The organism is Sphaerisporangium album, from assembly GCF_003323745.1.
Classification (GTDB): domain Bacteria; phylum Actinomycetota; class Actinomycetes; order Streptosporangiales; family Streptosporangiaceae; genus Sphaerisporangium; species Sphaerisporangium album.
Genome location: NZ_QOIL01000007.1, coordinates 1 through 230686, shown reverse-complemented (window position 1 = coordinate 230686; position 230686 = coordinate 1). Strand labels below are relative to the sequence as shown.

The window sequence follows — 230686 nt, the reverse complement described above, 5'->3', positions numbered from 1 at the left end:
CGAGGTAGCCCAGCCAGTCGGCCATGGCGGCCGCGACGGCGTCCCTGACCGGGCCGGGACGGTCGTCGAACTCGACCTGGGCGACGAAGAAGAAACAGCCGCCGGGCAGGACGCCGTCGGTGTAGAAGGCGATACGGGCCTCGTGGAGGGCGAACAGCCGTCTGAGGCCCTTGGGGACGGTGGCGGTCGGAGCGATCACGCGGTCCTGCCACTGGCGGCGGGCCCAGTCGACGCAGTCGAGCTGGAGTTGCTCTTTGTCGCGCCAGTGGGCGAAGAATCCGGACTTGCTGACGCCGGCGGCCTCGGCCAGACGGCCCAGGGAGAGCCCGCCCAGGCCGTCGACGGAGGCCAGGGAGACGGCCTGGGCGAGGATCGCTTCACGGCTGCGCTGCCCGCGCAGCTTCCGCCCGTCCGTCATGGTGGGAACACTAGCACAAAATATGAACGACCGGTCGTTCTTTTTTCCAGGCGACCGTTGATCCCCTGTCGCGGCCGGCGGTCAGGGGCATCGGCCGGAGGCGATCGCGGAGACGCGGACCAGGTCGTGCAATGCCGGTAGATGCGGCTATTGGCCGTTTTGTAGGGCTTCGAGTCCGCGCCTGCAGACCGCCAGCTTCTTTTCCTGGCTACCGGCATCGGACACGATCACGGTGTTCACGATCTCGTCGTGGCAGGGGGGAGTTCCGTGCTGGCTGCATCCGCCCCTGGCGGCGACGCTCCCGCTTCTGTACCAGTTCAAAGGCTGTGGCGGGAGAATCTGTACGATGCGCGTCTTCATAGCTTATAACCTAGCAAGTCTGGCCACTTCAGTGATGAGCCCTCAAGGGCCGGAGTTCGCGCTGGTCCGTCCGTCGGCGTTTGTGGCGAGAAATCCAGAGAACCGCTTGATAGTGGACGGATTCCCGTCTAAGCGGTATTAGGAATGACGGTCCCCGCTCGCGCGGGCGGTGCTTGTGTTTATCGTGCCGTCCGTTTCCTCTATCGCTACTCCCGTGCCGCGTCGGCTCTCCGATGGACGGGTATTCCTCGGGGGCGGTGCTACTCGGTAGCACGGAGAAGGTCTGATTAATCGGATTTCAAGGGATATGGAGGAACCGAGTGATTCCTCGGGAAAAAGGTCCTTTCACGGGTAAGTTCATGTGGGCGGTGGCCGTCGCGACGCTGTCCACCGCAGGAGGCGTCGCGCTGTCCGGCCCGGCGCAGGCCGGCACCGGCGCGGTGAGCGTCCCCGGCCTTCACGTGTCGCACGACGCCGGCCACGCCGCCACCGGGCACAGGCCCGTCGGCGGAGAGGACGACGAGGACGAGGTCGTCAGCACGAAGAAGGACTGCAAGAAGTGCCCGCCCGGCCCTCCGGGACCTCCCGGCCCATCGGGCCGGACCGACGGAGTCGACTCGGCGATGGCCACACCGACCGGCCTCGGCACCCTCACACCGGTGACGTACATCGGCCTGGCCCAGCCCAACGGCATCGTGCTGGTCCGGGACCCGACGTCCGTCGGCCCGGCCAATCCGCCGTGGCACGACCTCTCCACCGTGCCGAACCATCCGGCCAACGCCACCGACGTCACCCTCGCCGCCAACCCCACGGGCAACCAGCTGCAGATCACGGTGCGCAGCCGGACCGGCCTCGTGCGCCAGACGACGTGCGCCCTCGGCGTGAACGTCACCTGGCCCGCCAACTGCACCGCGTTCGCCGACCTCACCCCGCCGCTCTAGACCGCACCGGAGCGCACGGGGTGGCGGCGCGTGCCGTGCCACGGGGACGTCCCGGGGCACGGCGCCGCCGTTCCGGAAGCCGGACAGGGCTCAGCCGTTGATGACCACGCCCGGCGGGACCAGCAGGAAGACCTTGTGGGCGATGCGGTCCATGTCGCCCTGGCGGCCGAAGACCAGCCCGGCGGCGAAGTCGACCAGCGGCTTGGCGTCGGCGTCCGACAGTCCGGTCAGGTCCATGACCACCGGCTGCCCTTTGCGGTAGAAGTGCCCGACGTACAGCACCTCGTTGTAGTCCTGGGGGCGTAGCGTCCTGATCGACGACATGTCCGGCCGGGCAGCCGGGTAGGCCGAGAGGGGCGCATGGTCGTCGGCACCGTTGGTGCTCCGGGGGTCTGCCACGTCGCCGACGTTAACACCCGGCGATCTTCTTTGGGAGTGTACGAGGACAACCGACGGGATCGTCGCAATGATCACGTAGGCGGATCAGAGGGCGGTTCGTCCGGAACGCGCTTGCCACAGATCTCGCCGATCGCGTGCACCACCGCAGGCGCGACAGCCGCGCCGGGAGGTCAGCGGGCGTCCCAGTCGCCGAGGATGCGGGCCTCCTTGTCCGGCGCGAGGCCGTGCCGCCGCCAGCTGGGCAGCCGTTCCTCCAGGGCGGCGTGGTCGCGGTCCTTCAGCCAGTCCCACGTGTCCCGGACGGTCTCGCTCACCGGGCGGCACCGCAGGCCCGCCGCCTCGGCCTTGGCCGTCACGACGCCCCACGTGCCCGCCTCCTCGGGGCCTACCGGCATCCAGAGGGGCAGCTCGGTCCACGGCTCGACCTCGTGGGCGGACAGGAAGCCGTCCTCCACCCAGACCAGCTCGGCGTCCGAGCCGGTGACGTCCACGCAGTCGGCCAGCCACTGGCCGAACGTGGTGTTCCCGGCGGGCCCGGTGAGCACGAAGCGGTCGCCCGTGCCCTTGACGGCCTGGTCCAGGGTGAACGTGGCGATGTCGCGGGCGTCGATGAGCTGCATCGGCAGGCCGGGATCGCCGGGCGCCACCACCCGGCCTCCCCGGGCGATACGGCGCAGCCACGACGGGAGCCGGCCGACGTTCTCCCACGGCCCGAGGATCAGCCCCGGCTGGAGGATCAGAGCGTTCCCCTCGAAATACCGCTCGACGGCACGCTCGCATCCGGCCTTCAGGATGCTGTAGTCGCCGTCCTCGGGACCGGCATCGGGGGAGCACTCCCACAGCGGGGAGGACTCGTCGACCTGCTCGGCCGGCCAGGCGGAGATGGCCGAGATGCTGGAGATGTACGCGTACGTCGCCGCGTGGCCGGACAGGGCGCGGGCGGAGGCGGCGACCACCCGGGGGGTGAAGCCGCACACGTCGACGACCGCGTCCCACTCGCGGCCCTCGGCCAGCGCCGCGAGGTCGGCGTCCACCTCGCGGTCGCCGCGCACGGCAGTGACCCCCGGCGCGTCCTCGCCGGACCTGCCCCGGTTGAACGTGGTCACCTCGTAGCCCCGGCGCAGGGACTCTTCCACGATGGCCCGGCCGAGGAACACCGACCCACCGATCACCAGAATTCTCATGGGACAACTGTGGTGCCCGGGCCCCGCGCCGCCGAGGGGTTTCACATTCAGCGGATCCGCTGACAGCGGACGCCCGCCGGCCGGCCGGGGCTCGCCCCGGTGGTCAGCTCGCGGGCGGCGCGGCGCCACGGGCGGGAAGGCTCACCGCCGCGTGGCCGGACACCGGCGTGAACCCCCCGCGCTCCAGCACGTGCACCCGGGTGGCGCCGATGTCGAAGTACAGGCCGACGAGTTCCAGCCGTCCCTCGCTCTCCAGACGCGCGACCTCCGGATGGGTGCGCAGGTTGTCGAGCTGCTGGGCGACGTTCACCCGGCACAGGCGGTCGAGCGGCCCCTCGTCCTCGCCGGTGGGGTCGGACAGGATGTACCGCGCCAGCGTGTGGTCTCCGTGACGCAGCCAGCGCTCCAGCCCCGGCAGCCCGCTGGTCTTCTCCCCGGCGCTGAGCAGGGCCGCCATCGCCCCGCACCGTGAATGGCCGCACACCGTGATCGTCTGGACGTTCAGCGCGGTGGTGGCGAACTCGATCGCCCCGAGCACCGAGTCGTCCGGGGGAGTGGCGCCGTACCGGGGCACCAGGTTGCCGACGTTGCGCACCGTGAACAGATCGCCCGGCCCGCTGGCGGTGATCAGGCTGGGCACCACCCGCGAGTCGGCGCAGGTGATGAACAGATGGGACGGGTCCTGCGTGCGCGCCATGCGGGTGAGGATCGGCCGCACCAGCGGGGCCGTGCGCCGCTGGAAGTCCTTCGCGCCCGCGAGCAGATCGGGCACGGCCCCGCCCCCGTGCTCGGCCCGCGAGGGCACCCACGCCCCCGAGCGCCTGACCGGGATGGCCGACAGCGGGCCGCCCCGCCGGTACGCCCGGGGAAGCCACCAGCGGTCCGGCGCCTTCGGCGGCGTCTTCGCCGAGGAGACCCGCGTGCCCTTCGCGGCGAAGGTGTACCACTCGTCGTGCATCTCGTCGATCGCGACCGAGCCGCCGGCGCGCTCGTGCTCCAGGCGCCAGCCGTGCAGCGCCTCGAACGCGGCGTTGTCCATGAAGTCGACGTTCAGGTCGAGGTCGACCGTGGCGCCCGCAGGGATGCTTCGCAGGCTGTCGGTGAGGCGCGGCACGCCCACGAAGGTCAGCGAGCCGGTCACCATGACGTGCCAGCGGTCGTCCGGCTCCAGCGAGACGTGGACCGACACCCTGGTCAGGCGGCGCAGCGCGAACAGCGCCGCCAGGACGAGGCCCAGCAGCACCCCCTCGGCCAGGCCGACCACGACGACGGCGCCCATGGTCAGCACGTAGATCGGCAGCTCGCCGTGCCCGTGCAGGCCCCGCATCGTGCCGAGGTTCACCATGCGCACGCCGATGAAGACCAGCAGCGCGGCCAGCGCCTCCAGCGGGATCAGCGTGACCGTCCAGCCGAAGCCGACCGCGAACACCAGCACCCACACGCCGTGCAGCATCGTGGACCAGCGGCTGCGCGCCCCCGCCCGGACGTTCGTGGTGGTGCGCACGACGACGCCCGCGACCGGCAGGCCGCCGAGGGCCCCCGACACCAGGTTGGCGACGCCCTGGCCGGTGAGCTCGCGGTCCAGGTCCGCGCGCGGGCCGTCGTGCAGGTGGTCGGCCGCGACCGAGCACAGCAGCGACTCGACCCCGGCGAGCAGCGCCACCAGCAGGACGGCGCCCGCGATGCCGTGCCAGTCGCCGGACGGCAGCGCCGGGGTCGCCCACTCGCTGAATCCCTTGGACAGGTCGGCGCGGGCGACGTCCCACCCGAACACCCCGGCGGTCAGCGCCGCGCACGCCAGCGCGGCCAGGGGGGCGGGGATCGTCTTGAGGTGCGGCAACCGCGGCCAGACCAGCAGCACGACGATGGTCAGCACCCCGACCGCGACCGCGTGGCTGTGGTTGTCGACGATCTGCTTCGGCAACTCGACGATGTTCTCGATCGCGGACTTCTGCGGCTGCCCGCCGAGCACCACGTGCAGCTGCGACAGGGCGATCACCACGCCCACGCCGGCCAGCATGCCGTGGACCACCGCGGGGGAGACGGCCAGCGCCGTCCTCGCCACCTTGAACGCGCCGAGCACGACCTGAAGCACGCCCGCCATCAAGGTGATCATGCAGGTGGCCCGCCAGCCGTACGTGCGCACGAGCTCGGCCACCACCAGCGCGAGCCCGGCCGCCGGCCCGCTCACCTGGACGACGGAGCCGCCGAGGGGGCCTGCCACCAGGCCGCCCACCACGGCGGCGACCAGGCCCGCGACGAGCGGAGCCCCGGAGGTCACGGCGATGCCCAGCGAGAGCGGCACCGCCACGAGGAACACCACCAGCGAGGCGGGAAGGTCGTGCCGGAGCACGGAGTTGAGACGCTCGGTCGTCGTTCGGCTACTTTGCGTGTCCCCGGTCATGAGGCGACCATACGACGCGACGGCCGATTGATTAAGCCTTTGCCGGGCGCGTTTTACAAGTGCCGGTGGAATTCTGGTTGATCAGCGGTAATAGTCTGGATAGTCGGTTTCGGACGGACGGTGGTGACCGCCGCGGGACGGCGACGCGTTCGACTGCGTCGGCTGCTCCTCCCCGCCGTTGCCGTAGAGCTCGCCGTACGACGGCCAGCTTCCGCCGGTGTTCTGGCGCGGCTGTGCCCACGCCGACGACGCCGGAGCCGCGGCCGACCCGGTCGAGGAGCCCGCGCCGTAACCGCCGTAGCCCTGACCGCCACCGGACGGCGGCTCGTCGCCCCGGCCCGTGCCCGGCAGGTCCCGCACGGCGGGCGTCTCGTACGCCGAGGCGGCGCGCGAGGGCGTGACGGGCGCGGGGCCGGTCACCGTGTCGGAGTCGTCGATGGTCGCCCACCCGGGACGCACCTCGTACGACGGCGCCGACGGCGCCGAGGGCGCGGCCGCGGGGTAGGCGGGGTCGGGCGGGTAGGTCTCGCCGCGGGCGGCGTACCCGTCGTAGGAGGGCAACTGGTAGTCCGCCGAGTTCCACGTCTCGTTGGAGGACGACGACGGAGAGGCGGGCATACCGGCCGCGGGAGTCGCCGGGCCGTCCAGGATGTCGTAGGAGCCGGTGGCCTGGTAGGCGGGCTGCGACGGCCAGGAGCCGCCCGCGGGGAAGTCGCCGGTCGCCGAGGCGCCCGTGCCCGTGCCCAGAGGATCGGCGGGCCGGCCGTACGACGGCGAGGCGGGGAACGGGCCGCCCGGGTCGGCGCCGCCTCCGGCGCGCGGGGTGTCGTACGAGCCCGTCGCGGAGCGGGCCGGGTCGGAGCCGCCCGTGCCGGAGCGTCGCCGCGCGCCGTCGGACGCGCCCGAGGACCGGCGGCGGGACCCCGAACCGCCGGACGCCGCGGCGCCCGGCAGGGGCCCGCTCGTCAGCGGGTCGCCGGCGAGGGAACCCGTGGTGAACGGGCCGCTGGACATGGGGCCGGTGGTGAGCGGGTTGCCGGCCAGCGGATCGATGGCCAGCGGGTCGATGCCGAGAGGGTCGACGGGCCGCGGCGGGCCGGCCGGGTCCGGGCGGCCGGAGGCGAACGGCCCCGTGGCGGCGCGGCCGGAGTCGGCCCGCACCGTGTCGGAGCGTCCCGTGTCGGGGCGTCCGGGCGCCGTGCGTCCCGAGTCCGGGCGGGCGGAGCCGGAGCGGCCAGGTTCGGCGGCTCTGCCGGACCCGGTGCGCCGGGAGTCGGTCCTGCGCGACTCGGGCGTCCGCCCGGGCGCGGGGGTGCGTGCGGAGTCGCCGGACTCGCCGCGGCGCCGGGGCTTGGCACGTACCGCGTCGTTGACGCCCAGCGGGTCGGCCGGGTCGGGACGCGAGCCGCGGCCGGTGCGCGCGGGCGTCTGCGGGCCGGCGGGCGTCTGCGGGGTGCCGAGCGCGCCGAGCACGTCGGCGGCGGACGCCGCGGCCGCCGGAGCCTGCGGGACGGGGGCCGGGAAGGTCGCGGTGCGCTCGGACGCGGCGGCGGCCGTGGGGGCGGGGGATACGGGTGCGGTGGTGCGCCTCGCGTCCCCCTGACCGGCATGGCCGGCCGGCCGGGTCGGGAGCGGGGCCTGGACGGTGGCCGCGTTCGCGTCCACCTCGTCGTTGCTCTTCGCGGCGTCCTTCGCGGGCGTCGCCTTGGGGGCCGGGGAGGCGGGAGAGGACGGGGAGGCGAGGTCGGGGCGGCTCGCTCCCATGCGCGCGGCGATGGTGCCGCCGAAGGCGCCGTCGTCCGCGCGGACGCGCGACCAGTAGTCGTCGTCGTAGTCGTCGGCGTCGCCCCACTCGTCCACGCCGCGCCGGCCGCGCGAGGAGGCGGCCTGCTTGCCGCGAGGCGCCGAGCGCCCCCCGGGCCGGGCCGCGGGACGCCCCCCCGGCCTGCCGTTGCCCGGACGCAGCCGGGCCGTCGCGCGCTCGGGCTCCTGGAAGGCGTCGAAGCCCTCGGGGAAGCTCTCGAAGAAGGTCTCCTCGGCGGGACGTCCGGGACGTTTGGCGTTCGGGTCCTCCGCCTGCTCGGCCATCTTGCGCAGCCGCTCTGGAGGCAGATTGCTTTCCCGGCGGTTCATCGACCGCATGCCGAGCGCCACGACCATAAGCACAAGCAGCACGACGGCGACGAGGCCGACAATGACCGCGATAATCATTGCACCACCTTCATGGCCATGGCCTTCCAGTGGCGCTGGTGAGATCGCGCGGCCATCGACGCGACCTGCCCCCTTTGACCACCTGCGCTCAAGGATTGCACCTGATTCTGTCCGACCACTATGACCGTTGTCACACCCTACGAGAAGATCCGGTATCGACAATCACCACGGGTACGCACCGCGTCACTCGATGTGAGACGCCGACAGGCGTCCCCGCGAGATGGTGTGCTGCGCGATGAGCTCCAGCGTCTCCCGCAGGCCGGTGGCCTTCTTGGGATCGAGCTTCGCGTCGAGCGCGTAGACGCTGAAACGGTAGATGTCGTCACGGCGGCACGGGGGCGAATAGCCCTTTTTGCCACTGGACGTCACCCCCTCCACGGCGCCCCGGGGAACACTGTTCTGCGCGAGCTCGGTGGTCAGCGGGTCGATGTTGTACACCAGCCAGTGCACCTCCGCCGCTCCCTGCGCGTTGTTGGCGTCGACCACCAGGGCGATCGACTTGGTCTCTTTCTGGAGCACGCCGGACCACCTCAGCGGCGGATTCCCGACCTTTCCCGCACACGAGAAGTCGGCCGGAAGAGGAGCACCGTCGCGGATCCTCGGGCTGGAGACGCTGAGCCCGTCAAGCGACCCGTCGGTCGGTGAACCGCCGCCCACGATGCCGCAGCCCGACGCCGCGGCGACGATCGCCGCGATCACGAGCACACGCCTGTCGCGTCCCCTGCGCCCAACGCGCACGGACTTTCTCGGCTGCCCCATGCCCGCTGATGCTACGCGGATCTGAGGAGTGCGCTGACCCCATCGCCCGAATGCGCGCCCACGGCGACCGGTCGAATCGGCCAGAATCGATGCATGGACGGGGCGACGGCGGGCGCGCGGACCGGCTATGCCGTGCTCGGCCCCCTGGAGGTGCGCCACGACGGCGTCCGGGTGCGCATCGGGGGCAGAAGGCTGCGCGCCCTGCTGACCTCGCTGCTGCTCACCCCGGGACGCACGGTCGCGTTCGACACGCTGGTCGCCGGGGTCTGGCCGTCCGATCCGCCGACCGGCGTCGGCAACGCGTTGCAGGCGCTGGTCTCACGGCTGCGGGGATCGCTCGGGCGTGACTCTGTCGTCGCCGAGACCTCCGGGTACCGGCTGGCGATAGCGGCGGACCAGGTGGACGCCCACCGCTTCGCCCGCCTCGCCGCCGCAGGCCGCTCCGCCCTCGCGCGCGGGGACGCCGACGAGGCGGCGCGGCTGCTCGGGGACGCGCTGGCGCTCTGGCGCGGGCCCGCGCTCGCCGACCTCGCCGGGTGTGCGGTCGCGGGCGCCGAGATCGCCCGGCTGGACGTGCTGCGCCTGTCCGCCATGGAGGACCACATCGACGCCCGGCTTCTGCTCGGCCGCAACGAGGAGGCCGTCGGCGCGCTCGTGCCGCTGATCGCCGGCCATCCGCTGAGAGAAAGGCCGCGCGGGCAGCTCATGCGCGCGCTGTACGCGTCGGGACGTCAGGTGGAGGCGCTGGCCGCCTACGAGGCCGCGCGGGCCGCCTTCGCCGAGGAACTCGGCACCGACCCCTCGCCCGAACTGGCCGGGCTTCACCTCTCCATGCTCCGCGGCACCGCCCCGCCCCCCGCCTCCACAAACCCGCACGCCTTCCCGCGCGTCCCGGAACCGGACATCGCGGCGCCGAAGGCCGCGCCCGTGCTCGCGGCGCCCGAGAACAAGAAGGGCAATCTGCGCGCCCGGCTGACCAGCTTCGTCGGCAGAGAACACGACGTCGAGCGGGCCGGGGAGCTGCTCGCGCGAAACCGGCTGGTCACGCTGCTGGGGCCGGGCGGCGCGGGGAAGACGCGGCTGGCCGTCGAATCGGGCGAGGCGCTGGCGGGACGGATGCCCGACGGGGTGTGGCTGGCAGAACTGGCGCCGGTGAGCGACCCCGAGGGGGTGCCGCAGGCCGTGCTGGCCGCGCTCGGCATGCGCGACGGCGGCCGCTCGTCCGTGCGGACGCCCGCAGTGGTGACCCCCGAACCGGTGGACCCGGTCGGACGGCTGGTGGCGGGGCTCGCCGGGCGGCGGCAGCTCGTCATCCTCGACAACTGCGAGCACCTCGTCGAGGCCGCAGCGGCGCTGGCCGAGAGGCTGCTGTCCGAATGCCCGGGAATCCGGATCCTCGCCACCAGCCGCGAGCCGCTCGGCATCCCCGGTGAGCTGGTGTGGTCGGTGCGGCCCCTCGACCAGGCGCACGCGCGGAGCCTGTTCGCCGACCGCGCCGCGACGGCCAGGCCCGGGTACGCCGTCGAGGACGAGGCGGACGCCGTCGCGCGCGTCTGCCGTGAGCTGGACGGCATGCCCCTCGCCATCGAGCTGGCCGCCGCCCGGCTGCGCACTCTGTCCGCCCGGCAGATCGCCGACCGGCTCGACGACCGCTTCCGGCTGCTCACCGGCGGCAGCCGCACGGCGCTGCCCCGCCACCAGACGCTGCGCGCGGTGGTCGAGTGGAGCTGGGACCTCCTGGACGAGCGTGAGCGGCTGCTCGCGGCCAGGTTCGCCGTCTTCGCGGGCGGCGCGACGCTGGAGGCGGTCGAGCGGGTGTGCTCGGACGAACGCCTGCCGCCGGAGGACGTGCTGGACGTCCTCGCGCGGCTCGTCGACAAGTCGCTGGTCGTCCACGAGAACACGCGGTACCGGATGCTGGAGACGATCCGGGCGTACGCCGCGGAACGGCTCGCCGAGTCGGGGGAGCAGCAGGCCATGCCGCTCGCGCAGGCCCGGTTCTTCACCGAGCTGGCCGAGCTGGCGGAACCGGAGCTGCGCAGGCCCGGGCAGGTGGAGTGGATGGCCGTGCTGGCCGCCGAGCACGACAACCTGACGGCCGCGCTGCGCTTCGCCGTGGCCACCGCGGACTTCGGCCTCGGACTGCGCCTGGTCGGCGCCCTCGGCTGGTACTGGTTCCTCGCCGGTCGCCGCTCCGAAGGCGCGCAACGCGCCGCCGAAGTCCTGGCCCTCGCCCCGGAGGACCCCGGAACCCGGCTCGGCCGCGACGACCCGGGGAGCTCCCGCAGGCTGGCGATGGCACTGGCCGTCCACGGCATTCTGCTGGTCGGCGGCACGAGCTGCTGGCAGGAGGCCAAGGACGCGCTGAACAGGGCGGTGGCCCTCGCCCGGGCGGGGGTGCCGCGCCCGTGGCCCGCGATGCTCTCGCTGGCCGAGCCCGTGCTGTCGCTTTTCATGGGCATCGGCCCCGACCTCGACGGCCTGGTGACGGAACTGTTCGACGACCCCGACCCCTGGGTCGTCGCGTCGGGGCATCTGCTGCGCGCGCACGCCCACTACAACGCGGGCCGCATCGACCAGGGCGAGGGCGACGTGCGCGCGGCCGTCGACGGGTTCCGCACCGTGGGCGACCGGTGGGGCGTCAGCGCGGCGCTGGGCTCCCTGGCGGAGGCGAGCACGCTGCGCGGCGACGACGCGACGACCATCGCGGTCATCAGGGAGGCGCTCGCGCTCGCCGACGAGATCGGCGCCGTCGAGGACACGACGTTCATGCGCACCCGGCTGGCCATGGCCCTGAGCGCGTCCGGTGACCGGGCGGGCGCCGAGGACGCGCTGGACGAGGCGATGGAGATCTGCCGGGCCACGGGCGACCGCCTGGCGGAGTCGGGAGTCCAGAGCGTCCGCGCCGACCTCGCGCGCGAGGAGGGGGACTTCGCCCTGGCCCGCCGCCTCTACGACGAGGCGCGGCGGTTCGCCGCGGACCCGCGGGTGCCGCTGCCCGCGCCGTACCTCGCCGTCCTGTGCGCCTCCGTGGGGATGCTCGCCGAGCAGGAGGGCGACCTGCGGGCGGCCCGCGAAACACACACCGAGGCGCTGCGGCTCGTGCGGACCGGCCATGACGGCCCCGCCACCGGGCTGGTGCTCATCGCCGTGGCGGGCCTGCTCGTCCGCGAGGGGGACGCCACCCGCGCGGCCACGCTGCTCGGCGCCGCCGCGCGGATCCGGGGCATCGACACGGTGATCGGGTACGACCACGTGCGCATCACCGACGCGGCGATCGCCGCGCTCGGCCGGCGGGAGTACTCCCGTCACCACGCGCACGGCCGGACGATGACCGACGACGAGGCCCTCGCCCTCGCGCAGCCCTGAGCCCGCCCACCCCGGACGCATGGCTTGGCGGGGTGCGGCGGACCAGGCCCGGGGAGGACCGATGCCGGGGGCGGGCACGGGCGGGCCTTCAGGCGCGGGAGCGGAAGGCGCGCAGGGACAGGGGGATGAAGACCAGGGCGATGCCGAGGGCCCAGAGGAGCGAGATGGTCGCGTGGGTCGCCACCGGGCCGCCGCTGAGCAGGCCGCGCACGGCGTCCGCCAGGTGGGTGACCGGGTTGACCTCGACCCACCTCTGCAGCCACTCGGGCAGCGTCTTGGTGGGGACGAAGGCGTTGGACGTGAACGTCAGCGGCATCATCACCGAGAACGCCATGATCTGCACCTTCTCGGGGTCCGCCGCGACCAGGCCGATCAGGACCGACAACCAGGACATCGCCAGGGCGAACCCGACCAGCAACGCCAGCGCCCCGGCCACGCCCACCACGCCGGTCTGCACCCGGAACCCCAGCACGGTGCCGAGGCCGAGGAACAACGCGAAGGCCCAGATCTGCTTCAGGGTGTCGGCGACGATGCGGCCGGCCAGCGGCGCCGACCGCGCGATCGGCAGGCTGCGCAAACGGTCGAACACGCCCTTGGAGATGTCGGTGCTGAGCCCGATGGCCGTGGTCAGCGTGGCGAACAACATGTTCTGCACGACCAGGCCGGGCAGCGAGAACTGGAGATACTCGGAGGTGGACCCGGAGATCGCGCCGCCGAAGACATAGGTGAACAGCAACAGGAACATGATGGGCTGGACCGACAGGTCGAGCAGCTCCATCGGGTTGTGCTTGATCTGCACCAGGCTGCGCCAGGCGAGCGTCATGGTGTGGCGCAGCCCGGCGGCCGGGCCGATGCGGCCGGGGACGGCCGCGCGGGGGGCGGTTCCGGTCAGGGAGGTCACGCCGGCACCTCTTCCTTCTCCTTCGTCGGGGCCTCCTGCGCGGAGGTCTGGTCTTCGGCGCGGTGGCCGGTGAGGGCGAGGAACACCTCGTCCAGGCTGGACTTGCGCAGGCTGAGCTCGGAGGCCACGACCCCGAGATCGTCCAGCCGGCGCACGACGGCGGGCACCACGGTCGCGTCCTTGATGTTCACGGTGGCCTCGCCGCCGGTGAGGTCGGGCCGCTCGCCGATCAGATCGGCGATGACCTCGGCCACGAGAGGCAGGTGGTGCGCGGCCGTGGGACGGACCTGCAGCACCTGCGCGCCGGTGGTGGCCTTCAGCTCGTCGGACGTGCCCGAGGCGATGACCCGGCCGTGGTCGAACACCACGATGTCGTCGGCGAGCTCGTCGGCCTCCTGGAGGTACTGGGTGGTGAGCAGCACCGTGACGCCGTCGGCCATGAGGCCGCGCACCACGTCCCACAGGTCGGTGCGGCTGCGCGGGTCGAGGCCGGTGGTCGGCTCGTCCAGGAACAGCACCGCCGGATGCCCGACGAGGCTGGCGGCGAGGTCGAGGCGGCGGCGCATGCCCCCGGAGAACGTCTTGGCCGCACGGCCCCCGGCGTCGGTCAGCGCGAAGCGGTCCAGCAACTCGGCGGCCCGCTGTCTGGACGCGGCGCGGGTGAGGCCGAGCAGCCGCCCGATCATCACCAGGTTCTCGACGCCGGTCAGCGTCTCGTCGACCGCGGCGTACTGCCCGGTGAGGCCGATCAGGGAGCGCACCTTGTGCGGCTCCTTGGCGACGTCGAAACCGCCCACGGTGGCGCGGCCGGAGTCGGCGCGCAGCAGGGTGGCGAGGATGCGCACGGCGGTGGTCTTGCCCGCGCCGTTCGGGCCGAGCACCCCGAGCAGGCGCCCCTCGGGGATGGCGAGGTCGACGCCGTCGAGCGCCCGCGTCTCGCCGTACCGCTTCATCAGACCTTCGGCCTGGACCGCATATCGCATCGCATGGACTCCTTGGTCAAGGGGTGACGGTCACGCACGGCTCGCGGCCCGGGTGACTGACTCGAAGTCTGCAGCACGGCACTGACAATTTCCTGAGCCGCGCACCCCGCACTCGTCCCGGCGGCTGACAGATCGCTGACAGATCCCACCAGGGGCGCGGGGCCGTCCGGAGGCCGGGGAGACGGTGGCCGTGCCGCGCCCTCCGGTGATCTAGCTAGGCTGGTGCCGTGACTGCTCCCCTGCGTGACCCCGCGCATCGGGTCTCGCGCCGCGCGATCACCCTGTGGGCGCTGGAGGCGCTGATCGGGTTCGTGCTGCTGGTCGGCCTGTCCTCCCTGGCGGCGAGCTGGATCGCCGGTTCGGGCCGCCGTTTCCTGCCGGACTGGCTCACCGACCACGTCTGGTGGGTGCCGGTGGCGCTCGCCGTCGTGGAGGTGCCGTTCATCGTCATCGAGCCGCTGTGGCGCTACGCGGTCCACCGCTGGGAGCTGTCCGAGGACGTGGTGTACGCCCGTTCGGGCTGGTTCAGCAGGAAATGGGTCTTCGTCCCGGTCAGCCGCATCCAGACGGTCGACAAGGAGCAGGGCTGGTTCGAGCGCATGCTCGGCCTGGCCACCGTCGAGATCCGCACGGCCTCGCACGCGGGCTCTTCCTCGATCGAGGGCCTGGACGTCGCGGTCGCCGCCCGCCTCGCCGAAGACCTGGCGCACCGCGCCCACCAGCTCAGGGACGACGCCACATGACCGACGGCCCCGGCCACCCGCCCGTCCCGCACCCACCTCCCGGGGACGGCGCGCTGTGGGTCCCGCCCGCGCGGCTCAGCCCGCTCGTGTTGCTGATCGACCCCGTGCGCATGCTGCCGTCGCTGTTCCTGCCGCTGGCGGGCGTCCTGTTCGTCGGCGGCTTCTCGCCCTCCTCGTTCATCTGGGCCCTTCTGGCGGTCGTGGGCTCGGTCGGGTACGCGGCCGTGCGCTGGGCCACCTTCACCTACCGGGTGGCGGGGGACCGGCTGGAGCTCACCCGCTCGCTGGTGAGCCGCTCGGTGAAGACGATCCCCCTCGACCGCGTCCGGGGCGTGGACGTCACGACGCCGCCCCTGCACCGCCTGTTCGGCCTGGCCGTCGTGCGCGTCGACACGGGGGCGAGCGGCAGCGGCAAGCAGGAGGGCGAGCTGGACGGCGTGCCGCTGCCCGAGGCCGAGCGCCTGCGCGAGATCCTCCTGCGGCGCAGCCGGACCGTCCGGGGCGACGAACCCGGCGCCGTCGCGGCGGGGGCGGCGCCCGCGGGTCCGTCCGCCGTCCCGGTGCGGGAGCGGGTCTACGTCCGCGTGCCCTGGTACTGGCTGCTGTACGGCCCGCTGTCCGGGGCGTTCCTCTTCGCGCCGTTCGTCCTGGCCGGTGGCGCGGTCGGCCTGGTGTTCCAGTGGGGGAACGAGCTCGGGTTCGGCGACGACCTGCCGATCGCGGTCGGCGAGTGGCTGTGGCAGCGGCCGATCGTGCTGGTCCTGATCGCCGTCATGCTGGTCCTCGCCATGCCCGTGGCCGGCGGCGTCATGTACGCGGTCTTCAACTGGAACTTCACGCTCCTGCGCCGCGACTCCTCCCTCGTGGCCGAGCGCGGGCTGGTGACGCGGCGCAGCGTGGCGCTGGAACACGCCAGGATCCGCGGGTACGAGATCGCCGACGGCCTGCTGGAACGCCGGGCCCACGTCGTACGGCTCTGGGCGATCGTCACCGGCCTCGGCGACTCGCGGACCCGAGGGCAGTTGCTGCCGGTCACCCCCCGGAAGTTCGCCACGAAGGTCGCGGCCGACGCGATCGGCCCGTTCGAGGCCGGGCTGCGGCCCCATCCGGCGGCGGCGCGGCGCAGGAGGGTGTTCCGCGCGGTCGCGCCGGGCGTGGTCCTGGCGGCCGTGGCGTTCGCGTTCGGGTGGGTGTGGGCCGGTCTGGTCGCGCTGGCCGCCGCGGCGCTGGGCGTCGCGCTCGGGCTCGACCGCTACCGGTCGCTCGGCCACGGCTACGACGGCGCGCGGCTGTCGGTGCGGTCGGGGTCGCTGCCGCGGTCACAGGCGGTGGTCGAGCGGCGCGCGGTGGTGGGCTGGACGGTCCGCCAGACGTGGTTCCAGCGGCGCGCCTCGGTGCTGACCGTCGTCGCGGGGGTCGGGGCGGGCAGCGGCGGCTACCCGGCCATCGACACCGGCGAGGAGCAGGGCCTCCGCTTCGCCGCCGAGGTCACCCCCGAGTGGATCACACCGTTCCTGAAGCCCGAGTGATCCGAGACGGCATGAGCGGCGCCTTCGGGGTGGCCCGTCGGTGGATCTCACCGGTTCCGTAGATCGCGTCGAGCCGGGGAACAGGGGGCCGCTACGGGCAGGTCCGGGTACGCCGTCGGCACTCGTTCCGCGCACTGGAGCTCGACTCGACATCAGATGGACGCGCGGGCCCGTTTGGACGATCGTGGTCGGTTGGGGCGGTTTCGGTTGGTTCGTGGGTGGGAGGGGCGGGCCGGCCGGGGGAGTGGCCGGCCTTCGTCAGTCCTGGCGGCGGGCGCCGAACATGATCTCGTCCCACGTCGGGACCGAGGCGCGGCGTCCCCGCCCGCCCTTGCGGGCCGGACGGGGGTTCGGCTTCGGCGCCTGCTGCGGGATGGGAGGCTCCGGCTTGGTGTCCTTCGTCTCGGCGCCCGGCTGCTCGGCCTTCTCCGGTTCGACGGACGCGGCCGGACGGTTCGCCTTGTCCCCGCTCGTGCGGGCGGCGGGCACGGCGACCGCGGCCTCCTCGGCCTCGGACTTCTTCGCCGCCGCCTTCCTGGCCGGGCTCGCGGACGGGGCCGGCCGCGCCACGGGAGCCGCGGGCGTGGGCCTGGTCGCCTTCGGGGCGCGCGGCTCACCGGAGGACTCGCCGGCGGCGGCCGGTGCCACGGGCTTCGCGGCCGGGGGGTACGGCCGGGGGACCGGACGCCGGGGGGCGGGCGGCGTGGCGACGGGAACGGCCGCGACCTGGGTCTCCGCTTCCCCGGAGGACGACCCGCCCGCGAGGGCGCCGTCCTTCGTGCCGGACGTGTCCGACGTGCCGGGGGTGTCTGCGGTGTCCGAAGTGTCGGACGTGCCGGACGTTTCGGCCGCGACGAGCCGCTCGTCGCCGTCGCGAGAGGCGGCGGGCCGCTCCACGTGAGCCGGGGAGGCCGCCGCAGGCCGCTCCACCGGGCTCGGAGAGGCCGCGTCTGAACGTTCCACCTGGTCAGAAGAGGCCGCCGCGGGCTCTTCCGCCGGGCTCGGGGAAGCCGACTCGGATCGGCTCGGCGCGTCGTCGGTCCGGGCGTTGTCGCGCGGACGGGCGGCCGTCTCGTCACCGGGTCGGCGCGTGGGCTCGGCCGCCGGACGTGCCTGCGGCCCGGCGGCGTACTCGTCCGCGAGCCGCTCGGCGACCTGCTCGGCGCCCCGGTCCGTGGTGGGCTGGTCCGCCACCCGCTCCGGTGCGGTCGCGCCGGACGACGCCGAGGTGCGCCCGGTACGGGTCTCCGGGGTGGCGTCGGCGGCGCGCGCGGCCGGTGTCGCATCGGCCGGGGCCTGCGGCGTCTCGGACTGGACCATGGACGCCCGGACGGCGCGGGCGACCGCCTCGGGCGACGCCGTTTCGGCCGGGCCGGAGTCGGCGGCCGCTTCGTTCGCGCGCGAAGCCGCGGAACCGGCCGAAGCGGAACCGGCGGCCTGGGCCGAAGCCGATTCGGAGATCCGCGCCGGCGCGGAGTCGGCGGCCTGAGCCGGGCCTGGGCCTGCGGCGCCGGAGACCGAGGTGCGCGGGGGATCGGCCGGGGCGGACGTCTCGCGCGCTTCGGCGGGGCCGGTGGCGTGCGGCCGGAAGTCGGGGACGTCGCGGGCGTCGGCGGTGGGCCGCTCGTGCTCGCCTTCCCGGCGCTCCGCGGCGAGAACGTCCTCTCGCCTTGCCCACGAGTCCGCGGGGAGGGCCTCCTCCCGCCCTTCCCGCGAGTCCGCGGCGGAGAGCTCGGGTCGCGACGTCTCGGGGGAGTGCCGGGCGGGCTCGAAATCGGGGTGCGGGGCACGCTCGAACGACGGACGCCTGTCGGCCGGTTCGAACGCCGGACGCTGGGCGCCGCCGGCCCCGGGCGAGTCCTCGTCGTGCGCCGAGGGCTGTACCGGGCGAAGGGGCGTCGGCTCCCGCCGGGCGGCGGAAGGCTCGGAGCGAGGCCCGGCCTCCGCGTCGCGGTGGTCGGAACGCGCGGCTCGCGGGCCGGTGGCCTCGCCGCGGTGCGCCTCGTCCCGGGACGCGGGCCGGTCCTCGAAGCGCTCCTCGCGGTAGGACGCCGCCTCGGAGGCGCCGATCCGCTCGCGGGAGGAGTCCTCGCGGGAGGGGCCGGGCTCGTCGCGGTACCCGGCCGGAGCCTCGCGGTACGCGGGCGGCTCCGCACGGTACGGGGCCGGCTCGTCGCGCAGGCGTGAGGAATCCTGCCGGAGGCCGGGACGCTCGTCGCGGTAACCGCGCGCCTCGTCGCCGGAACCGCCCGTCTGCTCCCGGAACGGGGAGGACTCGCGGAACCGGGCGGCCTGCTCCCTGGACGGGGCGGCGTCGCCGCGGTACGCGGCGGGCTCCTCGCGCGGCCGGGACGGCTCCTCCCGGAAAGCGGCCGGTTCGTCGCGCGGCCGGGACGGCTCCTCGCGGAAACCGGGCGGTTCCTCGCGCGACCTGGAGGGCTCGTCACGGAAGCCCGCCGGCTCCTGACGGAACGCGGGCCGCTCGTCGTAGGCGCGCGTCTGGTCGCCGGAGGCGCTCGTCTGCTCGCGGAACGGGGAGGACTCGCGGAAGGGGGGCGCCTCGGAGGGCACGGTGGGCACCGGGGTGAGCTTGGGGGCCAGCCGGGGCACGAACGGCGTGACCGTGGCCTCCTCCGACGGCTCGACGTACTCGGTGGCCGACAGGCGCAGGGCCTCGTCGTCGTACGGGGTCACGTGACGGCGGCGGATGTCGAACAGCCACTCGGCGTGCCGGGTGTGACCGTTCCAGACGAACCCGAGCTTGATGCGCCACAGGCCGTCGTCGCGCTTGCAGGAGTCCCAGTCGATCTCGTCGGCGGGGACGCCGCGGCGGCTGAGCCGCTCGGTGACGAGCTCGCCGAGGGTCGGCCCCGGAGTGGACTCGCCGGGCAGGCGCACGGCGACACGCTGCGCCTGCTGCGCGGTGTATTCGCGTTCCTGCAGGACGGGTCCCTCGAACCAGCGGACACGCTCCACCGGGATTCCCGCGGTGGCGGCGATCTCCTCCGCGGTCTCCCCCGCACGGATGCGGGCCTGGATCTCCTTGGGGCGCAACGGACTCTCCACTTCGATCTCGTACTGGCCGAGACGGGAGAAGTTGCCGCGGACCGCCGCTCGGAGCCGTTCGTCGACGGGAAGCGTGAATCGTGTGCCCCGGCCGGCCGTAGCCAGCACGAGGTAGGTGCCGTCCTCGCTTACCGCGACGAGTCGGAGCTCCTGCATGCGAGTCCCTTCGTCGTCGTGCTCATCTTCCCCCGGACCCTTGAGTCTGTCGCGTGAGCCCGTTGCCTGCCAGCACCGTACCCGGCATGTCCGAACATCGCCTTGGTCAGAGGCATGGGTAGCGATCAGGGGCTGGCATATATGTCGCTTTCACCCTATCCAGCGGCTGCTCGATATGCAGCAAACGGGTTAGGCGTCCTTCCGGATTCTCGCGAATCGTTGGGCCCGCCGCCCTCCAGTTCACCCAAGAGACACCAGAAATGCCGCGAAGGCATGGGGCGGTCGAAGCGGACGGGGGACCGGGCGGCGCGGCGCCGGAGGAGGACGGGCGGCCGGTGGGCGGGCCGCTCCGTTTACGGATCCATCGTCTACATGCCAAAACCCGGCGAAATGTTCAATTCCCCGCGCCTCGGATAGAGGCGATCCGGCGGCATGCCCGCACCGGCACCCGGGGCGGCAGGCGGCGCCGCGCGCCCGGGAGCGCTCCGCGGCGGGGCTCGGAGGATCTACGGACGGACGGCGAGGATGAGGGATGGGTGACAAGAACGGGCTCGAACTGAGCGTCCCCCAGATCGCGGGCAGCGCTCTGGCGGCGGCCACGGCGGCGGTGGCGGCGTCGTTCCTGGGAGTGACCGGGACGGTCATCGGGGCCGCCCTGGCGAGCGCGGGCACCACGGTCGGCAACGCCGTCTACACGCACTACATCCACCGCACCAGGGACCGCATCAAGGAGGCGCACGGGCTGATCACCGGGGAGGTCGAGGCGGCCGGGGAGCGAGAGCGGCGGGAGGTCACCGCCCGTCCCGGCGAGGAGGGGCTGGCGACGGCCGTCCACGCCACCGTCCGCGACCACGGGCCCGCCGACCTGCCCCACGGCGACGCCACCACGCCCCTGAGCCCGGCGCAGGTCCCTCCGCTGCGGAGGGAGGGGAGGCGAGGGCCGCTGTGGGTCACGCTGATCGTGGCCGCGGCGGCCACGTTCGCGCTGAGCATGGGCGGGATCCTCGCGTTCGAGCTGGTCAGCGGCAAGCCCCTGACCGCCACCGTGCAGGGCAGGGACGGCTCGGGCACGAGCCTCGGAGGGACGGTGTCCGAGAGGCGCGATCCCGCCCCCGCCCCCTCCACCTCGCCCGAGGCGGGCACGGGCCGGGCGACGGAGCCCTCCGCCAAGGCGACCCCGGCGGAGACCGGCGACGAGTCCGCCGGGCCCGCGCAGCCGTCCGCCGACCCGTCCTCCCCGGCGCCAGAGAACCGGACCGGGGCACCCGAGAACGGCACGGGCGTGGAGCCGTCCGCCGACTCGGGCGTCGGCCGGCAGGACGGGCGGGCGGGCACGGGTCAGCCCAGCACGACGTCCAGGTAATCGTTGGAGAACAGCCGCGCCGGGTCCAGCGCGTCGCGCAGCGCCACGAAGTCGCCGAAGCGCGGGTAGACGGTGGAGAGGTACGCCGCGTCCCGCGTGTGCAGCTTGCCCCAGTGCGGGCGCCCGGCCAGGCGGAGCATGATCTGCTCCACCGCCTCGAAGTAGGCGGGGTTGGGGGTCGGCCGGTAGGTGTGGCAGGCGATGTAGGCGGAGTCGCGGCCGTAGGCGGTGGACAGCCAGGCGTCGCTCGCCGGCGTGACCCGTACCTCGACCGGGAAGGTGATCCGCCAGTCGCTCAGCTCGATCAGGTCGCGCAGCTCCCGCAGGGCCTGGACCAGGCGCTCGCGGGGGAGGGCGTACTCCATCTCCAGGAACCGCACGGTGCGCACGCTGGTGAACACCTTGTACGCCGTGTCGGTGCGCTCGGACAGGCTGAGGGCCCCCGCCGAGATCGCGTTCAGCCGGGGGATCGCGCCGGGGAAGCGGGCCCCGGTCGCGCACACGGCGCCGAAGAGGGTGTTCTCCAGGAAGACGTCGTGCAGCCAGCCCCGCAGGGCCCCGTGCGGCGTGGCCGGGCCCGGCGACCGGTTGTTGCGCTTGACCAGGCAGGTGTCGGTGTGCGGCAGCCAGAAGAAGTCCAGGTGCTCGTTCCCGGCGGTGAGCTCGTCGAGGGAATCGAAGATCTCGCTGAGGGGCATCGGCCGGCGGACGCCGCGCAGCAGGAAGGCCGGTTCGACCCGGAAGGTGACGGCGGTGAGGATGCCGAGGGCCCCGAGCCCGACCCGGGCCGCGTCGAACAGGTCGCGCTCCGCGCCGCGCGAGTCCTGCGAGACCGTGGTGGTCGAGCCGTCGGCGAGGACCATCTCCAGCTCGGTCACCTGGTCGGCGAGGCCGCCGACCTCCCGGCCGGTCCCGTGGGTGCCGGTCTGGATCGCCCCGGCCACGGTCTGCTCGGTGATGTCGCCCATGTTGGCGAGGGCCAGCCCGCGCCGGTCGAGTTCCTCGTTGAGCACGCGCAGCGGCGTGCCGGCGGCGACCCGCACCCGGCCGTCGCCGATCGCGAGCACCCCGGTGAGGGCGTGGGGCCGCAGGAGGATGCCGTCGGTGAGGGCGGCCCCGGTGAAGGAGTGCCCGGTGCCGGTCATGCGCACCCGGCTCCCGCGCGCGGCGGCGTCCCGTACGGCCGCGGCGACCTCCTTGGCGGAGGCGGGGACGCGGACCTCGGCGGGCGTCGCGGACTGGTTGCCGGCCCAGTTCCGGAAGACGGCTTTCATGCTGGAGCAAGATAACCGGGAACCCCGCGGGATGGCCAGTTTCATGAGCCAGGCTCACGAAATCCGCCGTTCGCCGCGCCCCGAACTCAGGAGGCGGTGGTGCGGGCTTCCGTGGTGGCGAGCTCCGGGGTGCGCAGCAGGGTGTTGCCGCCGATGCCGATCGCCACCGCCAGCAGGGCGCAGCCGAACGAGAACGCGTAGGCGTTGGACGGGCCGAAGGTGTCGGTCAGCCGTCCCGCGGCCCAGGCGCCGATCGCCACGCCGAACCCGACGGCCGTGGAGATCCACGACATGCCCTCGGTGAGCAGGTGGCCGGGGACGAGGCGCTCGACCAGCGCGTACCCCGTGATGACGGTCGGCGAGATCGCGAGCCCGGCGAAGAAGAGGACGACGGCCATGATCCGGGTGTCGCCGACCAGCAGGATGGGGGTCAGGCCGACGGCGAAGACGGCCAGGCCGCGGACGAACCGCTGGCGCAGCGTGATCTTCCAGTCGCGGAAGCCGAACCACAGGCCCGAGACCATGCTGCCGCTCGCGAACGCCCCGAGCAGCAGCCCGGACACCGCCTTGGCGCCGTGCTCCTCGGCGAACGCCACCGTGGTCAGGTCGACGGAGCCGAAGACCGACCCCATGGCGAGGAACACGCAGGACAGCAGCGCGACCCCCGGGATCGTGATCGGGCTGCCGGACTGCTGCCCGGCCGGCCGCACCGGAGGCTCGGTGCCGCGCTGGAGCGCGAACGCGATGGTGCCCACGACCGTGGAGACGAGCGCGAGGATGAGCCCGGCGTAGAGGTTGACCAGGGTGGTCAGGCCGGTCACCAGCGCGGGGCCGGCGACGAAGATGACCTCGTCGGCCACGGACTCGAACGAGAACGCCGTGTGGAGCCGCGCCGAGCGGCCGAGCAGGTGGGACCAGCGGGCGCGGACCATCGACCCCAGTGAGGTGGCCGCGCCGCCGACGACGACGCCGGAGGCGAACAGCGTCCACAGGGGGGCGTCGTACTCGGCCAGGAGCATCAACGTCACCAGCGCGGCGCCGTGCAGAAGCACGAGCGGGACGAGTACTCTGGCCTGGCCGTACCTGTCCACGAGCCGCCCAGAGAGCGGGGCGGCGACCGCGTAGGAGATGGAGACGGTCGCCGAGATCGCGCCGGCGGTCGCGTAGGAGCCGGTGAGCGCCGAGATGAGCAGCACGACGCCGATTCCGAGCATCGACATCGGCATCCGCCCGATGAATCCGGCGATGACGAACCCTTTGGCCCCGGGCGTGCTGAACAGCCCTCGATACGGCCCGACCACGATCTCGCCCCTTTCGCGCGCCCCCGGCACGCGTCGATCCATCCGAGGTAAACACTCCCGCACGGCCTCGCGAGGCGGCAAGTGAATATCGGGCAACGTACACGAATCAGGATTCGCCAGGTTAACGTGGGTCAAGTGTCGCATCGTCCTCGGCTCACGCCCGCGGGTGCCGTCGTGGTGGGGCTCTCCCTGCTGGTCGTCACCGGCGTGACGGCCGGTGGAGCGTTCCTGTTCACCCGCGACGCCTCCCCCGACCGGCCCCGCGCCCCGCGCTCGCCCCTGGCCGACGTCCGGGACCTGACCGCTCCCGTCGACCCGCCCAACGCGCGGGCCGAGCCCACGTCGTTCACGAGCCCCTCCGCCTCGCCCGTGGGCGGGGCGGCGGCCCTGACCCCGCCCAGGCTGATCGCCATCGCCCGCGGCGCCGTCGACCCCCAGGCGCTGGCGAAGATCGCCGCGTTGCGGGACGTCAAGAAGGTCGCGCTCGCCGACGCCGGGGCGATCCGCTTCTCCACCGCCACCCTGAACCTCCTCGCCGTCGACCCGGCGGAATACCGCACCTGGGCGCCCAAGGCGGTCGCCGAGCAGCCAGAGGTGTGGGACGCGCTCGCGCGCGGGGAGTTCGTCGCCGAGTCCAGGACGGCCGCGCAGTACCTGCTGAGGCTCGGCGGCGAGTACGAGGCGGGGGGCGGGGCGCGGCTGCGGGTCGCCGCGTCGGCGCCGTTCGGCCTGCCCGGCGTGGACGGCCTGGTGGCCAAGGACACCGGCCGCGCCCTCGGGCTGATCGCGGGCGTCGCCGTCCTGGTGCACACGGCCTCGGGCAAGGAGGCCGCCGTAGGGCAGCGGGTCAAGAAGCTGCTCGGCCAGGGCGCCCAGGTCGTGCCGATCGGCCGCAAGGGACGCCCGGCCCCCGCGGCGACGCCGACCGCGCCCCAGCCGATCGTCGCCGCCGCCAAACCCGGCTCCTACCACGTCGGCCGGCCCGCGAGCTACCTGGACCTGTACAAGGTCGCGGCCGCGCAGGTCTGCCCCGGCCTGTCCTGGACCGTCCTCGCCGCGATCGGGCAGGTCGAGAGCGGGCACGGCCGCAACAACGGCCCGTCCTCGGCCGGAGCCCTCGGGCCGATGCAGTTCATGCCCGCCACCTGGAAGGCGTACGGGGTGGACGGCGACGGGGACGGCAAGTCCGACATCTGGAGCCCCTACGACTCGGTGCCGTCAGCGGCGCGCTACCTGTGCGCCAACGGCGCCGGCCTCGGGGGCGCCAAGCTGCGCTCGGCCGTGTACCGCTACAACCACTCCTGGGACTACGTGGACAAGGTGCTGCGCATCGCGGACGCCTACGCCCACGCCTACTCCTGATCGGGCTCCTGAGCGGGCCTCCCGGCCGGCCGCCGCGGCGCCGGGCAGCACGTGGCGGCGCAGGGGACCGGCTCCGGCTCCTCCAGCAGCTCGGCGACCATCGACACGAACCGCGGGTGGGTGCCCGCCGTCGCCGCGCGCGTCATGGGCAGGCCCAGCTCCCGCGCCTTGGCGGCGGCCTCGGTGTCGAGGTCGTAGACGACCTCCATGTGGTCGGACACGAAGCCGATCGGAACCAGCACCACGGCCTCGGTGCCGGACGCGGCGAGCGTCTCCAGGTGGTCGCAGACGTCCGGCTCCAGCCACGGCACCTGGGGCGGCCCGCTGCGGCTCTGCCACACCAGATCCCACGGCCGGCCGCCGGCCACCAGGGACGCGGCGGTGCGGAGCTGCGCCTCGTAGGCCCCCCCGGACGGCCCCGCGGACGCGGCCATCGAGACCGGGATGCTGTGGGCCGTGAACACCAGGCGGGCGTGGTCGCGGTGCTCGGCGGGGAGCCGGTCGAGGGCCTCGCGGGTGTGGTCGGTCATCGCCGCGATGAAGCCGGGGTGGTCGAAGTAGTGGCGCAGCCGCACGATCTCGGGGGCGCCCGGGACCTCCGCGCGCGCCCGCGCGAGGTCGTCCAGGTACTGGCGGCAGCTTGAGTAGGAGCTGTAGGCGGCGGTGACGAACGCCGCCGCGCGCGTGACGCCGTCGGCGGCCATCTTGCGCATCGTGTCGGCCAGGAAGGGATGCCAGTTGCGGTTGCCCCAGTAGACCGGCACGTCGACCAGCGGCCGCATGGCGTCGATGAGGTCGCGGCACTGCTGGTTGATCGGGCTGACCCCGCCGAAGCCCTGGTAGTGGGCCTCGACCTCCATGAGCCGCTCGCGCGGCACCCCCCGGCCCCGCACGACGTTCTCGAGGAACGGCATGACGTCCTCGGGCTTCTCGGGGCCGCCGAAGGAGACGACCAGCAGCGCGTCGTAACGTCCCATGCCTCCATCCAACCGCATCCGGGGGCGTGCGGACGCTATTGGAGGGGGGGCCCGTGGGGGTAGGTTCGGAGAAGTGAGCCACTTCAAGGACATTCGCGAATATGTCGGCGTGCCGCGCGTCTTATCGCTGCGGCTCTCTCCTGACGGAACCCGCCTGATCTCCGTCGTGCAGGCCCTCGGCCCCGACGGCAAGTCTTTCGGCACCTCCCTCTGGGCCGTGCCGGTCGAGCCCGACGCCGAGGCGTACCGGCTCACCCGCTCGGCCAAGGGGGAGACCGGCGCGGAGTTCGCCCCGGACGGCGACGTGCTGTTCGTCTCGCGGCGCCCCGACCCGACGGCCAAGGACCAGCCCGAGGACGAGGTTCCCGCACTGTGGGTGCTGCCCGCGCGGGGCGGGGAGGCGCGCAGGGTCGCCGAGCGGCCCGGCGGCATCCATGGGCTCCAGGTCGGCGGCGAGACGGTCGTGTTCGCCGCCGACGTGCTGGACGGGGACGCCGAGACCGAGGGGGACCGGCGTAAGGCCAGGAAGGACGCGGGGGTCAGCGCGATACTCCACGAGGGGTATCCGATCCGGTTCTGGGACCACGACCTCGGTCCCGGCCGCACGCGCCTGTTCGCCGCGCGCCTGCCCGGCCTCGCCGAGCCGCGCGACCTGACCCCGGACGCCGGCGGCGCCCTGCTGGAGGCGTCGTTCGCGGTCACCCCCGACGGCGCCGAGGTCGTCACCACCTGGCGGGTCGAGCTGCCCGCGGGCCGGTCGCGCGCCGAGCTGGTGGCGATCGGCACGGCGACGGGGGAGCGCCGCGTCCTGGCGTCCTCCGAGGATCACGACTTCTCCGGCCCCCTCGCCGTCTCGCCCGACGGGCGGTACGCGGCCTTCATGAAGGAGAGCCACAGCACCGAGGAACTGCCTCCGGAGTTCACCCTGATGATCGTCGAGGTCGCAACGGGCGAGGTGGCCGCGAGCGCCGGCGGGCTGATCCCGTCCGCGGTCGTCTGGGCCGCCGACTCGGCGTCGGTCTTCGTGGCGAGCGACCACTTCGGCCGCCGTCCGATCTTCCGGGTGCCCGTCGGAGGCGACCCGGAGCGGCTGACCCCGGGCGACGACTCGTACCTGCACCTGTGCCCCTCGCCCGACGGCCGCTATGTGTACGCGCTGCGCAGCTCCCTGGACGCCGCTCCGGCCCCGGTGCGCATCGCCCTGGACGGCGGGGAGGTCACCGAGCTGCCCTCCCCGGCGCCGGCGCTGGAGATCCCCGGGACGCTCACCGAGGTGACCGCGGTCGCCGACGACGGCATGGAGATCAGGGGCTGGCTCGCGCTGCCCCCGGGCGCCTCGGCGGGCAACCCCGCGCCCCTGCTGCTGTGGGTCCACGGCGGCCCGCTGGCGAGCTGGAACGACTGGATGTGGCGCTGGAACCCCTGGATCATGGCAGAGCACGGGTACGCGGTGCTGATGCCCGACCCGTGCATGTCCACCGGCTACGGCCAGGAGATGATCCGGCGGGGCTGGGGGGACTGGGGCCCGCGCACGCACGCCGACCTCATGGCGATCACCGACGCCTGCGTCGCCCGCCCCGACGTCGACGCGGAGCGCACGGCCGTCATGGGCGGGTCCTTCGGCGGGTACATGGCCAACTGGATCGCCGGGCACACCGACCGGTTCAAGGCCGTCGTCACCCACGCCTCCCTGTGGAACCTCGACCAGTTCGCCGGCACCACCGACTCCTCGATGTACTGGCAGCGCGAGTTCGGCGAGCCCGGGTCCGACCGGTACCGCGCGCTGTCGCCGCACCACTCGCTGGAGGAGATCAGCACGCCGATGCTGGTGATCCACGGCGACAAGGACTACCGCGTCCCGATCGGCGAGGCCCTGCGGCTGTGGTGGGACCTGCGCAGGTCGTCGGTGGAGTCCAAGTTCCTGTACTTCCCCGACGAGAACCACTGGATCCTCAAGCCCGGCAACACCGTCGCCTGGTACGAGACGATCCTGGCGTTCCTGGCGCAGCACGTGCTCGGCGAGGAGTGGAAGCGCCCGGAGTCGGTCGCATGACCGACTTCCTCGACCTGGCGGTCTCCATCGCCCGCGAGGCCGGACAGATGCTGATCGCCAAGCGCCCGGCGCGGCCCGAGGCGGTCAGCACCAAGTCCAGCGCCACCGACGTGGTCACGGCCCTGGACCGCGCCTGCGAGGAGCTGATCAGGGCGCGGATCCTGGCCGCCAGGCCCGGCGACGCGATCCTCGGCGAGGAGGGCGGCGAGACCGGTGGCGTCACCTCCGGCGAGGGGCGCGTGCGCTGGGTGGTCGACCCGATCGACGGCACGGTCAACTTCATGTACGGCCTGCCCGACTGGTGCGTGAGCATCGCCGTCGAGGTGGACGGCGAGATCGTCGCGGGCGTGGTGAACGTCGTGCCGCGCGGCGAGCTGTTCGCGGCGGCCAGGGGCGGCGGGGCCGAGCTGCTGCGCGAGGGCCTGCCCGCCGAGCGGCTGCGGTGCAACACCGGCGTCCCGCTCGCCGGGGCGCTGATCGCGACCGGCTTCGGTTACCGCCCCGAACGGCGGGCCGTCCAGGCGGAGGTGCTCGCGCACGTGGTCCCGAGGGTCCGCGACATCCGGCGCGGCGGGTCGTGCGCGGCCGACCTGTGCTCGGTCGCGGCCGGGCGCGTGGACGGCTACTACGAGCGCGGCACCGAGTACTGGGACTTCGCGGCGGGCGGCCTGGTCGCCACCGAGGCCGGCGCCCGCATCGGCGGGCTGGGCGGCCGCCCGTGCAACCCGGAGCTCACCCTGTGCGCGGCCCCGGGCCTGTTCGAGGAGCTGCACGACCTGCTGGAGCCCCTGGACCCGGAGCGGGACGGCTGACCGGCCGCGACACGCCGAAGGGCCCGCCCGGAGAACGGGCGGGCCCTTCGTGTCCGTCGGGCAGATGAACTCTCAGGGCTTGATCGCCACGCCGTTGTCGACGGCGATCCGCCGGAGGTCTTCTATCTCGGCGGTGAGAGTGTCGGCGAGGAAGTCGTCGCCGCTCGTGCGCGCTTCCTGGAGACCCTTGTAGGCCTGGTCGAGCCGGTGTTCGATCGTGGTGGTGAACTCGCCCATCTCACCTTCTTTCTCGAGGGGCGAAGGAGCATTCGGCCCTCCGGGTGCCTGGGGAGAGCTCATGATCTTCCCCGGCCTTGCCGTTGGGTCTGGGGGTCTACCCACCCCCCTGTCGGGCTTAAACCAGGAATGTCGGATGTCCGCAGTGTGCTTTATGTCACCGGTCCGCCGCACGGTCGGCGCGTGCTTACCATGCGCTTAAGCCCATTGTGGCGACAATGAACCTTGCGGGCTCCGGTCCCGACGGCCCCGGGAGGCTCCGGGAGACGCGGGGTGGGGCCGGGAAGCGGGAGCCGGCCACGCGGGCCGGGACTACAGGAGGTGCCAGGAGCCGTGCGGGTGCTTGTGGTTGAGGACGAGCGGGTGCTCGCGGACGCGATCGCGACCGGGCTGCGCCGCGAGGCGATGGCCGTGGACGTGGCCTACGACGGCGCGGGGGCGCTGGAACGCACGTCGTACATCGACTACGACGTGGTCGTGCTGGACCGTGACCTGCCGAAGGTCCACGGGGACGAGGTCTGCCGCAGGCTGGTCGCCGAGCGCACGGCGACCCGCATCCTCATGCTGACGGCCTCCGGAGAGGTCGACGACAAGGTGGAGGGCCTGGAGCTCGGCGCCGACGACTACCTCGCCAAGCCGTTCGCGTTCATGGAGCTCGTCGCGCGCGTGCGGGCGCTCGGCCGCCGGTCGGCCCCGGCCCTGCCCCCGGTGCTGGAGCGGGGCGGCGTCCGCCTCGACCCGGGCAAGCGGCTGGTCACCCGCGACGGCAACGAGATCGCGCTCACCAAGAAGGAGTTCGCGGTCCTGGAGGAGCTGATGCGGGCCGAGGGCGCCGTCGTCAGCCAGGAGGACCTGCTGGACAAGGCGTGGGACGAGAACATCGACCCGTTCACCAACGTCGTCCGGGTGACGATGATGACGCTGCGCAAGAAGCTCGGGGAGCCGGCGGTGATCGAGACGGTGCCGGGAGTGGGTTACAAACTGTGACCGAGGAACGCGAGCGGAGCGGAACCCCGGGCGCCGGGCGGCCGACCTTCTCGTCGCCCCAGCCGATGATCGTCCCGCCGGGCGCGCCCGGCGCCAACGGCGTGTCCGCCACCGATGACGCCGCCCCGGCGCGGGGGCAGGAGTACAGCGCCGCGCACGCCCCCGTCTCGCCGCCTCTCGGCCCCGCCGCCGCGAGCCGCGCGGAGGACGCCGGGCGGCCGGGCGATCCGGCGGCACCCGTCCAGTCCGCCCTCTCCGCACAGTCCACACCATCCACACAGCCCGCCCGGTCCCGGCCGCCCGCCCAGTCCACGGCGCCCGAGGCATCCCCGGGATCGTGGCCCGGCGGGTGGAGGAGCGAGCAGCCGACCGTCCAGAGCACCCGCCCGCCGTTCCGCCCGAAGACCCCCCCGCCGCCGCCGAGCGGCCCGCCCGCCTGGGACGGCCCCCCGCCGATCGGGCCGAGGCCCGTCGCCCACGACTGGCTGGGCCGCATACGGCTGCTGCGGGGCCGCATGAGCATCCGGGTCCGGCTGACGCTCACCTATGGCGCCCTGTTCTTCGCGGCCGGCGCGCTGCTGTTGTTCGTCATGTACTCCTTCGTCGGCCAGTCGATCGACACCTCGTGGCCCGAGTTCCCCGTCCAGCTGCCGGCGGACGCGCCGGCGGCCTGGGTCGACAACATCCGGGAGAACTGGGCCTCCCTGCGCGACGAGATGATCGCCTCCGCGCGTCACCAGATCCTGATCCGGTCCCTGCTGGCGCTGTGCGGGGTCGGCATCCTGGCGCTGGTCTTCGGGTACTTCGTCGCCGACCGGGCGCTGCGGCCGATCCAGAAGATCACCTCCACGGCGCGCAAGCTGTCGGACACCTCCCTGGCCCACGACCGCATCGACCTCGACGGGCCGGACGACGAGATCAAGGAGCTCGCCGACACCTTCGACGCCATGCTCACCCGGCTCGGCCGGGCGTTCGACGCCCAGCGCAGGTTCGTCGACAACGCCTCCCACGAGCTGCGCACGCCGCTGGCGATCAACAGGACCGTGCTGGAGGTCGCGCTCGGCGACCCGAGCGCCTCCGAGGACCTGAAGGTGCTGGGCCGCACGCTGCTCGGCACCAACGCCAGGAACGAGCACCTCATCGAGGGCCTGCTGCTGCTCGCCCGTAGCGAACGCGAGCTCGCCGTCCGAAAGCCGGTCGATCTTCGCGACGTCGGCCGGACGGTCGTCGAGCAGCACACGGCCATGGCCGAGGAGGCCGGCGTCACGGTGCACACCGACCTGCGCCCGGCCCCTACGATGGGGGATCCCGTGCTGGTCGAGCGCCTGGTCGCCAACCTGGTCGAGAACGCCGTCAAGTACAACGTCCCCACGTCGGGACAGGTCTGGCTCCGGACGGGAATGGTGGACGGTGCCCCGGTTGTTCAGGTGGCCAACACCGGGCAGCATGTGCCCGCGTACGAGGTGGACGACCTGTTCGAGCCGTTCCGGCGGCTCAACTCCGACCGCGTGGAATCCGCGCGCGGCACGGGGCTCGGGCTGTCCATCGTGCGTGCGGTGGTCCGCGCCCACCAGGGGATCGTCAAGGCGGTCCCACGGGAAGGCGGGGGTCTCGTGATGACGGTGCGACTTCCGGCGGGCTGATACGGCGGGGGTCGTCTCGTTCGCGCCAGACATGTGGTTGGATGTGCCGTCGAACACGATGGGTCCTGTGGCCAATGCTTAGGTTTTCGCCATATTTGGCTAACTCGATGGCGAAGGCGGCAAGGCCCTCACGTGTGCGGAGGTTCGTCTGCCGTGCCTACGGGGTACCGATTGCAAAATTCCCCTGGAGGGACGGGCACAAGATGGACCGCCCAGACGTTACAGACGCGCGGCGCGTGACGCGCACTCAATAGATGAGGGGGATGAATACGCAAATGGCCACCGATTACGACAGCCCACGCAAGACCGACGACGACCTGAGTGAGGACAGCCTTCAGGAGCTGCAGGCGCGGCGGACCGACAAGTCCTCGGGCAGCATAGACATCGACGAGACGGACCTCGCCGAGTCGCTGGAGCTTCCCGGCGCCGACCTGTCCAACGAAGAGCTCTCGCTCCGGGTGATCCCGCGTCAGGCGGACGAGTTCACGTGCTCGCGGTGCTTCCTCGTGCATCACCGCAGTCAGCTTGCCTCCGACAAGGGTGGGCAGCAGATCTGCAGAGAATGCGCCGCCTGAGACTCAGGGAGGGTCCGTGACCTCTGGAGCGGATCGATCATCGCAGGACCAGCCCGGGCTGCCCGCCGTGCCCGGGCCGGACAACGAGAAAGACCCTGAAAACCTGGGAAACCAGGAGAACGAGGCCAACGCCGAGGTCGCCGAGCTGGTGGGGAAGCTCTCCAGCGCGGAGGACATGGACGGGGCCGAGCGGCGCCGGCTGCTCGGCCGCCTCAGCATGTCGCTGGTCGCGGCGGCGCGGAGGGCCCGGGTGCCCGGCGCGGGGCGCGGCCGCTGGCTGGCGGACGTCTTCGCGTCCATAGTGCCGCGCCTGCCCATCCGTGACCTCGCGACACTCCAGGAACACCACTACGGCCTCACCGGCGAGGCCCTCGCCGACGATCTCGTCCGCACCGCCACCAAGGCGACGACGGCCGTCGGCGCGGTCGGCGGGGCCCTGGCGGCCGCCGAGTTCGCCGCGCCCCCGCTCCTGCTATCGGCGCCCGCCCAGCTGGTGGCCGAAACCCTCGTGGTGGCCGCGATCGAGGTCAAGCTCCTCGCCGAGCTGCACGAGGTGTACGGCGTGCAGGTGCCCGGCACGGGCAGCCAGCGCGCGATGGCCTTCATGGTGGCCTGGTCGCGGCAGCGCGGGGTCGACCCGCTGGCGCCGGCCTCGGTGACGCTGGCCCTCGGGACCGCCGCCAAGGCGGGGTTACGCAAGCGCCTGATGCGCACGCTGGGCCGTCATCTGACCACACTCGGCCCCTTCCTGACCGGCGCCGTCGCCGGTGGCGCCCTGAACAGGCTGGCGACCAAGAGGCTCGCCCAGACCGTACGCGCCGACCTGCGCCGCCAACGGGCCCTGCCGCCCGCCGACTGATTCCCCCTTTCCCGCCTCGCCTCGCGCGCCCCCGGACGCCTCCCCTTTACCGTTCGTAGGGGCATTTTGTCATCCCTAAATGCGCTTATCGGCTTTTGTGAGGGTATGTGCACACTCCTGCACCGGAGGCCGTGCACGGAGGGCTGCGACCGGTTTCGTAAGGTGGTCATAAACCGATCACGAGGGAGGACGTGTGCGCAGCTCTTTTCTGATCGTCGCGAACCGGTTGCCTGTGGACCGGACGATCACCCCGGACGGAAGCGCCTCCTGGCGGCGCAGCCCGGGAGGACTGGTGACCGCGATCGCCCCGGTGATGCAGCGCCGGGACGGCGCGTGGCTGGGCTGGCACGGGGCTCCCAACGAGGAGCTGAAGCCCTTCGAGCACGACGGCATGAGCCTCATCCCCGTTCCCCTCTCGGCCAACGAGGTCGAGCTGTACTACGAAGGGTTCTCCAACGCGACCCTGTGGCCGCTGTACCACGACGTGGTGGCCGCGCCGATCTACTCCCGCGTCCTGTGGGACGCCTACCGGGCGGTCAACGAGCGGTTCGCCCGGGCCGCGGCCGACGCCGCCGCCGAGAACGCGGTGGTCTGGGTGCAGGACTACCAGCTCCAGCTCGTCCCGGCGATGCTCCGGGCGCTGCGCCCCGACCTGAAGATCGGATTCTTCCTGCACATCCCCTTCCCGCCCGCCGAGCTGTTCTGGCAGCTTCCCTGGCGGCGCGAGATCCTGGAGGGCCTGCTCGGCGCCGACCTCGTCGGGTTCCAGCGTCCGGGCGGCGCGTCCAACTTCATCCGGCTGTGCCGCCGCCAGCTCGGCCTGCAGAACCAGCGACAGGAGATCTCCTACAGCGACCGCACCGTACGCGCCGAGGCCTTCCCCATCTCGGTCGACTTCAGCGAGCTCGACACCCTGGTGCGCGAGCCGCACATCATCGCCCGCGCCAAGGAGATCCGCGCCGAGCTGGGCGAGCCCGAGCACGTCCTGCTCGGCGTCGACCGGCTCGACTACACCAAGGGCATCGGCCAGCGGCTCAAGGCGTTCGGGGAGCTGCTCGCCGACAAGACGGTCACCCCCGGGGAGGCGGTGTTCGTCCAGATCGCGACCCCGAGCCGCGAGCGCGTCGAGGAGTACCGCAACCTGCGCGACGACATCGAGCTGCGGGTCGGGCGCATCAACGGCCAGTACGGCGTGCTGGGCGTCCCCCCGATCAACTACTTCCACCAGTCCTACGACCGCGACGAACTGGCCGCGCTCTACTGCGCCGCCGACGTCATGGTCGTGACGCCGCTGCGCGACGGCATGAACCTCGTCGCCAAGGAGTACGTCGCCTGCCGCCATGACCTGCGGGGGGCTCTGGTGCTGTCGGAGTTCGCCGGGGCGGCCGACGAGCTCAAGCACGCCTACCTCGTCAACCCCTGGGACGTCGAGGGACTCAAACGCCAGATGGTGTCGGCCATGCGCGCGACCCCGCACGAGCTGTCGCGCCGGATGCGCTCCATGCGCCGCCGCGTGGCCACCTACGACGTCGACCGGTGGGCCGGGGACTTCCTGGCGGCACTGGAACGCTGAGGCCGGCCCCGCACGAAGCACCACACCACGCCACACCACGCCGAGACGCACCGCTCGGACGAGACACCCCGTACCACGCCAGAACGATGCCAGAACGACGCCAGACCCCGCTCAGACGACGCTGAGACGAGCCCGGCGCCCCACCCGGCGCCGGGTCAGGAGCCGATGACCTGCTCGGCCTTGCGCGAGACGCCCTTCCACGCCCGGTAGCGCTTGTGCGCCGTGCGCGTGGCGACGATGCGGGTGACCTCCATGCCGACGCCCATCACCACGGCGAAGCCGATCGCCTCGGCGAGGCTCGTCTCCAGTGAGTTCGGGTCCGCGGGAGGCTGCTTGCCGGTGGCCTTCTGCCAGGCGAACTCGATGGCCTTGCGGGCGACGAAGCCGACGCCGAGGCCGACCACCGCGCCGATGAGGCGCCACGCCATGTCCTGCTTCTCGACCTCGTCGGACTTGCCGCCCATGATCTCTCCCCTCGTCGATCTACCAAACCCTAGTCTGTCGTGCCCGGAACCGCCGTGACGCCATACCATAGGGCGCCATGACCGAACAGCGACCGCACCGCGCCACCGTTCCCGACAGGCCCGCTCTGGATGGCCTGGAGACGGTATGGGCGGCCCGCTGGGAGGCCCGGGGAACGTACCGCTTCGACCGTTCGAAGACCCGCGAGCAGGTCTACTCGATCGACACGCCCCCGCCCACCGTCTCGGGCTCCCTGCACGTCGGACACGTCTTCTCCTACACCCACACCGACACCCTGGCGCGCTACCAGCGCATGCGCGGTCGTGAGGTCTTCTACCCCATGGGATGGGACGACAACGGCCTGCCCACCGAGCGCCGGGTGCAGAACCACTTCGGCGTGCGCTGCGACCCCTCCCTGCCCTACGACCCGGCGTTCACGCCCCCGGCCGAGCCCGACCCCAAGCGCCAGGTGCCCGTCTCGCGGCGCAACTTCATCGAGCTGTGCGAGCGGCTGACGCTGGAGGACGAGAAGGCGTTCGAGGAGCTGTGGCGTCACCTCGGCCTGTCGGTCGACTGGTCGCTGACCTACGCCACGATCGACGCGACCTCCCGCGCCGCCTCCCAGCGGGCCTTCCTGCGCAACCTCGCGCGCGGCGAGGCCTACCTGGCCGAGGCGCCCACCCTGTGGGACGTCACCTTCGGCACGGCCGTCGCCCAGGCCGAGCTGGAGGACCGCGAGTGGCCCGGCGCCTTCCACCGCATCCGCTTCGGCGGGGTGCCGGGCACCGCCTGCGAGGACGGGGTCTTCATCGAGACGACCCGGCCCGAGCTGATCCCCGCCTGCGTCGCCCTGGTGGCCCACCCCGACGACGAGCGCTACCGGCCGCTGTTCGGCAAGACCGTCCGCACGCCGATCTTCGGCGTCCCCGTGCCCGTCATGGCCCACCGCCTGGCCGAGCCGGACAAGGGCTCGGGCATCGCCATGATCTGCACCTTCGGTGACGTCACCGACGTCGTCTGGTGGCGCGAGCTGGACCTGCCGACCCGGCCGGTCATCGGCTGGAACGGGCGGCTGCTGCCCGAGCCCCCCGACGGCGTCCCCGCCGGGCCGTACGCCGAGCTGGCCGGGAAGACGGCGCACAGCGCCCGTGAACGCGTGGTCGCGATGCTGCGCGAGTCCGGCGAGCTGGACGGCGAGCCGCGGAAGATCTCCCGCCCCGTGAAGTTCTACGAGAAGGGCGACCGGCCGCTGGAGATCGTCACGACCCGCCAGTGGTACATCCGCAACGGCGGGCGCGACGCCGAGCTGCGCGAGGCGCTGGTCGGGCGCGGCCGGGAGCTGCGGTGGCACCCGCCGCACATGCGCGTCCGCTACGAGAACTGGGTCCAGGGTCTGGCAGGCGACTGGCTGATCTCCCGCCAGCGGTTCTTCGGCGTGCCGATCCCGGTGTGGTACCCGCTGGACTCCGAGGGCCGGCCGATCTGGGAGAACCCGATCGCCGCCTGCGAGGAGGCCCTCCCGGTCGACCCCGCGACCGACGCGCCGCCCGGGTACTCCAGCGAGCAGCGCGACCGGCCGTTCGGCTTCGCCGCCGACCCCGACGTCATGGACACCTGGGCGACGTCCTCGCTGTCGCCGCAGACCGTCTCCGGCTGGGAGCGCGACCCCGACCTGTTCGCGCGGGTCTTCCCGATGGACCTGCGGCCGCAGGCGCACGAGATCATCCGCACGTGGCTGTTCTCCTCCGTGGTGCGGGCACACCTGGAGAACGGCGTCCTGCCGTGGAAGAACGCGGCGATCTCGGGATGGATCCTCGACCCGGACCGCAAGAAGATGTCCAAGTCCAAGGGCAACGTCGTGACGCCCATGGGCCTGCTGCGCGAGTACGGCTCGGACGCGGTGCGCTACTGGGCGGCCGGCGGCCGTCCGGGCACCGACACGGCGTTCGACACCGGCCAGATCAAGGTCGGCAGGCGCCTGGCCATCAAGATCCTCAACGCCTCCAAGTTCGTGCTGGGCCTGGGCCCGGTCGAGGGGGAGCCGGGGGAGGTCTCCCAGGCCCTGGACGCCTCCATGCTGGCGCGGCTGGCCGAGGTCGTCGAGGAGGCCACGGCCGCGTTCGAGTCCTACGACCACACGCGGGCGCTGGAGGTCGCCGAGCGGTTCTTCTGGGAGTTCTGTGACGACTACCTGGAGCTGGTGAAGACCCGCGCGTACGGCGACGACGACGGGGCACGGTCCGCGCGGGCCGCGCTGCGGCGGGCGCTCGACGTGATGCTGCGGCTGTTCGCCCCGTTCCTGCCGTTCGTGACCGAGGAGGTCTGGTCGTGGTGGCGGCCGGGCTCGGTGCACCGCGCGACCTGGCCCACGCGGGCCGAGCCGGCCGCGCCGGGCGACCCGGCGGTGCTCGCGACGGTGTCGCAGGTGCTCCGCGAGGTCCGCAGGGCCAAGTCGACGGCCAAGCTGTCCATGCGGGCCGAGGTCGCGCGGCTGAGCGTGTCGGGCGCCTCCGTGGCCCTCGTGGGGCCGGCCCAGGACGACCTGTGCGCGGCGGGCTCGGTCGACGAGTTCGTGCTGCGGCCGGAGGACGGCGAGCTGCGGGTCGAGGTCACGCTGGCCGAGGCCGCCTCCGCATAGGGCCCCGAACGCCCGCGCCGCGTATGCCGCCAATGCCGTACTTGGGGCATACGCGGCGGCCGGGACGAGGACGTAAGCAGACCGGGTCTTGAACCACGCCGTAACCTGCGCGCGTTCGGCGGCCCGGCGTGCCAGTCTGGAGGCGTGATCGTCGAAAGCGAGCGCGACCAGCGGAGCGTGCCACCCGTCCTGTCCGCGATGGCGGCCTGGAGCTGGCGCCTGATCGTCACGGGCGTGGTGTTCTACTTCTTCGTGCAGATCATCGTCCGGCTCAGCTTCGTGGCGCTGCCGGTGGCGATCGCGCTGCTGCTCACCGCCCTGCTGTTCCCGCTCACCGAGCGGCTGCGCAGGGCGGGCCTGCGCTCCATCTGGGCGACCTGGATCACCATGCTGCTGGCGTTCGCCGTCATCGTCGGGCTCGGCTTCATCATCGGCCTCCGGGCCAACGACGAGTTCCCGCGGCTTCTCGACCAGGTGCAGCAGACCGCGCGCGACGCCCAGAACTGGCTGCTGAAGGGCCCCCTCCACCTCAAGGAGGCCCAGCTCACCGACATGGTGAACGAGATCATCCGGCAGGCCAACGCCCAGCGCAGCGCGATCACCAGCACGATCCTGTCCACGGCCGCCGTCTTCGTCGAGGTGCTCACCTCGATCGTGCTGCTGCTGTTCATCACCTTCTTCCTGCTCAAGGACGGCGGGCAGATCTGGTCGTGGTTCCTGCGCGCCTTCGGCTCCGCCGCCCCCCGGGTCGACCGCGCCGGGCGGGCCGCCTGGCACACCCTGTCGCAGTACATCCACGGCACGGTCATCGTCGCCGCCATCCACGGCGTGGTCATCGGCGTCGTCCTGTTCGGCATGGGCGTGCCGCTCTGGGCCCCGCTCGCGGTGCTCATCTTCATGGCGAGCTTCATCCCGATCGTCGGCATCTTCTTCGCCGGGGGACTGGCCACCCTGGTGACGCTCGGCGCCAAGGGCCCGGTCTTCGCCCTGGTCTTCATCGGCGTCCTCGTGGTCGAGCAACAGCTGGAGAACCACGTCCTCCAGCCGCTGATCGTCGGACGGGCCGTGAAGTTCCACCCGCTGGCGATCATCCTCGTGCTGGCCATCGGCGGCATCCTCGGCGGCATCGCCGGCGCCGCGATCGCCGTGCCGGTCGTCGCGGTGATCTACCGCGCGCTGCCCGAGCTGCGCAGAACGCCCCCCGCGCTGCCGCCCGCCGCGCACCACGAGCCCCCCGCGCCTCCGGGCGGCCCCGGCGAGCCCGCGCCCGGCGCGGGAGAGGACGTGTCGCCCCAGCGCAACGGGTAAGGTCTCCCATCGTGAGCACACCGGTTCCGCGTCCGCGGGGCCGGTGGCGTAGCTTGAGGCTGAGGGCGACGAGGTGAACCCATGATCGAGGTGCTGATCCAGCGACTCGACCCAGATCTGCCGCTTCCCGCGTACGCCCACCCGGGCGACGCGGGAGCCGACCTCCACGCCGCCGAGGACGTCGAGCTGCTGCCGGGCGAGCGCGCGGTCGTCCGCACCGGCGTCGCCATCGCGTTGCCCGACGGGTACGCCGCCTTCGTGCACCCGCGCTCCGGCCTCGCGGCGACGTTCGGCGTCACGCTGGTCAACGCGCCCGGCACGATCGACGCCGGCTACCGCGGCGAGATCCGGGTGACCTTGCTCAACACCGACACCAAGGACGCCGTACGGCTCAGGCGCGGCGACCGGATCGCCCAGCTCGTCGTCCAGCGCGTCGAGAAGGCGGCCTTCTACGAGGTGGAGCGGCTTCCCGGCTCGGCGCGCGGCGCCGACGGGTTCGGTTCCACCGGCCGATGAGTCGATAAGGAGTGTGAAGGAAAGTGTTCCGACGCCGCCGTCACGAGGAAGAGGAGACGGCACCGGTCGCCGAGGAGGCGCCGGCCCCCGTCCGCGAGTCGGGACCCTGGGACGCCGAGGAGCCCCACCCCGAGAACGAGCGGGTCGATCTCGGCGGCCTGCTGCTGCCGGTCGGCCCGGGGTTCGAGGTCCAGCTCAACGTCGCCGGTGACCAGCTCGTCGGCGCCGTCGTGCTCGTCAACGAGAGCGCCCTGCAGGTGCACGCGTTCGCCGCGCCCAAGAGGAACGGCATCTGGGACGAGGTGCGCGCCGAGCTCGCCCGCGAGGTCACCGCCGCGGGCGGGTCCTGCGAGGAGCGCGAGGGTCCCTTCGGTCCCGAGCTGGCCGCCGACGTCAAGCAGGAGGGCGGCACGCAGTCCGTCCGCTTCATCGGCGTCGACGGCCCCCGCTGGTTCCTGCGCGGGGTCATCAGCGGCCGCGCCGTCGCCGACGCCGAGACCGCCAAGACCCTTGAGGACGTCATGCGCGACATCGTCGTCGTCCGCGGCGACCAGCCCATGGCGCCCAAGGAGCCCATCGAGCTGCGGCTGCCCGCCGAGGCCCGGCAGGCCGTCGAGCAGCAGGCCGCGCAGGAGGGCAGGCCCGGCCTGAATCCCTTCGAGCGCGGGCCTGAGATCACCGAGACCCGCTGACGTAAGCTGCGGGCAGAGTCTCACGGCGTCCCACGGGCCTCCCGAGGAGTTGAGCAGGACATGAGTACGGCTGAGCCCGTCAAACGCGGGCTGCGCGGGTTCTTTCGCCGGCTGACGACGACCAGGGCCGAGCAGGAGGCCGAGGAGCTCAAGGAGGACCTCGCCCAGCACGGCGCGACGCCGATCGCCTCGTGCGCGCAGCGCCGCCGGTTCTGCGTGGCGGGTACGCTGCGCACGGTGACCCTGCGCCCGCGCGGCGGCGTCCCGTCCCTGGAGGCCGAGCTGTACGACGGGTCGGACGTGATCGACCTGGTCTGGCTCGGTCGCCGGAAGATCGTCGGAGTCGAGCCGGGCCGGGTGGTGCGGGCCGAGGGCCTCGTCAGCATCCAGGACGGCCGCAAGGTCATGTTCAACCCCCGATACGAGCTGTTGCCGGCGAGCGGTCAGTGACCACGGCTTCCACCACGCGAGGAGACCAATGACGATGGACCGGCGAGACGGCGCGCGGATGTCGGAGGAGGCGCCCCCACCGGCCGTGAGTGACGCCGGCGGGGTCGGCGCGGTGGGCACGGCGGCCGGTGAGCGGGCCGCGCACGACACCGTCGAGGCGGCCATCCGCGCCCAGCTCGCGAAGGCCCTCGGCGGCGTGCGCGGCATCGTCGAGGCCGCCGTCCCGACGGTGGCGTTCACGATCACCTGGATCGTCACCGAGCAGCTCAGGACGTCACTGATCGTCAGCATCGGCATGGCCGTGCTGCTGCTGCTCGTGCGCGTGGTCCAGCGCTCCACCGTGCAGTTCGTGCTGAACAGCCTGGTGGGCATCGCCGTCGGCGCGATCTTCGCCAGCCGCACCGGACAGGCCAAGGACGTCTTCCTGCCCGGCATCTGGTACAACGCGGGCTACGCCGTCGCCATGATCTTCTCGGTCGCCGTCCGCTGGCCCATCGTGGGCTTCCTCATCGGGTCGGTGACCGGCGACCCGACGGGCTGGCGCAGGGACCCGGACGTGGTGCGGCTGTGCTCGCGGCTCACGTGGCTGCTGATCCTGCCCTGCCTGCTGCGCGTGGTGGTGCAGCTGCCGCTGTACTACGCCGGCCAGGTGGCCGCGCTGGGGGTGGCCAAGGTGGCGCTCGGCTGGCCGTTGCAGGTGGCGGGGCTCGCCGCCATGGTCTGGGTGCTCGCCCGGGGCAGGACGCCGCTCTCGGGTCCCTCGGCGCCGGGCGCCTGAACGACGCCCGGCACGGCAGGCGGGACGACCCGGGGGTTAGAGCCTTCGGGAGCCGGAGCTCCAGGGGCCAGAGCCTTCGGGACCCGGGCCTCAGGGGGCCAGCAGGTGCGCGAGCTCCTGCTCGACCTCCTGGCTGGCCACGAACAGCAGCTCGTCGCCGGCCTCCAGCGGGTCGTCGTCGGAGGGCACCAGCACCCGGCCCTCGCGCAGGATCGCCACCAGCGCCGAGTCGGCCGGCCAGGGCACCGAGCCGGCCCGCTGGCCGACCACCGGGGCGTCCTCGGGCAGCGTCAGCTCGACCAGGTTGGCCTGTCCCTGCCGGAACGTCATCAGGCGGACCAGGTCGCCGACGCTGACCGCCTCCTCCACCAGCGCCGAGAGCAGGCGCGGCGTGGACACCGCGACGTCCACGCCCCACGACTCGTTGAACAGCCACTCGTTGTTGGGGTGGTTGATGCGGGCCACCACGCGCGGGACGCCGTACTCGGTCTTGGCCAGCAGCGAGACGACCAGGTTGACCTTGTCGTCACCGGTCGAGGCGATGACGACGTGGCAGTTGTTCAGCCCGGCCTCGTCCAGCGAGGAGATCTCGCAGGCGTCGGCGAGCAGCCACTCCGCCCGCGGCACGCTGTCGATCTTTATGGCCTTTGGGTCGATGTCGATGAGCAGGACCTCGTGGCCGTTCTCGAGCAACTCGGCGGCGATGGACCGGCCGACCGCCCCCGCGCCCGCGATCGTGACGCGCATCAGTGCGACTCCTCCTCGGGTGCCGACGCCAGCACCTTGTTGATCCGGTCCATGTCGTTCTCGGCGGCCATCACGTGCAGGATGTCGCCCTCCTGCAGGACGGTGTCGTCCCGGGGCAGCAGGGCCTCGCCCATGCGGTTGACGAAGGCGACACGGGTGCCCGCGGCGTCCTCCAGGGTGCTCGTGCGGGTGCCGATCCAGGCGGAGTGATAGGCGACCTCGGCGAGCATCACCGTGCCCGTGGGGTCGCGCCACAGCGGCTCGGCGCCCTCGGGCAGCACCCGCCGCAGGATCTGGTCGGCCGTCCACCGCACGGTCGCGACCGTGGGGATGCCGAGCCGCTGGTAGACCTCGGCGCGGCGCGGATCGTAGATGCGGGCCACCACGTTGTCGACGCCGAAGGTCTCGCGGGCGACCCGGGCCGAGATGATGTTGGAGTTGTCGCCGCTGCTCACGGCGACGTACGCGCCGGCGGACTCGATGCCGGCCTCTTCCAGGACGTCGCGGTCGAAGCCGATGCCGGTGACGCGCCGCCCGCGGAAGCCCGCGCGCAGCCGCCGGAACGCCTGGGGATCCCTGTCGATGATCGCGACCGAGTGGCCGCTGTCCTCGAGGATGTGGGCCAGGGTCGAGCCGACCCGGCCGCATCCCATGATGACGATGTGCATGCTCCCCCGCTGTGGCTTTGAGCGGCAACCCCTGGACCCTATCCAGCTATCAGGCCAAGTATGACCGGTTCTGGCCAGCGCCGTGTGAGGAGCACGTCGGGCCCACGACTAGCATCATCACTCGTGGCCAAGGTTGGAGATATGGTCAAGCGGTTACTCGTGGGCCGGGCGCTCCGAAGCGCGCAGGCACACGAGCAGCTGCTGCCCAAACGCATCGCGTTGCCGGTATTCGCCAGTGACGCACTGTCATCGGTCGCGTATGCGCCGCAGGAGATCTTGATCACGCTCGGGGTCGCGGGTCTCGCAGCTTACCACTTCACGCCGTGGATCGCCCTCGCCGTCGTCGTGATCCTGCTGACCGTCGTCGCGTCGTACCGGCAGAACGTCCGGGCCTACACCAGCGGCGGCGGCGACTTCGAGGTGGCCACCACCAACCTCGGGTCGAACTACGGGCTGATCGTCGCGAGCGCGCTGATGGTCGACTACGTGCTCACGGTGGCGGTGTCGGTGTCGTCGGGGGTGGAGAACCTCGGCGCAGCCCTCCCGTTCCTGCACGACCGCAAGGTGGCCGCGGCGATCGTCGTCGTGGCGCTGCTCACGGTGATGAACCTGCGCGGCATCCGCGAGTCGGGCCTGGCCTTCGCCATCCCCACCTACGCCTTCATGATCAGCGTGTTCGGGCTGATGATCTGGGGTGGCGTGCGGCTCATGTTCGGCGCCGACCTCAAGGCCCCGACCGCCGACTTCACCGTCACCGGCGAGAGCGCCGGCATCGGCGGGTTCGCGCTGGTGTTCCTGCTGTTGCGCGCGTTCTCCTCCGGCTGCGCGGCCCTGACCGGCGTGGAGGCCATCAGCAACGGCGTCCCGGCGTTCAGGAAGCCCAAGGGCAAGAACGCCGCCAACACGCTGCTGGCGCTGGGCGTGCTGGCCGCCACGATGTTCGCGGGCATCACGGCCTTCGCCTACATCACCGGGGCCAAGTTCGCCGACCCGTCGGTGGGCAGCGTCGTCGTGGACGGGCAGGGCCGCGTGGTGCCCCACCCGGACCCGGTGATCGCCCAGGTGGCCCAGACCGTCTTCAGCAACTTCACCCCGGCCTTCTACGTGATCAGCGCGATGACCGCGCTGATCCTCGTGCTCGCCGCCAACACCGCGTTCAACGGCTTCCCGGTGCTCGGGTCGGTGCTCGCCCAGAACCGCTACCTGCCGCGCCAGCTGCACACCCGGGGCGACCGGCTGGCGTTCAGCAACGGCATCGTGATCCTCGCCGCGATGGCGGGGCTGCTGATCTACGCCTTCCAGGCGGACACCACGCGGCTGGTGCAGCTCTACATCGTGGGGGTGTTCGTGTCGTTCACGATCAGCCAGACGGGTATGGTGCGCCACTGGAACCGGCTGCTGGCCACCGAGACCGACCCCAAGAAGCGCGGCCAGATGAAGCGGTCGCGGGTGATCAACGCGTTCGGCGGCACCGTCACCGGCCTGGTGCTGGTCGTCGTGCTGGTCACCAAGTTCACGCACGGCGCCTGGATCGCCTGCGCGGCCATGGCCGTGCTGTTCCTCATGATGCGCGGCATCAGGCGCCACTACGACAACGTCGCGGCCGAGCTGGTCATGCCGGAGGAGGCGCAGGTCGACGAGTCGATGCTCCCGGCCAGGAACCACGCGATCGTCCTGCTCTCCAAGATCCACAAGCCGACGCTGCGCGCGCTGTCGTACGCCAGGGCCACCCGGCCGTCGACGCTGGAGGCCATCTCGGTCGCCGTGGACGCCGAGGAGGCCAAGCAGTTGCAGCATGACTGGGAGGAGCGCGGCATCCCGGTGCCGCTCAAGATCCTCGACTCGCCGTACCGCGAGATCACCCGGCCGGTGCTGGAGTACGTCAAGAGCCTTCGCCGCCGGTCGCCCCGCGACGTCGTGACGGTGTTCATTCCGGAGTATGTCGTGGGCCACTGGTGGGAACACCTGTTGCACAACCAGAGCGCGCTCAGGCTCAAGGGACGCCTGCTCTTCCAGCCGGGTGTGATGGTCACCAGCGTGCCGTGGCAGCTCGCGTCCTCCGACCGGCTCAAGGGCAGGCCGGAGTCGTTCGCCCCCGGGTCGGTCCGCCGGCCCTACGCTGTGGCGCGTAAGGATGATCAGGTCAAGACGTGATCGGGGGGAGCGCAGTGCCCATCGAACTGAACGTGGAGCGCGTCGCCAACGGCGGCTGGTGCGTCGCCAGGCATGAGGGCCGCGTGGTGTTCGTCCGCCACGCCCTGCCCGGCGAGCGTGTGCTGGCGGAGGTCACGGACGAGACCACGCGGTTCCTGCGGGCCGACGCCGTCGAGATCCTGGAGGCGTCGCCCGAGCGGGTCACGCCGCCGTGCCCGTTCGCCGGGCCGGGCCGGTGCGGCGGCTGCGACTGGCAGCACGCCACCCTCGCCGCGCAGCGCCGCTTCAAGGCCGAGATCGTCGCCGAGCAGTTCCAGCGGCTCGCCGGCATCGAGGTGAAGGTCGACGTCGAGGAGGTCCCCGGCGCGCCCAAGGGCCTCGGCTGGCGCACGCGCGTCCAGTTCGCGGTCACGCCTGACGGCCAGCCGGGCCTGCGCCGCCACCGCTCGCACGAGGTCGAGCCGGTCGACGCCTGCCTGATCGCCCACCCCGAGGTCGAGCGGGTCGGCGTCGAGCGCCACAACTGGCACGGCGCCTCCGGTGTGGAGGCCATCACGAGCTCCACGGGGGAGCGGGCCGTGGTCGTCACGCCGAAGGGCCACCGCACGGTCGCGGTGCCGGAGCTCGGCGCCGACGCCTACGTCCTGGTCGACGAGGGGCGGGGCCACGCACGGGCCGTGCGCGGCCGTACGGTGCTCACCGAGCGGGTGGGGTCCCGCGAGTTCCGGGTAACGGGCAGCGGCTTCTGGCAGGTCCATCCCGGGGCGGCGGCGGTGCTGCTGGACGCGGTGCTGGAGTTCGCCGCGGTGCGTCCCGGTGATTGGGGGCTCGACCTGTACTGCGGGGTCGGGCTGTTCGCCGCGGGCCTGGCCGAGGCGGCGGGTCCCGAGGGGGCAGTCCTCGGCATCGAGTCGGACGCCCGCGCCGTCCAGGACGCCCGCCACAACCTGCGCGACCTGCCCCAGGCGCGCGTCGAGCGGGGCCGCGTCGAGGACACCCTGGACCGGCTCGGCGTCGAGCGCGCCGACGTGGTCGTGGTCGACCCCCCGCGCACCGGCCTCGGCCGCGAGGTGGTGGGCCGCGTCGCGGGCCTGGACGCCTCCCGGGTCGTGTACGTCTCCTGCGACCCCGCCACTCTGGCCCGCGACGCCGCCTGGTTCGCCGACCACGGCTACCCGCTGGTCGACCTGCGCGCCTTCGACGCCTTCCCGATGACCCACCACGTCGAAACCGTGGCCCTGCTGGTCAAGGATGCGAACTAGGCTCTGACCAGCAACGATGCAACACGTCATGTGTCAGGGCAGGTCAGTGCGGGGCAGAAGGAACGCGTGCGGGCCATCCTCATCACCCCGAGCGGCGCCCTGCTCACCATCAAACGGGTACGCCCCGGCGTCGAACCGTACTGGGTCCTGCCTGGAGGCGGCGTCGAGCCCACCGACGCGAGCCTGGAGGCCGCGCTCACCCGGGAGATTCGTGAGGAGCTCGCCGGCGACGCCGTCGTGCACGCGCTGGTGCAGATCAACGAGCGCGGCGACGAGCGGGAGTACTTCTACCTCGCCCGCATCGCGCACTGGGATTCCGGCCGGCGCACCGGCCCGGAGTTCGCCGACCGGGCGCGAGGCGAGTACATCATCGAGACGAGTCCGCTGACCGCCGAATGCATCGCTCGTATCGCGCTCAAGCCGGCCTCGATAGCCGAGTTGATCGCCGACCATGCCACTGAGCTGTTCCAACTGGCCGATCTGCGGACGCAGACGGTCTGATCTGCCGAGCAGTGGCGAGCCGGATCACGGTGGGGAGTGGCACACGAAGTGGTAGCCGGCCCGCGTCGTGGAGGAGGAGACCCGTCGTGGCGACAACGCGCAGTTCCGGTTGCGCATCCTGCCGCACGGGGAGGAATGGCGACACAACGGCCGCCTGGACGTGCAGGCATGGGTGCGGCAGATGGAGGAGGGCGACGGGCGGCAGGCGATCCGCCGCTCCTACAACCTGCTCGCCAGCATGCTCGGGAACGCGGTCCTGGAGGGGATCACCCCAGTGTCCCCGTGCCAGAAGGTGGCCGCGATCGTGGCCGAACTGCCCGAGACGCACGGGGTCATGACGGACCTGATGTGCTACGCCGGCCCCCGGTGGGGCGAGGCGGCGGTGTGTGCGGGGCCGAGCGAGAGGACGGGACCGGCAACCCCATCGACTGGCTGCGCGCGAAAATCTCCATCCGCGGAGTGGTCACCCGGAAGGGAAAGTGGAAGGAGTACCCAAGAACTCCTCCTCGCGCCGCGAGGTGCCGGTACCTCGCTGGGTGCTCGATCGGATGGCCCCTTTGCTTGGCCACCGCGGCCGGGACGCCTTCCTGTTCATCACCGGCCGCCGGTCGCCTGGCTCCACCGAGCTGCCTCTGCCGTCGAGGGCGAATTGGCGGCTGGACGCGAGTTAGGCCCTGACCAGTGGCGATGCGACACGTAAGGAGTCAGCGCGGGTCAGTCCGAGGCGGGGTTCTCCACTGTCTGCCCTCCGGTTCTTCGTCTTCGCTGTGTGGGATAATCGTCCGTGTCAGGCTGCCGTTGGCTTGTTCCCCCTCTGACCGGGTGAGGGAGGAGCGGACATGGAGATCACGCCTCAGGCAGTGGTCATCCCCAAGGAGACCGGCCACCTCGAACAGGGGAAATACGGCCCCGTCTTCCCGCGGACCCCGGCGTGCTACGGGTTCACCATCATCGCCGACGTCAAGCCCGGCCGGGCCGAGGCGATCCGCGACCACGGCTACGCGCTGGCCAAGGCCCTGGAGGCCGATCCGCATCTTCTCGCACCGCTGAAGCTGCATTACCTGCGCTGGGTGCTGTTCGACGACGACACCCGGTTCATGTACCAGGGGATCTTCGACACCGACTTCGACAAGTACACCGAAGACGCCGTCGCGCTGTTCGGCAAGGCGGGGGTGAACACGGCGTTCGAGAACCTCGTGGGATTTCCCGAGGACTGGAAGACCAACCCCGGGGCGTTCGCCAGGTTCGTTCGTGAGCACCACTGCCCGAGCTTCATCGAGTACGGAGAGTATCCGTACGTCACCGCCGATGAGATCAAAAAGGCGCTACGGGTCAGAAGCGCCCTGTCGGAGATGCTCGACCAGATGCAGTGAGCCAGGCCCCTGAGCCTGGGCCGGTTGGCGATGGGTGATGAAGATGAGCGAATCCAGCACCGCCCGCACCTACAACCAGAATCATGTGCCGCGCGCGTACACCTCCGGGCGGCGGCGGGTGAGCATCTACGTCTCGTGGAGTTATCCGGCCGAGGCGGGTCGGAACACGGCCGAGCTCGACAACCGGTTCTCCACGATGACGGAGGTCCGCCGTGTGAACTGGCCGGCCTACGAGGAACCCCGCTGGTCTGATCCGCTCCAGTTCCAGCAGGGCATCGCCGGATCACTGGAGCTGTTCTTCTGGGGCTGGGCGCCGTTCCAGCAATTCGTCCAGGAGACCACCGGACACCCCGTGCCGGTGTACCAGCGCATCGACCAGGCCGGTTTCCGTACCGTGCTGGACGAGCGGGTGCTGGCCGACACCGACACCCTGCTGGTGTTCGGGCTGGACCACATGGTCACCGGGCAGGACGCCGAGCCCGGGGAGATCGAGGCGCTGCGGCACTTCCTCACCCGGGAGGGGACCTGCCTGGTCCTGGGGCCGCACCACGATGTCGGGGCATCGGAGGACCTGGCCGTGCGCGACGCGGAGTACCACCACCACGGCGACCCCCTGGTGCCGCGCCAGCAGCGCTTCGCTCGCTATGTCCGAGGCTTGATGCACGGGCTGGGTGTGCCGGTGGAGAACCGCTACGGGCTGCGGCCCGCGGTGCGGGAGGCCAAGAAGATCGCGCCGCTGTCCGTCAGCAGGGACCTGGACGCCAAAGGGTGGCTGGACGGCGTGAGCAACTTCAACTTCCACATGCACCTGCCGCACTACGCCGTGACGAGCGAGGGCCCGGAGGTCGTCCACGTGCTGGGCAGGCAGCCGGTCGACCCCTCCAGGCCGCCGCACCCCTTCACCGAGGCCGGCAACACCGAGTTCAACATGTTCCTGTGGATGCCCCCCGCCGGAGAGCGGGCCGGTGACGTGCTGCTGGCCGACTCCACGATCTTCAGCTCGCTGTTCGGCGGCGACGAGAGCCTGCGCGCCTTCTGGAAGAACATCGCCTCGGTGAAGTAACGCCCCGGCGGTTTCGGGAGGAGGACATCGGTGACCGCACGAACGCATGCCGTGCTCGACCTCGGCGACATCCAGCGCGGAGTCCTCAGCCCGCGGCCGAGCCCGTACGCGGCGACCTACATCCTGCTCCGCCTCGACGACCGCGCGCACGGGCGGGAGCTGATGCGGCGCATACGCGCCGTGGTCACCTCGGCCGCCGACACGGAAAGCCCGCTGGGCGAGACCTGGGTGAGCGTCGCGCTCACCGTCCACGGCCTCAGGGCCCTGGGGGTGCCGGCGGAGGCGCTGGAGACGTTCGCCTGGGAGTTCCGGCAAGGGATGGCCGCTCGGGCCGCGGCGCTGGGCGATGTCGGCGACAGCGGCCCCGAGCACTGGGAGGCGCCGCTGGGCACGCTTGATGTCCACGTGGTGCTGGTGGCGCTCGCGCCCGACCGCGCCCGGCTGGAAACGGCCATCGACCGCGCCCGCCCCGCCTATCAGCGGCTCTCCGGTGTGACCGCGATCTGGCGGCAGGACTGTCATGCTCTACCCACCGAGACCGAACCCTTCGGTTACCGCGACGGCATCAGCCACCCGGCCGTCGAAGGCAGCGGCATCCCCGGATCCAATCCGCTGGAGGCGCCGCTCAAGGCCGGTGAGTTCGTGCTCGGCTACCCCGACGAACTCGGTGGCGTCCAGGCCCCGCGCCCCGAGATCCTGGGGCGCAACGGCACCTACGTGGCCTTCCGCAAACTCCACCAGCGCGTCGCCGCCTTCCGCCGCTACCTGAGGGACAACTCCACCGGCCCCGAGGACGAGGAACTGCTGGCCGCGAAGATCATGGGACGCTGGCGCAGCGGCGCGCCGCTGGCGCTCAGCCCGTCGCGCGACGAGCCCGGCCTCGGCGCCGACCGCCGCCGCAACAACGCCTTCCTGTACGAGCACGACGATCCGGCGGGATTCACCACGCCCTGTGGCTGCCACATCCGCCGGGGCAACCCCCGCGACGCGGCGGTGGCGGGCGTGCCGAGACTGCACCGGATGATCCGGCGCGGCACCGCCTACGGCCCGCCGCTGCCCGAAGGGGCGCTGGAGGACGACGGGGCCGAGCGCGGGCTGATGTTCGCCTTCGTCGGGGCGCATCTGGGGCGGCAGTTCGAGTTCGTCCAGTCCGAATGGATGAACGACGGCCTCTTCTTCGGCGCGGGCGACGCACGCGATCCCATCGTCGGCTCGGGCGACGGCCCCGGCGACTTCACCATTCCTCAGCGGCCACTTCGGCGGCGTCTGCGGGCGCTGCCGCGCTTCGTCGTCACCCGTGGCGGCGAGTACTGCTTCATGCCGGGGCTGAACGCCCTGAGCTGGCTCGGCGATCTGGACGACTGAAGGCGCGGCAGGCGCCACCTGTGGCCCGTGGCCTGCGCTCGCCGGTGGAGATGTCATGGACATGCTGCGGTTGCTCTTCAACGCGATCACCGTGGTGTTCATCGCGGCGACGATGTTCGCCGCCGGTCTGGGAGCCACGCTGCCGGCGTTGCGCGCGATCTTCGCCGGCCCGTTGTCGCCGCTGCTGGCGCTGCTGGCCAACCTGGTGGTCATCCCGCTGCTGGGCTGGGGCGTCGCCGCGCTGTTCGGCCTGCCGGCGGCGGCGTTCATCGCGATGGTGCTGACCGCCTCGTCACCGGGTGGTCCGTTCGGGGCGAAACTGGCGATGGTGCAAAAGGGAGACGTGGTCGCGGGCGCGGCGACGCAGGTGCTGCTCGCCGCCGTCGGCAGCGTCACCTTCGGCCTGACGGCCAACGCCATACTCACCGCGGCCGGAGTCGGCGCGGGGATCTCCCTGGACGTCGCGGCGCTGGTGCGGACCGTGGCCGTCCTGCAGCTCGTCCCGTTCGCCATCGGACTGATCACGCGCCACTACGCGCCCGCCACGGCGCGGTCGTGGCATCCCGCCGCCGCCAGGGTGTCGAACGTGACGTTCCTGATCGTGCTGGTGGGCATGCTGGCGGGCAACTGGCGCGACGTCGTCGCGCTGATCGGCTCACGCACCCTGCTGGCGGGATTCGTCCTCGCCGGAGCCGCCTTCGCCATCGGCACCGTGCTCGCGACCGGGTCGCCGGCGCGCCGCACCACCATGGGGGGCGTCGCGGCGGTGCGCAACGCCGGCCCCGCGCTGGCCGCCGCCGGCATCGCCTTCGGCGACGAACCGGCCGTCCTGGGAGCACTCGCCGCGGTACTGCTCAGCGGCCTGGCCGCGGCCCTGCCGATCGCCGCGATCCTCAGCCGCCGACGGGCCGGCGACACCACCTGAGCCCGAAGGCTCACTGCCTGTGCCCCTCACCCACCACGAGACGTCTCGGAGCCAGGGCGAGCCGAGACCGTTCACTGCAAGGCGGCTAGGGCGGCTTCCGTGGTGTCGTAGAAGGAGAACAAGCGGTCCAGGCCCATGATCGAGAATATGTGGGCGAGGTCGGGATCGAGGCCGGCCAGGGCCAGCGCCGCCCCGGCCTCCTGGGCGCGCTGGTGCGCGGCGATCAGTATCGAGACGCCGGTGGAGTCGCAGAACTTCAGTGCCGACAGGTCGATCACCAGCCCATTGCCGGGGGCGAGCGTGAGTTCGTCCAAAGCCGCCCGCAGGCGCGGGGTGGTGTGGTGATCCAGATCGCCGGCCACGCTCAGCACGTGGAGGTGAGTGGAACGCGGTTCGAGGGTGACGGTCAGACCGTGGTCATGCTGCACAAGGCTCCCGGGAGGCTACGGTCGTCGAGCGGACGGGGATGGACAGGGCGAGCACCGCGGTGTCGTCCGACACGCCCTTGCCCAGGGTCGTGATCAGTTCGTGCACCGTGGCGAGAAGGTCGTCGGCGCCGGCGGGGGCGGTGCTCGCCAGGTAGGCGGCGAGGCCTTCCTGGTCCAGCATGGATCCGCTCGCGGTGCGGGCCTCGGTGAGGCCGTCGGTGTACAGCAGCAACGCGTCTCCGGCGTTCAGGCGAGTGCTCACCTGCGCGAAGTGAGGGTCGCGCAGGATGCCGATGAGCTGCCCGCCGTCCGGGTGGAGAGGCTCGACGGTGCCGTTCGCGCGCACGATCAGGGCGGGAGGATGCCCGCCGCCGGCGAGCGTGACGGTGAACCCGTCCGGGCCAGGTTCCAGGACTCCGAAAATGGCGGTGCAGTACGGCGGCGGCGTGACGCCGCCGGCGTGCTCCTGCTGCAGGACCGCGTCCAGGTTGGCCAACACCGTGCACGGGTCGGGGTCGTAGACGGCGGCGGCGCGCAGCGTGTAACGGATCAGGGAGGTCAGGACGGCCGCATCGGCGCCCTTGCCGCAGACGTCCCCGAGGAAGAACCCCCAGCGGTTGCCGTCAAGGGGGAACAGGTCGTAGAAGTCCCCGCCGACCTCGTCGGCGGAGACGGGGTGATAGGCCGCGGCCGCGTGCAGGCCCGGCACCTGAGGCAGGGCCGGGGGGAGGAGCGTGCGCTGGAGGATGCGGGCCAGGCGTTCGGCGTCGGCGCGCTGGCGGCGTTCGGCGGCGACGATACGTGAGGTGGCCAGCCGCGACTCCAGTTCGCCCATGACCAGGGCGGCCAGGTCTCGCAGGGCGTCGAGCTCCTCGACGCCGGCCTGCCGGGGGCGTGTGTCCATGACGTTGACGCTGCCCAGGCGGTGGCCATCGGGGGTGGTGATCGGGGCCGCCGCGTAGAAGCGGACGCCCGGCTCGCCGGCCACCATCGGATCGGCCGAGACGCGCGGGTCCGCCGAGGCGTCCGGGATGACGAAGGCGCCGTCATGGGCGAGGGCCGAGGCGCACAGGCTCACGGCACGCCGGGTCTGGCACAGCCGCGCCGATATCCCGTGGCCGGCGTGGCAGCGGACCCACTCGTCGTCGATGATGGTGACGGTGGCGATGGGGGCGTGGAAGATGCGCGCGGCCAGCGAGGCCACCCGGTCCAACGCGCCGTCGCCGGGATCGTCCGGGACCGCGTAGCGGCGCACGGCCGCCAGTCGGCGCGCTTCGTCGGTGGCGTTGACGTCTGGCTCCTTCCCGGCATGCTCCTCACGGCGCACGAGGCGGACGCAAAGCCCCAGAATAAGTTGCCCTATTGTACGTAACCGTTGACCTCATCCTGAACATGACCTGCCGGATCAGGCCGGTGGACATCGATCCGCTCACGCGGAGGCGGGCGAGGCGACGAGCGGGGCGTCACCGATCCGCGGGCATGGAGGCGCCCGCGACGGGGCGACGGCGCGGTGACGAGCCCGGCGCAGAGGAGCGGGCCGGTGTGAACGAAGGGGTGTCAGATGACGCGCGGTGACGACGCTGAGCGCGGGCCGGTGGCAGCGGCCGGGGCCGGGATATTCACCGTCGACGATGAGGTCGGCCGGGATCTGGCGATGGTGGACTGGCGGGCGACCCCGCTCGGGCCGCCGTCCGAGTGGCCGCAGAGCCTGCAGACGACGGTGAGCATCCTGCTGTCGTCCCGGTTCTCCATGTGGATGGCGTGGGGGCCGGAGCTGACGTTCTTCTGCAACGCCGCCTACCGCCGCGACACCCTGGGCCGGAAATACCCGTGGGCGCTCGGCCGGCCGGCCCGCGAGGTGTGGGCGGAGATCTGGGACGACATCGGCCCGCGGATCGACGCCGTGCTCGCCACGGGAGAGGCGACCTGGGACGAGGCGCTGCTGCTGTTCCTGAAACGGGCGGGCTATCCGGAGGAGACCTATCACACGTTCTCCTACAGTCCCCTTCGCGACGACACCGGCGCGGTGGTCGGCATGCTGTGCGTCGTCAGTGAGGTGACCGACGGGGTCATCGGCGAGCGGCGGATGGCGACACTGCGGGATCTCGGGTCCGATCCCAGCGTGGTCCGCACTGAGCAGGAGATGCTGGCGTTCGCCTGCCGGCAGCTCGACCGCAACCCGCACGACCTGCCGTTCACATTGACCTACCTGTTCGACGATCACGGCCGCGCGCGGCTGGCGGGGGCGACCGGGATCTCCGCCGGGCACCCGAGCGCCCCCGTCACCCTGCCGCTCGGCGATCCCGGCGGGGTATGGCCCGCGGCGGCGCTGGCGCAGGGGAAATCGGTGCTGATGGCGCTCGACGGCACCAGGTTCGCCGGCCTCCCGTCCGGGGACTGGCCGGAGCCGCCCGCTCAGGCGCTGGTGGTGCCCTTGCTCCAGCAGGGCGGGGTGCCGCACGGGTTCCTGGTGGCCGCGCTCAACCGGTACCGGCCCCTGGACGACGGCTATCGCGGGTTCATCGAGCTGGCCGCGGGGCATGTCGCGGCCGGGGTCGCGAGCGCCCGCAGCTACCAGGCCCAGCAGCGGCGGGCGGAGGAACTGGCCGAGCTGGACCGGGCGAAGACCGTCTTCTTCTCCAACATCAGCCACGAGTTCCGCACGCCCCTGACCTTGATCATGGGGCCGGTGCAGGAACTGCGGACCGCGCTGACCGACGCCGATGAGCAGGTGCGCCAGGACCTGGAGGTCGTCCACCGCAACGGGCTGCGCCTCGGCAAACTCGTCAACACGCTGCTCGACTTCTCCCGCATCGAGGCCGGTCGCATGCAGGCCCGCTACGAGCCGGTGGACCTGGCGGCCGTGACCGCCGAGCTGGCCAGCGTCTTCCGTTCCGCGATCGACAGGGCCGGCCTGGTCTTCGAGGTGAACTGCCCTCCGCTTGCCGAGCCGGTGTACATCGACCGGGGCATGTGGGAGAAGGTGGTGCTCAACCTGCTGAGCAACGCGCTGAAGTTCACCTTCGAGGGCTCGGTCGGCGTCACGGTGCGCGCGGAGGGCGCCCATGCGGTGGTGACCGTCACCGACACGGGGATCGGCGTCCCGGCCGAGGAGGTGCCGCGGCTGTTCGAGCGGTTCCACCGCATCGAGAGCGCGCGGTCGCGCTCCAACGAGGGCAGCGGCATCGGACTGGCCCTGGTACAGGAACTGGTCGGCCTTCACGGCGGCACCATCACCGCCGGCAGCGTCGCGGGCGAGGGCACGACCTTCACCATCCGGCTGCCCTTCGGTTCCGGTCACCTGCCGGCCGGCAGCCTGGTCCCGCCCAGAGCGGCGGAGGTGGTCTCGGCCACCGCGGACCCCTTCGTCGAAGAGGCCCTGCGCTGGCTCCCCGGGGACGGCGTGGCCGCCGAGGCGACGGCCCCGGCCGGTGTCTCCACCGGCGCCCAGCCCTCGGCGTCGGGTGAGGGCGCGCCCGCCCGGGTGCTGATCGCCGACGACAACGCCGACATGCGCGAGTACCTCGTCCGCCTCCTCAAGGGCGCCGGCTACCTCGTCAGCGCCGTCAGCGACGGGCAGCAGGCCCTGGACGCCATCCGCGCGGACGCCCCCGACCTCGTGGTCAGCGATGTGATGATGCCTCGCCTGGACGGCCTGGCCCTGGTCGCGGCGCTGCGGGCCGATCCGCGGACCGCCGGTGTTCCGGTGCTGTTGCTGTCGGCCCGTGCCGGGCAGGAGGCATCCATCGAGGGCCTGGAGGCGGGAGCGGACGACTACCTGGTCAAACCGTTCTCCGCCGCCGAGCTGCTCGCGCGGGCGCGGGCCAACGTGGAGCTGGCCCGGATGCGCGGCCATCACGCCCGGTGGCGCAACGCCATGATCGACTCCCTGCAGGAGGCGTTCTTCGTCGCCGACGAGAACGGCGCCGTGATCGAGATCAACTCGGCGTTCACCGACATCCTCGGCTACGGGCCCGAAGGCCTGCCCTACATTCCCCGGTATCCCTGGTGGCCGGACGAGAGCGACGACCCACAGGCCCACGCGAAGGTCGCCGAGGTGTTCGCCCGGCTGGTCGGCGATGGCCGGGGTAGCGCCGTGGTCCCCGTCACCCATCGTGACGGGCACCGGCTCTGGATCGCGGCCACCTTCAACGACGTCAGCGACCCTGACACCGGCAGACGCCGCGTGGTGGGCACCATGCGCGACGTCACCGCCGAGCGCTACCTCGTGCAGCGTGAGAGCGCGCTGGCGGCGCTCAGCATGCGCGTCTCCCAGGCGGACGACCTGACCGACGCCCTGTGCGAGGCGCTGGAGGCCCTGCAGGGGGTCTGGCACGCCCGGCAGGTCCTGGCCGCCGTCTGGAACGGTGACGGCCCGCCGGACCTCGTCTGCGTGCCTGAGGCGAGCGGCTGGCAGGACCTGCCGGAGCGGTCGCGCGAGAAGCTGGAAGCGCTGCGTGAGCAGCCTCCGCTGCGTCCGGTCGCCCCCGAGGCGGGCGGGGCCGGCGTCACCCTGGAGTACCCCGGGGGCCTGCTGGCCGTCTGGATCGACCTGGGCCAGAACCGGCCCTTCACCGGTGAGGACCAGACCTTGCTGGCGCTGCTGGCCGGCCATCTCGGCCAGGGCCTGCACCGGGTCCACCAGCTCGACCAGCAGCGTGAGGCCGCCGTGGCCCTCCAGCGCGCCATCCTCGGCCCGGCCCGGCTCCCCTCCGGCTTCGCCGTGCGATACGAACCGGCCGGCCGTCCCCTGGAGGTCGGCGGCGACTGGTACGACATCGTGCCGCTGGCCGAAGAGCGCATCGGGATCGTGGTCGGCGACTGCGTGGGACGAGGGTTGGAGGCGGCGGCCGTCATGGGGCAACTGCGCAGCGCCTGCCGCGCCCTGCTGTTGCAGGACGCCGGCCCCGCGCAGGTGTTCTCCGCCCTCGACCGGTTCGCCGCCCTCGTCCCGGGCGCCAAGTGCACCACCGTCTTCTGTGGCGTCCTGGACACCGCCACCGGCGACCTCGTCTACTCCAGCGCCGGTCATCCCCCGGGCATCCTGGCCCACGCCGACGGGAGCGTCGTGCTCCTGGAGGGCGGCCGATCCACCCCGCTGGCCGTACGGCCGGGCCATCCGCGGCCCGAGGCCAGGTGCACGGTGCCGGCCCGATCGACCCTGCTGCTGTACACCGACGGTCTGGTCGAGCGCCGCCGGCGTCCGCTGACCGCCGGCATCGACCAGGCCAGCGCCGCCGTCCAGGCCGGCCGGTCCACCCCCATCGAGGACCTGGCGGCCGACGTCATGGCCGACCTCGCGCCGGACGGCGGCTTCAACGACGACGTCGCCCTGCTGCTGTACCGGCAGCCCGCCCCGCTGGAGCTGGCCTTTCCCGCAGAATCGCGCCAGCTCGCCCCCGTGCGCACGGCCCTGCGGGACTGGCTGAGCCGTTGCCAGCTCACCCCCAAGCTGATCCAGAACGTGCTCGTCGCGGCCGGGGAGGCCTGCGCCAACGCGATCGAGCACGGACACCGCCACGCCCCCGGCCGCACGATCCGCCTGCGGGCGGTCGCCACCGCCGGCAGTCTGCACCTGACCGTCGCCGACTCCGGCCGCTGGAAGCCTCCGCAACCCGAGGCGAATCTTCATCGAGGCCGGGGCGTCGCTCTCATGCGCGCCCTGATGCACGAGGTCACCATCCACCCCGGTGCCGCCGGAACCATCGTCGACATGCATGCGAGGATCACTCGATGACCACCCCTCTGACCCTGGTCGTCGCAGAGCGGCCCGACGGCACCCCGGTCCTCGCCGTCAGCGGTGAGATCGACATGAGCAACGCCGGTGCCCTGGACGACGCGCTGACCAGGTCGACCGGCGACGGCCTGCTGCTCGTCGATCTGAGTGCGGTGGACTATCTCGACAGCGCGGGTCTGACCGTCCTTTTCTCCCACTCCTCACGCATCCGGCTCGTCGCCAACCCGTTGCTCGCACCCGTCCTGACCATCTCCGGGCTCACCGAGGTCACCACCGTCGAGGGAATCGCCTCCGACGGGACGGCCACGGGAAGCGATGATTCGTGAGGGGCACTCTCGTCTGAATCATCGTTGGGAGTGGTGAAGCAGTAGGTCGCGACCTCGTCGGCCCAGTCGCCGGTCGAGGACGCGACCGTGGTCCCCGCCTCGGCCTCGGGCGGGACTCAGCGCAGGTTGACCCAGTAGTTCTGGAGCGTTCCGGTCGCGGGGATGCGCGCGGTGGAGATCTGGCCCACCGGAACCCAGGGGCCCTCGTTGGTGATGACGCCGACCTGGGGGTTCACGTGGCGGGCGACGAGGTAGACCTGGTGCTCGCCGGTGCCGGTCTCGCAGAGGCTGTTGACGTAGCCGTTCGACACCCAGGTGCTGCAGGTGCCCGGGATCGCGTAGGCGGTGCCGCCCGGCAGCGCGACGGCGAGCAGCGCGGCGCCGCCGAGGGCGGCCGCCCACTTCCTGTACTTCACGTGTGCTTCCTCCTGCATTCTCACGGGTAGCGGACGTTTCTCTTAGGAAAGTTTCCTAACCGGAACATACCTGTGGACGGCCCCCCGTCAAGACCCTGTCCACGGGGAGGCCGGGCCGGTTTTGCCACTGCTCGACCTGCGGATTCGTATCCTTCGCCCATGTCGCGATGGGTGGGCGCCGCCGGGCACGAGGTCGAGGCCGTGCGGCTGAACGGGCGGTCGCTGCTGCGCGTCAGCCAGTACGGGTACGTGGTGGCCTACTGCCGGTCGGTGGCGGAGGTCGCCGGGTACGTCGACCTCGGGGATCTCGTCGAGGTCGTCACGCTGCCCGCCCGCGACCGGCGGCCGTCGATTTAACCGTTCCCCTCGTCGCGTAGTGAGCCGCGGGCGAATGTACCGTTCCATTTTCGGTTTAACATTCGATGAAATGCGGCCTCGTGCGGGAATGACGGCCGCGGACGCCCGCCGCAATTGGCGCGGGCTTTTCGCCGGACGGTTTCCCCGCGCCGCCGACGGCAGGCCCGCCTCTCGCCGGACGGTGCTCGGAAAGCCGCGAAGCCGCGCGGCCGCGGCAGGAGGCCGGCGGCAGAAGATTGATCTTCCGGGCCCGTCGTGTTTCAATGTCCTGGTCAGCGAGCTTGCCGGTCGCCGGGGGCCCGCAGAGGGCCGCGTCCGGGGGCGGGCGCCCGCCCGTGCGGGGTTGCGGCCGGCGACGTCTCCACGCCGCGCGGCCCTCTTCCAGGGGCGGGACCGCGAATATGAATAACCCTCATCATGCCCCTGGCGGGAAGCGGCCGGTGTCCCGCCGGTATATCCAGCGGCATGCCCGCACGGCAATTCAACACGCGAAGCGTTATCAAATGTAGATGATCGACGGCTTGTTGAGGGATATGTCCCTGGATAGTGTCCAGCGCGGGGACAAAAGGGGGCTAAATGAATATTCTTCTGGTCGAGGACGACAGGCGGATGGCCGCCGCTCTCACCGCCGTCCTGCGCAGATACGGCTACAACGTCGCACACGCCTCCACCGGTGAGGAGGCCCGGCAGGCCACGGGGTACGACCTGATCCTCCTCGACCTCGGCCTGCCCGACGAGGACGGCGTCGACTTCTGCCGCTCGATCCGCCGGTTCAGCAGCATCCCGATCATCATGCTCTCGGCCAGGGGCGCCGAGCACGACCGCATCCTCGGGCTCCGCGCCGGCGCCGACGACTACATGCCCAAACCGTTCAGCATGGTCGAGCTGGAGGCGCGGATCCAGGCGGTCATGCGGCGCCCGCGCACCACCATGAGCCCCACCATCGTGGTGGAGGACCTCACCCTCGACATGGCCGCGCACACGGTCTCACGCGCCGGACGGCCCATCGGCCTGACGCCGAAGGAGTTCGGGCTGCTCGCCCGCCTCGCCGAGAACCACGGAAAGGTCGTCAACCGCGAACAGCTCCTGCTGGAGATCTGGCACGACTCGGGCAAGGCGGCCGCCCGCACCCTGGACGTGCACATCACCAACTTACGGTCCAAATTAGGCCGTCCCGCGATCCTGGAGACCGTCCGCGGCGTGGGCTACAGGCTCGGCGCCCCGGCGGCCGACTGATCGGCGGGCGCCATGCGAAGGCGGATCGCCGTCGTCTTCCGTTCCCTGATCGCCCTGACCCTCGTCTGCCTCGCCGTCCCGTTCGCCATCTCGACGGCCAGGAACAACACCCAGCGGCTCGTGCTCGACCGGCAGTCCGACACCGAGCACTTCGCCCAGATGGCCGGAACCGCCCTGTCCGGCGAGCGCGGCGGCCTCGCCCAGGAGCTCGCGCGCTACCAGAACCTGTACGGCGTCCGCACGCTGGTGGTGGCCCGGGACGGCCTGGTCGTCGCGTCGTCCTCGGCCGACCGGAGCCTCGGCCCCGGCATGGCCGAGCAGGCGACCGCCGCCCTGTTCGGCGAGCGGGCGACCTCCGGCGAGATCGTCTGGCCCTGGGACTCCCGGCCCTACGTCGTCGCCATCCCGGTCTTCGTCGGCGGCGAGTGCGTGGGGGCCGCGCTGACGGTCTCACCCACCAAGGAGCTCAGGACGCGCATCCTCGACCAGTGGACCGTCCTGCTGCTCGTCGGCGTCGGCGTCATCGTCCTGGCGGGGATCATGGTGGAGCCGGTGATCCGGTGGATCCTCCGCCCGGTCCGCACCCTGCACCGGGCGGCCACCTCCATCGCCGCCGGGGAGCTCACCGCCCGCGCCGAGCCCTGCTCGGGACCGCCGGAGCTGCGCAGCCTCGCCGAGGCGTTCAACACCATGGGCGACACGATCGAACGGCTGATCGCCCGGCAGCGCGTCTTCGTCGCCCACGCCAGCCACCAGCTCCGCACCCCGCTGGCCGTCCTCCACCTGCAACTGGAGGAACTCGGCTACGTCCACCCGCCCGCCGCCCCGGGCCTCGGCATCTGCGTTGAGGAGGTGGACCGGCTGTCGCGCGTGTGCGAGGGCCTGCTGGCTTTCGGCCGCGCCGAGTCCGACTCGGTGCTGCTGTGCCGGGAGGACGTGGGCACGGTGGTGCGCGAGCGGGTCTCGGCGTGGCGCTCGCTGGCGGCCCGCCGGGGCGTGCGGCTGGAGCGCAGGGGAGAGGCGTCGCTCACGGCGGAGAGCAGCGAGGGGATGCTCGCGCAGGTCCTGGACGCGCTCATCGACAACGCGATCAAGTTCAGCGGCCGCGGCGGGACGGTCACCGTCCACGTGGGGGACGAGGACGGGTGGGCCGAGGCCCGCGTGGTGGACGACGGTCCCGGCTTGCCCGCCGAGGCCCGCGCCAAGGCCACCGAGCCGTTCTGGCGCGGCAGGGACAGCCAGAACATCGACGGGACGGGCCTCGGGCTGACGATCTGCGCGACCCTGGTGACGCGGGCCGGCGGGCGGTTCGACCTGCTGGAGGCGTTCCCCCGGGGCCTGGAGGCCCGCGTCCGGCTGCGCCGCGTGGCGGCCGGCGGGGCCGAGGCCGTACCCGCGGTCGAGGGGGAGTCGTGAGCGGGGCCGTGAGCGAGGCCGTGACCAGAGTGGTGAACGGGGCTGTGAACAGAGCCGTGGACGGGGCCGTGAACAGAGCCGTGGACAGAACCGTGCGCGGGGCCGTGAGCGGGGTCTCGCGGCGCGCGGCGCTCGCCTCCGCGCTCCTCCTGGGCGTCGGCGCGTGCTCCTCGCGCGGCCACCGCGAGCGCCTCACCATCGCGACCGGCGGCACCGGCGGCGTGTACTACGCGCTCGGCGAGGCGCTGGCGGCCGTCATGCGGCGGCGCTGGGACGTCGACGTCGTCGTCACGAGGAGCGCCGCCTCGATCGAGAACCTGCACCTGGTCGCCGCGGGCCGGGCCGACCTCGGCTTCGCCAGCATCGACGCGGTCGCCCTCGCCGTGGCCGGGCACGCGCCGTTCCTCGGCCGCCGGCCGATCACCAGCCTGGCCCTGCTGTACGACGACTACCTCCAGTTCACCACGGGCGCGGGCGACCCGATCCGCAGGCCCGCCGACATCTCCGGGACCGCGGTGTCCGTCGGCGCGCCCGAGTCGGGCACCGAGCTGATCGTCCTGCGCCTGCTGCGCACCGCGGGCATCGAGCCCTCGCGGCTCGTGCGGCTGGGCGTGGCCGACTCGGCCGACGCCATGCGCCGGGGCGAGATCCGGGGCTTCTTCTTCTCCGGCGGCATTCCCACCCCGGCGATCGCCGCCCTCGCCCGCTCGTCGCCGATCCGGCTGCTGCCGCTCGGCGCGTACGTGCCCGCCCTCCAGCGGGAGTACGACGGCGTCTACGTCACCAGGACCGTCCCCGCCAACACCTACGGGCTCGACGCCGACGTGTCGACCATCGGCGTGCACAACCTGCTCGTCGCCAACGCGGCGATGCCCGCCGACCTGGCGTACCGGATCACCAAGCTGCTGTTCGAGTCGCGCGGGGAACTGGCGGCGACCCACGCCGAGGCCCGCCACCTGCACGAACGCACGGCCGTGTTCACCGAGCCGGTGCCCCTGCACCCGGGGGCGGTGCGGTACTACCGGGAAGTGAAGTACGGCGTCGGCTGAGGCCGGTTACCAGGCGCGGCGGGGGCGCGTCAAGCGTGGACCCGGTCAGCTTAACCCGCTCTTAGCTTCCTAAGTTTTCCCTAAGACGGGCCACCGGATATTGCCCCGCATTTCCCGGCATTCTAGTTTTACGGCTGAGCAGCTCCGCCGGAGCCTCTCCCCGAGAAAGCGACAGCAGCCGCGGGCACGGCCCGGGCCGATTCGCGGTCGCCGCATGTTCGACAGGAGAATTCGGAATGCGCACGCTTGAGGAAGTGCCGAAGAGCACGGATATCCCCGCATCTCTTCAGAACATGGGCAAGCTGGTCTCCCCTTACGGGCTCGTTTCCAGATTGACCTGGCTGCCCGTCGCCGAGGGCGAACCCGATTTCCCGATATTCACCGGGTCGCTGGGAAATCCCGGCGCCGTGCTCGACGCGCAGGCCGCATGGGCGCACGACCCGGCGTCGGGGAACTTCGACGGGGCCGGCGGCGCCCTCGACCGCGAGACGGCCGCGCACCTGGCGGTCGCCGAGTCGCTGGAGCGCTACTCCTCCTGCGCCTGGCACGCCGAGGACATGATCTGGGCGACCGCCGCCGAACTCGGCGACGACGCGATCCCGCCGTGGGAGTGGCCGAACTGCTCGCCCGCCGAGCTGGCCGACCCCCGGTGCGGCCTGGTGCCGGTGGACCCGAGGGTGCCGCTGCGCTGGGTGCGCGGCTGGTCCCTCACCCGGGGCCGCCTGGTGTACGTCCCCGCGGTGCAGGTCTACCTCAAGTGCCCGCCCGAGTCGGCGGCCGAGCGCTACCTGCACCCGGTCTCCACCGGCTGCGCCGCGCACGGCGACCCGGTCTCCGCCGTCGTCAACGGCCTGCTGGAGGTGGTCGAGCGCGACTCGATCGCCCTGACGTGGCTCCAGCGCCTGCGTCTGCCCCGGCTGACCTACGACCTGGACACGCTCGCTCCGGGGCACCGGGCGTTCGTCGAGCGCGGCGCCTCGGAGAACATCCGCACGCTGCTGTTCGACGCCACCACCGACCTCGGCGTCCCGGTGGTCTACGGGCTGCTGCTGGCCGACCACGACCCGGCGCTCGCCCAGGTGGTCGTCGCGACCTGCGACGTCGACCCCGGCAAGGCGGTGGCGAAGCTGTACCGCGAGGCCGCCTCGCTGCGGATCGCCCTGCGCGCGATGTCCGGCCGGGCGCCGGGCGCGTCCGAGGACCTGCTCAGCGTCGTCGGGGGCGCGCTGATCTCCGGTCCTCTCGCGCAGCGCCACCGGTTCGACTTCCTGCTGGAGGGCGAGCGCCCCACCCGCGACCTCGCGGACCTGCCCGCCCCGGATCCCTCCGAGCCCCCGCTGCCGTGGCTGCTGGACCGCCTGCACCGCGCCGGATGCGAGGTCGTGGTCGTGGACATCACCACCGACGAGGCGCGGCAGGTGGGCGCCACCGTCGTCCGCGTGCTCGTCCCGCAGCTCATGCCCCTCTCGTTCGCCCAGCGGGCCCGCTATCTGGGGCACCCGCGGCTGTACCGCGCCCCCGCCGCCATGGGCCACCCCGTGTACGGCGAGGACGCCGTGAACCCCCACCCGCAGCCCTTCGCGTGAGGCCGAGGATGATGAACACCGCCGCCGTAGACCGCCATCTGCTGGTCCTCGCCTCCGGACCGTTCGGGAAGGACGTCGCCGGACGCCTGGAGCGCCACTTCTCCGCCACCGTCCAGGACATCGAGGACGGAACCCATCCGAGCGCGTGGCCGCACGCCGATCTGATCGTGCTGGCGACCTCCCACGAGCGGCCCCGCATCGCCGAGGCGCTGGACCGGGCCGCCTTCGCGTGGAGGATCCCCTGGTTCGCGGTGCTGGCCGGGGCCACCGACATCCAGTGCGGCCCGCTGGTCCTGCCCGGCAGGACGGCCTGCCACCGGTGCTTCGTCCGCCGCCGCGACCAGCACGTCCGCGCCGGCCATGCCGATCACGCCGCCGCCGCGAACGACGGCAGGTACCCGAGCGGCTACCCCGGCCACCACGTGGGCATCGCGACCGCGTTCGCCCGCCAGGCCGTCGCCGAGGCGTTCGGCGAGCGGGCGCCCGGCGCCCTGGGAGGCACGGTCCGGCGGTTCAACCAGATCAGCGGGGCCACGAGCAGGGCGTCGGTGGTGGCGGTGGACCGCTGCCTCCGGTGCCGTCCCCGCCCCACCAGTGAAGACCTGTGGCGCGGCCTCGCCGCGAGCGACAAGGGGGGTAGCCGATGAGCGACAAGTCGGTGATCACTGCGGAGGCCATGGGAGAGGCCGCGCGGTTCGACCCGCAGCTGCGCGTCCCCCGAAGGCCGCGCGTCCGCAGGGGGCTGGTGATCAGCGTCGAGGACGGCCAGGTGGTGGTCGAGGGGGCGCCCAAGAAGCAGTTGCTGCGCGGCAGGTCGGCCACCGAGATGCTGCCCGCCCTGCTGGACCGGCTCGACGGCGTGCGCGACCACGCCGAGCTGGCCCGCGAGATCGGCGTCACCGAGGACGTGATCTTCAAGGCGCTGTCGCTGCTGTGGACGTGCGGGATCATCGAGGAGGCCCCGCCCGCCGAGGACCTCGCCCACGAGGTCGACGACGCCCTCGCCGACTTCCTGTCCCGGGTGGGCGACTCCACGGGCGCCAACGCCGCCTGGGAGCAGGCCGCGGCCCGGCTGCAGGCGGCCAGGGTCGAGGTCTTCGGCGACCCCTTCCTCGCCGAGGCGCTGTGCGCCGAGCTCGGCCGCTCCATGGACGCCGTGCCCGCCACGGGCCCGCTGCCGCGCGTCGAGACCACCCTGGTGGCCTGCGTCGGCCGCCCGGACGACGCGCTCGCCGCCCGCTGCTGGGAGAAGGGCGTCCCGCTGATGCGGCTGCGCCTCAGCGGGCGCAGGGCCGACCTCGGCCCGATGGCCGACCCGCAGATCACCCCCTGCCTGGACTGCCTCTCCGCCGGCGACGTCACCGACGACCGCGCGCCGGTCGACGGCGACCACGCGCTCGCTGTGGCCCTGTTCGCCCGCGAGCTGTTCGCCGCCGTCTCCAGGTCCACCACGGTGCCGCTGCCGATGCGCTGGCGCTCGGTGGACCTGGAGACCCTCGCCCAGCAGGACAACTCCTCGGCGACGAGGCCCGGCTGCGAGCGCTGCTCGGTCGCCGGGGGCCCGGTGGCCGCGCGGGCCTCGCTCGCCGCGCGGTACGAGGCCGGGGTGGCGATGCCGCCCAAGGAGTTCGCCGACCTCAAAGCCCACCAGATGCACTACAAGCCGTCGAACCTGGCCCTGCAGCGGGTCGCGCGGACCTGGCCGGTGGCGCCGGCGGTGGAACTGCCGCCACCGGCCCACGAGCGGCTGGCCACGCGCGCGTCCGCGAGCCCGCTCGGGGCGGAGGAGCTCTCCCTGATGCTGTCGGTCGTCGCCGGCAACAAGGCGGAGAGCGAGCAGCGGGTGCTGCGGTGGACGGCCAGCGGGGGCAACATCGGCTCGGTCACGGCCTACGCGGTCGTCCGCGACGTCCCCGGCGTCGAGCCCGGCGTCTACGGCTACGTCGGCCCCGAGCACCGCCTGGCCCGGCTGTCGCGGGCGGCGGACGCCGTCCCCGGCGGGACGCCGCTGACGCTGGTGCTGAGCGGCGACTTCCCCAAGGTGGCGCAGAAGTACGCGGCCTTCGCCCTGCGCATCGTCCTGCTGGACTCCGGCTGCGCCCAGGCGACGGCCCGCGAGGCGGCGCGCGCGCTCGGCCTCCGCATGGCCCTGCGGCCCGCCTGGGACGACGAGGCCGTCACCCGCGTCCTCGGCGTCGACCCCGACCTCGAACCCGTCACCGCGATCATCGACCTGGGAGGCGGCGCGTGAGCAGCCCGCACGAGCTCGCCGCGGAGCTCATCAGCTCGTTCCGTGCCCCCGCGCCCGCTGGCGCGCCGGAGTCCCCGCGGCCGCGCTCCGAGCCCGCCCCGCTGGGCCCGAGCGTGACGGCCGGCGAGGACCACCACCCCCGGGGCGACCTTCTGACCGCGCTGCGCACGCGCAGGTCCACCCGTTTCTTCTCCCCGGACCCGATCGAGGCCTCCCTGCTGGCCGGCGTGGTCGCCCGCGGCATCGAGGAGGACGCCGCCGCCTGGCCGGACCTGCAGGGCGACTGCGGCCTGCGGACCGACGTCGTCGCCTTCCGGGTGGGCGGCCTGGAGCCCGGGATGTTCCGGCTGGACGCTCCGCGGCGCTCCTACACCCCCGTCGCGCCCCTGCCGCCCGCCGCCGCGCTGCACGACCTCACGCTGCAGTGGGAGTTCTGCGAGTCCGCCGCCATCGTCTCCATCAACGCCGACCTGGAGCGCGTCGGCGAGGTCCACGGCGGCCACGGCTACCGGATGCTGCTCGGCCGCGTGTCCGCCGCCGCGTACACGATGTGGCTGGACGCGGTGGCCTGCGGCCTGGTCGGCACGGTGTTCGCGGGCTTCATCCCCGCCTCCGTGCGCCGGCCGCTGCGCAGCGACGGCACCAGCCGGCACCAGATCTTCGCCCTCGCCCTGGGCGCCCCCGCGCGCGCCCCCCAGACCTCTCCGGTGGCGACCGGCCACCGGTGACCCCGACAGACCAGAAAGGAGTGATCATGTCCGGAACCGAACTCGAGCTCTACGCCCTCGGCGACTCGCTCGAGCTGGAGACCCTCGCCGACGGCAACGCGCTCGCGTCCGTCTCGACGGCCGGCACGGGGTCCAGCGCGTCCTGCCCCGCCACCAGCGCCTCTTCGTTCAGCTCGTTCTCCACCTACACCTGATACCGAAGGGATGATCAAGATGGACTTCCAGCTCGACCTGCACACCGTGGAGCTCCCCGACGACGGCCTGTTCCTGGAGCAGGTTCCCGAGGGCGTGGCGCTCGGCACCTACAGCACCGCCTCGACGGTCGGCACGGCCAGCTGCCCCAGCACCGCGGGCAGCATCATGACCGCCAACTGCCAGGGCTGATTCCCCCGGCTCGAGAGGCGTCACCGTGATGTCGCACATCGAGTTCGACCTGTACGCCCTGAACGGTGACCTCGCGATCGAGGAACTTCCGCAGGGCAACGCCCTCGCCTGCGCCGCCTGCTTCCCGTGCGCCTCCTGCAACGCGTGCACGAGCTGCGTCTCGACGCAGGCCACCATCGCCTAGGCGCCCTCGGGCGCGACCCCCGAAATCCCGAAAGGAGTGAAGCTCATGTCCGCGAACCAGTTCGAGCTGTACGCCATCGACGGTGACCTGGCGATCGAGGAGCTGCCGCAGGGCAACGCCCTCGGCTGCTGGTTCTCCGCCTCCTCGGCGTCCACCGCGTCCTGCCCCGGCAGCTCCGCCGCGAGCGTCGGCAGCGCCTCGACCTTCGGCTGACAGGCCGGCTCGCTTCGGCCGCCCGCGTCGGCCCGCGTCCCCGTGATGGGAGGTGAACCACATGACCACGGACCAGTTCGAGCTCTACGCCCTGGACGGCGACTTCGCCGTCGAGGAGCTGCCGCAGGGCAACGCCCTCGGCACCTTGAGCAGCACGACCACCGCGGCCTGCGCTGCCTGCCCCAGCACGGTGTCGAGCGTCGCCTGCGTCGGCTGCTTGGGCTGACAGGCCGGCTTCATTGGCCACCCGCGTTCCCCGATGGGAGGTGAACCACATGACCACGAACCAGTTCGAGCTCTACGCCCTGGACGGCGACCTCGCCGTCGAGGAGCTCCCGCAGGGCAACGCCCTCGGCAGCTTCAGCAGCGCGACCTCCGCGTCCAGCGCTTCCTGCCCCGCCAGCTCGGCCTCGAGCTTCACCACGGCCTCCACCTACGGATGATCGACCCGGCGGGGGCGCCGCGACCGGCTGACACCAAGCGACGCCGCCCCGCCCGATCGGCCTGAATGGAAGCACCAACAGGCAATGCCGTAGGCCGGGCAATCTTACCAAGATCCCGGAATCCGGTGCAAGATCGCCCAGGGCCGTCAGGGCCATACCCGGCGGCCCTGGGCGCCGCCGTCACCCGACAAGTTTCCGCGCCGTTCGACCTGTCAGGTCCGGCCGCGCACGGGAGGCAGACAGCGTGATCAGCACATCTCCGAAGCTCCGCGACGAGCTTGAGGTCATCCGCGGGATGGACGACATTCCGCTGATCTACGACCCGGTCACCGGGAACTACCACCGGATCACCCGTGCCGGCGAAGTCGTGCTCAACTTCCTCGACGGCACCCGCAGCAGGGACGACCTCATCCAGTTCTTCGCCGACCACAACCGCGACCGCTCGGACACGGTGAAGAGGCAGCTCGACGGCTTCCTGACCAGCCTGGCCGACAGCGGGCTGCTGGTCGGCACCGACCTTCCCGAGAAGGCCCCGCGGCCCGGCGCGCGCGTCCGCACGTCCATGTTCATGCCCCGCGTGATCATCTCGCGGGCGCTGCCCACGCTGCTGGAGCCCCTGGCCCGCGTGCTGCGCCGGGTCCCGGCGTGGATCCTCGCCGGGCTCGCCGCGGCCGCCGCCCTCACCGGGTTCGCGTTCGGCTTCCACACGCTGTTCACCGGGGTGCCACCGCTCACGCAGATCATCGGCCCCGCGTTCATCGTGGCCACCGCCGCGCAACTGCTGCTCGTCCTCGCGCACGAGACCTCCCACGCCCTCACCGCGCAGGTCCTCGGCGTCCCGGTGCGCGGGCTCGGCGTCGCCCTGCTCTTCTACTTCATGCCGGTCGCCTACGTGGACCGGACCGACGCCTATCGGTTGCGCGGGCGCGGCGGGCGCGTCGCCCTGGCCCTGGCCGGCATCGCGAGCGACGGCGTCTTCTGCGGCCTGACCGGCCTGGTGGCGCTCAACAGCACGGGCTTCGTCCAGCACACCGCCGCGTTCCTGCTCGGCATGCAACTGCTCGGGATCGTCATCAACCTCAACCCGCTGCTGCCCAGCGACGGTTACACCGCCATCGAGGCCGCCACGGGTCTCGTCGACGCGCGGGGCCGCGCGTTCGCGCTGCTGCGCAACGTGGCGTCCCGCAAGGAGCTGCCCGCCCACCTGGCGAACCTCAGCACGCGCGCCCGGATCACCTACATGGCCTACGGGCTGGTCTCGGCGGCGTACATCTGCTTCCTGGCGTACTCGGTGCTGCACACCATCCCGGTGATGGTCCGCCTCGCGCTGTCGATGGTGGGCCGATGACCGCCCAGGCGACCGCCCCCATCACCATCGTCTCCACGCCGGTGCTCACCCGGGTCGGCGGGCTGCCCTGCGACGTGCTGGACATCGCCGGCCCGGCGGCGCGCGGGCTGCTGGCCGAACTGGCCGCCGGCGAGGAGCGGCTGCGCGAGCTGGCCCCGGGCCTCATCGACATGTGCTTCGCGCTGGTGCCGCGGCTGGACGACGACGTGCCGCTGCGGCGGCGGGTACTTTCCGGCAAGCGCGCGCTCAACAAGCTGGCCCCGCTGCCCTGGGACGAGGAGGTCCGCGCCCGGCTGGCCGCGCGGGTGACCGCCGAGGACGCCGCCGGGGTCGAGGACTGGGTGCGGCTCACCGACGCGCGGGCCGAGCTGACGCTCAAGCTCGGCGACCAGCTCGCCGCCGACCGCGCCGCCGCCGTCGAGGGCCTGCGCCGGGCGCTGGCCTCGCCCGGGTTCGCCGAGTCCGTCGCCCTGGCGGCCCCCGACTGGATCCGGCACGGACGCCGCCGCGCCGGATCGGCCCGCGACCTCAAGACGCTCTACTCCTACGTCTCGCGCGCCGCGGTCAAGACCAGCCCGTTCTCCGGCCTCACCACGGTCGGCGTGGCGGGGGAGCAGGGGCTCGGGCGGGCGCGCAGCCGCGCCTCCGCGACGCTCGCGCACCAGGCGCTCCAGCGGCTGGCCCGCGACGAGAGGACCGCCGCCCTGCTGCGCTACCGGCCCGCCCCCGTGCGCCCCGGCGGCCCCGACGAGCCCTCGGGCCTGCTGCTGCACGCCGAGGTGATGATCGCCGGGGGGGTCATCTGGCGCCACGACCGGGTGGTCGAGGCCGACCACGCGCTGCCCTGGGTCGCCGGGCTGCCGGCGCCGCTCACCTTGGGCGAGCTGCTGGCCAGGATCGGCGGCGAGCGTCCCTTCGCGCGGTTCCGCAGGCTGCTCGACACCGGCCTGGTGCACCCCATGCCCCCGTGGGACCGGGCGGAGGATCCGCTTCCCGCGCTGGCCGTGCTCGCCGAGGGCGGTCCGATCCCCGCCGGCGACCTGCGGCGCGCCCACGAGCTCGGGGCCACGGCCCACCGCATGGACGTGGGAGGCAGGATCGAGGCCGCGGCCGGGATCCAGCGGGTGACCTCGGGCTGGGCCGAGCAGCGCGACGAGGGGGAGCGCGGGCCGAGCGGCCTCATCTACGAGGACAGGGAGACCGACCTGCGGCTGCCCGACCCGTGCGCCGTGCCCGAGGTCCGCGCCGACCTGGAGAGCCTGGGCGCGCGCATCCGGCCGTACGTCTTCCGCTCGCACGTCTACGACCTGCTGGTCGAGCGCTTCCGCGCGGAGTTCGGCCCGGGCGGCGCCTGCCGCGACCCGCTGGGGTTCCTCATGCGGCTGACCGTGGACCGCGACAGCAACCCGCCGCTGGACGCGGCCTCCGCGGCCGACCTGGCCGCGCGCGCCGCGCCGGGCGAGCGGGCGTGGCTGCCGGTGGGGCCCACCAGCGCGCCGCCCAGCGCGGGCCTGCTGTTCCAGCTCGAGGCGGCGGGGTACGACGAGGTCGCCGCGGGGCGGTACCGGCTGGTGCTCAACCACTTCAGCTCCGGCGGCGGCGGCCTGTTCACCCGCTTCGGCGCCCTGCTGGGCGACGACTTCCGGCGGCGGCTGGCCGCCCACGTCGTGCGTTCCCGCGGCGGAGTGCGGTGCCGCGAGCTGGTGGTGTGGACCGACTGCAACACCGTGCAGGCCGAGTGCGCGGGCCTGCTTCCGCCGCTGCTGCTGCCCGGCGAGCTCGGCGCGGCGTCCGGGATCACCCTGGACGACACCGTGCTCGCCCATGATCCGGCCGACGACACCCTCTCGCTGTTCGACCGGCAGGGCGACCCGATCGGCCTGGCCTACCTGGGCCTGATCCCGCAGCACCTGCAGCAGTCCTACGTGCGGCTGCTGGCCGCGCTCGCCGACCCGTGGGTGAACGCCTCGCCGGACTCCGACTACACCCTCACCAAGGCGCACGAGCTGGCCCCCCTCTGCGGCGGGGACGTCGTGGAGGTGCCCCGCGTCGCCGAGGGCCGGGTCGTGACCCGGCGGGCCTCGTGGGTCGTCCCCGTCGGCGCGATCCCGGCGCCGGGCGACGACGGCGACGCCCGGTTCGCGGTGCGGCTGGACGCCTTCCGCCGGGCCCACGGGATGCCCGAGGAGGTCTTCGTCCACCAGCTCGGCGGCATGGGCTTCGGGGGCACCGGCGACCGCAAGCCGATGTGGGTGTCCCTGGCGTCCCCGCTGTCGGCGGGCGTCCTCGCACAGTGGCTGAGCCCGGCGACCACCCACGTCCGCATGGTGGAGGCGCTGCCGGAACGCCACCTGCAGCCCCAGCTCGACGCGCAGGGCCGGCGCCGGGTGACCGAGCACGCGGCCCTGCTCTACTGGCCGAAGGACGGCTCCGCATGACCGCGATCCAGACGACGTACGCACGCACCGCGCCGGCGGGCTTCGCGGGGCCGGGGACGGACTGGTGGTACGTCCGCGCCTACCCCGGGCACGCCGACCTGATGGACGACGCCACCCGGGTGCTGCTCCCGTGGCTGCGCGCCCAGGCGGCCGGAGCGGGGGCGCCCGCGTGGTACTTCACCCGCTACTTCGACATGACCGGCCACCACCTGCGGCTGCGGCTGGCCTGCGCGCCCGAGGTCGCCGACCGCCTGCACGAGCGCGTCCCCGAGATCCTCGGCATGCTCCACGAGCTGCGCGGCGGCCCGGCGGAGCGGCTCGTCCCGGGCTCGGTCCCCACGGGCCTGCCGAGCGTCCGCCGGGTCAGGCCGTGCCTGTACGCGCCGGAGCTGGCCAAGTACGGCGGCCCGCGCGGGGCCGCCCTCGCCGAGGAGCTGTTCACCGCGGCCTGCGAATGGTACGTCGACAACGACCTGGCCGGGCTCGCCCCGCTGTACGACCGGGCCGCCGTGGCGGTGGCGTTCATGGGGGCGCTGGTGCCCGCGGCGCTCGGCGTGGGCCAGGTCCCGGCGTTCTGGGCCGCGCACCGGCGCCAGTGGGGCCTGCAACTGCGCATGAGCGTCCCCCGGCCCGACGACCTGCGCGCCCTGCTGTCGCGCGCCTCCGCCGGGATCCGGGCGGCGGGCGACGCGCGGGCCCGGCTGCGGCGGGACGTGGGCGAGCGGGTGGACGCGGTCGCGGCGGCCCTGGACCGGGCCGGGCGCGAGGGCAACCCCGTGGAACGCCCGGTCCTGCTGCTCCACTACCTGCACATGGAGATGAACCGGTGGGGCTTCGTGCCGGCCGAGGAATGCCTTCTGGGGATCCTGGTGGCCAATCAGTTTCCGCCTAAATAACTACTTGCCAACTTGGAAAGTGGATGCCATGCTGAATACGGAGAAAGCATCCCGCTTTCCGAGCAGGACGCGACGAGAGGCGGAATCCACATGCCGGTGAACGACTTCGCGATCGTCTTCGAGAACGTCGTGAAACGCTATCCGGGGCCGCACGGCGAGATAACCGCCGTCGACGGCGCCGACCTGTCCGTCGAAACGGGCGAGATCTTCGGGCTGCTCGGCCCGAACGGCGCCGGAAAGACCACCAGCATCGAAATGCTCGTCGGCCTGCGCAGGCCGACGTCCGGGAAGGTCCGGGTGCTCGGGTTCGACCCGGTGAAACAGCGCGACAAGGTGCGCGAGCACGTCGCGATCCAGCCCCAGCAGGCCGCGGTGTTCGACCAGCAGACCGTGGTCGAGCTGCTGCGCACCTGGGCCTCGTTCTACCCGTCCCCCGCCGGAGTGGACGAGGTCATCGCCCGCATGGGCCTCCAGGACGCGCGCGACGTCCGCGCTGCGAAGCTTTCCGGCGGCCAGCGCCAGCGGCTGCTGGTGGCCACCGCGCTGATCTCCCGCCCCCGGGTCCTGGTCCTGGACGAGCCGTCGACCGGCATGGACCCCAACGCCCGCCAGGAGCTGTGGGACGCCGTCCGCGCCCACCGCGACTCCGGCGGCACCGTCCTGCTCTCGACCCACTCCATGGAGGAGGCCGAGACGCTGTGCGACCGGGTGGCCATCATGAACAAGGGCAGGGTCGTCGCCTGCGGCGCGCCCGGCGACCTGGTGCTCGCGCACGCCCCCGAGCGCGAGCTGGTCTTCACCGTCCCGAAGGACAGCGACCTCACCACGCTGGAGTCCTGCGACGGGGTGGTGCAGCTCGCGGCGCACGACCTCGACGGCGGCACGCGGGTCCGCCTGCGCACCACCGACTCCGACTCGGTGTTCGGCGTGCTCACCGGGCCGCTCGGCGCCCGGCAGATCCAGGTCAGGGACGCCGGGCTGGAGGGCGTGTTCCGCCGCCTCACCGGCAGCGCCTTCGCCGAGATGGACGGCGAGCTGGAGACGGCGGGAGCGACCGGCAAGAACGGCGGGAACGTGAAGAAGGGCGCGGTGAAATGACATCCTCGGCCACCCGTGAGCTGACCTCCCTGCACGCGCGCGAGCTCGTGCGGGACCGCAGATACTTCTGGTTCGCGCTGTTCTTCCCGTTCGGGATGCTCGGCATCTTCCTCGGCCTGAGCATGGTCATCCCCAAGGAGGCCGGCGCCCCCGACTTCAAGCAGCTCGTCATCCCCATGGCCCTCTTCCTGGCCGTGACCAGCACCTCGCTGACCGTCACGGCCGGCCCGCTGGCGGCCATGCGCGGAAAGGGGACGCTCCGGCTGCTCGGCACCACCCCGATCGGCCGTGCCCGGCTGGTGTTCACCCACATGAGCGTCCGCGTCGTCATGGTGGCCTGCCAGGCCGTCCTGTTGCTGGCGCTCGCCGTCGCGCTCGGCGCCGTCAGCGTGAGCAGGCTGCCCGCGCTGTTCGGCATCACGCTGCTCGGGCTCGCCATGTTCGGCGGCCTCGGGTACATCATCGGCGGCCGGCTGTCCTCGCCCGACGCGGCGACGAACGTCGGCACGTTCGTCCAGCTCGGGGCGCTGTTCCTCAGCGGCCTGACCTTCCCGCTCTGGCTCATGCCCGAGCCGGTCGCGAACGTGCTCGGCCTCCTGCCCACCACCTTCTTCGCCGACCTGATGATGACGCAGATGCCCGCGGGCAGGGCGTTCCACCCGGTGTGGCTGTCGATCCTCGTGGTCGCCGCCACCACGGCGGTGGCGGTGCTGATCGCCGTGCGCACCTTCAAGTGGGACCAGGGCGAGGCCCGATGAGCCGGGCGGGGGAGCCGGCCGCGTGGACGCGGCGCGAGCGGTGGTGGCACGTGGGGTCGGTGTTCCTGCTCGGCCTGGCCATGCTGGTGCTGACGCTTGCCTACGGCCTGCTCATGGACGGCCCCGCCCAGAGCACGACCTTCGTGGTGCTGCTGATCCCGCTGCTCGTCCTGGTCATCTACACCGCGCGGCGCCCCGCGGTGCCGCGCCACCACCGCACCCTCTACTCCAGCGTGACCCCGATCGGCGCGGTGCTGTACGCGATCACCGTGGTGTTCGGCCGGGTGTTCTTCCCGAGCGCGCTGTGGTGGTGGGTGCCGGGCGCGATCCTGTGCGCCCTGCCCTTCTTCCTCGTCGGCCTGCTCAACCTCCGGGCGGCCGGCGAGGGGGTCACCCCGCCAGCTGGGGCGGGCCGGGGTCCTCGCGGATGACCCGCCCGGGCGCCTTGTCGTCGCGCAGCCCGCGCCAGGACGGGTGGCGCAGGCGGCGGTCGGGCGTCCACTCGGCGTACTGCACCTCTCCCACCAGCGCCGGCTCCACCCAGCGCGCGTCCCTGGCCTGCTCGCGGGGCACCTCGTCCCCAAAGGGGGAGGTGCCCCGGGCGAGCGGGGCGAGGATCGCCAGCAGCTCGCGCAGGGCCTCCTCGGTGAACCCGGTGCCGACGTTCCCCGCGTACACCAGCCGGCCGCCCTCGTTGACGCCGAGCAGCAGCGACCCGATCGTGGCCGAGCGGCGGCCCTTGCCGGGGGTCCAGCCGCCGACGACGACCTCCTGCGTGCGGAAGTTCTTGACCTTGGTCCACTCCGGGGACCGCCGGCCCGGCCGGTACGGGGAGCGCAGCCGCTTGGAGACGATGCCCTCGATGCCGAGCCGCCTGCTCAGGCTCAGCGCCTCGGCGCCCTCGTCGCGGAACCACGCCGGCACCTGCCAGCGGGCGCCCGGCGTCACGATGTCCTCCAGCAGCGCCCGGCGCTCGACGTACGGCAGGGCGATCACGGGATCGGCGCCGACGTGCAGGACGTCGAACAGCATGTAGGTCACCGGTACCGCCTGCACCAGGTGGCGGACCCGCGCCGGGTCGCGCTGGTGCATCCGGGGCTGCAACGCCGAGAAGCTCGGCCGCCCCGCCTCGTCGAAGGCGACGATCTCCCCGTCCAGCACGACGTCGCGCCCGCCCACCGCGCCCGCCAGCGCGTACAGCTCGGGGTAGGCCGTGGTGACGTCCTTGCCGTTCCGCGAGATGAGCGTGAGCGCGGCGTCCTGGACGTACGCCAGGGCGCGCACGCCGTCCCACTTCATCTCGTGGCCCCACTCCTCGTCCACCGCGGGCGCGGGCAGCGGGCCGACCTGGGCCAGCATCGGGGTGTAGGCAGGAAGTCCCCCCATGGGCGTTTTCTTACCCGCCGTGCCCGTGCGTACGAACCCCTACGCCACCCCGAGTTGTGTCCGGCGATGTCGAGATAATGGCCCTATGAGATTGAGGATCTTCACCGAACCCCAGCAGGGCGCCACCTACGAGGACCAGCTCCGCGTGGCCCAGGCCGCCGAGCGTCTCGGGTTCGACGCCTTCTTCCGTTCCGACCACTACCTGAACATGGGCGGCGACCCCGGCCCGGGGCCGACCGACTCCTGGGTGACGCTCGGCGCGCTCGCCCGCGAGACCGAGACGATCCGCCTCGGCACGCTCGTCACGGCGGCCACCTTCCGCCTGCCCGGCCCGCTCGCGATCAGCGTCGCGCAGGTGGACCAGATGAGCGGCGGCCGGGTCGAGTTCGGCTTCGGCACCGGCTGGTTCGACGCCGAGCACAAGGCGTACGGGATCCCCTTCCCGCCGCTCGGCGAGCGGTTCGCCCGCTTCGAGGAGCAACTGGAGATCATCACCGGCCTGTGGACGACCCCGCCGGGCGAGACCTACTCCTTCGAGGGCGCCTACTACCGCCTCGCCGACTCCCCGGCCCTGCCCAAGCCCGCGCAGAGCCCTCGCCCGCCGGTGATCATCGGCGGTACCGGGGCCAAGCGGACCCCGCGGATCGCCGCGAAGTTCGCCGACGAGTACAACGTGCCGTTCAACGTCCTGGACGACACCGCCGCCGCCTTCGGCCGGGTGCGCCAGGCGTGCGAGGCGGCCGGGCGCGGGCCGATCGTGTACTCGGCCGCGCAGGTCGTCTGCGTCGGCGCCGACGAGGCCGAGCTGGCCCGCCGGGCCGCCGCGATCGGCCGCGAGGTGCCGGAGCTGCGGAACAACGGCCTCGCCGGCACGCCGCAGGAGGTGCTCGACAAGATCGGCGCGTTCGCCAAGGCCGGGGCCGAGCGCCTCTACCTGCAGGTCCTCGACCTGTCCGACCTCGACCACCTGGAGCTGATCGCCGCCGAGATCCTTCCGCACGTCTGACGCCCACCGGCCGGGGGCCGGGCGAGGGGGCTCGCCGAATCCGGTGGCCGGGTGATGGTCAATAGGGAAAGATCGGGCAGCGTGCTGCTCGCCATCTCGACGACCACGCGGCCGGCCACCGATCTCGGTTTCCTGCTGCACAAACACCCCGACCGGGTCCAGGAGTTCGCCCAGTCCTTCGGTGTCGCCCGGGTCTTCTACCCCGAGGCGACCGCCGAGCGCTGCACGGCCGCGCTCATGCTGGAGGTGGACGGGGTGCGGCTGGCGCGCTCGCGCACGTCGTCCTCCTCGCCGGCCGACTTCAGCCTCGGCCAGTACGTCAACGACCGGCCCTACGCCGCGTCGTCCATGCTGGCCGTCGCGCTCGCGGACGTCTTCAGGACCGCCCGCGCCGGCATCTGCAAGGCCAGGCCGGAGCTCGCGGCCGGGCCGATCGACCTGGCGATCACCATCCCGGCGCTGCCCTGCCGGGGCGGCGCCGAGCTGGCGCGCCTGCTGTTCGAGCCGCTCGGCTGGCGGGTGGAGGCGACCCCCATCCGCCTGGACGAGGAGTTCCCGGCCTGGGGGGACTCCCGGTACGTGCGCCTGGCGCTGACCGGGTCGGTGCGGCTGGCCGACGCCCTCAACCACCTGTACGTCCTGCTGCCGGTGCTGGACGACGCCAAGCACTACTGGATCGCGCCCGACGAGGTGGACAAGCTGATCCGGGCGGGGGAGGGCTGGCTGGCGTCCCACCCCGAGCGCGGGCGCATCACGCGCCGCTATCTCGGCCGCCGCAGGGCCCTGACCGGCGCCGCGTTCGCCCGCCTGGCCGAACTCGGCGACGACGTCGAGGAGGACCTGGAGCCGCCGGTCGAGGAGGAGCCCATCGAGCCGTCCGCGCGGGCCCTCCCGGAGCCCGGCGAGGCCGGCGCCGAGGTCGACGCCGAGGTCGACGTGGAGACGCTCGCGGAGGCCGATGGCGAGATCGCCGAAGGAGCCGATTCCATCGGGGACACCGGAGATGCCGGGGACGCGGCGGACGCGGGGGACGCGGGGGACGCCGTCAAGCGGCCGCTCAACCACCTGCGCGGCGAGGCCGTGATCGCCGCGCTGGCCGAGACGCACGCGCGCTCGGTCATCGACCTCGGATGCGGGTCCGGCAGGCTCGTCGGCGAGCTGCTGAAGAACCCCGCCTTCACCAAGGTCGCCGGGGTGGACGTCTCGGCGCGGGCGCTGGCCCTGGCCGCGCGCCGCCTCAAGCTCGACCGCATGCCCGAGGCCCGCCGCGAGCGCCTGACCCTCTTCCAGGGCGCCCTGACCTACACCGACGACCGCTTCGCCGGCTACGACGCCGCCGTGCTGATGGAGGTCGTCGAGCACGTCGACCCGCCGCGCCTGCCGGCCCTCGAACGCGTCGTGTTCGGCGCGGCCCGCCCCGGCGTGGTGATCGTGACGACGCCGAACAGCGAGTACAACGTCCGCTACGAGTTCCTGGACGGCATGCGCCACCCCGACCACCGCTTCGAGTGGACCCGCGCCGAGTTCGCCGCCTGGGCGGAGCGGGTCTGCGGGGAGTACGGCTACCGCGTGGCGTACCGGCCGGTCGGCGACGAGGACCCCGAGGTGGGCCCGCCGACCCAGATGGGGGTGTTCAACCGTGACTGAGATCAGCGTGCCGGCGATGTCGCTGGTCGTCCTGGTGGGGGTGTCGGGCAGCGGCAAGTCGACGTTCGCCCGCAAGCACTTCCTGCCGACCCAGGTGATCTCCTCGGACTTCTGCCGGGGCCTGGTGTCCGACGACGAGAACGACCAGGAGTCGACGCCCGACGCCTTCGACGTGCTGCACTACATCGTCGGCACCCGCCTGCGGCGCGGCCTGCTCACCGTCGTGGACGCGACCAACGTCCAGTGGGAGGCCCGCAAGAAGCTGGTCGAGCTGGCCAAGAGCCACGACGTGCTCGTCGACGCGATCGTGCTCGACGTCCCCGAGGAGGTCGCGGTCGCCCGCAACGCCCTGCGCCCCGACCGGGACTTCGGCTCCCACGTGATCGTCCGGCAGCGCAAGGACCTGCGCCGGTCGCTGTCCAAGATCTCCAGGGACGGGTTCCGCCGGGTCCACGTGCTCAGGGGCGAGGCCATCGACGACGCCACGATCACCTACGAGAAGGCGTGGACCGACCGGCGCGAGCTGACCGGCCCGTTCGACCTCATCGGCGACGTGCACGGCTGCCGCGCCGAGCTGGAGTCCCTGCTCATCGCCCTCGGCTGGGAGCTGCGCCGCGACGACGCCGGACGGCCGGTCGGCGCCGCGCACCCCGAGGGCAGGACGGCCGTGTTCGTGGGCGACCTCGTCGACCGGGGACCCGACTCGCCCGGCGTGCTGCGCCTGGTCATGGGCATGGTTGCGGCCGGGACGGCGCTGTGCGTGTCCGGCAACCACGAGCAGAAGCTCGTCCGCGCGCTCGACGGGCGCAAGGTGTCGGTCACCCACGGGCTGGAGCGGTCGCTGGAGCAGCTCGCCGCCGAGCCGGAGGAGTTCCGTGAGGCCGCCAGGACGTTCATGGACGGGCTGATCAGCCACTACCAGCTCGACGGCGGAAAGCTGGTGGTCGCGCACGCGGGCCTGAAGGAGGCCTACCACGGCCGCGCGTCGAGGCGGGTGCGGTCCTTCGCGCTGTACGGCGACACGACGGGGGAGACCGACGAGTACGGCCTGCCCGTCCGCTATCCATGGGCCAGGGATTACCGGGGCCGGGCGATGGTCGTCTACGGCCACACGCCGATCCCGGAGCCCGAGTGGGTCAACAACACGCTGTGCGTGGACACCGGGTGCGTGTTCGGCGGCAGGCTCACCGCGCTGCGCTATCCGAGCCGCGAGCTGGTCTCGGTGCCCGCCGAGCGGGTCTGGTACGAGCCGGCCCGGCCCCTTGCCCCGTCCACCGTGCGCGACCCCGGCGTCCTGGACATCGGCGACGTCGACGGCACCCGGTACGTCGAGACCCGCACCGGCGGGAAGGTCAAGATCCGCGAGGAGAACTCCGCCGCGGCGCTGGAGATCATGAGCAGGTTCGCGGTGGACCCGCGCTGGCTGGTCTACCTGCCGCCGACCATGGCCCCGCCGGCGACCTCCCCGCTCGACGGCTACCTGGAGCACCCGGCCGAGGCGTTCGAGGAGTTCGCCTCCTTCGGCGTCACCGAGGTCGTGTGCGAGGAGAAGCACATGGGCTCGCGGGCGATCGCCGTGCTCGCGCGGACGCCCGAGGCCGCGGCGGCGCGCTTCGGCGTCGTGGACGGCACCTGCGGCACCGTCCACACCCGCACCGGGCGGCCGTTCTTCGGCGACCCGGCGCTGACGGAGGGGCTCGTGGCGCGGCTCAGGGAGGCGGTCTCGGACGCCGGGCTGTGGCAGAGCCTCGGCACCGAGTGGATCGTGCTGGACTGCGAGCTGCTTCCCTGGTCGGCCAAGGCCGAGGGGCTGATCCGCGAGCAGTACGCCTCGGTGGGCGCGGCGGCCCGCGCGGCACTGCCCGACGCGGTGGCGCTGCTGGAGGCCGCTGCCGCGCGGGGGCTGGACGTGGAGGGCCCGCTCGCCCGCACCCGGCGCCGCGCGTCCAACGCCGCCCTGTTCCGTGACGCCTACGCGCGGTACTGCGGGCCGGTGTCGGGGCTGGACGGCATCCGGCTGGCGCCGTTCCAGATCCTGGCGGTGGAGGGACGGGCGACCGCGGCCGAGGAGCCGCACTCCTGGCACCTGGAGACGCTGGCGCGCCTCTCGTCCGACGTGATCACCCCGACGCGGCACGTCTTCGTGTCCCTGGACTCCGAGGAGTCGCGGGCCGAGGCGACCGCGTGGTGGACCGCGCTCACCGGCGCCGGCGGGGAGGGCATGGTCGTCAAACCGGTCCACCCCGGCCCGGGTCGCGTCCAGCCCGGGGTGAAGGTGCGCGGACGCGAGTACCTGCGCATCATCTACGGCCCGGACTACACCGAGAGCATCGACGTGCTGCGGTCGCGGTTCCTCGGCAAGAAGCGGTCGCTGGCGCTGCGCGAGCACGCCCTCGGCCTGGAGTCGCTGGCGCGGCTGGCCGAGGGCGAGCCGCTGTGGCGCGTCCACGAGCCGGTCTTCGCGGTGCTCGCCCTGGAGTCCGAGCCCGTGGACCCGCGGCTCTGAGCGTTCCAGGACGGGGTCAGGCCGTCCCGGTGCGCGCGGCCGGGGCGGGCAGCGGGGCGACCTCGCGGCGGACGTACGCCCGCAGCTCCTCGCCCTGGTCGTACAGCGACGTCAGCGCCGCGAGGCAGGGGTCGATGACCTCGGGGTCGGTGATGCGCCGTCCCCCGAGGTGGGCGCCCCCGGCGTCGTACAGCACCTCGTACATCAGGCCGGACTCGAAGATCAGCAGCTCGGGCAGCGGCCCGGAACGTTCGAAAGCGCGGACGGCCGAGGCGGGCACCACGCGGGGCCGCTCCCCGGCGTCGGCGCGGGCCGCGAGGACGTGCAGCTCCCACTGCATGTAGGGCGTCAGGGGCCACTCGACGATCCGGGCGCGGCGGAACTCGGCGTAGCCGTCGTACTCGGCGGGGAACCCGTCCCGCATCTCGCCGACGAGCCGCAGGGAACGTTCCCAGTCGCCTTCGGTCATGGCGACCCAGCTCGGCTCGTAGGGCTCGTAGAAGTGCTGGGCACGTTCCAGCTTCCAGACGACACCTTCGGCGCTCTCGTAGGCCGCGCGGAACTCCGGGCCGTAGACCTCCGGTGGAAGGACCGCCGCCTCCGCCGCGCGCACCCGCTCGAACACCCCGGCGACCTCGATCACCTTGAGATCACGGCGAAAAACGTCGGTAAGCGGGACCATCGGCTGCTCCTCGTCGTTGGTGCGGGACTCCACGGAGGGCCGGACCGCGGAGTTTTGGCGTGAGGTACGGGGAGAACAGGCGCCACCATGCCCGGACGCGTTCGAGGCCAAACCCGGGAATGACAACGGTCTTCAAGACAAGGCAGATCATCAGTCGGCTGACTTGGAGCGTCAAGGCCCAATTCCGGAACGGCGGGCACCCGCACGGCTACGGCGCGCGACCGTGGCAGGGACGTCCGCCCAGCTTGGCGCGCACGCGAAAGGCCGGACGGGCACGCGGCCCGTCCGGTCCGAGGATCGGCTCACCACGCCCGGCGAGGCCTCAGGAACGGCGGCCGGCGCGGGGGTGGTGATGGAAGCGGCGGTGCGCCAGGCCCAGCACGGCGAACACCAGCCACATCAGGAACAGAACCTTCAGGACGCCGAACACCGGCCACAGTGAGCCGGAGACCAGCGAGGCGATCAGCACGATCGCCAGGATGAACAGGAACACCGGCGGCCTGCCGTGCCGGCGGTGGACGCGGTGCCGCTCGCGGCGGGCCGCGCGCATGGCGTGCCGCCAGGCCAGGTCCCCCGGACGCGGCCCCCAGGGCGGGCCGAAGGCTTGGTCCCAGGGCGCGGGGTCCGCGTGCGGGGAGGGCGCCCAGGTGGGCCGCCCGCCGTGGGCCGCCTGGCGCGGTGTGGTGGGGCCGGGAAGGTCGGCCGTCGCCCGGCGCAGCTCGCCGGCGGTACGGGCGGCGAGGACCGTGTCGAGTCGTTCGTCCAGCTCTTCGTGGGTGAGGCGGCCCTGCGCGAAGTGCTCGCGCAGGGCGGTCATCACCTCGTCGCGCTCCGCGTCACCGATCCGCAGATCGTCCCGCGAGGTCATCGGGGGTCACTCCTCCGAGGTGTCGCCGTCGGCCAGAATCTGGTAGAGCTTGCGCCGGGTCTGGGCCAGGATCTGCTTGGCCTGCCCGATCTGGCCCTCGGTCCCAGTCTGCGCTATCTGGAAGAGCGCCGCGGCCGCCTGACGCGACAGGTCGAAAAGTTCGTAGACCGTGTCGTCGACGTCGGGCGTCATGTCCTCCCACGGCGCGCGCACCTCTTCGGGGTGCTCGGCCACGTACTCCTGGCCCGCGGGGGTGAGCTGGAAGGTCTTGCGGCCCTCGGTCTCCTCGGCGCGCACCAGGCCCTCGTCGGTGAGCTGCTGCAGGGCCGGGTAGACCGCCCCCGGACTGGGCTTCCAGCCGCCCTCGCTGCGCTGGGCGATCTCCTGGATGATCTGGTACCCGTTGCGGGGCTCCTCGCTGAGCAGCGCGAGGATCGCGGCGCGGACGTCGCCGCGCTTCGCCTTGCGCGGTCCCCGGCCGAACGGGCCGCGCCCGCCGAACGGGAAGCCGGGCCCGCCGAAGGGGCCGCCGCCGCGCCCGAAGTCCCACGGGAAGGGGCCGGGACCGCGGCGCCCCCGGTGGCGGCGCTCCCGCCCCTCGTGCTCGTCGCCGGGCTCGTGCGGGCTGTGGTGACCGTGGTGGCCGTGGTGGCCTGGACCGTGCTGCCGGCCCGAGGCCATGGAGCCGAACGCGGCCATCGCCGCGCCCCGGAACATCCGCGGGTCGGGCCAGGGCCCTGGCATCGCATGTGCGTGTGTCATCGTCTTCCCCCTGACTCGGCGATCGACCATCGACCGCTCTCGATGCCTCAACGATATATCGCTACTGTTCTCAGAACAACCCGGTTGTTCGACAAATCGGGGAACCGTCCGGCGGGGAGGAGTGGTTCCGGGCGGGGTTCACGGCGGTCCGCCAGGCGCTCTACCTGCGGTTCGCCGCCTATGGTGACCGAACTCCAACCCTCCGTGACGGAGCGGCGGAACGTGCCAGAAAATAGTGACGCAGCTCACGAAAATCCGGGAACACGTCCTGAGATCCGAGCGTTACCACCTATCGACGGGTCCGTTCTGCTTTGAGAGGGCTGGGGGGTGCTCTTGGAGCGGAACGGTCCCGTCTGCCTTTTCCTGGCCTCTTCCCTTCGCTGCCCTTGACTACCGTCGAGTAACTTTCGGTCCGGCCAGGGTTACCTATCCCCGAGGCAAGCGACACGCCGGGCCGTTGCGGGCACGCTTCCCGGATATGGCCGGGATTTTGCCGTAAGGTGCCCGAACGTGATCTACGCATGATGGGGCATACGCACGCGCTGAGTGGAGCAGCGGCCTGGTTGCTCCTCGCGCCGGCGCTGACCGCCCTTCCCGCGCTCGGAGGCCCCGCCGCCGACCTCGCCCCGATGGTCGCGGGCGTGCTGTCGCCGGGCGAGCTGATCGCGGGAGCGCTCGTCTGCGCCGGGGCCGCGATGCTCCCGGACCTGGACCACCCGCACGCGACGATCGCCCAGACCTTCGGCCCGGCGACGTGGGTGCTCAGCAAGGTGGTCAACTGGGCCAGCGGCGGGCACCGCCACGCGACCCATTCCCTGGCGTTCGCCGTCGCCGCCGGCTTCGGGGCGCACTTCCTCGCCGGCCGCTATCCCGTCGGCCGCGACATCGTGGTCATCCTCATGATCGGCCTGGCCGTCCGCGCCATCGGCATCGGCATCCCCGGCAAGACCATCGTCTCGGCCCTGGTGAACATCGCGATCACCGCCGGGGCGTTCGTCCTCCTGCAGTCGCGCGGGGTGGACTACCTCTGGCTCGGCTTCGCCGTCGCGATCGGATGCCTGGCGCACGTGGTGGGGGACTGCCTGACCGAGCGCGGGTGCCCGGTGCTGTGGCCGCTCCAGCACCGATGGCTGCTGCCGTGGAAGATCGGCATCAAGACGGGGCGGACGTTCGAGGTGAAGATCCTCGGGCCCGTCCTGTCGGTCGTGGTGATCGGCCTCTTCGCCGCCCGCCTCATGCCGGTCGCCGCGTGAGGCGCACGTCGCGGCGGTATGCTACTCGACGGTAACTTGATGTCGAGATACATAACCGGATATCTTGATATCGAGACATCCGCCGTCCGTGACGAGGTTAGGCCTACCTAACTGCTGTGGTACTCCGCCGGTGCGGCAGGATCTATGGGGCGAACCCGGCATTACGTGTGCGACCCACCATCAGTGGCGATGAGTTGGAACAAGGAGGCGAGTCCCTGTGTCCGCGAACAGCTTCGGCGCCCGTGACACACTTCGCGTCGGTGACGCGGCCTACGAGATCTACCGGCTGGACGCCGTCGAGGGGTCGGCGCGCCTCCCGTACAGCTTGAAGATCCTCCTGGAGAACCTGCTCCGCACCGAGGACGGCGCGAACATCACCGGCGAGCACATCCGCGCGCTCGGCCAGTGGGACCCGAAGGCCGCCCCCAGCGTGGAGATCCAGTTCACCCCGGCCCGCGTGATCATGCAGGACTTCACCGGAGTGCCCTGCGTGGTGGACCTCGCCACGATGCGCGAGGCCGTGCGCGACCTCGGCGGCGACCCGGCGAGGATCAACCCGCTGGCCCCCGCCGAGATGGTCATCGACCACTCCGTCATCGTCGACTTCTTCGGCGGCCCCGACTCCTTCCGGCGCAACGTGGAGCGCGAGTACGAGCGCAACCGCGAGCGCTACCAGTTCCTGCGCTGGGGCCAGACCGCCTTCGACGAGTTCAAGGTCGTCCCGCCGGGCACCGGCATCGTGCACCAGGTCAACATCGAGCACCTCGCCCGGGTCGTGATGATCCGCGACGGGAAGGCCTATCCCGACACCTGCGTCGGCACCGACTCCCACACCACGATGGAGAACGGCGTCGGCGTGCTCGGCTGGGGCGTCGGCGGCATCGAGGCCGAGGCCGCCATGCTCGGCCAGCCGATCTCCATGCTGATCCCGCGCGTGGTCGGCTTCAAGCTGGTCGGCGAGCTCCCGCCGGGCGCGACCGCCACCGACCTGGTCCTGCGCATCACCGAGATGCTCCGCCGCCACGGCGTCGTCGGCAAGTTCGTCGAGTTCTACGGCGAGGGCGTCGCCGCCGTCCCGCTGGCCAACCGCGCCACGATCGGCAACATGAGCCCCGAGTTCGGCTCCACCTGCGCGATCTTCCCGATCGACGACGAGACCGTGAAGTACCTCAAGCTCACCGGCCGCCCCGACGAGCAGGTCGCGCTGGTCGAGGCGTACGCGAAGACCCAGGGCCTGTGGCACGACCCGTCCCGCGAGCCGGACTTCTCCGAGTACATCGAGCTGGACCTGTCCACCGTCGTGCCGTCCATCGCCGGGCCCAAGCGCCCGCAGGACCGCATCGCGCTGGACACCGCCAAGGAGACCTGGCGCCGTGACGTGAAGGTCTTCGTGCCGGACGCCGAGGGGACGGACGAGGAGGGCAAGGAGTCCTTCCCGGCGTCCGACGCGCCGGCCTCCAACTTCCAGGCCGACGGGCACGACAAGGAGGAGGACCGGCCGCTCGCCGCCTCCGCGCCGGGCACGGCGGCCGTGGGCCGTCCGCGCGACCCGACGCCGGTCACGCTCGCCGACGGGACGTCCTTCGAGATCGACCACGGCGCCGTCGTGATCGCCGCGATCACCTCCTGCACCAACACCTCCAACCCCTACGTCATGATCGGCGCCGCCCTGCTCGCCAGGAACGCCGTCGACAAGGGGCTGACCCGCAAGCCGTGGGTGAAGACCTCGCTGGCCCCCGGCTCGCAGGTCGTCACCGGCTACTTCGAGCGCGCGGGCCTCACGCCCTACCTCGACAAGCTGGGCTTCAACCTGGTCGGGTACGGCTGCACCACCTGCATCGGCAACTCCGGGCCGCTGCCGGAGGAGATCTCCGAGGCCGTCCAGTCCGCCGACCTCGCCGTCACCGCCGTCCTGTCCGGCAACCGCAACTTCGAGGGCCGGATCAACCCCGACGTCAAGATGAACTACCTGGCCTCGCCGCCGCTCGTCGTCGCCTACGCCCTCGCGGGCACGATGGACCTCGACCTGAACACCGAGCCGCTCGGCACCGGCCCCGACGGCGAGCCGGTGTACCTCAAGGACATCTGGCCCTCGCCGGAGGAGGTCGCCGAGGTCGTCAACTCCTCGATCGGCGAGGACATGTTCAAGCGCGACTACGCGGACGTGTTCACCGGCGACGAGACCTGGCGCTCGCTGCCGATCCCGACCGGCGACACCTTCGAGTGGGACCCGGCCTCGACCTACGTCCGCAAGGCGCCGTACTTCGACGGCATGCCGAGCGAGCCCGAGCCGGTCACCGACATCGCGGGCGCCCGGGTGCTCGCCCTGCTCGGCGACTCGGTGACGACCGACCACATCTCGCCGGCCGGCTCGATCAAGTCGGACTCGCCGGCCGGACGCTACCTCAAGGAGAACGGCGTCGAGTTCAAGGACTTCAACTCCTACGGCTCGCGCCGGGGCAACCACGAGGTCATGATCCGCGGCACGTTCGCCAACATCCGCCTGCGCAACCAGATCGCGCCGGGCACCGAGGGCGGCTTCACCCGCGACTTCACCCAGGACGGCGGCCCCGTCTCCACGATCTACGACGCCTCGGTGAACTACCAGGCGTCCGGGATCCCGCTGGTGGTGCTGGCGGGCAAGGAGTACGGCTCCGGCTCCTCGCGCGACTGGGCGGCCAAGGGCACCGCGCTGCTCGGCGTCCGCGCCGTCATCGCCGAGTCCTACGAGCGCATCCACCGCTCGAACCTCATCGGCATGGGCGTGCTGCCGCTGCAGTTCCCCGAGGGCCAGAGCGCGGCGTCGCTCGGGCTGACGGGCGAGGAGACGTTCGACATCACCGGCGTCGAGGAGCTCAACGCGGGCACGACCCCGGCGACCGTGACGGTGAAGGCCGGCGACAAGGAATTCCAGGCCGTCGTGCGCATCGACACGCCCGGCGAGGCCGACTACTACCGCCACGGCGGCATCATGCAGTACGTCCTGCGCTCCCTGCTCGCCAAGAGCTGAGCAGGGTCTCGCGGGGCCACGGCCCCGCCAATCGGGGGTCACGAACTCCGAAGAGGACGGCCCGGCGTCACACCCGTACCCCGGGCCGTCCCGCCCCCATGCCCTGAAGTCCGCGCCCCGGGGCAGGGCGTCTCCGGGCGGTCCGGCCTCACCGCCGCCCCTGGCCGGCCGGAGCGTGGGCCGTACTCTGCCAGTGAGACGATCGAGCGGCGGGCGGAGGCTCGGATGCGGCGGGCTCGGATGCTTTTGCCGGTCTGGATCTTCGTCACGGACATCGGCGGCACGCTGACCTGGCCGTCGATCGCTCCGGAGGCGTTCTGGAGATCCGGCGCGCTGCCGGCCTCGTCGTCTCACCGCGCCACTCGCCGCACCTGATCGGCGCAGCCACTCACCGCAATAGACGCTCCACGCGTCGCGCGCCCGTCAGGCGTCCGAGGGGTGCCGCGGCCCTTAACCCGTTGCGGGCGGTGGTGGGTTCGCGTCTAGCGTTGCGCTCCATGACTCATGAGCTGTTTGTGCTGGTACTTGGTGGTTTGGCAGTGTTCGTCGGTGCGGTGGTGCAGGGAGGGGTCGGGTTCGGGCTCGGCTTGCTGGCCGCGCCGATCATCACGGTGCTGGACCCCACGGTCATGCCGGGCGGCGTCCAGGTGGTCAACGCCACCCTGCCGCTGCTGACGCTCGTCGCGGAATGGCGCGCGATCGACTGGCGGGGGCTCGGGTTCGCGCTGCTCGGCAGGCTGCCGGGGACGGCGCTCGGCGGGCTCGTCGTCCTGTACGTCAGCACGCGGGCGCTCGGCGTCCTGGTCGGCGTGATGGTGCTCGTGGCGGTGGCGGTCACGGCCTCGGCCCTGGCCGTGCCAAAGAACGGCTTCACGCTGACCGTCGCCGGGCTGATCTCCGGGATCACGGGCACCGCCACCGGCATCGGCGGGCCGCCGCTCGGCATCGTGTACCAGCACGAGAAGGGGCCGAAGATCCGCGCGACGCTGGCGCTGTTCTTCGTCCTCGCCGCCCTGCAGTCGCTCGGCGTCCTCGCCGTCCTGGGCAGGCTGCCGCTGCGGTCGGTGCTCTGGGGCGCGGCGCTGATCCCGTTCATAGTGGCCGGGTTCGCGGCGTCGGGACCGCTGCGCCGGTTCCTGGACGGGGGGCGGATCCGGGCCGGGATCCTCGTGGTGGCCGCGGCCTCGGCCTTCGTGCTGATCACGCGCAGCCTGGCAGGTTAAGCATGCGTTTCCCGATTGTTACCGGCGGCAACAAATTTTGACCCTCGGAGGTCTGGCGCGCCGCCCCGGATGGGAATACGTTGCCGCAAACAACATTCAAAGAAACGGCCAAGCCGCGACCCGGTGGAAGCCGTTCCTTCCCCCCGGTCAGAGCTCGGCCGGGCACCTTCCACCAGACCCCCATACGCCACGCCTTCCGTGGCGATCTCTGCAGAAAGGACCCGTGCACCCATGCGCAAGGGGATCCTCGGCCTGACCGCCGCAGCGGCGGCGCTCACTCTCGGTCTCACCGCCTGCGGGGGCAGCGACAGTGGTGACACCAGCAGCGCGGCTCCGTCCAGCGGGGGCGCCTCCCCGTCCTCCGAGGCCAAGCCGGGCAAGATCGGCGTGATCCTGCCCGACAGCAAGTCGTCTCCCCGCTGGGAGACCGCTGACCACAAGTTCCTCGAAGAGGCCTTCAAGGCCGCGGGCGTCGCCTACGACATCCAGAACGCGCAGAACGACAAGACCGCGTTCCAGACGATCGCCGACCAGATGATCACCAACGGCGCGACCGTGCTGATGATCGTCAACCTGGACAGCGGCACCGGCAAGGCCGTCATCGACAAGGCCAAGGCCCAGGGCGTCCCGGTCATCGACTACGACCGCCTGACCCTCGGCGGCGGCGCCTCGTACTACGTCAGCTTCGACAACGTCAAGGTCGGGACGCTGCAGGGCGAGGGCCTCGTCAAGTGCCTCGCCGACAAGAAGGTCGAGAAGCCCATCATCGCCGAGCTCAACGGCTCGCCGACCGACAACAACGCGACCCTCTTCAAGCAGGGCTACGACGGCGTGCTGCAGCCGAAGTTCGACTCCGGCGAGTTCGTCAAGGGCCCGGACGAGTCCGTGCCGGAGTGGGACCCGGTCAAGGGCGGCACGATGTTCGAGCAGATGCTGACCTCCCAGCCGAAGATCGCGGGTGTGCTCGCCGCGAACGACAACCTCGGCAACGCCGCCATCACCGTGCTGAAGAAGCAGAAGCTCAACGGCAAGGTGCCGGTGACCGGCCAGGACGCGGGCGTCCAGGGCCTGCAGAACATCCTCGCCGGCGACCAGTGCATGACCGTCTACAAGGCCGTCAAGAAGGAGGCCGACGCCGCCTCCCAGCTCGCCATCGCGCTCGCCAAGGGTGAGAAGCCGACCGTGAGCGGCGTCACCAAGGACACCCAGACCAACCAGGACGTCCCCTCCGTGCTGCTGGACCCGCAGGCGATCACATTCGACAACGTCAAGGACGTCGTCACCGACGGGTTCGTCACCAAGGAAGAGCTGTGCACCGGCGAGTTCGCCGCCAAGTGCACCGAGGCCGGTATCCAGTAGAACCGAGGTCCGGTGCGGCCCGCGCTTCCCGGGGAGGCCTCCCACAGGAGGTCTCCCCGCCGGGGTGCGCGGCGTGTACCGTCAATCTCTGAGGAGCAACGTGTCATCCCAACCCGTCCTGGAGATCCGCGGGCTCGACAAGAGCTTCGGACCCGTGCAGGTCCTGCACGAGGTCGCCTTCTCGGCGTACGCCGGTGAGGTCACCGCACTGGTCGGCGACAACGGCGCAGGCAAGTCCACCCTGGTGAAATGCATCGGCGGCACCTACTCGATCGACGCGGGCGAGCTCCTGTTCGACGGCCGCCCCGTGCAGGTGAACAGCCCCCGCGAGGCCGCCGACCTCGGCATCGAGATCGTCTACCAGGACCTCGCCCTGTGCGACAACCTCGACATCGTCCAGAACATGTTCCTGGGCCGCGAGAAGAAGAGCGGGCTGGTCCTGGACGAGGCGACGATGGAGGAGATGGCGGCCAAGACCCTCGACAGCCTCTCGGTCCGCACCGTCAAGTCGATCCGGCAGCTCGTCTCCAGCCTGTCCGGCGGTCAGCGGCAGACCGTCGCCATCGCCAAGGCCGTGCTGTGGAACAGCAAGGTCGTCATCCTGGACGAGCCCACCGCCGCGCTCGGCGTCGCCCAGACCGCCCAGGTGCTGGAGCTGGTACGCCGTCTGGCCGACAACGGCCTGGCGGTGATCCTCATCTCCCACAACATGAACGACGTCTTCGCCGTCTCGGACCGGATCGCGGCGCTGTACCTCGGTCGCATGGCCGCGCAGGTGAAGACGGCCGACGTCACCCACTCGCAGGTCGTCGAGCTGATCACCTCGGGACGCAGCGGCGAGCTCGGCCTGCAGAACGTCAACGGAGTCACCGCATGAGTACGACGATGCTTCCCGGCACGAAGACCGCCGCGCCGTCGCCCGGCATCGGCCAGAACGTCCGTGCCTACATCGGACGGGTCCGGGGCGGTGACATGGGCGCCCTGCCGGCCATCCTCGGGTTGCTCGTGCTCTGCACCACCTTCGCGATCCTGCGGCCGGTGTTCTTCTCGGCGATCAACTTCGCCAACCTCTTCACCCAGGGCGCCGCGATCAGCATGATCGCCATGGGTCTGGTGTTCGTCCTGCTCCTCGGCGAGATCGACCTGTCGGCCGGGTACACCAGCGGCGTCTGCGCGGCGGTACTCGCCGTCGCCATGACCCAGAACGGCCTGCCCTGGTACGTCAGCGCCGGCGCGGCGATCCTGACGGGCATCGTGATCGGGCTCGTGCTCGGGGCGCTGGTCGCGAAGCTGGGCATTCCCTCGTTCGTCGTCACGCTCGCCGCGTTCCTGGCGTTCCAGGGCCTGCTTCTCGTCCTGGTGCACGAGGGCAACAACATCGCGATCCGCGACCCGGTGATCATCGCGATCGAGAACAGGTACCTGCCGCCGGTCCTCGGCTGGATCCTCTACGCGGTGTGCGTGCTGGTGTACGCCGGCGTCCAGGTCGTGCGGGCGCGCCGCCGCGCCGGACGGGGCCTCATGGCCGATCCGGCCACGCTCATCGCCTTCCGGGTGGGCACGCTGGCGGTCCTCGGCGGGCTCGCGGTCTACGCCCTGAACCTGGAGCGCAGCCGCAACGCCCTGCTCGTGTCGCTCAAGGGCGTGCCCATCGTCGTCCCCATCGTCGTGGCGCTGCTCATCTTCTGGACGTTCGTCCTGCGCCGCACCGCGTTCGGCCGGCACATCTACGCCGTCGGCGGCAACGCCGAGGCCGCACGCCGCGCCGGCATCAACGTCGACCGCATCCGGGTGAGCGCCTTCGTCATCTGCTCGGGCATGGCTTCCATCGGCGGCATCATCCTGGCGTCCCAGGCCAGCTCCGTCGACCCCAGCACGGGCGGCAGCGACGTGCTGCTGTTCGCGGTCGGCGCCGCGGTCATCGGCGGCACCAGCCTGTTCGGCGGCAAGGGCAGGGTGCTCGACGCGCTGCTGGGCGGCGCCGTGGTCGCGGTCATCAACAACGGCATGGGCCTGATGGGCTACAGCGCGAGCGTCAAGTACATCGTCACCGGGCTCGTCCTGCTCCTGGCCGCCGGGGTCGACGCGCTCTCCCGCAAGCGCGCCGCCGCCTCTGGTCTAAGGTGATCCCGGCCGGTCCGTCCCAAGAATTTGCCAAGGAACGTCGGTGGTGTTCATATGAACACCGGCGAGGTCCCCGTGCCGGCATGCCGCCGGTGCGCGGCGTCTTCCTGGGCTGCCTCGCCGCGCCACCCACTTGACGGCACCACGAACCAGAGGACCAACGATGATGCGCGCGGGGCCCTCGCAGGAGGAGATCCGGCGCCAGAACCTCGGGGCGCTCCTGCGGCACGTCCATCTCAGCGGGCCCACCTCCCGTGCCGAGCTCACCAGCAGGATGGGGCTCAACCGCAGCACGATCATGGCGCTCACCGCCGACCTCACCGCGGCGGGCCTCGTCCGCGAGGAGCTTCCCAGGGAGACCGGGCGGGCGGGCCGCCCGTCGCTGGTGGTCCGCCCCGAGTCGTCGCGGGTGTACGTCCTGGCGTTCGACATCGGCGTGGACCGGCTGGTCGCCGCCCGCGTCGGCCTGGGCGGGGTGATCCTCGACCGCGCCGAGTCCCCGCGCGATCGCGGGCCCTTCTCGCTCGGCGAGGTCTCCGGCCTGCTGGCGGGCTTCACCGGCCAGATGCTGAAGAAGGTCGGCGCCGACGCGGTGTGCGTCGGCGTGGGCGTCTCCTTCTCCGGCGGCGTGCGCAGGCTCGACGGCGTCGTGCGGTTCAGCCCCAACATGGGCGTCGCGGACGTGCCCCTCGGCGCGGAGCTGGAGGCCAGGCTCGGGCTAGGCATCCCCGTCGCCGTGGGCAACGACGCCAACCTCGGCGCGCTCGCCGAGCAGGCCCGGGGGGTCGGGGCGGGCTCGCGGGACCTCATCTACCTGCACGGCGACGTCGGCATCGGCGGCGGCATCATCGCCTCCGGCCAGTTGCTCGGCGGCCACGGCGGCTACGGCGGCGAGGTCGGGCACATGGTGGTCAACGCGGGCGGACGGCCGTGCGGCTGCGGGTCCCGCGGCTGCCTGGAGGCCGAGGTGGGGGAGCGGGCGCTGCTGGAGGCCGCCGGGCGGTTCGGCCACCAGGTCGGCCGCGACGCCGTGCGCTCGGTCGTGGACGCCGCCGACCGCGGTGACGTCGTCGCCCGCGAGGCCCTCCTGCGCGTGGGGGACTGGCTCGGCCTCGGGGTGGCCAACCTGGTGAACATCTTCAACCCCGAGATCGTCGTCTTCGGGGGCATGCTCAGGGAGATCTACCTCGGCGCCGCGGCCCAGGTGCGCAGCCGGATCAACACCGACGTCCTGTACGCCTCCCGCGAGCATCTGCGGTTGCGCACCCCCGTGCTGGGGGACGACACCACCCTGGTGGGGGCGGCCGAGCTGGCCTTCGCCCAAGTGCTCGCCGACCCCCTGGACGCTCTCGCCCGGGTCGGCGCCTGACCGGAGGTCACCGCGGCGGCGGGTCACCTCCCGGACACGTTCACCTTGCCGGTGTTCCCGGCGTACTGGACGCTCGTCGGCGCCGGCCGCCCCGCCTTCTACCCCACCATGGGGGCGCCGGCGATCCAGGTGTTGCACGCGGACGGGCCCGCCGTCTTGAAGCCGCGGTTCAGCCAGTTGGCGATGTTGCGCCCCTTGCCGTGGTCGCGGACGTCGGTGGTCTCGTCGCCGCTGCGCCGGTCGGCGTCCAGCAGGGTGCGCCAGTCGTCCGTCGTGCGGTCCAGGGACCCCCAGACGCTGCCGATGAAGGCGCCCGCCAGGCATTCGGCCTGGAGCTCGTGCCGGCGCGTCTGCTCGTTGAACTCCGCGCGGTTGCGGCCGGTGAGACGGTCGTAGGCCTTCCACATGCCCGCGGCGTTCTGGACGTGGTGGCCGTACTCGTGGGCGATCACGTCCATCAGGAACAGGTCCTCCGGATCGTTCATGATGGACTTGTCCAGCAGGAACACGATCTCGTGGGTCGGGTTGCAGTAGATCGCCTGGACGTACTTGCCCCACTTCTCCCCGCACGCCCGCTGTGGTTTGGTGATGAACCTCACAGTCGGCTTGGTGAACGGGAGGCCCGCCTTCTTGAAGTGGGTCGTCCAGACGGCGTCCAGGCACGTGACCAGCGGCATCAGGTAGCGCTTCACCGAGGCGACGTCACCCGCCTCGACGGGTTGTTCGGGGCAGGACGTGCGGGGAAGAGGCCCCGAGGAGTACAGCGGGCTCCTGGTGAGCACCGGCGCGTTCTTGATCGGGTAAGCCCAGGAGGTGCCCTGGAAGAGCAGTGGTGCAACCAGGGCCAAAAGGACGACGAAGGAGACCTTGCGCATGACCCAGTGAGAGTACGCGACACGCCCACACCTCGTAAAACCAATCTAATGTGGGCAACCTGTGAAGGTTTCGCGAGGCTCCCACGGGAGCGCCGCAGGGGTGGGATCCTTGGGCAAATAGACTTCGGGCACGTCGGCGATCAGGTAAATGGGCGAGCAAGTGGAGGAGATGATTCCGTGAGCGAGCGGAGCCAGCGGAGCGACGGTCCTGGCGACGGACGGGCCGACCTTCTCGCCTCGGTCAAGGGTCCGGGAGACCTCAAGCGTCTGGAGCCCGGCGAACTGCCCGCCCTGGCCGCCGAGATCCGTGACCTCCTCGTCTCCACGACCTCCCGCACCGGCGGCCACCTCGGCCCCAACCTGGGCGTCGTCGAGCTGACCATCGCGCTGCACCGCGTGTTCGACTCCCCGCACGACCGCATCCTCTGGGACACCGGCCACCAGGCGTACGTCCACAAGATGCTCACCGGCCGCGCCGGCGAGTTCGACACGCTGCGCCAGGAAGGCGGCCTGTCGGGGTACCCGAGCCAGGCCGAGTCCGAGCACGACGTCATCGAGAACTCCCACGCCTCGACCGCCCTGTCCTACGCCGACGGCCTGGCCAAGGCGTACAAGCTGCGCGGCGACACCGGCCGCACGGTCGTCGCGGTGATCGGCGACGGCGCGCTGACCGGCGGCATGGCGTGGGAGGCCCTCAACAACATCGCCGGCCACGCCAAGGACCCCGACCTTCCGCTGGTCATCGTCGTCAACGACAACGGCAGGTCCTACTCGCCGACCATCGGCGGGCTGGCCTCCCACCTGGCGTCCCTGCGCATGACGCAGAACTACGAGCACATGCTGGAGTTCGTCAAGCACAACCTCGGCCGCGTCCCCGTCGTCGGCGCGCCGCTGTACGACACGCTGCACGGCGTCAAGAAGGGCATCAAGGACGTCCTGGCGCCGCAGGTCATGTTCGAGGACCTCGGGCTGAAGTACGTCGGCCCGATCGACGGCCACGACGAGCAGGCGGTCGAGGCCGCCCTGCGCAGGGCGCGCGACTTCCGCGGCCCGGTCATCGTCCACGTCCTCACCACCAAGGGCCACGGCTACGCGCACGCCGAGAACCACGACGAGGACTGCTTCCACTCGCCGCAGCCCTTCGATCCGCTGACCGGCGAGGAGCAGCCCCGCCCCCATGGCTGGACCAACGTCTTCGGCCAGGAGCTCGTCCGGCTCGGCGCCGAGCGGCCCGACCTGGTGGCGATCACCGCCGCCATGCTGCACCCCACCGGCCTGGCCGCGTTCGCCGAGGCCTACCCCGCGCGCACCTACGACGTCGGCATCGCCGAGCAGCACGCCCTGACCAGCGCGGCGGGCCTCGCGCTCGGCGGCCTGCACCCGGTCGTCGCGGTCTACGCCACGTTCCTCAACCGCGCCTTCGACCAGCTCCTGATGGACGTCGCGCTGCACCGCCTGCCGGTCACCGTCGTGCTCGACCGCGCCGGCGTCACCGGCGACGACGGCGCGAGCCACAACGGCATGTGGGACCTGTCGATCCTCCAGGTCGTCCCCGGCCTGTCGGTCGCCGCGCCCCGCGACGGCGCGCGCCTGCGCGAGCTGCTCGGCGAGGCGGTCGAGGTGGACGACGGCCCGACCGTCGTGCGCTTCCCCAAGGGCGCGGTCGGCCCCGAGATCCCCGCCGTGGGCAGGCTCGGCGCGATGGACGTGCTGCTGGGCGGCGAGGCCGCCGACGTGCTGATGGTGGCCGTGGGCCCGATGGCCACGATCTGCCTGGAGGCCGCCGCGCTGCTGGACGCGCACGGCATCTCGGCCACCGTGGTCGACCCGCGCTGGGTCAAGCCGCTCGACGAGGCCCTGGTCGGCGCCGCGAGCGCCGCCAAGCTCGTCGCCGTCGTCGAGGACAACGGCAGGGTCGGCGGGGTGGGCGACGCCGTGGCGCGCCTGCTCAGGGACGCCGAGGTCGACGTCCCGGTACGCACGTTCGGCGTGCCCCAGCGGTTCCTCGGCCACGCCAAGCGGCCCAAGATCCTCTCCGAGGCCGGCCTCACCGGGCAGGACCTCGCCCGGAAGATCACCGAGACCGTCACCCGGGGCGCGCCCGTCCTGGAGGAGCACCCCGCCTCCTGAGGCGCGTCCCGAGAGCGTCCCCCCCCTTCCGCCGGCCGGTTTCCGGCGGAATCGGGGAGGAATGTTCAGCCGGACCTGGGGTAGTCGTGGCGCGCGCTTTCCTCGTGAAGGTGTACCACGTGGTCAAGGGCGATCAGGGGCGTGCCGAATGTCTGTGCTGGGGACGATGTTCCGGACGAAGTCGGTCGAGCTGTCGATCGAGGACACCGAGAGTTCCGGGCATCGGCTGCGCCGCAACCTGAGCGCCCTCGACCTGACCGTGTTCGGCGTCGGAGTGATCGTCGGCACGGGCATCTTCGTCCTGACCGGGCAGGTCGCGCGCGAGAGCTCCGGCCCCGCGGTGGCGCTGTCGTTCGTCATCGCCGGAGTCGTCTGCGCGCTCGCCGCCCTGTGCTACGCCGAGTTCGCCTCGACCGTGCCGGTGGCCGGGTCGGCGTACACCTTCTCCTACGCCACCCTCGGCGAGTTCCCGGCGTGGATCGTCGGGTGGGACCTCATGCTGGAGATGGCACTCGGCGGGGCCGTGGTCGCGGTGGGCTGGTCGGGGTACTTCGCCGAGTTGCTGGCCACCATGGGCATCGAGCTGCCGCCGTCGCTGGCGGGGGAGGACGCGACGTTCAACGTCCCGGCCGTCGTGATCGTGCTGGCGCTCACGGCCGTGCTGGTGGCCGGCATCAGGCTGTCCGCGCGGTTCAACCTCGTCGTCGTCACCGTCAAGGTGGCCGTGATCCTCCTGGTCATCGTGGCGGGGCTGTTCTTCGTGAAGAGCGCGAACTTCACCCCGTTCATCCCGCCCGCGCGCCCCACGCCGGCGGTCGAGGGGCTCAAGGCGCCGCTGATCCAGACCCTGTTCGGGCTCACCCCGGTCGCCTACGGCGTGCTCGGCGTGTTCTCGGGCGCGGCCATCGTCTTCTTCGCCTTTATCGGCTTCGACGTCGTCGCCACCGCCGCCGAGGAGACCCGCCGTCCCCAGCGCGACCTGCCGATCGGCATCATCGCCTCCCTCGCCATCTGCACCTTCCTGTACGTCGCGGTGTCGCTGGTCGTCGTCGGCATGCAGAAGTACGACCGGCTGAACAGCTCGGCCCCGCTGGCTGGCGCGTTCCGCGCGGTCGGGCAGGACTGGCTGGCCACCATCATCAGCGTGGGGGCGCTGGCGGGGCTGACGACCGTCGTGATGATCCTCATGCTCGGCCAGAGCCGCGTGTTCTTCGCGATGAGCCGCGACAGCCTGCTGCCCCGGCGCCTGGCCGCCGTCCATCCCCGGTTCGGCACGCCGTACCTCATCACGATCATCATCGGCGCGGTCACCGCGGTCCTGGCGGGGCTCATCCCGCTCTCGGCGCTGGCCGAGCTGGTCAACATCGGCACGCTGTTCGCGTTCGTCCTGGTCTCGGTGGGCGTGGTGATCCTGCGCCGCACCCGCCCGGACCTGCCGCGGTCCTTCCGCACGCCGCTGGTGCCGCTCGTGCCCGTCCTTTCGGTGCTGGCCTGCCTCTACCTCATGCTCAACCTGCCGGCGGAGACCTGGCTGCGGTTCCTGGTCTGGATGGCCGTCGGAGTCGTGATCTACTTCCTGTACGGCAGGCGGCACAGCCGCGTCGAAGTGAAGTCCCGGGTGCCCGTCACCTGATCGTTGCCGGAATCGGTTACCGTGCGTATGGGGGCGCGGGTCGCGGGACCGGCCCCGCGGCGGCACGCCGGCCACGGGAGGCGATCATGGCCACGCTCGAAGACGTCGCCAGGCACGCGGGGGTGTCCCTGGCGACGGCCTCGCGGGTCCTCAACGGCAGCACCCGCCAGGTCGGCGCGGCCATGCGGCAGCGGGTCGAGTCCTCGGCCGCCAAGCTCGGCTACCGCGTCGACGCCGCCGCCCAGACCCTGGCGCGCGGCGCGAGCAACGTCGTCGGCGTGGTGATCCAGGACCTCACCGACCCGTACTTCGCCGCCATCGCCGACGGCGCGATCCGCGCGGCCGACCGCCACGGCATGGTGGTCACCCTGGGCACCACCTACCGCGACCCCGAGCGCGAGATCGCGCTGGTGGCCACGCTCAACGCCCAGCGGGCCCGTGCCGTGCTGATCGCCGGTTCCCGGGTCGCGGACGAGACCGTCCTGCGCCGGCTGCGCGCCGAGCTGGACGTGTACCGCGCGGCGGGGGGACGCGTCGCCGTCATCGGCCAGGACGTCCTCGGCACCGGCACCGTGGCGCCGCTGAACCGCGAGGGGGCCTACGACATGGCGGTGGCGCTGGCCCGCCTCGGGCACCGCCGTTTCGCGACGCTCGCCGGGCCGCCGAACCTGCTGACCGCGATCGACCGGGCCGAGGGCTTCGCCTCCGCGCTCTCCGACCTCGGGCTCCGGCCCCCGCTTGAGGTGCACGGCGCGTTCGACCGCGACGGGGGGTACGACGCCGCGTGTGAGCTGCTAGCCATGCGCGGCGACGTCACCTGCGTGTTCGCGGTGAACGACGTGATGGCGACCGGAGCGCTCGCCGCCTTCAGGGAGAACGGCGTCCACGTGCCGCACGACCTGTCGCTCGCCGGGTTCGACGACATCGCCTCCCTGCGCGACCTGGTCCCCTCGCTGACGACCGTGCGCCTGCCGCTGGCGCGCATGGGGTCGCTGGCGCTCGACCTGGCCCTCGCCGACGACGGCGTCCCCAGGCGCGAATCGGTCGGAGGAGAGGTCGTCCTCCGCGACAGCGTGAGGCCGGTCACCGGCTGACCGGCCCTCCGCCGTGTCGGTCCCTCGGGTTCATTCCGTCAGGGGCGTGGGCCCAGGCTCGTCCACCTCGCCCTTGACCACGAGGCGGATCAGCGCCCGGGACAGGGGATGCGCCGTCAGCTCGATCTGCCACTCGCGCGCCCCGAGCTCGCGCAGCCGCGCCGACACCCCCTCGTCGCCGAGGTCGGCGGGCGGCTCCCAGGTCAGGCGCCGGATCGCCTCGGGCTGCAGCAGGTTCTCCGTGGGCATGCGGTTGGCGTCGGCCAGGGCCGCCACCGCGGCGCGGGCGGCGGCCAGGCGCCGGGCGGCCGCGGGGTCGCGGTCGGCCCAGCGGTTGGCGGGGGGCGGGCCCTCGCCCGGGCCGCTCGGCTGCGGGAGCTCCGTCTCGGGCAGCGCGCGGGCCCGGCCGATGGCGTTCAGCCATTCGCGCAGGTGACGCCGGGCGCTGCGCCCGGTGAACGGCGCGATCTCGGTGAGCGCCTTGGTCGTGCGCGGCTGGTCGAGCGCCGCGGTCACGATCGCCGAGTCCGGCAGCACGCGGCCGGGCGCGAGGTCGGCCTCGCGGGCCAGCTCGTCGCGCAGCGTCCACAGCTCCCGCACCACGGCCAAACCGCGCAGCGTGCGCACGCGGTGGATGCCGGAGGTGCGCCGCCACGGGTCGGTGCGCGGCGGCGACGGGGGAGCGGCGAGGATCGCGGCGAACTCCTCCCGCGCCCACGCGAGCTTCCCGCTGGCGGCCAGCTCCTCGTGCAGCTTGTCGCGCAGCTCGATGAGCACCTCGACGTCCAGCACGGCGTAGCGCAGCCAGTCCTCGGGGAGGGGGCGCTGCGACCAGTCGGCCGCCGAGTGGCCCTTCTCCAGGCGCAGGCTGAGGACGTTCTCGACCATCGTGCCGAGGCCGACGCGCTCGTACCCGAGCAGGCGCCCCGCGAGCTCGGTGTCGAACAGGGTGCGGGGGGTGAAGCCGATCTCGGCCAGGCAGGCGAGGTCCTGCGTGGCGGCGTGCAGGACGACTTCGGCGTCGGCGAGTGCCTCGTCGAGCTCCGACAGGTCCGGGCAGGCGATGGGGTCGACGAGCACGCTGCCGGCCCCGGCGCGGCGGAGCTGCACCAGGTAGGCGCGCCCGCTGTAGCGGTAGCCGGACGCGCGCTCGGCGTCGACGGCGACCGGGCCGGTGCCCTTGGCGAACGCGCGGACGGCCGACGCGAGCGCGTCGGCGTCCTCGATGACCGGCGGGATGCCCTCGCGGGGTTCCAGCAGCGGCACTATTTCGGATGCGGGGATGATTTCGTCGTCGGTCACGTCCTGAAGGGCTCCGGGTCTTCTCGACGCGCGGACCGCGGCGGGAGGGCCGCGACGTCAGGTGGCAGGGGTGGAATGCCCGCCGCGAGGCACATCAGGTCGCACCATGCGGCGACGTGGGCCGACAGGTCCTCCTCCAGCGGGGACCACGACGCGCGCAGCTCCAGCTCGGTGGTGATCGGGTCGTCGGCCTTGTTGCCGAAGCCCTCCGAGACGGCGCGGGTGACGGTGCCGCCCGCCGCGGCGTACCCGGCCCCGTGGGAGTCGAGGGCCTCGGTCAGCCAGCTCCACGCCACCGGCCCGAGCATCGGGTCGGAGGTGATCTCGGGCTCCATGTCGGCGCGGACGTAGGCGACCAGGCGGAAGGGGCCGTCCCAGCCGCGCTGGCCGTCGGGATCGAAGAGCATGATCAGGCGGCCGACGGCGAGCTCGTCGTCGCCGCGGTAGACCGACGCGCCGACCGCGCCGGAGTAGGGGGCCAGCCGCTGCGGCGCGGGGATGTCCTCCAGCTCGATCTCCGGCCTGACCTCGGCGGGACGCAGGCTCGCGAGGGCCCGCCGGAATGCGGCGGGGGCCGGCGGCGCGTCACCGATGGTCATGATGGCAGCGTAGGCCGGAACGGGTGGTGCCGGGAACAGGGGGGTATGCGCGGAATACATGGGTGGTGATCAAGCTCTCGTCACCGGGGCGTCGCCACGCTCCGCACACCCCAGGAGTCGGTGGTCGTTCCCGTCGAGGCGAGGGAGCCGCGCGAACCCCCGTTCGCCGGCAAGGTGCGCACAATGCACAGTGCGGTGCTCGGAGGAACTCCACATCGCGGTCATCGCGGGCCTTTCGTCGGGTCCCAAGATCGAGAGTTCGCGTGGACAAGGCTGCGCGCCGCCTGGCCGGCGCTCCCCCCGCGGGCCCTGTCCGTGAACTCGGGGCTGGTCCGACGTTGACACGTCACGGCGACATTTCCCCGCAACGCGCTCGGCGTGTCCCGAAAGTGGTCACCGAATCGCCGCCGCGCGGTGATTTGACGAACATTTGAACCAGCCGCGACATGATCACGGACCTCTCGTGAGACGTACTGTACCCGCGCCTGGGAGCGGGTTGACGCGGCCTGCCCTCCGGTACGGGCCCCGGTCTGGCCATCGAACCAGACATAGTGTACGGATCGCGGCTTCCGTAATCATCGCCGGACATCCGCCCGGTAAATATCGTTTTCGCGGCAAGCTTTGGTATTGCCCCCCGGGCCGCCGCCCGGGCCCGCGAACCACCCGGACCGGGCCCTCGCCACCCCTCGCCCTCGCCGGCGGCGCGGGAGGTGAGCACGTACGCGATACGTGGACCGGCACCCCGCCATGGCACCCTGGAAGAGTGAACTCCGAGACCGCCGAGTCCCCATTCATCCGCGCATGCCGCCGCCTGCCGGTGCCGCACACCCCTGTCTGGTACATGCGGCAGGCGGGCCGCTCACTGCCCGAGTACCGCGCCGTCCGCTCCGACGTGCCGATGCTCACCGCGTGCGCGACCCCCGAGCTGATCGTGGAGATCACGATGCAGCCCGTGCGGCGGTACGGCGTGGACGCGGCGATCTTCTTCAGCGACATCGTCGTGCCGCTCAAGGCGATCGGCGTCGACCTCGACATCAAGCCCGGCGTCGGCCCGGTGGTGGCCGAGCCGGTCCGCGACCGTAAGGCCATCGACGCGCTGCGCCCCCTGGACCCCGACGACGTGCCCTACGTCACCGAGGCCGTCCAGGCGCTGGCCAAGGAGCTCGGCCCCACCCCGCTGATCGGCTTCGCGGGCGCGCCGTTCACGCTCGCGTCCTACCTCATCGAGGGCGGTCCCTCCAAGAACCACGACCACACCAAGGCCATGATGTACGGCGACCCCGCGCTGTGGCACGCGCTCATGGGCCGCCTCACGGACATCACCATCGCCTACCTGCGGGTGCAGGCCGACGCGGGCGCCTCGGCGCTCCAGCTCTTCGACTCCTGGGTCGGCGCCGTCGCCCCCGAGGACTACCGCGAGTTCGTCCTCCCGTACACCAGCCGCATCTTCGCGAGCCTGGCCGACCTGGACGTGCCGCGCATCCACTTCGGCGTGGGCACCGGCGAACTGCTCGGGCTGCTCGGCGAAGCCGGCGCCGACGTCGTGGGGGTCGACTGGCGCGTACCGCTGGACGAGGCCGCCCGCCGGGTCGGCCCGGGCAAGGCCCTCCAGGGCAACCTGGACCCGGCGATCCTGCTCGCGCCGTGGGAGGTCGCCGAGCGCCGCGCCCGCGACATCCTGGAGCGCGGGCGGGCGGCCGAGGGGCACGTGTTCAACCTCGGCCACGGAGTGCTGCCGTCCACCGACCCCGGCCAGCTCGCCCGCCTCACCGACCTCGTCCACGAGGCCTCCGCCCGCTGACGGCCGCCGCCGGGCGGGCCTTGTCCCGGCGTCCCGGTCACTTTCCCGGCAGGGGCGGCTCCGGGGCGGGCTTGTCGTCCGCCGGGATCCGCACCGCGTCGCCGTCCGCGCCCTCACTCCCGGGGGCGGCCGGGGCGGTGTCGCCCGGGTCCTGGGGTCGCGCGGCCGCGCGGCGGCGTCGCGCGCGCCGGCGCAGGGCGGCGACGGCGGCCCACACCACCGCGAGCACGACGAGCCAGGGGAGCAGCGCGCCCAGTACCGTCAGCGCGACCTTGACGGTGGTCACCAGGGCGTTCCAGCCGTCCTTGAGACCGCTCAGGAAGCCCGGCGGGTCGTCATCCGGCTCCTGGACGACCGCGGCGGGCCCGACGAGGCGCAGGGTGAGCGTGGCCTCGGCGGTGCGCGCCGCCAGCGTCTTCTGCCGGGCCTGTAGCGACTCCAGGTCGGCCTCCCTGGCGGAGATCTCCCGCTCGACCGACAGGACCTCCCCGATCGTCTTGGCCTTGCTCAGGAGCGAGCGCAGCTGGTCGAGCGAGGACCGGGCCGACTTCAGGCGGCTGTCGACGTCGGCGACCTGCTCGGTCACGTCCTCGGTGGCCTGGCGCAGCGCCTCCCGCCTGCCGAGCTCCTTGCCGAGCCGTCCGAGAACGGCCTGGTACTGGCCGGGCGGGAGCTTGAAGACGAGCGTCGCGCCTCCCTCGCTCCCGTACGAGGTGGACTCCTCGTTGTCCAGGCGCCCGCCCGCCGCGCCGACGATCTGCTTGGCCTTGTCGGCGGCCGTCGTCACGTTCGTGGCCCTCACCGTCAGATCGCCGGTGTAGACGATCGACCGCACCGGCTCGGCGATCTTCACGGGGGCGCCCGTCCCGGCGGTCCCCGCGCTCGCCTGTGGAGCCACCCCGCCGGAACTCGCCGACTCGGCCGCCCCCGCGTACTCCTTCACCTCCGCCGGCATCGGCGCCCGTGCTGCCTGGGATCCTCCGCCGGCGTTGTCGGCGCTGGTGGCGACAACGCCCCCGCCTCCGCAGCCGGCCAGCAGGACGATCGCCCCCGCGAGGGACGCCAGCAGGGCCGAGCGGCACCGTAATCTGCTCATGCCCCTGTGACGGGTCCGGCGGGTGCGGGGTTGGGTGGCGCGCGTCACAATGGCGTCACGTTCTCGACGGGCGCCGCCCCCTAGTGGCGCCGGCCTCGTCCCCAGGCCGGTCCGGCCGCCGTTCGGGGCGACGCCCCGGCCGGGTAACGTCTTGGGGCATGGAAGGGACTCGGCGGCACGTCGTGGTCGTGGGCGGGGGCATAGCGGGTCTGGCCGCGGCGTGGCATCTACGGCACGAGGGCGCCGGCCTCGCGGTGACCGTCCTGGACGGCGCACCCCGCGTCGGGGGCAAGCTGCGGGTGTCGGAGGTCGCGGGCGTCCCCGTCGACGAGGGCGCCGAGGCGATGCTGGCCCGCCGTCCCGAAGGTCGCGATCTGGCCCGCGCCGCCGGCCTCGGCGGCGAGCTCGTCCACCCCGCGCCCGTCGGCGCCTCGGTGTACAGCAGGGGAGCGCTGCGGGCCATGCCCAAGCGGCAGGTCATGGGCGTCCCCGCCGACCTGGCCGAGCTCGGGCGCTCGGGCATCCTCTCGCCGGCCGGGCTGGCCCGGGTGCCGTTCGACCAGATCCTTCCCGCGACGCTGATCAGCTCCGACGTGTCCGTGGCCGCCTACGTCCGCGCGCGCATGGGCGGCGAGGTCGTCGACCGCCTGGTCGAGCCGCTGCTCGGCGGGGTCTACGCCGGCCGCGCCGAGACGCTCTCGCTGGACGCCACCATGCCGCACATCGCGGCCGTGGCCCGCACCGAGCGCTCGCTGCTGAGGGCCGCGCGCGGCATCGCCGGCGACGCCCCGAAGGACGCCGGGTCGGTCTTCACCACGCTGAGCGGCGGCATGGGCGCCCTGCCCGAGGCCGTGGCCCGCGCCTCGGGCGCCGAGATCAGGACCGGCGTCATGGTGCGCGAGCTGCGGCGCACGCCCGAGGGCTGGCGCCTGCTGACCGGTCCCACGCGATCCCCCGAGGTCGTCGAGGCCGACGCCGTGGTCGTCGCGGTGCCCGCCCCGGCCGCGGCCCGGCTGCTCGCCGCCGAGGTCCCCAAGGCCGCCGCCGAGCTCGCCCGCGTCGAGTACGCCAGCATGGCGATCATCACACTGGCCTACCCGCGCGCGGCGTTCCCCGAGCCGCCGTCCGGCAGCGGCTACCTGGTGCCCCCGGTCGAGGGGCGTCCGGTCAAGGCGGTGACGTTCAGCACGGTGAAGTGGCCCCACCTGGCCGACGCCGATCCCGGCGCGCTGCTGCTGCGCTGCTCCATCGGCCGCCTCGGCGAGGAGTACCTGCTCCAGCGCGCCGACGACGAGCTGGTCGCCCTGGCGATGGGGGAGATGGCCGAGGTCATGGGCGTGCGCGGGCTGCCCCTGGACAGCCGGGTGACCCGCTGGGGCGGCGCCCTGCCGCAGTACGAGGTGGGCCACCTGGACCGGGTGGCGCGGGTCCGCGCGGCCGTGGCCGTCCAGCCGGGGCTGGCGGTCTGCGGCGCGGCCTACGACGGGCTCGGCGTGCCCGCGTGCGTGGCGACCGCGCGTACGGCGGCGGCGGGCATCCTCGCGTACCTCGCCGAGCGGCGCGAGGGAGAATGGCGGGAGGACCACCCGGCGGCCGGCGCCCGCTGAGCGGTCCCACGCGATGGTGACGAGCGGCGCCGGGACGAACGGCGCCGGGACGACGAACGCTCCGATGGAAGGCGAGTTGAAGTGACGACGGAGAGCGGCGCGCGGCCCAAGGCCCGCGATCTCAACCAGGTCATCCGCTACACCATGTGGTCGGTCTTCCGGGTGCGCGAGCCGCTGCCGGGCGACCGGCAGGACGTCGCGCACGAGGTCGAGTCCGTGCTCTCGCAGGCCGCGGAGAAGGACGTCGTGACGCGCGGCGCCTACGAGGTGGCGGGGTTCCGCGCCGACGCCGACTACATGTTCTGGTGGCACGCCCCCGCGCCCGAGGACCTGCAGGAGGTCTACGGGCGCTTCCGGCGCACGTCCCTGGGCCGCGCCAGCGAGCCGGTGTGGTCGGTCATGGCGCTGCACCGGCCGGCCGAGTTCAACAAGTCGCACATTCCGGCGTTCCTCGCCGAGGAGCAGCCGCGCGGCTACGTGTGCGTGTACCCGTTCGTGCGCTCCCTGGAGTGGTACCTGCTGGAGGACTCCGAGCGCCGCGCCATGCTCGCCGAGCACGGCAGGCTGGCCCGTGACTATCCCGACGTGCGGGCGAACACGGTGGCGTCGTTCGCGCTCAACGACTTCGAGTGGATCCTCGCGTTCGAGGCCGACGAGCTGCACCGCATCGTCGACCTGATGCGCCACCTGCGCGCGTCGGAGGCTCGCCGGCACACCAGGCTGGAGGTGCCGTTCTACACGGGCACCCGCAAGCCGCTGGAGGAGCTGGTCACCGCCCTGCCGTGACCGCTGATTCCCCCTAAACGGGACGTCTGTCACTGACACCCCAAAAGTAACCATGTCTGATATTGCGGGAACAACCCACGCGGGTCCGCGATCTTTGGCATACTCGGGGTGATTCCCGTGTCGACGTGAGGCAGAGGGTGAACAGGGGCAATGGCCTGGCACGTTCCAGGCGAGGGGGGCACCGGCGGCGCAAGGGCCGCCGTGCGTTGTTATTGGAGATCTTCTCCGGGGTGGCCGCCGTAGCGGTGGCGGTCCTGGCCGTCGTCGCGGTGTTCGCGCGTCCCCAGGACGGCGCCGCCGCGGCGCCCGCGCCGAGTGCGCCGACCGGCGGTACGGCCTCGCCGTCCGTCCCGGCGGACCCGGGCGTCACGGCCGGTCCTGACGTCACGGCCGCGGACGCCGCGCCCGCCAAGAAGGCGAAGAAGAAGCCGCGCGACCCCGCCGACACCGCGTCGGGGCCGAGCCGGCACACCGACGGCAAGGCGATCAGCTACTTCAAGCAGCGGTGGGCGAAGGACAAGGCCCTCAAGCGGGTCACCGACATCAGGACGACCGGGAAGTACCTGCGCATCTACACCGACCTGCCGCAGTCGGCGCACAACTCCAAGGCCGCGATCGACCTGTGCAAGCGGGGCATGGAGTACCTGCTCCAGGAGGTCGGCGACCAGAGCCCCGTGGTGTTCGTGCAGGCGAAGTACGGGCAGAACGGCAACCCGGTCCTCGCCAACATCCTCGGCCCGGACGACACCTCCTGCCGCCTGTCCGCCCCGTCTCCCAAGTAGGCGGGGCGCCCGGGGGCGCGCGAGGAATGACGGAGTCCTTACGTGTCCCCGCGGCGCACGTCCGCGGACGGCGGCCTCGGCCGGGCCCGCATAGGCTGGGGGCATGGAAAAGGTGGTCAAGAGCGACGCCGAGTGGCGCGTCCAGCTGTCCCCCGAGGAGTTCCGCGTCCTGCGCCAGGCGGGCACCGAGCGTCCGTACACCGGGGAGTACGTCGACACGAAGACCGTGGGGGTCTACTCCTGCCGCGCCTGCGGGGCCGAGCTGTTCCGCTCCGAGGCCAAGTTCGACTCCCACTGCGGGTGGCCCTCGTTCTTCGAGCCGACCGGGTCCGACGCCGTGACGCTGATCGAGGACCGCTCGCTCGGCATGGTGCGCGTCGAGGTCCGGTGCGCCCGCTGTGACTCCCATCTCGGGCACGTCTTCCACGGTGAGGGCTACCCGACCCCCACCGACGACCGGTACTGCATCAACTCCGTCTCCCTCCGCCTCGAACCGGCCGGCTGACCGAGCCGTACCTCTCCACGGGCCGGGAAGGGCCGCGGTAAGGCCGTGGCAAGGCCGCGGTAAGGCCATGGTTCCGGCCCGCGGACCGGCTCCTCCGCCGGAGTGATCGGCCGGGTGCGAAGAGTAACGAACGGCGCATGGCCGCGTCATGCGCGGGTACAGACGCTTCAGGGTGCACCACCCGCAGACTCTGGTTTCGTTCGGTCTGGAGCTCTGTGCACATACGCCACAGGTGGGAGACCATCGAGGCCATCGGCCAGGTGGTGACGCAGCGATGCGAGATCTGTGGCAGGACCCGGGTGCGGGTCATGAAACCGCCCAAACCCCGGCGACGCCGCCCGGAATGACCGGGCGGCCCGATTCCGGAGACAACCCCGGGTGCGTATACGGACCGTCGTCCCGGCGGAAAGCTTTCCGCGCCGAGCATCCTTCCGGCCCGCTTCCGGCGTCTTCACCGGTATGGGGGCTGATCACCTCCTACGAGGAAGATCGCCGGTACATCCCCGCTTCCGCGCGCCGTTCGGGGAGGTCGCCGGACGGGTGAAACGTCAGCGCCCGCCCGGCGGGCGATCCCGGGGGGTCCGTCCCGTCCGAGCGCACGGTCCGCCACCGAGGCGCTCCGGGACGGACCGTCCCCCACCTGCTTTTTGTCACCGCCGGCGGGTACGGTCGGAGACATGGCGTCGCCGTTCATCGAGCTCAATGTCGGAGACCGGGTCATCAAGGTCACGAACCCGGACAAGATCTATTTCCCCGAGATCGGGGCGACCAAGCGCGACCTGGTCGAGTACTACGTCTCCGTCGGTGATGGCGCGCTGCGCGCCCTCAGAGACCGCCCGACCTACCTCAAGCGCCACCCCGACGGGGTGGCCACCGAGGCGATCTACCAGAAGCGCATCCCGCCCAAGCATCCCGAGTGGCTGCAGACCGTCACGATCCGCTTCCCGAGCGGGCGCACGGCCGACGCCCTCCGGGTGACCGAGGTGGCCGCGATCGCCTACTGCGCCAACCTGGCCACGATCGACTTCCACCCCTGGCCCACCCGCGCCGACGACGTCGAGCATCCCGACGAGCTGCGCATCGACATCGACCCCCAGCCCGGCACCGGCTTCGAGGACGCGCGGGTCGCCGCGTTCGTCGTCCGCGAGATCCTCGACGAGTTCGGCATGCGCGGCTTCCCGAAGACCTCCGGCAGCCGGGGCATCCACATCAACGTGCGCATCCAGCGCGACTGGTCCTTCACCGAGGTGCGCCAGAGCGCCATCGCGCTCGCCCGCGAGGTCGAGCGCCGCCGTCCCGACCTCGCCACGACCGCCTGGTGGAAGGAGGAACGCGGCGAGAAGGTCTTCATCGACTACAACCAGAACGCCCGCGACCGCACCATCGCCAGCGCCTACTCCGTCCGCGCCAAACCCCACGCCCCGGTCTCCACGCCCGTGACCTGGGAGGAGCTGGCCGACGTCGACCCGCGCGACTTCGACATCCGCACGGTCCCGCCCCGGTTCGCCGAGCTCGGCGACGTCCACAGGGAGATCGACGACCGCGCGTTCACCATCGAGCCGCTCCTGGAGCGGTACGCGAAGGACGAGCGCGGCGACATGCCCTACCCGCCCAACTACCCGAAGATGCCCGGCGAGCCCAAGCGCGTCCAGCCCAGCAAGGCCAGGCCCGAAAACGGGTGACGTCCGCGCCCGGCCCGCACCGGCTCCTCATGGTGGCGTTGCCGGCCGCATGCCGTCGCTGGCCTGGCTCCCACCGAGGCGCTGGCCTCCGCCTGACGAGGTCGCCGCGTCAGTCAGGTGGACGGGGACGTCCAGCGGTCGAGCGCGGTGGTGATGGTGGTGAGCCAGCCGGCCACGGGACCGAGGGTGATCAAGCCGCTGCCGGCGCCGGCGAGCTCTCCCGCGGCGGGCAGCAGGCGGGCGCGTACCCGTTCCAGCACCACACGGTCCCCGAGAACCAGGGCGGGCGCCGCCTCCAGGCAGCACAGTGCCTCGTACAGGAGGTCCGCGGGCGGCTCCGGCAGGGCGCGCAGCGCCGCCCGCGCCTCGGCGTGGCGGCCCGCGCGCAGCGAGAAGAAGGGCTCGGCCCAGGGACGGTACGGACCCCAGTCCGCCGCCGGGTCGACGGCCTCGGCCGTCTCCCGCGCGGAGGACGGGCGGCCCGCGAGGCGCAGGCACAGCCGGGTGAGCGGCGGCAGGCCGCGCTCCACGCCCGGCATCCCGGCACCCTCCAACCGGGCGGCGGCCTCGACGTAGGCGGCCTCGGCGCGCGCGAGCCGCCCGTGGGCGGCAAGCCGTAGCGCGCGGTACCACTCGGTGAAGACGCCCACCAGCGGCCGTTCGTGGCGCTCGGCCAGCAGGTCGGCGGCGGCGGCGTGCTCGTCGGCCGCCGCGAAGTCGGCCAGCGCGCCGCGGGCCTGCAGCCGGATCAGATGCCCGAGAACCTCGAAGGTCACGAGGCCGTGCCGGGCGGCCAGCGCGACCAGTTCGGCGCCGATCTCGTCTCGCCGCGACGCGAGGCCCGCCCGGGTGCAGGACTGCATGAACACCCCGTTGAGGGCGAACGCCAGCAGCGCGGGATCCTCCAGCCGGCGGGCGATCTCCTCGGCCTCGTGCGCCGCCTGAGGCCCGCGGACGTTGTCGCCCTCGCCCGCGCCCTGGGACACGAGCGGTTGCAGATCGCCGGGGAGCTTCGGAAGCTGCTGAGCCGCTGACGGACCCGCCCGGGCCTCGGGTCCGTGAGCGCATGCCCGGCCGGCCCAGGCGCGTCCAGCCCGGCAGGGCCCGCGCCGATCACCTATCGCCGACGGCGCCGCTCGCGGCTATCGTGTTCGGGGTACGGTGGCCGAGCCGTGTGATCAAGGCGGTGGACTGACCGATGAACACGGTCTGGCTGTGGTGGGCCGGTCTGGCGCTGGGCTCGTTCGCGATCCTCGAGACCTGGGCGCTGCTCAACAAGAAAGAGGGCGACACGCTGTCCGAGCGGCTGCGCGCGTGGCTCGGCATCTACCCGGTCAAGCACTGGCGCCTCGCCACCAGCGCCGCCCTGATCGGCTTCCTCGTCTGGTTCGGCTGGCACATCGTCTTCTAGCGGCTCCGTCTTCTAGCGGCCTCTAGCGGCTCCGCGTTCCAGTGGCTTCGTCTTCCGGAGGCTGCCAGAGGCTCTCGCGGGCTCACAGGCAGCCTGTCCGTCCGTTTCCGCCGCCGGACGAGGCTCGCGGTGCCCCGTCCGGCGTACGGACGCCAGATCGGCTCAGGCGAACAGCACCCCGGCCAGGGCGCGGTACCCGGGCAGCGGGTCCTCCCCGTCAGCCGTCAGGAGCTGGACGTTCACGTGGTCGGCTCCCGCGGCGAGGTGCTCGTCGACGCGCCGCTTGATCGTCTCGGGCTCGCCCAGGGCGACGAGCGCGTCGACGAGCCGGTCGCTGCCCTCACCCGACAGGTCTTCGTCGCCGAAGCCGAGCCTGCGAAGATTCGCGGTGTAGTTGGTGAGCTTGAGGTAGAAGGCCACGGTCGAGCGCGCGATCTTCCGGGCGTGCTCGATGTCGCCGGACACGACCACCTTCTGCTCGGGCGCGAGCAACGGCCCCGCGCCGACGATCTCCCGCGCCTGCCGGGTGTGCTCGGGCGTGGTGAGATACGGGTGGGCGCCCGCGCTCCTGTCCGCGGCGAGCCGCAGCACCCTCGGCCCGAGCGCGGCCAGCGCCCGGCCCTCGACCGGCACCCCCGCCGCGTCCAGCCCGTCGAGATAGGCGGCGAGCGCGTCGTAGGGCTTGGTGTAGCGCGCCGTGGCCTCGCGGTGCCCGGCGCCGACGCCGAGCAGGAAACGTCCGGGGTGGGCGTCCGAGACGCGGTTGTAGGCGGCGCCGACGGTCGCGGGGTCGTCCTGCCAGATGTTGACGATGCCGGTGGCCACGGTCAGCGTGGAGGTCGCGGCGAGAAGTTCGTCGACGATGCGCAGGTCGCCGCCCGGCGACCCGCCGAGCCAGATCGCGCCGTAGCCGAGCTCTTCGAGCGAGGCCGCCAGGGCGGGCGTCACCTGTGACGCCGCGCGCCACACCCCCACCTTGCCGAGCGCGGGCCATGTCGTCATGATGCTCCTTCACATTCGTTCGTCCGCGTGATCAGGCGCGGGAGGACGCCCTGGCCCGGAGGGCCCAGGCGCGAGAACTCCGGCCGTGGGCGGGCTATTCCCGTGAGCGATGGGAAGAACGGGGACGGTGGGGCCGTGGCCGCGGTCAGCCCCCCTGCCTGTCGACCGGCTCGGCCCCGGCGGAGACGTCGGCGTGCAGGGACATCGTGGCGGCCGCCCGCCGCACGGCCCCCACCGGCACGGTGGGCACCAGCTTGTCCAGGAAGGCGTAGCGGCGGGCGAGCGACTCGATGTAGGCCCCGCTGCGACCCGAGGCCTCCCGCACGTCGTGCCACCAGTCGGCGATGTCCCCCCACCCCGGCGCGGCCAGCGACCCGCCGAACTGCTGCACGGCGAGCGCGGAGCAGACCCCCGCGAAGGCCAGGCGGTCGGCGAGCGGCCAGTGGGCCAGGGTGCCGAGCACGAGCCCGGCCCCGAAGACGTCCCCGGCGCCGGTCGGGTCGAGCGCGGTCACCCGAAGCGCCGGGACGTACGCCTCCTCGCCGGTGATGGAGTCGATGGCCATGGCGCCGTTGGCCCCGTCGGTCACCACGGCCAGCGGGACGCGGTCGGCGATGGCGTACAGAGCCTCGCGGGGCGTCTCGGTGTTGGTGTAGGCCATGGCCTCGACGGCGTTCGGCATGAACGCGTGGCAGACCTCCAGCTGGTCGAGCAGGGAGGGGGCCCAGGTCTCCGAGGGATCCCAGCCCACGTCGGCGAAGATCAGCGCGCCGTCCTTGCGGGCCTGGTCGGCCCAGGTGCACGAGTCGGAGCTGCCGAGCGGCTCCTCGAAGGACAGAGGCGCGATCACGGCGCTGGAGCGCGGGGGACGCCCGATCATCTCTGTCGCGGCCATGGGCGAGGGGTGGCCGTGGGTCACCATGCTGCGGTCGCGGTTGACGGCCATGGAGACGGTCACGGGGGAGTGCCACTGCTTGAAACGGCGCGATCTCGACAGGTCCACGGATTCCTGCTCGGACAGGATGCGCCAGTTGAAGTCGGCGTAGTCGTCGTCGCCGAACGCGGCCGCCATGGAGGTGCGCAGCCCGAGGCGGCTGGCGGCGATGGCGAGGTTGGCGATGCCTCCGGGGCAGGACCCCATCCCTTCGGCCCACACCTCGGTGCCGGCGGCGGGCATCGCCTGGAGCCCGGTGAAGACGATGTCCAGGAACACGGTGCCGGCGGTGAACACGTCGAACTCCGGCCCCTCTGGACTGCGTAGAGCGGCGAGTGGGTCGTAGGCCTGGACAGACACGGAAGTGAGTCCTCCTCGACGGCGCGAAGAATGTGCGCACTCTTGCATGTTTTGGTCGCCCATATCAAGAGTCGACGGACGATGGTGCGCATTTTTGCTTAGTTGTGCTCGTAGATGACTGATACGATCCTCGAGTGCTCCAGCGCGTCCGGCATGCCGAGATCATGCGGCGCGTCCGTCTCGCCGGGGCGACCAGCGTGCGCGACCTCGCCGCGCAGCTCGGCGTCAGCCCCTCGACGATCCGGCGCGATCTCGAACTCCTCGACCGCGACGGCACGCTCAGGCGCGTGCGCGGCGGGGCGCTGGCCCATGACGACGCCGACGTCGACCTGCCCTTCGCCGAGGTCGCCGCCGTGGACGAGAGTCACAAGGACGCCGTGGCCGCCCGCGCGGCCGGGCTCGTGCGCGACGGCGACGTCGTCCTGCTCGACATCGGCACGACCACGGTCAGGGTCGCCCACCACCTGCGCGACCGGCCCGTCACCGTCGTCACCTCCAGCATGGCCGTCCTGGACGTGCTGCGCGGCGACCCGGCGGTCGAGGTGCTGGTGCTCGGCGGCATGCTGCGCCGTGCCTACCATTCCCTCGTGGGCGTGCTCACCGAGCAGGCCCTGCGCCAGGTGTGCGTCGACCGCCTGTTCCTGAGCGCCAGCGGCGTGCGGCCCGACGGGCAGGTCACCGACTCCACGGTGGCCGAGGTCCCCCTGAAGCGGGCCATGATGGCGGCGGCCGGGCAGGTCGTCCTGGTCGTGGACCGGCACAAGTTTCCCGGCTCGGGCGCACTGCGCGTGTGCGGGCCGGACGAGCTCGACGCCGTGGTGACGAACGAGGGCGCCGACGAGGCGACCCTGCGCGCGCTCGGCGAGGCGGGCGCCGAGGTGCTGCTGACATGAAATGCCGCGCCGCGAGGCGGCGGGGCGAGCGCGAGGAGCGAGCATGAGGTTGACCATCCTCGGTGGTGGCGGTTTCCGCGTCCCGCTGGTGTACGGCGCGCTGCTGGGCGACACCGGCAGGCCGCGGGTGGAGGAGGTCGTCCTGTACGACCTGTCCGAGGAGCGCCTGTCGGCCATGGGCCACGTGTGCGCCCAGCTCGCCGCCGGGCGCGACGACCCGCCGCGCGTCCGCGCCACCACCGACCTGGACGACGCGCTGCGCGACGCCGACTTCGTCTTCTCGGCGATCCGCGTCGGCGGCCTGGAGGGACGCACGGCGGACGAGCGGGTCGCTCTCGGCCTCGGGCTGCTCGGCCAGGAGACGGTCGGCCCCGGAGGCATCGCGTTCGGGCTGCGGACGATCCCGGTGGCCCTGCGGGTCGCCGAGCGCGTCGCCGCCGTGGCCCCCCGGGCGTGGGTCATCAACTTCACCAACCCCGCGGGCATGATCACCGAGGCCATGCAGCGGGTGCTGGGCGACCGTGTGGTGGGCATCTGCGACTCCCCGCTGGGGCTGGTCCGCCGGGCCGCGCGGTCCCTCGGCGTGGACCCCGGCCGGGCCGCCCCCGACTACGTCGGGCTGAACCACCTCGGCTGGCTGCGCGGCCTCGTCCACGACGGGCGGGACGTCCTGTCCGACCTGCTCGCCGACGACACGGCGCTCAAGGGGGTGGAGGAGGCGCGGTTGTTCGGCCCCGACTGGGTGCGGTCGCTCGGCGCGCTGCCGAACGAATACCTCTATTACTACTACTTCACCCGCGAGGCCGTGGCCGCCGTCGGCGGCGCCCCGCAGACCCGGGGCGAGGCGCTGGTGCGGCAGCAGACGGAGTTCTACGCGGCGGTCGCGCGCGACCCCGGGCACGCCCTGGACGCCTGGCGGCGCGCCCGCCGGGAGCGCGACGCGTCCTACATGGCCGAGACCCGCGAGACCGCGCGGGCGGGGGAGCGCGACGCCGTCGACCTCGCGGCGGGCGGGTACGAGGGCATCGCGCTCGCGCTGATGACCACGATCGCTCGGGGCGGCACCGCCACCATGATCCTCAACGTGCGCAACGGCACGGCGGTCCCCGGGCTGCCCCCGGAGGCGGTGGTGGAGGTGCCGTGCGCGGTGGACCCCGGCGGGGTGCGCCCGCTGGCGACCCGGCCGCTGCCCGGCCAGTTCCTCGGGCTCGTCCAGCAGGTCAAGGCCGTCGAGCAGCTCGTCATCGAGGCCGCCGTGACCGGTTCTGCGGCCGTCGCCGTGCGGGCCTTCGCCTCCCACCCGCTCGTGGACTCGGTGTCGGTGGCCCGTTCGCTGCTGGACGGCTACCGCGCCCGCATCCCCGAGCTCGCGGCCGTCCTGCACCCCGCCGGGTAGCCCGGCGGGGACGCCCGCCATGACGGGCTCAGGCGGCCAGGCGGGGCGAGCTCAGCTCGGAGCCGAGGCGGCGGACGTCCACGCCGCCCTGCCGCACCAGGCGCACCGACGGGTTGGAGCCGTCGCACAGCAGGCCGTACAGCAGGTCCTCGCCGGTCTTCCGCCGCCTCCGCGACGCCCCGACCCCGCCGAGCGGAGCGAGGCCACAGGCACAGCGGTGCGGGGGGCGGCGGAAGAACACCGACTCGAAGGCGCACAGAACCCGCCTGAGCCGAGCGAGGTCATAGGCGCAGCCCGGCCAGGCGGGTCAGGCCTGGCCGGGGTGTGGTGCGGATCTCCGGTTACTCGGACGGAATCTCGCTGGTCGTCATCTCGCCGGCGGTCTTCTCGCTGAGGGACCCGGTGCGGTAGACGCCCCATATCTGGCCGGGGGTTTCGGCGGACGTGCTGGAGTAGGCCTTGCAGACCAGGGTCTGAGCGGAGTACCCCTGCTGCTGGATCTCGGGGATGGCGCTCTGGCACGCCGTCAGGGATTCGTAGCCGCCGTTGACCAGGTCATCGGAGGGTACCGACGCCTGCGCCGCAGTGGCGGCCGCGGGCAGGACGAACGCGCCGCTCAGGACGAGCGCGGCAAAGACGTTTCTCCTCATGGAGGTCTCCTCTCGTGCCGCCGCGGAAGATGGCGGCACCGTGAGCGTCCCCCGGCCCCCGTCACCCCGGCATGACGGGCGCGTGACGGTGGCGCGCCGCCGCCGGTGCGCCTCTGTTCCGCAAACGATGCGCATAACCGGACGAACCGCCACGAACCGGGGTACATAGCGGGGAGGAACGGCGACGGGAGGGGCTGCTTACCAGACGACTCGCTTTCCACGTGAGAGGCAGCGCAACTATGGAGAGCGGCGACCGGCCCGCGCTGCGGGTCGTTCTTCTGGGCGGCTTCCGGCTGCTGGCCGGGGACGAGCAGGTGACGGTCTCGGGTGGATCCGAGCGCCTTCTGTCCTTCGTCGCGCTCTGCGGCCAGGCCGTCCCCCGTACCCTCATGGCGGGCACGCTGTGGCCGGACCGGCCCGAGCGGCGCGCGTACTCCAGCCTCCGGTCCGCCCTGGCCAGGCTCGAAGGGGCCGGGAGGCAGATACTCGACGTCGGCGCCACCGAGGTGCGCCTGAGCCAGGACGCCGGGGTGGACATCGAGGAGGCGCGGTCGCTGGCGCGCCGCGTCCTGGACCCCGACACGCCCACCCCCGTCCGGGACCTCAGCGCGGACTCCGTCGAGAGCCTGTCGGTGGACCTGCTGCCCGGCTGGTACGAGGACTGGGTGGTCCGGGAGGCCGAGGACTGGCACCAGCTCCGCCTGCACGCCCTGGAGGCCCTCGCGGAGGACTTCATCGCGGCCGGTCGCTTCGCCGACGCGGTCGCCGCCGCCGGGGTGGCCGTCCGCGCCGAGCCCCTGCGCGAGAGCTCGCACGCCGCGCTGATCCGCGCCCATCTCGCCGAGGGGAACCAGGCCGAGGCGCTGCGCGACTACGAGCGGTACGAGCGCCTGCTCGAGACCGAGCTGCGCCTCCGGCCGACCCCCCTGGTGAGCGATCTCGTCGCCGGACTTCGCGCGGTGGCTCAGCCCTGAGGCGGGCGGGGGAGTCGCTCGCCGGTCACGTCGGAGTCACGGTGCGGTGGCGGACGGCCCGTAAGGCTGTGGTCGAAACGCCAAGGAGGCCACCGCGACGTCCGGACGATCGACGTGGGTGGCCCGCGACGAAAGGAATCGGCCATGGTCAGCAAACGCTGCCTGATGGTTCTCGGGCCGGCGGCCATCTCCTTCGCTCTCTGGTCGGCCGGAGCCGCCCAGGCATCCGCCGCACAGCCCTCCATGACCAGGCCGGTGGTCGCCGCCGGCGCCGTGACCGCCTCGACGGTGGGGTACTCGGACGGCTACGACGACGACGGCTACGGCAGGGACAGGGGCTCCGAGCGCGGCCGGTTCTCCGAGCGGATGGACCGGGACCGCGGCATGGACCGGGACCGCGGCATGGAGCGCGGCCGAGGTTCGGAGCGCGGCCGGTTCTCCGAGCGGATGGACCGGGACCGCGGTATGGACCGGGGCCGAGGCTCGGAGCGCGGCCGCTTCTCCGAGCGGGAGGATCGGGGCCGAGGTTCGGAGCGCGGCCGGTTCTCCGAGCGGATGGAGCGCGGCCGGTTCTCCGAGCGGGAGGAGCGCGGCCGAGGTTCGGAGCGCGGCCGGTTCTCCGAGCGCATGGAGCGCGGCCGAGGTTCGGAGCGCGGCCGGTTCTCCGAGCGGATGGAGCGCGGCAGAAGTTCCGAGAGGATCGGCAGGTCGGAGCGAGACAGGTTCGGCGGCAGGGACTAGCGGCCCCCCCGGGCCATCGGCTCCGATCGCGCACCAGAGGGACATGAGCACCACTCATGTCCCTCTCCGCGTCCGCCCCGGGCGGCGCTCAGCGCGCCAGGATGTCGTCCAGGTTGTAGTCGACCGGCCGTTCGAGCTGCTCGTAGGTGCACGACTCCGGCGTCCGGTCGACGCGCCACCGGCGGAAGTGGGCGGTGTGCCGGAAACGCTGCCCCTCCATCTGCCCGTAGGCCACCTCGACGACCAGCCGTGGTTCGAGGGGGATGAACGAGAGGTCTTTGCCGGCGCTCCACCGGGAGATCGCGCCGGGCATGCGCTGGGTGGTGTTCTCGTCCTGCGACATCCAGGAGTTCCACGGGTGGGCGGAGAGGTCGGCCAGCAGGTACGGCTTCAGCTCGTCGATCAGCTCGGCCCTGCGCTTCATCGGGAACGACGCCGACACGCCGACGTGATGCAGCACGCCCGCCGCGTCGTACAGCCCGAGCAGCAGCGACCCGACGATGGGCCCGGACTTGTGCTCGCGGTAACCGGCGACGACGCAGTCGGCCGTGCGCTCGTGCTTGACCTTCAGCATCGTGCGCTTGTCCGGCTCGTACGGCTGGTCGGAGGGCTTGGCGACGATGCCGTCGAGCCCCGCCCCCTCGAACATCTCGAACCACTCGGCCGCCCGCTCGTCGTTACTGGTGACGGGGGTCAGGCGGATCAGGTCGCCCGCGCCGGCCAGCGCGCCGACGAGGCGGGCGCGGCGCTCGCCGAACGGGGTCTCCATGAGGTTCTCGTCGCCGATGGCCAGCAGGTCGAAGGCGATGAAGGACGCCGGGGTCTGCTCGGCCAGCAGCCGCACCCGGGAGGCGGCCGGGTGGATGCGCTGCTGCAGCGCGTCGAAGTCGAGGATCTGGCCCCGGCGCAGGACGATCTCGCCGTCGAGGACGCAACGCTCGGGCAGTTCGCGCTTCACCGCCTCGATCAGCTCGGGGAAGTAGCGGTTGAAGGGACGTTCGTTGCGGCTGCCGAGGTACACCTCGTCGCCGTCGCGGAAGACGATGCACCGGAAGCCATCCCATTTCGGCTCGTACAGCATGGTGCCGTTCTGTGGCGGCACGTTCTTGATCGCCTTGGCGAGCATCGGCGCCACGGGCGGGACGACCGGCAGGTTCATCTCGGGGACGGGCTGGGCGGGAAGGGTCATAGCGGCTCCCGGGTGTACTTGCAGAAGAGGAAGCCTTCTTCCTCCAGGACGTGCGCGAGATGCAGGCGGAGCTGCGAGGCCGGGCCGTTGAGGATGCGCGCGGCGTCCCCTCCGGCCATGATCGGGCTGATCGTGAGGCACAGCTCGTCCACCAGGCGGGCCGCCGCGAGCTGCGCGTTGACGCGGGGGCCGCCCTCGCAAAGGACCTGGCCGAGACCCCGCTCGCGCAGCCCGGCGAGCGCCACCGGCAGGTCCACCCGCTCGTCTCCCGCGACGATGACCTCGGCGTTCCTGGCGGCCTCGTCGCGCCGGTCCTTGGGGGCGCTCTCGGTCGTGATCACGATGGTCCTGGCGTAGGGCTGCGCCTCGGTGAACAGGGGGCTGCCGAGGTCGAGGTCGAGCTTGCGGGTCACGACCGCGATGGGCGGGGCGGGCGGGCGTCCCGAGCGCAGGTCCGGCCAGGACGCGCGGGGGCGGGCCGGGCCGTACCCCTCGGTGCGGACGGTCGCCGCGCCGGCCAGCACGACGTCCGACAGCGCCCGCAGGACGCCGAAGAGGCGGCGGTCGCCCGGGCCGGAGAGGCCCTCGGAGAGCCCCTTCAGCCAGGCGCCCCCGTCGACTCCGGCCACCATGTTGATGCGCAGCCACTCGCCGCGCGGGTAGGCGTACGCCTCGGCGAGGTTCACGTCGTCGGCGGGGGCGGGCAGGATGCGTCGCACGCTCTCTACCTTGGCACAGGCGGGTTGGAGTGTACGCGCAGGGATCGCGGGACGGATGCGAAGCAACATTTTGGCATATATCGCGACACGTGAGCTGCGCAGTGCGTAGAGTCACCGCGCCGTCTGCGGAGTGCCTCGGAGGAAACGGGTCGGTGGGGCCGCGAGGGGCCGGCACGGCGTGACCTGAGATCCAGCCGGATCCGCGCGGCGCGCGGCATGACCCAGGAGGGTGCGGTGCGGACACCAGCCAGTCCTGTCCCGGACGAGACGGGCGAAGAGGGCGAGCCGCCTCTGCCGCGCAATGTCCAGTACCTCTTCATGCGGATCGACGACGTCGCCGTGGAGCGCCCGGCCACGCGCAGGCTGCCGGTCGTCCTCTTACGACGTGAGGCCGGGACCGGCCCTCAGGCGGCGGAGGAGCCGGCCGAGGGGGAGGGGACGGACGGCGCGGCGAGCCGGATGATCACCGTCTACCGGGACCGGCTGCGCCGCCGCTCGGCGGGCATGGTGGGGCTGGTCCCGCACGCGTACGTCGAGGACGCCGCGCTGACGCGGGGCGGCGCCCGAGATGACGACGAAGGCGGCGCCGAGCCGCATATCCGCGTCGTCTCGACGATCGCCGCGCAGTTGGAGCGCTCGATGCCGCCGGGGAGCGGGACGCTCCGGCTGTCCCGCTACCAGACGCTCCACGCCATTCTGGGTACCCGCGTCGGCGGCGGAAGCGGGGCGCGCCGGCGGCTGCGTGACCGGCTGTACGAGGACCTCACGGAGAGGCGGCCCTGGCTCGGCCGGCTGGCGAGCCTCGCGGAGGCGGGCGGAAGGAACGCGCTCACCGGGGTGCTGCTCAAGCTGTTCGAGATGCTGGTCGTCGGCGTACCGCGCTGGGTCTACGGGGTGTGGCTCGGCCGTAGCCGAAGTTGGCGCTGGGTGGGAGCACGGCTCAGGATTCCCGGCCGCGATTTCCTCAAGGTCGCCATGGAACTGGCCGCGGACGGGGATGTCCGGCACGACGACGTCCTGACGCAGCGGATCCTGCTGATGGCCCTGATGAGGGATCTTGACGAGGCCGCGCGCCCCTCACGCCTGTGGGTGCACCGCGTGCGCCGGCCCTGGCCGTTCGTCGTGCTGCTCGCCACGGTCGGCGACGAGGACAGCCCCAGCCGGCGTTTCCTCGACAACTACGTCAGCGCGGGCGAGACCGGCTCGTCCGCCTCGTCCTCTCCTCCGCCCTCACCCCCGCCCCTGCTGGTACTCGGCGCGCTCACCGGCAAGGTGCCTTCCTACGCCGTCGCCCTCACCCCGGACCCCGAGTCCAAGCGGCCGGACGACCTCGCCGTCCAGGTGCGCGACCTGTACGCCGGGCGCTCAACCGGCCTGCCGGCCGGGGGCGTGTACGTCGTGCCGCTCTCGAAGGAGGACGACGACGGGGCGGCCGAGCAGTGGCTGCGCACCACGTTCGAGGTGCCCGCGCGGGAGAACCGCCACGGCGACTACGTGCGTCCGATCTTGTCCATGCTGGTCCCGCTGGCGCTGGTGGCCGGCGCGCTCTTCGCCGTCCACCCGTGGCGGCCGTCGGCCTGCCAGGAGGTGACGACCGGAGAGATCGTCGGGGTCACCGACGGCCAGGAGTGCAGCCTCGCGGCCGGTGAGAAGGGGCAGGAACTGCGAGATCTGGAGCAGAAGGTCTCCGAGCAGAACCGCGCGGTCGAGAAGGAGGGAAAGCCCTACCGGTCGGTGGTGTTCTTCGCACCGCTCAGCGTGAGCACCGATTCGGGAGAGACGGCCCCGAACGGCCTGCAGGGACTGCGTGGAGCGATCATCGCCCAGGCGCAGCTGAACAGGCAGGAGGTCAAGCGGCCGATGCGCATCCGATTGCTCATCGCCAACGCCGGCCAGTACTTCGCCTACGGGGCGCAGAACTCCGACGGGCCGGATGTGGCCCAGGAGATCATCAAGCGGAAGGACCACGACCGCATCGCCGCCGTCATCGGCATCACGCAGAGCCGCCCGGAATCGCTGCGGGCGATCGGGGAACTGGACGCGGCGCAGATCCCCGTGGTGGGCATCTCGGTCACCGGCAGCGAGATGCTCGACAAGGCCCCCGACCGCTACTTCCAGGTGTCGCCGCAGAACCGGCGGATCGCCAAGGTGATCGCGGAGTTCCTCGCTCACCACGCGCCGGCCTCGACCACCAGGCCGGCGGTGGTGGTGTACGACCCGGAGGACACCTACTTCAGCAAGGACCTGATGACCAAGTTCACCGAGGCGTACACGGCCTACGGGGCGACGGTCGAGGAGGTCGCGTATTCGGAGAAGGACAACGGTCCGAGTACCGACGGCGTCGCACGGCGGATCTGCGCGCGGGCCCGGAACTCCGGGGCCTTCGTCGTGTACGCGGGACGATCGGCGGTGATGCCCGATCTGCTCGGCACCATGCAGAGCATCGGTGAATGCCACATGAACGACACGAAGATCGACGTCCTCGCCGAGAGCCCCCCGGCGAAGTTCCTCGAAGATCCGGCTCTCGCGGAGAACGCCTACTCGTTCATGAACCTGTACTACGTGGGATTCAATGCGGGGGGCGCCGGGGCGGGCAATGACGGCTACGACCATTTCTCCAGCCAGTTCAAGGACCGGTTCCCGGCCGGTCAGGCGAACTCCGACGCGGCCGGGGGATACGACGCGCTCCGCGTCGTCTCTCAGGCCGTCAACGGAACGTATCCGAAGTACCCCGACGGGAGCTTCGGGCCTAACGAGGTCTACGGCCAGCTCTACGATCCCGGAGTCGTCGACTATCTTGGCGCGTCCGGTGTCCTGACGCTCAACAAGAACGACAGGTTCCCCGCGAGGAAGGCCGTGTACATCCTGCGACCCACCGGCGGCAAGGTCGACACGCTCATGGCGTGCGGGCGGCTCCCGGACCAGAGCGATCCCTCGACCTGGCAGGGCGGCTCCTGTCCCGGCGATTAGGTCCTCCGCGTCGCCGGGGGCGCGCGGCTCAGCGGCGCGCGGTGGAGCGCAGGATGCGCATCGAGCGGCCGGTCACCGGGACCAGCGCCCCCGGCTCCCACGTCTGGTCCGTACGGCCGTCGTGGCAGGGCCTGTCGTCGGTGGTGTCCAGGACGGGGGTCCAGCCCGGCCCGAACTCGCGGCCCGGCAGCGTGAACGTGATGCTCTCGTGGTGGCCGTTGACCGCCAGCAGGAACGAGTCGTCGGAGATGCGCTCGCCGCGGGGCCCCGGCTCGCTGATCGCCTCGCCGTTGAGGAACACCGCCATGGCCTTGCCGAAGCCGCTGTGCCAGTCGCCCGAGGTCATCTCCTTGCCCGACGGTGTGAGCCAGACGATGTCCCCCATGTCGCTGACGCTCGCCTCGGGGCCGCGCCCGAGGAAGAAGCGGCGGCGCCGGAAGACCGGGTGGTCCCTGCGGAACTTCGCCAGGGCGCGGACGAAGTCCAGCAGGTCGGACTCCTGCCGCAGCAGCGACCAGTCGACCCAGGAGATCTCGTTGTCCTGGCAGTAGGCGTTGTTGTTGCCCCGCTGCGTGCGGCCGATCTCGTCACCGTGCAGCAGCATCGGCACGCCCTGCGACACGAACAGCGTGGTCAGCAGGTTGCGGCGCTGCCGGTGACGCAGCTTGACGATCGACGGGTCCTCTACGGGGCCCTCGGCGCCGCAGTTCCATGAGCGGTTGTCGTCGGTGCCGTCGCGGTTGTTCTCGGCGTTGGCCTCGTTGTGCTTGCGGTTGTAGGAGACCAGGTCGGCGAGGGGGAAACCGTCGTGGCAGGTGACGAAGTTGATGGAGGCGACCGGCCGGCGGCCGCTGTTGGCGTACAGGTCGGAGGAGCCCGCGAGGCGCGAGGCGAACTCCGGCAGCATCGAGGGGGCGCCGCGCCAGAAGTCGCGCACGCTGTCGCGGTACTTGCCGTTCCACTCGGTCCACAGCGGGGGGAAGTTGCCCACCTGGTAGCCGCCCGGCCCGACGTCCCACGGCTCGGCGATCAGCTTGACCTGGGAGATCACCGGGTCCTGCTGGATGAGGTCGAAGAACGCCGACAGGCGGTCGACGTCGTGCAGCTCGCGCGCCAGGGCGGCGGCGAGGTCGAAGCGGAAGCCGTCCACGTGCATCTCCTGCACCCAGTAGCGCAGCGAGTCCATGATCAGCTGGAGCGCGTGGGGCGAGCGGACGTTGAGGGAGTTGCCGCAGCCGGTGTAGTCGAGCAGAAGGCGGCGGTCGCCGTCGATCAGCCGGTAGTAGGACGCGTTGTCGATGCCGCGGTAGGCGAGGGTCGGCCCCATGTGGTCGCCCTCGGCCGTGTGGTTGTAGACGACGTCGAGGATCACCTCGATGCCGGCCTCGTGCAGGGACTTCACCATGGCCTTGAACTCCAGCACCTGCTGGCCGCGCTGACCGGAGCTGGAATAGGCGTTGTGCGGCGCCAGGAAGGCGATGGTGTTGTAGCCCCAGTAGTTGGTCAGGCCGCGGGCGACCATCGCGTGCTCGGGCACGAACTGGTGGACCGGCATGAGCTCGACCGCCGTGACGCCGAGGCTCTTCATGTGGTCGATCACCGCGGGGTGGGCGAGGCCGGCGTAGGTGCCGCGCTGGGCCTCGGGCACGTCGGGGTGGCGCATGGTGAGCCCGCGCACGTGCGCCTCGTAGATCACCGTCTCGTGGTACGGCGTGCGGGGCGGGCGGTCGTTGCCCCAGTCGAAGAACGGGTTGACGACGACGTTCTTCGGCATGTTGGGCGCGCTGTCCTCGGTGTTGCGCCGCCCGGGGTCGGTGAACTGGTAGGAGAACAGCGAGCGATCCCAGCGCACCTCGCCCTCGATGGCCTTGGCGTACGGGTCGAGCAGCAGTTTGGAGGGGTCGCAGCGGTGCCCGGCGGCGGGGTCGTACGGCCCGTGCACGCGGTAGCCGTACCGCTGCCCGGGCTGGACGCCGGGAAGGTATCCGTGCCAGACGAAACCGTCGACCTCGGGCAGGTCGACGCGGCTCTCGTGGCCGTCGTCGTCGAAAAGGCAGAGCTCGACCCGCTCGGCGACCTCGGAGAAGAGCGAGAAGCTCGTCCCGACGCCATCCCAGGTCGCACCCAGGGGGTACGGCTCTCCAGGCCAGACCTCACGCATGTAGCCTCATTGTGGTCAAGGAACGGTCCGCGGTGCCGCTCGATCGCGTGGCTTGTTTCCCTCTCGTGATCCGGTGCCTCGTGTTCCCTCCCTGAAGGCTCCGTCCGCGTCCCTGGCTGTGAGTTCCGGCTCTACTGTCGATAGTAGGGCCGCGGGCCTGATTTTCCAGGGCCTTCCCGCCAGGTGAGAGTGCCCGCCGGACGCTCCCGAGGTGGGTGAGGCCGGGGCCTCTCCTCCTGGGCGCCGACCCGGCGGAGGGTCAACAACGTACACGCAAACGGACATTTTTGTATATACCGCCTTTACCATCAGTTAACTACACAGATAGGTATGAAGCGGACATGGTGCAGCCCCCGCGCGCCGGGGCGCGCGGGGGCCTCGGGGCCGTGCTCAGCCGAGCAGCTCGGCGTTCAGGGTGATCGTGGTGCCCGTCAGGGCCTTGCTGACCGGGCAGTTGGCCTTGGCGGTCTCGGCGGCGGTCTGGAAGTCCTCCGCGGAGATGCCCTCGACCTGCGCGCGGACGGACAGCACGATGCCCGTGATGCCCTCGCCAGGCTGGAAGGTCACGTCGGCCTTCGTCTCCAGGCTCTGCGGCGGCGTGCCCGCCTGGGCCAGGCCGTGCGAGAGCGCCATCGAGAAGCAGGACGAGTGAGCCGCCGCGATCAGCTCCTCCGGGCTGGTCTTGCCGTTGGCCTCCTCCGAGCGCGAGGCCCACGTGACGTCGAACGTCCCGACTCCGGAGGTGTCGAGCGAGACGGTGCCGGAGCCGTGGATCAGGGGGCCCTTCCACTGCGTGGTCGCGGTACGTGTCGTCGCCATTGCGATCATCCCTTCGATACTGAGGTGATTCCTAGCCGAACCTACACGCGCGCCTGATGGGCGCGGTGCTCGGCACGGACGAGATCTTCCACCTCCACGCGCAACGCGAGGAACGCCGTCGAGCGCTTGTCCGCGAGCGTGCGGTCGGCGGGGAGGTCGACGGCGAGGTCGCGGGCCACGCGCCCGGGATCGCAGGACAGGACGATGACCCGCCGCCCCAGGAAGACCGCTTCCTCGACGTCATGGGTCACCATGATCACGGTTGTGCCGACGTCCCGCCACACCTGGCGGACGAACACCTGCATGTCCTCCTTCGTCTGCACGTCCAGCGCGCCGAACGGCTCGTCCAGCAGCAGCACGCGCGGCGAGCAGGCGAGGGCCCGGGCGATCGCCACGCGCTGCTGCTGGCCGCCCGACAGGCGTCCGGGCAGCGCTCCGGCCAGGTGGCGCAGGCCCACCTCGTCCAGCAGCCCGGCCACCCGCGCGTCCCGGCGCGCCCGGGGCATGCCCATCGCCTCCAGCCCGAAGGCGACGTTCCCCGCCACCGTCCGCCACGGGTACAGCGAGGCGGTCTGGAACACCAGCCCGCGCTCCGGACCCGGACCTGTGACCTCCTGGCCGTCCAGCAGGACCCGCCCGGCCGTCGGCCGCGTCAGCCCGGCGATCAGCGAGAGCAGCGTGGACTTGCCCGAGCCGCTGGCGCCCACGACGCAGACGAAACCGCCGGGCTCGACGGTCAGGTCGATGCCTTCCAGCACCGGCAGGCCGGGGACGAACTCCTTGCCGAGCCCTTCCAGGCGCAACGTCACGAAACCCTCCTCGGGCGCGCGGGGACGGCGGTCACGCGGACCACCTGCCGACGCGGGCCCGCAGCAGCCGCAGCGTCACGTCGATGGTCAGCCCGATCAGGCCGATCACCACGAGGATCGCGAAGATGCGGTCGGTCTGCAGGAACCGCTGGGCACGGGTGATGCGGTACCCGAGGCCCGAGGTGGCCGCGATCAGCTCGGCCACGACCACGAAGTTCCAGGCGGCCGCCGCGTTGACCCGCATCGCGTCGATGATGCCCGGCAGGGCGTACGGGAAGACGACGCGCGCGGCGACCCGCGGGCGGCCCGCGCCGAGCGTCGCCGAGACCTCCAGCAGCCGCCGGGGGACCCGCCGCACGACGTCCGCGGTCATGAGGGTGTTGAAGAACACCACGCCGAGCACGAGCAGCGCCACCTTGGACGCCTCGCCGATGCCGAGCCAGATGATCAGCAGCGGGATGAACGCCGAGGCGGGCAGGTAGCGCAGCAGGCCGACGATCGGCTCCAGCAGGGCCTGCGCCCAGGGCAGGGCGCCCATCGTGAACCCCAGCGGCACCGAGATCAGCACGGCGAGCAGGAAGCCCAGGCCGATACGGCCGAGGCTCGCCGCCAGGTCCGACCACAGGTCGCCGCTGACGGCCATCCGCACGCCCGCGTCCCACACGGCGGCGGGGGAGGGCAGGAAGGCGGGGTTGACCGCCCCGCTCGCGCTCAGCGCCCACCAGGCGGCCAGCGGGCCGAGCACCGACAGGGCCCGCAGCGTCCAGGCCGTGCGGGCGGTCACGGACCCGCTCAACGGCCGGATCCGCCGCCCCGGGCGCGGGGGCGCCAGGCCGGTCGCCCCGCCGTCCACGGGCCCCGTCGCGGTGTCGCCCACGGGGCCGGTCACGGGGCCGGTCACGGGGCCGGGGTCGGGGCCGGTCACCGGGTCGGGCTTCTGGTCGGCCGTCTCGCCCGCCTGCGTGGCGGCCGGGTGCGGGGTCACGGCTGCACCGCCTGGACGAACCGCGCGTCGAGCAGCCCGTCCAGGGACGGGGCCGCGTCCACCAGCTTGCCCGCGACCAGGAAGTCGGCGATCTGCTTGGCGCGGGCGGGCAGGTCGGAGGCGAAGGCCGCCCGGTTCTGCTCCAGCGTGAAGATCGACGTCCCCTTGTCGTAGGTCTCGTAGTCCGCGACGCCCACCCCCGCCCGCTTCGCCATGATCGCCAGGGCCTCGTCCCGGTTGGCGGAGATCCAGGCCAGGGTGTCGAACCAGGTGTTCACCAGCGCCTGCACGCTCTCGGCGTCCCGGTCGAGCAGGTCCCTGGTGACGACCAGGTGGTCGGGGATCGCGCCGGGGAAGTCGGCGGAGCTGCTGATCGCCGTGCTGCCCGGCCGCTTGAGCGCGGTGGTGGTGAACGGGGCGAAGACGCCGACCGCGTCCACCTGCCCCGCGACGAACGCGGCGGCCGCGGCGTCGGTCGGCAGCGGCTGGAACTTCACGTCACGCTCGGTCAGGCCCGCCTTCCGCAGGGCGAGCAGCAGCAGGTAGTGGTCGACGGTGCCTTGCTCGGCGGCCACGGTCCTACCCTTGAGGTCGGCCAGGGTCTTCACGCCGTCGCGGGCGATGATCTGGTCGTTGCCGGTCGAGTTGTCGTTGACCAGGACGACGGTCTCCTTGGCGCCTCCGGCCGCCGAGGCGAGGGTGTCGTTGAGCGTCTGGCTGTTGGCGTCGATGTTCCCGGTGGCCAGGGCGTTGAGGCTGTCGGTGTAGTTGTCGAAGTACTTCAGCTCGACCTGGACGCCGTTCTTCGCGAACAGGCCCTTCTCCTGCGCCACCTGCCAGGGGAACCAGCCGGGCCAGGCGCTGAACCCCAGAGTGATCTTCGACCCGCCGCCCGAGGCGGACGGCGCGGCGTCCTTCCCGGCGGCACAGGACGTCGTGAGCAGGGCGAGGACGGCGAGGACGGCTGAGGCGGCGGGCTGGACGAGGCGCCTGCGCATCACGAGGCTCCCCTCTCGTGCGTGTCCGGCGCGGTGTCGCCGGGCTGGTCGTGGGAGCCGCCTCGCGCGGGGCGCGCGCCGGGCGGCTTGGGGAGGTGGCCGGCGCGGACCAGGCACCCGAGGGTGTCGCAGATGACGCGGGTGGCGATGAGCGCGGTGATCTCGGCGTTGTCGTACGGCGGGGCGCACTCGACCACCTCGATCCCGGCGAGCGGCCGCGCGTCGGCGATGAGCTGGATGAACTTGAGCACCTCGCGGGGGAGGAACCCGCCGGGCTCGGGCCAGCCGGTGCCGGGGACGAACGCGGCGTCCAGGCAGTCGACGTCGAACGACAGCCACACGGCCTCGGCGCCGTCCCAGGCGACCTCCAGGGCGCGCTCGGCGGCGGCCTCGATGCCCATCTCGACGCAGTCGGTGACGGTCATGATGGTCGTCCCGCGCTCCCGGCCGACCTTCACGCCGGGTCTGGGCGCCTGCCAGCCGCCGATGCCGATCTGCACGAGGTTCTTCGGCGGCACGTTGGGGATGTCGGTCGCGTGGAACCACGGCGTGGTGTGCATGCGCTCGTCGAGGTCGGTCTCCTGGGTGTCGACGTGCCGGTCGAAGTGGATGATTCAGACATTTCCGGAAACATGCTCGGCGATGCCGCGGACCGTCGGATACCCGATCGAATGGTCGCCCCCCAGCACCACGGGGAACGCCCCGCTCGCGTAGACGTGCGACACCGCCTTGCTGATCTGGTCGAACGTCTTCTCGATGTTCGCCGGGATCGTGAAGATGTCCCCGAGGTCGGCGATCGTGATCGACTCGCGCAGATCCACGCCCAGCTCGAAGCTGTACGGGCCGTACAGCGCCGAGATCTTGCGGATGCCCTGCGGCCCGAACCGGGTCCCCGAGCGGTACGTCGTGCCCCCGTCGAACGGCGCGCCCAGCACCGCCACGTCGTACTCGCCGCAGCGGCGCACGTCCTCCAGGTACGGCGCCTTCAGGAACGTGTTGATCCCGGCGAAGTGCGGCAGCTCGCCGCGCGAGAACGTCGGAATCGTCCGGTCCACGATCGAGTCCGCGCCCTGAAGGCCGTACTCCAGCCCGCGCTCGATCTCGCGCCGGTGCATGGTGAGCGGAAGCTCCGCCTCGCGCTCGACGGCGTAGCGGGCCTCGGGTCCGTAGTTGTCGTGGAGATGGCCCACGGCAGTCCCTTTCGAGAACGCCTCACTCAGGAGGCAGCCGACATGACTGTCTCCCGGGTTTTTGTCCCGCCGTGGAGCGGCCTAGGCCGCCTGCACCTCTCGGACCAGCCCCTCGTCACGAGAGCGGAACCCTAGGTGCGCCTCACCGTCTGACCCGATGAGTCCCTCTCATGACAGCCCCGGCCCGTTACCCCGGGGTTTCCCGCCCGTAGCGGCTGGGTGACGTACTTCGCACCCCGCGCGGCGGCGAGCGCGTGGGCGGATCGGCGCGTGCCAGGGCTTCGCGTGTTCCGAACGTAACAGGCGCGTGCTTGACGCAACGTGGTGTTAACGCTCACAGTTCTACTGGGCCGTGTGAGAAAGCGGTAGGAGAGGGGCGGTTGGTGGGACCTGAGGCGAGGCGTCGCGCGCCGGTGATGGCGGATGTGGCCAAGGTGGCGGGTGTGTCGCATCAGACGGTCTCGCGGGTGCTCAATGATCATCCGAGTGTGAGTGCGGAGACGCGTACGCGGGTGCTGAGTGCGATCGACCAGTTGGGGTATCGGCGTAATCTCGTCGCGCGTGCTCTGGTGACGAGGCATTCTCGTACGTTGGGCGTGGTGAGTTTCGATACGACGCTCTATGGTCCGGCGAGCACGGTTTACGGTATCGAGCGGGCGGCGAGGGAGGCGGGTTATTTCATCAGCATCGTGAGCCTGCGGACGATCGACAGGGCGGGGGTGCGTGAGGCGATCGGTTATCTGACCGAGCAGGGTGTGGATGGGATCGTGGTGGTGGCTCCGCAGCGTTCGGCGGCGCAGGCGCTGGCGGATGTGCCGAGGGGTATGCCGGCGGTGGCGGTGGAGGGGGGTCAGGCGGGCGGGGTGTCGGTGGTGAGTGTGGATCAGGTGGAGGGTGCGGTGCTGGCGACCCGTCATCTGCTGGAGTTGGGGCATGAGACGGTGTGGCATGTGGGTGGGCCGGCCGATTGGCTGGAGGCCGAGGGGCGTGTGCGGGGCTGGCGTGAGACTTTGGCGGCCGCGGGTCGTGCGGTTCCTGAGCCGTTGGCCGGTGATTGGAGTCCGCGTTCGGGTTATCGGGCCGGGCAGCGGCTGACCGCGATGACGGGTGAGGTGACGGCGGTGTTCGTCGCGAACGATCAGATGGCGCTGGGTGTGTTGCGGGCTTTCATGGAGGAGGGGGTGAGGGTTCCGGGGCAGATCAGCATCGTTGGGTTCGACGATATCCCGGAGTCGGAGTTCTTCTCGCCTCCTTTGACGACGATCAGGCAGGACTTCGGGGCCGTGGGCAGGCGCAGTATCGACGTGCTGGTGCGGCAGATCGAGGCGGGAGAGCCGTACGTGCGCGAGAGCCATGTCGTGCCTCCTCGGTTCGTTCTCCGGGCCAGCACGGCTCGGGTGCGCTAGTTCGCCCGCGGAAGACATGCAGAACGTTGGCAGCGAATGAATGTTAACGTTCACATCAGGAAAGGAACCCCCCATGGTGAAGAGGATCTCCCTGTTACTGCTGGCCGGGATGACGGCGCTGACGGTGGCCGGTTGCGGCGGCTCCGACGACGCCTCGTCCGGGGGCGACGCCGGCGGCCCGTCCGGCGGGAAGATCGTTATGGGCTTCTCGCAGGTCGGCGCGGAGAGCGGCTGGCGTACCGCCAACACCAAGTCGGTCCAGGAGTCCGCCAAGGAGGCGGGCGTCGAGCTGAAGTTCTCCGACGCCCAGCAGAAGCAGGAGAACCAGATCAAGGCGATCCGGTCCTTCATCCAGCAGAAGGTCAGCGTCATCGCCTTCTCGCCGGTGGTGGAGTCCGGGTGGGACACGGTGCTGAAGGAGGCGCGGACCGCCAAGATCCCGGTCATCCTCACCGACCGGGCCGTGGACTCGCCCGACACCAGCCTGTACAAGACCTTCCTCGGCTCCGACTTCGTCGAGGAGGGCAAGAAGGCCGGCCAGTGGCTGGTCGACCAGTACAAGGACGGCAAGGACCCGGTCAACATCGTCCAGTTGGAGGGGACGACCGGTTCCGCGCCCGCGAACGACCGCAAGTCGGGCTTCCAGGAGATCATCTCGGCCGACCCCAAGTTCAAGATCGTCGCCTCGCAGACCGGCGACTTCACCCGGGCCAAGGGCAAGGAGGTCATGGACGCCTTCCTGAAGTCCACCCCGAAGATCGACGTGTTGTACGCCCACAACGACGACATGGCCCTCGGTGCCATCGAGGCCATCGAGGGCGCCGGCAAGGTGCCCGGCAAGGACATCAAGATCATCTCGGTGGACGCCGTCCACGACGGCATGCAGGCGCTGGCCGACGGCAAGATCAACTACATCGTCGAGTGCAGCCCGCTTCTCGGCCCGCAACTCATGGACCTGGCCAAGAAGGTCGTGAACGGTGAGCAGGTCCCGCCGCGTGTCGTGACCGAGGAGACCACCTTCACCCAGGACCAGGCGAAGCAGGCACTGCCCAACCGCAAGTACTGATCCGGACGAGACGAGTCGCCCCCGTTCCCGCACGGGGGCGACTCGCCGGCGACGAGGAGAGGAGCGCCGCATGGCACCCCCCGGGCCGATCCTGCGGATGAGGGGGATCGGTAAGCGGTTCCCCGGCGTGAAGGCGTTGGACGGCGTGGACTTCCGGCTCTTGCCCGGCGAGGTCCACGCACTCATGGGAGAGAACGGCGCCGGCAAGTCCACCCTGATCAAGGTGCTGACCGGCGTGTACGACATCGACGACGGCGAGATGGAACTGGAGGGGCGGCCGGCGGCCTTCTCCAGCCCCTTGGCCGCCCAGCAGGCCGGGATCAGTACCGTGTACCAGGAGGTCAATCTCTGCCCGAACCTCTCGGTCGCCGAGAACATCTTCATCGGCAGGGAACCGCGCCGCCTCGGCCACATCCGGTGGAAGCGGATGCGGCACCGGGCCGGTGAACTGCTGCACCGTCTCGACCTCGACCTCGACGTGTCCGCCGCCCTGTCGACGTACTCCCTGGCCGTCCAGCAGATGGTGGCCATCGCGCGCGCCGTGGACGTCGAGGCCAAGGTGCTCGTCCTCGACGAGCCGACCTCCAGCCTCGACGCCGGTGAGGTGGCCCAGCTCTTCCGGGTGATGCGGCGGCTCAAGGAACAGGGCATCGCGATCCTGTTCGTCTCGCACTTCCTCGACCAGGTCTACGAGATCGCCGACCGGATGACGATCCTGCGCAACGGCAGGCTCGTGGGGGAGTACCTCACCAGCGAGCTGAGCCAGGTCGAGCTGGTCGGGAAGATGATCGGCCGCGAGCTGGCCGACCTGGAGCGGCTGGAGGGCAGGCCGCTCGCGCGGGAGACCGGGCCGCTGGTGGAGGCCAGGGACCTCGGACGGGCCGGCGCCATCGAGCCGTTCACGCTCACCATCCACGAGGGTGAGGTGGTCGGCCTCGCCGGCCTGCTCGGCTCGGGCCGCACCGAGCTCGCCCGCCTGCTGTTCGGCGCCGACCACGCCGGTACCGGCTCCCTGCGGATCGCCGGGGAAGCCGCCAACCTGCGCACCCCCCGGGCGGCCATCCACCGCAATCTGGCCTTCTGCTCGGAGAACCGGCGGGAGGAGGGGCTGGTCCCCGACCTCACCGTCCGGGAGAACATCGTCCTCGCGCTGCAGGCGGCCCGCGGCTGGACACGGCCGCTTCCCCGGCGCCGGCAGGACGAGCTGGTCGCCAAGTACATCTCCGCGCTGAACATCCGCCCGGCCGACCCCGAGCAGCTCGTCCAGAATCTGAGCGGCGGCAACCAGCAGAAGGTGCTGCTGGCCCGCTGGCTGATCCTGGAGCCGCGCCTGCTCATCCTGGACGAGCCGACCCGCGGCATCGACGTCGGCGCGAAGGCGGAGATCCAGCGCCTGGTGGCCGAGCTGTCCGACGGCGGGATGGCGGTGCTGTTCATCTCCGCCGAGCTGGAGGAGGTCCTGCGGCTCAGCCACAAGGTCGGGGTGCTGCGCGACCGCAGGCTCGTGGCCGAGGTGGACAACGACGAGGGCCTGACCTCCGAGGTCCTGACGGAGACGATCGCGAGCGGAGCCGCGTCATGACCGTGTCCCCCACCTCCTCCGGCCCCCTCACCCTCCTCCGGCACCGCCTCTTCTGGCCTGTCGTGATCCTCGTGGCGTTGCTGCTGCTCAACGTGGTCTTCACCGACCACTTCTTCAGCATCGAGGTCAAGGAGGGCCATCTCTACGGCAGCCTCATCGACATCGTCAGGTTCGGCGCGCCGCTGATCCTCGTCGCGCTCGGCATGACGCTGGTGATCGCGACCAGCGGGATCGACCTGTCGGTCGGCTCGGTCGTGGCGATCTCCGGCGCCCTCGCCTGCCTGCAGATCAGTGACCTGGGCGACCAGGACTCGGTGGGCGGCGTGCTGGGCGCGGCCGGTGTCGCGCTGCTGCTCTCGCTCGTGCTCGGCGCCTGGAACGGCGTGCTCGTCGCCGCCGTCGGGATCCAGCCCATCATCGCGACGCTGATCCTGATGGTCGCCGGACGTGGCCTGGCCCAGCTCATCACCGGCGGCCAGATCATCACGGTCAACAGCTCGCCGTACAAGCTGATCGGCGGAGGGTACTGGCTCACGCTCCCGTTCGGGATCATCATCGTGCTCGTCGTGCTGGCGCTCACCGCCTTCCTCACCCGGCGGCTCGCCCTCGGCCTGCTCATCAGGTCGGTGGGCGGAAACGCCGAGGCGAGCCGCCTGGCCGGCATCGGCGCGCGCGGTGTGGTCATCACGGTCTATACCTTCTGCGCGCTGTGCGCGGGCATCGCCGGGCTCATGATCAGCTCTAACGTCTCCAGCGCGGACGGCAACAACGCCGGGCTGTGGATCGAGCTGGACGCGATCCTCGCCGTCGTGATCGGCGGCACGCCGCTGTCGGGCGGCCGGTTCTCGCTGGGCGGCACCGTGCTCGGCGCGCTCATCATCCAGACGCTGACCACCACGATCTACTCGATCGGCGTGCCGCCGGAAACGACGCTGCTGTTCAAGGCGCTCGTGGTGACCGTCGTCTGCCTGCTGCAGTCCCCGGCCTTCCGCGCGAAGGTCGTACGCCGTCGCCGGCCCGCCGGCGTCTCCCCGGTGGCGGAAGAGAAGGTGAGGGTCCACGCATGACCACCATGACCGTCCCAGGCCTCGGCGCGTTGCCCCGCAAGTACGTCCCCATCCTGGTCACGGCGCTGCTGCTGGCCGGGATGTTCTTGGCCGGCGGGGTCAGGTACACGGGGTTCGCCAGCGGCCAGGTCATACTCAACGTCTTCATCGACAATGCGTTTCTGCTGGTCGTGGCCGTCGGGGTGACCTTCGTGATCCTCACGGGCGGCATCGACCTTTCGGTCGGCTCGGTGGTGGCGTTGTCGACCATGGTCGTGGCGACGCTGCTGAAGGACGGCTGGTCTCCCTGGCCGGTCATGGCGCTCGTGCTGGTCATCGGCACGGTCCTTGGCCTGGGCATGGGCGCGATCATCCAGTACTTCGAGATCCAGCCGTTCATCGTCACGCTGGCCGGCATGTTCCTGGCCCGCGGCCTGTGCTACGTGATCGGCACGGCGTCGATCCCCATCGACGACCCGGCGTTCACCGCCTTCGCCCAGACGCGGATCGACCTCGGCGGCGACCTGTGGATCTCGCCCAGCGTGGTCGTCGCCGCCGTGGTGGTGCTGGTAGCGGTGTACGTGCTGCATTTCAGGCGACTCGGCCGCAACGTCTACGCGATCGGCGGCAACGAGCAGTCGGCGATGCTGATGGGTCTTCCGGTGGCCCGCACGAAGGTCACGGTGTACGCGATCAGCGGCTTCTGCTCGGCGTCCGGCGGCCTGCTGCTGTCCTTCTACATGCTGTCCGGGTACGGCCTGCACGCGGCCGGGATGGAGCTCGACGCCATCGCCGCGGTCGTCATCGGCGGCACGCTGCTGACGGGCGGTTCCGGATATCTGCTGGGCACCGTGCTCGGCGTGCTCGTGCTCGGCCTGATTCAGACGATCATCAGCTTCGAGGGCACGCTCAGCTCGTGGTGGACGCGGATCTTCATCGGGCTACTGCTGTTCGCCTTCATCCTCATGCAGCGTCTGATCACGGCCAGGAGGCGGTAGCCGTTGCCCAGCCAATGTCGTCGAGTTTGGAGATGGTGTGAACGCTAACAGCGATCGGGTCGTCGTCGGCGTCGATTTCGGCACGCTGTCCGGCCGTGCGGTCGTGGTGCGCGTGCGCGATGGTGCCGACCTGGGCACCGCGGTCCACGAGTACGCCCACCGGGTGATCGAGGAGGCGCTCCCGGGATCGGGCGTCGGGCTGGGCCCGGACTGGGCCCTGCAGGCGCCGGCGGACTGGATCGACGTGCTGAGGCACGCGGTGCCCAAGGCGCTGGCGGCGGCTCAGGTGCCCGCGTCCGCCGTCGTGGGGATCGGCACCGACTTCACCGCCTGCACGGTCCTGCCGGCCACGTCGGACGGCACGCCGTTGTGCGAGATCCTGCCCGATCGGCCGCACGCCTGGCCCAAGCTGTGGAAACACCACGCCGCCCAGCCGCACGCCGACCGCATCAACGCGATCGCGGCCGAGCGCGGCGAGCCGTGGCTGTCCAGGTACGGCGGCAAGATCTCCTCTGAGTGGGCGTTCGCCAAGGGCCTGCAGGTCCTGGAGGAGGATCCGGAGATCTACGCGAGGGCGGATCGCTGGATCGAGGCCGCCGACTGGATCATCTGGCAATTGTGCGGCGTGGAGACGCGAAACGTCTGCACCGCGGGCTACAAGGCAATCCACCAGGACGGCGGGTACCCCTCCGAGGAGTTCCTGGCCGCGGTGAACCCCGCCTTCGCCGGGTTCACCGCCAAGCTGGGGCAGGAGCTCGCCCCGCTCGGCGGCCTCGCCGGCCGGCTCACCGCGCGGGCCGCGGCGTGGACGGGGCTGCCCGAGGGGATCGCGGTAGCGGTCGGCAACGTGGACGCGCACGTGACGGCGGCGGCGGCCGACGCGGTGCTGCCGGGCCGGATGGTCGCCATCATGGGCACCTCCACGTGCCACGTCATGAACTCCGACCGGCTCGCGGAGGTGCCGGGAATGTGCGGGGTCGTCCGGGACGGCATCGTGCCCGGTCTGTGGGGATACGAGGCGGGACAGTCGGCCGTCGGCGACATCTTCGCCTGGTTCGTCGAGACCTCGGTCCCCTCGTGGTACGCCGAGCGGGCCGCGCAGCGAGGGCTCGGCATCCACGAGTACCTGACCGAGCTGGCGGCCGCGCAGCCGGTCGGGGGGCACGGGCTGGTCGCGCTCGACTGGCACGGAGGCAACCGGTCGGTGCTGGTGGACCACAACCTGTCCGGCGTGATCGTCGGCCAGACGCTGGCGACCAGGCCGGAGGACGTCTACCGCGCGCTCATCGAGGCCACCGCCTACGGCGCCCGGATGATCGTGGAGACGTTCGAGTCGGCCGGGGTGCCGGTCGAGGAGTTCGTGGTCGCGGGCGGCCTGCTCAAGAACGGCTTCGTCCTGCAGGTCTACGCCGACGTGCTGCGACGGCCGCTGTCGGTGATCGGGTCGGACCAGGGGCCCGCCCTGGGCTCGGCGATCCACGCCGCCGTCGCCGCGGCGGAGTACCCCGACATTCCCACGGCCGCGGCGGCCATGGGCAGGCGCTGGGCTTGCGCGTACGTGCCCGACAAGGAGAGGGCCGACGTCTACGACCGGCTGTACGCCGAGTACCGCCGGCTGCACGACCACTTCGCCGACGGCGGGCTGCTGCACCGGCTGCGGGCGATCAGGAACGAGGCGGGCGCGTGAACGAGGAGGAGCGTGTGATCAAGGAGCTGCGGGAGACCGTGTGCCGCCTGCACGCCGAGCTGGTGAGAGGCGAGCTGGTCGTGTGGACGGCGGGCAACGTGTCGGGCCGCGTGCCGGGGAGGGACCTGTTCGTCATCAAGCCGAGCGGCGTGTCGTACGACGACCTGACGCCCGAGTCGATCGTGGTCTGCGACCTGGACGGCGACCTCGTCGAGGGCGATCTCGCGCCGTCCAGCGACACGGCCGCCCACGCCTACGTCTACCGGCACATGCCCGAGGTCGGCGGCGTGGTGCACACCCACTCCACCTACGCCTCCGCCTGGGCCGCGCGGGGCGAGCCGATCCCCTGCGTGCTGACCGCGATGGCCGACGAGTTCGGTGGCGAGATCCCGGTCGGGCCGTTCGCGCTCATCGGCGGCGACGACATCGGCAAGGGCATCGTCTCCACGCTGGCCGGCCACCGTTCCCCCGCGGTCCTCATGCGGAACCACGGCGTTTTCACGATCGGGAAGTCTTCTGAGGCTGCCGTCAAAGCGGCCGTGATGTGCGAGGACGTCGCCCGCACGGTGCACGTGGCACGCCAGCTCGGCGAGCCGGTCCCCATCGCGCCGGGCGACGTGGACCGCCTGTACGACCGCTACCAGAACGTCTACGGACAGAGGAGTCACGGGTGAAGATTTGGTTCCTGACCGGCAGCCAGGGTCTTTATGGCGAGGACACGTTGCGCCAGGTCGCCGAGCAGTCCGGTGAGATCGCCCGCAGGCTGGGCGAGGCGCTGCCGTTCGAGCTGGTCTGGTATCCCGTGCTCACCGACGCGGCGGCCATCCGCGGCGTGTGCCTGGAGGCGAACGCCGACGACGAGTGCGTAGGGCTGATCGCGTGGATGCACACCTTCTCCCCCGCGAAGATGTGGATCGCCGGGCTCGACGCGCTGCGCAAGCCGCTGCTGCACCTGCACACCCAGGCCAACCGGGAGCTGCCGTGGGCCACCATCGACATGGACTTCATGAACCTCAACCAGGCGGCGCACGGCGACCGTGAGTTCGGCTACATCCAGTCCCGGCTCGGCGTGCCCCGTAAGACCGTCGCCGGGCACGTGAGCGACCCGTCCGTGGCGGCCAGGATCACGACGTGGGCGCGGGCCGCGGCCGGGCGGGCCGAGGTCGGCTCGCTGCGGCTGGCCCGTTTCGGCGACAACATGCGCGACGTGGCCGTGACCGAGGGCGACAAGGTCGAGGCCCAGCTCAGGTTCGGCGTGTCGGTCAACACCTATGGCGTCAACGACCTGGTCGAGGCGGTGAACGCGACCGCCGACGCCGACGTGAGCGCCCTGGTCAAGGAATATGTGGACCTCTACCGGATCGCCCCCGAGCTGCGGGTCGGCGGCGACCGGCACGACTCGCTGCGGTACGCCGCCCGCATCGAGCTGGGCCTGCGGCATTTCCTGGACGGCGGCGGATTCAAGGCGTTCACCACGAACTTCGAGGATCTGGGCGGCCTGCGCCAGCTCCCGGGCCTGGCCGTCCAGCGGCTCATGGCGGACGGCTACGGCTTCGGCGGCGAAGGCGACTGGAAGACCTCGGTGCTGCTGCGCACGCTGAAGGTCATGGGGGCCGGGCTGCCCGGCGGCACCTCGTTCATGGAGGACTACACCTATCACCTCACGCCGGGCGAAGAGCTGATCCTCGGCGCCCACATGTTGGAGGTCTGCCCGAGCATCGCCGCCGGCACGCCGTCCTGCGAGATCCACCCGCTGGGCATCGGCGGGCGCGAGGACCCGGTGCGACTGGTGTTCGACGCCGCGCCCGGCCCCGCCGTGGTCGCCGGCCTCGCCGACATGGGGGAGCGGTTCCGGCTGGTGGCCAACGTGATCGACGTGGTGGAGCCGCCTGAGCCGCTGCCGAGCCTGCCGGTCGCCCGCGCCGTCTGGCGGCCCCGCCCGGACCTGCGCACCTCCACCGAGTCCTGGCTCACGGCGGGCGCACCGCATCACACCGTGCTGTCCGCCGCAGTGGGGGTGGAGGAACTCACCGACTTCGCCGACATGCTCGGCGTCGAACTGCTGGTCATCGACGAGGACACCACCCCGCGCCGGTTCGCCAAGGAACTGCGATGGAACCAGGCTTACTACCGCCTCGCGCAGGCGCTCCGCTGACCCCGGAACGCTCTAATCCCGCCGACCTCCGATCCGTCCAGCGGGCTTGGGCAGGCCGCTGGACGAGAAGGCGGTTCAAAGATCCCGGGCTCTCGCGTCGGCGTCCATCTTCCGCACAGCGGCACATGGACTGACGTGGACCTCTGGGGTCAGCTGCGCGGGCTCCATTGCTGGTTGGCCTGGCCGTTGCAGGACCAGAGGATGAGCTTGGTGCCGTTGGCGGTGCCGGCGGCGTTGGCGTCCAGGCACAGCCCGGACTGAACCCCGGTGATGGTGCCGTTGGCGTTGAGGTTCCACTGCTGGTTGGTCTGGCCGTTGCAGTCCCAGATGATCACCTGGGTGCCGTTGGAGGTGCCCTGGCCGTTGGCGTCCAGGCACTTGTTGCCGTACACCTGCAGCTGCTTGCCGGAGGTGGAGGTCCAGCGCTGCATGGTGCCGCCCCAGCAGTCCCACAACTGCGTCTGGGTGCCGTTGACGGTGCTGCCGTTCGGCACGTCGACGCACCGGCCGGACTGACCGCCCACGATCTGGACGTTCTGCCAGCCACCGGTCGGCGCCCCGTACCCGGCGGCGACGATGTTGTCCTGGACGGCGTTCTCGGTGGCGTCCGACGGGTAGCCGGAGGTCATCACGCCCTCGTAGAAGGTGCCCGTGGCGCCGATGCTGTTGTCGCCGCCGATGCCCAGGATGATGGCGCCTTCCTTCTTCATCGGGTTGTAGCCCGGCACGTTGGGGCGCACCCCGTTGTAGAAGGTGGACAGGCCGCCGGACTGGGCGTTGCCGCCGCGGATGGCCCAGTGGTTCGGCTCGCCCTTGAGAATGGCGGTCAGGAACCGGTGGCTGATGCTGGGGTCGCCGGCGTTGTAGCGCTGGTTGACCCCGGAGAACAGGCCGTTCTCCAGATCGGCCATGATCCAGGGACCGTTGCCGGCGCCGTAGCCCCAGAAGTTGTTGCTGCCGAAGTAGATGGCCTCCATGGTCCCGTTGCCGTTGTCACGGCTGTTGGTCTCGGCGTTGCCGTAGTCGAAGCAGCAGCCGCCGTTGTAGTGGGTGCCGTTGAAGATGGCGTACATCCCCTCGGGCTGGTCGCCCGTGGCCACGCCGTTGGTGGTGTTGTTGCGGTACCCGGTGCCCGGCGCGACGAAGACGCCGTAGGCCTTGTGCCCGCCCACCGTGATCGGCGCCGTGGTGGCGTTGGCCAGGTTGTCGTACCCGCCCGGCGCCGGGCCGGAGAATCCCCCCGGAGGCGCCTGGGTCAGCCGGTTGTTGCGACCCGACTGGTCGTAGATGACGGTGATCAGGCAACTGGTGCCCGCGCAGAACGAGTCCTGGACGGCGGCGTCGGCCACCCCGCCCGCGGTCAGCACCCCGATGTCGCGGGTGGCGTTGTCCGAGGCACGGCGCACCTGGTACAGCGGCCCGTTGTAGGTGCCGTACAGCGCACGCGTCGTACTGTGCGCCGCCACACACGGCGTTCCACCCCCGGCGTAAATGTCACACGGTTGCGACGTCGCGGCCTGCGACGACGTGGAGGCGCCGGCCAGCAGGCCGACGGAGAGCCCGAGGGCCGCACCCGCCGACAGCAGCGCCTTTTGGAGATACCGGAATCCGGCCATGACGACCTTGCCTTTCATGGGGGATCGCGAACACCGCAGATGTGGGATGTGGTTGATCGGCAAAGGCGCGAGCGGCCGCCATGCGGCCACTCGCGGTGATCTGCCATCTGACCCGCGGTATCGCGGCAGACGGCATTGGCGCTGTTAGCGTTAACAACTCAGGTGCGGGTCGGCCCCTCCTTGTCTCCGGCTTCTTGGTGGTGGTGCAGCGGAGCAAACACGACGGGGTGAGGTCCCGTCAAGGGCCGGGTCCGCCGGTCATTGACGGCGTGTCCGCCCGCCGCGCCGGTGTCATGCGCTCTCACCAGGGAGTGTTCACACTCCGTACCGAACGAGCGGTGATGGAATTTCCATCTGGCGGTGACATGGCGTGGCCGGTGCCGCATTCCCCGGACGCCGTGCCCGCGTCATGTTCTCCCGCGGACGTGCGGCAGGGCGCCCGACGAGGCGGCGGAATCGATTCGCTGACGGTCTTGACATGTTTCCAGCAGGTTTCCACACTGAGTTCCCAAGGCGGCTTTCTCCTGTCGAGTCGGTGGTGGACGGCAGGGGCCGCCATGCGTGATCGCGATCGCGCCGCCGGTGGCACCGCGGTCCAGCGATGGACCGCGCCCGTCGATTCCCGGCCGTCCCTGCGCACCCCCCTCTTTTCCTCGATTCCCGCATCGCCCGCCCGGCCGTCCGGGTCCGCCCAGGCGGACCGGCCGTGCCGTGCGCGTACGCGGGATTCCCTGCCTGCGGAGATACGGATGCGACAACGCGCGCAACGAACGCTCAGAGCCATGCTGGTGGCGGTGGTCCTCTCGCTGACCACCGTGGGCGTCATTCTGGTGACCCGGCCTGTCGCGGCCGCGTCGCTGACCCGGGTGACCGGCTTCGGCACCAACCCGACGAACTTGAACATGTACATGTACGTTCCCGACACGGTCGCCGCGCGGCCGGCGCTGCTGGTGCTGGTCCATTATTGCGGCGGGTCGGCGGGCGCGATCTTCGGTGGAAACGGGCACGACTACGTCACCGCGGCCGACCGGTACGGGTTCGTCATGGTGGTACCGGAGGCGACCCGGGACGGGCATTGTTTCGATGTGTCAACGCCGGCCGCACTGCGGCGCGACGGCGGAAGCGACTCCACCGGCATCATGGCGATGGTCGCCTATGCCCGGCAACGCTACAACGTCGACCCTGCCCGGATCGTGGTCAGCGGTTTCTCCTCGGGCGCGATGATGACCAACGTGCTGGCCGCCGAGTACCCCGACGTGTTCTCCGCCGGCGCGGCCTTCTCCGGGGTCCCCGCCGGATGCTTCGCCACGACCAACGGCTCGCTGTGGAACGGCCAGTGCTCCGGCGGGCAGATCACCAAGACCGCCCAGCAGTGGGGTGACCAGGCCAGATCCATGTATCCGGGGTACGCCGGCCGCTATCCGCGGATGCAGTTCTGGCACGGCACCACCGACACCACGCTGGCCTATCCGAACTTCGGTGAAGAGATCAAGCAGTGGACCAACCTGAACGGCCTGGGTCAGACGCCGGCCTTCACCGACCGCCCGCAGTCTTCCTGGACGCGGACGAGGTATGGCGCGCCCGGCACCCAGGCCACCGTCGAGGGCGTCAGCATCGAGGGCGTCGGCCACCAATTGCCGATGCCGGGCCAGCTCGCCTACGCGATCTCATTCCTCGGGCTCGACGGCGGCTCCACACCCACACCCACGGCCTCCCCGACGCCTCCTTCGGGCGCGGGCGCGATCAGGGGTGTGGGGTCGGGCCGGTGCCTGGACGTCGCCGGTGTCTCGCAGGCCAACGGCGCGCCGGTGCAGATCTGGGACTGCAACGGTCAGGTGAACCAGCAGTGGGCGGCGACCGGCGCGGGTGAGCTGCGGGTGTACGGCGGCAAGTGCCTGGACGTGAGCAACCAGAGCACCGCCGACGGGGCGGCGGTGCAGATCTGGGACTGCAACGGCCAGAACAACCAGAAGTGGCGGTTCAACACCGACGGCACCATCACCGCGGTGGGCGCGAACAAGTGCCTGGACGTGCCCAACAACGCCACCGCCAACGGCACCAGGCTGGCGATCTGGTCCTGCAACGGCGGAGCCAACCAGCGCTGGAGCCGCGGCTGAAGCGGGGTTCCACCGGGGCGCCACCGCCCCGGTGGAACGCACGACAGCCGCGCGGTGAGCCCGGGACTCGGCGGAAATCTCCGCAGGATCCAGGGCTCACCGCGCCTCGAGGGAACACGAGAACGGAGCTGCCGATCAACGGATCATGTGTTGTTAACGCTAACCCCCCACGTGCGGGAAAGTGTGCAGGCCAGCGGCAGGGGGACGGCCCACCCCTTGACACTCCTGATTGTTAACGCGAACATTCAGGCAACTTGGCCGTAACAAGTGGTGGGCAGGGATGGTCGAGCCCCACTAGGCGTGAGGGGAGCAGAGGCATGACCCCTTGACCTTACGCGCGGGGAAAGCCGCGTCCCGCCGGTCTAGGCCCCGGCGGGACGCGTGAAACGAAACCATTTCAGAGGAGATTCTGTCATGCGCGGATGGATGGGCGCCCTGGTGGTGGCGTCCTGCCTGGTGCTGGCCGCAGGTTGCGGCAGCGGCGGCGAGTCGCCGGCGGGTGGCGAGGGCAAGGGAACCGTGGGCATCGCGATGCCGACGAAGTCGTCCGAGCGGTGGGTCAAGGACGGCGACAACATGGTGAAGCAGTTCAGGGCATTGGGGTACGACACCGACCTGCAGTACGCCGAGGATGTGGTGGAGACGCAGGTCTCCCAGGTCGAGAACATGATCACCAAGGGGGTCAAAGCGCTCGTCGTCGCGGCGGTGGACGGCTCGGCGCTCACCGACGTGCTGCAGCAGGCGGCCGACCAGAAGATCCCGGTGATCGCGTACGACCGCCTGCTGATGAAGAGCCCCAACGTCGATTACTACGCCACGTTCGACAACTTCCAGGTGGGCGTGCTGCAGGCCGGCTACATCGTGGACAAGCTCGGGCTGAAGAACGGCAAGGGGCCGTTCAACATCGAGCTGTTCGCCGGTTCGCCGGACGACAACAACACCGTCTACTTCTTCAACGGCGCCATGTCCGTGCTCAAGCCGTACCTCGACTCCGGCAAGCTGGTCGTGCGCAGCGGGCAGACCAAGATGGAGCAGGTGGCCACCCTGCGGTGGGACGGTGCCACGGCGCAGTCGCGCATGGACAACCTGCTCAGCGGCAGCTACACCTCCGAAAAGGTGGATGCCGTTCTCTCGCCGTACGACGCGATCAGCATCGGCGTCATCTCCGCGCTCAAGAGCGTCGGGTACGGCTCGGCCGGCAAGCCGCTACCGATCATCAGCGGCCAGGACGCCGAGCTGGCCTCGGTCAAGTCGATCATCGCGGGTGAGCAGACCCAGACCGTCTACAAGGACCTCCGCCTGCTCGCCACGGTCGCGACGAAGATGACCGACGCCGTGATCCAGGGCAAGAAGCCCGAGGTCAACAACACCCGCGACTACAACAACGGCGTCAAGTCCGTGCCGTCCTATCTGTGCGATCCCGTGTCGGTCGACAAGGACAACTACAAGCAGGTGCTGGTGGACGGCGGTTACTACACCGAGACCGAGCTCAACGGCTGAGGTCGGTGGAAGAGGCGGCAGATGGCCGATCACATCCTCCGGATGCGGGGGATAACCAAGGAGTTTCCCGGTGTCCGCGCGCTCGACGACGTGAACCTGAGCGTCGAGCGCGGTACCGTCCACGCTCTCGTGGGGGAGAACGGCGCTGGTAAGTCGACGTTGATGAAGGTGCTGAGCGGGGTCTACCCGCACGGCACCTACGAAGGCGAGATTCTTCTCGACGGCGAACCCTGTGCGTTCAAGGGACTGCGGCAGAGCGAGGCCGCGGGCATCGTCATCATCCACCAGGAGCTGGCCCTCATTGCCGGCATGTCCATCGCGGAGAACGTCTTCCTCGGCAACGAGCGGGCCAGGCGCGGCGTGGTCGACTGGCACGTGACCTCGGTCGAGACGGTCCGGCTGCTGGACAAGGTCGGGCTGCGCGAGGATCCCGACACGACCGTCGGCTCGATCGGCGTGGGCAAACAGCAGCTCGTCGAGATAGCCAAGGCGCTGGCCAAGGACGTGAAGCTGCTCATCCTGGACGAGCCGACCGCCGCGCTGAACGAGGCGGACAGCCAGAACCTGCTCCAGCTTCTGCGAGACCTGCGCGAGCACGGCATCACCTCGATCCTCATCTCCCACAAGCTCGGCGAGGTGATGGCCGTGGCCGACGCGATCACGATCCTGCGGGACGGCCGTGCGATCGAGACGCTGCGGACGGCCGAGGGGGTGGACGAGGACCGCGTCATCAAGGGCATGGTCGGGCGCGACCTCGACCACCGCTATCCTCCCCGGACGCCGGAGATCGGCGAGGTCCTGTTCGAGATCGAGGGCTGGAACGTCTTCCACCCGACCATGCCCGACCGTCAGGTCGTCCGTGACGCGAGCCTGACGGTGAGGCGCGGCGAGATCGTGGGCATCGCCGGGCTGATGGGCGCCGGACGAACCGAGCTCGCCATGAGCGTGTTCGGCCGGTCGTACGGGTCCCGGATCAGCGGCGTCCTTCGGAAGGAGGGGCGCGAGCTGCACGTCCACACGGTGGGCCAGGCGATCGACGCGGGCCTGGCGTACGTCACCGAGGACCGCAAGGAGCTGGGCCTGCTGCTGGAGGAGGACATCCGGCGCAACGTGACGCTGGCCAACCCGCACCGGGTGTCCCGGCGTTCGGTCATCGACCTGCACAAGGAGGTGGCCGACGCCGAGAGCTTCCTGGAGCGGTTGCGGATCAAAGCGACGAGCGTGTTCGCCAAGGTCGGCGACCTGAGCGGCGGCAACCAGCAGAAGGTCGTGCTCAGCAAGTGGATCTACACCGATCCCGACGTGCTCATCCTCGACGAACCGACCCGGGGCATCGACGTGGGCGCCAAATACGAGATCTATTCGATCATTCAGGGGCTGGCCGCGGAAGGGAAGGGCGTGCTGCTCATCTCCTCCGAGCTACCGGAGCTCCTGGGCATGTGCGATCGCGTCTACGCGATGAGCCAGGGCCGGATCACCGGCGAACTCGCCCGCCGGGACGCGACACAGGAGGCCGTGATGAGGCTGATGACGAACACTGTGGCGGTGACCCCATGACCCTGCTCGACCGTCTCCAGGCCGCCCCGGCGTCGTCGCGGGGATCCGATGGGCGGCCTTCGCGGGGCGGCCTGCGCCAGTACGGCATGATCGGGGCCCTGGTGGTCATCGTCGTGCTGTTCGAGCTGCTCACCGACGGCATCCTGCTCAAGCCGCTGAACGTCACCAATCTCATCATGCAGAACGGCTACGTGCTCGTGCTGGCCATCGGCATGATGCTGGTGATCATCAACCGGGAGATCGACCTGTCGGTGGGCTCGGTCGCGGCCCTGGTGGGCGCGCTCACCGGCGTGGGGATCGTGAGCTGGGGGCTGCCATGGCCCGTGGTCGTGGTCCTGGCGCTCGCGGCCGGCGGCCTGATCGGCGCATTCCAGGGCTTCTGGGTCGCCTACATGCGTATCCCGGCGTTCATCGTGACGCTGGGCGGCATGCTGCTGTTCCGGGGCCTCAGCATGGTCGTGCTCCAAGGCCAGTCGCTGGCGCCCTTCCCGGCCGGGTTCCGCCAGATCGGGTCCGGCTTCGTGCCCGAGTTCGGCGGCGACGACCTGCACCTGGCGACGGTCCTGCTCGGGATCGCCGCCGCCGGCGTGCTGGTCTGGAACGACTGGCGCTCGCGCGCCAGGCGCCGTGTCTACGGGCTGAGCGTGCCAGATCTGCGGTGGTTCGTCCTGAAGGCCGTGACCATCGTCGTGGTGATCGGCGCCTTCACGTGGGTGCTGGCGGTCTATCAGGGATTGCCGATCGTCGGCCTGGTGGTGATCGTGCTGACGGTGGCGTATTCATTCGTCATGACCAGCACGGTCATGGGCCGCCACGTCTACGCGGTCGGCGGGAACGAGCGGGCCGCCCAGCTGTCGGGCATCGCGACCAAGAGGACGAAGTTCTGGGTCTTCGTGAACATGGGCGTGCTGGCCGCCCTCGCCGGGCTCATGTTCGCGGCCCGGCTCAACGCCGCCACCCCCAAGGCGGGTACCAACTTCGAACTCGACGCCATCGCCGCGGCCTTCATCGGGGGCGCCTCGGCGTCCGGCGGCGTGGGTACGGTCGTCGGCGCCATCGTCGGCGGCCTGGTGATGGGCGTGATGAACAACGGCATGTCGCTGCTGGGCCTTGGCGTGGACTGGCAGCAGGCGATCAAGGGCGGAGTGCTCATGCTCGCCGTCGCGTTCGACGTCTACAACAAGAACAAGTCCAGGTGACGGTGACGGGACCGTGACGTGCGGGTGCTTGACGCACCATGGTTAACTCACAGTTCTACTGGGCCGTGTGAGAAGGCGGTAGGAGAGGGGCGGTTGGTGGGACCTCAGGCGAGGCGTCGCGCGCCGGTGATGGCGGATGTGGCCAAGGTGGCGGGTGTGTCGCATCAGACGGTCTCGCGGGTGCTCAATGATCATCCGAGTGTGAGTGCGGAGACGCGTACGCGGGTGCTGAGTGCGATCGACCAGTTGGGGTATCGGCGTAATCTCGTCGCGCGTGCTCTGGTGACGAGGCATTCTCGTACGTTGGGCGTGGTGAGTTTCGATACGACGCTCTATGGTCCGGCGAGCACGGTTTACGGTATCGAGCGGGCGGCGAGGGAGGCGGGTTATTTCATCAGCATCGTGAGCCTGCGGACGATCGACAGGGCGGGGGTGCGTGAGGCGATCGGTTATCTGACCGAGCAGGGTGTGGATGGGATCGTGGTGGTGGCTCCGCAGCGTTCGGCGGCGCAGGCGCTGGCGGATGTGCCGAGGGGTATGCCGGCGGTGGCGGTGGAGGGGGGTCAGGCGGGCGGGGTGTCGGTGGTGAGTGTGGATCAGGTGGAGGGTGCGGTGCTGGCGACCCGTCATCTGCTGGAGTTGGGGCATGAGACGGTGTGGCATGTGGGTGGGCCGGCCGATTGGCTGGAGGCCGAGGGGCGTGTGCGGGGCTGGCGTGAGACTTTGGCGGCCGCGGGTCGTGCGGTTCCTGAGCCGTTGGCCGGTGATTGGAGTCCGCGTTCGGGTTATCGGGCCGGGCAGCGGCTGACCGCGATGACGGGTGAGGTGACGGCGGTGTTCGTCGCGAACGATCAGATGGCGCTGGGTGTGTTGCGGGCTTTCATGGAGGAGGGGGTGAGGGTTCCGGGGCAGATCAGCATCGTTGGGTTCGACGATATCCCGGAGTCGGAGTTCTTCTCGCCTCCTTTGACGACGATCAGGCAGGACTTCGGGGCCGTGGGCAGGCGCAGTATCGACGTGCTGGTGCGGCAGATCGAGGCGGGAGAGCCGTACGTGCGCGAGAGCCATGTCGTGCCTCCTCGGTTCGTTCTCCGGGCGAGTACGTCACCGGCGCGCTAGACCGGCGCTTCTGCCAGCGGATGATCTTCGCCTGGTGGACCGGCCGAGCCTGTCGGAGGCTCGTGACGCCTCGTCGGACTCGCTTCTGATCTTTGTCAGTCGATCTTGGCGGTGGCTCTGTCGATGATCGCGGCGAGGTTCAGGCCGGGGGGGAGGGTGCCGAAGGCGTGGCCCCGGTCCGCGTCCAGGTGGGAGGCGCCTGTACGGCGATGCCGCACTAAGATCGCGTCCCGTGCTTGCGGATAGTGTTTGGCGGATTATTAGGATCGGATTAGTAGGTCTGGTTCTTGCGGCGGCGGTCGCGGGCCTGGTGCTCGGCGACGCCTGGCTCTGGGTGGCCGTCGAATGGTCGCCGCCGGCCTATGCGGAGTTCTACGCGCCCGGCGGCGGGTTGGACACCCCGACGACTGTGGCGCTGCTCGTGGCCGCCCTGGTGAAGGCCGCGCTCCTGTGGCTGATCCTGCGTGCCCCCGCGCCGGGACCGCTGGACCGCCGGGCGAAGGCGCTGCGCCGACTGCTGTATCTGGCGGTGGCGTACGCCCTCGTGCTGTGGTACCCGATCGCGCTGCTCCCCGACGCGGTCGATGCGGCATTCCAGCTCGCGCTCTGGACTGCGATCGACGTCCTCTACCTGCTCGTCATCCGCTGGCGGTCCCGCATGCTGCGCGCGGCGGCCGGAGCGATGTTCGCGGTCGAGCTGGCCGGGATGGCCAACGAACTGCTCGACGAACTCGACCTCCCAGAGCTCGCATCGGGCGGCATCGTCGAACTGGGCCTGATACTGGGCGGAGTGGCGGCGACCATCATCACGGTCGTCGGGCAGCGGCGCGACGGCCGGTGGAGCCGCGGCACGCAGGTCGCCGGGTGGTTGTCGGTGGGCGTCTACGCGCTGGTGATCCCGCTCAACGTTCTCTTCGTCGGAAGGATCTCCAGCGGCAATCTTGCGACGCCGGTCATGATGGACGCGGTGGGGCTCGTCGGCACCGTGTGGATCGCGGCGACAGCCCGGGAACTGCCCGCTGAGGGCCGCCCGGCGGACCTTCCTCCCGCGCTCCGGCGCGTGATCCGTGTCGCGGTGGCCGCCGTGGCCGTGGTGCCGATCATCGCACTGATCCACCCGGAGCAGACCCCGCGCCTCACCTACACCGGCTGGTCGATGGACTGCTACGACAGGCCCGGCTTCGGCGACCTGAAACCCGCGGAACGCGACGCCGCGTTCCTGTGCCGGGCGCGGAGCATAGAGGGCGGGGTCCCGCCCATGTTCCCGGACAGCCTGTCGGACCAAGAGATCCTCGCGTATGGGCGGGCGCTGTGCCGTACGAAGGACCGCGACGAGCAGGAGGCGATTCTGACGCGAGCCGGGAGCGCGCGGCCCGCCTGGGGCGCGGACCCGTGGGACCTCGTCCACGTCTGCCCGGAGATCGTCGGCGCGACCCATCCCGAGCTGCTGCGGTCGACTGCGGAGACGAAGGCGGCGAACGCCGCCTACATCGCCGAGCAGAACGCGAAGTGCCGCGACCCGTGGCCCCGGACGAAGGGTGCCGTCCAGGCCACGGCCAAATACTTCCTGTTCGTCGACGGCGATCCCGGCTATCTGGTCCACGACCCCAGAGACGAAGGGGCCGAGGCGGAGCAGGCGATGGACAAGGTCTACGACGACAGCGCCCGCATCGGGGTGGCCGGCGGCGCGGTGCTCATCGGGCATGTCGAAGACGTCGTTGATCTGTGCCTTACAGTGAAGGCCTTCCGCACCTCGCCGCCACAGCGGACAGCCGGGTGGGATCAGGTCAACGAGGTGTCGATCGTCAGCCGCAGCGGCCGGCTCACCGTGCCGGAGATGGGCGAGGGCGGAGAGGTGGGCGCGGGTGCCCCGATGCCGAACCTGGCGATCGCGGGGAAGGGCCGCTACCGGCTCCGTGTCTACGTGCGGGTCGACGACGCGGGAGAGGAGCAGCACCTGGTCGTCGTGTTCCCGGGTGCGTCGAGGAAGAGGCTCAAGCTGAAGCCGTGAGCGGTGGCGGGGCACACACTCTCCTGCGCCGCCAAGCGGCCGGGAGGGCAGGCCCACGTTCGCGCCGGCGCCGATGAACCGTAGCGTGTTGCTCGGCGTCACGTCGATCAGGACCCCGTCCGTACCGGGCGTCGTTCGCCGCCGGGTGCGTCTCACCTGTGTTGGTGCCGTCTTGCGTAAACTGTCGAATGGTATGATGATTAGCCCCTAAGGTGGTGACGGACGGCACCAGCGGAAGGACAGCGGATGCTCAGACAGGAGCTCAACGAGCTACTGACGCAGACCGGGCCGGGCTCGCCCATGGGCGCCCTGTTCCGGCAGTACTGGATTCCTGCTCTGCTCGCGGAGGAACTGCCGGAGGATGACTGCCCGCCCGTGCGTGTGAAGATCCTCTCCGAGCGCCTGATCGCTTTTCGCGACAGTGACGGCCGGTACGGGTTGATCGACGAGTTCTGCGCCCATCGGGGAGCGTCGTTGTGGTTCGGCCGCAATGAAGAGGGCGGCCTGCGGTGTAGCTATCACGGCTGGAAATACGACGTGACCGGCCAGTGCCTGGAGGTGCCCTCCGAGCCGGAGAACAGCAACTTCTGCAGCAACGTCAAGCTCACCGCGTACCCGCTGGTCAAGGTCGGGGACATCCTGTGGACGTACATGGGGGACCCGGCGAAGCGGCCGGGCCTTCCCGAGTTCGAGTTCGCCCAGGTGCCGGCGGAGCAGACCTTCACCTCCAAGCGGTGGCAGGAGTGCAACTGGCTGCAGGCACTGGAGGGCGGCATCGATTCGAGCCACGTCTCCTGGCTGCACTCTGGCGCGTTGAAGACCGACCCGCTGTTCAAGGGCGCCCGGGGGAACCAGTACAACCTGAACGACCGCAAGCCGTTCTTCGAGGTCGCGGAGGCCGACGGCGGTCTGTTCGTCGGGGCTCGGCGCAACGCAGAGGACGGCACGTACTACTGGCGCATCACGCCGTGGATCATGCCGAGCTTCACGATGGTCCCGCCGCGTGGTGACCATCCGGTGCACGGGCACTTCTGGGTGCCGATCGACGACCAGAACTGCTGGGTCTATACGTTCGACTACCACCCGATCCGCCCGCTGACCGAGGCGGAACGGCAGGCCATGATGGACGGCTTCGGCGTGCACAGCGAGAACATTCCGGGCACGTACCGGCCGGCGCGCAACAAGGACAACGACTACCTGATGGACCGCGAGGCGCAGCGGCGCGGCGAGCACTACTCCGGGATCAAGGGCATCGCGATCCAGGACGCCTCGCTGCAGGAGAGCATGGGCCCGGTCGTCGACCGTACCAAGGAGCGACTGGTCGCGGCCGACAGCGGGATCATCAAGGCGCGGCAGAAGCTGCGCAAGGCGGCGATCGCGCTCCGGGATCAGGGGGCGACCCCGCCCGGAGTCGACCCGGCGCACCATCGGGTACGGTCGGCCGCCGTTGTCCTGCCTCGGGAGGAGTCCTTCCTTGAGGCGTGCCGCGACGCCGTGACGGCTACCCCGGGCGTCCCGCAGGCGTCGGTGTGACGATGACCGGCCAGCCGATCCTGCTCAACAGTTGCGCCCGGGCCGCCACGGCGGCCGAGGCCCGCTTCAGGATCAACAGAACGATCGCCCCCGCCCGGGCCACCCGCGTCGTGGCGCTCGACGAAGCGGCGGCCACCGTCGTCCGCCGTACCGCCGAGGGGCAGTGGAGCAACGCGCGCTTCTTCACGCAGGCCGCGCCGGCGCCCGTCGCCGAGGGCAAGCGCAATGTCGCGGATGTCGTCCTGCGGTCGGTCGACGGATCCGAGTCGTGGCTCAGTGACGAGCTGGTCGCGGTGGACGCGGCCGTCATGGTCGCCACGGCGAACGACGGCGCCGCGGTCGCCTCCGCGGTCGGCGACGCCTGCACGCTGAGAGGGATCATGACCGCTGGTCTGGTGCTGGCCCACGGGCAGGACACCCGGCTGGCCGTCGCCGCGCTCCGCCCGCACGCTCGCGTCCTGCTGGTGACCGAGGACGAGAACGACGTGACCGAAGTGCTTACGGCATTGCGGGCCTAGAGCCGGATACGAAAGGTCGACAATGAGCAGCCAGGTTACGGTCCCTTCGTTGCAGGCGATGAAGCGGGCGGGCAGGAAGATCGTCGGTGTGGTGGCGTGGGACTACCAGATGGCCCGGATCGTCGACCGGGTTGGCGTGGATATCGTCTCGGTGGGCGACACCGTGGGCATAAACCTCTGGGGGCAGCCGAACGCCTTCGAGGTGACGTTGGACCAGATGATCGTCGTTGCCCAGGCGGTACGGCGGGGGGTCACCCGGGCGCTGGTCAGCTGCGACTTTCCGTTCGGGCCGCTCCAGGAAGGGCCGGTCAGTGCGGTACGAGCCGCGATCAGGCTCGTCAAGGAAACCGGCGTCGACATGGTGAAGCTGGACGGCGCCGGCGACCATCTGGACGCGGTGGCGGCCGTCGACCGTGCCGGTATCCCCGTCTTCGCCCAGTTCGGGATCACGCCGCAGACGGCGCTGCGCTACGGCCTGCGATATTCGGCCAATCCGGGCTCCGGCGCGCAGGTTCCGGCGGAGATGACCGAGGCCCTCGTCGAGGAGGCCAAGCGGCTGGAGGCCGCAGGGGCGGCGCTGCTGAACTTCACCAATTCCGGCCCCGTCGCCGGTGCCGCCGTGGCGAGCGCGGTGTCGATCCCGGTGGTCGGGGGGCACGGCGGCGGACCGTGGCTGGACGGGCGGATACGGATGGCCACCGCGGCGATCGGGTACGCGGAATCGGCGCTGGACGACCCGCCCGAGACGTACGCGAACGTCGCCCGGATCAGCCATGACGCCATCGCCGCCTACGCCGCCGACGTCCGCGCGGGGCAGCAGATCAAAGGCGGCCTGCGCGCCTGACGGCGGCCCGGGCGTCCACCTCACTGGAACGGAGTTTGCCGTGCCCACCGCCCTCATCGACGGCATCGTCACCGACTACGAAACGATCGGTGACGGGCCGCCGCTGCTCATGTTCTCGCCCGGTGGCTTCAACGCCGTCCGGGACAACTGGCGGTCGCAGGGTGTCTACCGGCGGCTGAAGCTGCTCGACCACCTGGCCACCAGGTACACCTGCATCACCTTCGACAAGCGCGAGTCCGGGCGGTCCGGCGGGCGGGTGCAGCGCATCGGCTGGCGCGACTACGCGGTGCAGGGCAAGGGCCTGCTCGCCCACCTTGGTTTCGCGCGAGCACATCTGATGGGCGGCTGCGTCGGCTGCTCCATCGTCACCACGTTCGCGGTCGCCTATCCGGAGGCGGTGGCGGGCATGGTGCTCTACTCCCCGGCCGGTGGCCCCCGATACCGGCTCACCCAGCACGAGCGGCTCGGCCGTCATCTGGCGTACGTCGCCGAGCACGGCCTGGCGCAGGTCGTCGCCCTCGCCGGTACCACTGAAGCGCCCTTCACCCAGGATCCGCGCCTTGGTCCGTGGGCGAACGTGCTGCGGCGAGATCCGGGATTCGCCGAGGCGTACACGCGGCTGGACACCGGCCGCTACACCGCGCTGGTGGCCGGTATGGCCCGGCTGCTCTTCGACCGGGACACCGCGCCGGGGGCCGAGCCGGAGGACCTCATGCAGCTGGACGTTCCAGCGCTGGTGGTCCCCGGCGAGGACACCTCGCACGCGCCGTCCGCGGCCCGCTACCTGCAGGAATGCCTGCCACAGGCGGAGTACTGGGACGCGCCGCTGAGCGAGCAGACGGAGCGGAGCGCACCGGCCCGGGTGCTCGCGTTCCTGGAGGCGAACAAAGTCTGATCGCTGACGCGAACGCGGGCCGGCCGATTCGGCTGTCAGGCGAGTGGATCGCCGCGTTCCAGCGCCTCGATCTGTTCGAGTCGCCGCAGGTGTACCCCGCCCTTGAACGGCGTGGTGAGCCACACCTCGGTGATCCGCACGGCCTCCTCCTCGTCGATCACCTTGGCGCCGATGACGAGCACGTTGCTGCGGTTGTGGGCGCTGGAGATCTCGGCGAGGAACACCGAGTGGCACAGCCCGGCGCGGATGCCGCGGATCTTGTTACAGGCGATCGCCTCACCGCCACCAGTGCCGCCGATCATGATCCCGCGCTCGGCCCGGCCGCTGGTGACCTCTTCCCCGACGGACGCGCACAACGCCGGGTAGTCCACGACATCGTCCCCGTGGGTGCCCCGGTCGTCGATCTGGTGGCCCTGCCCCGCGAGCCAGGCGGTGAGCCGCCGCTTCATGGCGACTCCGTTGTGGTCGGCGGCGATGACGATCCGCACGGCGCACCTCCTCAGGCGATCAGCTTGTGGGTGCTCTCCGCGAAGAGTTCCTCCACGGCGGGCGGACTGTCGATGATCCGTTGCTGTACGGCATGCCGGATCAGCTCCTCGATCATCGGCCGGTTCGGGCCGATGCCGTACGGCAGCGGATCGTCACCGGTGATGTCCATCACCCGCCGGTGCATCCGGTCGATCCGGGTAGGCGCCTCGATCGCGCCCTGGTGGAGGCGGTCCACGTACCGCCGCTTGGCTTCGGCGAACGCCTCGAAGAGGGCGGGCGCGAGCCCGGGATGCTCCGTGAGCAGCGCGTCCTTGACCACCACGAGGTGGTTGATGGGGTAGAGGCCGCGGCGGCGCAGCGCGTCGAAGGCGGCCTCCTCGGCGTCGGGGATGAGGGTCGGAAACGTGTCCGCCTCCACCCCGACCGTCGCGGCGAGCTCACCGTCGGCCAGCATCGTCTCCAGCTCCGACCCGGGCGGCACGTCTGCCACGTTGGACGGCGGCCGGTACTCGGCCACATGCTCGTCGCCGGAGCGCACCCAGGTCACCTGGCCGAGATCGACGCCGTACTCCTCGGCGAGAATGCCGCGTGCCCACACGCCCGTGGTGACGGTGTAGCCGCGGTTGACGCCTACCCGCCGACCGTGCAGTTCGGCGGGCGTGTGGACATCGCCGCCGCGCAGGATCGCGCCGTGGTGCAGCCCGCGTACCAGGAAGACGGGCAGCGCCGTGAAGGGTTTGCCGTGTGCCTTCGCGCACAGGTAGGTGGTGATCGCCATCTCGCACACGTCGAACTCCAGCGTGCGCACCATCCGGCGGAACGCCTGGACCAGGACGGGCACCTCGTGGAAGTCGAGGGCGAAGCCTTCGGGTGTGACGGAGCCGTCCTTGAGGGCGGCGTTGTTGCCCTGGGCACGGGTCACGGCGGTGAGCGGTACGAGCGCCATGGTGCGAGACCGTACCACGCATGATGGTATTACCATAAGACCTTAAGCTAGAGTGACCCGCACCGTTGAGATGAGGAAGGTCCATGGCAGAGCATGTTCTGGCGGCCGTGCGCACGGCCCCTGGCACGACCGAGTTCCGCGAATACCCGATGCCGGACATTCCCGACGACGGCGCGCTGCTCAAGGTCGAGGTGGCCGGCATCTGCGGCACCGACGTCAAGATGTACGGCCAGCCGGTGATCAAGGATCCGGTCATCATGGGCCACGAGAACGTCGGCGTGATCGCTCGCGCCGGTCGTACCTTCCGGGAACGGCAAGGCCTGACCGAGGGCGATCGCGTCTTCGTCGAACATTACGTGCCGTGCCGCCGGTGCGAATGGTGCCACCTCGGCGAGTACCGCCACTGTGAGGACACCGACTGGCGGACCAACCCGGACGCGCGCCGCTACGGCTACACCTCGGCGGAGAACCCGTACCACCTCTGGGGCGGTTTCGCCCAGTACATGTACCTGCCGTGGAACGCCGTCCTGCACAAGGTGCCCGACGGAGTCTCGGCGGAGCGTGCCGGGATCGCCACGCCGATGTCGAACGGCATCGAGTGGGCGCTGTTCGACGCGCGTGTGGGCTACGACTCGACGGTGCTCATCCAGGGGCCGGGACAGCAGGGCCTGGCCCAGACCGTCGCGTGCAAGCAGGCCGGGGCCTCGCGCATCATCGTGACCGGCACGACCCGGGACGCCGCCCGGCTGGAGCTCGCCAGGACCCTGGGGGCGGACCACGTCATCGACGTCCAGGCGCACGACCCGCTGGAGCAGATCATGGACTTCACCGGGGGGAAGGGCGTTGACGTGGTGCTCGACTGCACGTCGGGCGCGGGTGTCGCCCCCGTCCTGCTCGGCATCGACGCGTTGAAACGGCGGGCCGGGACGCTGCTGATCCAGGGGGAGATGGCCGCCTTCCCCGACTTCCCGGTCAAGAAGGTGACCGAGAAGGCCATCACCATCAAGAGCGCCCGCGGGCACAGCTACCGGGCCTGCGAGCTGGCCCTGGCGCAACTGGCCTCGGACCGCTTCCCGCTGGATCTGCTCACCACGCACACGTTCGGCCTGCACGACGTGGACAGCGCGGTCCGGACGGTCGCCGGACAGGGCGACCCGGACGCCATCCACGTCTCCGTGCTGCCGAACGCCTGACCCAGGGGGAGTGAGATGAGCATCGTCGTCCGAGACATCCGCCGCCCCGACGAATCGACAGTGGAGGGATTCGCCTCGCTGGGCGTCGCGACCATCCACGAAGCGCAGGGACGTACCGGCCTGCTGGACGCACGCCTGCGGCCGATCTACCCGGGCGCCCGTGCCTGCGGCCCCGCCGTTACGGTCAGCGTGCCGCCCGGGGACAACTGGATGATCCACGTCGCGGTGGAGCAGTGCCGCGAAGGCGACCTCCTGGTGGTGGCCCCCACCTCGCCGTCCGAGGCCGGTTACTTCGGCGAGCTGCTCGCCACCGCGCTCCAGGTACGCGGAGTACGCGGACTGGTGATCGACGCCGGGTGCCGGGACGTGGCCGAGCTGACCCGGATGGGCTTCCCGGTCTGGTCGAAGTACGTCTCCGCGACGGGGACCGTCAAGGAGACCCTCGGCGACGTCAACACCCCGCTGGTCATCGCCGGTGCGCTGGTACGCCCCGGTGACGTGGTCATCGCCGACGACGACGGGGTCGTGGTCGTGCCACGCCGCAGGGCCGCCGGAGTCCTGGCCGCCGCGCGGGAGCGGGAGGAGAAGGAGGCCGCCTCCCGGGCCCGCTACCTGGCCGGAGAACTCAGCGTCGACGTCGGCGGGATGCGGGAGCGTCTCACCCGCAAAGGACTCACCTACCTCGATCAGGAACCGGACGAATGATCATCGACTGCCACGGCCATTACACCACCGCACCGGTCGCGCTCGGGGCCTTCCGCGACGACCAGCTGGCCCGGCTGGCCGACCGGGGTCGCCCGGAACCACGGCTCGCCGGAATCAGCGACGACGCGATCCGCGAGAGCATCGAGGGCACTCAGCTCCGGCTGCTGCGCGAGCGGGGCGGCGACCTGATGATCTTCTCGCCACGGGCGTCGGGCATGGCGCACCACGTTCCGGACCCGGCCACCGCCCGCGCCTGGGCACAGGTCTCCAACGACCTGGTGCACCGGGTGGTCGAGCTCTTTCCTCGGCACTTCGCCGCGGTCTGCCAGCTGCCGCAGACGCCGAACGGATCGCTGGACGAATCGATCGCGGAGCTGCGTCGATGTGTGGAGGAGATGGGTTTCGTCGGCTGCAACCTCAACCCGGATCCGTCCGGTGGTCACTGGACCGCCAAGCCGCTGACCGACGAGTACTGGTTCCCGCTGTACGAGGCGATGATCGAGCTGGACGTACCGGCGATGATCCACGTCTCGGAATCTTGCAACCCCAACTTCCATGCGCTCGGCGCGCACTACCTCAACGCGGACACCACCGCGTTCATGCAACTGCTCCAGGGTGACCTGTTCGGCCGCTTCCCGGCCCTGCGCTTCGTGATCCCGCACGGCGGCGGCGCGGTGCCGTACCACTGGGGCCGCTACCGGGGGCTGGCCGACCGGCTCGGCCGGCCGCCGCTGGCGGAGCATGTCATGCGCAACGTCTTCTTCGACACCTGCGTCTACCACCAGGCCGGGATCGACCTGCTGCACCGGGTCATCGACATCGACAACATCCTGTTCGCCTCCGAGATGTTCGGCGCCGTCCGCGGCGTGGACCCGGAGACCGGGCACCACTGGGACGACACCAAGCGCTACGTCGACAACCTCGACCTGCCGGACGAGGCGCGGGCGAAGGTACTGGAGGGCAACGCGCGGCGGGTGTACCCCCGCCTCGACGCCCGGCTCAGGGCGGCCGGGCTCTAGGGAGCGGGGGTCGCGACGAGCAGGTCCTTGAGTGGTACGTCGGCGTGCGCGGCCCGGTCCGCAGGGAGCGGGGTGCGGCTGGCCAGCGCCTTGCGTACCACCAGGTAGTCGGCGGTGCGGTTGACCGCGTTGACGGCCAGGAGCTCGCCGCCACGGTAGTACAGCGCCGAGAACGCCTCGCTCTCCGGCTCGCCGCGTACGACGACCTGGTCGTAGCCGTCCGCGACACCGGCGATCTGCAGCTTGAGGTCGTACTGGTCGGACCAGAACCACGGCACGTCCGCGTACGGCCGCGCCTTGCCGATCAGCGTGGCGGCGGCGACCCGGGCCTGCGCGATGGCGTTCGGCATCGACTCCAGGCGTACCCGGCCTTCGCCGGTCACCGGATTCGGCATCACCGTGCAGTCCCCGGCGGCGACGATGGACGGGTCGCTGGTCCGGGCGAACTCGTCCACGACGATTCCGCCGTCGCAGGCCAGGCCCAGCTGTTCGGCGAGCTCGGTGCGGGGCACGACGCCGACACCCGCGACGACCAGGTCGGCGGGCAGCCGGGTGCCGTCGGCGAGGCTGACCCCAGCGACCCGGCCGTGCTCGCCGTCGATCCGGGTGAGCTGCGCCCCGAGCAGCACCTCGGTGCCGCGACGGGCGTGGGCGTGCCGGTAGAACTCCGAGACCGTGGGGGCCACCGCCCGGGCCATCAGCCGCGGGGCCGCCTCGACGACGGTGACACTGCGGCCATCCGACCGGGCGACCGCCGCGACCTCCAGCCCGATGAAGCCGCCGCCGACCACCACTACGTGGCGAGCCCGGGTCAGGTGGCGGCGCAGCAGGGCGGCGTCGGCGAGGTCGCGCAGATAGCAGACGCCGGTGAGGTCGGAGCCCGGGACGGTGAGCCGTCTCGCTCGCGCCCCGACGGTCAGGGCGAGGTGGTCGAAGTCGAGCACGCGCCCCTGGTCGGTGAGCGCGGTACCGCGTCCGATATGGGTGACTCGTTCCGCGGGCAGCAGGTCGATCCGCCTGTTCGCATAGAATGCCTGGTCGCGCAGTTCGAGGGAGGCGGAGTCGGCGGCGCCGCCCAGGTAGGCCTTGGACAGCGGAGGCCGTTGGTACGGCGGTTGCGGCTCGGCGCCGACCAGGGTGACAGGCCCGTCGTAGCCGTGCTCGCGCAATGAGGCCCCCAGCTGCACACCGGCCTGGCTGGCCCCGACGACCAGAACGCCGCCGGTCACGGCTGCTCCTTCGGCGTCTCGACGGCCAGGCCGTTGAGCGCGTCGGTCACGCTGATCTGGCAGGACAGGCGGCTCGTCGGCCGCCGGTCGGAGACGGCGAGGTCGAGCATGTCGTCCTCCAGGTCGCCGGGCGGGCCGACCAGCGGCATGAAGTCCTCGCCGACGTAGACATGGCAGGTGGCGCACGAGGCGTTGCCGCCGCACTCCCCGATGATGCCGGGGACGCCGTTGCGGACGGCCGCGGCCATCACCGACTCGCCGACCCGGGCGTCTGCCGTATGGCGGGATCCATCGATGGAAACGAAGGTGACCGTAGGCACTATCACAGTCCTTTCGCAGCGCCGGATCATACAGCCAATGGACTAACCATATAACCATAACGGAACTCGCGTCGATAGCGCCGGTGGGCGAATACGGCCGACCTTGCCACGTCTGGTAGAACGGTTATACCATTCGCCCAGTCCGATCGAGCTGCGATACGAGCGCGGTCGATGAGGAATGGGAGAGGGCATTGGGAAAGAGTGGACGTGTTTTCGTACGCGGCCTGACGTCGCAGACCTACGGCCTCGGCGAGTTCCGCAGCCGCCAGCTCGCCGTGGACCGGGTCCGCGACGACAGCGTCGTCGTGGACGACGCGAAGGTGGGGCACTCCGGTGACAGCGAGAAGAGCCGCACCTGGTGGCGCATCGGCCCAGGCGACGAGGAGTTCCTCACCCAGACGATCCAGGTCCACTTCGTCGAGCTGCCGCCCGAGTCGTCCAATCACGGCCACGGCCACCAGAACGAGGCCGCCTTCTACATCCTCGAGGGGCGCGGCTATGAGATCCACGACGACCAGCGCTATGACTGGGCGAAGGACGACCTCGTCTACGTACACACCGACTCGGTGCACCGGCACTTCAACCCCTATCCGGAGCGGGCCGTCGCGCTGGTGGTGAAGGCGAAGTGCACCTGGATGTTCATGGGCTTGATCCAGCAGGGACGCTCCGGGCCGATCGACCGCCCGGAGGAGTTCGGCCCGCGCGAGGACTGGTCGCGGATCTGGACGCCGGGCGTGCTGGACCGCAAGAAGGTCATCTCACCCGCCGACACGGTCTGGGAGGACACCACGCTGGGCCGGGTTCGCGTCATGGCCTCGCCGGACCGCACCGACGGGCGCATCTTCAGCACCGACGCCTTCGAGCTGGACATCCCGGCCGGTGGCCACAGCGGCAAGTACTGGAAGATGGCCGACGAGGTGTACTACGTCCTGGACGGCTCCGGCTACGCCCTGCAGTGGGAGGTCGAGGCCGAGATCGCGGAGAAGTACTACGCCCGCATCGCGCTGGAGCCCAAGCGGTACGAGATCACGCGCGGCGACACCCTGTACGTCCCGCAGAACCACGTCTGCCAGCTGTTCGCCGCCGACGGCACCCCGTTGCGCCTGTTCAACGCGCAGAACCGCGTCTTCAAGCACCTCGGCTACGACACTGTGCACTACTTCGAGCCGGCCTCCGACCGGCCGGGGGGCACTTCGGCCTGACCACACTGGGGTACGACGACTGGTTGCGCGCGGACGCCACGGTGGATTCGCTGACGGCCGTCGCCGGGCGGCCGACCGTTTTGGTAAGTCCATTGGAGGTACTTTCGTGACCACGCGGACGACGACCGGCGTCAGCCACTACGAGGTACAGAAGACCCGCCGGGCGAAGTTCATTGAGGACTGGCGGAGCAACCGCCGGGACGTGGTGTCCCTCGCCGACGTCACCCTGCACGACAGTTCACGCGGCAGCCGCATCGGCGTCTACGTCGGGGCTGACGGCGACCGTCCCACCCGGACCATGGACGCCCTCGCCCACGAGTTCGCGCCCGGCACCGTCACCACCGTCCACCGGCACTCGTGGGACGCCATGGTCCTGGTCGTCGCCGGCCACGGATGGACGGAGATCGACGGGCAGCGCATCGAATGGGGGCCCGGCGACTCGCTGCACCTCCCCGCCTGGGCCTGGCACCGCACCGGCAACGACGGATCCGCGAACGCGCGCTACCTCACCTTCTCCAGCGAACCGCTGCTCGCCACCATGGGCATGTCACTCGTGGAAGACGCCGGGCACACCCCGTACCGGGACCTGCCGCCACGGCCCGAGTTCACCGCGAACCTCGACGGTGATGACCCGTACGCGCGACGGGTCCGCAGGCTCGGCCGCGAGCAGTCCACCCGCCGTGCCGGACGGCTGCACACCAGCTGGGACGATCTCGAACTCGTCAACACCCCGCGCGGCACGCGTACCACCTTCCTACTCGACCGTGCCATCGGCTACCAGGCGTCGGGCATCACCATGGCGATGTTCGAAATCGCCCCGCACCGTGGACAGTCCATGCACCGCCACCCCGGCGAGGCGTGGCTGTACGTACTGGAGGGGCAGGGCCACACCTACCTGGGCACCGAGCCGGAAGGCGGCACGGTGCACCCGTGGCGCAAGGGTGACCTCATCGTCGTCGACCACTTCCTGTGGCACCAGCACTTCAACGACGACCCGGAACGCACCGCGAAGGTGGTGCGGATCCACATGTTCGACAGCCTGCTCGAAACGATGCGGGCGCTGTGCGACCCGATCGTGCTCTTCGAGGAGCCGCCGACGCACATCCGCGATCGGCAGGCCGGCGATCCCGGCACCGTGGACTGGCCCGCGCCGCAGCGCCCGACCTGGCCCTGACCCGTGGCCGACCTCCGCTTGCCGCCGGGAATCAGCGGCATCCACGCCCTGCCCGCCGACCACCACGACGGGCCCTGGGACTCGATGATCGTCCCACCGGGGACGAAGGAGCGCCTGCTCGGCACCGCCGTCCTCGTGCTGCGCCACGGGCGGGCGCTCCGGTCGCTCTCCGGGCCGCCGCACGGCCTGGTGGTCCTCTCCGGGCCACCGGGCACCGGCAAGACGACCCTGTGCCAGGGCCTGGCCCAGGCGGCGGCCGTCGCGGTCGCCGCCCGTGGCGCCACCACGTTCGTGGAGATCGACCCGCATTCGCTCCCCAGCGAAATGCTCGGCGAGAGCCAGCGCGCCGTCCGGCGGCTCTTCACCGAGACCCTGCCCGAACTCGCCGCCCGCCGCCCGCACACCGTGGTGCTCGTCGACGAGGTGGAAGCCCTCGCCGTACGCCGGAGCGCCGCGTCCTTCGAGACCAACCCGGTCGACGTGCACCGCGCCACCGACGCCGTCCTGGCCGGTCTCGATCTGCTCCGCGACGCGTGCCCCCACCTGCTGCTGCTCGCCACCACCAACCTCACCGGGGCCGTCGACGAGGCGTTCCTGTCCCGCGCCGACCTGGTACTGGAGCTCGACCTGCCCGACACCGACGTCCTCGCCCGCATCGTCGCCTCGTCGCTGGCCGAACTCGCCACCCTTTGGCCGGGGTTGCGGCCGCTGGCCGAGGACACGCCACTGCACGCCAAGCTCGCCACCGCCTGCGCCGGATACGACGGCCGCCGGATGCGCAAGACCGTGCTCGCCGCCGTGGCGCGGCGGCCCGACCTGGCCGCCGATCCCGAACGCCTCACCGCCGACGACATCCTGGCGGTGGCGGTATGAACCCCGACGTGGAGCGGCCGGAGGGCCTGCCGCCGACGCGGGGGCTACCGGGCTGGGGCAGTGACATCGTCGTCGACCTGCTGCACGCGCTCGACGTGCCGTACCTGCCGATGAACCCCGGCTCGTCCTTCCGGGGTCTGCACGACTCGGTCGTCAACCACGGCGGCAACCGGAACCCGCAGCTGCTGCTCTGCCTGCACGAGGAGATCGCGGTCTCGCTCGCCCACGGCTGGTCCAAGGCCACCGGACGGCTCGGCGTGGCCGCCGTGCACGACCTCGTCGGATTGATGCATGCCTCGATGGCCGTCTACAACGCCTGGTGCGACCGCACACCGCTGCTGCTGCTCGGCGGCAGTGGCCCGGCCGACCCGGCGCTGCGCCGCGCCGTCGACTGGATCCACTCCGCCACCACCCAGGCGGAGCTGGTCCGCCACTTCGTGGTCTGGGACGCCGAACCTGCCACGGCCGGGGCGTTCGCCGCCGACCTGCTGCGGGCCCGGCAGCGGGCGCTGTCGGCACCGCGCGGTCCGGCGTACGTCTCGCTGGACGCCGGTGGCCAGGAGGAACGCCTGGACGTGGTTCCACCCCTGCCCGGCCCCCGCGCGTACCTTCCCGCACCGGCCTTCGGACCGGATCCGGCCATCCTGGAAGAGGCGGCGAACGCCCTCGCCGCCGCCGAGCGCCCCGTCGTGATCGCCGGGCGGGTCGCGCTCGACCCGGCCGCGACCCCGCTGCTGGCCGCGCTGGTGGAGCTGCTCGGCGCGGCCTACCACGACGACCGCAACGTGACCGCGCTCCCGACCGCCCACCCGCAGAACTGCACGGGTGACCGGGGCGTCATCGACGAGGCCGACGTCGTCCTGGCCGTCGACGTCGTCGACCCGGCCACGATGTTGAACCCGCGTCCGCGTGGTCCGCGCCACGGCGGACCCGAACACTCGGCGGACGCCCGGGTGGTCATCGACCTGTCCCACGGTGACCTCGGCCTGCGTTCCTGGAGCAACACCGGCGCCGCGCCGTACCCGCGTGACATCGCGCTGCTCAGCGATCCGCTGCTCGGTCTGCGGATGTTGCTCGACGCGCTCGCCGACCGGGTGAAACCGGCCGCCGCAGCGGCCCGCCGTGAGGCCGTGCGCGAGCGCGCGGCCCGGCTGCGACGCCGGCAACGCGAGGCCGTCGAGGCCCGCTGGGGGGACCGGCGCATCTCTCCGGCCCGGCTCGTCGGCGAGGTGTGGCAGGCGGTCCGCGACGTCGACCACCTGCTCTGCCTGCGCAACACCCGGACCTGGCCGGAAGGGCTCTGGCAGCTACCGGGCGCGGGCTCCTACCTCGGCCACTCCGGGGGCGGCGGCGTCGGCTACGGGCCCGGAGCACTGATCGGCGGAGCGCTCGCCGCCCGCGACCGGGGCCAGCTCGCCGTCGGCATCATCGGCGACGGCGACCTGCTGATGGCCGCCGGTGCGCTGTGGACCGCCACCCACTACCGGATACCGGCCCTCATCGTGGTCAACGACAACAGCTCCTTCTACAACGACGAGCCGCACCAGGCGGAGGTGGCGAAGGAGCGGGGCCGCCCGGCTGAGAACAGCTGGATCGGCATGCGCATCGCGGACCCGGCCGTCGACATCGCCGCGCTGGCCCGCTCGTACGGCTGCTGGGCCGTTGGCCCCGTCGAGGATCCGGACGATTTGGGTCCAGCGCTGCGGAACGCGCTCGCGGCGGTCCGCGAGGGCGCGACTGCGGTGGTCCACGCCCGGGTGGCCCCCCGATGAGCCCGGCCGAGCCCGGCCTCGCGTCGGGAGGTTCCGCGATGAACGATGTGCCGCACCGCCTGATGTACGTCGGCGGCGCCTGGGTGGATGCCAGAGATCGGATCGAGGCCGTAGACCCGACCAGCGAAGAACTCATCGCGACCGTTCCCGCCGCCAGTGCGGCGGACGTCGAGGCCGCCGTGGACGCTGCCCGCGAGGCGGCCCCCGGCTGGCGCGACCTCGGCTGGGCCCGCCGTGGCGTCATGCTGCGGGAGCTGGCCCGGCGTATCGAGGACGAGGCGGAACAACTGGCCCGCGTCGACGTCCGCGACGCCGGTCTGCCGCTGGCCGGTATGCGCGCCGACGTGACCAGCGCGGCCGCCGAGATCGGCTACTACGCGGGCCTGGCGCCCGAAGCCCGGGGCAGTACAGCCCCGCCCGCACCCGACACGCTGTCGTACACGGTGCGTGAGCCGTACGGGGTGGTGGCCCGGATCGTGCCGTTCAATCATCCGTTCAAGTTCGCCGCGGGAAAGGTCGCCGCGCCGCTCGCATCCGGCAACACCGTCGTGCTCAAGCCGGGCGAGCAGTCGTCGCTGTCCGCGCTCGAACTGGCCAGGATCGCCGCCGAGGTACTTCCCCCCGGCGTGCTCAACGTGATCACCGGTACCGGAACGGCGGCTGGCGCCGCGCTGGTCGCCCACCCCGACGTGCACCGGATCGCCTTCACCGGCTCCGTCTCCTCCGGCCGTGCGGTGCTCCGAGGCGCGGCGGAGGGGATCAAGCATGTCACCCTCGAACTCGGCGGCAAGAACCCGCTCATCGTCTTCCCCGACGTGGACGTTGACCGGGCCGCCACGGCCGCCATCGCCGGAATGAACATCGCCCGGTGCGCCGGGCAGTCGTGCGGCTCCACCTCCCGCCTGTACGTGCACGCCGACATCGCCGGGCGGTTCCAGGACGCGCTCGTCGAACGACTGGCCCGCCTGCGCATCGGCGACCCGATGGGGGAGGACACCCAGGTCGGGCCGCTCGCCTTCCGGGCCCACTACGAACGGGTCCTGGGATACCTCGACACAGCCAGACGGGAGGGCGTCACCGTAGCGTACGGCGGCGGACGCCCGGTCGGTCGGTCGCGTGGCTTCTTCGTCGAGCCGACCCTGTTCACCGACCTCGACGACACGATGACCGTCGTCCGGGAGGAGATCTTCGGGCCGGTCATGTCCCTGCTCACCTGGCGCGACGTCGACGACGTGGTGCGCCGGGCGAACGACACCCCGCTCGGCCTGACCGCCAACGTCTGGACCCGGGACGTGTCGGCGGCGCACCGCACCGCCGCCGCGCTGGAAGCGGGCTACGTCTACGTCAACGGCACCGGCAGGCGCCCGACCGGTACACCCTTCGGCGGCTGGAAGAGCAGCGGCCTTGGCAAAGAGAACAGTCTGGAGGAGCTGGTGTCCTACACCCGCGAGAAGACCGTGACGGTGACCCTGTGGTGAACTACGCGCCCTACTCCGAGCCGGTCTGGGGCTCGGACGTGATGGTGGACGTGCTGCGTGGGCTCGGCCTCAAGTACGTCGCGCTGAACCCCGGCTCGTCGTTCCGCGGCCTGCACGACTCGCTCGTCAACTACGGCGGCGACGAGATCACCATGATCGAGTGCCCGCACGAGAAGATCGCGATGGGCGTGGCACACGGTTACGCGAAGGTGACCGGCGAGCCGATGGCGGTCATCCTGCACGACCTCGTCGGGCTGCTGCACGGCACCATGGGCGTCTACTACGCCTACATCGACCGCACGCCGGTCCTGGTCCTGGGCGGCTCGGGCCCCGCCGACCACGTCCGCCGCCGCCCCAACATCGACTGGATCCACTCCGCCAACGTGCAGGGCGAAGCGGTACGCGCCTACACCAAGTGGGACCACGAGCCACGCTCGCTCGCCTCGGTCCCGGCCATCCTGGCCCGCGCCCACCGGATCGCCCGCGAGCAACCGGCCGGTCCGGTCTACATCGCACTCGACGCCGGTCTCCAGGAGGACCGGGTGAGTAACCAGGTGCCCCTCCACGACCTGGACCGCCTCGCCGCGCTGCCCTCGGCGCTGGGCCCCGAGCCGACGGCACTGCGCGACCTCGCGGAGCGGTTGTGCGCCGCCGACCGCCCGGTGATGGTCCTCGGCCATCCGGGCAGGCACCCGGAATCCTTCGACACCCTCGTCCGCCTGGCCGAGGAGGTGGGGATCGGCGCGGTCGAGACCCACTGGCGGCTGAACTTCCCCAATCGGCACGAGCTCAACGTGACCGGTTCGGCGACGCTGGAGCGCGCTGACTCCGTGCTGTTCGTCGACGTGAAGGACATGGGCAAGGCGACCCAGCGGCTGGAGTCCGCCACCCGGCGCATCACCTCCCGCCTCGCCGCTGGCACCACCATCCTCGACCTGGGCTTCAACGACGTGGGCATCTCCTCGTGGAGCGAGGACTACGCCGAGCTGGTCCCGACCGACCTGCAAGTCACCGCCGACACCTCGGTGGTGCTGCCGCTGCTGCTGGAAGAGTGCCGCAACATCCTCGCGCAAGAGCCGCCGTCGCGGCAGGCGCAGCGGGAACGGTGGCGCGAGGAACTGCGCGACCTGCACCGGGACACCTGGGAAGGCTGGCGAAGGGACGCGGACAAGCGGGCCGGGGACACACCGGTGTCCACCGCCCGGCTCGCCGCCGAGGTCTGGGACGTGGTACGGGAGCACGACTGGGTGCTCACCGCCGGAACCGCCGCCGAATGGGCCCTGCGTACCTGGGACTTCGACCGCCCGCACCGGCACCCCGGCCGGCAGCTCGGGACGGCGACCCAGATCGGCATCTCGCTGGGCGTGGCCCTCGCCCACAAGGGTACCGGCCGCCTGGTGGTCGACCTGCAGCCCGACGGCGACCTGATGTTCGACGTGGGCGCGCTCTGGGTGGCCAGCAGGTACGAGCTGCCGCTACTGGTCGTGATGTTCAACAACCGCGCGTACTACAACGACTGGGAGCACCAGGAGCGGCTGGCCCGCCAGCGCGGCACCCCCCTGGACCGGGCCGCCATCGGCATGGCCATCGACACCCCGGCCCCCGACTTCGCCGCCATCGCCCGCGGATTCGGCTGGTGGGCGGAGGGGCCGGTGACCGACCCGGACGCGGTTCAGGCCGCGGTACGCCGGGCCGCCGACCACGTGGCGGCCACCGGGTGTCCGGCGCTCGTCGACGTGGTCTGCCAGCCCAAGTAGTGGTGTCAGCGGCTTCGGTCCAAGTGGATCGAAGCCGCTTTACTCGTCGGCGACGACGCCGGTGTAGGAGCGCACCACGGTTTCGCGCGTCCAGAACGCCGCGGCGACCAGGATCGGGCCGATGGCTCCGAGGGTGAGCGCGGCGACCGGGCCGACCAGCCCGGCGAACGCGCCGACGGCGACGTCGCCGATGGCCGGGCCGCCCCGGGAGGACATCTGGTAGAAGGCGGTCACCCGGCCGCGCAGCTCGTCGGGCGTGTCGATCTGCACGGCAGCGTGCCGGATGGTGGTGGCCATCGCGTCGCACGCGCCCACCAGCCCGGCCGCCACGACCGCCGTCAGGTACAGCGGCGCGTGCGCCAGCAACAGCGCCGAGACTCCGTACAGCGCCGTGGCGGCGAGTAGGACCTCACCCTGCCGGTTGCTGCGCTGGACGGTCCGGAATATGGAGTACGTGGCGAGCAGGGCACCGGCCGAGGGCGCGGCCGACAACACGCCGTACCCGGCGGAGCCGACGTGCAGGACGTCGAGGGCGAGGGCGGGGAGCAGCACCCGGTAGGCGCCGAACACGGTGGCGGACAGGTCCAGCGCCATGAGCTTGTAGATCAGCGGGCGGTGCCGGATGTACCGCGCGCCCTCCGCGATGGAACCCAGCACTGAGCGTCGCTCTCCGCCAGGCGTCAGCGGCGCGATTCTGAGGACGCCCAGCACCACGACGAGCAGGCCGTAGGTGACCGCGTCCACGGCGTACATCAGCCCGGGACCGGCGAAGGTGATCAGCACCCCGGCCAGCAGCGGCCCGACCAGGACCGCCAGCTCCCGCGACGGATTGAGCAGCGCGACCGCCTGGCCGATCTGGGCCCGGGGGACCAGGGCCGGGATGAGCGCCTGCCGGGCCGGCTGGTCGAACGTAGCCGCGGCGGTGGTGAGCACCACGGAGGCTACGACCTGCCAGGCCAGCACCTGCCCGGTCAGGGTCAGCCAGGCCAGGGCGGCGGCCACCACCAGCGCCACCCCCTGGGCCGCCTGCAACAGCCTGCGCCGGTCCAGCCGGTCGGCGAGCGCCCCGCCCAACGGGCTGAGCACCAGCAGCGCGACCGCCTGCGCCGCCCCGACCAGCCCGGTGTACGCGATGGAGCCGGTCAACTGGTACACGTGGTAGAGGTTCGCGGCGACGGTGCCGCGCGTGCCGATCTGGGAGGCGACGACCCCCGCCCAGTAGAGGGTGAAGTCGCGGTTGCGCAGGACCCGCTCAGTCAACCGGCACCAGCGACAGCTTGTCCGGGTCGAGCTGCACGAAGACGTCGGTGCCCGGACGGATGGACACCGACGGGTTCCCGCGCGCCCGAATCTCGAACTCGCCGACCCGCACCACGTGGTCGACGGCCTCGCCGAGGAAGGCGCGGGTCACCACGGTGCCCTTCCACTCGTTGGGGATCTCCCCGGTGCGCGAGACGGCGCTGACGTCGACCGCCTCCGGCCGGATGGAGACGATGACGTCGGTGCCGACGGCCAGGTCCGCGGTCGAGTTCAGCGCCAGCGAACCGTCCGCGGTGGCCACGGAGTAGCGTTCGCCGTCCCGGGCCTCGACCTTCGCCGGGATGAAGTTGGAGGTGCCGATGAACTCGGCGACGAACCTGCTGTTCGGCTTCTGGTAGATCTCCCGCGGCTTGCCCAGCTGGATGATGTTGCCGTCCCGCATCACCGCGACCGAGCTGCTCAGCACCAGCGCCTCGGTTTGGTCGTGGGTCACGTAGACCGAGGTGATCCCGAGCTCGCGCTGCAGCCGCTTGAGTTCGTAGCGCAGCGACTCCCGCAGTTTGGCGTCCAGGTTGGACAGGGGCTCGTCGAGCAGCAGCAGCGGCGGCTCGATGACCAGGGCGCGTGCGAGGGCGAGGCGCTGCTGCTGGCCGCCGGAGAGCTTGGTCGCCTGCCGCCCGGCGAGCGCGTCGAGCTCCATCGTGGCGAGCACCCGGCCGACACGTTCGGCGATCTCCCGTTTGCCGGGCCGCTGCCCGCGCTTGCGTACCTGCAGCGGGAAGGCGACGTTGTCGAAGACCGACATGTGCGGCCAGATCGCGTACGACTGGAAGACCATGCCGAGCCCGCGTTCGTTCGCGGAAACGCTGAGCACCCGCTGGCCCTCCAGGGACCGGAACAGCGCCTGGCCGCCGACCTCGATGATCCCGGAATCGGGCCGTTCCAGCCCGGCGATCGACCGCAGCGTGGTCGTCTTGCCGCAGCCGGACGGCCCGAGCAGCGTGAACATGTCACCCTCGTGCACGGTGAAGCTGACATCGTTGACGGCGAAGACGCGGTCTGTCGCGCCGGTGGCCGCCGCGCGTCGCCGGCGGCGTTCGCCGTCGAACGATTTGACGAGATTCTCGACGCGAAGCATCGTGTCCTCCTGATCGTGGCCCGCCGGGCCTAGTTCTCCCGCAACCCGACTTTGGCGCCGAGCTTGTATGCCACCGTGACGAGCACGACCAGCGTCAGGACCATCACCACGCCGAGCGCGGCGAGCACGGTGAACTGGCCGTTTTCGAATTGTTCGAAGATGAGGATGGACAGGACCTCGTTGCCGGGGCTGTAGAGCAGGATCGAGCTGGACAGCTCGCGGAAGGAGACCACGAGGATGTAGATCCAACCGGCCAGCAAGCCCGGTGCGAGCAGCGGGAGCAGGACCCGCCGGAAGGTCTGCCACCAGCTGGCACCGCTGACCTGCGCCGACTCTTCGAGTTCGGTGGCGATCTGCTGCATCGAGGTGACCGAGTAGCGCATGCCGTAGGGCATGTACCGGGTGACGTACGCGATGAGCAGGATGAAGATGGTGCCGTAGATCGGAATCGGGCTGCGCAGGTACACGAAGGAAAGCGCGAGGCCGAGCACGAGGCCGGGGATCACCAAGGGGACGAACGCGAACTGGTCGATCAGCTGGCGCCCGGGGATGCGGGACCGCACTGTGATCCAGGCGGCGATCGCCATCACGGCCATCACCAGCGTCGCGGTCGCGATCCCGAGGAACAGTGAGTTCCTCAGCGCGGTGGCCGCCTGCGACATGTTCAGCAGCTGGGCGTAGTTGTCCAGCGACATCGTCCGCAGCGCCGCCATCGACGGCGCCTGGTAGAACTTGAGCAGCGAGGTGTACAGGAGCACGACCAGCGGCGCCACGACGGTGAGCAGGAAGTAGAAGACGATCGCCGCGCCCATGACCGGGCGCCACTTGCCGAGTTCCATCGGGCGCGGGCGGAAGCCCTTCCCTGTCACGGTCTGGAAGCTCTTGCCGGCCCGTCCGACCAGGTTGGAGATGGCGACGCCGACCACGGCCAGCACCAGCAGGCCGAGCGCCAGGGCGCCGGCGGCGGCGAGGTCCGGTGGGTAGCTGCGGAGCACGAAGTAGATACGGCTGGTGAAGACGTAGATGCCGTTCTGCAGTCCGAGCAGCGCCGGCACCTCGAAGCTTTCCAGGCTCCGTACCGTCATGACCAGCACGGCCGCGACGATGGCCGGGCGGGTCAGCGGCACGGTGATCTTCCGGAACACCTGCATGCGCGTCGCGCCGCACATCAGCGCCGACTCCTCCAGCGACGGGTCCATGGAGCGGAACGCGGCGACCATCAGCAGGAAGACGATGGGGGACAGGTGCAGCCCCTCGACCCAGATCATGCCCCAGATGGTGAAGATGTCGACGGCGGCGGTGCCGAAGATCGGTTCGAGGACCTTGTTGATGAGGCCGATGTCCGGGCTCGCGAGGAAGATCCACGCGATGGTGTACAGGATCCCCGGAATGATCAGCGGGATGATCGACGCGGCGAAGAACAGCGCCTTGAACGGCACGTCGGTCCGGACGTTGAGGTAGGCCAGGCTGGTGCCGACCACGAGGGAGAGCACCGCGGAGCCGACCGCGAACCAGAGCGAGTTGCCGATCAGGCTGCCGATCCGGGGATCGCCGTACGCGGTGGCGAACCCGCCGAGGGTGAAGCCCTGCGCGTCGAAGAAGGTGCCCCAGAGGAGGTAGTAGAGGGGAACGAGGGCGAGGTAGCCGATGGCGCCCGCGACCGCGATGATGATGATCAGTTTCGGGGTCGGCCACCACCTGCGTCGCGGGTTGAGCGGCGCCGACCGGTTGGCGGTCACGGCGGGCGATGCGGTCGACATACCTCATCTCTCCTTGGGACGTGTTCGAGCGGTATCGGGGGGAGGGGGCGGCGGGTGCCGGTGTCCGTACCGGCACCCGCCTGGATTTATCCGGACACCGCCGTCGTCACTGGACTTCCTGGCCGGCGCTGACGACCTGAGCGTAGAGGTCGTCCCACTTCTTCGGGTCCGCGAGCAGCTCCTGCTCGGGTACGGGGACCACGGTGAGCCCGGCGAACGGGTCCGTGGCACCGGGGATCGAGCCCACCCGGAAGGCCTCGGCGAGGATCTTCTGGCCCTCGGTGAGTTCCCAGTCGGTGAACAGCATCGCCGCCGCCGGGTTGGGCGCGGTCTTCATGAGCCCCACGCCGTTGGGCCGGACGATGATCGGCTGGATCGGGCCGCCGGACGCCGGATGCCAGCTGACGGGGGCACCCTTGTCGGCGGCCTTGTCGATGGTGTGGCTGTAGGAGGACACCGTGATCGCGAACTGCCCGGCCGAAAGCAGCTCACCCTGCGTGGTGTGTCCCTTGGCGATCTTCGAGTTGGCGGCGATGCGGGTGAACAGGTCGCGCACCTCGGCCTCGGACTTGCCCTGTCCCAGGTAGTAGCTGTACAGCCCGGCGAACCAGTCCACGTCCCCGACCTCCATGGAGATCTGGCCCTTCCACTTCGGATCGGCCAGGTCCTCGATGGACTTGGGCTCCTCGCCCGGCTTGACCTTGGAGGTGTTCCAGCCGACGACGAAGGCGTTGAACCGCGACGCCGTCCAGCCCTCGGCCTTGCCCTCCTTGCGGACCGCCTCGCGCAGCTCGCCTTGGTACGGGTAGAGGAAGCCTTCCTTGTTCATGATGTTGAGTTCGCCGGCGTTGGTGTCGATGAAGTCGTTGCCGAAGTAGTTCGCCTGCTGCTCCTGCAGGATGCGCTGGAGCACCGACTCCGAGTTCCCCCGGTAGACGCTGACGTCGATCTTGTAGGTCTTCTCGAACCCGTCGACCAGGTCGTCCATGTCGGTGTTCGAGGTGTAGATGGAGAGTTTGCCCTCCTTCTCGGCGAGCTCGACCAGCGTCTTGTGGCGCTCATCGCCGCTGAGACCGTTGATCCGGTCGTAGACCGCCTGCGCCTTGGCGGTGGCGGCCCCCTTCGCGTCGGTGTCCGCGCCACCGGTCGCGGTCGGTGACGCACCGCAGGCGGTGAGTACGAGCGCTGTCGCCATCGCGGCGAACGCGGGAATGATAGAGGGGTGTCGCATATGCAGCTCCTGCAGTGCTCACCGGGCCGGTGTGCGCTGGCCGGGTGATGGGTCATTCCCCCGAGGGACGGTGAGTCAGCTGATATCGGGGTCGGTGACCGGCTCGGCGACCGAGTCGGCGCGACCGTGGTGCCCGCCGTGCACGGTCCCGTTGTCGATCGCGGCGCGCAGGAGCTCGAAACCCTGCTCCTTGGTCAGCTGGACCGAGTGGCGCTCGATGTTGTGCAGCCGCATGGTGCGCAGCAAACCGGTGTCCTGGATCGCGAGGTACCGCGCGGTGTCGCTCTCGTCGAGGTTGAAGTGCTGGTGCCAGGCCCAGCGCGGCGGGGCGAAGAGGGTTCCCTCCGACCACTCGACCACCTCGACCGGGTCATCGTCGTAGTTCATCAGCGAGTAGCCGCTGCCTTTGACGATGTAGAGGTACGCCTCGGTGGTGTGGCGGTGACGCACCGACTGGCTGCCGGGTTTGAGCTCGGCGAGATGTGCGTTGAGAACCTCGTAGTCACCCAGGTCGAACCACTGGCCCCGGTTGTTGCGCCATGGCCGTTCCGGCAGATCCATCTTGCGAAGGTCGTGCGGGACGACGAGACCCTTGATCGGGGGGTGTCGTTTGTTGAACTCGTCCCGCGCCGCGATCTCGGAGGCGTCGCGGTTCTTCTTCTCGCTCGACAGGACGCCTTTCAGGTATTCATCACGCACTGTTCCTCCTCAACGCCGTATGCGGACGAGTAGACTCCTGCGGGGGCTAAAGGTCTAACCTATGGTCCACACTGTTACGTGAATGTTACGCGTGTTGTCACTGGTAGAGCGGCCCATTACCCAGCAGTCGCGCGACATCGCCCACGCCGATTCGGGTCATCACCTGCCGCGCCGTCTCGGCGACCGGAATCTCGAAGCCGACCTCGGCGGCGAGCGTAGCCGTGTTGGCGAGATCCTTGGCGTGCCAGGTCAGGCGCATCTGCTCCAGTTCCCGCAGGGTCCGCGAGTCGGTCGGCCCGTCCATCAGCGCCCGGCGCAACACGCCGACGTCGACCCCGGCGCGGCGCGCCAGCTCCAGCGCCTCGGTGACCGCGCAGATCTGCGCCCAGTGCACCAGGTTGTTCGCGGTCTTGCCGACCTGCCCGGCGCCAAGCGGCCCCAGGTGGTGAACCGCGGCGGTCCACGGGGCGAGCAGCGGGCGCACCCGCTCCAGGGCGGCCAGGTTGCCGCCGACGAGCAGGTTGATCTCGCCCGCCTCCGCGCCACGCACGCCACCGGTGAGCGCCGCGTCGAGCACGTCCACACCCGCGGGCGCTTCCGCCGCGACCTGGCGGCAGGTCTCGGGCCGTACCGACGAGCAGAGCAGGACGACCGCGCGCGGGCCGACGCCGGCCAGTACGCCCGCCGGTCCGAGGCAGACCTCGATGACATCCGCGTCGGTCGGCACGAAGACGGCCACGGCGTCGGCGCCGCTCGCGGCCTCGGCATCGCTCGCGGCCGGATGGGCGCCGTGCTCCGTCGCGGCCCTGACCGCCGCCGGGTCGAGATCGCGCACCACCACCCGTACGCCGGCGGCGAGCAGGTGCCGCGCGACGGGCAGCCCCATGGCCCCGAGGCCGACCACCGCAACCGTTGCTCCCATGATTTCTCCTCCTGATCGTGGCCGTTTCTGTGTGGTAAAAATGTAATACCATTTGCCCAATCTGGGAGGTTGCGCGTTGCGTCGATTGAGCGCCGGGCTCGCCGTACGCGCGCGTGCCGCCGGTCAACGCGTGTTCCGGTCCCTCGCCATCCGCAACTACCGCCTCTACTTCGCCGGGCACGCGATCAGCGTCGCGGGCACCTGGATGCAGCGCGTCGCGCAGGACTGGCTCGTGCTCGACCTCTCCGACTCGGCGGTGGCCCTGGGCATCTCGACGTCCCTGCAGTTCCTGCCGACGCTCTTCTTCGGGTTGTGGGGTGGCGTGCTCGTCGACCGGTTCGACCGGCGCCGCATAATCATGCTGACCCAGACGGTGAGCGCCCTGCTCGCCGCCGCCCTCGCCGTGGTCGTGCTGACCGGAAGCGTGCAGCTCTGGATGGTGTACGCCCTCGCGCTCGGCCTGGGGCTGGTCACCGTGCTCGACACCCCGGCCCGGCACACGTTCGTCACCGACCTGGTCGGCCCGGAGGACTACATCAACGCCCAGTCGTTGAACTCCACCGTGCACAACGTCGGCCGCCTCGTCGGCCCGGCGATCGCCGGTCTGCTCATCGCCGCCGTCGACGTCGGCCTGGCCTTCGCGGTCAACGCGCTGTCCTTCGTCGCGGTGCTGGTCGGGCTGGCCCGAATGGACACCACGGCACTACGCCGGATCCCGCCTGCGGCCAGGGCCCGGGGCCAGGCCAGGGAAGGGCTCCGGTACGTCTGGCACCGTCCCGAGTTGCGCGCCTGCCTGTTCCTGGTGGCGGTGGTCGCCCTGCTCGGCCAGAACTTCCGCGTGGTCTTCCCCCTACTCGCCCGCGACACCTTCGGCGGCGGCGCCGAGGTGTACGGCTGGCTCACCTCCGCGCTCGGAGTGGGCGCGGTGATCGGCGCGCTGGGCAGCGCCGCCCGGCAGTCCGTGATGGCCTGGTCCCTGCTGCGCTGGTCGTGGGTGTTCGCGGGGGTGTGCGCGGTCGCCGCGTTCACGCCGTGGCTGGCCGCCGCGCTGGCAGTGATCGTCGGCCTCGGGGTCGCGAACATCGTGTTCAACACGCTCGCCCGTACCCTGCTGCAGATCGGCGTGGAGCCCGCGATGCAGGGGCGCGTCATCGCGCTGCACAGCCTCATCTCGCTGGGCAGCACGCCGATCGGCGGCCCGATCACCGGGCTGGTGTGCCAGCGGTGGGGCCCGGGCGCGGGACTGCTGCTCGCCGCCGTCTCGGTCGGCGCCGCGGCGGCGGCCGTGACACCGGTGTTGCGCCGGGCCCGGATCGCCGTCCGTTCGGCCTAACCCTCGATTTCCCGCAGGCCGAGGCCCGCGAGCCGCAACCGGGCGAGTTGGTGACGCCAGATCTGCAGGTCGTTGAAGGCGGTGCCCAGATCGGGCAACTCCGCCACGTCGTCGGATGAAACCTCGCGTGGGCCGCGACAGCGGACGAGTATCGCGTCGGCGGTGGTCCGGACGCTCACGTGGCCGAGGATGTCCGGGGCGAGCCCGGCGTTGGCCAGGATCCGGCAGGCGAGCGCCACGGTTCGGCGTAGCCGCCCGAGTCCCGCCGGCATCACCGACCCCGATCGTTTCCCGGCCCCTACCTGGGCGAATAGTCTATTGGTATGACCACGCTCCCATCGCACCGTACAATATCAACGCCAGTGCGTAACGGCGCTCGATGCGAGAGGACCATCTGATGGCCGGCGATGAGGAATCCCGATCCGCATCCGCGGACCCAGGGCCCGACCTGTTCAGTCCGGTGAGCCTCTCGCGGGTCTCCCAGGTCATCGTCGACCAGATCCGCCTGCTCATCCGCCAGGGCAAGCTCAAGCCCGGCGACCGTCTGCCCAGCGAACGTGAGCTCTGCGGGCGGTTCGAGGTGAGCCGGGTCACCGTGCGCGAGGCGCTGCGGGTGCTGGAGGCCGGTGGCCTGGTCGACATCCGGGTGGGGGCGCACGGCGGAGCGTTCGTGACCACGCCGACCAACGCCCGTCTCGGCGAGGGCCTGGCCGACCTGCTCAACCTCAGCCCGCTCACCGCGGCCGAGGTGACCGAGGCGCGCATGGTCTTCGAACTCGGCATCGTGCCGCTCGTGGTCGAGCGCGCCACCAAGGAGGACATCGCCGCGCTGAAGGGGATCTGCGCCCGGCAGCGGGCGGCCCTGAAGGACGAGCCGTACTCGATGACGCTGTCCGCCGAGTTCCACGTCCGGGTCGCCGCCTGCACCCACAACGCCGCCATCGAGATGCTGGTGCAGAGCTTCCACGGCCCGCTGCTGAAGTCGCTACAGGAGGCGCAGATGCTGGCTCCGCTCATGGGCCGCCGCGGCAACACCGAACACGAGGCCTTCGTGGACGCGATCGAGGCGGGCGACGGCGAGGCCGCCAGCAAGATCATGCGCGAACATCTCCAGCGGACGGCCGACCGGGTCGCCAAGAGCATGTCATGACCTAGTGTCCTGCGCCTGAAATTCGTCGGCAATATCGTGCGAGGGATTCGAGGATCTCGTCTGCGGTCTTCTTCCAGACGAACGGGCGTGGGTTGTCGTTCCTTGTGTGGCCGCGGTTCGGTGGTCGTGTCGGTGAGGGAGTCCTTGGTCTGGCGGACGGCGGTGTAGAGGCGGCGGTCGGTGCCCTTGGCGAGGTCGACCTCGTGGAAGAAGGCGTCCAGATTGTCCGGTTCCTTTATGATTGTTCTGAGGAGATCTAGGGCCTGTTGCGAAAGTCTCAAGCGGCGCCATAGTTGCGCGGGAGCCTTTCGCGATGTCCCCTATTGCGGTCGCATCAGGTCGAGGTCCTTGCCCCATGCGTCCAGCACCGCGCTGTGCCCGGCGCGCCGGGCCGCTGTCTCGACATGGGCGAAGAGGTGCCGTTGTAGGGGCACGTCGCCCGTTCCTGAGATGCGGTCCGCAGCATTCAGCAGCATGCCGGTGTCCCAGCCTGGCAGCGGGTATCGGGCGAGTTCCCATTTAAGGTACTTGTTGTAGGGACGGGGGCGACGGTCGAGGGCGAAGAGCAACTCCAGCAGAAACCGGATGCTGTCGGCGGCGTCGAGGCGGGCGGCGAGCGGATGTCCGTCACGGTCGTTCTTGACGGAGCGGTAGAGGGAATTGGCATAGGCGTCGAGCCATTCACCGGAGTCCCGGAATGCTTCATCGGCGTCGAGCCGTGCCTTGGTGGCCAGGATCTGGGCGATGCCTCCGTCGAGCCGGTCGAGCACGATCTTGGCGCGGGCGAGGGCGTAGCGCTCGAAGCCGGGCATTCCTGCCGCGCGGAACTCGGCGAGGGAGACGATGACGAGGTCGAGTTCGGGAATGCGGTGGCCGGTGAACCGGGTGAGGTCCGTTGTCGCGTTGTCGGTGAGGACGACGTACAGGTCGTGGTCGGAGTGCTCGGTGGTCATGTCGTCGTGGGCACGGGAGCCCTTGAGGACGAGGCCGACGACGGCGGGGTCGGCGGTGGCGAGTTCGACGAACGCGTGGTAGGTGAGGGGCTGCTGCGTGGGCATCATGTGATCTCCGGTGGGATGGTGACGGGTACGCCTGCTGGGGCGGCCCTACCTGCCGGGGTCGCCCGCACCGTCCGCGGCGGCACTTGGCCGCCGCTCGGGAGATCAACGCACGTGTGAACTCTATGGCCCAGGCCGTCCGAGGGGTACCGAATTCGGGGCGGCCTCAAGCACAACCAGTTTCGCAAGGCAGTGTTAAGCCCCGCGAAAGCCCTGGTCACAGCCACTCATTAATGATCGCGATCTGAACGGTGGCCTCGTAGCGCACGGCGAGCTTGTCGTATCTCGTGGCAACGGCGCGATTACGCTTGAGTCGATTGATGCCGCATTCGACCGCGTGACGCTTGCGGTAGTCGGTTTTGTCGAACTTCGGTGGCCGGCCGCCGCGGGAGCCGAGCTTGCGGCGGTTGCGGGCGCGGTCCGCAGGCACCGGGATCGTCGCCTTGATCCCGCGTCTGCGCAGGTAGGCGCGGTTCTAACGGGAGTCGTACGCCTTGTCAGCTCGCACTCGGTCCGGTCGCCTGCGTGGCCGCCCCAGGCTGAGCCGGGGCACCCGAATCGCCTCCAGGACCCGCTCGAACGCCAGCGCGACCTGCAGAACGAGCTCACCGCTGAAGGGATCGCCGCGGCCGAGGCCGAAGGCCGCTACTGCGGCCGCCCGCCCGCACTCGACGGCGCCCGCCGCGCCGTAGTAACCCTTTTGTGGCTGTCATCCGTATTCGTGCGGGTAGCGTCGCCGGGTGCCGTCGGCGATTATCGACGCGACGTGACCGCCCTGCGAAAGGATCGGGTATGACGTGGCATTCGTGGAGACGGGCGTTCCTCACGGCGGGGGCGGCCGTGGTCGGCTTCGACCCGTCCACGCGCACGTGGGTCACCGGCGCCGCCCAGTCTCAGGGGATGGTCGACCTGCCGCCGCTGAAGGGCAAGGTGGTGACCGATCCCGCCTCGCGCGGCCAGGCGGCCGACGACTTCGGGCACCTGGTCCATCGGACCCCCGGGGCCGTGCTGGAGCCCGGCGCCGTGTCGGACATCATGCTGATGATGAAGTACTGCCGGACGCACAGCCTGCAGGTGGCCGCGCGCGGCCAGGGACACGCCACCTTCGGTCAGGGCCAGGTCGCGGGCGGTCTGATCATCGACATGACCCCGCTCAACGCGGTTGAGGTGCGGGAGGACACGGCCGTCGTGGAGGCGGGCGCGCTCTGGAGCAGCTTGGCGCAGGCGACCCTGGCCCACGGCCTGACCCCTCCGGTCTTCACCGACTACCTGGAGCTCTCGGTCGGCGGCACGCTCGCGGTGGGCGGTCTCGGTGGCCAGACCCACCACCACGGAGCCCAGGTGGACAGCGTCGTAGAGCTGGAGGTCGTCACGGGGGAGGCCAGCCTGAGGAGGTGTTCCGCACAGCTGCGCCCCGACCTCTTCCGCGCGGCGCTGGCCGGAAGAGGACAGTGCGGCATCATCACCAAGGCCACCATGCGCCTGCTGCCCGCCCCCGCGACGGTCCGCCACTACCTGCTCTCCTACCCGAGCGTCGCCGCGCTGACCGCCGACCAGCGGCGCGTGGTCAACGACGGCCGCTTCGCCTACGTGGAGGGAGAGCTCGGGCTGCCGACCGGCTCCGCCGGCTGGAGCTACCAGCTTGAAGCGGTCGCCTTCTTCAACGGCACGACCCCGCCCGACGACGCCAGGCTTCTCGACGGTCTGGGCGACCAGCCCGGCGACCGGCAGATCCAGGACATGTCCTACTTCGACTTCCTCAACCGGCTCGCCGCGGGCGTCGCCTATCTGAAGTCCACAGGCGAGTGGTACCGCCCGCACCCCTGGTGGAACATGCTCCTGCCCGCGAGCCGCACCGACGCCTTCGTGGAGGCCGCCATCAAGGACCTGGCCGAGACCGAGGTCGGCGCCAGCGGCGTGGTCCTGCTCTATCCCTTCCCCCGCGCCCGCCTGCACCTGCCCTTGCTGCGCCTGCCCGACGAGGAGACGGTCTTCCTCTTCACACTGCTCAGAACCGCCTCACCCGGAGCCGAGAGCCCGCAGGACATGGTGGAGGCCAACCGTTCCCTCTACCTGCGCGCCCAAGCCGTCGGGGGTTACCAGTACCCGGTCGGCTCCATACCCACCACGCCTGAGGAGTGGCGCACCCACTACGGCCCCGCATGGGCCGCCTTCGAGGCGGCCCATGAACGCTACGACCCCGACGGAATCCTCACTCCGGGCCAGGGCGTCTTCCCTCCGGGACCGTGAAGTTTCGCAGCCGGATCACCCGTTCCGAGTTTCGCCGCCAGGCGAAGGGCGCGGTGTTGCAGGACCTTCGCGTTGCCAACGCTGGTTCCGAGTGCCGCCTCTGCCTGCCGGAGCGTACAGCCCTGCAGGAAGCGCAGTTCGCTGAGTGACATCGCCAACTCTCCCCTCACGGAGGGGACCCCCGCGCGACGTCTCGTTCAGGCTGATTTCGATCCTGACTAGTTGATCTTCACGTCTGCCCTGTCGATGATCGCGGTGAGGTCCAGGCCGGAAGGGAGGGTGCCGAAAGCGTGGCCCCAATCGGTACTCAGCCGGGAGGCGCAGAAGGCGTCGGCGACGGCCGGGGGACTGTGTCTTACCAGCAGCGACCCCTGGAACACGAGGGCCAGGCGTTCAACCACCCGGCGAGCTCGGTACTCGAGGTCGCTCGTGTCGGTGACGGACTCCTTGATCTTGAGGATGGCGCTGTCGAGGTGGCGGTCGGCACCCGCGGCCAGATCCACCTCGTCGAAGAACGCGTCGAGGCTCGCGGGCTCCTTTACGATGGATCTGAGTAGATCTAGTGCCGCTACGTTGCCGGAGCCCTCCCAGATGCCGTTGAGCGGGGAGTCGCGGAACAGGCGTGGCATCTGGGACTCCTCGACGTAGCCGTTGCCGCCGAGGCACTCCAGCGACTCGGCCGCGTGGGCGGGCGCCCGCTTGCACACCCAGTACTTCGACGCCGCCAGCGCCGTGCGCCGCAGCGCGCCCTCGCCCCGCACGCCCCGGATCGCCCGGTCGGTCACCCCGGCCAGGCGCATCATGGCCGCCGTGGCGGCCTCCGACTCGATGGCCAGGTCGGCGAGCACGTTGCGCATCAGCGGCTGCTCGGACAGCGGCGCGCCGAACGCCGAGCGGTGGGTGGCGTGGTGGACGGCCTGCGTCACGCCATACCGCATGCCGGCCGCCGAGCCGATCACGCAGTCCAGCCGGGTCATGTTGACCATCTCCATGATGGTCCGCACCCCGCGCCCCTCCTCCCCGACCAGGTAGGCGGCGGCGCCGTCGTACTCGACCTCGGCCGAGGCGTTGGACCGGTTGCCGAGCTTCTCCTTCAGCCGCATCAGGCGCATCGCGTTGCGTGACCCGTCCGGGAGCACGCGGGGCAGCAGGAAGCACGACAGCCCGCCCGGGGCCTGCGCGAGCACGAGGAACACGTCGCACATCGGCGCCGAGTTGAACCACTTGTGCCCGGTGAGCGCGTAGCTCCCGTCGCCGAGCGGCTCGGCCGTGGTGGTGTTGGCGCGCACGTCCGAGCCGCCCTGCTTCTCGGTCATCGCCATCCCGGCCAGCACGCCGCGCTTGGCCGCCGGCGGGCGCAGGCCGAAGTCGTAGGTGCGCGAGACCAGCAGCGGCTCCCAGACGGCCGCCAGCGCCGGCGTGTGGCGCAGCGCCGCCACGCTCGCGTAGGTCATCGAGATGGGGCAGCCGTGCCCGGCCTCGACCTGCGACCACACATAGAACTTGGCCGCGCGGGCGACGTGTGCGCCCGGCCGCGCGGACGACCACGGCGTCGCGTGCAGGCCGTGCTCGACCGCCACCCCCATCAGCTCGTGCCAGGCCGGATGGAACTCGACCTCGTCGATCCGGTTGCCGTACCGGTCGTGCGTGCGCAGCACCGGGGGATTGTCGTTGGCCAGACGTCCCCACTCCTGGGCCCGCGCCGAGCCGGCGAGCGTGCCCAGGGTGCGCAGTTCCCCGAGCGCCCAGTCGGCGTCCTCGCGCTTCACGCCGTCCAGCAGGGCGGGGTCGGCGGACACGTCGTGGCCGGTGAGCGGGGGTGCCTGGTTGAAGACATCGTGCGACAAGGGAACCTCCGGGCGGATCGCTGCGCGATTCTGTGTGCGGGAGCGCGCCGTTTCATGCGTGCTCAGGCATCCATCTCAACATTTCTTCACAAGAATGGGATGCTTCGGGTGGCGGGATGGTGGCCGGCGGACGCCGGCGGCGGGCCGACGTGGCCGGCCGGAGGAGGGGGGAGCCCGGTGGAGGCGCCTGGGACCGACGACCGGTTGCTTCACCAACGCGTCGTCGGCGGGGACGAGAACGCCCTCGGCGAGGTGCACCACCGGCACTATCCCCTCGTGCTCGGGCTGGCGCTGCGCGTCACCCGTGACCGCGTCGTCGCCGAGGACATCGTCCAGGAGGTCTTCGTCACCTTCTGGGAGCGCCCGCTGGCCTTCGACCCCGACCGGGGGTCGCTGCGGTCCTGGCTCGCCACGATCGCCCACCGGCGCGCCGTCGACCACGTGCGCACCGAGCACCGGCACCGCGTCTCGGCCCTCGGCCCGCGCCTGACCGAACCCGAGCCGAGTCCCCTGGAGGACTGGGTGCTGGCCGCCGACGAGGCCGCCCGGGTGCGGGAGGCCGTCAGCCGGTTGCCGGGGGGTTTACGCGAGCCCATCGAACTCGCCTACTACCGTGGCCGTACCTATCGTCAGACGGCCGAGGATCTCGGCCTGCCCGAGGGCACGGTCAAGTCACGCATACGCCTGGGTCTTCGCAGGCTCGCCGACGAACTGGCCGAAGAGGAGGTGTGATGGACCGCCACGCCGGCCGCGGCGACGAGATACCGGGGACCTCCGACCCGGTCACCCGCCTGAGCCTCGACGTGCTCGCCGAGGCCGCGTCCACGCCGCCTCCCGGCGCGCTCGCCCGGCTGCTCCCGGCCGCGCGGTCCGCCCGCCCTCCCGCGCCCGCCGCCGGGTTCGCCGCGCCCTTCGCCGCACGGGTGGCCGCGATGGACGCGCTGCTCGCCTCCGCCACGCCCGCCGACTGGGCGCAGAAGATCGTCGAGGGCTGGACGCTGCAGGAGCTCGTGGCCCACCTCGCCGCGACCGACGGCCTCGTCGCCAACGCGATCGGCGCCGCGGTCGCCGGCCCGCCGCTGGCGGCCGACGAGGTGCTGAGCCGCACCGCCGACATGATCGCCTACACGGGCGGCCGGAGGCCGGAGGAGACCCGCGTCGAATGGCGCGCCCAGGCCGAGACGATCTGCGCGCGCGCCGCCGCCATGGAGCCGGGGACGCCGATCGCGCCCGGGGGCATCCAGTTCCCGGTGTCGGACCACCTGCTTGCGCGCATGCTGGAGACCTGGATCCACACCGACGACGCCGCCACGGTCATCGGCCTGCCCCTCCCGCTCCCGCTCGCCGCGCACATCCACCCGACGGCCGACTTCTGCGCGCGGCTGATCCCCTGGACGATGCTGCTGTCCGGCGTGGACGGGGGCGAGCGTTCCGTGCGGCTCACGCTGACCGGGCCGGGAGGCGGCGCGTGGCACGTTCCGCTGTCGGTCGCCCGGGTCGCCGCGCCCGACGACGGCGCGCCGTCCGACGCCCAGATCACCTGTGACGTGGTGGAGTTCTGCTTTCTGCTCGGCGGACGGGGGACGCCCGAGGCGTTCGCCGCGCGCATCGAGGGGGACGAGGGGCTCGCCCGCGAGGTCCTGCGCTGCGCCCCCGCCCTGTCCGGGCCGTGACGCCTCGTCCGCGGGAACGGGCGGGGGGCGTCGTCACGTTTGGTACGGGTTTCCTCCTTACGGAGGATCGGACGAGGCCAGACATGCGCGCTAGATTCAATGCATGAACGATCCGGGTGAAATGCGCGCCTCGGACGCCGAGCGTGAGGCCGTGGTCGAACGTCTGCGTCAGGCCTCCGTCGAGGGGCGCCTCACGCTGGCGGAGCTGACCGAGCGCACGGAGGCCGCCTACCTCGCGGCCACCCAGGCCGAACTGGCCCAGATCACCACCGACCTCCCAGGGTCGCCCGCCGCCCCGGGCCCCGCGCCCGCCGCGTACGCCCCGCCCGCCGCCCCGCGTTCCGGCAGGGCCCGCCGCTGGTACGCCGCGATCATGGGCGAGACCAAGCGGAAGGGCAAGTGGCGGGTCGAGGACGAGATCGGCGTGGTCGCCGTCATGGGCGAGGTGACCCTCGACCTGCGCGAGGCCGAGGTCCGCGCCAACGAGATCGACATCATCGCCACCGCCGTGATGGGCAGCGTGAAGATCATCGTCCCGGACGGCGTGGACGTCGACCTCGGCGGTGTCGCCATCATGGGCGAGAAGAAGGTCAGGGTCATCGAGGCGCCCCCCGGGCAGAACGTGCCGGTCGTCCGGGTGCGGGCGTACGTCCTGATGGGCGAGGTCAAGATCATCGGCGACTCGCGCGCGAAGCCGATCCGCCGGGCGCTGAACGAGTGGAGCGAGTGGTGGCTGGAGCGCCGGGCCGAGGTGCGCGGCGACGTCCAGGGCATGCTGCGCGACATGCGCGCCGAGCGGCACCAGCTGCACCGCTCCCTCCACGAGGCGCGCCGGGAACAGCGCCGCGAGGAGCACGAGGCGCGCAGGGAGTACCGCCGGGAGGAGCAGCGCGCGCGCCGCGAGGAGCGCAGGGAGTGGCGCGACGCCCGCAGGGAGGGCCGCTACGACGGCCCCCCGTACCCCCCGCCCCCCGCGGATCCGCCGTACCCGCCCCGCCCGTAGAGCGGCTCCCACGCAAGGATCCCTGCCCGTAGAGCGGCTTCTGCGCAGCGATCCCTGCCCGTAGAGCGGCTTCCCCTGCCGGTAGAGCGCTTCTGCGCAAGGGTCCCTGTCCGTAGAGCGGTTGTGCACAAGGGTTCCTGCCCGTAGGGCCGCCCCGCATGACCGCCCTGCCCGCCTGCCCGCGGAGGCGCCGTCGCCGTTCAGCCCCCGCTCCCGGCGGCGGCCTGGGCGGCCTGGATCGCCTTGCGCAGCGCCCACGGCACCGGGGCGACCACCTCCGCGAGTTCCTCGCCGCGCACGCGCCTGGCCCGCCAGTCGGCCCTCGGCATCACGGTCCTGAGCCGCACCGCGGCCGCGAGAGCGGCCAGCGCCGCGTCCCTGCGGTCCAGGCGCGAGGCGGGATGGGCGCCGCGCAGGGCCGACGCGACCGTCCCCGCGAGCCTCTTGACCACCCGCGTGTCGCGGACGGTGACCTTCGTGAGCGGGATGAAGCCGAGTACGTGGCGGCGTTCCACGCGGATCCAGCCGCCGGACTCCAGGCGGTCGCGCACCTGCCGCGCCGCCGCGCCCGAGCCCTTGTTCACCCAGTGCTGCCAGGTGCGCCGGCGCGACTCCGCCACCATCTGGAGCGTCTCGTCGAGCAGGGGATCGGCCAGCGTCTTCGCCCGGGCGACCGGGCCGCCGGTCGCGTCGGCGATGTGGCCGGCGAGCAGCAGCTCGGCGAGGATGCCCGCGCGCATCAGATACCCGAGCTCCGAGCGGTAGGTCATCCTCTTCTTCTCGACATCGTAGGTGAGCAGGTAGAGCCGTTCGGGCAGCGTGTCCGGGACGTCCACCATCATTCCTCCTCGTCACCGTCGCCGGTGTCCGTCTGGTCCCCGGTGCCCGCGGGCTCGCCGCCGGGGTGCGGTCTCTTCGGGGGACGGCCACGCCGGGGCATGCCCCCGACGTCGCCGGGAAGCCGCCCCGCCGCGGCCAGCGCCCGGCGGAGCAGGAACTCGATCTGCGCGTTCGTGCTGCGGAGCTCGTCGCCCGCCCACTTGGTGATCGCGTCGTGAACGGCGGGGTCGAGCCGCAGGAGGATCTTCCTGCGCTCGCTCATCGGTTCCGCTCGCTCACTGGTACAGGGAGCCGGCGTTGACGACCGGCTGCACATCCCTGTCGCCGCAGAGCACCACGAGCAGGTTGCTCACCATGGCCGCCTTCCGCTCGTCGTCGAGGTCCACGACGTCGGCCGCGTCCAGCCGGTGCAGGGCCGCCTCCACCATGCCGACCGCGCCTTCCACGATGCGCTGCCGCGCGGCCACGACCGCGCCCGCCTGCTGACGCCGCAGCATGGCCTGGGCGATCTCCGGCGCGTACGACAGGCGCGTGATGCGCGACTCGATGACCTTGACCCCGGCGGACGCGACCCGCGCGGAGATCTCGGCCGACAGCTTGCCGGTGATCTCGTCGGCGTTGTCGCGCAGCGAGAGGCCGTCCTCGTGGGAGTCGTAGGGGTAGTTGCCCGCGATGTGCCGGACGGCCGTCTCGGTCTGGATCGCGACGAACTCCACGAAGTCGTCCACCTCGAACAGAGCCTTGGCCGTGTCCTCCACCTGCCACACCACGACGGCCGCCATCTCGATCGGGTTGCCGTCCAGGTCGTTGACCTTGGCCACGTCGGTCTCGTGGTTCCGGATACGGGTGGAGACCTTGCGCTTCTGGGTGAAGGGGATCACCCACCGCAGGCCGTCGGTGCGGACCGTCCCGAGGTAGCGGCCGAGCAACTGCACGACCCGGGCCTCGCCGGGGGCGATCGCCATGAGGCTGCCGAGCACGAGGAGCGCGAGGAGCAGCACGATCACGCCCGACACGATCAGAGGTCCGCTGCCGTCGCCCTGCACGCCCTGGACCAGGAGGACGACGCCTCCGGCCAGCATCAGCAGCCCGAGGCCCAGCATGGGCCACCCGTTGACGTCGAACGGCCGCCGCTCGCTCACCCGCGCCGCGGGCATCTCGACGGCCACGTTCTCGACCTCGTCCACCTTCGCCACCATCCTTGGGGATTGCTTGACCATGGCACAACCATAGCAAAGTGATATCACTTTGCAAGGGTGGTCCGCCGCTCCTGCGCGGACGGAGCCGGCACCACATGCTGACTCTGGTGGTTGATCCCTTTGGCCGCCATGCCGGTGATCGAGGCGCTACGCTCGGGATTGTCCATGGCGGTGTGAGGGGTGTTAGGTGGGTGCGCGCCTTTGGGTCGATCCCGTACGGGCCCTCCCCTGGTGTTCATCAGCCACAGCTCCCGGAGGCGCTCCGAGGACGAACTGGGCGACGGCGACAGCCTCGTCGAACACGATCACCGTAAGAGGTTTCTGGCGAAGCTGCTGCGGACGCTGGAGGCGAAGCTCGACGACGCCGGCTTCAGGCCGTGGATCGACCGCAGCCGGATCAAGCCGGGGGAAGAGTTCCAGGCCAAGATCAACGATGCGCTCTGGAACTGCGACCTCGCGATCCTTCTCGTCGATCGCGACGCCCTGGACTCGACATGGATGTCCCTGGAAGCGGACGTCCTCATGCTGTTGCGCAGCCAGCGCGCGACACAAGTGCTGCCCGTCCTCATCGACAAGGTGACGACCACGCGGCTCGCCGGGAGCCGCCTCGGTACCCCGTCCGGGCTCAACAGGCTCACGGTGTTCGTTCCGAAGACCGGGAAAGAGAACGCCAAGACCGCGGAGCCGATCGCCGCGGAGATCGTGGAGGCGGTCGGCAAGCTGTGGGGCGAGGTGGAGCCGAGGGAGGAGGATTCCCTCTCGGCGCGGTGGATCACCAACGTCACCAGGGCCATCAAGGAGATCCCGTCCGACCAGCTCGAGTGGGTCGCCAAGAGCCTTGGCATCGACATGACCGCGTGGGACCAGGCCCGCGACCATGCCCGCATGGTGGCGACCGCCATGCTGGGCGCGGAGACGAACAAGGTTCTCGAGGCACTCACCGAGCTGGAGCCGCTGTTCGAGAAGGAGCAGTCGAAGTCGACGACGATGCGTCACGCGGTGCCCCTGTGGGTGGACCTGGACGCCGCGGCGACCGTCGCCGAGGTCATGGGCCGGCAGGTCGATCAGCGCGTCGTGGGCGTCGCCACGCCCGCCTACCGGCTGGGCGACCATGTGGTCCGGCGGGCCACCTGCTCACAACCCAGGTACCGCGTGAACAGGCTGCTCGACATCGCGGGTGAGAACGCGTACGACGAGCTGCTGAAGCGCTACGACACCACGCTGCGCGACCAGCTCCACCTCTCCGCCGGCTGGACCCCGGAGGAGATCGGGAAGAGGCTCGCGAGGTACCGGCTCACGTATTTCGCCCTGATGCGCGCCGAGAACCTTTCGCCGGGCATCATGACGCGGCTCCTCGGCGAGTTACGCGGGCGGTTTCCCGGGGTGGTCTTCGTGGTCCTGGCCGGAAAGGACAACCGCGTGTGGGAGAAGATGCGTGAGCGCCCGCTCTACGGCGACCGCGGCGCCGACTGGGAACCAGAGGCGAAACGGTACGTCAGCCTTGTCTCCGAGTTGATAGGGGAGCACATCCCGGTGGACAGCGATGACTGACGAAACCCTCCTCGACGAGTTGCTGAGTGCCGTCGACGACATGCGGGACGCCGATTCGCCCGAGCCCTCGGGCGCGGCTTCGACGCGCCGGGGAGACGTCAGGGACGGGCGGGTGTACGTCGCGTCGGAGCTGATCCGCACGGCCGTGAAGGTGGCGATCGTCACAGGGAGGCCGCTGCTGCTCTCCGGCGCGCCCGGATGCGGCAAGTCGAGCCTCGCGAGCTACGTGGCCCGCAATCTCGGCCTGGCCTATCACGAATTCACGGTGACCGACGGCGCGCAGCCGCAGGAACTGCTGTACAGCGTGGACACGGTCCGCCGCTTCAACGACGCCCAGTTGGGACATTTGAGGACGCGGGGCGGCGATGGCGCGCTGAACGAGTACATCGAGCCCGGCCCGCTCTGGTGGTGCCTGAATCCGGAGACGGCCCGCCTGAGAGGAGCGCGCGACGGCGCCGCCGCCTCGACCGCGAGCCCGCCGCTCCACCTTCCCGGCCACACTCCCGGCCGGCCGGGCGCGGTCCTGCTCATCGACGAGATCGACAAGGCCGACAGCTCCTTCTGCAACGGCCTGCTGGTGCCGCTCGGCAGCAGGCAGTTCTTCGTCTCCGCCATCGACACGCTGGTGACGGCCGCCGAGTCGCAGGTGCCCGGCAGCCCGCTGGTGATGATCACCACCAACAACGAGCGCGATCTGCCCGACGCGTTCATTCGCCGCTGCGTCGCTCTGTCCATCCCCACGCCGACGCAGGAGAAGCTGGTCGAGGTCGCGTCGCGGCATTTCGGCGGCCAGGCGGAGCGGCCGGAGACCCGGCGGCAGATCGAGATCCTCGCCGCCCGCATGGTGGGCGACCAGAACGGGGGCGACACGGCGCCGCAGGCGAGCATCGCGGAGTTCCTCGATCTGGTGCAGACGCTGCTCAGCCTGAAGATCGACATCGACAGCGAGGAATGGGGCGTCGTCCAGGAGCTGATCATCGAGAAGCGGGACGTCCGCGGCTCCCGGGTGCTGGAATGGTGAGCTGTGGAACTGGCCGACGCGCTGAAGATCCTTACGATGAGGCGGCACTTCGATGACCTTGACCTGGCCCTCGCCCTCGTGGGATGCGTCCGCTCCGACGGGGAACCCGGCCCTCCGCCCCTGACGGAGCCGGAGGGCCGGCGGCCTGACGAAGGCACGCGCCCGCCGGCCGCGCACATGTCCCATGACGACCTGCCCCACCGCGAGAGGCTGGACGGATGGTCTCTGCTGACGGACGCCGAGTTGGAGGCGGCCGCGCGGGAAGCCGACGACGACGGTGGCCCGGACCCCGACACCGAACCCGGGGCTGACCCCGGCGCCGGTCGCGGCCATGACGGCGACGCCGGGAGGGGGCGGAAGGGGAAGAAGCGCGTGCGGTCCTACGTCCCCCGGCCCGACACCTATCAGTACATCATCCCGATGATGCTCGAACCGGCCGACGACGAGCCGCTGCGCATCCCCGAATATCAGTCCGTGCCGCCGCCCGGCGACCCCGCTCCCCGCGCCTCGTCCGCCTACCCGGCGATCTACCCGCGCACCAGCAAGGCCACCATGCACGCGCTCATGAAACGCCGCACGCAGAGCACCGACATCGACGTCGAGGCGCTGGTCCACCGCCTGTCTCTCAACCTGCCGATCACCGAGACGCCGCGGCTCAAGCGCGATCTGACCGCCCCGCCGATGCGCCTCCTGTACGACACCAGCCTCATGATCGGCCCGTACGCCGACGATGTCCGGCACCTGCTGGGGCTCGCCCGCGCCCTGTTCGACCCGGGGGTTCTGAAGATCCGCGCCTATCGGGACAGCCTGAGCTGGGGGTGCGGCGACGGCCCGGTGTGGACCTGGCGTCCGTTCCGGGTGCCCCACCGCCCCTCGACCATGGTGTTCGTCAGCGGCGGCTTCGGCGGCGACCTTCGCGCGCGGGTCCGCGAGCTGGAGCGGGTGGCGGGGGAGCTCGAACGAAAGGGGCATCGTGCCTTCGTGCTGTGGCTGGGTGATCCGCCGGGAGCCGGGGCGGTGAACCCGGCGCTGTGGCGGGTGATCCGCAGATGACACGGCCGCGGGCGATCTCCCTCCCGTTGCGGGAGCGGCTGGCCGAGCCGATGGCGGGCGAGGACGATCCGGACGTCCTCGTCCTGGCGAGCCTGCTGTGCACTCCTCCGCTCGTGCCGTACGGGCTGCTGCGGCGCATGCGCCGAACCGTGGTGACGCCGTCGGCGGGCACGCTGGGCGTGGAGGGCGCCCTGTGCTCGGCGTGGTTCGTGGAAGGGGTCGCCCCGGAGGGTTTCGCCTTCGAGGCCGAGTTCGCCGACGCCCTGCGAAGCCGGCTGCGCGCGGCGCTCGCCGTGGACCATCTGGAGGCCGACCGCGACGGGCTCCGCCGGGTGATCGACGAGGAGACCGCCCGCCTGAGCCCGCTGCTGCGCCTGGAGGAGCGGCTGTGCTGGGCGTACGTCGCCGAATCGGCCTTCGAGTCCACCGCCGACAAGATCTTCACCGACATCGTCTACACGGTCGCCCTGGAGGAAGGACGCCGCCGCATCCTCCACTGGGCGGTGGGCGCCTTCACCCGGCTGCCTCCCGACGTCATCAAGGGCCCCGCCGCGTGGGTGCTCGCCCAGCTGTGCGGCGCGGCCGGTCTGCCCCACCCGAGGCTGGAGTGGCCCGACACGGGTGTGGACGAGACGCTGCTGCGCACCGCCCTGGCCCTGGTGCCGGACACGCTGCTGGGCGTCCACCGCGACGGCGAGACGCTGACGATCGGCACGATCACCCAGCGGCGCCGTACCGCCCTGCGCGTGTCCGCGGTCACTCCCAAGGTGCTCACGGTCCGCTCGGACGAGGGCTCCACCCGCCTCGTCATCGACCCGTCGATCGGCGCGGTGGAGGTTCCGGTGGGACGGTCCGCCGTCGAGATCCGCGACATGCGCGGGCGGACCTACCGGCTCGCTCCGTTCACCGGCGACGCGGCGCCGGAAGAAGTGCTCATGCGCGAGTCGCTGGCCCGGCTGGATCAAAGCTGGCGGGCGCGGGAGGTGATGGACGCCACGATCGTCCGGGTGGTCGGACGGGGCGACAGCCTGATCGTCTCCTTCGTGGACTTTCCCTGGTGCACCGCCTTGCTGCCCGCGAGCCGCTCGGGGCTGCCGTCGTTCCGGCGCAGATCTCTGAGCACTGTGGGCGATCCCCGGATCCGGGTCCGGGTGATCAACCTGGACGCGCGCCTCCAGCGCGTCGTGGTGGAGCGGGTCGTCGAACCGGCCGCCGAGGAGCAGGTCGAGGCGCCGTGGAGTTCGGGGTCGTTGCGGGTGGGCGACGAGTTCCGGGGGCGCGTCACGGGCAAGGTCGCCTTTGGACTGTTCGTCTCCTACGCCGCTGCGGCCGGGGTCGAAGAGGGGAAACGTACGAACGGCCTCGTCCACAGGAGCGAACTGAGCTGGACCGAGCAGTGGAACGACGCCACGGAGTATCCCGTGGAGGTCGGCGACATGATCACCGTTCATGTCATGGGGATCTCCGCCGCTCGCCAGCGTGTGCAGCTGTCACTGAAGCGAACCCAGCCCGATCCGTGGCAGGTCGCGATGAGCCGTCTGCGCCCGGGCGATCAGGTCAGGGCCTTGGTCGTGGAGGTCGTGTCGTTCGGCTGGTTCCTGCGCCTCCCCAGTGGCTTCGACGGCCTGATGCACATCACCGAGGCTCCCGAAGGGAGCACCTTCGCCGTGGGGACCGAGCTCGACGTCTGGGTGCGTTTCATGGACGCCGAGCGGCGGCGCATATCGCTGACCCTCAGGCCTCCCCCCTGGCCGCCGGGCGACCCCTCCCGCCGATGAGAGCGGCGGCGTGACCCTCTTCGCCCGGGTCGCGATCGTGCCCGTCGAAACGGACCGGGTGCGGCGCGCCTGGCGGTCATCGTCCCGGCAGGATGGCCGCCAGGCGCCGCCCGGCGCGGAACCGGCGCGTGGCCTCGGCGTAGCGTCCGAGCAGGACGGTCGCCAGCTCGGGTGCGGGGCCGAGCGGGCCGGCGACGGCGTGGGCTCCCGCCTCCAAGGTGTTCCGGCGGATCTTGTCGGCGAAATGGCCGGAGGCGAGCAGATAGGGGGCGATGACGATGCGCCGCGGCCGCGTGCCGGCGTCATCACCGGGTCCGGTGCCGCGGCGACGCCAAGGCCCGGTGTCATGGCCGGGGATCGCGCCGCCGTCGCCTTCGAGGTCCGCACCGCCCATCAGGCTCAGGACCGCCTGTTCAGGGGTGGGGGAGGCCGCCGAGGCGTAGGCGGGGATGACCGAGTGCCAGGGGCGGGAGCGGGCCCACGTCCGGGCCATGTCGGCGATCACCGCGTTGGCGCGGGGGTCGCTCGAACCCGCGGAGACGAGGACGACGGCGGTGTCCGGGTCGCCGATCGTCACGTCCGCCTCCGCCAGGCGCCGCTCCAGGGCGGCCATCAGCAGGGGATGTGGGCCGAGGGTCGGGCCCTGATGGACGCGCAGGCCGGGACGCGCCGCGCCCGCCTCGCGCAGCGCGGACGGGATGTCGACGCGGCTGTGGTACGCCTCGGTGAGCAGCAGCGGCAGCACCACGGCCTCGTCCAGCCCCGCCAGCGCCTCGCCCAGCGCCGGCCGCGTGTGGTCGAGGTAGGCCTCCCGGATCAGCAGGCCCGGCCGCGCGCGCCGTACGTCCTCCAGCAGCGCCTCCACCGTCGCGGAGGCGCGCGGGTCGCGGGACCCGTGCGCCACCGCCACCAGAGGAGGCAGAGGCCCCCTCGGGAGCGGGGTCAGCGGCGTCCGCTGGACGGTCACCGGGGTACCGGGGGCACCGGGGGCCTGGATCGGCGCCGCCCCGCGTGCGCCGGTCGGCCACGGGACGGGCGTCACGGACCCACCGGCGCCGGTCGAAGTCCGCGGCGTGCCTTGGACGCCGGTCAGAGGTGGATTCCGCATTCGGTCTTGCCCAGGCCGGCCCAGCGGCCGCTGCGCGGGTCCTCGCCGGGGGCGACGCGGCGGGTGCACGGGCCGCAGCCGATCGAGGGGTAGCCGTCGTAGTGCAGCGGGTTGATGATCACCCCGTTGTCGGCCATGTAGTTGTCGACATCGTCCTGCGTCCAGCGGGCGATGGGGTTGACCTTGACCATCTGGCGCTTGGCGTCCCACTCGACGACCTTGGTGTTCGCCCGGGTGGGGGACTCGTCGCGGCGGATGCCGGAGATCCACGCCAGGTACGGCTCCAGCGCGCGGTTCAGCGGCTCGACCTTGCGCAGGAAGCAGCACAGGTCGGGGTTGCGGCCGTGCAGGCGCGGGCCCAGCTCGCGGTCCTGCTCCTCGACGGTCCTGGACGGCTTGATGTCGATGACGTTGACGTCGTACACCTGCCGCACGGCGTCGCGCGTGCCGATGGTCTCGGCGAAGTGGTAGCCGGTGTCGATGAACAGCACGTCCACGCCGGGCTTCACCCGGCTCACCAGGTCGATGAGCAGGGCGTCGCTCATCGAGGACGTCAGGCACAGCCGGTCGCCGAACGTGGCCGCCGCCCAGCGGATGATCTCCCGCGCGGGTGCGTCCTCCAGGAACTCGGCGGCGGACTCGACGATGCCCCGCAGGTCCAGCACGCCGCGCTGGCGTTCCAGGCCGGTCTCTATCTCCACCAGTGTCATGACTCGCTGCTCCTCGTTCGTCAAAGTTCGCGGGGGCGCCGCCGGGCTCAGGGGGGCCCGGGGCTCACCGCCGATCAAGAGCGCACGCCGATGCCGAGAAATTTCAGCTTGAAGGCGCGGGCGCACGACCGGCAGTACCAGCCGCCGTCGCCCTCGTAGGGTTCGAGGTCCTCGTCGCCGCAGTACGGGCAGTGGAACGGGACGGCGCGCTCGCTCACGCCCGCCTCCCGTTCCGCGATGGCGCTGGACGCGGGCTCATTTGAGGTCCGCCTCCTCGGCGCGCTCGACCCACTGGGCGAAGGTCTCGCCGTCGGTCTTCTGGCTCTGGAAGTTCTTCAGGACCCGCTCGATGTAGTCGGGAAGCTCGGCGGCGGTGGCCTTGAGCCCGCGGACCTTGCGGCCGAAGCCGGGGGTCACGCCGAGCGAGCCGCCGAGGTGGATCTGGAAGCCCTCGACCTGCTCGCCGGAGCCGTCGGTGACGAGCTGGCCCTTCAGCCCGATGTCGGCGACCTGGATGCGCGCGCAGGAGTTCGGGCAGCCGTTGACGTTGATGGTCAGGGGGTCGGTGAAGTCGGGGAGGCGGCGCTCCAGCTCGTCGATGAGGCCGGAGGCGAGCGCCTTGGTCTCGACGATCGCCAGCTTGCAGAACTCGATGCCGGTGCAGGCCATCGTCTGGCGGCGGAACGTGCTGGGGTTGACCCGCAGGTCGGCGGCCTCCAGGTCGGCGACGAGGCCGTCGACCTCGCCCGGCGCGACGTCCAGGATCACCATCTTCTGCTCGACGGTGGTGCGGACGCGGCCGGAGCCGTGCCGCTCGGCGATGTCGGCGATCAGGTTGAGCTTGTCGCCGTCCAGCCGACCGACCTTCGGGGCGAACCCGACGTAGTAGTTGCCGTCCTTTTGCCGGTGCACCCCGACGTGGTCGCGACGGCCGCCGCGCGGAGGCTCGGGGGCGGGCCCGTCGGGCAGGGTGTAGCCGAGGTACTCCTTCTCCAGGACCTGGCGGAAGCGCTCGGCTCCCCAGTCGTTGACCAGGAATTTGATGCGGGCCCGGTGGCGCAGCCTGCGGTAGCCGTAGTCGCGGAAGATGCCGATGACCCCGGCCCACACCTCGTGCACCTGTTCGGGCCGCACGAAGGTGCCGAGCCGCTTGGCCAGCATCGGGTTGGTGGACAGGCCGCCGCCCACCCACAGGTCGAAGCCCTTCTCGCCCTGCTCGTTCACCACGCCGACGAAGGCGATGTCGTTGATCTCGTGCACCGTGCAGTGCGCGGGGCAGCCGCTCATCGCCGACTTGAACTTGCGGGGCAGGTTGGAGTACGCCTTGTCGCCGATGTACCGCGCGACCGTGTCCTCGATCTGGCCGGTCGCGTCGATCACCTCGTCGGCGTCGATGCCGGCGAGCGGGCACCCGAGCATGACGCGCGGGGTGTCGCCGCAGGCCTCGGTGGTCGACAGCCCGACGGCCTCCAGGGCCTCCCAGATCGCGGGAACCGACTCGATCTCGATCCAGTGGAGCTGGACGTTCTGGCGGTCGGTGACGTCCGCCGTGCCGCGGGCGTACTTGTTGGCGATGTCGGCGATCGTGCGGAGCTGCCGCAGGTCGAGCTGGCCGCCGTCGATGCGGACGCGCAGCATGAAGTAGCGGTCGTCGAGCTCCTCCGGCTCGAGGATCGCGGTCTTGCCGCCGTCGATGCCCGGCTTGCGCTGGGTGTAGAGGCCGAACCAGCGGAACCGGCCGCGCAGGTCGGCGGGGTCGATGGAGTCGAACCCGCGCTTGGAGTAGACGTCGATGATCCGCTGACGGACGTTGAGCCCGTCGTCGTTCTTCTTGTTCTCCTCGTTCTTGTTCAGCGGCTCACGGTAGCCGAGGGCCCACTGGCCTTCGCCTCGCGGGCGCTTGTGGTGGCGGTTCGCGGGCCTGGGCGGGCTGGTCATGAGGCGTCCTTTACCGAGGATGGTCATCGGGGGCGCCGGGACGCGCGCGCAGGCGGCCGCCAGGCTCGGGGCGAAGTCCTGGGGGCATGAAAAAAGACGCCTGTCACGCGCCCTGGCTGGAAGGAATCAACAGCGGGCGACGATCAACGGGCGTCACTACAGATGGCACTGCGGACACGCAGGAAGTCGACGTGGCGTCGCACGACGAGAAGCGGGTCCGCTGGCATGTACCGAACCATACCCTCCATGTGCCGGATGTCCAATATCTGGTCCACACTCTGGACAGTCCGGTCCAATGTCCGGACCACTCAGCCCTGACGCGGCCAGCTCAGAGGGGTCTGCGGCGGGGAAGGCGGGGACTTGTGCTGGCAGTCGCACCAGGAACCGCCCCGGCACCCCTCGTGCCGGCCCTCCTTGCACTCCTGGCAGATCACGGTCCCATTCTCCTCCCCTTCCTCCTTTTCCTCCAGCTCACCGCCTGCCCCGGCCGGCGCTGCGGCCCAGGTCGGCGCCGTTTTGGGCCGACTGAAACGGCTACCATGGGAGGTTGCGAAATGCGCACCGGATAGGGGGGCGTCTCACCGGGTAGACGCCACGATCGAGAACGTTCACAAGGTGGTGTCGTGGTGGAAGCGCGCAGCGAATACCTTTGGGTGCCATGACGTCCACCGGCGCGCCCGTCCGGTCGTCCCGCCCTTCGAGGCGGGCGGCCCGGTGGAGGCTGGTCAGGGCCAAGGCCAGGCGCGGCGCGATGGCGGGCCTGGCCTCGCTGCGTGGCGCGCGGGCCTTCGAGTCCCGGCTCTGGGCGCTGGCGCGCGCCACCACCGTCGCCGGCTTCAACTACCGGGTGACGGGCCTGGCGGGCGAGGCCGCGTTCTTCGCGCTGCTGTCGCTGCCGCCGTTCGTCCTCGGGCTGATCGGCCTGCTCGGCCACCTGAGCGGCGTCCTCGGGCCGGGGACGGTCGCCGAGACGCGCGGGTGGGTCCTGGAGCAGGCGCAGTTGCTGTTCACCGGCAACACGGTCGACCGCGTGGTGCGCCCGCTGCTCGACGACGTGCTGAGGGGCGGGCAGGTCTCGCTGATCTCGGTGGGCTTCCTGCTCGCGCTGTGGTCCGGCTCCCGGGCGCTGTTCGTCTACGTCGACCTGATCTCCATCGCCTACGGGCTGGGGGAGGCGCGCGGCATCATCCGCACGCGCATCCTGTCGTTCGGCCTCTACCTGGCGGCGCTGGTGATCGCGCTGATCGTCATCCCCGTGCTCGTCGTGGGCCCCACCCTGCTCTCGGAGGCATTACCGCAGTACAGCGGCATCGTAGGGGTCCTGTACTGGCCGGTGGTGATCGTAAGCTCGGTTCTGGTGCTCACGCTGCTCTACCACGTGAGCGTTCCGGTGCGCACGCGCTGGTGGCGGGAGGTTCCCGGGTCCCTGCTGGCGCTGCTCATCTGGATCGCCTGCGCGGCCGTGCTGCGCGAGGTGCTGGCCGCGTGGTTCACCCCGTTGTCGATCTACGGCTCGCTGGCGGCGCCCATCGCGGTGCTGCTGTGGCTGTACATCACGGCGCTGGCGGTCCTCATCGGCGCGACGCTCAACGCCGAGGTCGACCGCCTGTGGCCGGGCGGCGGCAACGCCAGAAACGGCGAGTCCGCTATCGTCTGACGCGACGTGACCGGCGCGTCTGGGTGGACCACCACCAGGGAGCGAACAGGGCGGGGGCCGGGCGCCTGGGTCCTCGCCGGATCCAATCCAACGAAGGGTAGGGCCATGAGTTCTCTTGCCGACGTCGACCCGGAGATCGCCGAGCTGATCAGGGCGGAGGAACGGCGCCAGGCCGACACCGTCAAGCTGATCCCCTCGGAGAACTACGTCTCCAGGGCCGTCCTGGAGGCGACGGGCACAGTCCTCACCAACAAGTACTCCGAGGGCTACGCGGGCAAGCGCTACTACGAGGGCCAGCAGGTCATCGACCAGATCGAGACCGTGGCCATCGAGCGCGCCAAGGCCCTGTTCGGGGTGAACCACGCCAACGTCCAGCCGTACTCGGGCTCGCCGGCCAACCTGGCGATCTACCTGGCGTTCCTGAACCCGGGCGACACCGTCATGGGCATGGGCCTGCCGTTCGGCGGCCACCTGACCCACGGCTGGTCGGTGTCGGCGACCGGCAAGTGGTTCAACCCGGTCCGCTACGGCGTGCGCCAGGACACCGGCCGCATCGACATGGACGAGGTGCGCGCCCTCGCGCTGGAGCACCGTCCCAAGCTGATCTTCTGCGGCGGCACCGCGATCCCGCGCACGATCGACTTCCCGGCCTTCGCCGAGATCGCCCGCGAGGCCGGGGCCGTCCTCGCCGCGGACATCGCGCACATCGCCGGCCTGATCGCCGGCGGTGCCCACCCCTCGCCGGTGGGGCACGCCGACGTCATCTCCACGACCACGCACAAGACGCTGCGCGGGCCGCGCGGCGCCATGCTGATGGCCACGGACGACGAGCACGCGAAGGCGCTGAACAAGGCGGTGTTCCCGGGCCTGCAGGGCGGCCCGCACAACCACACCACCGCGGCCATCGCCGTCGCGCTGCGCGAGGCGGCCGGCGACGACTTCAAGGCCTACGCCCGGCAGGTCGTGACCAACGCCAAGGCCCTGGCCGAGGAACTGTCCTCGCGCGGGTTCGAGCTGGTCTCGGGCGGCACCGACAACCACCTCATCCTGATCGACCTGACGTCCAAGGGCGTCGCGGGCAAGCCCGCCGCGCAGGCCCTGGACCGCGCCGGTCTGGAGACGAACTACAACACCGTCCCGTTCGACCCGCGCAAGCCGTTCGACCCCTCGGGGCTGCGCATCGGCACGCCGTCGGTGACCAGCCGCGGCATGGGCGAGAGCGAGATGCGCCAGATCGGCGCCTGGATGGACGAGGTCGTCACCGCCCTGGCCAAGGGCGACGCCGACGAGGCCGACAAGGTCATCGCGCGGGTCCACGGCGAGGTCAGCGACCTGACCTCCAAGTTCCCCGCGCCCGGCCTGGCCTGAAACGCGCGGCGGCGGCCCCGGTAGGGGTCGCCCCGGCACGGCGTAAATGTGTTGCCCCGCGAAGCCGGGCCCGCGATAAAGTGGGCCCGGCTTCGCCGCTTCGGCAGGAGGCGGCCCCGGCACTCTGGGAGGTGAGGACTATGCGGGTCTTTCTGAGCATGCCCGTGTCCGTTTTCTCCTGGGTGCCGTCCGCGCGCTGAAGCCGCGGCACCCGTCCTCGAAGGGTGCCTGAGTTGACCACTCCTGGTCTCGATCTTTCTTCTCTCGGCTGGAACGAGTCCCTCGCGGCCGAGCTCCCGGGCGGCGCCGTCCCCGCCCGCGTCGCGCGCGTCGATCGCGGCGCCGCCGACGTCATCACCACCGACGGCCACCACCACGCCGCTTACGGCGCCCGGCTGAGGCGCGCGACGGCGGAGGACCCGGTGAACCTGCCCTGCGTGGGCGACTGGGGGGCGCTGACGCTGCTGTCCGAGGGCCGCTACGAGCTGGACTCGATCCTCCCGAGGAGGACGGCCTTCGTCCGCGGCGGCGTCGCCCGCGACTCGCGCGGCGGGCTGTCCGGCGACTCCAAGGGCCAGGTGCTGGCCGCCAACGTCGACGTCGTCTTCGTCGCCGAGCCGTCCATGCACGCCACCGACTTCGCCGACCTCGGCCGCGTCGAGCGCCTCCTCGCCCTGGCCTGGGAGAGCGGCGCCGAGCCGGTCGTCCTGATCACCAAGGCCGATCTGGTCGGCGAGCACCTCGCGGGGCTGCTGGACGACGTCGCCGCGGCGGCGCCGGGGGTGGCGCTGCACGCCGTGTCCTCGCTCACGGGCGAGGGGGTGGAGGTCGTGCGGAGCCATCTCGACGGCTCGCGCACGGCCGTGATCCTCGGGGCCTCGGGCGCGGGCAAGTCGACGCTGGTCAACGCGCTCGCCGGCGAGGAGGTCATGGAGACGCAGCGCGTCCGCGCCGGCGACGGCCGGGGGCGGCACACCACCGTCCACCGCGAGCTGATCCCGCTGGCCGGGGGCGGGCTGGTCATCGACACGCCCGGCATCCGGCGCGTCGGCCTGTACGAGATGAGCCAGGGCGTCGACCTGGTCTTCTCCGACATCGAGGAGCTCGCCGAGGGCTGCCGGTTCGGCGACTGCTCGCACGAGAGCGAGCCGGGCTGCGCCGTCCTGGCGGCGCTGGAGTCGGGCGAGCTGCCGGAGCGGCGCCTGGCGAGCTGGCGAAAGCTCCAGCGCGAGGCGAACTGGATGGCCGGCCGCACGGACGCCCGGCTGCGCGCCGAGCAGACGCGGAAGTGGAAGATCATCCACAAGTCGATGCGGGGACGGTCGCGGCCCTGATGTGGGAGGGGCGTCCCCGCTTGCGTTTCAGGTCAAAGGGTACGAAAGGGGCATGAGCGCTACCCGGCGCGTGTCCCTTCCCTTCGCCGACCGGGAGCAGGCGGGGACGCTGCTCGCCGAGATCCTCGCGGACGCGGGCCTCGCCGACCCGGTGATCCTCGCCCTGCCGCGCGGGGGCGTGGCCGTCGCCGAGCCGATCGCCGAACGGTTGCAGGCGCCGCTGGAGGTGCTGGTCACCAGGAAGATCGGCCACCCCGTGCAGCCGGAACTGGGCCTCGGCGCGATCGCCGAGGGCGGGGAGCCGGTGTTCGACCTCGGGATGCTCCAGCGGCTGGAGATCGACGAGGACGAGCTCGCGCCCGTCGTCGAGCGGGAGCGGCGGGAACTGGCCCGGCGGGTCTCGGCCTACCGGCGCGAGCGTCCGATGCCCGCTCTGGCGGGACGGGACGTCGTCGTGGTGGACGACGGGCTGGCGACGGGCGGGACGGCACGCGCGGCACTGCGCGCCGTCCGGCGGTCGCGACCCAGGAGGTTGGTGCTGGCCGTCCCGGTCGGGTCGTCGAAAACGGTCACGGCTCTTCGCGACGAGGCGGACGAGGTGGTCGTGCTCGCCACCCCGCCCGGCTTTCACGCGGTCGGCCAGTGGTACCTGCGGTTCGAGCAGCTGACCGACGCGGACGTTCTCCGCCTGCTGCGGCAAGGACGGTGAACGGGATTCTTCGCCTTCATCGGGGATCGGGGGGGGAACGTCGGGCGCCCCCCGTCGCCGGGAGGAGCCCGCATGATCATGCGGCAATTTCGGCCCTGGAGGCGTACAGGAGCGGAGAAGCCGCATGATCATGACGTGGCGGAGAAGTGCCGGTGGAGGTTCAGGCAGCACTGATGCCGGCGCTGGCGGCACGCCGCATGCGCCGACGACGCTCGGACGCGCGCTCGTCCTCGTTGAGCCCGCCCCACGTGCCGTACTTCTCGGGACGTGAGAGGGCGTAGTCGAGGCACTCCGCGCGGACAGGGCACTGGGCGCAGATGGCCTTGGCCTTGCGCTCGCGAATGTCGCGCTCCGGCTGACGCTCGCCGTCAGGACCGAAGAAGAGCACAAGGTCCTCTCCCCGGCACGCGGCATCATCCTGCCAACCCCAGCTGGGGCGCGGGCGGGCGATCTGCCGACGTACCTGAGACATGAGAAACCACCTTAGGTGAGATGTATTTCGGTGTTTGTGCCGCTTTGGACGCGTATGGCGTCCCTCGTTCCAACGCCGAATAGACCCGTGGTGTTCCCGGCCCTGTAAGGGCCTCAGGTCAGAACGGGTGTGCCGCACTGGAGATGCTCCAGCGCGACCGGCCTGTAGGTCATGATCGTGTCGGCGCATGCCATGCCGCACGGCGCGAACACCGTACGCTCGACCACAACCCGGAACCGGACGTCCCCGTGGCGCACAATCGCCTCGGTGACGTCACCGTCCGACCTGGTGGATTCCACGGCCACTCCGCCTACCGACAACTCGCCCGTATGAGCCCGGACGAAATGTTCGGCGGCCTGCGATGGCTCAGGGATGCCTGCGCGTCCCCGGAAACGGTCGAGGACGACCTCGCCGCGCCGGTACGCGTTTGCCGCCGCGATCGCGGCAGCCTGAGACATGCTGCCGTAGTAAAGCCCGTGTGGCAAGCACACAAGGTTAGCGGCGTATCGATCGCCGCCCACATGAGTGGTTTCCCACACTCTTCCCGGCTGGCTCTCACCCAAAACCCGCGCGAGGGGGAGACCGAGGCGGGCACAACACGCATTGCGCTTCGCATGCGTGCAGACCAGGAACACCGGCTCCTTCACCAGTATGCAGGACTCGGGCACCACTCCGCGCACGAGAGATCCCAGGTCAAGATCTCTGACATCCTCGAACCGGCCCTCGGCGACCCACGGCGCCGTGGCTGTGGTATCGGCCACCATCACGTGGCGGGGGCTCGGGGTGGCGTTGCGGCGGCCGGGACGCCGGATGAGCTGCGGACGGACGCCCAGCTCGGTCGCCCGCGCGATCAGCGCGTGGACGTCCTCGGGCAGGTCGCACTCGGGCAGATGGGACGCCCACGGGCCGGTGTGCTCGATGAGCAGCCAGAACCGCGCGCCGACGGTCGCGCTGGCGAGCGCCGGCACCATTCCCGCGTGGCATCCGTCCGGGTGGTCGCACCCCCGGGCCCGGTCTTCCGTCACGTAGCCCCCTTAGACACTTAGGTAAGACTAACCTAAACGGTCATGCCTGTATTCCGAGGTGGGGGGACCGCATAGGGCATCACCTGCGCGAGTTCGGCGCGGCGGCACGGGTGTGACATTAATCACGTTCCCATTTCCCAAGGTCCGCTTGCCGCCCCCGCCCACCTGTGGCTAGGCGACCTGCGCCCGCCCTTCCCGCAGCTCATCCGCCTGGGGCCTCGCCGTCCCGCCGCACAGCCGCCGACTCCTCCGGCAGGGGCCACGTCCGCCCGACTGTGGCCCACCACCCGCCGCCTCCGGGCTCAGCACCTCGCGCCTGGGGCTCCGTACCCTCGGTGGTGCTCATGACCGGGCTCACGACCGGCGCGGGTGATCAGGCGTGGTCGTGGAGGACTCGTTCGGCGGCGGGGAGGGCGGTGGCGCGGTCCTCGGGGATGAGGCCGATGCGGGTGCGCCGGTCCAGGAGGTCGCCGGAGTCCAGGGCGCCTTCGTGCCGTACCGCCCAGACGAGCTCGGCGACCGTGACGCCGGTCGGGAGCACCTGCGCGGCCGACGGGTCCGAGAGCGCCAAGTCGTGGACGGCCCATGCCTCGGAGCCGTACCGCTCGACGAGCCTGGCCGGTACGCCGTCCCCGTCGTGGCCGTCGGCGCCGACCAGGGGCAGGCGGGTCGTGCGGCTCCGCGGGGCGGAGGGGAAGGCCACATCGACGGCGTCGCGGGCCATGGCGCGGTAGGTGGTCAGTTTTCCGCCGACGATCGTCACGACGCCGTCAGGAGCCCTCAGGACCGCGTGCCTGCGTGAGAGATCGGCCGTGCCCCCTTCGCCCGCCAGCAGCGGTCTCAGGCCCGCGTAGGCCCCTGCGACGTCCGCGCGGGCGATCGGCGTCTCCAGAACCGAGTTGAGGACGCCGAGCAGGAAGACGACGTCCGCCTCCGGCGCCTCGGGGACGTCCGGGACCGGGCCGTCCACCGGTTCGTCGGTCAGCCCGACGTGGACGCGCCCGTCCGGCTGGGGGAGGACCAGCGCGAAGCGCGCCCTCTCGCGGAGGATCGGCACGTGCAGCCCCGCGCGCTGGTCGCCGAGAGCGCCCGGCCGCAGCACGAGATGGGTGCCGCGCGAGGGACGCAGGGACACCGAGGCCGTCAGCCCGCCCGCCCACACGCCGGCCGCGTTGACCACCCTGCGGGCGCGGATCGCGAACGTCTCGCCCGTCAGCTCGTCGCGGACCTCGGCGCCGTCGCCCGCCAGGGACAGCGCCCGGCATCGCGTGAGGACGCGCGCGCCGTGGCGGGCGGCCGTCCGGGCGACCGCGACGACCAGCCGCGCGTCGTCGGTCACCCGGCCGTCGAACGAGACGAGGCCGCCGCGCAGGCCGCGGGCGCGCAGGGAGGGGACCAGGGCGCGGGCGCGCGCCGCAGACACGCGGGAGGGACCCGGCAGGGTCGCGCGCGGCGTCCCCGCCGACGCCCGCAGCAGGTCGCCGAGGCGATATCCGGCCATGAGCACGCCCGCCTCGGCGCGGGAGACGTCCGGGGTGAGGGGCAGCAGGTAGGGCTGAGCGCGCACCAGGTGCGGGGCCGTGCGCGTCAGGAGCGCTCCCCGCTCGACGGCGCTCTCGCGCGCCACCCCGAGCCGCCCCTTGGCGAGATAGCGCAGCCCGCCGTGGATCAGCTTGGAACTCCACCGCGAGGTGCCGAACGCCAGGTCGTGGGCGTCGATCGCCGCCACGGAAAGCCCCCGGGACGCCGCGTCCAGCGCGACGCCCGCCCCGGTCGCGCCCAGCCCCACCACCAGCAGGTCCACGACGAGGCCGTCACGCACCTCCGCCAGCTCCCGCGCCCGGCGCGCGGCGTTGAGCGAGGACCCCGGAACCGCGCCAGGGCCGGGTGAACGGCGAGGGCCGGGCCAAGAGCCCGCCCGGGAGGCCGGCCCGGAATCCGGGCGGGAAGGCCGCGGAGAGGCCGCGGAGGCCGGAGAGGCCGAGGGATCCCGGGAATCGGAGGCCGGGCGGGAGGCCGAAGGGGTCGGATGGGAGGTCACAGGGTTGTCCCTTCCGGCGGGGTGCCCGGACGTAATGGGACGGATCGGGCGTGTCACAGTGTAGGACGTGGAAACCCCCGACACAGCGGCCGAACCCATGCTCTGGTCCGGCTGGGGCGACCCCGCGAAGGCCGCCGACCTGCCCGAGCCCGTACGCAAGCTGCTGCGCGACCTGCTCGGCGTGCGCGACCCCGCCGGCGCTCCGGCCACGTTCGGCGAGGTCAAGCTGCACCCGGCGGCCCTGTCCGCGCACGTGTCCGAGGCCCTGTGCGCGGCGGTCGGCCCCGAGCACGTCCGCGCCGACGCCGACGCGCGCATCCGCCACACCCGGGGCAGATCGACCCCCGACCTGCTGCTGATGCGCGCGGGCGACGCCTCGGACTCGCCCGACGCCGTGGTGCTCCCGGCGTCGCACGCGGAGGTCGTGGAGGTGCTGCGCGTCTGCGCCCGCCACCGCGTCGCGGTCGTGCCGTTCGGCGGCGGCACCTCGGTGGTCGGCGGGCTCGTGGCCACCCGCCAGGGGTACGCGGGCGTGATCGCCCTGGACCTTTCCCGCCTCAACAGGCTGCTGTCGGTGGACGTCGAGTCCATGGTCGCCGACGTCGAGCCGGGCCTGCGCGGCCCGCAGGCCGAGCACCTGCTCGCCGGGCACGGGCTGACGCTCGGCCATTTCCCGCAGTCCTACGAGTACGCCACGCTGGGCGGCTTCGCGGCGGCGCGCTCCAGCGGCCAGGCGTCGGCGGGGTACGGCCGCTTCGACGACATGGTGGTGGGCCTGACCCTCGCCACCGCCCACGGCACGCTGGAGCTCGGCCGGGCGCCCAAGTCGGCGGCGGGCCCGGACCTGCGCCAGCTCGTCCTCGGCTCGGAGGGCGCGTTCGGCGTGATCACCTCGCTGCGCCTGCGGGTGCGGCGCGCGCCGGCCGAGAAGGTGTACGAGGGCTGGCGGTTCGCCTCGTTCACGGAGGGGACGGCCGCGCTGCGCCGGCTCGCGCAGGAGGGGCCGGCGCCGACGGTGCTGCGACTTTCGGACGAGGCGGAGACCATGGTCGGCCTGGCCAGGCCGGGGGAGATCGGCGGCTTCCAGACGGACGCCGGCTGCCTGGCCGTCCTCGGATACGAGGGCGAGACCGCCGAGGTCGCCCACCGCCGCGAGCTGACGGCCGCCACACTGTCGAGCCTCGGCGGCGTCTACCTGGGGCCGGAGCCGGGCGAGGCGTGGGCGCGCGGGCGGTTCGCCGCCCCGTACCTGCGCGACGCGCTGCTGGCGGCGGGCGCGACCGTCGAGACGCTGGAGACGGCCTGCTTCTGGTCGGGCATCCCCAGGCTGTACGACGCCGTGCGCATGGTGCTCGCCGTGGCGCTCGGCACGTCCTCCGACCCGTCGGCGCGGCCCACGCCCCCGCTGGTCATGTGCCACATCTCCCACGTGTACGCCACCGGCGCCTCCCTGTACTTCACCGTCGTGACGGCGCAGGCCGCCGACCCGATCGCGCAGTGGGCCACCGCCAAGCGCGCGGTCAACGAGGCCATCGGGCTGGCGGGCGGCACGATCTCGCACCACCACGGCGTCGGCAGGGACCACCGCGCCGCGTACGCCGCCGAGATCGGCGAGCTGGGCGTGGAGATCCTGCGCGCGGTCAAGGAGCGGATCGACCCCGAGGGCATCCTCAATCCGGGCGTCCTGATTCCCTGATCTTCGCCGGTCGCCCGCGGACCGGTCCATTCCCATTGGGGAATCCGGTGTACGGCCGGGCAAGATCACGGCGAAGATAGGGGCATGGTCGATGTGGATCGGGCCGCGGAGCTCGGCAAGCGGGTCAACTCACGGGTCTCCGAGGAGGGCGCCGGGTGGTCCTGCCAGCAGATCGGGACCTTCCAGGCGCTTCGCCCGAGTAGGAAGAGCTTCTCGTGGCTGAAGCCCGCCACGCTGTGGCGCTCGCGGAACGAGATCCTGGCGCAGCTCTTCGGCGACCCGTCCAACGAGGTGCGCCGGCGCTGGATCGCGGCGCGCGAGCAGCAGGGCGTCGACCCCGATTTCCGCATCAAGCCCGAGGTCGGCGCCGAGTACAGCTTCCTGGTCGTCGGCGACACCGGCGAGGGCGACGCCTCCCAGTACGCCGTGGTCCCGGGCCTGCTCAAGATCGGCCAGGGGACGGCCTTCACGGTCATCGCCAGCGACGTCATCTACCCGACGGGCTCCGGCAACGAGTACTGCGACAAGTTCTTCCGCCCGTACCAGGACTATCCCGCGCCGATCTACGCGATCCCCGGCAACCACGACTGGTACGACGGGCTCGGCGGCTTCATGCGCGTCTTCTGCGACGCCCCCGCGCTCAAGGCGAAGCACATGGGGTTCTCGCTGTCGCCCGCCGGCCTGCGCGGGCTGCTGTGGAAGAAGCCCGAGGCGATCGACGAGGCCAAGCTGGCGGAGGCCCGCTCGCGCCGCTCGCGCCCGGAGCAGCGGGCGACGCAGCCCGCGCCGTACTGGGTGATCGACCTGCCCGGCCTGCTGCTCGTCGGCATCGACACCGGCATCCGGGGCACCCTCGACCGCGAGCAGGGGGAGTGGCTGCGCCGGGTGTCGGCCGACCCGCGTCCCAAGATCCTGATCACCGGCAAGCCGATCTACGACCGCAACGCCTACCACCCGTGCCCGATCGACGGCGGCGGCACCGTGGACGAGATCGTCCGCGACCCGGCCCGCAACTACGTGGCGGCGATCGGCGGCGACACGCACAACTACCAGCGCTACCCGGTCACGGCCAACGGGCGCGTCATCCAGTACATCGTCTCCGGCGGCGGCGGGGCGTTCATGCACGCGACCCACACGATCCCGCGCGTGGACGTCGGCGGGGTGCACGAGGACGACTTCCGGTGCTATCCGCTGCGCGGCGACTCGCTGTCGTTCTACAGCAAGCTGTACCGCGAGCGGCTGCGCATGCCGTGGCTCTACCTCACCCCCGACCAGGGGCTGGTGCTGATGTCCCGGCAGATCGGCAACACCCCGCCGCGCAAGCCCGGCACGGGCGAGGGCGGTCCGGACGGCTCCCCGCCGGGCCCGGCGCCCGTGAAGATCACCACGCGCATGAAGTGGGCGGCCCGCGTGCTCGGCGGCCGGCCCATGCCGCTCCGCCTGCCCGTGGGACGCACGTTCCACCGCTACTTCTCGGAGCTGTCCGACTGGGACACCCCGCCGTTCTTCAAGAACTTCCTGCACGTCTCCGTCGAGGCGGGCGACCTGCGCATCCGCTGCTTCGCCGCCACGGGCTGCCTCCCCCAGGAGATGGACCCGCCCCTGGAGGACGAGGTCGTCATCCCCCTGGCCCCGCAGGAGCCCGCCCCGGCACCCTGAGCCCGGAGGGCCGAGCCGTCACGCCGGCTTGAAGCTGTTCCAGATGACGGACATCGTCTGGCGGGTGTCCGGCTGGTCCCATTCGGCGTCGGGGGCGGTGAACGTGACCTCGTACGCCGTGTTCCCGTCGACGGTGATGTGCCGGGTCACGGCGTGGGTGGTCACGTTGTTCAGCGCGGTGTAGGTGTACTCCCAGACACTCGACCGCCACGAGCCGTCCCCGAACGAGGAGGACTCCAGCCGGATCTGCGCGTAGTCGGTGAGCGTGGCCTCGTCCTTGGCCTTCGTCAGCGCGTCGAGGCCGTCGTCGTTGGTGGCGGCGACCTTCCTGACCTGGACGCGCCGGCCCGAGCTCTTCGGCCCGAGGTAGGTCACGGCCTGGTTGGAGGCCGACACCGTCCAGTCCTGCGGCACGGCGATCGACGCCCCGGCGCCCGTCCGGGCCTTGAAGCCCGAGGGGATCTCGGTGGTGGCGGGGGTGACCTCGGGCTGGGCGGACGCGGGCGGGTCCGCCGGGCCGGAGGCGGCCGGGCCGCCCGTGGCCGGCGGGGCGGCGGTCTCGTCGGAGGGCGTGGAGGAGGTCGGCCACAGGAAGAACAGCAGGGCGGCGACCACGCCGACGATGCCGACCCCGGCCAGCACCAGCAGCACGGGAGAGCGGCCCTCGCGGGCGTCGTCGTCCAGAGGCGCGGCGCGGCGGCGCGGCGCGTCCGGCTCGTCGGAGCGGCGCGCGCCGGGGGGCTTGCGCCGCGGCCCGAAGGGGTCGTCGCCCGCGATGTCCTTGGCCAGGCGGTCGGCCAGGTCGGGAGAGGTGCTGTCGGGCCAGACGCGCGAGTCCGGCGTCCCGGCCACCAGCGAGTCGCGGGGGGACCGCGGGGCTCCGGGCGCGTCGAACCGCGCGCCCGGCCGCGATTCCGCCGGCTTCCTGAGCGCCTCGTACCGGTCCGCCTGCGACCCCGAGGCGCTGCGCAGGGCGTCGTAGGACCCGGACTGCGGCCCTGAGGCGCTGCGGAACGCGTCGTAGGACCCCGCCTGCGGCCCCGAGGTGCTGCGCAGCGCGTCATACGGGTTCGCCTGAGGTCCTGAGGGGCTTCTCAGCGCGTCGTACGGGTTGGCCTGAGGTCCTGAGGTGCTGCGCAGCGCGTCGTACGGAGAGGGCTGCGGACCGGACGAGCCGCGCAGCGCGTCGTACGGGCTCGCCTGGGGCCCCGAGCCGCTGCCGAGCGCGTCGTACCGCTGAGGCCCCGAGGCGCTGCCCAGCGCGTCATAGTCGCCGGACTGAGGCCCCGAGGAACTCCTGAGCGCGTCGTACGGGTCCGCCGGCTGCGGCCCCGACGCGCTCCTGAACGCGTCGAACGGGCTCCGCTGGGGCTCGGAGGTGCTCCTCAGCCCGTCGTAGGGATCGGCCTGCGCGCCCGAGGAGCTCCTCAGCGCGTCGTACGGATCGGCCGGCTGCGGGCCCGAAGGGCTCCGGAGCGCGTCGTAGGGGTTGGGCTGCGCCCCCGAGGCACCGCGCGGCGCCTCATAGGAGCTCGCCTGAGGTCCTGAGGAACCGCGCTGCGCGTCGTACGTGCCGCGCTGCCCGTCCGTGGCGCCGTCCAGCGCGTCGTACCCCGCCTCCGGATGGGACGGCACGCGCACCGGCCCCGAAGGGGTCTCGATGATGCGCGAGGGCATCGGCCCCGACGGCGGGTCCAGCGGCGGCAGCATGTTCGCGGGCGCGGACGCGCCGCGCGTGGGCAGTGGAGCGGTCAGCGGCCGCTCGCCGTCCCGGATGAGCAGCCCCGACCCGTGGCTGCGCAGCACGCGCTCCAGCAGGTCGGCGGCCTGGGCCGCGGGCATGCGGTCGGCGGGGTTCTTGCGCAGCAGCCCCTCGACGACGGGCAGCAGCGCCCCGGCCCGCTGCGGGCGGTTGGGCTCCTGGGTCAGCACCGCGCCGAGGACGGCCACCGCGTCCGGCCCCTCGTACGGCGGGCGGCCCTCGACGGCGGCGTAGAGCGTGGCGCCGAAGGACCACAGGTCGGCGGCGTGCGTGATCGGACGGCCCTGGAGCCGCTCCGGCGGGATGTAGGCGGGCGAGCCCATCAGCAGGCCGGTCTGGGTGATCGTGACGTCGCCCTCGATGGCGGCGATGCCGAAGTCGGTGAGCACCACGCGGTCGGCGGTGAGCAGCACGTTGCCGGGCTTGACGTCCCGGTGCAGGATGCCGGCGGCGTGCGCGTGGCGCAGCGCGTCCAGCACGCGGACGCCGATCTCGGCGGCCTGCACGACGGGCAGCGGCCCGCTCTGCCGCACGGCCTGCTCAAGCGACCAGGCGCGGACCAGTTCCATGACGATCCAGGGACGGCCGTCCTCCTCGACGACGTCGTGCACGGTCACGATGCCGGGATGGCTCAGCCGCGCCGCCGACCTGGCCTCGCGGAGCATGCGCCGATGGGCGACCTGCTTGCCCGCGTGGTCGAGGCCGAAGGGCAGGATCAGTTCCTTGACGGCGACGTCACGGTCGAGCAGCACGTCGTGCGCGTGCCAGACCATGCCCATGCCGCCACGCCCGACCGGCGAGAGCAGGCGATATCGCCTTCCCACCAGCCGGCCCTGACCCTCCGGCGCGACGCCCGCGCCGCCCATCGGGCTCCGTCCCTCAGGCATGGAGGGCAGCCCCCCGAGCGCGCGATCCGTCGTCATACCGCGGTCCCCAATTCAGGCTCGTCCGCGTCATATCCCCTGTATGGATCATGTATCGAGCTTCTCGTCAACATGACGGTGGGCTCCGATACTAGGGTCAATCAAGGGTCAAAGGGAATTCGGTCTTCCTTTACGCGTCCGCGAGGGCGACCAGTGCGGAGGTGAACGCCTCGGCCGGCGGGCTGACCAGCCCCGCACCGACCTGCCCGGTTCCCGCCACCCGGCCCGCGATGCCGGTGTTGACGATCGGCAGCAGCCCCGTCCGGGCGACCAGCGCCACGTCCACGCCGACCGGCGTCCCCCGGAAGCCCAGGCCGGGGATCTGGTACGCCGGGTGCTCCGACAGCGTGATCTCGTACATCGCCCGGGTGGCGGCGACGGCGTCCGCGACGTCCCCGCCCACGAACCGGACGATCGCGGGGGAGGCCGCCATGGCGAACCCGCCGAGGCCGGAGGTCTCGGTGATGGTCGAGTCGCCGATGTCGGGGTTGGCGTCGTCAGGCCCGTAGGCGCCCAGGTAGAGGCCGTCGGGGACCCCGGCGGGGCCGGTGAACCAGCGGTTCCCGAGCCCGGAGACCTGGATCCCGAAGTCGGTGCCGTTACGCGCCATCGCCACGACCAGCGACGAGCCGGGGACGTCGCGCGCCGCGTCCGCGCCCACCTTGCCCGCCGCCATGCCCGCGTTCAGGAAGAAGTGGTCGTTGCCGTTGATGAACCTCAGCACCTCGGCGGCGTGCGCGGGGGCGGCGTCGACGATCGCCGGGGCGATCTCGCGGACGAGCAGCGAGGTCGCCGCGCGGTTGCGGTTGTGCAGCTCGTCGCCCATCTGGAGGGCCTGGGCGATCAGCGAGCGCAGGTCGATCGGGCCGCTCAGCGCGAGGGCGGCGGCGAGGACGGGCCCGAGAACGTCGCCCATCCAGCGCAGCCGCTCGATCACCTCGGGCCCGTAGGCGCCGTACCGCAGCACCTTGCCGAGGCCCTCGTTGAGCGAGCAGTACGCGGTGCCGCCGTGCTCGACGTCGGCGATCTCGAACATCCACATGGACGGCGTCACCACCCCGGCCATCGGGCCGACGGCGCGGTGGTGGTGGCACGGGTCCAGGGTGACGCCACCGGAGGCCAGCAGCTTCTCGGCCTCCTCCGCGTCGGCGGCGAGGCCCTCGAACAGGGCGGCGCCGATCAGCGCTCCCCGCATCGGGCCCGAGGCGCGCTCCCACTCGATCGGCGGGCCGGCGTGGAAGAACGTCCCGCGCGGCATGTCGAGCACCTCGCGCGCCGGCCGCACGCCCACCAGGTGAGGACGGGCGGAGGTCAGCCTGCCGACGGCGATCTCGTTGGCCCGCTCGCGCCGCGGGTCGGCGAGCACCTTGGCCAGGGCCTCGGCGGTTCCCGGCATCGGCGGGCGCCAGTCGACGGCCAGGCGCGGCACCGCCTGCTGGTCCAGGGCCTCGGCGAGCACAGCCGCGCCCACCGTGATCACGCGCGGCTCTCCCGCGAGCATGGACAGGGTGGGTGACGAGCTCACAGCGCACTCCCGATCAGGGCCGCGGCGTGCCTCGCGGCGGCCGCGTTGGAGGTGAACACCGACGCCCCGGCCGCGACCAGCGCGTCCGCCTGCCGGCGCAGGCCCTGGGGGTCGGACTCGGTGCCGACCAGGGCCACCACCACGGCCGTCCCGCGCTCGCGCGCCTCGCGGACCGCCGGGGCCAGCCGGGCGGAGGGATCGGGGTCGGCGGCGTGGCCGAGCACCACGTCCAGCAGCGCGACGCCGTCGGTGCGGGCGAGCGCCTCCAGGCGCAGCGCCGGGTCGATCATCGGATGCGCGCGGCCGCGCGTGTACTCGTCGTCGCCGAAGTCGGTGAACGTGCCCGTCCCCGCGACGATCCGCGCCTCCGCGCACAGCGTGCCGCCCGAGTACAGGCCCGACAGCCCGCCCGGCCCGGCCTCCTGCGGGACCGTCCAGCACGGCCACTGGGGGACGGGAAGGCCGAGCGCCCCGAGGGCCTTCTCGGTGGCCGTGGTCAGGTCGTCCTGGCCGGGGCCGAGCAGCGCGGTGACCACCGGCGTGGCCAGGCCCTCGACCGCCCGGCGCACCGTCTCGGCGACCTCCGGGGCGGGCGGTTTGGAGACGAGGACGATCAGGCCGGTGGACGGGTCGGCGTCCAGCGCGGCCAGCGCCGTCAGCGTGGAACGGCCGCCCACCGGCGCCGACAGGTCTCTGCCGCCGACGCCGAGGACGTGGCTCACCCCGGCGCCCGCGTGGTCCAGCAGGCAGGTCACGTGCTGCGCCCCGGTGCCCGAGGCCGCCACCACGCCGACCCGCCCGGGCCGCAGGACGTTCGCGAAGCCGAGCCCGGCCCCGCCGACGACGGCCGTGCCGCAGTCGGGGCCCATCACCAGCACGCCCCGTTCCCGGGCACGCTCCTTGAGCAGGATCTCCTGCTCGACGGGCACGTTGTCACTGAAGATCATGACCGAGAGCCCGGCCTCGACGGCGTCCATGGCCTCGGCGAACGCGTGGTCCCCGGGGACCGACACCAGCGCCAGCGACGCGTCCCACGCCCGGGCCGCCGCGCGCGTGGTGCGCGGGGGGCTCTCGACGGTGACGCCCCCGCCGCCGCGCGCGCCCCCGGCCAGCTCGGCGAACTGCCGTTTCAGCTCCTCGGCCGCCTCGCCCAGCGCCGCGCTCGACCCCGCGCGGATCGCGACGAGCAGGTCGGACGGCCCGGCCGGCGGCACCGCGAACCCGGCGTCGCGGGCCAGGCCGACGTTCAGCTCGGTCGCCATGGCCACCACCGCCACGTCCACCCCCGGACGGGAGCTCAGGGCCTGGCTGACCCGCATCAGGCTCACCGAGTCGTGGTAGAGCCCGGTGCGCACCTCCACAAGATCCGTGCCCGTGGTCAACGGTCCCCCACCGTCCCTCCACAATCGATGATCATCGGTCGTACCGTCGTTCCCGCGGGAACGCCCGCCGTTCACGCGCCCGCTCGCGCCTTCTCGTCCAGCGCCACCACCGCCGCCGCGCCCATGCGCAGTCCCCAGGCGAGGTCGGCGCCCGAAGTGTGGCCGAGCGTCAGCAACCGCCGCGCGGCCGGCTCCAGAGGATGATGCCCCGCGATGCCGCGCAGTACCGCCACGGCCTCCGCGCACGCCTCGCCCCGGGCCGCGCAGTGCAGCAGCGTGGCCGAGATCGGCGTCGTGCGCGTGCGGGCGTCGAAGGCCACGGTCGCGGCCAACCAGTCCGCCAGCCACACCGCCCTGCCCACGCCCGCCGCCTCGCCGAGCCTGCGCAGCGCCACCAGCACGCCCGAGAGCATGTCGTCCCCGCTCGGCGTCAGCCCCGGGCCGAGGCCCATGAGCTGCTCGGCCGCGGTGATGGCCGACATCAGCGAACCGTCCGCGCAGCCCCGCGCGAGCAGCGCCGCGCCGCCCTCCGGATCCAGGCCGGGTCTGCGCGGCGAGGTCTCGCACACCTCCGCCAGTCGCGGCAGCGCGGCCTCCAGCCGGTCGATCCCGACCGGGCCGAGCGCGGGCGACGGATCCCACCAGCGGCGGACCCGTACGGTCATCCGGCCGATCTCGATGCCCCCGTCGCCGACGGCGGCGTCGTCGCCCACGGACATCCGCGGGAGGGGGTCCCCGAGCACGACGGCGTTGGGCAGGCGCGTCGCCTCGCCCGTGATGACCGCCACCACCGACGGCTCGACGTCGGTGCGGATCTCCAGGTAGATGCCCAGCGGGAACACCGCCAGCACCCGGGCGGGCCGTCGCGGCGCGTCGAGCGCGGGGCGCAGGGCGGAACTCGCCGCGCCGAACGCCTCGGTGTGCGCCGGCGCGTGCGTTCTTGTGCGCGTCCCCAGTGTCACTCGGCCTCCCGCCAGTCTGGGGAGACCGTAGAACGGTCCCGTAAGACCACCGTACGGAGAAAGCTGCCAACACTTCCCCGGAGAGTTGGCTCTTGTTGACAGACGTGGTGTTCCGTCAGAATCACGGAAACGGCGTTTCCCCCTGGAGCATGACCATGACTGCGGACCCATCACCCCCGGCGATGCGTTTGGCCTCCACGGGCACCATCATTCACGGCGTGTCCGTGGGGGAGGTGCTCGGCGTCTCGACCCTGGCAGGAGCCCGCCTGATCGGCGGCGGAACCGGCCTCGACCGCATCGTCCAGCGACTCAACGTCATGGAGGTGCCCGACATTCTCGCATGGGTCAAACCACACGAGCTGCTGCTGACCACCGGATACCCCCTGCGCAACACCCCCCAGTCCCTCGGGCGGCTCGTCGCCGACCTGGACGAACGGGGCCTCGCCGCCCTCGGCATCAAGCTCGGCAGGTACGTCGACGAGCTGCCCGCCGAGATGGTCGAGCAGGCCGACCGGCTCGGATTCCCCCTGATCCTGCTGCCCAACGACGTCGGCTTCGACGACATCCTCAACCAGGTGCTCACCGACATCCTCAACCGGCAGGCCGCGCTGCTCGCCCGCACCGAGGAGGCGCACCGCGCGCTCGTCCAGATCGTCCTGGCCGGGGGAGGGCTGCGCGAGGTCGTCGCCGAGGTCGCCGGGCTGCTCGACCTGGCCGTGGCCGTCGTCGACCCCACCGGGCAGGTGCTGGAGGCGTCCGGCGACCCGTCGGTGCCCCGCGCCGCCCCGCCCGTCTCCTCCGGCGACTACACCGTCGTTCCCGTCGTCGCGGGCGGGCACCACCACGGCCGCATCGTCGCCCACCACCCGTCCGGGGCCATCAGGGACGGCGACATCGGCATCCTGGAACGTGCCGCCACCGTCGTCGCCCTCGTGGTCACCCGGCAGGAGGCCGTCACCGCCGTCGAGAGCAAGTACCGCGCCGACTTCCTCAGGGACGTGCTCACCGGCAGGGGCGGGCCCCGCATCGCCGCCCGCGCCCGCGCGTTCGGCTGGGACCTCGAACGTCCCGTCGGCGTGCTCGTCGCCGAGATCGACCCCGAATGCGACATCCCCCCGGACCGGCTGCTCACCGCGTGGACGACCGCCTTACGCCGCCACGACCCGCGCGGCGCCGTCGCCGGCTTCTCCCACGAGGTGGTCGCCGTCGCCGGAGCGGACGTCGACCTGACGCGCCTCGCCAAGGACGCCGTCGCCGCCTTCGCCGACTCCCGTCCCGCCACCTTCTCCACCGGCATGAGCAGGATCGCCCAGGGCGCCGAATCGCTGCCGGACGCCTACGGCCAGGCCCTCAAGGCGGCCAGGGTCGGCCGCCAGCTCCACGGCTCGGGCGCGGTCGCCCACTTCGACCAGCTCGGCGTCTACCGGCTGCTGTCGCTGGTCAACGACACCGCCGAGCTGCACGCGTTCGTCAAGGAGACGCTGGGCCCGCTCGCCCTGGACGAGGACGCCGAGAACATCGACCTGCGCCGCACCCTGCAAGTGCTGCTGGAGACCAACCTCAACGTCGCCGAGACCGCCCGCCGCCTGCACTTCCACTACAACACCCTGCGCTACCGCATCGGCAAGCTGGAGCGCATGCTCGGCAACTTCACCGAAGACGCCCACCTCCGCCTCAACCTCACCCTCGCCCTCCACGTCCTGCGCATGCGCGGCATCTGACGAGCCTGGGAGCTCACTCCACCGAGAGGCCGGGTTCCACCGGAGTCCAGGATCGGCGAACTCCGCTGGACGGTGCCGGAGGCGGGGGATCGGACCGCATCGAGGCTCATCGAGCGGTACATGTGTTAGCGTTGGTACATGCCCATGAGGAGGACGAACGTCTACGCCGATCCGGAGGACCTGGCGCTGATCAAGGAAGCGGCCAAGCAGCGCGGGGTGCCGGAGGCTGAGATCATTCGCGAGGGCATCCACCTCGCCGCCATGGCCAACCGTGTCTGGGACGAGCCTTTCGACTGGCCGACCTTCGAAGGGGGCGGCGCGCCCGTCACCAAGGACGAGGTCACGGCCGCGGTCGCTCGCGACGTGGCCGGGCGATGATCGTCGTTGCGGACACCTCCGGCATCATCGCGGCGTCCGACCGGAATGCCGTGGAAGCACCCGTCTGCCGTGACGTGCTGCGAAACGCCGGCACGGTGATCGTTTCCCCGCTGGTCCTGGCGGAGGTCGATCACATGGCCAAAGTACGTTTCGGCGTCGCCGCCAGAGCGGTGATCATCGCGTTCATTCTCGAGCAGGTCCGCCGGATGCGGTTCCTGGTCCCGCAGACGACGGCGGAAGTCCTCGATACGGCGCAGGCGGTTCAGCGGCGTTACGCCGGACTCGACCTGGACCTCGCGGACGCGGTGAACGTCGCGCTCGCGGCTGATTATCGCACCGATGCGGTTCTGACGCTGGACCGGCGCGATTTTCGGGCGGTGCGTCCGCTCACCCCGCACAAGGCCTTCCGGCTACTGCCGGATGACCTGTAGCCGACACATCCGGCCCGGGCGTCGACGCCGTCTCGCGACCCCGTCCTCTCGAAAGTCTTACGGCTCGGCCCGGGCTGGCCGATCGGTCAGAACTGGCCGATCGGTCAGCTAGGGTGGCGTCATGCCACACGCTCCCGCCACCATGCGCGCGGACATCCTGGAGTCGGCGGGGCGGCTGTTCGCCGCGCGCGGCTTTCGCGGCACGTCCCTGCAGGACATCGCCTCGGACGCGGGCTGCTCGAAGGCGTCCCTGCTGTACCACTTCACCAGCAAAGACGCGATCTTGACCGAGCTGCTGGCGCCCGCCGGGCGGGAACTGGCCGAGCTGGAGGAGCGGCTCGCCGCCCTGGACGGCGAGGAGGCCGCGCGGGCAGCCGTCGCCGGGCTCGTGGATCTGTCCCTGCGCTTCCGGCGACAGGTCAAGATCCTCATACAGGACGTCGACGCCCTCATCAATCGCCCGGAACTGCCGGACGTGAACGCCGTCACCGAGAGGCTGGTCGACGCGCTGACCGGCCGCTCACCCACCCCGGAGGCGCGGGTCTGGGGCTGGATGGCGATGGTGGGGATCTTCCTGACCAGCGCCGGGGAGCACGCACTTCCCGACCAGGCGCTGCGCGCGGAGCTGACCCGCGGCGCGCTGCGCACGCTCGGCCGCCGGACCGACTGACCCCTTCGCTCCTCCGAGAAAGAAACCTGCTGATCATGGCGACATTGCTGTACCGGCTGGGCCGGTCCTCCTTCCGCAGGCGAGGGCGCGTGGCCGCCGTATGGCTGCTGCTGCTCGTGCTCCTCGGCCTGGGCGCCGCGGTCTTCCACGGCCCGTCCAGCGACAAGTTCAGCATGCCCGGCACCGAGTCCCAGCGGGCGCTGGACTCGCTGGCCCGCGAGTTCCCCCAAGCGGGCGGCGCCACCGGCGCCATCGTCATCGCCGCCCCGCAGGGGCGGAAGCTGGACCCCGCGGCGGTCGCGCCCGTCGTCAAGGAGGCGGCCGCCGTCCCCGGCGTCGTCGCAGCCCTGGACCCGTTCCGATCCGGCGCGGTCTCCGCCGATGGCCGCTACGCCCTGGTCCAGGTGCAGTTCGGAAAGAAGCTCCAGGACATCACCGACGCGCAGCGTGAGGCCTACCTGAAGGCCGGCTCCTCGGCCGCGGGGGTGCGGGTGGAGCACGGCGGCGAGGTCATGACCAGTGCGCCCGAGGTGGGCGGCTCGGAGGGGCTCGGCGTCCTGATCGCCGCGGTGGTGCTGGTCGTCACCTTCGGCTCGCTGGTGGCGGCCGGCATGACCCTGCTGAACGCGTTGATCGGCGTCGCGGTCGGCATGGCCGGCCTGTACGCGCTCAGCGGCGTCGTCGAGCTGACCTCGGTCACGCCGGTGCTGGCGCTGATGCTGGGCCTGGCCGTCGGCATCGACTACTCGTTGTTCATCACCTCCCGCTACCGCCAGTTCCTGGCCGAGGGCATGGATCGGGAAGAGGCCGCCGGCCGGGCGACCGGCACCGCCGGATCGGCGGTCGTGTTCGCCGGCGCCACCGTGGTCATCGCGCTCGCCGGACTGTCGGTGGTCGGCATCCCCTTCCTCAGCGTGATGGGCCTGGCCGCCGCCGGCACCGTCGCCGTCGCCGTCCTGGTCGCCCTCACGCTGCTGCCGGCCTTCCTGTCCTACGCCGGCACCCGCGTGCTGCCCCGAAAGCAGCGCACCCGCCAGAGCGACAGCGACGGCGGCGAGGGCTTCGGCTACACCTGGGGACGCATCGTCACCCGGCTGCGCGTCCCGATCCTGCTGGCCGGAATCCTCGGCCTGGGCGCGCTGGCGCTCCCCGCGCAGCACCTGCGGCTGGCCCTGCCGGACGCCGGCGCCGCGGCGCCCGGCTCACCGGCCCGCGAGGCGTACGAGCTGACCAGTGAGGGGTTCGGCAAGGGCTTCAACGCCCGCCTGATCGCCGTGGTCTCCGCGGCCGACCCCGAGGCCACCAAGGCGGCCGCCGGGCAGGCCGCCCAGTTGATCCAGCGGACGGAAGGCGTGCTCGCCGTGGCGCCGCCCCAGACCAACGCCGCGGGCACCACGGCGCTGCTGACCATCATCCCGAAGGCCGGTCCCACCGACGCGGCCACCGAGGACGCCGTCCAGGCCATCCGCGCCCAGGTCGCCACCGTCGCGGGCGCGCAGATCGCCGTGACCGGCGCCACCGCGGTGGGCATCGACGTCTCCGAGAAGCTCGCCGACGCCATGCCCGTGTACCTGCTGCTCGTGGTCGGCCTGTCGGTGCTGCTGCTGATGCTGGTCTTCCGCTCGATCCTGGTACCGGTCAAGGCGGCGCTGGGCTTTCTGCTCACCGTCGGCTCGACCTTCGGCATCACGGTGGCGATCTTCCAGCAGGGGCACCTGGCCGACCTGTTCGGCGTGGACGTGCCGGGGCCGCTGGTCAGCTTCCTGCCGATCCTGCTGATCGGCATCCTGTTCGGGCTGGCCATGGACTACCAGGTGTTCCTGGTGTCACGGATGCGCGAGGACTACGTCCACGGCGACACGCCCCGGCAGGCCACGATCAACGGCATGGGGCACAACGCCCGCGTCGTCACCGCCGCCGCCCTGATCATGACGGCCGTGTTCGGCGGGTTCGTGTTCATGGACGACTCCATCATCAAGTCCATGGGATTCGCGCTGGCCGTCGGCGTGCTCATCGACGCCTTCGTGGTCCGCATGACCCTCGTCCCGGCCGTGATGTCCATGTTCGGCCGCGCCGCCTGGTGGCTACCCCGCCCCTTGGACCGCGCGCTACCCAACCTCGACATCGAGGGCGAACGCCTACGCCACCACCTCACCACCACCCCCACCACCGCCCCAGAAAGCCCGATCTCCAGGTAACCCCACTCGACGCCGACAACCTGGACGCCGCCCCGCGCGGTAAGCGCACCGGGGCGGCGTACCGGACGGAGCGGGGGCCGTCCGCCAACCATGTTTCCAGGGGTTCACCCGATGTCTGGCGGGTGGTGCGCAAGAGGAGTGCGTGGGTGGGTATCACATTTGGCAAATCCTTACCATGTGGGGCGGGGTGCACGGGTCTAATGTGCCCGCAACGGGAGAGGAACCCCGGCGCTGGGTGTGAGCGGGCGGGGTGCCTCGTCCCCGTGGTGGCACGGCTCCATGATGAATGAACGCATCACGAGTGAGTGGTCAAGCGTGAACGCGCCGTAAGTGCAAGGTCACAAGTGGCGCGGTCACGGATGAACGCATCAGTTGAGTGGTCATGAGTGGCGCGGTCACGGGTGAACGTGTCTCGCGTGAGCACTTCACGCGTGATGATCACGAGTGAACAATGTGGGGCACGGCTCCAGTACGGACAAGCGAACGCCGCGGAGGTCCCGCCTGCGGGGGGTGGCCACCGACCCCCCGGCCCGGTGAGTGAAGGGGCTCTCAATGGTCTTCGGATGGAAGTTGCACGGGGAGGGGCGCGCGCTCGCCCCGGGGGAGGTGGTCAGGCCCGACGAGCGGCTGAGCTGGCCGAAGATGGTCGGGTTCGGCGCGCAGCACGTCATCGCCATGTTCGGCGCGACGTTCGTGTTCCCCCTGATCATGGGCCTGAACGCCAACGTCGCCATCATGATGTCGGGCGTCGCCACGATCATCTTCCTGCTGATCGTCCAGGGGAAGATCCCCAGCTACCTCGGCACCTCGGCGTCGTTCGTCGGAGGCGTGGTCGCGATCCGCGCGGCCGGGGGGGACGACGCGACGGTCACGGGCGCGATCCTGGTCGCCGGCGTCGTGCTGGCGCTGTGCGGCGTGGCCATCCACTACCTCGGCGTGCGGTCCATCAACCGGATCTTCCCGCCCGTCGTGACCGGCGCGGTCGTGATGCTGATCGGGTTCGGCCTCGCGTACGTCGTGGCCGACATCTACTGGCCGCAGGACCAGTGGATCGCCCTGATCACCATGGTCGTCACGTTCGTCGTCATCGTGGCCTTCAAGGGCTTCCTCGGGCGCATCGGCATCCTGATCGGCCTCGTCGTCGGGTATCTCCTGTCCGTCGGCGCCGACAAGGTGTTCGGGAACATCACCGCCTTCAACGCCGGCACCGGCAAGATCGACACGCACCCGCGCGTGAGCTTCGACGCGGTCTCGGACGCGGCGTGGTTCGGCCTGCCCGACTTCCACGCGCCGAGCTTCACCGGGTCGGCGATCGTGCTGGTGCTCCCGGCCGTCATCGCGTTGATCGCCGAGAACGTCGGGCACGTCAAGGCCGTCGGTGAGATGACGGGCACGGACGTCGACCCGTACATGGGCAGGGCCGTCTTCGCCGACGGCGTGGGCACGGCCGTGGCCACCGCGGTCGGCGGCTCGCCCACCACGACGTACGCCGAGAACATCGGCGTCATGGCCGCGACCCGCGTCTACTCGACCGCCGCCTACTACATCGCCGCCGTCGTGGCGATCCTTTTCGGCCTGTGCCCGAAGTTCGGCGCGCTGGTCGCCGCGACTCCGGGTGGCGTCCTCGGCGGTATCACCGTCATCCTGTACGGCATGATCGGCCTGCTGGGCGCGAAGATCTGGATCGAGAGCCGCGTCGACTTCTCCGACCCTGTCAACATGGTGCCGACCGGCGCGGGCGTCATCCTCGCGATCGGCCCGGTGTCCCACCAGATCAGCGACAACTTCTCGCTGGCGGGCATCGCCCTCGGCACGATCGTCGTCCTCGGGGGCTACCATTTGCTGCGCGCCATCGCCGGCACGCCCGCGGCCCGCTCCGGGGCCGGAGGGTCGCCCGCGCTCGCGGAGGGGAGCGAACAAAGCACGTGAAGCCCTCTCCGTTCGACTACCACGCTCCCCGGGAGCTGGGCGAGGCCCTGGAGGTCCTGGCCGGGACGGCGCCGCACGGCAAGGTCCTGGCCGGGGGGCAGAGCCTGATCCCGATGCTCAACATGCGCCTGGCCGCGCCGTCCCACCTGGTCGACATCAACCGCGTCGCCGAGCTGGACGCGCTGTCGGTGGAGACCGGAGGCGTCCGCGTCGGCGCGCTGGCCCGGCACGCCGCCGTCGAGCGCTCGCCCGCCGTCGCGGCCGTGCAGCCGTTGCTGCCCGCGGCGCTCCGGCTGGTGGCGCATCCGGTGATCCGCAACCGCGGCACCGTCGTCGGCAGCCTCGTGCACGCCGACCCCTCGGCCGAGCTGCCCGCCGTGCTGGCCGTCCTCGGCGGGACGGTGCGGCTCGCCCGGCACGGCGCGCCCGAGCGGGACGTCCCGGCGGAGGCGTTCTTCACCGGCCCGCTGGAGTCGGCGATCGAGCCGGACGAGCTCGCGGTGTCGGCGTTCTTCCCCGCGCCGCCACCCCGCACGGGCACCGCGTTCCAGGAGGTCGCCCGCCGCCACGGCGACTACGCGATGGCCGGCGCCGCCGCCGTGGTCACCCTGGACGAGGACCTGCGCATCGCCTCGGCGAGGGTCGCCTGCGTGAGCGCGGGCCCGGTGCCGGTCGTGCTGGACCTGTCGGAGGTGTGCGCGCGCCGTCCGGCCGCGTCCGCCGACTGGGAGGCCGTGGCCGCCGCCGTCCGTGACGGTGTCGACCCGGACGACGACATCCACGCGACCGCGCGCTACCGCAGGCACCTGACCGGGGTGCTGGCCGAGCGGGCGCTGCGCGTGGCCGCGGCCGAGGCGGAGCGGGTGGCGGACGGCCGGGCGGCCGTACGCATGTCCGAAGGTGTGGACGATGGCGTGAACCACGGAGCGAATGGAGCGGGGGAGGACTCCGAGTGAGCGAGACGACGGGCGAGAGGCGGTACGCGATCTCGCTGACCGTCAACGGCACCGTGCGGGAGGCCACTGTCCCGGCGCGGCGGCTGCTGTCGGACTGCCTGCGCCACGAGCTGGGCCTGACCGGCACGCACGTGGGCTGCGAGCACGGCGTGTGCGGGTGCTGCACGGTGCTGCTGGACGGCGAGCCGGTGCGCTCGTGCCTGACGTTCGCGGTGACCGTCGACGGCCGCGAGATCACCACCGTCGAGGGGCTCGCCGGGCCGGGCGGGGAGCTGTCGCCGGTGCAGCGGGCGTTCACCGAGTGCCACGCGCTGCAGTGCGGCTTCTGCACCCCCGGATTCCTGTGCACGGTGACGGCGCTGCTGCGCGACAACCCCGCGCCGACCGAGGACGAGGTCCTCGAAGGCATCTCGGGCAACCTGTGCCGGTGCACCGGCTACCAGAACATCGTCAAGGCGGTCCACCGTGCGGCGGAGCTGACGGCCGAGGCGGAAGGCGGTGCGGCGTGACGACGAAGCTGTTCGGCGAGCGTGTCCAGCGCAGGGAGGACCCGCGGCTGATCACCGGCCAGGGCCGCTACCTGGACGACCTCGGGCAGGACGCGCTGGCCGCCGCGTTCGTCCGCTCGCCGCACGCGCACGCCCGCATCCGCGACATCGACGTCTCGGCCGCCGTGGACGTCGAAGGGCTGGTCGCCGTCTACACCTGGGAGGATTTGCCCGAGCGCGTACGCGACCCGCTGCCGCTGCTGATCCCGCATCCGGCGCTGACGCACGGGCGCACGGCGTATCCGCTGGCCAGGGACATCGTGCGGCACGTCGGCGAGCCGGTCGTCATGGTCGTGGCGCGCGACCGCTATCTCGCCGAGGACGCCGCCTCGCTGATCACGGTGGACTACGAGCTCCTCAAGCCGGTCGTCGGCGTCGAGGAGGCCGCGCAGGGCGTCCACCTCGTCCACGAGGACGTCCCCGGCAACGTCGGCGCGCACATGATCCAGGAGGTGCCGTCCGCGGCGGGGCTCGGCGCCCGCGAGGCGATCGACGCCGCCCCGCACACGCTGGCGTTCCGGCTGGACATCGAGCGCAGCGCGTCCATGCCGCTGGAGGGCCGCGGCGTGTACGCGCGGTGGGACGCCGACGACCGGTCCCTGCGTGTCTACAGCTCGACGCAGACCTCGACGAGCGTCCGCATGGCGGTCGCGGCCAAGCTCGGCCTGCCGCTGCCGTCGGTCGAGGTGATCGCCCCGGACGTCGGCGGCGGGTTCGGCGTGAAGATCGTGCACCCGTGGCCGGAGGAGGTGCTGGTGCCGTGGGCGGCGATGCTGCTCGGCCGCGAGGTCAAGTGGACCGAGGACCGCCGCGAGCACTTCGTCTCCTCCGCGCACGAGCGCGGCCAGGTGCAGCACGTGCGGGTCGGCTTCGACGACGAGGGCCGCGTCCTCGGGCTGGACGTGACGATCCTGCACGACCACGGCGCCTACACGCCGTACGGCATCATCGTGCCGATCATCACCAGCACCCAGTTGCTCGGCCCGTACCGCATCGGGGCGTACCGGGTGGAGTTCTCCTCGATCTACACCAACACCGTGCAGGTCACCCCCTATCGGGGCGCGGGGCGTCCGCAGGCGACGTTCTGCATGGAGCGCACGATGGACAAGATCGCCGCGCACCTCGGGAAGGACCGCGCGGCGGTGCGCGAGGCCAACTTCATCCACCCCGACGAGTTCCCCTACGACCAGGGCCTCATCTTCCAGGACGGCCGGCCGCTGATCTACGACAGCGGCGACTACCCCGAGTCGCTGCGCGTCCTGAAGGGCCTGATCGGCTGGGACGGCTTCGCCGAGCAGAAGGAGCGGGCCGCCGCCGAGGGGCGCCGCATCGGTATCGGCCTCGGCTGCTACGTCGAGGGCACCGGCGTCGGCCCGTACGAGGGCGGGCACGTGCAGGTGACCTCCGACGGGCGTGTGCACGTGTCCACCGGCCTGACCTCCCAGGGGCAGGGGCACGAGACGGTGTTCGCGCAGATCGCCGCCACCGAGCTCGGCGTCCCGCTGGACCGCGTCTCGGTGGTCACCGGCGACACGCGGCGCTTCGGGTACGCGGTCGGGACCTTCGCCTCACGGGCGGCCGTGATGAGCGGCAACGCCATCGCCCTGGCCTGCCGCAAGGTGCGCGAGAAGGCGCTCGGCATCGCGGCGGACGCGCTGGAGGCCGACCCGCGCGACCTGACGATCGAGGACGGCGAGGTCCGCGTCGCCGGGAACCCGGGGGCGTCGATCCCGCTGGCGACCGTCGCCGTGCTGTCCAACCCGCTGCGGTACGCCTTCGACGAGGAGGCCAAGCGGGCCACCCAGTTCAGCGGCGCCGCCTCGATGGACCGCCCGCCCGTGGCCGAGGGCGAGGAGCCCGGCCTGGAGGGCCGCGACTACTACTCGCCGGTCCGCTCGACCTTCGCCTCCGGCATGCACGCCGCCATCGTGGAGACCGACCCGGAGACCGCCGAGATCCGCATCCTGCGGTACGCCGTCGTGCACGACTGCGGCAGGCTCATCAACCCCATGATCGTCGAGGGGCAGATCCACGGCGGCGTCGCGCAGGGCGTGGGCGGGGCGCTGTACGAGCGCATGGCGTACGACGAGCACGGTCAGCTGCTCAACGCGTCCTTCATGGACTTCCTGATGCCGTACGCCACCGAGGTGCCGCTGATCGAGACCGCGCACCTGGAGACGCCCTCGCCGCTCAACCCGCTCGGCATCAAGGGCGCGGGCGAGGCGGGGGTCATCCCGGTGTCGGCGGTGATCGCCTCGGCGATCGAGGACGCCGAGGGCATCGCCGTCGACCGGATGCCCATCTCGCCCTCCGAGCTGCACGACCTGAGGTCCCGCGCGGGGTCGTGACCACGGTCACCTGCCGTGTCTATGGCGTCACGGTCAGTATTTTCGGTCGCGCCGGTCCGGTTCCTCTGGCCGTCCGATCGCGTCGCTATCCGTGTGATCGCTGCTACATTCCGTGACGGAAGAAGCCGGAGATCGTCGCCGACCAGGCCGGTCTCCGGGACGACCGGTACGCGATACGAGGAGAACCGTCATGAAGCCAACGACATGGAGTGCGCGGATCGCGGCGGCGGCTGGCGCCGCGGGAATCGTCCTGGTGGCGTTCGCCGCCCCGGCCCCCGCGTCGGCCGGAGCCCCCGCGGGCCGGGCGGGGGACATCTGCCTGTGGTCGGGCAAGGACTACACGGGCGCGTCCTGGTGCTGGAACCCGGGCAACGGGTACGTGGACGTGCCGCCGGCCCTGCACGACAACGTCGGCTCCTTCCGGGCCCAGGCCGACGGCTGCTTCATCAACTGGATCCACGTGCCCGACAACAAGGAAGTGCGCGTGGTGCGCAACGGCGACTACCGCAAGGTGTACAAGAACGACTTCGGCGGAAAGATCGACGCCGTCGCTCCCCGCTGCTGATCCCGGGCGACCATCGATCCCGGGGAGGGGACGCGGGCGCGGGCCTCACGGTCCGCGCCCGCGGGCGTCTCGCCGCGGTGGCCTCTGCAGAGGTTCCGGGTCCGCTCCTCTCCCGCTCGCTACGGTGCCGCTCATTCGGCCTCGGGGCGGCCGGGACTGGCACGGCGATCCGGTGCGGGTGACGGGCGAACGCTCGTGGACGGCGCACTGATCTAGGCGGTGACGCGTCTGCGGAACACCCAGTACGTCCACCCCTGGTAGGCCAGCACGAACGGCAGCGCGATCAGGCCGATCCACGTGAGCAGGCCCAGCGTGTACGGGCCCGAGGCCGCCTCCGCCACGGTCAGCCCCGGGAGCGGCTCCCGCCACAGCGCGGCGAACACCGTCCCGGTGAGCAGCGCGATCGAGCCGGCCGTCGCGGCGAACGCCCACCCCTCGCGCCGCCGCCAGACCAGCGCCACGGCCGCGGCGAGCGCGACCATCGCGGCCAGCGCCGCCGCCCACAGCACGGGATGCGCCGTCCACGCGGCCCCGTCCACCCCGGTGGCCGTCCCCTGCGGCGCGTTGGCGGACGGCAGCCCCGGCAGCGCGACGACGGCGACAGGGACGGCCACCACCGCCGCCGTCAGCGCCGCCCGGCGGGCCCGCGCCCGCAGCGGCCCGGCCGTCTTGAGCGCGAGGAACACCGCGCCGTGCAACATGGCCAGCGAGAGCGCCAGCGTTCCGCCGAGCACCGTGCCGAGGGCGGTGCCGAACAGCATGTGCCCGAAGACGCCGCCCCACGTGAAGGCCGTCAGCACGCTGCCGGTGACGATGCCCGCGTCGCACAGCGCCCGCTCGCGTCCCTCCACCTTGCCGCGCCACTCCAGGGACACGCCGCGCACGATCAGTCCGACCAGCACCATGACCAGCGGCAGGTAGAACGCGCTGAACAGCCCCGAGTACCAGGCGGGGAAGGCGGCGAACATCGCGCCGGCCGCCGTGATGAGCCAGACCTCGTTCCCGTCCCACACCGGGCCGATGGTGGTGAGCATCTGCCTGCGCTCGGCCTCTCCCCGCGAGAGCAGCGGCAGCAGCGCGCCGACCCCGAAATCGAAGCCTTCGAGCACGAAGTAACCGGTCCACAGGAACGCGATGACCAGGAACCAGAAGGTGGTCAGTTCCATGTCCCCTCCATGTCAGCCACGTGGAGTCTCCTAGTACATGAGGGTCGGGGTGAGGCGGGCGGCGTCGTCGTCGGGCCGCGCCTGCGGCGGGACCGTGGCGACCGGCTCGGGCCCGGCCTTGATGTGACGGGCCAGCAGCTTGGCCTCGGCCAGCGCGAGCACGCCGTACAGCGCCGTGAAGATCGACAGCGAGATCGCGACCTCGGTCAGGCTCACGCCGGGGGACACGCCGGCCGCCGTGAGCAGCTCGCCCTGGACGGTCCACGGCTGGCGGCCGATCTCGCTGAGCAGCCACCCGGCGACGATCGCGAGCGTGGGCAGCGGGAGCGCGAGCAGGCTGACGCGGGCGAACCACTCGGGGGTGGGGCGGCGGCGCCGGGTCAGCCAGAGGCCGAGCAGCGACAGGCCCACCGTGGAGAGGCCGAACCCGATCATGACGCGGAACGACCAGTACACGACCGGCACGTTGGGCCGGTAGTCGGCGGCCCCGTACTGGCGCTCGTAGCGCGCCTGGATGTCCTCGATGCCCTGGATCTCGGCCGCCGGGTCGTGCGCCGCCAGCAGGCTGAGCATCGACGGCACCTCCACGCCGGGCACCGGGGAGAACGGCGCGCCCTTCTCGTCGTGCCGCAGCCCCTCGGCGGCGGCCAGCTTCATGGGCTGCTGCTCGTGCAGGAGCTGTCCCGACATGTCGCCCGTGCCCGCGACGACCGCGCCCGCGATGGCCGTCATGACCAGCGCGGCGCGCAGGCTCGTCCGCCACATCGCCGGGTCGCCGGGGACGCGCCCGCGCGCGGTCCTCGCCATGGGGACGGTCGCGTCGCCGTCGGCGACCTGGCGGCGCTCGCGCAGGATGCGGTAGCCGCTCACCGCGATCACGAACCCGCCGGCCACGATGAAGGCCGCCGCGACGACGTGGGGGACCTGGGCGAGGGCGGTGGAGTTGGTCAGCACGGCCCACAGGTCGGTCATGCGGGCGCGCCCGTCCACCACCTCGTACCCGACGGGATGCTTCATCCAGGCGTTGGCGGCGAGGATGAAGTACGCCGACAGGTTGGAGCCGATGGCGGCGGCCCAGATGCACGCCAGGTGGATCCGCTTCGGCAGCCGGTCCCAGCCGAAGATCCACAGGCCGAGGAACGTGGACTCGAGGAAGAACGCGAGCAGGGCCTCGAGCGCCAGCGGGGCGCCGAACACGTCGCCCACGAAGGTCGAGTACCGGCTCCAGTTCATCCCGAACTGGAACTCCTGGACGAGGCCCGTCACCACGCCCATCGCGAAGTTGATGAGGAAGAGCTTCCCGAAGAACTTGGTGAGACGGAGGTAGTGCTCCTTGCCCGTGCGGTGCCATGCGGTCTGCAGCCCGGCGACGAAGACGCCCAGGCCGATCGTCAGGGGTACGAAGAGAAAGTGGTACACGGTGGTGACCCCGAACTGCCACCGTGCCAGGTCCAGTGCGTCCATGTTCCCCTCACGGGTCTGGAGCTCTACGGGCTGTAGTTCTATCTCCAGTAGTACTACAGCTTGTAGAGCAACAGGCCAGAGGAGGCGCCGCGAACGCTGCGATCTTCGTCACACCCCGCCGCGCGCGAGCTCCCTCAAGACACGCGCGCGGCTGACGGCCGCCTGCGCGGCGCCCCCCCCTTGCCGATCGAACGCGTGCCAGGCCGTCCCCCCGGAAGGGTTGAGAGCGGTCACGTGGAACTCTTGATCAGCGGACAGAAAAGTCGAGGCTGACGGACAGCGGTTCCTGGTCGGCGGCCATCAAAAGTCCTGGTCAATGGCCAGGTTGATCTCCTGATCCTGTCCGTG

General features: G+C 71.6%; 199 protein-coding genes, 1 pseudogene and 1 riboswitch (1 of these 201 cut by a window edge). Of the genes and pseudogenes, 127 read left to right on the top strand and 73 right to left on the bottom strand.

Features of this window, described 5'->3' with window-relative positions:
- Positions 1–418 carry the 5' portion of a TetR/AcrR family transcriptional regulator gene (locus DQ384_RS14975; RefSeq protein ID WP_114029391.1) on the bottom strand. Its footprint begins 206 nt before the window's first position, so only the first 418 of its 624 coding nucleotides appear in the window; its start codon is at positions 416–418; its stop codon lies beyond the left edge, outside the window.
- Between the two features lie 147 nt (positions 419–565).
- Positions 566–778 (bottom strand): hypothetical protein, encoded by a 213-nt coding sequence (locus tag DQ384_RS40405; protein ID WP_147268778.1) that lies wholly within the window; start codon positions 776–778, stop codon positions 566–568.
- Positions 779–1146: 368 nt separating this feature from the next.
- Here DQ384_RS40405 and DQ384_RS14970 point away from each other — a divergent pair, with 368 nt between their 5' ends.
- A complete protein-coding gene (locus tag DQ384_RS14970) occupies positions 1147–1719 on the top strand; it encodes a hypothetical protein (protein ID WP_147268777.1) in 573 nt (190 codons plus the stop codon).
- Positions 1720–1809: 90 nt separating this feature from the next.
- Here DQ384_RS14970 and DQ384_RS14965 read toward each other — a convergent pair whose 3' ends face one another.
- The 5 genes from DQ384_RS14965 to DQ384_RS14945 form a co-directional block, all read right to left on the bottom strand.
- Positions 1810–2118, bottom strand: a complete 309-nt coding sequence (locus DQ384_RS14965) for a cell division protein SepF (protein WP_114029389.1) — start codon at positions 2116–2118, stop codon at positions 1810–1812.
- A gap of 170 nt (positions 2119–2288) precedes the next feature.
- Positions 2289–3302 carry an NAD-dependent epimerase/dehydratase family protein gene (locus DQ384_RS14960; RefSeq protein WP_114029388.1) on the bottom strand — a complete coding sequence of 338 codons (1014 nt, stop codon included), beginning with the start codon at positions 3300–3302 and terminating at the stop codon, positions 2289–2291.
- Positions 3303–3405: 103 nt separating this feature from the next.
- Positions 3406–5706 carry a SulP family inorganic anion transporter gene (locus DQ384_RS14955; RefSeq protein WP_114029387.1) on the bottom strand — a complete coding sequence of 767 codons (2301 nt, stop codon included), beginning with the start codon at positions 5704–5706 and terminating at the stop codon, positions 3406–3408.
- Between the two features lie 81 nt (positions 5707–5787).
- On the bottom strand, positions 5788–7917 hold the full coding sequence (locus DQ384_RS14950) for a hypothetical protein (RefSeq protein WP_114029386.1): 2130 nt from the start codon (positions 7915–7917) through the stop codon (positions 5788–5790).
- A 183-nt stretch (positions 7918–8100) separates the two neighbouring features.
- On the bottom strand, positions 8101–8676 hold the full coding sequence (locus DQ384_RS14945) for a YbhB/YbcL family Raf kinase inhibitor-like protein (protein ID WP_245966485.1): 576 nt from the start codon (positions 8674–8676) through the stop codon (positions 8101–8103).
- A gap of 93 nt (positions 8677–8769) precedes the next feature.
- Here DQ384_RS14945 and DQ384_RS14940 point away from each other — a divergent pair, with 93 nt between their 5' ends.
- Positions 8770–12045 carry an ATP-binding protein gene (locus tag DQ384_RS14940; protein WP_114029384.1) on the top strand — a complete coding sequence of 1092 codons (3276 nt, stop codon included), beginning with the start codon at positions 8770–8772 and terminating at the stop codon, positions 12043–12045.
- Positions 12046–12133: 88 nt separating this feature from the next.
- On the opposite strand, the gene DQ384_RS14935 is transcribed toward DQ384_RS14940, so the two are convergent.
- Complete coding sequence (locus tag DQ384_RS14935) at positions 12134–12946, bottom strand: ABC transporter permease (RefSeq protein WP_245966484.1); 813 nt, start codon at positions 12944–12946, stop codon at positions 12134–12136.
- Entirely contained in the window at positions 12943–13929 is a 987-nt protein-coding gene (locus tag DQ384_RS14930; RefSeq protein WP_114029383.1) for an ATP-binding cassette domain-containing protein, read from the bottom strand. The genes DQ384_RS14935 and DQ384_RS14930 overlap by 4 nt, the downstream gene beginning before the upstream one ends.
- A gap of 227 nt (positions 13930–14156) precedes the next feature.
- Here DQ384_RS14930 and DQ384_RS14925 point away from each other — a divergent pair, with 227 nt between their 5' ends.
- Both DQ384_RS14925 and DQ384_RS14920 read left to right on the top strand, forming a co-directional pair.
- On the top strand, positions 14157–14672 hold the full coding sequence (locus DQ384_RS14925) for a PH domain-containing protein (protein WP_245966483.1): 516 nt from the start codon (positions 14157–14159) through the stop codon (positions 14670–14672).
- A complete protein-coding gene (locus DQ384_RS14920) occupies positions 14669–16201 on the top strand; it encodes a PH domain-containing protein (RefSeq protein ID WP_245966482.1) in 1533 nt (510 codons plus the stop codon). The genes DQ384_RS14925 and DQ384_RS14920 overlap by 4 nt, the downstream gene beginning before the upstream one ends.
- Before the next feature lie 258 nt (positions 16202–16459).
- On the opposite strand, the gene sepH is transcribed toward DQ384_RS14920, so the two are convergent.
- Positions 16460–19423 (bottom strand): septation protein SepH, encoded by a 2964-nt coding sequence (gene sepH / locus DQ384_RS42195; protein WP_220182954.1) that lies wholly within the window; start codon positions 19421–19423, stop codon positions 16460–16462.
- Positions 19424–19955: 532 nt separating this feature from the next.
- Between sepH and DQ384_RS14910 the strand changes: the two genes are divergently transcribed.
- Complete coding sequence (locus DQ384_RS14910) at positions 19956–20786, top strand: RodZ family helix-turn-helix domain-containing protein (RefSeq protein ID WP_114029382.1); 831 nt, start codon at positions 19956–19958, stop codon at positions 20784–20786.
- Here the strand turns inward: DQ384_RS14910 and DQ384_RS14905 are convergent.
- Positions 20762–22060, bottom strand: a complete 1299-nt coding sequence (locus DQ384_RS14905; RefSeq protein WP_114029381.1) for a D-arabinono-1,4-lactone oxidase — start codon at positions 22058–22060, stop codon at positions 20762–20764. The two genes, DQ384_RS14910 and DQ384_RS14905, sit on opposite strands and share 25 nt — an antisense overlap.
- An 86-nt stretch (positions 22061–22146) precedes the next feature.
- Positions 22147–23403, bottom strand: a complete 1257-nt coding sequence (locus DQ384_RS14900; RefSeq protein ID WP_245966481.1) for an MFS transporter — start codon at positions 23401–23403, stop codon at positions 22147–22149.
- A gap of 93 nt (positions 23404–23496) precedes the next feature.
- Between DQ384_RS14900 and DQ384_RS14895 the strand changes: the two genes are divergently transcribed.
- Positions 23497–24723: a lytic transglycosylase domain-containing protein gene (locus tag DQ384_RS14895; protein WP_245966480.1), complete on the top strand. Its 1227-nt coding sequence runs from the start codon at positions 23497–23499 to the stop codon at positions 24721–24723.
- Here the strand turns inward: DQ384_RS14895 and DQ384_RS14890 are convergent.
- Positions 24714–25700 (bottom strand): ferrochelatase, encoded by a 987-nt coding sequence (locus DQ384_RS14890; protein ID WP_114029380.1) that lies wholly within the window; start codon positions 25698–25700, stop codon positions 24714–24716. The genes DQ384_RS14895 and DQ384_RS14890 overlap by 10 nt on opposite strands.
- Before the next feature lie 109 nt (positions 25701–25809).
- Here DQ384_RS14890 and DQ384_RS14885 point away from each other — a divergent pair, with 109 nt between their 5' ends.
- Positions 25810–27753 (top strand): S9 family peptidase, encoded by a 1944-nt coding sequence (locus DQ384_RS14885; protein ID WP_245966479.1) that lies wholly within the window; start codon positions 25810–25812, stop codon positions 27751–27753.
- A complete protein-coding gene (locus tag DQ384_RS14880) occupies positions 27750–28565 on the top strand; it encodes an inositol monophosphatase family protein (RefSeq protein ID WP_114029378.1) in 816 nt (271 codons plus the stop codon). Before DQ384_RS14885 ends, DQ384_RS14880 begins: the two co-directional genes overlap by 4 nt.
- Positions 28566–28637: 72 nt before the next feature.
- Here DQ384_RS14880 and DQ384_RS41250 read toward each other — a convergent pair whose 3' ends face one another.
- On the bottom strand, positions 28638–28802 hold the full coding sequence (locus tag DQ384_RS41250; RefSeq protein ID WP_181871217.1) for a hypothetical protein: 165 nt from the start codon (positions 28800–28802) through the stop codon (positions 28638–28640).
- A gap of 333 nt (positions 28803–29135) precedes the next feature.
- Here DQ384_RS41250 and DQ384_RS14875 point away from each other — a divergent pair, with 333 nt between their 5' ends.
- The 5 genes from DQ384_RS14875 to DQ384_RS14855 all read left to right on the top strand — a co-directional run bounded on the left by DQ384_RS14875 (position 29136) and on the right by DQ384_RS14855 (position 34439).
- Positions 29136–29789, top strand: coding sequence for a response regulator transcription factor (locus DQ384_RS14875; protein ID WP_114029377.1), 654 nt, complete (start codon positions 29136–29138; stop codon positions 29787–29789).
- The gene (locus DQ384_RS14870; RefSeq protein WP_342769397.1) at positions 29786–31432 is read left to right on the top strand and encodes a sensor histidine kinase; all 1647 of its coding nucleotides are present in this window, start codon (positions 29786–29788) and stop codon (positions 31430–31432) included. The genes DQ384_RS14875 and DQ384_RS14870 overlap by 4 nt, the downstream gene beginning before the upstream one ends.
- A 275-nt stretch (positions 31433–31707) precedes the next feature.
- A complete protein-coding gene (locus DQ384_RS14865) occupies positions 31708–32007 on the top strand; it encodes a DUF4193 domain-containing protein (protein WP_114029376.1) in 300 nt (99 codons plus the stop codon).
- 16 nt (positions 32008–32023) lie between these two features.
- The gene (locus DQ384_RS14860; RefSeq protein WP_425451452.1) at positions 32024–32866 is read left to right on the top strand and encodes a hypothetical protein; all 843 of its coding nucleotides are present in this window, start codon (positions 32024–32026) and stop codon (positions 32864–32866) included.
- A gap of 193 nt (positions 32867–33059) precedes the next feature.
- Positions 33060–34439, top strand: a complete 1380-nt coding sequence (locus DQ384_RS14855) for an alpha,alpha-trehalose-phosphate synthase (UDP-forming) (protein ID WP_114029375.1) — start codon at positions 33060–33062, stop codon at positions 34437–34439.
- Between the two features lie 155 nt (positions 34440–34594).
- Here DQ384_RS14855 and DQ384_RS14850 read toward each other — a convergent pair whose 3' ends face one another.
- Positions 34595–34903 (bottom strand): DUF4235 domain-containing protein, encoded by a 309-nt coding sequence (locus DQ384_RS14850; protein WP_114029374.1) that lies wholly within the window; start codon positions 34901–34903, stop codon positions 34595–34597.
- Between the two features lie 77 nt (positions 34904–34980).
- Between DQ384_RS14850 and valS the strand changes: the two genes are divergently transcribed.
- From valS to DQ384_RS14820, 6 genes are all read left to right on the top strand, one after another.
- Positions 34981–37539, top strand: a complete 2559-nt coding sequence (valS, locus tag DQ384_RS14845; RefSeq protein WP_114029373.1) for a valine--tRNA ligase — start codon at positions 34981–34983, stop codon at positions 37537–37539.
- A gap of 144 nt (positions 37540–37683) precedes the next feature.
- A complete protein-coding gene (locus DQ384_RS14840) occupies positions 37684–38847 on the top strand; it encodes an AI-2E family transporter (RefSeq protein ID WP_245966478.1) in 1164 nt (387 codons plus the stop codon).
- 81 nt (positions 38848–38928) lie between these two features.
- Positions 38929–39363, top strand: coding sequence for a dUTP diphosphatase (gene dut, locus DQ384_RS14835; RefSeq protein WP_114029372.1), 435 nt, complete (start codon positions 38929–38931; stop codon positions 39361–39363).
- A 23-nt stretch (positions 39364–39386) separates the two neighbouring features.
- Complete coding sequence (locus DQ384_RS14830; RefSeq protein WP_114029371.1) at positions 39387–40055, top strand: DUF3710 domain-containing protein; 669 nt, start codon at positions 39387–39389, stop codon at positions 40053–40055.
- A 60-nt stretch (positions 40056–40115) separates the two neighbouring features.
- On the top strand, positions 40116–40505 hold the full coding sequence (locus tag DQ384_RS14825) for an OB-fold nucleic acid binding domain-containing protein (protein ID WP_114029370.1): 390 nt from the start codon (positions 40116–40118) through the stop codon (positions 40503–40505).
- A gap of 28 nt (positions 40506–40533) precedes the next feature.
- The gene (locus DQ384_RS14820; protein ID WP_114029369.1) at positions 40534–41283 is read left to right on the top strand and encodes a DUF3159 domain-containing protein; all 750 of its coding nucleotides are present in this window, start codon (positions 40534–40536) and stop codon (positions 41281–41283) included.
- Positions 41284–41373: 90 nt separating this feature from the next.
- Here the strand turns inward: DQ384_RS14820 and DQ384_RS14815 are convergent, their stop codons facing one another.
- On the bottom strand, positions 41374–42030 hold the full coding sequence (locus tag DQ384_RS14815; protein ID WP_114029368.1) for a potassium channel family protein: 657 nt from the start codon (positions 42028–42030) through the stop codon (positions 41374–41376).
- Positions 42030–42698: a potassium channel family protein gene (locus DQ384_RS14810; protein WP_114029367.1), complete on the bottom strand. Its 669-nt coding sequence runs from the start codon at positions 42696–42698 to the stop codon at positions 42030–42032. Before DQ384_RS14810 ends, DQ384_RS14815 begins: the two co-directional genes overlap by 1 nt.
- 141 nt (positions 42699–42839) lie before the next feature.
- On the opposite strand from DQ384_RS14810, the gene DQ384_RS14805 reads away from it, so the two are divergent.
- The 7 genes from DQ384_RS14805 (at position 42840) to DQ384_RS14775 (ending at position 51341) form a co-directional block, all read left to right on the top strand.
- Entirely contained in the window at positions 42840–44852 is a 2013-nt protein-coding gene (locus DQ384_RS14805) for an APC family permease (protein WP_220182953.1), read from the top strand.
- Between the two features lie 14 nt (positions 44853–44866).
- Entirely contained in the window at positions 44867–46114 is a 1248-nt protein-coding gene (locus DQ384_RS14800; protein ID WP_114029365.1) for a class I SAM-dependent RNA methyltransferase, read from the top strand.
- A 66-nt stretch (positions 46115–46180) separates the two neighbouring features.
- Positions 46181–46615 (top strand): NUDIX domain-containing protein, encoded by a 435-nt coding sequence (locus DQ384_RS14795; protein ID WP_220182952.1) that lies wholly within the window; start codon positions 46181–46183, stop codon positions 46613–46615.
- A gap of 839 nt (positions 46616–47454) precedes the next feature.
- Positions 47455–47988, top strand: a complete 534-nt coding sequence (locus tag DQ384_RS14790; protein ID WP_114029363.1) for a hypothetical protein — start codon at positions 47455–47457, stop codon at positions 47986–47988.
- 43 nt (positions 47989–48031) lie between these two features.
- Complete coding sequence (locus DQ384_RS14785) at positions 48032–49051, top strand: hypothetical protein (protein WP_114029498.1); 1020 nt, start codon at positions 48032–48034, stop codon at positions 49049–49051.
- A gap of 30 nt (positions 49052–49081) precedes the next feature.
- Positions 49082–50416 (top strand): Dyp-type peroxidase, encoded by a 1335-nt coding sequence (locus tag DQ384_RS14780; RefSeq protein ID WP_220182951.1) that lies wholly within the window; start codon positions 49082–49084, stop codon positions 50414–50416.
- 55 nt (positions 50417–50471) lie between these two features.
- Complete coding sequence (locus DQ384_RS14775; protein WP_114029361.1) at positions 50472–51341, top strand: bile acid:sodium symporter family protein; 870 nt, start codon at positions 50472–50474, stop codon at positions 51339–51341.
- Between the two features lie 71 nt (positions 51342–51412).
- On the opposite strand, the gene DQ384_RS14770 is transcribed toward DQ384_RS14775, so the two are convergent.
- A complete protein-coding gene (locus tag DQ384_RS14770; RefSeq protein ID WP_245966477.1) occupies positions 51413–51769 on the bottom strand; it encodes an STAS domain-containing protein in 357 nt (118 codons plus the stop codon).
- Positions 51759–53096, bottom strand: a complete 1338-nt coding sequence (locus tag DQ384_RS14765) for a PP2C family protein-serine/threonine phosphatase (protein WP_114029360.1) — start codon at positions 53094–53096, stop codon at positions 51759–51761. Before DQ384_RS14765 ends, DQ384_RS14770 begins: the two co-directional genes overlap by 11 nt.
- 234 nt (positions 53097–53330) lie before the next feature.
- Between DQ384_RS14765 and DQ384_RS14760 the strand changes: the two genes are divergently transcribed.
- Both DQ384_RS14760 and DQ384_RS14755 read left to right on the top strand, forming a co-directional pair.
- Complete coding sequence (locus tag DQ384_RS14760) at positions 53331–57506, top strand: SpoIIE family protein phosphatase (RefSeq protein ID WP_114029359.1); 4176 nt, start codon at positions 53331–53333, stop codon at positions 57504–57506.
- On the top strand, positions 57503–57832 hold the full coding sequence (locus DQ384_RS14755) for an STAS domain-containing protein (RefSeq protein ID WP_114029358.1): 330 nt from the start codon (positions 57503–57505) through the stop codon (positions 57830–57832). The genes DQ384_RS14760 and DQ384_RS14755 overlap by 4 nt, the downstream gene beginning before the upstream one ends.
- 116 nt (positions 57833–57948) lie before the next feature.
- Here DQ384_RS14755 and DQ384_RS14750 read toward each other — a convergent pair whose 3' ends face one another.
- A complete protein-coding gene (locus DQ384_RS14750) occupies positions 57949–58248 on the bottom strand; it encodes a hypothetical protein (RefSeq protein ID WP_114029357.1) in 300 nt (99 codons plus the stop codon).
- Between the two features lie 159 nt (positions 58249–58407).
- On the opposite strand from DQ384_RS14750, the gene DQ384_RS14745 reads away from it, so the two are divergent.
- From DQ384_RS14745 to DQ384_RS14650, 20 genes are all read left to right on the top strand, one after another.
- Positions 58408–58605, top strand: coding sequence for a transposase (locus DQ384_RS14745; RefSeq protein WP_114029356.1), 198 nt, complete (start codon positions 58408–58410; stop codon positions 58603–58605).
- 576 nt (positions 58606–59181) lie between these two features.
- Entirely contained in the window at positions 59182–59841 is a 660-nt protein-coding gene (locus tag DQ384_RS14740; RefSeq protein WP_114029355.1) for a response regulator transcription factor, read from the top strand.
- Positions 59842–59853: 12 nt separating this feature from the next.
- Entirely contained in the window at positions 59854–61257 is a 1404-nt protein-coding gene (locus DQ384_RS14735; protein WP_114029354.1) for a sensor histidine kinase, read from the top strand.
- A 68-nt stretch (positions 61258–61325) separates the two neighbouring features.
- Positions 61326–62306 carry a TAXI family TRAP transporter solute-binding subunit gene (locus DQ384_RS14730; protein WP_181871215.1) on the top strand — a complete coding sequence of 327 codons (981 nt, stop codon included), beginning with the start codon at positions 61326–61328 and terminating at the stop codon, positions 62304–62306.
- A gap of 236 nt (positions 62307–62542) precedes the next feature.
- Positions 62543–63892, top strand: a complete 1350-nt coding sequence (locus DQ384_RS14725; protein ID WP_114029352.1) for a YcaO-like family protein — start codon at positions 62543–62545, stop codon at positions 63890–63892.
- A gap of 8 nt (positions 63893–63900) precedes the next feature.
- On the top strand, positions 63901–64539 hold the full coding sequence (locus tag DQ384_RS14720; protein WP_114029351.1) for a hypothetical protein: 639 nt from the start codon (positions 63901–63903) through the stop codon (positions 64537–64539).
- A complete protein-coding gene (locus DQ384_RS14715) occupies positions 64536–66143 on the top strand; it encodes a nitroreductase family protein (RefSeq protein WP_114029350.1) in 1608 nt (535 codons plus the stop codon). Before DQ384_RS14720 ends, DQ384_RS14715 begins: the two co-directional genes overlap by 4 nt.
- Positions 66140–66871 carry a nitroreductase family protein gene (locus DQ384_RS14710; protein WP_114029349.1) on the top strand — a complete coding sequence of 244 codons (732 nt, stop codon included), beginning with the start codon at positions 66140–66142 and terminating at the stop codon, positions 66869–66871. The genes DQ384_RS14715 and DQ384_RS14710 overlap by 4 nt, the downstream gene beginning before the upstream one ends.
- Positions 66872–66897: 26 nt before the next feature.
- On the top strand, positions 66898–67065 hold the full coding sequence (locus DQ384_RS14705; protein WP_114029348.1) for a thiocillin family RiPP: 168 nt from the start codon (positions 66898–66900) through the stop codon (positions 67063–67065).
- A gap of 10 nt (positions 67066–67075) precedes the next feature.
- On the top strand, positions 67076–67255 hold the full coding sequence (locus tag DQ384_RS14700; RefSeq protein ID WP_220182950.1) for a thiocillin family RiPP: 180 nt from the start codon (positions 67076–67078) through the stop codon (positions 67253–67255).
- Positions 67256–67283: 28 nt separating this feature from the next.
- Positions 67284–67439: a thiocillin family RiPP gene (locus DQ384_RS14695; protein WP_114029347.1), complete on the top strand. Its 156-nt coding sequence runs from the start codon at positions 67284–67286 to the stop codon at positions 67437–67439.
- Between the two features lie 45 nt (positions 67440–67484).
- Complete coding sequence (locus DQ384_RS14690; RefSeq protein ID WP_114029495.1) at positions 67485–67652, top strand: thiocillin family RiPP; 168 nt, start codon at positions 67485–67487, stop codon at positions 67650–67652.
- A 61-nt stretch (positions 67653–67713) separates the two neighbouring features.
- Complete coding sequence (locus DQ384_RS14685; protein WP_114029494.1) at positions 67714–67878, top strand: thiocillin family RiPP; 165 nt, start codon at positions 67714–67716, stop codon at positions 67876–67878.
- A gap of 49 nt (positions 67879–67927) precedes the next feature.
- A complete protein-coding gene (locus DQ384_RS14680) occupies positions 67928–68095 on the top strand; it encodes a thiocillin family RiPP (RefSeq protein WP_114029346.1) in 168 nt (55 codons plus the stop codon).
- Positions 68096–68339: 244 nt separating this feature from the next.
- Entirely contained in the window at positions 68340–69443 is a 1104-nt protein-coding gene (locus DQ384_RS14675) for a PqqD family peptide modification chaperone (RefSeq protein WP_114029345.1), read from the top strand.
- Entirely contained in the window at positions 69440–71881 is a 2442-nt protein-coding gene (locus DQ384_RS14670; protein WP_114029344.1) for a lantibiotic dehydratase family protein, read from the top strand. Before DQ384_RS14675 ends, DQ384_RS14670 begins: the two co-directional genes overlap by 4 nt.
- Positions 71878–72777, top strand: coding sequence for a thiopeptide-type bacteriocin biosynthesis protein (locus DQ384_RS14665; protein ID WP_114029343.1), 900 nt, complete (start codon positions 71878–71880; stop codon positions 72775–72777). Before DQ384_RS14670 ends, DQ384_RS14665 begins: the two co-directional genes overlap by 4 nt.
- Before the next feature lie 90 nt (positions 72778–72867).
- Positions 72868–73875, top strand: a complete 1008-nt coding sequence (locus DQ384_RS14660) for an ABC transporter ATP-binding protein (RefSeq protein WP_114029342.1) — start codon at positions 72868–72870, stop codon at positions 73873–73875.
- Positions 73872–74633 carry an ABC transporter permease gene (locus DQ384_RS14655; protein ID WP_114029341.1) on the top strand — a complete coding sequence of 254 codons (762 nt, stop codon included), beginning with the start codon at positions 73872–73874 and terminating at the stop codon, positions 74631–74633. Before DQ384_RS14660 ends, DQ384_RS14655 begins: the two co-directional genes overlap by 4 nt.
- The gene (locus DQ384_RS14650; RefSeq protein WP_114029340.1) at positions 74630–75064 is read left to right on the top strand and encodes a hypothetical protein; all 435 of its coding nucleotides are present in this window, start codon (positions 74630–74632) and stop codon (positions 75062–75064) included. The genes DQ384_RS14655 and DQ384_RS14650 overlap by 4 nt, the downstream gene beginning before the upstream one ends.
- Here DQ384_RS14650 and ligD (DQ384_RS14645) read toward each other — a convergent pair.
- Complete coding sequence (gene ligD, locus DQ384_RS14645; RefSeq protein ID WP_114029339.1) at positions 75024–76019, bottom strand: non-homologous end-joining DNA ligase; 996 nt, start codon at positions 76017–76019, stop codon at positions 75024–75026. The genes DQ384_RS14650 and ligD (DQ384_RS14645) overlap by 41 nt on opposite strands.
- Positions 76020–76104: 85 nt before the next feature.
- Between ligD (DQ384_RS14645) and DQ384_RS14640 the strand changes: the two genes are divergently transcribed.
- The 3 genes from DQ384_RS14640 (at position 76105) to DQ384_RS14630 (ending at position 81178) form a co-directional block, all read left to right on the top strand.
- Complete coding sequence (locus tag DQ384_RS14640) at positions 76105–77025, top strand: LLM class F420-dependent oxidoreductase (RefSeq protein WP_114029338.1); 921 nt, start codon at positions 76105–76107, stop codon at positions 77023–77025.
- A gap of 81 nt (positions 77026–77106) precedes the next feature.
- Positions 77107–78672, top strand: a complete 1566-nt coding sequence (locus tag DQ384_RS14635; protein WP_114029337.1) for a 3' terminal RNA ribose 2'-O-methyltransferase Hen1 — start codon at positions 77107–77109, stop codon at positions 78670–78672.
- Entirely contained in the window at positions 78665–81178 is a 2514-nt protein-coding gene (locus DQ384_RS14630; RefSeq protein WP_114029336.1) for a polynucleotide kinase-phosphatase, read from the top strand. The genes DQ384_RS14635 and DQ384_RS14630 overlap by 8 nt, the downstream gene beginning before the upstream one ends.
- A gap of 16 nt (positions 81179–81194) precedes the next feature.
- Here DQ384_RS14630 and DQ384_RS14625 read toward each other — a convergent pair whose 3' ends face one another.
- The 3 genes from DQ384_RS14625 to DQ384_RS14615 all read right to left on the bottom strand — a co-directional run bounded on the left by DQ384_RS14625 (position 81195) and on the right by DQ384_RS14615 (position 83472).
- Positions 81195–81860 (bottom strand): DUF6879 family protein, encoded by a 666-nt coding sequence (locus DQ384_RS14625; RefSeq protein ID WP_114029335.1) that lies wholly within the window; start codon positions 81858–81860, stop codon positions 81195–81197.
- 322 nt (positions 81861–82182) lie between these two features.
- Entirely contained in the window at positions 82183–82728 is a 546-nt protein-coding gene (locus DQ384_RS41245) for a DUF1707 SHOCT-like domain-containing protein (RefSeq protein WP_181871214.1), read from the bottom strand.
- A gap of 6 nt (positions 82729–82734) precedes the next feature.
- Positions 82735–83472: a PadR family transcriptional regulator gene (locus tag DQ384_RS14615; RefSeq protein WP_245966476.1), complete on the bottom strand. Its 738-nt coding sequence runs from the start codon at positions 83470–83472 to the stop codon at positions 82735–82737.
- Positions 83473–84011: 539 nt separating this feature from the next.
- Between DQ384_RS14615 and DQ384_RS14610 the strand changes: the two genes are divergently transcribed.
- The 7 genes from DQ384_RS14610 (at position 84012) to DQ384_RS14580 (ending at position 93828) form a co-directional block, all read left to right on the top strand.
- Positions 84012–84743 (top strand): metal-dependent hydrolase, encoded by a 732-nt coding sequence (locus DQ384_RS14610; RefSeq protein WP_114029333.1) that lies wholly within the window; start codon positions 84012–84014, stop codon positions 84741–84743.
- Positions 84744–84960: 217 nt separating this feature from the next.
- Positions 84961–87753, top strand: coding sequence for an aconitate hydratase (locus DQ384_RS14605; RefSeq protein ID WP_114029332.1), 2793 nt, complete (start codon positions 84961–84963; stop codon positions 87751–87753).
- Positions 87754–88250: 497 nt separating this feature from the next.
- Positions 88251–88976, top strand: a complete 726-nt coding sequence (locus DQ384_RS14600) for a sulfite exporter TauE/SafE family protein (protein ID WP_114029331.1) — start codon at positions 88251–88253, stop codon at positions 88974–88976.
- A gap of 231 nt (positions 88977–89207) precedes the next feature.
- Positions 89208–90335 carry a sugar ABC transporter substrate-binding protein gene (locus DQ384_RS14595; protein WP_114029330.1) on the top strand — a complete coding sequence of 376 codons (1128 nt, stop codon included), beginning with the start codon at positions 89208–89210 and terminating at the stop codon, positions 90333–90335.
- 100 nt (positions 90336–90435) lie between these two features.
- Positions 90436–91212, top strand: a complete 777-nt coding sequence (locus tag DQ384_RS14590) for an ATP-binding cassette domain-containing protein (RefSeq protein ID WP_114029329.1) — start codon at positions 90436–90438, stop codon at positions 91210–91212.
- Positions 91209–92462 carry a sugar ABC transporter permease gene (locus DQ384_RS14585; RefSeq protein WP_114029328.1) on the top strand — a complete coding sequence of 418 codons (1254 nt, stop codon included), beginning with the start codon at positions 91209–91211 and terminating at the stop codon, positions 92460–92462. The genes DQ384_RS14590 and DQ384_RS14585 overlap by 4 nt, the downstream gene beginning before the upstream one ends.
- 163 nt (positions 92463–92625) lie before the next feature.
- Complete coding sequence (locus tag DQ384_RS14580; protein ID WP_114029493.1) at positions 92626–93828, top strand: ROK family transcriptional regulator; 1203 nt, start codon at positions 92626–92628, stop codon at positions 93826–93828.
- Between the two features lie 98 nt (positions 93829–93926).
- On the opposite strand, the gene DQ384_RS14575 is transcribed toward DQ384_RS14580, so the two are convergent.
- Positions 93927–94703 (bottom strand): neutral zinc metallopeptidase, encoded by a 777-nt coding sequence (locus DQ384_RS14575; RefSeq protein WP_114029327.1) that lies wholly within the window; start codon positions 94701–94703, stop codon positions 93927–93929.
- Positions 94704–94880: 177 nt separating this feature from the next.
- On the opposite strand from DQ384_RS14575, the gene dxs reads away from it, so the two are divergent.
- The 3 genes from dxs to DQ384_RS14560 all read left to right on the top strand — a co-directional run bounded on the left by dxs (position 94881) and on the right by DQ384_RS14560 (position 99560).
- Positions 94881–96833: a 1-deoxy-D-xylulose-5-phosphate synthase gene (dxs, locus tag DQ384_RS14570; RefSeq protein ID WP_245966474.1), complete on the top strand. Its 1953-nt coding sequence runs from the start codon at positions 94881–94883 to the stop codon at positions 96831–96833.
- Between the two features lie 148 nt (positions 96834–96981).
- Positions 96982–98466 carry an amino acid permease gene (locus DQ384_RS14565; RefSeq protein ID WP_114029325.1) on the top strand — a complete coding sequence of 495 codons (1485 nt, stop codon included), beginning with the start codon at positions 96982–96984 and terminating at the stop codon, positions 98464–98466.
- An 86-nt stretch (positions 98467–98552) separates the two neighbouring features.
- Positions 98553–99560 (top strand): LacI family DNA-binding transcriptional regulator, encoded by a 1008-nt coding sequence (locus tag DQ384_RS14560; protein WP_114029324.1) that lies wholly within the window; start codon positions 98553–98555, stop codon positions 99558–99560.
- Positions 99561–99590: 30 nt separating this feature from the next.
- Here DQ384_RS14560 and DQ384_RS14555 read toward each other — a convergent pair whose 3' ends face one another.
- Together DQ384_RS14555 and DQ384_RS14550 are read right to left on the bottom strand one after the other, a co-directional pair.
- Entirely contained in the window at positions 99591–100862 is a 1272-nt protein-coding gene (locus DQ384_RS14555; RefSeq protein WP_114029323.1) for an HRDC domain-containing protein, read from the bottom strand.
- Positions 100859–101461, bottom strand: coding sequence for a DUF3000 domain-containing protein (locus DQ384_RS14550; RefSeq protein ID WP_114029492.1), 603 nt, complete (start codon positions 101459–101461; stop codon positions 100859–100861). The genes DQ384_RS14555 and DQ384_RS14550 overlap by 4 nt, the downstream gene beginning before the upstream one ends.
- A 763-nt stretch (positions 101462–102224) precedes the next feature.
- On the opposite strand from DQ384_RS14550, the gene hemE reads away from it, so the two are divergent.
- Positions 102225–103262, top strand: coding sequence for a uroporphyrinogen decarboxylase (gene hemE, locus DQ384_RS14545; protein ID WP_114029322.1), 1038 nt, complete (start codon positions 102225–102227; stop codon positions 103260–103262).
- A gap of 37 nt (positions 103263–103299) precedes the next feature.
- On the opposite strand, the gene DQ384_RS14540 is transcribed toward hemE, so the two are convergent.
- Positions 103300–104358 (bottom strand): DUF4349 domain-containing protein, encoded by a 1059-nt coding sequence (locus tag DQ384_RS14540; protein ID WP_114029321.1) that lies wholly within the window; start codon positions 104356–104358, stop codon positions 103300–103302.
- Between the two features lie 158 nt (positions 104359–104516).
- On the opposite strand from DQ384_RS14540, the gene hemG reads away from it, so the two are divergent.
- From hemG to ligD (DQ384_RS14515), 5 genes are all read left to right on the top strand, one after another.
- Complete coding sequence (hemG, locus tag DQ384_RS14535; RefSeq protein WP_114029320.1) at positions 104517–105965, top strand: protoporphyrinogen oxidase; 1449 nt, start codon at positions 104517–104519, stop codon at positions 105963–105965.
- Between the two features lie 81 nt (positions 105966–106046).
- Entirely contained in the window at positions 106047–106751 is a 705-nt protein-coding gene (hemQ, locus tag DQ384_RS14530; protein ID WP_342769396.1) for a hydrogen peroxide-dependent heme synthase, read from the top strand.
- Positions 106752–106981: 230 nt separating this feature from the next.
- Entirely contained in the window at positions 106982–107533 is a 552-nt protein-coding gene (locus DQ384_RS14525) for a hypothetical protein (RefSeq protein ID WP_114029319.1), read from the top strand.
- 103 nt (positions 107534–107636) lie between these two features.
- Entirely contained in the window at positions 107637–108038 is a 402-nt protein-coding gene (gene msrB, locus DQ384_RS14520; protein WP_114029318.1) for a peptide-methionine (R)-S-oxide reductase MsrB, read from the top strand.
- Positions 108039–108715: 677 nt separating this feature from the next.
- Positions 108716–109720 (top strand): non-homologous end-joining DNA ligase, encoded by a 1005-nt coding sequence (ligD, locus tag DQ384_RS14515; RefSeq protein WP_114029317.1) that lies wholly within the window; start codon positions 108716–108718, stop codon positions 109718–109720.
- A gap of 113 nt (positions 109721–109833) precedes the next feature.
- On the opposite strand, the gene DQ384_RS14510 is transcribed toward ligD (DQ384_RS14515), so the two are convergent.
- Positions 109834–110706, bottom strand: a complete 873-nt coding sequence (locus tag DQ384_RS14510; RefSeq protein ID WP_220182949.1) for a hypothetical protein — start codon at positions 110704–110706, stop codon at positions 109834–109836.
- 212 nt (positions 110707–110918) lie between these two features.
- Between DQ384_RS14510 and DQ384_RS14505 the strand changes: the two genes are divergently transcribed.
- Entirely contained in the window at positions 110919–111131 is a 213-nt protein-coding gene (locus tag DQ384_RS14505; RefSeq protein ID WP_114029316.1) for a hypothetical protein, read from the top strand.
- A 162-nt stretch (positions 111132–111293) separates the two neighbouring features.
- Here the strand turns inward: DQ384_RS14505 and DQ384_RS14500 are convergent, their stop codons facing one another.
- Positions 111294–112133 carry an LLM class F420-dependent oxidoreductase gene (locus tag DQ384_RS14500; RefSeq protein ID WP_114029315.1) on the bottom strand — a complete coding sequence of 280 codons (840 nt, stop codon included), beginning with the start codon at positions 112131–112133 and terminating at the stop codon, positions 111294–111296.
- 145 nt (positions 112134–112278) lie between these two features.
- Positions 112279–113427, bottom strand: a complete 1149-nt coding sequence (locus DQ384_RS14495; RefSeq protein WP_220182948.1) for a carbohydrate kinase family protein — start codon at positions 113425–113427, stop codon at positions 112279–112281.
- A gap of 134 nt (positions 113428–113561) precedes the next feature.
- Here DQ384_RS14495 and DQ384_RS14490 point away from each other — a divergent pair, with 134 nt between their 5' ends.
- The gene (locus tag DQ384_RS14490) at positions 113562–114320 is read left to right on the top strand and encodes a DeoR/GlpR family DNA-binding transcription regulator (protein ID WP_114029313.1); all 759 of its coding nucleotides are present in this window, start codon (positions 113562–113564) and stop codon (positions 114318–114320) included.
- 43 nt (positions 114321–114363) lie between these two features.
- Positions 114364–115716 carry a 6-phospho-beta-glucosidase gene (locus tag DQ384_RS14485; protein WP_114029312.1) on the top strand — a complete coding sequence of 451 codons (1353 nt, stop codon included), beginning with the start codon at positions 114364–114366 and terminating at the stop codon, positions 115714–115716.
- A gap of 28 nt (positions 115717–115744) precedes the next feature.
- Here the strand turns inward: DQ384_RS14485 and DQ384_RS14480 are convergent, their stop codons facing one another.
- Positions 115745–115957: a hypothetical protein gene (locus DQ384_RS14480; protein ID WP_114029311.1), complete on the bottom strand. Its 213-nt coding sequence runs from the start codon at positions 115955–115957 to the stop codon at positions 115745–115747.
- 100 nt (positions 115958–116057) lie between these two features.
- Positions 116058–116366, bottom strand: a complete 309-nt coding sequence (locus DQ384_RS14475) for a hypothetical protein (protein WP_114029310.1) — start codon at positions 116364–116366, stop codon at positions 116058–116060.
- 239 nt (positions 116367–116605) lie between these two features.
- On the opposite strand from DQ384_RS14475, the gene DQ384_RS14470 reads away from it, so the two are divergent.
- Together DQ384_RS14470 and DQ384_RS14465 are read left to right on the top strand one after the other, a co-directional pair.
- Positions 116606–117340: an AfsR/SARP family transcriptional regulator gene (locus tag DQ384_RS14470; protein ID WP_114029309.1), complete on the top strand. Its 735-nt coding sequence runs from the start codon at positions 116606–116608 to the stop codon at positions 117338–117340.
- 144 nt (positions 117341–117484) lie between these two features.
- Entirely contained in the window at positions 117485–118081 is a 597-nt protein-coding gene (locus tag DQ384_RS14465; RefSeq protein ID WP_114029308.1) for a hypothetical protein, read from the top strand.
- Positions 118082–118169: 88 nt separating this feature from the next.
- On the opposite strand, the gene DQ384_RS14460 is transcribed toward DQ384_RS14465, so the two are convergent.
- Both DQ384_RS14460 and DQ384_RS14455 read right to left on the bottom strand, forming a co-directional pair.
- Positions 118170–119270, bottom strand: a complete 1101-nt coding sequence (locus DQ384_RS14460; RefSeq protein WP_245966473.1) for an ATP-dependent DNA ligase — start codon at positions 119268–119270, stop codon at positions 118170–118172.
- On the bottom strand, positions 119267–119989 hold the full coding sequence (locus DQ384_RS14455) for a pyrimidine reductase family protein (protein ID WP_114029307.1): 723 nt from the start codon (positions 119987–119989) through the stop codon (positions 119267–119269). The genes DQ384_RS14460 and DQ384_RS14455 overlap by 4 nt, the downstream gene beginning before the upstream one ends.
- 234 nt (positions 119990–120223) lie before the next feature.
- On the opposite strand from DQ384_RS14455, the gene DQ384_RS14450 reads away from it, so the two are divergent.
- Positions 120224–122959 carry an ABC transporter substrate-binding protein gene (locus DQ384_RS14450; protein ID WP_147268776.1) on the top strand — a complete coding sequence of 912 codons (2736 nt, stop codon included), beginning with the start codon at positions 120224–120226 and terminating at the stop codon, positions 122957–122959.
- Positions 122960–122987: 28 nt separating this feature from the next.
- Here DQ384_RS14450 and glgX read toward each other — a convergent pair whose 3' ends face one another.
- The 6 genes and pseudogenes from glgX to DQ384_RS42880 all read right to left on the bottom strand — a co-directional run bounded on the left by glgX (position 122988) and on the right by DQ384_RS42880 (position 129846).
- Entirely contained in the window at positions 122988–125120 is a 2133-nt protein-coding gene (glgX, locus tag DQ384_RS14445; RefSeq protein WP_114029305.1) for a glycogen debranching protein GlgX, read from the bottom strand.
- Between the two features lie 390 nt (positions 125121–125510).
- Positions 125511–125939, bottom strand: a complete 429-nt coding sequence (locus DQ384_RS14440) for an OsmC family protein (protein ID WP_114029304.1) — start codon at positions 125937–125939, stop codon at positions 125511–125513.
- Between the two features lie 41 nt (positions 125940–125980).
- Positions 125981–126748 (bottom strand): ABC transporter ATP-binding protein, encoded by a 768-nt coding sequence (locus DQ384_RS14435; RefSeq protein WP_114029303.1) that lies wholly within the window; start codon positions 126746–126748, stop codon positions 125981–125983.
- A gap of 31 nt (positions 126749–126779) precedes the next feature.
- The gene (locus tag DQ384_RS42190; protein WP_220182947.1) at positions 126780–127733 is read right to left on the bottom strand and encodes an ABC transporter permease; all 954 of its coding nucleotides are present in this window, start codon (positions 127731–127733) and stop codon (positions 126780–126782) included.
- On the bottom strand, positions 127730–128731 hold the full coding sequence (locus DQ384_RS14425; protein WP_114029302.1) for an ABC transporter substrate-binding protein: 1002 nt from the start codon (positions 128729–128731) through the stop codon (positions 127730–127732). Before DQ384_RS14425 ends, DQ384_RS42190 begins: the two co-directional genes overlap by 4 nt.
- Positions 128731–129846: pseudogene (locus DQ384_RS42880) on the bottom strand (agmatinase family protein). The gene DQ384_RS14425 and the pseudogene DQ384_RS42880 overlap by 1 nt, the downstream one beginning before the upstream one ends.
- Before the next feature lie 123 nt (positions 129847–129969).
- A riboswitch (guanidine-I (ykkC/yxkD leader) is annotated at positions 129970–130067 on the bottom strand.
- A 270-nt stretch (positions 130068–130337) separates the two neighbouring features.
- Here DQ384_RS42880 and DQ384_RS14415 point away from each other — a divergent pair.
- The 8 genes from DQ384_RS14415 to araA all read left to right on the top strand — a co-directional run bounded on the left by DQ384_RS14415 (position 130338) and on the right by araA (position 139861).
- Positions 130338–131327 carry a LacI family DNA-binding transcriptional regulator gene (locus tag DQ384_RS14415; protein ID WP_114029488.1) on the top strand — a complete coding sequence of 330 codons (990 nt, stop codon included), beginning with the start codon at positions 130338–130340 and terminating at the stop codon, positions 131325–131327.
- A gap of 73 nt (positions 131328–131400) precedes the next feature.
- Entirely contained in the window at positions 131401–132393 is a 993-nt protein-coding gene (locus tag DQ384_RS14410) for an ABC transporter substrate-binding protein (protein WP_181871212.1), read from the top strand.
- A gap of 70 nt (positions 132394–132463) precedes the next feature.
- Positions 132464–133975 (top strand): sugar ABC transporter ATP-binding protein, encoded by a 1512-nt coding sequence (locus DQ384_RS14405; RefSeq protein WP_114029301.1) that lies wholly within the window; start codon positions 132464–132466, stop codon positions 133973–133975.
- Positions 133972–135042, top strand: a complete 1071-nt coding sequence (locus tag DQ384_RS14400; RefSeq protein WP_114029300.1) for an ABC transporter permease — start codon at positions 133972–133974, stop codon at positions 135040–135042. Before DQ384_RS14405 ends, DQ384_RS14400 begins: the two co-directional genes overlap by 4 nt.
- Positions 135039–136019: a galactofuranose ABC transporter, permease protein YjfF gene (gene yjfF, locus DQ384_RS14395; protein ID WP_114029299.1), complete on the top strand. Its 981-nt coding sequence runs from the start codon at positions 135039–135041 to the stop codon at positions 136017–136019. Before DQ384_RS14400 ends, yjfF begins: the two co-directional genes overlap by 4 nt.
- A 37-nt stretch (positions 136020–136056) precedes the next feature.
- Positions 136057–137706, top strand: coding sequence for a ribulokinase (gene araB, locus DQ384_RS14390; protein ID WP_114029298.1), 1650 nt, complete (start codon positions 136057–136059; stop codon positions 137704–137706).
- Complete coding sequence (locus DQ384_RS14385) at positions 137703–138380, top strand: L-ribulose-5-phosphate 4-epimerase (RefSeq protein WP_245966472.1); 678 nt, start codon at positions 137703–137705, stop codon at positions 138378–138380. The genes araB and DQ384_RS14385 overlap by 4 nt, the downstream gene beginning before the upstream one ends.
- Positions 138377–139861, top strand: a complete 1485-nt coding sequence (gene araA, locus DQ384_RS14380) for an L-arabinose isomerase (protein ID WP_114029297.1) — start codon at positions 138377–138379, stop codon at positions 139859–139861. The genes DQ384_RS14385 and araA overlap by 4 nt, the downstream gene beginning before the upstream one ends.
- 149 nt (positions 139862–140010) lie before the next feature.
- On the opposite strand, the gene DQ384_RS42875 is transcribed toward araA, so the two are convergent.
- Complete coding sequence (locus tag DQ384_RS42875; RefSeq protein ID WP_245966471.1) at positions 140011–141495, bottom strand: arabinofuranosidase catalytic domain-containing protein; 1485 nt, start codon at positions 141493–141495, stop codon at positions 140011–140013.
- A 764-nt stretch (positions 141496–142259) separates the two neighbouring features.
- Between DQ384_RS42875 and DQ384_RS14370 the strand changes: the two genes are divergently transcribed.
- The 5 genes from DQ384_RS14370 (at position 142260) to DQ384_RS14350 (ending at position 148969) form a co-directional block, all read left to right on the top strand.
- Positions 142260–143594 (top strand): extracellular catalytic domain type 1 short-chain-length polyhydroxyalkanoate depolymerase, encoded by a 1335-nt coding sequence (locus tag DQ384_RS14370; RefSeq protein WP_245966470.1) that lies wholly within the window; start codon positions 142260–142262, stop codon positions 143592–143594.
- 414 nt (positions 143595–144008) lie between these two features.
- Entirely contained in the window at positions 144009–145094 is a 1086-nt protein-coding gene (gene chvE / locus DQ384_RS14365; protein ID WP_114029295.1) for a multiple monosaccharide ABC transporter substrate-binding protein, read from the top strand.
- A gap of 21 nt (positions 145095–145115) precedes the next feature.
- Positions 145116–146651 (top strand): multiple monosaccharide ABC transporter ATP-binding protein, encoded by a 1536-nt coding sequence (mmsA, locus tag DQ384_RS14360; protein ID WP_114029294.1) that lies wholly within the window; start codon positions 145116–145118, stop codon positions 146649–146651.
- Complete coding sequence (gene mmsB, locus DQ384_RS14355) at positions 146648–147850, top strand: multiple monosaccharide ABC transporter permease (RefSeq protein ID WP_114029293.1); 1203 nt, start codon at positions 146648–146650, stop codon at positions 147848–147850. The genes mmsA and mmsB overlap by 4 nt, the downstream gene beginning before the upstream one ends.
- 129 nt (positions 147851–147979) lie before the next feature.
- Positions 147980–148969 carry a LacI family DNA-binding transcriptional regulator gene (locus DQ384_RS14350; protein ID WP_114029484.1) on the top strand — a complete coding sequence of 330 codons (990 nt, stop codon included), beginning with the start codon at positions 147980–147982 and terminating at the stop codon, positions 148967–148969.
- 95 nt (positions 148970–149064) lie between these two features.
- Here DQ384_RS14350 and DQ384_RS43635 read toward each other — a convergent pair whose 3' ends face one another.
- On the bottom strand, positions 149065–149187 hold the full coding sequence (locus DQ384_RS43635) for a hypothetical protein (protein WP_281274060.1): 123 nt from the start codon (positions 149185–149187) through the stop codon (positions 149065–149067).
- Positions 149188–149201: 14 nt separating this feature from the next.
- Between DQ384_RS43635 and DQ384_RS14345 the strand changes: the two genes are divergently transcribed.
- From DQ384_RS14345 to DQ384_RS14325, 5 genes are all read left to right on the top strand, one after another.
- Entirely contained in the window at positions 149202–150980 is a 1779-nt protein-coding gene (locus DQ384_RS14345) for a hypothetical protein (protein ID WP_147268775.1), read from the top strand.
- A 246-nt stretch (positions 150981–151226) separates the two neighbouring features.
- Positions 151227–152513: an aromatic ring-hydroxylating dioxygenase subunit alpha gene (locus DQ384_RS14340; protein WP_114029291.1), complete on the top strand. Its 1287-nt coding sequence runs from the start codon at positions 151227–151229 to the stop codon at positions 152511–152513.
- Positions 152514–152515: 2 nt separating this feature from the next.
- Positions 152516–153031, top strand: a complete 516-nt coding sequence (locus DQ384_RS14335) for a 3-methyl-2-oxobutanoate hydroxymethyltransferase (RefSeq protein ID WP_114029483.1) — start codon at positions 152516–152518, stop codon at positions 153029–153031.
- A gap of 22 nt (positions 153032–153053) precedes the next feature.
- Positions 153054–153875, top strand: coding sequence for a 3-methyl-2-oxobutanoate hydroxymethyltransferase (locus DQ384_RS14330; RefSeq protein ID WP_114029290.1), 822 nt, complete (start codon positions 153054–153056; stop codon positions 153873–153875).
- A gap of 40 nt (positions 153876–153915) precedes the next feature.
- Complete coding sequence (locus DQ384_RS14325) at positions 153916–154770, top strand: alpha/beta fold hydrolase (protein ID WP_181871211.1); 855 nt, start codon at positions 153916–153918, stop codon at positions 154768–154770.
- Positions 154771–154805: 35 nt separating this feature from the next.
- Here DQ384_RS14325 and DQ384_RS14320 read toward each other — a convergent pair whose 3' ends face one another.
- On the bottom strand, positions 154806–155258 hold the full coding sequence (locus DQ384_RS14320; RefSeq protein WP_181871210.1) for an RpiB/LacA/LacB family sugar-phosphate isomerase: 453 nt from the start codon (positions 155256–155258) through the stop codon (positions 154806–154808).
- An 11-nt stretch (positions 155259–155269) separates the two neighbouring features.
- Positions 155270–156205, bottom strand: coding sequence for a substrate-binding domain-containing protein (locus DQ384_RS14315; RefSeq protein WP_114029288.1), 936 nt, complete (start codon positions 156203–156205; stop codon positions 155270–155272).
- Positions 156206–156288: 83 nt separating this feature from the next.
- On the opposite strand from DQ384_RS14315, the gene DQ384_RS14310 reads away from it, so the two are divergent.
- From DQ384_RS14310 to DQ384_RS14300, 3 genes are read left to right on the top strand one after another with little or no spacing between them, the layout of a single operon-like run.
- Positions 156289–157398 (top strand): zinc-dependent alcohol dehydrogenase, encoded by a 1110-nt coding sequence (locus DQ384_RS14310; protein WP_114029287.1) that lies wholly within the window; start codon positions 156289–156291, stop codon positions 157396–157398.
- Positions 157399–157413: 15 nt separating this feature from the next.
- The gene (locus DQ384_RS14305) at positions 157414–158103 is read left to right on the top strand and encodes a 4-carboxy-4-hydroxy-2-oxoadipate aldolase/oxaloacetate decarboxylase (RefSeq protein ID WP_114029286.1); all 690 of its coding nucleotides are present in this window, start codon (positions 157414–157416) and stop codon (positions 158101–158103) included.
- Positions 158100–159122 (top strand): amidohydrolase family protein, encoded by a 1023-nt coding sequence (locus DQ384_RS14300; RefSeq protein ID WP_114029285.1) that lies wholly within the window; start codon positions 158100–158102, stop codon positions 159120–159122. The genes DQ384_RS14305 and DQ384_RS14300 overlap by 4 nt, the downstream gene beginning before the upstream one ends.
- On the opposite strand, the gene DQ384_RS14295 is transcribed toward DQ384_RS14300, so the two are convergent.
- Together DQ384_RS14295 and DQ384_RS14290 are read right to left on the bottom strand one after the other, a co-directional pair.
- Positions 159119–160351 (bottom strand): NAD(P)/FAD-dependent oxidoreductase, encoded by a 1233-nt coding sequence (locus tag DQ384_RS14295; RefSeq protein WP_114029284.1) that lies wholly within the window; start codon positions 160349–160351, stop codon positions 159119–159121. The two genes, DQ384_RS14300 and DQ384_RS14295, sit on opposite strands and share 4 nt — an antisense overlap.
- Complete coding sequence (locus tag DQ384_RS14290; protein WP_114029283.1) at positions 160348–160671, bottom strand: 2Fe-2S iron-sulfur cluster-binding protein; 324 nt, start codon at positions 160669–160671, stop codon at positions 160348–160350. Before DQ384_RS14290 ends, DQ384_RS14295 begins: the two co-directional genes overlap by 4 nt.
- Positions 160672–160862: 191 nt before the next feature.
- Here DQ384_RS14290 and DQ384_RS14285 point away from each other — a divergent pair, with 191 nt between their 5' ends.
- The 6 genes from DQ384_RS14285 to DQ384_RS14260 all read left to right on the top strand — a co-directional run bounded on the left by DQ384_RS14285 (position 160863) and on the right by DQ384_RS14260 (position 168927).
- Positions 160863–161873: a cupin domain-containing protein gene (locus DQ384_RS14285; RefSeq protein WP_114029282.1), complete on the top strand. Its 1011-nt coding sequence runs from the start codon at positions 160863–160865 to the stop codon at positions 161871–161873.
- 106 nt (positions 161874–161979) lie between these two features.
- Positions 161980–163047: a cupin domain-containing protein gene (locus DQ384_RS14280; protein WP_114029281.1), complete on the top strand. Its 1068-nt coding sequence runs from the start codon at positions 161980–161982 to the stop codon at positions 163045–163047.
- 3 nt (positions 163048–163050) lie between these two features.
- Complete coding sequence (locus DQ384_RS14275; protein WP_220182945.1) at positions 163051–163920, top strand: AAA family ATPase; 870 nt, start codon at positions 163051–163053, stop codon at positions 163918–163920.
- On the top strand, positions 163917–165692 hold the full coding sequence (locus DQ384_RS14270) for a thiamine pyrophosphate-binding protein (protein ID WP_114029280.1): 1776 nt from the start codon (positions 163917–163919) through the stop codon (positions 165690–165692). Before DQ384_RS14275 ends, DQ384_RS14270 begins: the two co-directional genes overlap by 4 nt.
- Positions 165693–165730: 38 nt before the next feature.
- Entirely contained in the window at positions 165731–167170 is a 1440-nt protein-coding gene (locus tag DQ384_RS14265) for an aldehyde dehydrogenase family protein (protein ID WP_181871209.1), read from the top strand.
- Positions 167167–168927, top strand: a complete 1761-nt coding sequence (locus DQ384_RS14260; RefSeq protein WP_147268774.1) for a thiamine pyrophosphate-binding protein — start codon at positions 167167–167169, stop codon at positions 168925–168927. The genes DQ384_RS14265 and DQ384_RS14260 overlap by 4 nt, the downstream gene beginning before the upstream one ends.
- A 39-nt stretch (positions 168928–168966) precedes the next feature.
- Here the strand turns inward: DQ384_RS14260 and DQ384_RS14255 are convergent, their stop codons facing one another.
- From DQ384_RS14255 to DQ384_RS14230, 6 genes are all read right to left on the bottom strand, one after another.
- Positions 168967–170187, bottom strand: coding sequence for an MFS transporter (locus DQ384_RS14255; RefSeq protein WP_114029277.1), 1221 nt, complete (start codon positions 170185–170187; stop codon positions 168967–168969).
- A complete protein-coding gene (locus DQ384_RS14250; RefSeq protein ID WP_114029276.1) occupies positions 170180–171325 on the bottom strand; it encodes an ABC transporter ATP-binding protein in 1146 nt (381 codons plus the stop codon). The genes DQ384_RS14255 and DQ384_RS14250 overlap by 8 nt, the downstream gene beginning before the upstream one ends.
- A gap of 29 nt (positions 171326–171354) precedes the next feature.
- Positions 171355–173085: an ABC transporter permease gene (locus DQ384_RS14245; protein WP_114029275.1), complete on the bottom strand. Its 1731-nt coding sequence runs from the start codon at positions 173083–173085 to the stop codon at positions 171355–171357.
- A gap of 106 nt (positions 173086–173191) precedes the next feature.
- Positions 173192–174316, bottom strand: a complete 1125-nt coding sequence (locus DQ384_RS14240; protein ID WP_114029274.1) for an ABC transporter substrate-binding protein — start codon at positions 174314–174316, stop codon at positions 173192–173194.
- Positions 174317–174391: 75 nt separating this feature from the next.
- A complete protein-coding gene (locus DQ384_RS14235; protein WP_114029273.1) occupies positions 174392–175015 on the bottom strand; it encodes a cupin domain-containing protein in 624 nt (207 codons plus the stop codon).
- Between the two features lie 97 nt (positions 175016–175112).
- Complete coding sequence (locus DQ384_RS14230) at positions 175113–175997, bottom strand: NAD(P)-dependent oxidoreductase (RefSeq protein WP_114029272.1); 885 nt, start codon at positions 175995–175997, stop codon at positions 175113–175115.
- Positions 175998–176013: 16 nt separating this feature from the next.
- Between DQ384_RS14230 and DQ384_RS14225 the strand changes: the two genes are divergently transcribed.
- On the top strand, positions 176014–177270 hold the full coding sequence (locus tag DQ384_RS14225; RefSeq protein ID WP_181871207.1) for an MFS transporter: 1257 nt from the start codon (positions 176014–176016) through the stop codon (positions 177268–177270).
- Here DQ384_RS14225 and DQ384_RS14220 read toward each other — a convergent pair.
- Positions 177267–177542 (bottom strand): class II aldolase/adducin family protein, encoded by a 276-nt coding sequence (locus DQ384_RS14220; RefSeq protein ID WP_220182944.1) that lies wholly within the window; start codon positions 177540–177542, stop codon positions 177267–177269. The genes DQ384_RS14225 and DQ384_RS14220 overlap by 4 nt on opposite strands.
- 188 nt (positions 177543–177730) lie before the next feature.
- On the opposite strand from DQ384_RS14220, the gene DQ384_RS14215 reads away from it, so the two are divergent.
- Entirely contained in the window at positions 177731–178420 is a 690-nt protein-coding gene (locus tag DQ384_RS14215; protein WP_220182943.1) for a FadR/GntR family transcriptional regulator, read from the top strand.
- Between the two features lie 320 nt (positions 178421–178740).
- Here the strand turns inward: DQ384_RS14215 and DQ384_RS14210 are convergent, their stop codons facing one another.
- Both DQ384_RS14210 and DQ384_RS44150 read right to left on the bottom strand, forming a co-directional pair.
- The gene (locus tag DQ384_RS14210) at positions 178741–179481 is read right to left on the bottom strand and encodes a hypothetical protein (RefSeq protein ID WP_220182942.1); all 741 of its coding nucleotides are present in this window, start codon (positions 179479–179481) and stop codon (positions 178741–178743) included.
- A 214-nt stretch (positions 179482–179695) separates the two neighbouring features.
- Complete coding sequence (locus tag DQ384_RS44150; protein WP_220182941.1) at positions 179696–179908, bottom strand: hypothetical protein; 213 nt, start codon at positions 179906–179908, stop codon at positions 179696–179698.
- Positions 179909–180270: 362 nt separating this feature from the next.
- Here DQ384_RS44150 and DQ384_RS14200 point away from each other — a divergent pair, with 362 nt between their 5' ends.
- Both DQ384_RS14200 and DQ384_RS41240 read left to right on the top strand, forming a co-directional pair.
- The gene (locus DQ384_RS14200) at positions 180271–181728 is read left to right on the top strand and encodes an FAD-binding protein (protein ID WP_114029268.1); all 1458 of its coding nucleotides are present in this window, start codon (positions 180271–180273) and stop codon (positions 181726–181728) included.
- Positions 181725–181877 carry a hypothetical protein gene (locus DQ384_RS41240; protein ID WP_181871206.1) on the top strand — a complete coding sequence of 51 codons (153 nt, stop codon included), beginning with the start codon at positions 181725–181727 and terminating at the stop codon, positions 181875–181877. The genes DQ384_RS14200 and DQ384_RS41240 overlap by 4 nt, the downstream gene beginning before the upstream one ends.
- Before the next feature lie 69 nt (positions 181878–181946).
- Here DQ384_RS41240 and DQ384_RS14190 read toward each other — a convergent pair whose 3' ends face one another.
- Positions 181947–183575: an isovaleryl-CoA dehydrogenase gene (locus tag DQ384_RS14190; protein ID WP_114029267.1), complete on the bottom strand. Its 1629-nt coding sequence runs from the start codon at positions 183573–183575 to the stop codon at positions 181947–181949.
- A 177-nt stretch (positions 183576–183752) separates the two neighbouring features.
- Here DQ384_RS14190 and DQ384_RS14185 point away from each other — a divergent pair, with 177 nt between their 5' ends.
- The 3 genes from DQ384_RS14185 (at position 183753) to DQ384_RS14175 (ending at position 186251) form a co-directional block, all read left to right on the top strand.
- Complete coding sequence (locus DQ384_RS14185; protein ID WP_220182940.1) at positions 183753–184307, top strand: sigma-70 family RNA polymerase sigma factor; 555 nt, start codon at positions 183753–183755, stop codon at positions 184305–184307.
- Positions 184307–185248, top strand: a complete 942-nt coding sequence (locus DQ384_RS14180; RefSeq protein ID WP_114029265.1) for a maleylpyruvate isomerase family mycothiol-dependent enzyme — start codon at positions 184307–184309, stop codon at positions 185246–185248. The genes DQ384_RS14185 and DQ384_RS14180 overlap by 1 nt, the downstream gene beginning before the upstream one ends.
- A gap of 103 nt (positions 185249–185351) precedes the next feature.
- Positions 185352–186251 carry a DUF1707 SHOCT-like domain-containing protein gene (locus tag DQ384_RS14175; RefSeq protein ID WP_114029264.1) on the top strand — a complete coding sequence of 300 codons (900 nt, stop codon included), beginning with the start codon at positions 185352–185354 and terminating at the stop codon, positions 186249–186251.
- 200 nt (positions 186252–186451) lie between these two features.
- Here DQ384_RS14175 and DQ384_RS14170 read toward each other — a convergent pair whose 3' ends face one another.
- The 3 genes from DQ384_RS14170 to DQ384_RS14160 are packed head-to-tail and all read right to left on the bottom strand — an operon-like array spanning position 186452 to position 188311.
- Positions 186452–187090: a GOLPH3/VPS74 family protein gene (locus DQ384_RS14170; protein ID WP_181871205.1), complete on the bottom strand. Its 639-nt coding sequence runs from the start codon at positions 187088–187090 to the stop codon at positions 186452–186454.
- The gene (locus DQ384_RS14165) at positions 187090–187353 is read right to left on the bottom strand and encodes a type II toxin-antitoxin system antitoxin (RefSeq protein ID WP_114029262.1); all 264 of its coding nucleotides are present in this window, start codon (positions 187351–187353) and stop codon (positions 187090–187092) included. The genes DQ384_RS14170 and DQ384_RS14165 overlap by 1 nt, the downstream gene beginning before the upstream one ends.
- A gap of 13 nt (positions 187354–187366) precedes the next feature.
- On the bottom strand, positions 187367–188311 hold the full coding sequence (locus DQ384_RS14160; RefSeq protein WP_425451450.1) for an SPFH domain-containing protein: 945 nt from the start codon (positions 188309–188311) through the stop codon (positions 187367–187369).
- A gap of 210 nt (positions 188312–188521) precedes the next feature.
- Between DQ384_RS14160 and DQ384_RS14155 the strand changes: the two genes are divergently transcribed.
- The 4 genes from DQ384_RS14155 to DQ384_RS14140 are packed head-to-tail and all read left to right on the top strand — an operon-like array spanning position 188522 to position 193693.
- Positions 188522–189841, top strand: coding sequence for a toll/interleukin-1 receptor domain-containing protein (locus tag DQ384_RS14155; RefSeq protein ID WP_181871204.1), 1320 nt, complete (start codon positions 188522–188524; stop codon positions 189839–189841).
- Positions 189834–190862 (top strand): AAA family ATPase, encoded by a 1029-nt coding sequence (locus DQ384_RS14150; RefSeq protein ID WP_114029260.1) that lies wholly within the window; start codon positions 189834–189836, stop codon positions 190860–190862. Before DQ384_RS14155 ends, DQ384_RS14150 begins: the two co-directional genes overlap by 8 nt.
- Before the next feature lie 36 nt (positions 190863–190898).
- Complete coding sequence (locus DQ384_RS14145; protein WP_147268772.1) at positions 190899–191915, top strand: hypothetical protein; 1017 nt, start codon at positions 190899–190901, stop codon at positions 191913–191915.
- Positions 191912–193693, top strand: coding sequence for a S1 RNA-binding domain-containing protein (locus DQ384_RS14140; RefSeq protein WP_147268771.1), 1782 nt, complete (start codon positions 191912–191914; stop codon positions 193691–193693). The genes DQ384_RS14145 and DQ384_RS14140 overlap by 4 nt, the downstream gene beginning before the upstream one ends.
- 76 nt (positions 193694–193769) lie before the next feature.
- Here DQ384_RS14140 and DQ384_RS14135 read toward each other — a convergent pair whose 3' ends face one another.
- The 4 genes from DQ384_RS14135 to DQ384_RS14120 all read right to left on the bottom strand — a co-directional run bounded on the left by DQ384_RS14135 (position 193770) and on the right by DQ384_RS14120 (position 197449).
- Complete coding sequence (locus DQ384_RS14135) at positions 193770–194639, bottom strand: sirohydrochlorin chelatase (protein WP_425451455.1); 870 nt, start codon at positions 194637–194639, stop codon at positions 193770–193772.
- A 143-nt stretch (positions 194640–194782) separates the two neighbouring features.
- Positions 194783–195511 carry a phosphoadenylyl-sulfate reductase gene (locus tag DQ384_RS14130; RefSeq protein ID WP_114029256.1) on the bottom strand — a complete coding sequence of 243 codons (729 nt, stop codon included), beginning with the start codon at positions 195509–195511 and terminating at the stop codon, positions 194783–194785.
- 74 nt (positions 195512–195585) lie between these two features.
- Positions 195586–195729 (bottom strand): Insertion element protein, encoded by a 144-nt coding sequence (locus DQ384_RS14125; protein ID WP_114029255.1) that lies wholly within the window; start codon positions 195727–195729, stop codon positions 195586–195588.
- A gap of 37 nt (positions 195730–195766) precedes the next feature.
- Complete coding sequence (locus DQ384_RS14120; protein WP_114029254.1) at positions 195767–197449, bottom strand: nitrite/sulfite reductase; 1683 nt, start codon at positions 197447–197449, stop codon at positions 195767–195769.
- A gap of 658 nt (positions 197450–198107) precedes the next feature.
- Here DQ384_RS14120 and DQ384_RS14115 point away from each other — a divergent pair.
- The 4 genes from DQ384_RS14115 to DQ384_RS14100 all read left to right on the top strand — a co-directional run bounded on the left by DQ384_RS14115 (position 198108) and on the right by DQ384_RS14100 (position 202517).
- Positions 198108–199106, top strand: a complete 999-nt coding sequence (locus DQ384_RS14115; protein WP_181871203.1) for a YihY/virulence factor BrkB family protein — start codon at positions 198108–198110, stop codon at positions 199104–199106.
- Between the two features lie 105 nt (positions 199107–199211).
- Entirely contained in the window at positions 199212–200474 is a 1263-nt protein-coding gene (gene glyA / locus DQ384_RS14110; protein WP_114029252.1) for a serine hydroxymethyltransferase, read from the top strand.
- A 224-nt stretch (positions 200475–200698) separates the two neighbouring features.
- Positions 200699–201808: a ribosome small subunit-dependent GTPase A gene (gene rsgA, locus DQ384_RS14105; RefSeq protein ID WP_425451449.1), complete on the top strand. Its 1110-nt coding sequence runs from the start codon at positions 200699–200701 to the stop codon at positions 201806–201808.
- A gap of 52 nt (positions 201809–201860) precedes the next feature.
- Entirely contained in the window at positions 201861–202517 is a 657-nt protein-coding gene (locus DQ384_RS14100) for a phosphoribosyltransferase (protein ID WP_114029250.1), read from the top strand.
- 160 nt (positions 202518–202677) lie between these two features.
- Here DQ384_RS14100 and DQ384_RS14095 read toward each other — a convergent pair whose 3' ends face one another.
- The 3 genes from DQ384_RS14095 to DQ384_RS14085 all read right to left on the bottom strand — a co-directional run bounded on the left by DQ384_RS14095 (position 202678) and on the right by DQ384_RS14085 (position 205836).
- Positions 202678–202989: a WhiB family transcriptional regulator gene (locus tag DQ384_RS14095; RefSeq protein WP_093171423.1), complete on the bottom strand. Its 312-nt coding sequence runs from the start codon at positions 202987–202989 to the stop codon at positions 202678–202680.
- Positions 202990–203102: 113 nt separating this feature from the next.
- On the bottom strand, positions 203103–204014 hold the full coding sequence (locus DQ384_RS14090; protein WP_245966469.1) for a sucrase ferredoxin: 912 nt from the start codon (positions 204012–204014) through the stop codon (positions 203103–203105).
- 373 nt (positions 204015–204387) lie between these two features.
- The gene (locus tag DQ384_RS14085) at positions 204388–205836 is read right to left on the bottom strand and encodes a glycerol-3-phosphate dehydrogenase/oxidase (RefSeq protein WP_245966468.1); all 1449 of its coding nucleotides are present in this window, start codon (positions 205834–205836) and stop codon (positions 204388–204390) included.
- Positions 205837–206152: 316 nt separating this feature from the next.
- Here DQ384_RS14085 and DQ384_RS14080 point away from each other — a divergent pair, with 316 nt between their 5' ends.
- A complete protein-coding gene (locus tag DQ384_RS14080; protein WP_114029248.1) occupies positions 206153–207751 on the top strand; it encodes an FAD-binding oxidoreductase in 1599 nt (532 codons plus the stop codon).
- A gap of 84 nt (positions 207752–207835) precedes the next feature.
- Positions 207836–209410 carry a metallophosphoesterase family protein gene (locus DQ384_RS14075; protein ID WP_114029247.1) on the top strand — a complete coding sequence of 525 codons (1575 nt, stop codon included), beginning with the start codon at positions 207836–207838 and terminating at the stop codon, positions 209408–209410.
- An 18-nt stretch (positions 209411–209428) separates the two neighbouring features.
- Here the strand turns inward: DQ384_RS14075 and DQ384_RS42865 are convergent, their stop codons facing one another.
- From DQ384_RS42865 to DQ384_RS14055, 4 genes are all read right to left on the bottom strand, one after another.
- A complete protein-coding gene (locus DQ384_RS42865) occupies positions 209429–212095 on the bottom strand; it encodes a serine/threonine-protein kinase (protein WP_245966467.1) in 2667 nt (888 codons plus the stop codon).
- 130 nt (positions 212096–212225) lie between these two features.
- Positions 212226–213620: a YlbE family protein gene (locus DQ384_RS43630; protein ID WP_281274055.1), complete on the bottom strand. Its 1395-nt coding sequence runs from the start codon at positions 213618–213620 to the stop codon at positions 212226–212228.
- Complete coding sequence (locus tag DQ384_RS14060) at positions 213617–215002, bottom strand: AllF/FdrA family protein (RefSeq protein ID WP_245966466.1); 1386 nt, start codon at positions 215000–215002, stop codon at positions 213617–213619. The genes DQ384_RS43630 and DQ384_RS14060 overlap by 4 nt, the downstream gene beginning before the upstream one ends.
- 71 nt (positions 215003–215073) lie before the next feature.
- Entirely contained in the window at positions 215074–215964 is an 891-nt protein-coding gene (locus DQ384_RS14055) for an oxamate carbamoyltransferase subunit AllH family protein (protein ID WP_245966465.1), read from the bottom strand.
- A 155-nt stretch (positions 215965–216119) separates the two neighbouring features.
- On the opposite strand from DQ384_RS14055, the gene DQ384_RS14050 reads away from it, so the two are divergent.
- The 10 genes from DQ384_RS14050 to DQ384_RS14005 all read left to right on the top strand — a co-directional run bounded on the left by DQ384_RS14050 (position 216120) and on the right by DQ384_RS14005 (position 227708).
- Positions 216120–217685: a PucR family transcriptional regulator gene (locus DQ384_RS14050; protein WP_114029474.1), complete on the top strand. Its 1566-nt coding sequence runs from the start codon at positions 216120–216122 to the stop codon at positions 217683–217685.
- Between the two features lie 138 nt (positions 217686–217823).
- Positions 217824–218063 (top strand): ribbon-helix-helix domain-containing protein, encoded by a 240-nt coding sequence (locus DQ384_RS14045; RefSeq protein WP_114029246.1) that lies wholly within the window; start codon positions 217824–217826, stop codon positions 218061–218063.
- Complete coding sequence (locus DQ384_RS14040) at positions 218060–218494, top strand: type II toxin-antitoxin system VapC family toxin (RefSeq protein ID WP_114029245.1); 435 nt, start codon at positions 218060–218062, stop codon at positions 218492–218494. The genes DQ384_RS14045 and DQ384_RS14040 overlap by 4 nt, the downstream gene beginning before the upstream one ends.
- Before the next feature lie 121 nt (positions 218495–218615).
- The gene (locus DQ384_RS14035; protein WP_114029244.1) at positions 218616–219164 is read left to right on the top strand and encodes a TetR/AcrR family transcriptional regulator; all 549 of its coding nucleotides are present in this window, start codon (positions 218616–218618) and stop codon (positions 219162–219164) included.
- Between the two features lie 35 nt (positions 219165–219199).
- Positions 219200–221362 carry an MMPL family transporter gene (locus DQ384_RS14030; protein WP_114029243.1) on the top strand — a complete coding sequence of 721 codons (2163 nt, stop codon included), beginning with the start codon at positions 219200–219202 and terminating at the stop codon, positions 221360–221362.
- A gap of 552 nt (positions 221363–221914) precedes the next feature.
- Positions 221915–223291 (top strand): uracil-xanthine permease family protein, encoded by a 1377-nt coding sequence (locus tag DQ384_RS14025; protein ID WP_114029242.1) that lies wholly within the window; start codon positions 221915–221917, stop codon positions 223289–223291.
- Positions 223288–224247: an FAD binding domain-containing protein gene (locus tag DQ384_RS14020; RefSeq protein ID WP_114029241.1), complete on the top strand. Its 960-nt coding sequence runs from the start codon at positions 223288–223290 to the stop codon at positions 224245–224247. The genes DQ384_RS14025 and DQ384_RS14020 overlap by 4 nt, the downstream gene beginning before the upstream one ends.
- Positions 224244–224756, top strand: a complete 513-nt coding sequence (locus tag DQ384_RS14015) for a (2Fe-2S)-binding protein (protein ID WP_245966464.1) — start codon at positions 224244–224246, stop codon at positions 224754–224756. The genes DQ384_RS14020 and DQ384_RS14015 overlap by 4 nt, the downstream gene beginning before the upstream one ends.
- Positions 224753–227143, top strand: a complete 2391-nt coding sequence (gene cutA, locus DQ384_RS14010) for an aerobic carbon-monoxide dehydrogenase large subunit (RefSeq protein ID WP_114029240.1) — start codon at positions 224753–224755, stop codon at positions 227141–227143. The genes DQ384_RS14015 and cutA overlap by 4 nt, the downstream gene beginning before the upstream one ends.
- Before the next feature lie 190 nt (positions 227144–227333).
- A complete protein-coding gene (locus DQ384_RS14005) occupies positions 227334–227708 on the top strand; it encodes a peptidase inhibitor family I36 protein (protein ID WP_114029239.1) in 375 nt (124 codons plus the stop codon).
- A 212-nt stretch (positions 227709–227920) separates the two neighbouring features.
- Here the strand turns inward: DQ384_RS14005 and cydB are convergent, their stop codons facing one another.
- Positions 227921–228874, bottom strand: a complete 954-nt coding sequence (gene cydB / locus DQ384_RS14000; protein WP_114029238.1) for a cytochrome d ubiquinol oxidase subunit II — start codon at positions 228872–228874, stop codon at positions 227921–227923.
- A gap of 30 nt (positions 228875–228904) precedes the next feature.
- Complete coding sequence (locus DQ384_RS13995) at positions 228905–230338, bottom strand: cytochrome ubiquinol oxidase subunit I (protein WP_114029237.1); 1434 nt, start codon at positions 230336–230338, stop codon at positions 228905–228907.
- Positions 230339–230686 lie beyond the last annotated feature (348 nt).

Bases quoted from the DNA above. Each gene is read 5' to 3' on its own strand.
- DQ384_RS14960 (WP_114029388.1), bottom strand. From the start codon at position 3,302: ATGAGAATTCTGGTGATCGGTGGGTCGGTGTTCCTCGGCCGGGCCATC.
- DQ384_RS14240 (WP_114029274.1), bottom strand. From the start codon at position 174,316: ATGCGACACCCCTCTATCATTCCCGCGTTCGCCGCGATGGCGACAGCG.
- DQ384_RS14755 (WP_114029358.1), top strand. From the start codon at position 57,503: ATGACCACCCCTCTGACCCTGGTCGTCGCAGAGCGGCCCGACGGCACC.
- DQ384_RS14300 (WP_114029285.1), top strand. From the start codon at position 158,100: ATGATCATCGACTGCCACGGCCATTACACCACCGCACCGGTCGCGCTC.
- DQ384_RS14250 (WP_114029276.1), bottom strand. From the start codon at position 171,325: ATGCTTCGCGTCGAGAATCTCGTCAAATCGTTCGACGGCGAACGCCGC.
- DQ384_RS14145 (WP_147268772.1), top strand. From the start codon at position 190,899: ATGAGGCGGCACTTCGATGACCTTGACCTGGCCCTCGCCCTCGTGGGA.
- dut (WP_114029372.1), top strand. From the start codon at position 38,929: ATGATCGAGGTGCTGATCCAGCGACTCGACCCAGATCTGCCGCTTCCC.
- DQ384_RS14610 (WP_114029333.1), top strand. From the start codon at position 84,012: ATGATGGGGCATACGCACGCGCTGAGTGGAGCAGCGGCCTGGTTGCTC.
- DQ384_RS14695 (WP_114029347.1), top strand. From the start codon at position 67,284: ATGTCGCACATCGAGTTCGACCTGTACGCCCTGAACGGTGACCTCGCG.
- DQ384_RS14370 (WP_245966470.1), top strand. From the start codon at position 142,260: ATGCTGGTGGCGGTGGTCCTCTCGCTGACCACCGTGGGCGTCATTCTG.
- DQ384_RS40405 (WP_147268778.1), bottom strand. From the start codon at position 778: ATGAAGACGCGCATCGTACAGATTCTCCCGCCACAGCCTTTGAACTGG.
- DQ384_RS14175 (WP_114029264.1), top strand. From the start codon at position 185,352: ATGAACGATCCGGGTGAAATGCGCGCCTCGGACGCCGAGCGTGAGGCC.
- sepH (WP_220182954.1), bottom strand. From the start codon at position 19,423: ATGCAGGAGCTCCGACTCGTCGCGGTAAGCGAGGACGGCACCTACCTC.
- DQ384_RS14880 (WP_114029378.1), top strand. From the start codon at position 27,750: ATGACCGACTTCCTCGACCTGGCGGTCTCCATCGCCCGCGAGGCCGGA.
- DQ384_RS14305 (WP_114029286.1), top strand. From the start codon at position 157,414: ATGAGCATCGTCGTCCGAGACATCCGCCGCCCCGACGAATCGACAGTG.
- yjfF (WP_114029299.1), top strand. From the start codon at position 135,039: ATGACCACCATGACCGTCCCAGGCCTCGGCGCGTTGCCCCGCAAGTAC.
- DQ384_RS14025 (WP_114029242.1), top strand. From the start codon at position 221,915: ATGGTCTTCGGATGGAAGTTGCACGGGGAGGGGCGCGCGCTCGCCCCG.
- DQ384_RS14615 (WP_245966476.1), bottom strand. From the start codon at position 83,472: ATGCCAGGGCCCTGGCCCGACCCGCGGATGTTCCGGGGCGCGGCGATG.
- DQ384_RS14540 (WP_114029321.1), bottom strand. From the start codon at position 104,358: ATGAGCAGATTACGGTGCCGCTCGGCCCTGCTGGCGTCCCTCGCGGGG.
- DQ384_RS14130 (WP_114029256.1), bottom strand. From the start codon at position 195,511: ATGACACTGGTGGAGATAGAGACCGGCCTGGAACGCCAGCGCGGCGTG.
- DQ384_RS14945 (WP_245966485.1), bottom strand. From the start codon at position 8,676: ATGGGGCAGCCGAGAAAGTCCGTGCGCGTTGGGCGCAGGGGACGCGAC.
- DQ384_RS14040 (WP_114029245.1), top strand. From the start codon at position 218,060: ATGATCGTCGTTGCGGACACCTCCGGCATCATCGCGGCGTCCGACCGG.
- mmsA (WP_114029294.1), top strand. From the start codon at position 145,116: ATGGCCGATCACATCCTCCGGATGCGGGGGATAACCAAGGAGTTTCCC.
- glyA (WP_114029252.1), top strand. From the start codon at position 199,212: ATGAGTTCTCTTGCCGACGTCGACCCGGAGATCGCCGAGCTGATCAGG.
- DQ384_RS14805 (WP_220182953.1), top strand. From the start codon at position 42,840: ATGGTCAAGCGGTTACTCGTGGGCCGGGCGCTCCGAAGCGCGCAGGCA.
- DQ384_RS14650 (WP_114029340.1), top strand. From the start codon at position 74,630: ATGAGCCGGGCGGGGGAGCCGGCCGCGTGGACGCGGCGCGAGCGGTGG.
- DQ384_RS14150 (WP_114029260.1), top strand. From the start codon at position 189,834: ATGACTGACGAAACCCTCCTCGACGAGTTGCTGAGTGCCGTCGACGAC.
- DQ384_RS14700 (WP_220182950.1), top strand. From the start codon at position 67,076: ATGATCAAGATGGACTTCCAGCTCGACCTGCACACCGTGGAGCTCCCC.
- DQ384_RS14690 (WP_114029495.1), top strand. From the start codon at position 67,485: ATGTCCGCGAACCAGTTCGAGCTGTACGCCATCGACGGTGACCTGGCG.
- DQ384_RS14735 (WP_114029354.1), top strand. From the start codon at position 59,854: ATGCGAAGGCGGATCGCCGTCGTCTTCCGTTCCCTGATCGCCCTGACC.
- DQ384_RS14425 (WP_114029302.1), bottom strand. From the start codon at position 128,731: ATGCGCAGGCGCCTCGTCCAGCCCGCCGCCTCAGCCGTCCTCGCCGTC.
- DQ384_RS14470 (WP_114029309.1), top strand. From the start codon at position 116,606: ATGGAGAGCGGCGACCGGCCCGCGCTGCGGGTCGTTCTTCTGGGCGGC.
- DQ384_RS14550 (WP_114029492.1), bottom strand. From the start codon at position 101,461: ATGACCATCGGTGACGCGCCGCCGGCCCCCGCCGCATTCCGGCGGGCC.
- DQ384_RS14080 (WP_114029248.1), top strand. From the start codon at position 206,153: ATGCTCTGGTCCGGCTGGGGCGACCCCGCGAAGGCCGCCGACCTGCCC.
- DQ384_RS14265 (WP_181871209.1), top strand. From the start codon at position 165,731: ATGAACGATGTGCCGCACCGCCTGATGTACGTCGGCGGCGCCTGGGTG.
- DQ384_RS14310 (WP_114029287.1), top strand. From the start codon at position 156,289: ATGGCAGAGCATGTTCTGGCGGCCGTGCGCACGGCCCCTGGCACGACC.
- DQ384_RS14115 (WP_181871203.1), top strand. From the start codon at position 198,108: ATGACGTCCACCGGCGCGCCCGTCCGGTCGTCCCGCCCTTCGAGGCGG.
- DQ384_RS14685 (WP_114029494.1), top strand. From the start codon at position 67,714: ATGACCACGGACCAGTTCGAGCTCTACGCCCTGGACGGCGACTTCGCC.
- DQ384_RS14575 (WP_114029327.1), bottom strand. From the start codon at position 94,703: ATGCGCAAGGTCTCCTTCGTCGTCCTTTTGGCCCTGGTTGCACCACTG.
- hemG (WP_114029320.1), top strand. From the start codon at position 104,517: ATGGAAGGGACTCGGCGGCACGTCGTGGTCGTGGGCGGGGGCATAGCG.
- DQ384_RS14950 (WP_114029386.1), bottom strand. From the start codon at position 7,917: ATGATTATCGCGGTCATTGTCGGCCTCGTCGCCGTCGTGCTGCTTGTG.
- DQ384_RS14825 (WP_114029370.1), top strand. From the start codon at position 40,116: ATGAGTACGGCTGAGCCCGTCAAACGCGGGCTGCGCGGGTTCTTTCGC.
- DQ384_RS14625 (WP_114029335.1), bottom strand. From the start codon at position 81,860: ATGGTCCCGCTTACCGACGTTTTTCGCCGTGATCTCAAGGTGATCGAG.
- msrB (WP_114029318.1), top strand. From the start codon at position 107,637: ATGGAAAAGGTGGTCAAGAGCGACGCCGAGTGGCGCGTCCAGCTGTCC.
- DQ384_RS14100 (WP_114029250.1), top strand. From the start codon at position 201,861: ATGAGCGCTACCCGGCGCGTGTCCCTTCCCTTCGCCGACCGGGAGCAG.
- DQ384_RS14660 (WP_114029342.1), top strand. From the start codon at position 72,868: ATGCCGGTGAACGACTTCGCGATCGTCTTCGAGAACGTCGTGAAACGC.
- DQ384_RS14790 (WP_114029363.1), top strand. From the start codon at position 47,455: ATGGAGATCACGCCTCAGGCAGTGGTCATCCCCAAGGAGACCGGCCAC.
- DQ384_RS14665 (WP_114029343.1), top strand. From the start codon at position 71,878: ATGACCGCGATCCAGACGACGTACGCACGCACCGCGCCGGCGGGCTTC.
- DQ384_RS14775 (WP_114029361.1), top strand. From the start codon at position 50,472: ATGGACATGCTGCGGTTGCTCTTCAACGCGATCACCGTGGTGTTCATC.
- DQ384_RS14350 (WP_114029484.1), top strand. From the start codon at position 147,980: ATGGCGGATGTGGCCAAGGTGGCGGGTGTGTCGCATCAGACGGTCTCG.
- DQ384_RS42875 (WP_245966471.1), bottom strand. From the start codon at position 141,495: ATGAAAGGCAAGGTCGTCATGGCCGGATTCCGGTATCTCCAAAAGGCG.
- DQ384_RS14745 (WP_114029356.1), top strand. From the start codon at position 58,408: ATGTCGCGATGGGTGGGCGCCGCCGGGCACGAGGTCGAGGCCGTGCGG.
- DQ384_RS14245 (WP_114029275.1), bottom strand. From the start codon at position 173,085: ATGTCGACCGCATCGCCCGCCGTGACCGCCAACCGGTCGGCGCCGCTC.
- DQ384_RS14670 (WP_114029344.1), top strand. From the start codon at position 69,440: ATGACCGCCCAGGCGACCGCCCCCATCACCATCGTCTCCACGCCGGTG.
- ligD (WP_114029317.1), top strand. From the start codon at position 108,716: ATGGCGTCGCCGTTCATCGAGCTCAATGTCGGAGACCGGGTCATCAAG.
- DQ384_RS14920 (WP_245966482.1), top strand. From the start codon at position 14,669: ATGACCGACGGCCCCGGCCACCCGCCCGTCCCGCACCCACCTCCCGGG.
- DQ384_RS14095 (WP_093171423.1), bottom strand. From the start codon at position 202,989: ATGTCTCAGGTACGTCGGCAGATCGCCCGCCCGCGCCCCAGCTGGGGT.
- DQ384_RS14585 (WP_114029328.1), top strand. From the start codon at position 91,209: ATGAGTACGACGATGCTTCCCGGCACGAAGACCGCCGCGCCGTCGCCC.
- DQ384_RS42865 (WP_245966467.1), bottom strand. From the start codon at position 212,095: ATGACGACGGATCGCGCGCTCGGGGGGCTGCCCTCCATGCCTGAGGGA.
- DQ384_RS14005 (WP_114029239.1), top strand. From the start codon at position 227,334: ATGAAGCCAACGACATGGAGTGCGCGGATCGCGGCGGCGGCTGGCGCC.
- DQ384_RS14905 (WP_114029381.1), bottom strand. From the start codon at position 22,060: ATGAAAGCCGTCTTCCGGAACTGGGCCGGCAACCAGTCCGCGACGCCC.
- DQ384_RS14315 (WP_114029288.1), bottom strand. From the start codon at position 156,205: ATGGCGCTCGTACCGCTCACCGCCGTGACCCGTGCCCAGGGCAACAAC.
- DQ384_RS13995 (WP_114029237.1), bottom strand. From the start codon at position 230,338: ATGGACGCACTGGACCTGGCACGGTGGCAGTTCGGGGTCACCACCGTG.
- DQ384_RS14680 (WP_114029346.1), top strand. From the start codon at position 67,928: ATGACCACGAACCAGTTCGAGCTCTACGCCCTGGACGGCGACCTCGCC.
- mmsB (WP_114029293.1), top strand. From the start codon at position 146,648: ATGACCCTGCTCGACCGTCTCCAGGCCGCCCCGGCGTCGTCGCGGGGA.
- DQ384_RS14050 (WP_114029474.1), top strand. From the start codon at position 216,120: ATGACTGCGGACCCATCACCCCCGGCGATGCGTTTGGCCTCCACGGGC.
- valS (WP_114029373.1), top strand. From the start codon at position 34,981: ATGACCGAACAGCGACCGCACCGCGCCACCGTTCCCGACAGGCCCGCT.
- DQ384_RS14815 (WP_114029368.1), bottom strand. From the start codon at position 42,030: ATGCGCGTCACGATCGCGGGCGCGGGGGCGGTCGGCCGGTCCATCGCC.
- DQ384_RS14715 (WP_114029350.1), top strand. From the start codon at position 64,536: ATGAGCGACAAGTCGGTGATCACTGCGGAGGCCATGGGAGAGGCCGCG.
- DQ384_RS14030 (WP_114029243.1), top strand. From the start codon at position 219,200: ATGGCGACATTGCTGTACCGGCTGGGCCGGTCCTCCTTCCGCAGGCGA.
- DQ384_RS41250 (WP_181871217.1), bottom strand. From the start codon at position 28,802: ATGGGCGAGTTCACCACCACGATCGAACACCGGCTCGACCAGGCCTAC.
- DQ384_RS14475 (WP_114029310.1), bottom strand. From the start codon at position 116,366: ATGAGGAGAAACGTCTTTGCCGCGCTCGTCCTGAGCGGCGCGTTCGTC.
- DQ384_RS14810 (WP_114029367.1), bottom strand. From the start codon at position 42,698: ATGCACATCGTCATCATGGGATGCGGCCGGGTCGGCTCGACCCTGGCC.
- DQ384_RS14160 (WP_425451450.1), bottom strand. From the start codon at position 188,311: ATGGTCAAGCAATCCCCAAGGATGGTGGCGAAGGTGGACGAGGTCGAG.
- DQ384_RS14560 (WP_114029324.1), top strand. From the start codon at position 98,553: ATGGCCACGCTCGAAGACGTCGCCAGGCACGCGGGGGTGTCCCTGGCG.
- DQ384_RS14180 (WP_114029265.1), top strand. From the start codon at position 184,307: ATGGACCGCCACGCCGGCCGCGGCGACGAGATACCGGGGACCTCCGAC.
- DQ384_RS14405 (WP_114029301.1), top strand. From the start codon at position 132,464: ATGGCACCCCCCGGGCCGATCCTGCGGATGAGGGGGATCGGTAAGCGG.
- DQ384_RS14335 (WP_114029483.1), top strand. From the start codon at position 152,516: ATGACCGGCCAGCCGATCCTGCTCAACAGTTGCGCCCGGGCCGCCACG.
- DQ384_RS14865 (WP_114029376.1), top strand. From the start codon at position 31,708: ATGGCCACCGATTACGACAGCCCACGCAAGACCGACGACGACCTGAGT.
- DQ384_RS41245 (WP_181871214.1), bottom strand. From the start codon at position 82,728: ATGACCTCGCGGGACGATCTGCGGATCGGTGACGCGGAGCGCGACGAG.
- DQ384_RS14270 (WP_114029280.1), top strand. From the start codon at position 163,917: ATGAACCCCGACGTGGAGCGGCCGGAGGGCCTGCCGCCGACGCGGGGG.
- DQ384_RS14930 (WP_114029383.1), bottom strand. From the start codon at position 13,929: ATGCGATATGCGGTCCAGGCCGAAGGTCTGATGAAGCGGTACGGCGAG.
- DQ384_RS14505 (WP_114029316.1), top strand. From the start codon at position 110,919: ATGAACACGGTCTGGCTGTGGTGGGCCGGTCTGGCGCTGGGCTCGTTC.
- DQ384_RS14340 (WP_114029291.1), top strand. From the start codon at position 151,227: ATGCTCAGACAGGAGCTCAACGAGCTACTGACGCAGACCGGGCCGGGC.
- DQ384_RS14600 (WP_114029331.1), top strand. From the start codon at position 88,251: ATGACTCATGAGCTGTTTGTGCTGGTACTTGGTGGTTTGGCAGTGTTC.
- glgX (WP_114029305.1), bottom strand. From the start codon at position 125,120: ATGCGTGAGGTCTGGCCTGGAGAGCCGTACCCCCTGGGTGCGACCTGG.
- DQ384_RS14940 (WP_114029384.1), top strand. From the start codon at position 8,770: ATGGACGGGGCGACGGCGGGCGCGCGGACCGGCTATGCCGTGCTCGGC.
- DQ384_RS14740 (WP_114029355.1), top strand. From the start codon at position 59,182: ATGAATATTCTTCTGGTCGAGGACGACAGGCGGATGGCCGCCGCTCTC.
- DQ384_RS14045 (WP_114029246.1), top strand. From the start codon at position 217,824: ATGCCCATGAGGAGGACGAACGTCTACGCCGATCCGGAGGACCTGGCG.
- ligD (WP_114029339.1), bottom strand. From the start codon at position 76,019: ATGGGGGGACTTCCTGCCTACACCCCGATGCTGGCCCAGGTCGGCCCG.
- DQ384_RS14640 (WP_114029338.1), top strand. From the start codon at position 76,105: ATGAGATTGAGGATCTTCACCGAACCCCAGCAGGGCGCCACCTACGAG.
- DQ384_RS14725 (WP_114029352.1), top strand. From the start codon at position 62,543: ATGCGCACGCTTGAGGAAGTGCCGAAGAGCACGGATATCCCCGCATCT.
- DQ384_RS14720 (WP_114029351.1), top strand. From the start codon at position 63,901: ATGATGAACACCGCCGCCGTAGACCGCCATCTGCTGGTCCTCGCCTCC.
- DQ384_RS14890 (WP_114029380.1), bottom strand. From the start codon at position 25,700: ATGGGACGTTACGACGCGCTGCTGGTCGTCTCCTTCGGCGGCCCCGAG.
- DQ384_RS14120 (WP_114029254.1), bottom strand. From the start codon at position 197,449: ATGACCAGCCCGCCCAGGCCCGCGAACCGCCACCACAAGCGCCCGCGA.
- DQ384_RS14595 (WP_114029330.1), top strand. From the start codon at position 89,208: ATGCGCAAGGGGATCCTCGGCCTGACCGCCGCAGCGGCGGCGCTCACT.
- DQ384_RS14415 (WP_114029488.1), top strand. From the start codon at position 130,338: ATGGCGGATGTGGCCAAGGTGGCGGGTGTGTCGCATCAGACGGTCTCG.
- DQ384_RS14580 (WP_114029493.1), top strand. From the start codon at position 92,626: ATGCGCGCGGGGCCCTCGCAGGAGGAGATCCGGCGCCAGAACCTCGGG.
- DQ384_RS14910 (WP_114029382.1), top strand. From the start codon at position 19,956: ATGGGTGACAAGAACGGGCTCGAACTGAGCGTCCCCCAGATCGCGGGC.
- DQ384_RS14705 (WP_114029348.1), top strand. From the start codon at position 66,898: ATGTCCGGAACCGAACTCGAGCTCTACGCCCTCGGCGACTCGCTCGAG.
- DQ384_RS14820 (WP_114029369.1), top strand. From the start codon at position 40,534: ATGACGATGGACCGGCGAGACGGCGCGCGGATGTCGGAGGAGGCGCCC.
- DQ384_RS14410 (WP_181871212.1), top strand. From the start codon at position 131,401: ATGGTGAAGAGGATCTCCCTGTTACTGCTGGCCGGGATGACGGCGCTG.
- chvE (WP_114029295.1), top strand. From the start codon at position 144,009: ATGCGCGGATGGATGGGCGCCCTGGTGGTGGCGTCCTGCCTGGTGCTG.
- DQ384_RS14565 (WP_114029325.1), top strand. From the start codon at position 96,982: ATGTCTGTGCTGGGGACGATGTTCCGGACGAAGTCGGTCGAGCTGTCG.
- DQ384_RS14200 (WP_114029268.1), top strand. From the start codon at position 180,271: ATGACGTGGCATTCGTGGAGACGGGCGTTCCTCACGGCGGGGGCGGCC.
- DQ384_RS14485 (WP_114029312.1), top strand. From the start codon at position 114,364: ATGAGGTTGACCATCCTCGGTGGTGGCGGTTTCCGCGTCCCGCTGGTG.
- DQ384_RS14500 (WP_114029315.1), bottom strand. From the start codon at position 112,133: ATGACGACATGGCCCGCGCTCGGCAAGGTGGGGGTGTGGCGCGCGGCG.
- DQ384_RS14140 (WP_147268771.1), top strand. From the start codon at position 191,912: ATGACACGGCCGCGGGCGATCTCCCTCCCGTTGCGGGAGCGGCTGGCC.
- DQ384_RS14440 (WP_114029304.1), bottom strand. From the start codon at position 125,939: ATGGCGACGACACGTACCGCGACCACGCAGTGGAAGGGCCCCCTGATC.
- DQ384_RS14900 (WP_245966481.1), bottom strand. From the start codon at position 23,403: ATGGATCGACGCGTGCCGGGGGCGCGCGAAAGGGGCGAGATCGTGGTC.
- DQ384_RS14760 (WP_114029359.1), top strand. From the start codon at position 53,331: ATGACGCGCGGTGACGACGCTGAGCGCGGGCCGGTGGCAGCGGCCGGG.
- cydB (WP_114029238.1), bottom strand. From the start codon at position 228,874: ATGGAACTGACCACCTTCTGGTTCCTGGTCATCGCGTTCCTGTGGACC.
- DQ384_RS14220 (WP_220182944.1), bottom strand. From the start codon at position 177,542: ATGCCGGCGGGACTCGGGCGGCTACGCCGAACCGTGGCGCTCGCCTGC.
- DQ384_RS14170 (WP_181871205.1), bottom strand. From the start codon at position 187,090: ATGGTGGACGTCCCGGACACGCTGCCCGAACGGCTCTACCTGCTCACC.
- DQ384_RS14210 (WP_220182942.1), bottom strand. From the start codon at position 179,481: ATGATGCCCACGCAGCAGCCCCTCACCTACCACGCGTTCGTCGAACTC.
- DQ384_RS14460 (WP_245966473.1), bottom strand. From the start codon at position 119,270: ATGACCCTTCCCGCCCAGCCCGTCCCCGAGATGAACCTGCCGGTCGTC.
- DQ384_RS14165 (WP_114029262.1), bottom strand. From the start codon at position 187,353: ATGAGCGAGCGCAGGAAGATCCTCCTGCGGCTCGACCCCGCCGTTCAC.
- DQ384_RS14035 (WP_114029244.1), top strand. From the start codon at position 218,616: ATGCCACACGCTCCCGCCACCATGCGCGCGGACATCCTGGAGTCGGCG.
- DQ384_RS14955 (WP_114029387.1), bottom strand. From the start codon at position 5,706: ATGACCGGGGACACGCAAAGTAGCCGAACGACGACCGAGCGTCTCAAC.
- DQ384_RS14850 (WP_114029374.1), bottom strand. From the start codon at position 34,903: ATGGGCGGCAAGTCCGACGAGGTCGAGAAGCAGGACATGGCGTGGCGC.
- DQ384_RS14075 (WP_114029247.1), top strand. From the start codon at position 207,836: ATGGTCGATGTGGATCGGGCCGCGGAGCTCGGCAAGCGGGTCAACTCA.
- DQ384_RS14400 (WP_114029300.1), top strand. From the start codon at position 133,972: ATGACCGTGTCCCCCACCTCCTCCGGCCCCCTCACCCTCCTCCGGCAC.
- DQ384_RS14465 (WP_114029308.1), top strand. From the start codon at position 117,485: ATGGTCAGCAAACGCTGCCTGATGGTTCTCGGGCCGGCGGCCATCTCC.
- DQ384_RS14785 (WP_114029498.1), top strand. From the start codon at position 48,032: ATGAGCGAATCCAGCACCGCCCGCACCTACAACCAGAATCATGTGCCG.
- DQ384_RS14330 (WP_114029290.1), top strand. From the start codon at position 153,054: ATGAGCAGCCAGGTTACGGTCCCTTCGTTGCAGGCGATGAAGCGGGCG.
- DQ384_RS14655 (WP_114029341.1), top strand. From the start codon at position 73,872: ATGACATCCTCGGCCACCCGTGAGCTGACCTCCCTGCACGCGCGCGAG.